The sequence below is a fragment of the Rhizobium sp. FY34 genome, assembly GCF_005222845.1.
Classification (GTDB): domain Bacteria; phylum Pseudomonadota; class Alphaproteobacteria; order Rhizobiales; family Rhizobiaceae; genus Neorhizobium.
Genome location: NZ_STFZ01000007.1, coordinates 1 through 230,686, shown reverse-complemented (window position 1 = coordinate 230,686; position 230,686 = coordinate 1). Strand labels below are relative to the sequence as shown.

The following is a 230,686-nucleotide window of genomic DNA, read 5'->3' as shown; positions in this document are numbered from 1 at the left end:
GACGCCACGGATATTGCCCACGGCCAGCGTCACATCGATGCCAGGCACATAGGTGCCGGGGCGCGCCAGAACACCAACGAGACCTTCGCGCGCATTTGGCGCGCCGCAGACGACCTGAACCGGCTTACCCTCACCAGTATCGACCATCAGCACCTTCAACCGGTCGGCGGACGGATGCTTTTCAGCAGACAGGACCTTGGCAATGACGAAGGGCCTATAGGCCGCCTTGTCATCGACATCCTCGACCTCAAGACCAATGGCCGTCAGGCGTTCGCAGATCTCGCCGAGGGTGGCGTCGGTATCCAGGTGATCCTTCAGCCAGGAGAGTGTGAATTTCATGTGTTCTATCCTCCTTGCCGGATTTACTGGCTCAACCCACCAAACAGCGTCGGCATGTCGAGCGGGCGGAAACCGTAATGGCTCATCCAGCGCACATCGGCGTTGAAGAAGTCGCGCAGGTCGGGCATGCCGTATTTCAGCATGGCAATGCGGTCGAGGCCCATGCCCCAGGCAAAGCCCTGATATTCATCCGGATCAAGCCCGCCGGCGCGCAGCACATTCGGGTGCACCATGCCGCAGCCGAGGATTTCCATCCAATCCGAGCCTTCGCCAAATTTGACGATCGGGCCGGACGAGCGGTCACACTGGATGTCCACCTCAAAGCTTGGCTCGGTAAACGGGAAGAAGGACGGGCGGAAACGCATGGTGACGCTATCGACCTCGAAGAAGCTCTTGCAGAACTCTTCCAGAACCCAGCGGATATTGCCGACATGGCTCTTCTTGTCGATGACAAGGCCTTCGACCTGGTGGAACATCGGCGAATGGGTGGCGTCACTGTCCTGGCGATAGGTCTTGCCGGGAATGACAATGCGGATCGGCGGCTTCTGGTTTTCCATGGTGCGCACCTGCACCGGAGACGTGTGCGTGCGCAGCACCTTGCGGTCACCGTTTTCATCCGGCGGGAAGAAGAAAGTGTCGTGCATCTCGCGGGCCGGATGGCCTTCCGGGAAATTCAGCGCCGTGAAATTGTAATAGTCGGTCTCGATATCCGGCCCTTCGGCGATCGAGAAACCCATATCGGCGAAAATGGCGGTGATCTCATCGACGATCTGGCTGATCGGGTGGATACGGCCACGCTCGGCCGGCGACGAGCGCACCGGCAGTGTCACATCCAGCGTCTCGGCGGCAAGCCGGGCGTTGATTGCCACATCGCGCAGCACGATCTTGCGGGCGGACAGCGCTTCCGTCACTTCGGTCTTCAGCGCATTGATCGCTGCACCCCGGCTCTGGCGCTCTTCCGGCGTCATGGCGCCCAGCGTCTTCAAAAGCTCGGAAACGGAGCCTTTCTTGCCAAGGGCTGCAAGGCGCACCGCCTCAATGGCGGGCTCATCGGCAGCCGATGCGATATCTGCCAGAAGCTGCGTCTTCAAACTGTCGAGATCGGACATTTTCCGTTTCCTGCCCTTTTTACCTCGCCGCCTTTCTGAAGACGGCCTCAGATCACATAGAAAAACCCGCGCCAGCCTGCCAGCGCGGGTTTCCCAATACCAGAATTCGTTTGGGAAGCGCTGGTTACTTGACCGCGCTTTCAAACTCGTTGGTGGTGCCGGCATCCTTGAGATAGACGAGAGCCTTCTTGGAGGCTTCGACCAGCGCGCCGAAAGCGGCCGGCTCATGGATTGCCATGTCAGACAGAACCTTGCGGTCCACTTCGATGCCAGCCTTGTTCAGGCCGTCGATGAAGCGGCCATAGGTCAGGCCGAATTCGCGGACAGCAGCATTGATACGCTGGATCCACAGAGCGCGGAAGTTGCGCTTCTTGACCTTGCGGTCGCGCGTTGCGAACTGGCGCGAACGATCCACAGCAGCCTTGGCGGCGCGGATGGTGTTCTTGCGGCGGCCGTAGAAGCCCTTGGCTGCCTTGAGGGTCTTGGTGTGCTTGGCGCGGGAAGTTACGCCACGTTTTACGCGTGCCATGTCATGATCTCCTTAACTGATCCAATAAGCGAAATGGTCTCAGAGACCGTTCGGCAGGTAGTTCTTGATGACCTTCTTGCCATCCGGTTCGGCCAGAACCATCGTGCCGCGAGCGTCACGAATGAACTTGTTGGACCGCTTGATCATGCCGTGGCGCTTGCCGGCGGCGGCAGCGACGACCTTGCCGGTGGCGGTGATCTTGAACCGCTTCTTGGCAGCCGATTTCGTCTTCATCTTGGGCATTTTGCTACTCCATATCTTGTATCGAAACCCGCTGACGAAAGGCGAGCTTCAAGCTATTCGAGAACGGCCACGGCATGCCCTGCCGGACCGTTCGGACGGGCGCTTATACCGACAGGCGGTCAAAAGCGCAATGGGGAAAAATCGAACAGCATCCGCGCCAGCAGCCGGAAGACTGCTGCGCCGGAAAAGCTGATATGCCGGCCTCAGCGAGGGGCCAGCACCATCATCATCTGGCGGCCTTCGAGCTTGGGCTCGGCTTCCACCTTGGCGATTGTTGCCGTGTCTTCCTTGACCTGCAAGAGAAGCTTAAGGCCCAGTTCCTGGTGCGCCATTTCTCGGCCGCGGAAACGCAGGGTCACGCGAACCTTGTCGCCATCTTCGAAGAAACGGTTGATCGCCTTCATCTTCACCTCATAGTCATGGGTATCGATGTTCGGACGCATCTTGATTTCTTTGATTTCGACGATCTTCTGCTTCTTGCGTGCTTCGGCCGCCTTCTTCTGGTTGGCGTATTTCAGCTTGCCCAGGTCGAGGATCTTGCAAACCGGCGGATCATTGTTGGGCGAGATCTCAACCAGGTCGAGACCTGCATCTTCCGCCATCTTGAGCGCCTGATCGGTCGGCACGGGGCCGAGGTTTTCGCCCTCTGCGTTGATCAGCTGAACGCGAGGGACGCGGATTTCCCGGTTGGAGCGCGGCCCGTCCTTGACTGGAGCGTCGGCTTTGAAAGGTCTGCGAATGGTCGTATTCTCCTCGAATGATTTCGGATCCCAGCGGCAATCACTGCGCTCGGCTAAATGTGCGGGCAATGTCGTCAACGCTGATGCGATGTCAATAGCATATTCGCGAAGAGAAATCACCTGCTGTCGGGATTTTGCGAATCTGTTTTATAGGGGGCGCAGTAAATACGGAGACAGGCCATGACGGATACCCCCCTTGACGGCATACCAAAGACAATCCTGGTCGGCGAGGCTGGCGATATCCGGGAGATCGCCGTACTCTATCAGGAAGCCCGTGAACTGGCGCGCGGCCCCATGCTGGTCTGGCTGGGCGGCTACCGGTCAGACATGACCGGCACCAAGGCGGCGGAACTGGCCAGACTTGCTGAAGAGCAAGGGCTTGCCTGCCTGCGTTTCGACTATTCCGGCCACGGCCAATCGGGCGGCGCCTTCCGGGATGGCACGATTTCACGCTGGCTCGCTGAAACGCTGGCGGTCATTGCCGCACATCCGACATCTGAGATCATTCTCGTCGGCTCATCCATGGGCGGCTGGATTGCCCTTCGTGCACTTGAGGAGCTGCGCAAGCAGGAACAAGCACCGAAGGTGCGCGGTCTCGTCCTCATTGCGCCCGCCCCCGATTTTACCAGCGACCTCATCGAGCCGGCCCTGAAGGATGAGGAAAAGCGCTCGCTGGAAGAGCGCGGCTATTTTGAGGAACCATCCGAATACAGTTCAGAGCCGAACATTTTCACCCGTGCCCTGATCGAGGACGGGCGGAAAAACCGCGTATTGCAGGGCATGATCGAAAGCGGCTGCCCGGTGCATATCCTGCAAGGCATGCGGGACGAAGATGTGCCCTATGCGCATGCCTTGAAGCTGATGGAGTTCCTGCCCGCCGATGATGTTGTGCTGACACTGATCCGCGACGGGGACCACCGCCTGTCGCGCCCGCAGGACATAGAGCGGATGCGTGCGGCCATACTTGCCCTGGCGTGCCCATGAGCCATGTCGCCCACTTTATAAGCCTAGACTAAAATGTCGCGATCTTAACCATAAATTGCGACAGATCCTGTTAATACTCTGTTCATAATTGACACCCCAACCCGGAGGCTCTTAACGTTTCGTTAGGATTTAAAGGGACGGGTCCATGATGAATGCCCACAAGATGCGGATGTTTGCCGCGATCCTCGCTCTGGCGATTGCGCCCGCCTCCGTGGCTATGCCCGCATCGCGGCCGTTTGCGCATATGGTGACGGGCAACATCACCTCGCAGCCCATCGGACATTATGAATTCTGCCAGACTCACAAGGATGAGTGCAGCATTCGCCTGCCCTCTTCCCTGCCCGCCAAGGTGACCGAATATGGCTGGGACATGATCCAGGAGATCAACACCGCCGTGAATGCGCGCTACGAAGCGCGCACCGACATGGAGATCTATGGTCGCGAAGAAGTCTGGGCCTATCCGACAACTGCCGGCGACTGCGAAGACTTTGTGCTTCAAAAGCGCAAGGAACTGGCAGAAAAGGGCTTTTCGGTGGCAGACCTGCTGATCACCGTGGTGCGCAAGCCGGACGGCGAAGGCCATGCGGTGCTGACGGTGCGCACATCGGAAGGCGATTTCATTCTCGATAACCTGACAGACGACGTGAAGCTCTGGACGGATACCAACTACACGTTCCTCAAGCGCCAGGCCTCGTTCAACACCGGCCGCTGGGTGACCATTGAAGATGGTCGTGACATTCTGGTGGGCGCGCTGCGCTGATACCAAGCGGCACAGTATGAAGGAAAGGGTCGGCTTGCCGGCCCTTTTTTTTGTGGCCGGCAGGGTGCCGGCTATCGTGTCGCATGCGCCCCCGGCCCTTCGCTTCAGGCTCGAGGAGCGTTCGTCGCTGCAATCGATTCACAGGATCGATTGCTTGGCCTGCGGCCAACCGCTCCTCACCCCTGCCCAATCAGAATGCCGGCCGCGAGAACAAGGGAGCCGCCGAAAACGACCTGGAAGACCGCACGCAGGAACGGCGTTTCCATATACCGGTTCTGGATGAAGGCGATGGCCCAGAGTTCGACGAAGACGACGATGGCGGCCACAATGGTGGCCGTCCAGAAATGCGGAATGAGATAGGGCAGTGCATGGCCCAATCCGCCAACCGTGGTCATAATGCCCGAGGCAAGGCCGCGTTTCAGCGGCGAACCGCGCCCGGACAGCTTTCCATCATCATGCGCGGCTTCCGTAAAGCCCATCGAGATACCGGCACCGACCGAGGCGGAAAGACCGATGAGGAAGGTGGACCAGGTATCGCCTGTGGCAAAGGCTGCCGCGAAAATCGGCGCAAGAGTGGAGACGGAACCATCCATAAGCCCGGCAAGACCCGGCTGCACATAAGTGAGCACGAACTGCCGATGGCGGCTCTGTTCCTCTTCCTGGCGCACATCCTCCGGCGCGTGCTTATTCCCCAGCATCTGGGCGATTTCGCCATGGCCCTGCTCGGCAAGCGCCAGATCGCCCAGCAATTGGCGCGTCGAGGCATCCGTCACATGCTTGATCGCCTCCGTATAGAAGCGGAAGGCCTGCGCCTCCATCAGCTCTGCCTGGGCGCGGATCGTATCGAGCGACAGATTGGTCATCAGCCAATCCGGCCGACGCTGGTAAAAGCCGCGCACATGTTCACGCCGGATGAGCGGTATATCCTCGCCGAAACGCTGGCGAAACTGGCTGATCAGCATATTGCGATGCGCCTGCTCCACCTCCGCCATATCGCGGAACACTTTGGCGCTGTCGGGTGCCGTGGGGGCAAGCGTTGCAGCATAGGACTGGTAGATCCGCGCATCCTCTTCCTCCGACGAGATGGCCAGAGCCAGAATTTCCGCTTCCGAGAGACTATCGAAGGCGCGACGGCCACTGCCGCGAAACAGGTTGATCATAATGGCAAACCTTTTTTAGAATTATTCTAAATCTAGTTCACCGATGAAAAACTTCAAGCGTTAAATCGCCCGCATTCCGATTATGTAAACAGCCCCTCAGAGACGAAAGGAACAGCGCCGGCAGGCGTGCAGATGCGCAATCTTTCGCCATTTCGGCTTGCAGGCACCGCAACAAAATGGTTTACGAGCGGCCAGCCTGGGCTTTTGCTCAGCATGACGTGAAAATCAAAGGCTTAAAGTTCATGAACCGCAGATCCTTCTTCCGCCAGGCCGGCGCCGCCGGTGTTGGCGCGGCGGCCGCGACCGCGCTTGCCGCCCCCGCCATTGCCCAGGAAAATCCCGAGATCACCTGGCGTCTGACGTCGTCTTTCCCCAAGAGCCTTGACGTTCTGTTCAACTCGGCGACGGAAATCGCCAAGAGCGTATCGGAAGCGACCGGCGGAAAATTCCAGATCCAGACCTTTGCCGCCGGCGAGATCGTTCCGCCGCTGCAAGCCGCTGACGCGGTTGCTGCCGGCACCGTCGAGATGGCGCATACCTGCTCCTATTATTATGTCGGCAAGGATCCGACCTTTGCGCTGGGCACAGCCATTCCCTTCGGCCTCAATGCACGGCTTGCCAATTCCTGGTTCTCGGTTGGCGGCGGCAACGAGCTACTCAACGAATTCCTCGCAGGCCACAATCTTTTCGCCCTGCCGGCCGGCAATACCGGTGCGCAGATGGGCGGCTGGTTCCGCAAGGAAATCAAGACCGTTGACGATCTGAAGGGCCTGAAGATGCGCATTGCCGGCCTTGCAGGCCAGGTAATGACCAAGGTGGGCGTGACGCCGCAGCAGATTGCCGGCGGCGATGTCTATGCTGCGCTGGAAAAGGGCACGATTGACGCAACCGAATTCGTCGGCCCCTATGACGATCACAAGCTGGGCTTCTACAAGGTCGCCAAGTATTACTACTATCCCGCATGGTGGGAAGGCGGCCCGACGGTTCACGCCTTCTTCAACCTGGAAAAGTTCAACGCCCTGCCGAAGGCCTATCAGCGCGTGCTGACGGACGCCTGCGCCCGCGTGAACGCGCTGATGCTGGAAAAGTATGACTCGCTGAACGCCAAGGCGCTGCGCCAGTTGGTGGCCGAAGGTGCTGTTCTGAAGCCCTTCAGCCAGGACATTATGGAAGCCTGCTACAAGGCGGCGAAGGAAACCTATGCGGAAATTTCTGCGGCCAACCCGGCCTTCAAGAAGATCTACGACAGCCAGCAGGCTTTCAAGAAGGATGGCTATCTGTGGCTGCAGATTGCAGACTACAGCTTCGACACCTTCATGATGATCCAGCAGCGCAACGGCAATCTGTGATCCGACACACTGCAGGGGCTGCATTCGTGCGGCCCCTCTTTGCATGAGGCTTCCGGGCCTCACGCGGCATTGCTGCCGGGCATGCCCGCGCAGAGCCTAGAGAGGCATTCTCAAGCGATGCGCTTGTAGAAAAAAGTCGTGTCGCAAAAACCACCCTGCGGCCAGAGCGCATAATCTGGAATGACACCAGCACGCTGCCAGCCCAGACGCGGATAGATGGCTTCCGCATCGCTGCCGGTTGCCGTATCGAGCACCAGGATGGTACGGCCGCGGCTTGCCGCCTCGTCTTCCACGGCCTGCATCAGCTTGCGTGACAGGCCAAGGCCACGGGCACTGCGATGCACCAGCAGTTTCATCAGATCGCCGCGATGCGGCTGGTTGGGCTTTTGCGCCAGCCCCACCTGCACGGTGCCGACGACCTTACCGTCACGCTGTGCAACGGCCAGGATGGTATGGCCACGTTTGACGCTTGCCAGCACGTCCTGCCAGTAACTGCGGGCATCTTCGGGTGCAAAGGGCAGCATGAAGCCGAGCGACGCGCCACCCTGGATGCAATCGGAGAGGACCTCGCAGAGATCCGGGATGAAGGGGCCCGCCTCTTCGGCAGTGATAATGCGGATATGTATCATAGAGCTTCTCTGTCAGCGGCCGCGGTCGAGCACGACCGCATATCTTGCGAGTTGATCGGAGGGGTTATGAAAGGAAAAGGCATCGCCTATATCCATGAACAGGCAATCGCCGGGATGCAGCCGATGCGTCACCTCCGGCAATTCCATGTCGAGCACACCCTCAAACAGCCAGATATGCTGCGTCATGGCGCGGCTTTCTTCGCGCGGCGGAAAGCTGACGCGGGCGCCGGGCGGAAATTCCACCTCGACGATATCCACCCGTGACGCCACGCCCGGCGGCGAGACGGAGCGGCGCAGATAGCCGCTCACTGGATCACGCCACAGGCGCTGCTGTGCATGGCGGATGAGCGGCGCACATGCCGGCTCGTCGGGGGCAAAAAAGGCCGAAAGCGAAAGCCCGAGTGCTTCGCAGAGACGCGCCAGGAGGGCGGCCGTCGGGCTCGCCTCCTCGCGCTCGATGCGCGAGATCATGGCCCGGCTGACGCCCGATGCAGCAGCCAGCCGGTCGAGCGTGAAAGACTGGCGGTTGCGCAGGATCTTGAGACGTTCCCCGACCTGAAGATCTGATGCTTGTTGTTCATTTTCCATGATAAGATCATGGAATTCTCTTATCATAGAGTCAAGTGGCTTTATCAGAGGAAGGCACATATCCGAAGCGACGGCGATGCGGCGGTTCCGCGATAGCGCAGGGACCTGTGCCCTTGCTAATCTAACAGTCGTGCTGCAGGGAGAAGATCTGCGGCGCCGGCTGCTTTTCGGAGTATCACCCCATGTCCACCCACCCGTCCGCCGGTGCCTCACCCCTGTCGATCGCCAGCATCGTCCTGTCGATGACGACTGCTTCGATCGGAAGCGGGCTGATGTTTGCCTATGCGCCTTTCATGCTGACACGCTCGGAGGCGGCAGGCTGGGCGCCGGGCGCCGCGGTGACCGCGGTTGCCTTCGGCGGCCTGATCGGCTGCGTGGTGTCTGGGCCGCTGATCCAACGGGTGGGGCATGCCCGACTGTTTGCCTGTTCCATGGCCATTGTCATTCTGGCCGCCGTCATCATTGCCGCAGATCTTCCGGCGATCTACTGGATCCTGGCGCGTGGCCTTTATGGCGCTGCGGCCAATTGCAATTTCATCATCGCCCAGAGCTGGCTGAACCATGCCGCCTCCAATGCCTGGCGCGGTCGGGCCATGTCCTTCTTCTATATGGCCTATGTGCTGGGGCTCGGCTGCGGTGCCTGGCTGTTCGGCCAGATCCCCACCAGCGGCAATCTCACTCCGCTTCTGACCGTTTTCTTCACGGCACTTGCCATTTTACCGATCGGCCTGACGCGCCTGCCCAATCCGCCGGCGCCGGCGCGTGTCAATGTCGATGTCGCCATGGCTTGGCGCATCTCACCGGTCGGGTTGATCGGCGTGCTGGCCTCCGGCGGGCTTTCCATGGTCGTGCAGGGTTTCGTGCCGATCTATGCAGCCGTCAACGCTGTGTCGCAGCGCGAGGTGGCGCTGTTGATGTTCGTCATGCAAACCGGTCTGCTCTTCGTGCAATATCCGCTCGGCATTCTATCCGATCGCATGGACCGCCGCCGGGTGCTGCTGATCACCTGCATCATCATTACCGGGGCTGCCACCGCCGCCCTGTTCACGTCTTTCTCGCAGATGATCGTGCTGATGTTGGTCTTCATGGTGTTTGCAGGCGCAGTGGAAACGATCTATTCGATTGCCAATGCCCATGCGAACGACCGGGCCGATCCCGGTGATTACGTGCCCTTGTCGAGCACGCTGCTGGTCGCCTGGTCTGCGGCAGCAACCGTGGTGCCGCTGGCCGTCACCGCGCTGACGCCGATCCTTGGGCAAAAGACCTTCATTGGCGCGGCCATGCTGGTGGCCATTCTTTACGCCGGTTTCGTCTTAAAACGACTTGCCCAGCGCGATCCGGTACCAAGCAAGGAGCGCGAGACTTTCGAACTGCGCAGCGCCCAATTGCCGAATGCCGCAACGCTGACAGACCCGCAGGCACTGGCACGCGACGGCGAGGCCACGCCCTAGGACCGACCAAAAGGCCATGGATCCAAGCCTTTGGCAGCAAGAAATCCGCCCAATGGCCCTTCCATCTCGCATTTACTTCAAATTTCCCGCTAGGCGATGAAACGCCTCGCTGCTATATGCGCGAGCCATGAGCACTGATCGTACGCCCCTGACCCATATCCGCAATTTCTCCATCGTCGCCCATATCGACCATGGAAAATCGACACTGGCAGACCGCCTGATCCAATCGACCGGCGGCCTTGCCGAACGCGATATGTCGGAGCAGGTCCTTGACTCGATGGATATCGAGCGGGAACGCGGCATCACCATCAAGGCCCAGACCGTGCGCCTGCATTATAAGGCAAACAACGGCGAGACCTATGTGCTGAACCTCATCGACACGCCCGGCCACGTGGACTTTGCCTATGAAGTCTCGCGCTCGCTGTCGGCCTGCGAAGGTTCGCTTCTGGTCGTGGATGCCTCACAAGGCGTGGAAGCCCAGACGCTTGCCAATGTCTATCAGGCCATCGACAACAATCACGAACTCGTCACGGTTCTGAACAAGGTCGATCTTCCGGCCGCAGAACCCGAGCGCATCAAGGAACAGATCGAGGAAGTGATCGGCATCGATGCTTCCGAAGCGGTGCTGATTTCGGCCAAAACCGGCCTTGGCATTCCAGACGTACTGGAAGCCATCGTGCACAAGCTGCCGGCACCGACGAGCGAAGCCGGCGAGAAGGGCCCGCTGAAGGCGCTGCTGGTCGATAGTTGGTACGACACCTATCTCGGCGTCATGGTTCTGGTGCGCGTGCTGGACGGCGTGCTGGCCAAGGGCCAGGTGATCCGCATGATGGGCACGGACGCGAAATACAATGTGGAACGCGTCGGCGTGCTCACACCGAAAATGCTGGCGGTGGATTCGCTTGGTCCCGGCGAGATCGGCTTCTTTACCGGCTCGATCAAGGAAGTGGCCGATACGCGTGTCGGCGACACCATTACCGAAGACAAGCGCCCGACCGCCAAGATGCTGCCGGGCTTCAAGCCGGCGCAGCCGGTGGTATTCTGCGGCCTCTTCCCTGTCGATGCGGCCGATTTCGAAGACCTGCGTTCGGCCATGGGCAAGCTACGCCTGAACGACGCCTCCTTCTCGTTTGAAATGGAAAGCTCGGCTGCACTCGGCTTCGGCTTCCGCTGCGGCTTCCTCGGGCTTCTGCATCTGGAAATCATCCAGGAGCGCCTGGAGCGCGAATTCGACCTCGACCTCATCGCAACGGCACCTTCCGTCGTTTACAAGCTGTTCATGACCGACGGCACCGAGCGCGAACTGCACAATCCGGCCGACATGCCGGATGTGGTGCGCATCTCGGAAATCCATGAGCCATGGATCAAGGCGACCATCCTGACGCCCGACGATTATCTCGGCGGGATTCTGAAACTGTGCCAGGACCGCCGCGGCATCCAGACCGAACTCACCTATGTCGGCAAGCGTGCCATGCTGACCTATCAGCTGCCGCTCAATGAAGTGGTCTTCGATTTCTACGACCGGCTGAAATCGATCTCCAAGGGCTATGCCTCCTTCGATTACCATCTCGATGCCTATCGCGAGGGCAATCTCGTCAAGATGTCGATCATGGTCAATGGCGAGCCCGTTGATGCGTTGTCCATGCTCGTTCACCGCTCGGCTGCCGAAAAGCGTGGCCGCGACATGTGCGAGAAGCTGAAAGACCTCATCCCGCGCCACATGTTCAAGATCCCGATCCAGGCTGCCATCGGCGGCAATGTGATCGCGCGCGAAACGATTTCGGCCATGCGCAAGGACGTAACCGCCAAGTGCTACGGCGGCGATGCCAGCCGCAAGCGCAAGCTTCTGGACAAGCAGAAGGCCGGCAAGAAGCGCATGCGCCAGTTCGGCAAGGTCGAAATTCCGCAGGAAGCGTTCATTGCGGCCTTGAAGATGAGCGACGAATAGGCTTCTCAAGCCGGACCATCTACCGCATAATCCGGCTTCTCACAGGGAGGCCGGATTTTTTCATGGCGCAGACGTCTCGCAAACAAAGCAGCATAGAAGTGGACGAGCGGCTGCTTTCGGAAGCCCGCGACCTGAAGCTCGACGTGTCGCAAGCCGCAACTGATGGCATTACGCGCGCCGTGAAAGCCGAAAAGGAACGGCTCTGGAAGATTGAAAACGCCGAGGCAATCCAGGCGGCGAATGACTATGTGGCGAAACACGGGCTGCCGCTCGCCAAATATCGGCTGTTCTAATGGCACGGTTCAAAGTCTATCGCATGGCTCAAAGTGAGGGCCTGGCCATAGACCTCCAGAGCACATTGTTTGATGGCCTTCAAACCCGCGTGATGGCGCCGCTGGTGCCGATCACGGACGTGGCCAAGCTCATACCTCGCCTCAACCCGCGCTTTGAGATCAATGACACCGTCTATGTGATGCTGACGGAGTTCATGGGCACTGTTCCTTCCGCGGAGATCGGCATGCTCGTGGCCGACCTTTCCGCGCGCGCAGACGATATCACCGCCGCAACGGATTTTCTGTTTCAGGGCTTTTGACGCGATGTGCCCCAGCAGAGCCCCGCAAGCATTCAGCCTGCGGAGTTGACGCTAACCAGCCCGGAGCTGCGTCGAGTTTGCAGCCTATCACGACAGGCCGACGCGCGCCGGAGCAACGGTTTTTCAAGTGCGGTCGTCTTCAGGCGGCAGGCACTGTCTGGTCATCCACATCCGCATCCGGCGCATTCTTCTTGATGGATTCGATGGCCTTCAAGGCCGAGGCCTTGGCCTTGTAGCCTTCCGACCCGAACATCTGCTCGCCATTGGAGGCCTTGAAACGAAAGCGAAATTCGCCGGCCTTGTCCTTGTAAACCTCAAATTTGTACATGACACCCTCTCCCATTTTTGATCGTTAATACAAGTTTACTTAAGGGGCAGCGGAGCAGCAAGAGGATTTTATTATATTCGAATAGTCCGCTTTCAGCCGGAATTTTGGCAGTCACGGGGCTCAAAGACCGGCGACGGCGCAGGTGACCGCGGCTATAGAGGATGACAGCCATAATGAACGAGAAGGAGCCGCGACATGACAGAGAAGGCACGCATCACCATTCACTACTGCACCCAGTGCAACTGGTTGCTGCGGTCTGCCTGGATGGCGCAGGAACTGCTGCAGACCTTTGGCGAGACGCTGGGCGAAGTGGCATTGCTGCCCGGCAGCGGCGGCATTTTTGAAATCCGGGTGAATGGCGAACTCATCTGGGAACGCGTGCGCGATGGCGGCTTTCCCGGACCCAAGGACCTGAAACAGCGCGTGCGCGACCTGACCGACCCGGAACGCGATCTCGGGCATCTGGACCGCACAAAAAATGCTGTAAAGCCGGAAGGCAGCGAAAGCCCGTAATTGCGGGGTTTCAATCCGGTATATCACGCAGTTGCAGCAAGAAATTTCGAGACTGACACAGAAAGTTCAAAAAGGTCGTTGACAGCCGAAGCAGGGACCAGTACATGGCTCCTCGTCGCCCAGATGGCGGAATTGGTAGACGCGCCAGCTTCAGGTGCTGGTACTCGAAAGGGTGTGGAGGTTCGAGTCCTCTTCTGGGCACCAAATTCCTTCTGGTCACGCTAGTGACTTGAAATGCCAAAACAAAAAAGCTCGGTTCGCCGGGCTTTTTTGTTGTCCAGTGCTTGGACACGGTAAGCCGATACGATCGGCTTCGTTAGAAGGTACTTACTCCCTTGGCAATTCGACGGGGTTGAGGCCCGGCACCCAGGGACGGTCCGGCATATTGCGCCCCGAATAGACAATGCCGTTCTTTTCGCAGCGATAGACCTGCACGGGGAAGTCTGGGAAGGCATCGCCACTGCGCCAGCGTCTGTATTGGGTTGCCGTCGTGCAATCGGCGCTCTCGGCATCCTTCTGCTTCACCCGCGCCGCTTCCGGCACCACGCCGGGCAGATCCTTGAAGGCCGGCGCCGGATTGCCCCAACTGGGTTGCCCTGCCCGCTCCTGCGCTACAGCCGGCACGGCGCAAGCAAGGCTAAGCACTGCGGTGATCATCAGTTTCATCTGGCGGCTCATGCGATCTTGCTCCTGCCGTTATGGATGGCCGGTTTGATGATCCATCATGTAGGCGTTCTCTTTGCCGCTTGCCATGCTGGCGCGAAACGATTGCGTGAACACGGCAGGGCTGTCTTTTCAGCCCGGCCGGCGAAAACCGGTCGGCTGCTGATAAAGCCAGCCGATGCGCGCAATGGCGGCATCGAGATTTTCGCGCGCCACGGTCATCGTATGGCCATTGGCATGCAACAGCGTCTCGCCGTCTTCCATGATGCCCACGTGACCCTTCCAGAAGACGAGATCGCCGCGCTGCAACTCAGCGCGGTCCACGGGTGTGCCGAAGCCCGCCTGCATATCGGAATCGCGCGGCGCCTTCACCCCGGCCATCATCATGGCCAGTTGCACAAGGCCGGAGCAATCAATGCCGAAGCCGGAGCGTCCACCCCAGAGATAGGGCGTGGCGAGAAATTCGGCGGCGATGGCAACATAGTCGACCGTCGGGCATTCGCCGATCGGCAGGCTGTGGCGGGCAATGATGGCCCCGCCGGTCGCCAGCAACAGATAGCGTGTACCGCGCGTTTCCGCTTCGCCCGTGACGGTGACGCGACTGCCCATGGACAGCGTCTGCAGCGGTACCTGGCGCAGTTCGGCTTGGGGATAGACGAAGGTGCGCGGCACCGTTATCCAATGGGTTGGCGGGGTCACCTCTGCGAGTTGGTCGTCTGGCAGATAACCGACATAGCCGTCTTCATCGGCCTGCACCCAGGCCCAGCCATCACGCCTGTCAAAGACACGCACGGGCTCTCCAAACAGAAGTTGCGTATCAATGCCACGGAGAAGGTCCGCTGCGGGCCGCAGGCCTGCCACCGGCGCCGAAACCATGGCAGGCTCACCTTCGGTGAAACGCTGCGCCTCCACGCGGCCCTGAAGCTTCGCATCGGCCAGATCGGCACGAAAGGCATGCAGGCGGCGATCGAGCGGCTGGGACATGGGGTAAACCTCCTCAGGCTGTGGTGCGGCGCGCCTCGGTACGGATGAGATCGCCCAGTTTATCGAGATAGAGCGCGCCAGCGACCGTGCGCTTGATGATGACGTTGCGCCGGTCGTCAGGATCACGGGCGCGATCCACCAATTGCAGCGTGCCCATCGTATCGAGCGCACGGGTTATGACCGGTTTCGTGACGCCCAGCGTGGCGGCAAGCCCTCGCACCGTGTGGGGTGGAGGCACCAGATAGATATGCAGCAGGATGGAGATCTGGCGCAGGCTCAGATCATGCGCATCCCGCCGAACCTGCTCCAGCGCAACCCGGTGCCAGAGGCCGAGCGCCTGTGTCGCGGTCAGTTCAGCGGGCATGACAACTCCAGACCATGATGCCTTTGCCACATATTCTTTCGAAACTAGTGGTTCGATTCCGACATTTGCATTCCTTAGCAGCACCCTCGTGAGCAAATGTCGCAATCATAAGAACCACTAGCAAGACCATGTTTCTAGTGGAATTTTCGAATTTGACATTTGATCGAAGAGCGTGCCGCAAACGGATATCAAATGTCAAATTCATTCCACTAGCGACTTCGCAAGAAGCTTCAGGCAAGCGAGCGGATATGCCGGTAGAGAGCACGAATGGCCTGCGCCTCACCGCCAATCGAAGCATGCGGCTTTTCACTAGGTGACCAGGCGTAGATATCGAAATGCACCCAGCTTGTGCTGGCAGAGACGAAGCGCTTGAGAAAGAGCGCTGCCGTGATGGCGCCAGCCATGCCGCCCGAAGGAGCGTTGGTGATGTCTGCGGCACGCGCGCGGATGTCCTTTTCATAGCCCTTGAAGAGCGGCAGGCGCCAGATCGGATCGTCTTCGGCAAGGCTTGCCTCGCCAAGGGCTGCGGCAAGTGCCTCGTCATCGGTGAAGAAGGGCGGTAGGTCTGGTCCGAGCGCCACGCGGGCAGCCCCGGTCAGGGTCGCCATGTCCACGATCAGATCGGGCTTTTCCTCGTCCGCATAGGCAAGCGCATCGGCAAGAACGAGACGGCCTTCAGCATCGGTATTGTCGATCTGCACGCTGATACCCTTGCGGCTGCGATAGATATCGCTCGGCCGGAAAGCATTGGCGGATATGGAATTTTCCACCGCCGGCACGAGAACGCGCAGCTCGATGTCGAGGCCCGCGTCCATGATCATCAGCGCCAGCGCCAATACATTCGCCGCACCGCCCATATCCTTCTTCATCAAAAGCATGGAGGCCGGCGGCTTGATGTCGAGGCCGCCGGTATCAAAGCAGACCCCCTTGCCCACCAGCGTCACGCGCTTTGCACCCTTGCGACCCCAGCGCATGTCCAGAAGGCGCGGCGCCTCAGCGCTTGCCCGTCCCACCGTATGGATCAACGGAAAATTCTGCTCCAGCAGCGCCTCGCCCAGGATCACGCTCACATCTGCGCTATAGTGCTGGCCAAGAGCGCGGAACACGCGCTCCAGCGCCTGCGGCCCCATGTCATTGGTCGGGGTGTTGACCAGATCGCGGGCCAGAAACACTGCCTGCAACTGCCGGTCCATCTCATCCGCATCCAGCCCCTCCGGCAGAGCAAGGAAGGCCTCGATCGGCTTTGGTGTCTTGTAGCTGTCGAAGCTGTAGCCACCCAGCCCAAAGCCAAGCGCCTGGCGCTCGGGCGAAAGCGTCGGACAATCCAGCCGCCATGTGCCTGCCGGCAGCGCGCGGGCGAGCTTGCCCGTGATGAAGGGCTGGTCGAGCGGATCGGAGCCAAGGCCAAAGAGAGCACCGCAGACCATTCCATCCGCTCCCGGCAAGAAAAGCAGGCTTCCGGCATCAGCCTTGAAGCCGGCAGACCGCGCCCAGGCACTAGCCTGCGCGGATGGGTGCCCCGCTTCCAGATCCGCCGGGGTCAACGCATGAACGGTCAGCGCCGGCGCTGAGGTGGGACGAAAAGGCGACGGTCTTTCGATGAACTGGTAGGGAGCCATGAGCTGCTTTCGAAACGAACTTAACGAACTGTTAGGGTTAACAGATTATTGCTTGACTACGGATAGCGCCAGCTCAAACGCCGCTTCGGCAGCGACAAGTCAGCGCATCGAGCCGAACCCCGCGAGTAGTGACGATGACCCGATCCAAAACCATATCCGCCAAGTACCGGCCATGGCAAATGGCGGTCTGTTGCGCTGCTCTTGCGCTGACGCTTGGCTCCTGCGCCACCCAGAAAAATGACAGGCTGACGACCGGTTCGGTTCCCAGCGTCAACCTTTCCAAGCCGATCGACAGCATGACCGCGCCAGAACTGGCGGTGGCCGAAAGAAGCATTGGCGCCGCTTATGATCGCAACCCCAAGGACCGCACGACCGGCCTGAACTATGCCAATATCCTGCGCATGAACGGTCGCAATACGCAGGCGCTTGCGGTGATGCAGCAGGTGGCCATCGCCAATCCATCCGACCGTGAAGTGCTGGCGGCCTATGGCAAGGCCCAGGCAGCTGCCGGGCAGCTGGAACAGGCACTGGTAACGATCGGTCGCGCCCAGACGCCAGACCGACCCGACTGGCGGCTCTATTCGGCAGAAGGTGCTGTTCTCGACCAGCTTGGCCGCTCGGATGAAGCACGCCGCAAATATCGCATAGCGCTGGATACCCAGCCCAACGAGCCGAGCGTGATGTCCAATCTCGGCATGTCCTATGTGCTGTCAGGCGATCTGCGCACGGCAGAAACCTATCTCAAATCCGCAGCTGCGCTGCCGACGGCAGACAGCCGGGTGCGCCAGAACCTGGCGCTCGTCGTTGGTCTGCAGGGCCGCTTTTCAGAAGCCGAGCAAATCGCCCGGCGGGAACTGTCGGAAACCCAGGCGGAAGCCAATGTGACCTATCTGCGCGGCATGCTGGCCCAGCAGAATTCCTGGGCAAAGCTTGCCGACAAGGACAAGGCCAAGCAGGCGCAGGCGACCAACTGACGTCCACGATATCCAAGCCGGCTTTCCAGACCTTCGGTCTTAGAGCTGCTTGACCATGAGTATCCATTCGCCCTCATCCGAACCGGGAAAGGGAAGGAAGGGACGCCTGGCCCATTCCGTGAAACCGCACTTTTGATAAAGCCGATAAGCCGGGTTATTGAAGCTTCCAACCATGAGGGTCAGGCGGTCTTTGCCGAATGATCTTGCGATCGTTTCGGCCTCCCATATCAGGCGTGCGCCCAAACCTTTGCCCTGGTACTCGGAATAAAGAGCCGCGGCCGAAATGTACCATGTTCCTGCGGCGATGTTCTTCAGTGCGTTCAAGGGTTTTACCACATCGGGTGTGCTTGATGCCGATACGGATGGTTCCGGAAGCACATATCCGTTTAGCGCACCGATGATATGTCCCTGATGTTCGGCAACACGCCAATTTCTAAAGTGCGTGAAATGGTCTTCAGCATTGCGGATCACGTTGCGTCCGACCTCGAACGCGGACTGCCCTGATGCCGCCATCTGTCCCCATAGAAACGAGGTCAGCCGGCGTGTCGCCATGTCGGCGAAAAGAACGAGATGGGCGCAATCGTCTTGCGTCGCGGTTCGAAAGGTTATGGGCGGGGAGGCAATGGGAGAAGACATCTTTTCACCGTGGCTCTGGAGGATTTCCGGCAAATTCGTTGCCTGTCACCCCCGTCTGATCAAGCGGGTTAACTGTCAGCACAATCAGAAACGATCCGCCACCTGAATGCCCGCCGGTCCCAGAATGACGGCAACCAGCACCGGCAGGAAGAACAGGATCATCGGCACGGTCAGCTTAGGTGGCAGAGCGGCGGCCTTCTTCTCCGCCTCGTTCATGCGTTCGTCACGACCTTCCTGAGCGAGCACCCGCAAGGCCTGGGCGACCGGCGTGCCGTAGCGTTCCGCCTGGATAAGCGCCGTGGTGACGGCTTTTACGATGTCAAGCTGCGTGCGTACTGCAAGATTGTCCAGCGCCACGCGGCGATCCGGCAGAAAGGAAAGTTCGGCCGTCGTCAGCACCATTTCCTCGGCCAGTTCCGGGGATTGCTGCGCCATTTCTTCCGCCACACGGCGCATCGCTGCTTCCAGCGATATACCGGATTCGACGCAAATCAGCATCAGGTCCAGCGCGTCCGGCCAGGCACGCTTGATGGAGTGCTGGCGCTTGCTGACCCGGTTGGAAATATAGATGTTCGGCGCATAAAAGCCGACATAGGCAAAGACGATGGTCACCAGCAACCGGATGGCGAAGGGCCGCTGCGCCATATTGCCCATGCCGAAAATCCAGATGGCAGCGGCCGTCAGGAACAGGAAGGGGAGAAGGAAACGGCAGACCAGGAAGATGTTGAGGGAATTTTGCGTGCGGTAGCCAGCCGCCTTCAGGCGATTGACCGTATTATCATCCACCAGCGCCTTGCGCAGGTTGAAGCGCTCAACGATCTGGCGCACTGGCTGGCTGCTCTGTGAACGCAGGGAGCCGCGGCTGGTCTCGGCACTCAGGCGAGCCCGTTCACGCGCGCGGATCTGCTCGCGCTCGGAGGAGACGGCGCGCATGCGCTTGTCGAGATCGCGCCCCTCAAACATCGGCAGGACGAGAGAATAGACGGTTGCGAACACCGCCACAGCCACAAGTATGGCCAGAAGCGTTGCCGGATTGGTCAGTGTGGCTGCGAGTTGTTCTGACATGGCCCGGCTTTCAGATGTCGAAGTTGATCATGTTGCGCATGACGAAAATGCCAATCGACATCCACACACCCGAAAACAACAGGATCAGGTGCCCGCGCGGATCGCTGAAGAGAACGGCAATATATTGGGGTGACGTCAGATAGACGAGCGTGGCGACGATGAACGGCAAGGCGCCGATGATGCAGGCGGATGCCTTGGCTTCCATGGACAGCGCTTGCACCTTGGCCTTCATCTTGCGCCGCTCGCGCAGCACCCTTGACAGATTGCCAAGCGCCTCGGACAGGTTGCCGCCCGCCTGGCTCTGCAGGGTGATGACGATGGAAAAGAAATTGACCTCGGGCAGTGGCATGGTCAACATCATGCGCGCACAGGCTTCCGGAATGCTGAGGCCCACCTGCTGCGATTCGACGACACGCCGAAATTCGCTTTTGACCGGCTCCTGCCCGTCGGTGGCAATCATCCGCATGGCATCGTTCAAGGGCAGACCGGAGCGAATGGAGCGCACCATGACGTCCAGCGCATTGGGCAGTTCTTCAAGAAACTTGTTCTGCCGGCGTTTGATGATGAAGCCGACAATGAATCGCGGGATGCCGACACCGGCGGCAAAGCCGATGCCGAGGACCGCAAGGATCGGCATGCCTCCCAGTAGCGCAAAGAACGCGACAAGCAGGCCAAACAGACCGCTATAGACATAGAAGCGACCAAGCGTGATCGGCAGGCCGGAGCGCGTCAGCTTGGCCTTGATGCTCTGATCACCGAATTTCTTATCCTTTTCCTGCTGCTTGCGTTCCAGATCCTTCAGCGAATCCTGCATGGACTTGCGGCGCTTGGACATTTCCTGCACGCGGTCGCGCGCGGCCTTTACCTTGACGCGGTCGGTTTCAGCCGTTCCCAGACGACTGACGCGGCTCGCCGTCTTCTTTTCCACCTCGATACGGGAATAGAGAAGACCATAGGCAAGTGCCGCCGCTGCGATGGCGACGAGGCCTGCAAGGGCCAGCACGGTCATATCCATTCCGAACATCCCTCAAAGGTCTTAATTGGTCTTGACTTCCATCTGGTCGAAAGCCGCCGAGAGGCGACGTTCCTCATTATAGTAGCGCGCCCGCTCCCAGAAATTCGGCTTGACGATGCCGGTCGAGACATGACGGCCGATCAGCCGGCCATTAGCATCCTCGCCTTCGATCTCGTAGCGCAGCAGATCCTGGGTGACGATGACATCGCCTTCCATGCCTACGACTTCTGAAATATGGGTGATGCGACGCGAACCATCGCGCAGGCGGGCCGCCTGGATGATGACATCGATCGAACCGGAAATGATTTCGCGCACCGTTCGGGCCGGCAGGCTGAAGCCACCCATGGCAATCATCGATTCCATACGGCTTAGGCATTCGCGCGGCGTATTGGCGTGGATCGTACCCATAGAGCCGTCATGGCCGGTGTTCATCGCCTGGAGCAGGTCGAAGACTTCCGGTCCGCGCACTTCGCCGACGATGATGCGTTCGGGGCGCATACGCAGGCAGTTCTTGACGAGATCGCGCATGGTGATCTCGCCCTCGCCCTCGATATTGGGCGGACGGGTTTCAAGCCGCACCACATGCGGCTGTTGCAGCTGAAGTTCGGCTGTATCTTCACAGGTGATGATACGCTCGTCGAGATCGATATAGCGTGTGAGGCAGTTGAGCAGTGTCGTCTTGCCCGAACCGGTACCGCCGGAAATGACGACATTGCAGCGCACCCGCCCGATGATCTGCAGGAGAACCGCGCCTTCCGGGCTGATGGCGCCAAACTTGACCAGCTGATCGAGCGTCAGCTTGTCCTTCTTGAATTTACGGATGGTCAGTGCCGGGCCATCAATGGCCAGCGGCGGCGCAATGACGTTGACGCGCGAGCCATCGGGAAGGCGTGCATCGCAGATCGGGCTCGATTCATCGACACGCCGGCCGACTTGGCTGACGATGCGCTGGCAGATGGAGAGAAGCTGGGAATTGTCGCGGAAGCGGATTTCCGATTCAATCGTCTTGCCGCCCACTTCGATAAACGTCTGGCCGGCACCATTGACCATGATATCGGCAATGTCATCGCGCGCCAACAGCGGTTCCAGCGGGCCATAGCCCAGAACGTCGTTGCAGATATCCTCGAGCAGTTCTTCCTGCTCGGCAATCGACATTGCAAAATTCTTGATGGTGATGATGTCGTTGACGATATCGCGGATTTCCTCGCGCGCGCTTTCGCCATCGAGCTTTGACAGCTGCGAAAGGTCGATCGTATCGATGAGCGCCGAAAACACCTGCGTCTTGGTATCGTAATAGCCTTCGGTGCGTGGCTGGCGCTTGCGGGCGGGCGCCGGCTGTGGCGCCAGCGGCGGCACTTGCACGGATTGGCGAAAGCCCGCCATATCGCTGGAAACGGCACCATCCTGCAGGATATCGGGGCCTGGACGCACGGGCGCGGCAACAGAAGCCGCCACAGGCGGCGGTGCAGGCGCAATGCCTGCCGGCTTTCCGAACCCTTCGTTTCCGCGTTTTCCAAACATCTGGCAATCCAGTTCTGACGAATAAAAGGCTTACTTACGTCCCAGCAGGGAAAGCATCTTGCCGAGCCCACCCTTTTTGTTCTTTTTGATGCTCGTGCGCCCGGTCAGGAGATGCGCAATCTGCGAGAAGGTTTCGGCCGTCGGGGATTTGGCATCCATTTCGCTGATCATCCGGCCGCTATTGGCCGCATTGCCAAACAATTGGCCATCAAAGGGGATGATCGCTATCGGCTCGATCTCCAGCGGCTCGATGAAATCGGCCGGCGTAATTTCCGGCCGCTTCGGCATACCGACCTGGTTCAGGATGAGATGAGGGGCGCGATCATTCGGCCGAAGCTTCTTCAAAGCATCGAGCATGTTCTTGGCATTGCGCAAATTGGCAAGGTCCGGCACGGCAGTGATGACCACCTCGTCCACCTCTGCCAAAACACTGCGCGTCCATTCCGACCAGGCATGCGGAACATCGAGAACAGCCATGGGCGCACTGCGCTGGAGAACATCGATGACCGGCTGGAAGGCGTTCCTGTCGAAATCATAGGCGCGATCGAGCAGCGAGGGTGCCGCCAGAAGCGAAAGATGCTCGGAGCATTTCGTCAACAAGCGATCGAGGAACACTTCGTCCAGCCGTTCTGGCGCATAGACGGCCTCGGCAATGCCCTGGGCTGGGTCCTGGTCGAAATCGATATTGGCTGTGCCATAGGCAAGGTCGAGATCGGCCAGAATGGTTTCCGTGCTGAACAGCGAGGAAATGCCGAAGGCACAGTTATGCGCAATCGTCGAGGACCCGACGCCGCCCTTGGCGCCGATGAAGGCAATCGAGCGACCCAGCGGTTCTGCCGAGGGATCAACAAAGATGGTCGCGATCGCCCCCAGAAGATCCGGCATTTTTACCGGGCCGACGAGATATTCCGAAATGCCGTTGCGGATCAGCTCACGGTAAAGCGTGATATCGTTGTGCTTGCCGATGAGGATGACGCGCGTCGAGGGATCGCAGACTTCCGCAAGCGGTGCCAGCTCTTGCAGCACGCGCCCCGGCTGGCTATCCGTCTCCAGAATAATCAGGTTCGGAGTCGATGTCGCAGCAAACATGTTGGCAGCAGCCGCAATGCCGCCACTTGTGACCCGCAGATTGACCTTGGCCATGCGCCGGTCCTGCCCCAGGCGCTCGATCACCCGGTGCATGACATCGCTTTCGCAAAAGGCATGCACGGAAATGCGCGGCAGCGGCCGCAGGGCATCCATATCGCCGGGCCGCGATGTTTCGGCAGCCTGGTCGCCATCGGCGCCGGGCGTCTTGATCTCATAATCGATCGCGTTCATCTTCGTCCCGTCCTCGCGCCTGGTTTAATTGGATGACGTGTCGCCGCCGGAGCGGTACAGGCCGATGACTGTCGAGCGCCGTGTGGCATCGATCGGTGTCTGGCCGCGCGGGCCGAGCAGATCGCCCGGATTGGCAACCTGAGCCGCGAGGTTGTTTTGCGAGGCACAGCCGAAATTGTACCAGTTGCGATTGGCGGATGTATTGTCCGACAGGTCTTCCGGCCACTCGCCGCAAGACGCGGTCACGGCTTTCGTTCCGATGAAGGAGAGGCGGATGGGGGCAGCATCGCCCGCAGCATCCGCTGCATAGCTCACCACCACCATCTGCTGTCCCTTGATCCCGGCTGACGCCAGGGTCTTGCGGATATCGCCGGAGAGCCTCGATGCCGCCGACGCATTCAGCGAACCCTGCGGCAGCTGAATCTGTATATAGCCGGACGAGGAAGAGGCGAAGTTCTGCGCAAAACCCTTGATCGTGTCGCGCATGCCGATCGGCAGCCGGCTATCGTTCGGGCTGACCGGAATATCGAGCGTGCTTTCGGCCTCGGCCAGCACGATCGGGTGGCGCTCTCGGTAGTCCATCGGGATGGAGCCGGTCTTCAGATCACCGGCGCAGGCGGACAGAAGTGCTGCGGAAAGCATCAGGAGGGCCGCACCATATGGTTTCGTGGTCATTCTCGTGTGCCTCTCACTTATAGATGAAGCCAACGGCGCCATGGTAGCTGCCGGCATTCGACTGCTCGGGGCGCCCATAGACCTTGTTGACTCGGTTGAGGAAATACATGGCGCCATCATTTTCCGGATTGAAATTGTCATCCGGCCGAGCGATCTGGTTGCGGGCGACGGGGCGCACGAGATAGGGCGTGGCGATGATCACCATTTCCGTTTCGTTGCGGACGAAATCCTTGCTGCGGAACAGCGTGCCGAAGACAGGCACCTTGGAAATGCCCGGTAGGCCGGACATGGCCTGGCGAACATTGTCCTGCACCAGACCGGCAATGACGATGGAACCGCCCGACGGCAGCTCGACCGTGGTGGAGGCCTCACGCTTGCGGATGGACAGATAGGTCGATCCGGGGACACTGGCCTGCGTACCGTTTCCGGTGACGGCGGAGCCCTCGTAAGTCGGTTCGGAAACGTTCGTCTCGATCTTCAGGCTGATGCGGCCGGCCGACAGGACGACAGGCCGGAAGTTGAGCTCGACGCCGTAATCGACCGTGTTGACGGTACGCGATACCGTCGTATCGCCCGTATCGGCGTCCCTGGATACTTCCTGTTGTCCGGCCAGACGATATTCACCGCCGACATAGAATTTTGCCTGCTCGCCGGAAATCGCGGTGAGGCTGGGCTCGGCCAGCGTGCGCATGACGCCGGCCTGTTCCATGGCATTGACATAGGATGCGATGCTGGTTGCACCGATCGTGCCCGCGACGCCGCCAAGGCCACCGACCGCAACGGCATTGCCAAGATTGGTGGGATTGGCAAAGGAAATGCCGCCGCTTGCATCACTGCCACTGGTCGAGATCGTGCCGTTGAAACCGAGCTGTTTCAGCACCTGGCGGCTGACTTCAGCCACGGTGACCTTCAGCGTCACCTGGTCTTCGCCTTCGATGGTCAACAGGTTGACGATCTGCGATTCCTGGCGGTCTTCGGCATAGATGGCGACGGCGCCATCGCCGCTGCTCTCGCTGGTCGCTGTCGTGTTGCGGGTCGTCGCCTCGCCCCCCTTCAGGAAGGCACGCGCCAAGCGTTCGGCCTGGGCTGCATCCTGCGGTGTGCGCACCGTGCCGGTCAGCACGATATTGTCGGAGATGATTTCGACCTTCACATCGGATTCCGGCAGGAAGCGGCGCAGGTTCTGCTGCAGGCCGGCAATGTCGCGCTCCACTTCCAGATCAAGGCTGACGATTTCCTCGCCGCCCGGCCCGAAGATGAAGATATTCGTCTGCCCGACGGACTTGCCGAAAAGGTAGATGCGGCGCGAAGTGCGGGTAATGGCATCGGCAATCGAGGGATCGGCCACGAGAATATCATGCGCATCTGCGGGAATATCGACGACGACAGCCTTGTTCAGCCCGAGCGGCAGGCGCTTTCGCACGCCACGGCCAGCTTCGGTGATGCGCACGACGCTTTGCTCGGCCGCCTGGGCTTGCCGCACTGACAGTTGGCCGGGTGCAAAAGCGGCCGGCAGGCCGGTGAAGGCGACGCAGAAGCACAGGCCCGCCATGGCAGAGGCACGAAATTTTGACTTCCAATGGTTCACGTGACCACTCCCGTTCATGCTCACTGCTGCTGCACCGGATTGGTGCTACCGCCATTCTTGACGATGGCGCCGGACTTGATGACCTGCACTTCCGCCTTGCCATCGCCGCCGGCAAGCAGGTAATCCGCCGCCTGCGTATCGGGCTCCTGCACATCAGCCACGGAGCGAAGTGCCAATGTCAGGCGGTCCGCCATCTGCTGGGCGACGACGATGACCTTTGCCTGTTCAGGCGTCAGTTCCAGCGTCGCGGTCGTGCCCACAACGGTCTTGCTGCCATCTTCCTTTTCCTGGATCTGCTGGTCGATCGCCAGAACCCGGATATTGTTGAGGACATTCTCGGTGAGGAACCGATCGCCATCGGAGCGCCGCACCATGATCACGTCGACGCGGTCGTTCGGCAGCACGAAACCGCCGGCTCCGGTGGCGACGGAGATTTCCGTGGCGACCGCCCGTTTGCCCGCCGGCAGGATGGAGGACATGATGCGATTGGAGGAATCGGCGACCTTTTCGGCGCGCACCGGCTCGCCGGCAAACATCGGCAAACGCACGACGGCGCCCTGCAATTCGGTCATCGCCTGCGGCCGGCTTGCCTCTGTGATAAAACCTTCCACGATGCCGCCTTCGGGCCACTCCATCCAGCGGATGGATTTGTCATTCAGCCGGGCACCGACAGGCAGGTTTTCCGCAGACACAAGCACATTGACCGTTGGCTCCTTGCGGATGACCTCGGTTGCCTGCTGCACGATGTTCTGGCCGCCCGTCATGCGCATGGCCAGCACACCGGCAAGACCGGCCGCGACGACAGCGACTGAAAGAATGATGATGCGGGCGGGTTTCATGGCCATTCCTTGCGGGAGTCCGAACTTTGATCGGAGAATGGCCTGCCAATGGTGTAATTATGGTTAATAAAGCGCTTCGCGAACTGGTTAATCCGCCAGTAACATCCGTTTGGAACCCATTAAAATGGATGGGCGAGAGCGATCAGCGCCTGGCTGATCGGCGTGCTCGAAAATGTCAGGAAACCGCCGGCAGCAATCGCGATGGCGTAAGGCACCTTCTTAGCGGTGACCAGTGAATGCGGCAGGGCAAGACCCATGGCCAGAACCATATCCGCCTTGGCACGGATGACAAGAACAAGCACGGTGACAAGGCCACCGGCAAAGGAAACGGTGACAAGGAAGGAGACGAGCGACGGATCGTAGCCGAACCAGACGGCAGAGGCTGTCAGCAGTTTTGCATCGCCACCGCCCATGACATTGGCGGCAAACAGGGCAAAACACACGCCGAAGACGGCAAGCGCCGCCAGAAACGAGAAACCGATCTGCGCCCAGCCAAAGCCGGCGAAAAGTGCTGCCGGCACAAAAAGCACAAGCAATGCCAACGAGATCCAGTTGGGGATCTTCATGGTGAAGAGATCGCTGACAGCCGCGATGGCCAAAGCGAGAGGCACGATCATCAGGCAAATGTTTGCGATCACAGTCGTTCCCCAAGGGCGAGCAAGGTATGGCTGGGATTTGACCCTTCAATGCATAAAGCCGCCATCAAGGCGGCTTCAGCATGAGGATCGAGGCCCAATCAGTACTTCGTCGAAGCAGTCGTCATCTTCGTGGAAACGTTGGTAAACGTCGTGCTCAGCGAGTTGCCAAGCGTCGTGGCGCCGGCGATCAGGGCAACCGAAATCAGGGCAGCGATCAGGCCGTATTCGATGGCCGTTGCACCCGATTCATCTTTCAGGAAACGTGCGAAAATCTTGGACATTGTACTCTCCTATTCCGGGGTTCTGTTCAGCACTGCCGACAACTGTTGTCCGCTGTTCGGTGAGGCCAAATTACGAACTGGCGATTTCCATCCGCTTAATAAAAAGGGTTAGGAATTTCCTAATTGAGCGTTACCGATTGCAAGGTAAACGAGCAGCGAACAAAATCGATCAAAATGAATCAATGCGCCACACTCAATAAGAACCCCCTGATAATGCCGTGGTTACAGGCGATTGCGTCAATCGACCGCGCATTGCAGACACCAAAACATGACAACCGGGACGAATCCAGCCTGTGCCAAAATGGAAAATCGGATGATTTCAGGACGTTAACCGCCCATTCACCATTCCGCTCCATGCTTGATTATAGAACACCTCTATCGAAGGCAGATCGAATATGCGCTGGAACGCCCTGGCCTTGCTGCTGGCCGCTGCGACGATGATCCTTGTCGGGGCCGTCGCTGACATCGCTTCCGCCGCCGCAGACGATAATGGCCTGCTGCGTGTCTACATGAACCAGGCACGCGTGCTGAGGCTTGATCGACCGGTGGCCAAGGTCATCATCGGCAATTCGAACGTCGCCGATGCAACGGTGGCCGATCCGAAGACGATCGTGCTGACCGGGCGCAGCTATGGCACGACGAACCTCGTTCTCCTTGATTCTGAAGGCAATGCCATTGCCGATGAGCGGATCCTGGTCTCCATTGACGAAGGAAACACGGTGCGCGTCTTTCGCCAGACGGAGCGCAGCGTCCTTTCCTGCACACCCAATTGCGAGCAGCATTCCAGTGGCGGCACCGGTGCGCCAGGCAAATAGCGCAGGCTTCGCTCTGTTCCACAGTGACGCAAAGTCTAGCAAGGCCGGAAACGAAATCTCAACACAATGGGCCTAGCGTCGCGGTCTTTACGGAGACTGAGCAAAGACGATGCGCGTGGATGATCCCCATCTCTCCCCCCAAGAGGCGCAGACAAGGCGGCGGGGTCCGTGGCGCAGGCTTTTGCGATCGCGCGATGGCGCAGCCGCCATCGAATTCGCCATTCTGGCCATTCCCTATTTCCTCATCATATTCGCAATCATCGAGACCTTCGTGGCCTATACGGCTGAACAGCTCGTCTCCAATGCGACGGACACGATCGCACGTCAGATGCGCACGGGGCAGATTACTGCCGGCATGAACCGTTCGACGGACAAGACGCGCACCCAGATGCGGGAAATTTTCTGCAAGGAAGTCTCGATCCTGATCAGTTGCACGCCGGAAGAGATTGCCACGCCCAACCTGCTTCTTCTCGACATTCGCAGCTTTGCGACTTTTGCCGACATACCGACGTCCATCCCACGCAAATCCGCTGGAGATTATGCGGATATCGATACGTCCGGCTTTGGATATTCGCCCGGCGGACCAACCTCGATCAACATGATACGTGCCTATTATCGCTGGCAGGTGATCACCGATCTCGTGCGCCCCTACATCACCAATATCCGCCCGACCGATGGTTCTCTTCCAAGCCACTTTCTGATCGTTGCGACATCTGCCTTCCAGAACGAGGATTACCCGTGATGGATGCGACGACAAAAGCGACCAAAGCCTTGACCGGCATCCTCATGCCGATCCGGCGCTTGCTGCGCGATCGCGCCGGCGTTGGCGGCGTGGAATTTGCCATTCTCGCGCCCATCCTCATCTCGCTCTACATTACCTGTTTCGAGCTGACGATCGGCTTCAGCGTTTCCAAGCGCGTAACAAAGGCGACGGCGACCATTGCTGACCTGATTACCCAGCAGAAGAGCGTCAACGAAACCTATCTCGGCACAATGGTGAATGTCTCAAACGCCATTTTCGTGCCCTATAACAGCTCGGCCGCCAAGCTGACGCTGAAGGTGACCGGCATTGTCATGGATGGCACAGGAGTGCCGAAGGTCGCCTGGTCCTGGGACCAGCTGAACGGCCGACCCTATGCGGTTGGCGCGACGGTGACCGGCGTGCCGAGCGACATGCAGGTGGCAAACTCCTTCCTCATTCGCGTCGAAATGTCCGTGCCGCATGAACTGCTGATGTTCCTGCCTGGCATCGTCTCTGCGGAAACCCGCTCCATCACCATCGCCCGTACCTATTTCTACCGTCAGCGCGTCGGGGATTCGATCGACTGCAGCAATTGTTGAGGCTTTGCCAAACGAAGACTGCAGCGTTATGAGACCTATTCCGCAACCGGCGGACAGTTTCTCTCAAGGCATGGTGATCAATGGCACGCGCCTTTCTTTTCGTTCTGGATTCCTTCGGCATTGGCGGTGCGCGCGATGCCAGCCGCTATGATGATCTAGGCGCAAACACGCTAGGCCACATCGCTGAGTTCTGTGCCGCAGGTGCGGCCGATCGCGAAGGCCTGCGACAGGGACCCTTGCGGCTGCCCAATATGGCCTCGCTTGGCCTTGTGCATGCGGCCAAGCTTGCCTGCGGCGATTTCCCGGCCGGAATGCCGGTGCCGGAGCGAATTTTTGGCCTGCATGGCGCAGCCGACGAGGTCTCACGCGGCAAGGATACGCCCTCTGGCCATTGGGAAATAGCCGGCACGCCGGTAACCTTCGACTGGGGTTATTTCGCCAGCGAAGGCGATGCCTTTGCGCCCGAACTGGTCGAGGCCATCTGTCGCGGAGCCGACCTGCCGGGCATTCTGGGCAATTGCCACGCATCCGGCACCGATATCATCGCAAGCCTTGGCGAGGAGCACATCCGAAGCGGCAAGCCGATCTGCTACACATCCACCGATTCCGTCTTCCAGATTGCCGCACACGAGACCCATTTCGGGCTGGAACGGCTGATCGCGCTCTGCCAGACCGTGCGCAGACTGGTCGATCCGCTGAATATCGGCCGCGTCATCGCAAGACCCTTCATCGGGGAAACGGCCGCCAGTTTCGAGCGCACCGGCAATCGCCGCGACTTTTCCGTGCTGCCGCCGCAGCCGACACTGCTCGACCGTCTGGTCGAGGCCGGCCGCACCGTGCATGCGGTGGGCAAGATCGGCGATATCTTTGCCCATCAGGGCATATCGCGGGTGATCAAAGCCAATGGCAACGAAGCCCTGATGAATGCCACGCTGACCACGATCGACGAGGCAGAAGAGGGCGATCTCGTCTTTACCAATTTCGTCGATTTCGACATGCTCTATGGCCACCGCCGCGACGTGCCCGGCTATGCGGCAGCACTCGAAGCCTTCGACAAGCGGCTGGGCGACGTGCATCGACGAATGAAGCCCGGCGACCTTCTGCTGCTGACCGCCGATCATGGCTGCGACCCGACCTGGCGCGGCACGGACCATACGCGCGAACGCGTTCCGATCCTTGCCTATGGTCCGGGCATTGCGGCGCGCACGATCGGGATGCGCGACAGCTTTGCCGATATCGGCGAGACGGTGGCGGCGCATCTGGGCATTTCCAGCGGCCCCTATGGACGGAGCTTCCTGTGACACATGATCTCCTCAAGGCAGAAATTCACTGCCATATCGAAGGTGCAGCGCCTCCTGCCCTCACCCTGAGACAGGCGCAGAAATATGGGGTGGACCCGACAAGCTTCATGCAGGGCGAAACCTATGCCTGGCGCGATTTTGCCGAATTCATTCAAGCCTATGACAAGGTCGCCTCGCTGTTTCGCACCGAGGAGGACTATGCCATCCTCACCGAAAGCTACCTTCTGGAGCTTGCCGCCATCAAAACGATCTATAGCGAGATCATCGTTTCGCCCGATCATGGCGATCGCATCGGCCTTGGTGCAGATGCCTATCTCGCCGGCATCACGGATGGCATTCATGCAGCGAGAGAAAAGACCGGCATCGAGGCCCGCATCATCGTGACCGGCGAGCGGCACTTCGGACCAGACCGGGTGATTGCCGCCGCGCACTATGCCGCGCGAAGCCACAATCCGCTGGTCACCGGTTTCAACATGGCCGGCGAAGAGCGTATGGGGCGCGTGGCCGATTATGCCCGCGCCTTCGATATTGCCCGAGATGCAGGCCTTGGCCTGACCATCCATGCCGGTGAAGTCTGCGGCGCCTTTTCCGTCACGGATGCGCTCGATCTGGTCAAACCCTCGCGCATCGGCCATGGCGTGCGCGCCATCGATGACCCTCCCCTCGTTCAACGGCTGGTGGAGGCAGGGGTGGTGCTGGAGGTCTGCCCCGGCTCGAATGTGGCACTCAATGTTGCCGCCAATTTTGAGAGCCACCCACTCAAGCCATTGATGCAGGCTGGCGTGCGCGTCTGCATCAACTCGGATGATCCGCCCTTCTTTGGCACCTCGCTTGCCCGTGAATATGAGCTGGCGAGCACCGTAATGGGCTTTTCCAAGCACCAGATCAACGCCATGACGCGGACGGCGCTGGAAGCGGCCTTTGTGGACGAGGAAACCCGCAGCCGGCTTCTGGCGCGCTTTGATCGGCATGCGGCTGGGGATGATGCGCTAAAGCTTGGCTGAGTGCTTGCGGGAAAGCCGATTTTCCGTGAAGAGATAGACAAAGGCACAGAAGAAGAGCGAAGGCAGGTTCTCATGGACGGCGTTACAGTCATCAATCATCCGCTGGTGCAGCACAAGCTCACCATCATGCGCCGCAAGGAGACCTCGACATCGAGCTTCCGCCGGCTGCTGCGCGAAATCTCGACGCTCCTCTGCTATGAGGTGACGCGCGATCTGGAATTGACGATGGAAACCATCGAGACGCCGCTCACCGAAATGCAGTCGCCGATTCTCGAAGGCAAGAAACTGGTCTTCGCCTCCATCCTGCGCGCCGGCAACGGACTGCTCGAAGGCATGCTCGAACTGGTGCCTGCCGCCCGCGTTGCCCATGTCGGCGTATATCGCGACCATGAAACGCTGCAGGCCGTCGAATATTACTTCAAGGCGCCGGATGCCTTGTCGGAACGTCTTGTCATCGTTGTCGATCCGATGCTGGCCACCGGCAATTCCTCGATTGCCGCGATTGAAAAGCTCAAGGAACGCGGCGCAAAGAACATCCGCTTCCTCTGCCTGCTGGCGGCCCCGGAAGGCATCAAGAACTTCCGCGAGGCGCATCCGGACGTGCCGATCTTCACCGCCTCCATCGACAGCCACCTGAACGAGAAGGGCTATATCATGCCCGGCCTCGGCGATGCCGGCGACCGCATGTACGGCACCAAGTAAGCTTCTCTTAACGCATCTGCCAGATATGCCCGCAACATCGGCTTGCGGGCATTTTTCGTTGAGGCCTGCGGTCTATGCTGCGAGCATTCCGCCGGAGCCTCGTCATCATGCTGCGCAATCTGATCGTCTTTGTCATGGCCGCCATGGCTGCCTCGCAGATCCCCTATCTGCTGGGGTTGACGGGCCTTTACCCGGCAGACAACACGCCAGACAGTATTGCCACGCTTGAAGCCCCCGCCTCCGAGACCAGTCCCTCGCCCGCATCGAGAAGTGGCACGGTGACGCTTGCCGCCGACGCCCGCGGCCATTTCATCACCACCATCCGGCTGAACGGCAAGCCGGTTGAAGGCATGATCGATACTGGCGCCACATCGATCGCCATCAATGAATCAACGGCGAGACGGCTGGGCTATTCGGCCAATAGTCTGAAATTCGAGCATAGCGTGAACACCGCCAATGGCGTTACCAAGGTGGCGCTGGTCATGCTGGACCGAGTCGAACTGAACGGCATCCGGGTGGACGATGTGCGCGCCGTGGTTGGTCGCGACGAGGCGCTGTCCGGCACGCTGATCGGCATGAGTTTCCTCAAGCGGCTTTCCTCCTTCCAGGTGAAGGATGGAACCCTGAAACTGGTGCAATAGCAAACCGGTCAGCTCAGCCGATCTTTTTGAGGATCAGCGCCCGCTCGGGCTGGGCCTTGTCGCCGACCTGGTAGAGCCTTGAAACACTGGCTGCGACATTGGCGGCTGTGCCCTGGTCTGGCGCATGCACGAAAGCGATCGGCTGGCCCTTTTCCACCTTCGTGCCGAGCGGCAATATCCGGTCGAAACCGACACGCGGATCGATCTCATCGGACGCCCGGCGGCGCCCGCCACCCAGTTCGACCACGGCCATGCCCAGCGCCCGCGTATCGCAGGCGACAAGATAGCCAGTCTCCAAAGCCGGAACCGGCGCGATGAACGGTGCGCGAAACAGATAATCATCCGGGCGGCTTGCAAAATCGGCAGGCCCGCCAAGGCCATGCACCATACGGGCAAAGACCTCGAGCGCCCGCCCGGACGTAAGCGCCGTACGGGCCTTTTCCAGCCCTTGCTCGACCGTATCCACCAACGATGATTGCAGCAGCATTTCAGCGGCAAAGGCGAGCGTCACGGTCTCGATGCGGGTACCGGCCTTCTTGCCTTTGAGAAACTCCAGGCAGTGAATGATTTCAAGCGCATTGCCGGCGGCATCCGCCAAGGGCTCGTTCATGTCCGTCAGCAGTGCTGAGGTCCTGACGCCGGCACCGTTTGCGACTTCCACCATGGAGAGGGCCAGCGCTTCGGCCTCCTCCAACGTTTCCATGAAGGCGCCATTGCCGAACTTCACGTCAAGCACCAGCGTCTGAAGGCCGGCGGCCAGTTTCTTCGACAGGATGGAGGCGGTAATCAGCGGCAGCGAATCGACGGTCGCCGTCACGTCGCGGATGGCATAGAGGCGCTTGTCGGCCGGTGCCACGTCACTTGTCGGCGCAATGATGGCACAGCCGGCCTGGCTGACCACCTTGCGGAACAGGTCTTCACGCGGCGCGACATCATAGCCCGGAATGGCAGCAAGCTTGTCGAGCGTGCCGCCGGTATGGCCAAGCCCGCGACCGGAAATCATCGGCACGGCGAGCCCGCAGGCGGCCACGATCGGCGCCAGCATCAGCGAGACATTATCCCCGACACCGCCGGTGGAATGCTTGTCGGCAATCGGCTTCGAGACGCCTTTCCAGGACAGGACATCGCCGCTGTCACGCATGGCGAGCGTCAGTGCTACGGTCTCGTCGCGCGTCATGCCGCGAAAGAAGGTCGCCATGGCAAAGGCGGCCACCTGGCCCTCCGAAATCTCGTTGGCGGTCATCGCACGGATGAAGGCGCTAATCTCGTCACGCGACAGTTCCTTGCCATCGCGCTTGCGACGGATGATCTCCTGCGGGATCATCGATCAGTATCCGCTGGACTTGGCGCTGGACGCACCGCCAGCTGCAACGCTGAGAATATCATCGAGCAGGCTGGAGGCGCCAAAGCGGAAGGTCGATGGCATCAGCCAATCGGGGCCCAGGATGGTTCCGGCCAGACGCAGGTAAAGATCGGCATCAGACACCGTCGAGATTCCGCCGGCCGGCTTGAACCCGACGTTCTTGCGGCTGTCGCGAATGGCCTGCAGCATGATATCCGCGGCTTCCAGCGTCGCATTGACCGCCACCTTGCCGGTGGAGGTCTTGATGAAATCGGCGCCGGCGGCAATGGCAAGCTCGGAGGCGCGGCGGATCTTGCCGCTATCCTTGATCTCGCCGGTTTCCAGGATCACCTTCAGGCAGGATTTCGGGCAGGCAGCGCGCACGGCCGCCACCATGTCGCTGACAGAGGCTTCATCGCCGGCCAGAAAGCCCTGATAGGGAATGACAAGGTCGATATCATCGGCACCATCGGCGACCGCTTTGTGCGTTTCGGCAACGACCTCTGCGACCGGCAAGTTGCCGGAGGGAAAGTTGACGACCGTTGCAATGCGCACGGCATGGCCTGCCCCAAGAATGGCGCGGGCCTGCGCTACGAAGCGCGGCCAGATGCAGATGGCGGCTGCGGTGCCAAAGGGCGTCTGCGCCCGCTTGCACAGGGTCTCGATGGCTGCGGCATCGCAATCGTCACGCAAATTGGTCAGGTCCAGCAGCGACAGCGCGAAGACGGCGATCTCGCGCGGGCTCAACAGTTCCATGGGGCTCTCTCCCGCATTCATCGGAATGACCATAATTATCCTTCAATCGATTAGAGGCAAGCCGCGACTGGCTGATGACAGGAGGCTGCGGGGCACAATGCCCTGCAGGCGGTCATCAGGGCAGCATATCCTGGCTGAACAGGTCTTTGAGAATGGTGGCCAGACGATAGCCACCCTTCGGCGCCATTTCCTTGGTTTCATCATGGCTCAGTTCGGCACCGGTCATGCCTGCGCCGAAATTGGTGATCACCGAACAGGCAGCAACCTTCAGGCCCATGTAACGCGCCAGGATGACTTCCGGCACCGTGGACATGCCGACGGCATCGGCGCCGAGCACGCGCGCCATGCGGATTTCCGCCGGCGTTTCAAAGCTTGGACCGGAAAACCACATATAGACGCCGGAATAAAGCGGCGTGGCCGTGCGGATCGCAGCATTGCGGATGGCGAGCGCCAGATCTGCATCATAGGCTGTCGTCATGCCGACAAAACGGCGATCGCCGCTTTCGCCGATCAGCGGGTTCATGCCGGAATAGTTGATGTGATCGGCAATCTGCATCACCGAACCGGGCGGCATATCCTCACGCAGCGAGCCTGCCGAATTGGTAAGGATCAGCGACTGCACGCCGATTCCCTGCAGCACTTCGATGGGAAAGCGCATGGCTGAGGCGTCGCCATGCTCATAGTAATGGGCGCGGCCAGACAGCATGATGACCGGCTGGCGACCAAGACGTCCGGCCACCAATTCGCCCACATGGCCGGTGACGCCGCTCACCGGAAAGCCCGGCAGGTCGCCATAGGAAATGCGGATCTTATCCTCGATCTCAGCCACGAGCGAGCCAAGGCCGGAGCCGAGAACAATGGCGTGGCGCGGCATCAGGCCGCCCAACCGATCCACCAGATGATCGATGACAGGCTTCATCCGAGAAGCTCGGTCTTGAACGAGAAGGGCAGAAGCTCGTCCATGGTCATCACCTTCTGCACGCCCTGGTCATCGCAGAGATAGATGCGGGTTTCTGGCCCGGCAAATTCGGCGATCTTCTGGCGGCAGCCGCCACAGGGCGGGCAAAGCGCCAGCTTTTCGGCAATTACCGCCATCTCGACGATCTTTTTAGCCCCGCCCATCACCATGGCGCCGATGGCCGTTGGTTCGGCGCACCAGCCCTGCGGAAAGGAAAGGTTCTCGATATTGGCGCCGAGATAGACCTTTCCGTCATCGGCGCGAATGGCAGCGCCGACCGGGAACTTGGAATAGGGCGCATAGGCGCGCGCCATCGCATCGCGTGCGGCTTCAAACAGTTCGTGCGACATGGTCGTCTCAACGCTCCTTGGTATAGGGCACGCCGCCGGCCTTGGGCGGATGGGCAATGCCGATGAAGCCTGCAAGCAGGATACAGGTCAGCACATAAGGCAGCGCCTGGAAGATTTGCACCGGAACTTCACCGATCCCCGGCACGGACTTGCCCTGCATGAAGTTTGCCATGGCATCGAGGAAGCCGAACAGCAGGCAGGCAAACATTACCGGCACCGGCTTCCACTTGGCAAAGATGAGGGCTGCAAGCGCAATATAGCCCTTGCCGGCCGACATATCCTTGATGAAGGCCGCCGACTGGGCAATCGCCAGATAGGCGCCGGCAAAACCACAGAGGAAACCAGCGACGATAACCGCACGGTAGCGCAGCCAGGTGACCGAGATGCCGGCGGTATCCACCGCACCCGGATTTTCGCCGACGGCGCGCAGGCGAAGGCCAAAACGCGTGCGAAACAGCACCCACCAGGAAATCGGCACGGCGGCAAAGGCAAGATAGGTGAGAATATTGTTGCCGGATATCACATTGGCATAGAGCGGGCCAAGGAAAGGCACCTCGCGCAAGGCATCGGCAAAGGGCAGCGTGATCGGCTGGAACCGGGCTTCGCCGGCAAGCTGCGGTGTGCGACCACCCTGGCTGAACCAGGCCTGGCCGAGCACCAGCGTGAGGCCGGCTGCGACGAAATTCAATGCGACGCCCGAGACGATCTGGTTGCCGCGATTGGTAATCGCCGCAAAACCGTGCACCAGCGAGAAAACGATGGAAATGGCGATGCCACCCAGAAGGCCAAGCCAGGGATTGCCGGTGAGATAGGCAACGCAGGCGGATGCGAAGGCAGCTGCCAGCATCTTGCCTTCCAGCCCGATGTCGAACACGCCGGCACGTTCGGAAAACAGGCCGGCAAGGGCTGTAAACAGCAGCGGGATCGATAGGCGAATGGTCGAGCCCAGAATGCTGACGAGAGTATCGAAGTAATCCATGTCTTCCTCCTCACGCCCGCTTCAAGCGCAGATACAGGTGAACAATGGCTGGCCGGAACATATATTCCAGCGCACCGGCAAACAGGATCACCAGACCCTGGATGACCACGATCATTTCACGGGTAATGTTGGGCATCTCGAAGGAGAGATCGGCGCCGCCCTGATAGAGGATGCCAAACAGCAGGGCTGCAATGACGATACCGACCGGATGGCTGCGGCCCATCAGCGATACGGCAATACCGACAAAGCCCGCACCGCCGACAAATTCCACCTGCAGGCGGGCGGACGACCCCATCACCGGGTTCAGCGCCATCATGCCGGCAAGGCCTCCGGAAATCAGCATGGCAATGATGACCGTGCGCGAATAGGGAATGCCGGCATAGACGGCGGCTGTCGGGCTGATGCCAAGCGTGCGCATTTCATAGCCAAGCTTGGTGCGCCAGATCAGCACCCAGACGAGGAAGGCCATCACGAGCGCGATCAGGAACGAGACATTGAAGGGTGCCGGCCCGAGCTTCAAACCGAACAGGGCCATCAGCCAATCCAGCTTCGGCAATTGGCCACCCTCCAGAAAGGTTCGCGTTTCCGGCGCCATATTGCCGGGCACGATCAGCACATTGACGAGCAGATAGACCATCAGCGCTGCGCCGATGAAGTTGAACATGATGGTGGTGATGACCACGTGGCTGCCACGGCTGGCCTGCAGCCAGGCCGGAATGAAGGCCCAGGCCGCGCCAAACAGGGCAGCACCGATAATGGCAAACGGCATGGTGACATACCATGGCACGTAATGATCAAGCGCCAGCGCCACCAACGCTGCCCCGAGACCGCCAAGATAGGCCTGGCCTTCCGCGCCGATATTGAAAAGGCCGGCATGAAAGGCGACGGCAACCGACAGACCGGTGAAGATGAAGCTCGTCGTATAAAACAGCGTGAAGCCGATCGCATCGCCACGACCAAGCGCGCCATCCACCAGAAGGCGCAGCGCCTCGAACGGGTTCTCGCCGATCGACCAGACGACAAGCCCGGAGATCAGGAAGGCCAGCGCTAGGTTCAAAAGCGGTATCAGCCCATAGGTGATCCAGTTGGGCAGGGGTACGGAAGCGGTACTCATGAATGTTTCGTCCTCATGCGGCGATGCCTGCCATCATCAGCCCCAGCGTCTGCTCGCCGGCATCGGCGGTCTTTTCGCCGACGACCTTGCCCGCAAACATCACGAGGATGCGGTCGGATAGGGAACGGATCTCGTCCAGCTCGACGGACACGAGCAGGATCGCCTTGCCGGCATCGCGCATTTCCACGATGCGGCGGTGAATGAATTCAATGGCCCCGATATCGACGCCGCGCGTCGGCTGGCCGATGATGAGCGCCTTGGGATCACGCTCGATCTCGCGGGCCACGACGATCTTCTGCTGGTTGCCACCGGAGAAATTCGCCGTCTTCAGCCTCGGGTTCGGCGGGCGGATATCGTATTTCTCGATCTTTTCGACGGCATCCGCCTGGATGGCCTTCAGATCGAGGAAAGGGCCTGTGCCATAGCGGGCATCGCGATGATAGCCGAGCACGGCATTCTCGTATTCCTCAAATTTGAGAACGAGGCCCATATGGTGGCGGTCTTCTGGGATATGGGCAAGGCCGAGCGCCCGCAACCGTGCTGGATCGGCACCGGCAATCGGTTGACCATCAAGCAGGATCTCGCCAGATACCGGCTTGCGGATGCCGGCAATGGCTTCCAGAAGCTCCGACTGACCGTTACCGGCCACGCCCGCAATGCCGACGATCTCGCCTTCGCGCACATCGAAGGAGACATTGTCGACCATGGTGACGCCACGGCTGTCCTTCACCGTCAGGTTCTTGACCGAAAGCAGCACCTTGCCGGGATTGGCCTCGCCCTTTTCAACCCGCAGCAGCACGCGGCGGCCAACCATCAATTCGGCCAGTTCCTCCACCGTGGTCTCTGCCGTCTTGCGGGTCGCGACCATTTCGCCGCGCCGCATGACCGAAACTTCATCGGTGATCGCCATGATTTCGCGCAGCTTGTGGGTAATCAGAATAACCGTCTTGCCCTGATCGCGCAGCACGCGCAGCACCTTGAACAGGTGATCAGCCTCCGCCGGGGTCAACACGCCGGTCGGCTCGTCGAGGATCAGGATATCGGCGCTGCGATAGAGCGCCTTGAGGATTTCCACCCGCTGCTGCTTGCCGACGGGCAGATCCTCGATCACGGCATCCGGATCGACATCCAGGCCGTAATCGGTCTCCAGTCGCTTAAGCTCCTTGCGGGCGCCAGTAACGCCCTTGGCGAGCAACTGCCCGCCTTCGGCGCCGAGCATGACGTTTTCCAGAACCGTAAAATTCTCGACCAGCATGAAATGCTGGTGCACCATGCCGATGCCGGCTGCAATCGCTGCCTGGCTGTCCTTGATGGTCAACGGCTTGCCATCGACACGGATCTCGCCGCGGTCCGCCTGGTAAAAACCGTAGATGATGGACATGAGCGTCGATTTTCCGGCACCGTTTTCACCGATAATGCCGTGGATCGTTCCCTTTTCCACCTTCAGATTGATATTCTTGTTGGCGTGTACGGCACCGAAACTCTTATCGATGCCCACCAGTTCGATCGCGGGATGCGGGCTCAAACGCCTTCACCTTTCCTTTTCCGGAAACCGGACATGGAAAGGGCGTAGGACGGATACCGCCATACGCCCTTCACAGGTTTCATTACATCGGGCAGGTCTTGTCCGACATGTAATCGTGAACCTTGACCGTGCCGGCAATGATGTCGGCTTTCGCCTTTTCGACGGCAGCCTTCATTTCAGGCGTGACGAGCTTGGCATTATTGTCGTCGAGAGCGTAACCGACGCCATCTTCGGCAACGCCATTGGCCTGGATACCGGCGGTGAACTTGCCAGCGGCCGCATCCTTATAGGCATTGTAGACGGCGAGATCGACGCGCTTGACCATGGAGGTCAGCACCGAACCCGGATGCAGGTAGTTCTGGTTGGAATCGACGCCAATCGACAGCTTCTTGTTGTCGGCTGCCGTCTGCAGCACGCCGAGACCGGTGGCACCGGCTGCCGCGTAGACGACATCCGCACCCTGGTCGATCTGGTTCTTGGTCAGTTCGCCACCGCGCACGGGATCGTTCCAGGCAGCGCCGGTCGTGCCGGTCATGTTCTGCAGAACTTCGATCTTGGCATTGGCAGCCTTGGCGCCCTGTGCGTAACCACAGGCGAACTTGCGGATCAACGGGATATCCATGCCGCCGATGAAGCCGACCTTGCCGGATTTCGACGCCATGGCAGCCATGACACCGACGAGGTAAGAGCCTTCCTGTTCCTTGTAGACGACCGAGCGGACGTTTGGCAGGTTCACGACGGAATCAACGATCACGAACTTAGTGTCGGGGAATTCCTTGGCAACCTTTTCCATGGCCGAAGTCCAGGCAAAGGACACAGCAACGACCGGGCTAAAGCCCTTGGAGGCGAAGTTGCGGATCGCCTGCTCGCCCTGCGTATCGCTGGTGGGCTCGAAATCGCGGAAATCGGTGCCGGTTTCCTTCTTGTACTGCTCGGCGCCCTTGGCGGCCGCTTCGTTGAAGGATTTGTCGAACTTGCCACCGGTGCCATAGACCAGCGCCGGCTTGATATCAGCAGCCAGCGCCGTGGTCGAAAGCGCCGCCATGGCAATGATAGTCAAAAGGGATTTCTTCATCGTGCAGCCCTGTTTTTTGCTTGTCATCGTGGGTCCCCCCGCACGCCCGTTGAAGGGCATGTCTGCGGTTGCCGGCCTTGTTTCATTATGCCTGGCTGGAGCTCATCCTTGCATGGCTGCAAAGGAAATTCACCAGAAATTTTTCATCTGGTCAAAAACGCAAAAACTGCCGAAAGCTTGAACAAAAAGAGCCGCAGACCTGATGAAATCCGCGGCTCCCTGCTCGCTCATGCAGCATTTTAGCCACTAATAGGGCAAGTGACGCCGGTACCACGCAGACCGCAATAGCCGCCCGGATTCTTGGCAAGATATTGCTGGTGGTAATCCTCGGCATAGAAAAACTCTGCAGCCGGCTCGATTTCCGTGGTGATCTGACCCTTGCGACCAGCCATCGCCAGCTCCTTCTGGAAGGTAGAGCGGGCGGATTTTGCCGCCTCCAACTGGTCCGGTGTGGTCGTGTAAATGGCAGACCGGTAAGTCGTGCCGATATCATTGCCCTGGCGCATGCCCTGGGTCGGATCATGCTCCTCGAAGAAGGTTTTCAGCAGCTGGCGATAGGTCACAACCGCCGGATCAAAGACCACTTTGACGATTTCCGCATGGCCGGTGAGGCCCGTCGTCGTCTCATGATAGGTGGGGTTCGGCGTCAATCCACCCTGATAGCCGACAGCTGTGACCCACACGCCGGGGATCTTCCAGAACAGGCGCTCGGCACCCCAGAAGCAGCCCATGCCCAGATAGGCGACATGCATATTGTCGGGATAAGGCCCTTTGAGCGGATTGCCGTTGACGTAATGATTGTGCGCAGTAGCCAGCGGATCGGAGCGGCCAGGCAGCGCCGCATCGGGCGTCGGCATCATCGTCTTCTTGTTGAACATATCGATCAGGAACATCATCGCCTCCTTGTTGCTCCGCCTTGCACCCATCGGCGGTCTAGGACCTCTCGACGAGCAGGCCATCCGGTCGCGGCCGCCGGTAGCCGACCATCCAGAACAGCAGGGACATCGCCGAAAGAACGGCAAATGCCGGCTGCGCAATGAGGATGGCGACGCCACTGCGCCAGGCCACGGGATGAATATAGTATTCAACCGAGGCTTTCACCAGTGCCAGCGTTTGCGGGCTGATGGCCTCCCAGTCGGCCTCGAAGCTGGTCAGGATCACGGATGAGGCAGACACGGACAGAATAGAATCAATAGCGGCTGCCGCGATGGCGGCCATCAGCGACAAGAGGCTCAGGAAGCGAAATAAACCGGCCATGCACGATCCTGAATAAGCGATCCGTCATGGACCGAGCGGCCGAAGCTAGCAGGTCTTTTGGGCTTGGCAATAAGCGAGTTTGAGGGGCCGGATCCACAGGCTTGAGGCAAGCTTTCGGGGACAGGTCATAAATCTTTCAGATTCCGGTTGCCTGCAGGAAAATCATCGGTATATATCCGCCCCGACCGCTGCTTCGCGTGAAACGCTTCGCAGACCTTGGCGACAAGGACAGGTGGCCGAGTGGTTTAAGGCGCACGCCTGGAACGCGTGTGTGCGTGAAAGCGTACCGTGGGTTCGAATCCCACCCTGTCCGCCATATTTCCATTTCCAATCATAGCCTATGATCAGGTGCCACATAGATAGAGCGCTGTGCGACCAGCCAGCAGCACAATGCCCAGCCGGCACCGGCGCACCAGCCACCCAGAACATCGGTCGGATAGTGGACGCCGAGATAAATGCGGCTCATGCCGACGATCAGGGTGAGAAACAGGGCCGCACCAATCATGAACAGGCGTGTGGCCCGCGTCGGCTGCGCGCGCGACAACAGCGCGCCTATCGTCAGATAGGTTACAGCCGACAGCATGGCATGCCCGCTGGGAAAGCTCAGATCCTGCACATCGACCAGATGCGGCACCACATCCGGCCTTGGCCGTGCGATAACGATCTTCAGCGCCGAACTGATGACCCAGCCACCCATCACAGAGATCAGCATAAAAATCGCAATCTTAATGCGCCGCGCCAGCGTGAGATAGAGCCCGGCAAGCAGGGTCATGATCGACAGCACCGTGACGCCGCCGAGCGCGGTGATGTCTTTTACAGCATGGCCGAGCCAGGCAGGCCCTATGGGCAGGGAGAGGTCACCCGGTTGGCGCAGCAGCAACAGCAGCGCCTCATCCAGCGCATGCGTATCGCCCTCCAGAACCTCTCCGGTCAGTTTCGCAAACAGAAACAGGCTACCGGCGAGCAAAGCAAAGATCAACAGCGTCGCAAGTTCCATCGAGACGACACGCTGCACCAGCCGCTGCGGCAATCTTTCATACGGCATGCCAACCTCTTTTACGCTGAAAGCCTCGAATGGGCCGGTTCATTCGCATCAGAACATAGGGCAAAGCGCCAAATGGCAAGCGAGTGAGAACGCTTCGGCTCCGGCACGTGCCGGAGCCGAAGCAATGCTCATGCGGTGGCGGATTTGGATTCGGCGGGAGTATCAGCCGGTCAGTTTCTGGGTGATCCATAGACCGCAGGCAGCGGCCGTGCCGGTGAGCACCGTTCCCCAGGCCATGTCCACCAGGCTCATGGTCAGCGGCCAGTTCTTCAGCGTGGCGAGATTGGTGATGTCATAGGTGCCATAGGCGATCAGCCCAAGGATGGCACCGGAGACAAAGGCCTGTACCCAGCTTCCGCCCGAAAGATTCGGATGAACGGCAAAATAGACGATGCCTGCAACATAGATGAGGTAAAAGGCACCGGCTGCAGCAAAATCCGGCCGGTCGCGCATCATCTCGCCCAGCTGGCTGCGATAGAATCCGGTCGCGACTTTGCCGAGCCAGACGAAATCGAGCGCGAAGAACACCACTGCCGTCGATAGGTAAGCCACCACATAGACAAACATCGGCATTCTCCTCGCAGCTTTATCAAGCCGTCAGATTTTCAGGATCGGCTGTATCATCCGCACAACCCAGCTGCTGAACTTCAGCGGCGCTTCGGTCACAGCCAGGCAGATGCAATCCTCGCCTTCGGTTGCCGTCGGCGTGTGCAGCAGGTTGCCATCGGCCTCTTCCAGGTCACCACGCTGAAACAGATCATCGCCATCGCGGAAGCTGCCCGACAGAACAAGCGTCAGTTCACGCCCCACATGCGTATGCTCCGGAACAGGCTTTCCAGCCGGGATCTTCAAAAGCCGCACCTGGGTTGCGGGATCGCCCGTATCGATGCGGATCTGGTAGGCACCACGCCCGAGAGCACGCCATTTTAACCCCGAAACATCGCTGCCCACATAGGACCGCAGCGGCTCGGGCAAGACGGCTGTTGCATCGGCAGATGGGCGAGAAACAGGCTTTTCCGCCACGCGGGCGGGCGCCGTTGCCACAGGCTCGCAGGCAATGCGTGCCTTCATCGCCTCCCAGTCATTGCTGGTTACCGGATGCTCGCCCACCACCTTGTCAAGCAATGCGCCGGCTGCCCCCTCCATGGCGTCGAGCGTGCGCCGACAGTTCGGGCAAAGGGCCAGATGGGTTGCGACAGCAAGGCTCCAGCCCTCGGACAGGTTGCCGGACGCATAATCGAGCAGCAATGCATCGCTAATGTGGTGATTGGTTTTCATCGCCGGCCCTCCAGCGTGGTCCGCAGTTTATCGAAAGCCAGACGTATTCGTGATTTCACGGTGCCGAGCGGTATACCCATGTCTTCGGCAATCGCCGAATGCGACGCTTCGTCGAAGAAGGCACGCTTCAAAACGTCCAACTGTTCGGGCGGCAGGGTCTCCATCGCCTTGCGCAACAGTTCTGCATCCTGGCGCCCCTCAAGCTCGACATCCGCCGGCGGTTCATTATCGCGCACGAAGGCGGGATCATTTTCGTCAAAGGCCGGGCGCCTGCGCCGGAATGCATCAATGCGCTGGTTGCGGGCAATGGTGAAGATCCAGGCCGATACATTGCCACGGCCAGGATCAAACTGCACCGCCTTGTTCCACACGGCTGTCATGGTTTCCTGCATCAGTTCTTCCGCAAGCTGCGTGTCTCTCGTCTTCATGGCCATGAAGGAGCGCACACGCGGCCCGTAATAGCGAAAGATCGCCTCGAAGGCATTCACATCGCGGTCCTGCCCGACAGCGGCCAGAAGGCGAGAAAGCTCGGCCTGCGCGATGTCCTGGTCTGTTGAAATTCTATCGGTGCGTTTCATTCTCTGGCCATGCTGAACGCGGGCGAGCAGGCTCACACCCACTTTCTCTTCTTTGTGGCACGTCCCTGCCATGATGGAAACAGCTAAGCTCATGTCGGCCTTTACGCCGCCCCCCCGAGGCCAGATCACTGCGAAAAAGAAAATTGCGGGAAATCCATTTGCGCGGCCGCCGCGTAAGCTTCAATCGATAGCAAACAACGGATATGCCCAATGGTTTCAAGCAATACGGACATTCGACGCATCGCAGTCATCGGCTCCGGGATCAGTGGCCTGTCTGCGGCATGGCTTTCCGCCAAGGCAAACCAGGTGGTGATCTACGAGGTTGCCGACCGCCTCGGCGGGCATTCCAATACGGCTACAGTATCCACCCCCGATGGCGATCTGGCCGTCGATACGGGCTTCATTGTCTTCAATGACAAGAACTATCCCAATCTCGTGGCGTTTTTCGATCATCTCGGCGTCGCGCACGAAGCCTCGGACATGTCGTTTGCCGCCTCCATCGATGATGGCGGCTTTGAATATTCCGGCACCGGCATCAAGGGCATTCTCGGCCAGCGCAGCAATGCCGCCCGCCCGCGCTTCTGGCGCATGCTGTCTGACGTGCTGCGCTTTTACCGCGAAGCGGAAGGTCTGATGAACCGGCGCGAGTTCGACGGCGTGACGCTTGGCGACTATCTCGACCGCGAGCGCTATTCGAAACCCTTCATCGACGATCATCTTCTTCCCATGGGGGCGGCGATCTGGTCGATGACGACGACCGACATGCGCGCCTATCCGCTGCATGCCTTCATCCGCTTTTTCGTACATCACGGGCTTATTCTTCTGTCGGGCCGTCCGCGCTGGCGTACGGTCACCGGCGGCAGCCGCCAATATGTGCAGCGCATTGCCGACGACTTTCCCGGCGAGATCCGGCTGAACTGCGGCGTTGCCACGATAGAACGGCTAGCCGACGGCAAGGTTCTGGTCACCGACAGGAAGGGCGGTACCGACCGCTTCGATGACGTGATCATCGCAACCCATGCCGATCAAGCGCTTGCCTTGCTGCTGGACGCGGATGCGCCAGAGCGCGAGATCCTTGGCGCCTTCCGCTATACCGACAATATTGCCGTGCTGCATTCGGACGAGCGCTTGATGCCCAAGCGCAAGGCCGTCTGGTCGAGCTGGAATTATATCGGCGGCAAGCGGGAAGACGACCAGACGCCACTTTGCGTCACCTATTGGATGAACCGTCTGCAGAACCTACCGGAACAGCATCCGCTCTTCGTGACGTTAAATGCCAGCCGCCCGATCCGTGACGACAAGGTGATTGGCACCTATCACTACACCCATCCGCTGTTTGATCTGTCCGCCATGAACGCGCAGCGGCAGATCTGGCAATTGCAGGGACGTCGCAACACCTGGTTCTGCGGCGCCCATTTCGGCAGTGGCTTCCATGAAGACGGGCTGCAGGCGGGTCTGGCCGTTGCAGAAGCGGCAACCGGGCTTCGCCGGCCCTGGCAGGTCGCAAACGAATCCGGCCGGATCGTTCTTCAGCCACTTCTGGAAGCGGCCGAATGAGTGCCGCATCCGGCATCTATTTCGGTACGGTGGTGCATTCCCGGCACCGGCCGAAGAAGCACAGCATGCGCTACCGCGTGTTTTCGCTGCTGCTGGATCTGGACGAACTTCCCTCGCTGGGTGCCGGCATGCGGCTGTTTGGCTATAATCGCACCAGCGTGTTCAGCTTCTTCGACAAGGATCACGGCCTGGGCGATAGCGGCGGCCTGCGCGCCTGGGCGGAAGCGCATCTGCGTGATGCCGGCATCGCACACCAGGACGTCCGCATCCGCGTGCTCTGCTACCCGCGGATATTCGGCTATGTCTTCAACCCGTTGACCGTCTATTTCTGCGAGGACCGCGAGGGAAACCTGCTGGCCTTGCTCTATGAGGTCTGCAATACTTTTCAGGAACGGCACACCTATATCATTCCCGCCCAGACGCTACAGGATGGCCGCGTGCGCCATTCCTGTTCCAAAGCCATGTATGTGTCACCCTTCGTGCCGATGGACTGCACCTATGATTTCGATATCACCCCGCCGGGCGAGCGGGTGAAGGTTGCCATCAACGAGCGTGACAGCGAAGGGGACCTTCTGTTTGCAAGCTTTGCAGGCAAAAAGTCACCGCTTTCAGACCGCATTCTGTTGCGCGCTCTGTTTACCTATCCGCTGATGACCATGAAGGTCATGGCGGGCATCCACTGGGAGGCGCTGCGCCTCTGGCTGAAGGGCGTGCCGCTTCATCGCCACCGCCCGGCTGCCAGCCGCGTGGCCAGTTCGGTGGAACATCCAGTCTTGAGTGGAGGACAAGAAACATGACTCATGCCGGACACGGAGATCCCCTCCTGGTGGCAGACCGCGCGCCGCTTTGGGAACGTATGCTGTGCCGAATGCTGGCACGCACCAGGCATGGCCGGCTGACCGTGGTTTTTCCCAGCGGGCGCGAGCATCATTTCGGCGAGGCCAGACCCGGCCCACTGGCCACCATTCGCTTCAACCGTTCGCGTGTGCTACGCCGCATCATGGCGGGTGGCGGCCTGGGCTTTGCCCGATCCTACATGGATGGCGACTGGTCGACACCCGATCTCGGCCAGGTTCTGGATCTGGCGCTGGCCAATGAAAAGGACTGGGCAAAGCTTGCAGCACCCACGGCCCTCATGGCGCGGCTGGCGCATCTGCGCCATCGCCTGCGCCGCAATTCCAAATCCGGCAGCCGCCGCAATATCGCCTTCCACTATGATCTCGGCAATGAATTCTACGGCAAGTGGCTCGACCGCTCGATGACCTATTCCTCGGCGATCTACACCCATCCGGATGCAAGCCTTGAAGAGGCGCAGCATGAAAAATATGGCCGTATCATTCGCGAGTTGAACATCGGGCCGGATGACCATGTGCTGGAAATCGGCTGCGGCTGGGGCGGCTTCATGGAACAGGCGATCCGTGAGACCGGCTGTCGCGTGACGGGCCTGACGCTTTCCAAGGAGCAGGCCGCCTTTTCCCGCCAGCGGCTGTCCGATGCCGGGATCGCCGGCCAGGCCGATATCCGCCTGCAGGACTACCGCGATTGCACGGGCCAGTTCACCAAGATCGTCTCTATCGAGATGTTCGAGGCCGTCGGCGAGGAGCATTGGCCGATCTATTTCGAGCAGGTGCGTGATCTGCTGGTGCCCGGCGGACAGGCGATGATCCAGGTCATCACCATCGACGAAAGCCGTTTCGAGCACTATCGCCGGCATGCGGATTTCATCCAGACCTATATCTTTCCGGGCGGCATGCTGCCGACGGTGGCAGGCTTTGGCGAGATTGCCGGCAGGGCACGGCTGAAGGTGACGGACTGCTTCCGCTTCGGCCTGGACTACGAGCGCACGCTGCTCGCCTGGGACAAGGCCTTTCGCGCGCTTTGGCCAAAGATTGCACCGCTCGGTTTCGACGAGCGCTTCTTTCGCACCTGGCACTACTACCTGCACTATTGCGCGGCCGGCTTCCGCAATGGCCGCATCGATGTCGCGCAGTTTCGTCTGGAAAATCCGGTGCGCTGAGAGGCGCTGCCGGTACTGGTATGGAAAAGGGGCTCGGCATGGCTGCCGGGCCTTTTTTTTCAGGAAAACCGCAGACCCGCCTACTGCGGCTTGCGCAGCATGCGGCGGGTAATGCGAAACAAGAGGCTCTTCGGCAGCGCTGCCAGAAACTTTATCCCGAGAGCCATTTTCCAGGGAAAGATGATTTCGTAGCGGCTGGTCTTCAGCCCGGAAACGATGGCATCTGCCGCCCCATCCGAGGAGACGAGGAAGGGCATCGGAAAGTCGTTCTTCTGGGTGAGCGGCGTATCGACAAAGCCCGGATTGATAATCCTGAGATTGACGCCCTCCCGCTTCAGTTCCGGATAGAGCGCCTGGCAGAGATTGTTGAGCGCCGCCTTGCTCGCCCCATAGAAACCGCCGCCCGGCAGGCCGACAAGGCCCGCAACCGATGCGATGACCGCAATCTCTCCATGTCTGCGCGCCACCATGTCGGGGATTACCGCTTCCAGCGTATGGCCGGTGCCGATGACGTTAAGATTGACGATCGCGGCCAGATCTCGGCTGTCGAAATGGCGCACGCTATCGCGCTTGTAGGTGCCGGCGGAAAAGATGGCGAGATCGATCGGACCATGTACCGCGCGGATCTCCTCAGCCGTCGCAAGCGCTGCCTCGCGATCAGTGATATCGAGGGGAAAGGAAAACACCCGGCCCGGATGGGCGGCGGCCAGTTCCTCCAGACCGTTGCCGCTGCGGGCGCTGACGGCCACGCGGTAACCCTCGCCAGCAAGACGCAGAGCAACGGCTCGGCCGATGCCGGAGCTTGCTCCGGTAATCCAGGCCAGCTTGCCGGACAGGGTGGGAGATGCGGTCGTTTCGCTCATGAAAGCCTCCATTTGCAATGGAATACGCAGTCCGGACGGTTTGGTTCTTTCCAGGCACTCCGGTGATCCGGCAGGCCATCTCCCATCGCGTGGCGACACATAGACATGGCCCGCTTCGGTTCTTGCGATCGTTCTGACGCAAGCGGCGCTTGCCGCACCGAAAACGGCATGCCAAAGGCATGGTGGACATGCGGATGAAACCGCAGGAGACCTGTTGTGAAGGACGAGACTGCCATGCCCCGGAAGATCATCATAGATACCGATCCCGGCCAGGACGATGCCCTGGCCATCCTGCTGGCGCTGGCAAGCCCGGAGCTTCAAGTGCTGGGCATTGTTGCAGCCGCCGGCAATGTGCCTCTGGCGCTGACAGGCAAGAACATCCGCAAAGTGTGCGAACTGGCCGGCCGCCCTGACATCAAGGTATTTGCCGGCTGCGAAGGACCGATGCAGGGCAGCCTGTTCACCGCCGAATATGTCCACGGCGCCTCCGGCATGGACGGGGCCGACCTGCCCGAGCCGACCATGCCGATCGAGACAAAGCACGGCGTCGATTTCATCATCGAGACGCTGATGCGCGAGGAGGCCGGAAGTGTCACCATCTGCACGCTTGGGCCAATGACCAATCTCGGCACGGCGCTGCAAAAGGCGCCGGAGATTGCTTCGCGCATCAGCCAGGTGGTGCTGATGGGCGGCGGGCTGTTTGAGGGCGGCAATGTCACGCCGGCTGCCGAATTCAACATCTTCGTCGATCCGATGGCCGCCGAAATCGTATTCGCCAGCGGCGCGCCCATCGTCATGATGCCGCTTGACGTGACGCATCAGGTTCTGACCACCAAGGCGCGTGTCGCCGCCATCAAGGCGCTTGCAACGCCGGTATCAGAGGCCGTTGTCGGCTGGCTGGAATTCTTCGAACGCTTCGACGAGGCGAAATACGGCACCGAAGGCGGACCGCTGCATGATCCGAACGTGATTGCCTACCTGATCAGGCCTGAGCTTTATTCCGGCAGGCTCTGCAATGTCGAGATCGAGACGCAGTCGGCGCTCACCAAGGGCATGACGGTTGCAGACTGGTGGGGCGTGACGGACCGGCAGAAGAACGCTACCTTCATGCGCGACGTGGATGCCGATGGCTTTTACGCGCTTTTGACCGAGAGACTGGCGCGACTGCAAGCCTGAAGTCCATGTAGGGCGCGGCGACCCAATGGCCGCCGCGCGCCTTGCTCTGTCAGAGGGTCTTCTTCAATGCCGCATAGGCAACCGCCATGCGGGCGGCGAGCGCGGCATTGTTCTTCACCAGCGCGATATTGGCTTTCAGGCTTTCGCCCTTGGACAATTCGTTGATGCGGGCAAGCAGGAAAGGCGTGAGTTCCTTGCGGCCGATGCCGCGCTCCTCTGCCTCGCGCACGGCGTCCGCAATCGTGCCATCGATAAACTCAGGCGTCAGCGCGAAGGCTTCCGGGATCGGATTGGCGATCAAAAGGCCGGTGCCGGTGCCAAGTCCGTGATGCAGGTGCATGGCCGACGCAATGTCTTCCGGCGTATCCAGCCGATGATCGGCCTTGTAGCCGCTATCGCGCGTGAAGAAAGCCGGAAAGGCATCCGTGCCATAGGCGATGACCGGCACGCGCTGGGTTTCCAGATATTCCAGGGTCTTTGCAATATCGAGGATGGATTTGACGCCGGCGCAGACGACAGCCGTCTTTGTGCGGCCAAGCTCGGTCAGATCGGCTGAGATATCGAAAGTCTGCTCGGCACCGCGATGCACGCCACCCACGCCGCCGGTGGCAAAGATGTCGATGCCGGCCAGTTCAGCCAGAAGCATGGTGGCAGACACGGTGGTGCCCGCCGAGGCCTTGCGCACCATGGCAACGGCAAGATCCCGCCCCGAGGCCTTCACCACACCCTTGGCCTGGGCAAGCGCCTCCAACTCGTCATGCTCGAGACCGGCGCGCAGCTCTCCGTCGATGACTGCGATGGTGGCTGGAACGGCACCGTTTTCACGCACAACGGCTTCCACGGCGAGCGCCGTTTCAAAATTTGCCGGAAAGGGCATGCCATGGGTGATGATGGTTGATTCCAGCGCCACGACAGGGCCGCCTCCGGCAAGCGCTTCGGCCACCTCGCGGCTGAGTTTCGGTTTCAGAAGGGTCATGGTCATTCCTTTCCACCGGTCAGCCGGTGCCTGTGCGCATCAAGAAAACGCTGTGAAAGTTCCGGGTGGACGCTGGCGGCACTTTCCGTCGTCAGCGCCCCGAGAAGCGCGCCGGTGCGGGCCGCCGCGTAAGTGTCCTGGCTTGCCATAAGCCCGTGCAGGGTGCCGGCAATCATGGCATCGCCAGCGCCCGTCATATCAAGAGGCCGGGCCTTAACCGCCGAAAACAGCTGGACACCGCCCATGCCAGCGACTGCCATGCCGCGAGCGCCCAGCGTCACCACGGCTTCGCGGGCGCCCTTCTGTTGCAGAAGCCGTGCTGCCACCTTGGCATCATCGAGGCTATCAGCGCCCTGCCGATCCAGCAGGGCATTGGCCTCGTCAAGGTTCATGAACAACAGGTCAATGCCCGACAGATCCTGTGGCAGGCGCATCACCTTGTGGGTGGACACGGCATCGACGGCAAGACGAAAGCGTGCGCTTCTGCGCCGGACCACGAGATGGCCAAGCGTTTCAGCCGGCAGATTGCAATCGGCAAACACAAGGCTCGCCGAGGCCAGATGCGACCAGACGCGATCAAGATGCGCCGGCTGAAACAGATCGAAAATGCCCATGTCGGCAAGGCCAATCACCAGATCACCGGCGGGATCGAGAATAGCGGCATATTCCGCCGTCGGGCGATCCGGGGTGACGATGACCTGGCTCACATCAATGCCGCACTCGCGCAAATGGGCAAGCAGCGCCGATCCGGTTTCATCCTTACCAAGAATGGAGATGAAGCTGGTAGGCGTGCCGAGCAGTGCAAGGTTTTCCGCAACATTGCGGGCTACGCCGCCGAAACTGCGCATGCCGTCAACGGGATTGGAGGTCTCCAGAACAATCGTGGTCTTTGCCCGATACTTCCGGTCAAAGACTGCGCCGCCAATGGCAACGGCCCTAGACGGTTCCGGCAGGACATAGCCTCGCCCCAGAATATAACCCTTCTGCACCAGCTGCGTCACATGGGCTGCCACCGTGGAACGGGCAAGCCCCAGCATGTCGGCAATCTCCTGCTGGCCGGCAAACGGGTTCTCCCGAATGATGGCCAGAACCGCCGCTTCCTGTTGTCCCAGATCGTCCATGCTCATCGCATATGCCCCTGCTGCCTGCAGAGGACATACAAACACATGTTTATTCTGTCAACCGTTGTTTACGGCGATGCAGGAGAGCCAGCCGGCTTAAACCAGGACAGCCTGCTCGACGCGGTCTTCCTGGCCGAAGAAACGCAGATAGCGCTGCACCTCATCCGGATCGCCGGTTGCCTTGCGCGGATTGTCCGATAGCTTGACGGCTTGGCGGCCATTGGCTTCGCTGACCTTGCAGACGATCGAGATGGGTTTCAGCCCATCCAGCTGGCTTGGCGCACATCCGGCAAAATCATTGGTGAGATTGGTGCCCCAGCCAAAGCCCATGCGCACCCGCCCTTCGAAATGGCGATAGGTATCGATGATGGCATCCACATCGAGGCCATCGGAAAAGATCAGCAGTTTCTGCCGGGGGTCGCGCCCCATCTTTTCCCACCAGTCGATGATCTTCTCGCCGCCTTCGATCGGCGGGGCGCTGTCGGGGCGAAAGCCGGTCCAGTCCGCCACCCATTCCGGCGCATCGCGCAGGAAAGACGTTGTGCCAAAGGCATCCGGCAACACGATCAACAGGTTGCCACCATAGAGCCGGTTCCAGTCCTTCAGAACCTTGTAGGGTGCAGCCTTCAGTTCCGCATCGCTATTGGCAAGCGCTGCCACGACCATGGGCAGTTCGTGGGCATTGGTGCCGACGGCTTCCAGATCGGAATCCATCGCCAGAAGCACATTGCTGGTGCCCGTAAAGGCCGGGCCGATGCCCTCCTTCAAGGCCTCGACGCACCAGCGCTGCCAGAGAAAACTGTGACGACGACGGGTGCCGAAATCCGAAATCCGAAGACCGGGAAGAGCGCGCAGCCGTTCCACCTTCTGCCACATCTTGGCCTTGGCGCGTGCATAGAGCACATCCAGCGTGAAAGGGCCAAGGCTGCGCATGGCCGAGCGCGACCGCAACTCGTTGATGATGGAGAGCGCCGGGATTTCCCAGAGCGTCGTATCCATCCAACGACCGTGGAAGGTCAGCTCATACTGGCCGTCCCGCTTGGAAAGCTCGTATTCCGGCAGGCGGTAGTTGGACAGCCAGGCGATGAATTCCGGCTCGAAGATCTGCGCCTTGCCGTAAAAACTGTTACCCGCAAGCCAGATCATTTCCTTCTTGGAGAGGCGAAGCGTGCGGGCATGATCCAGTTGCTCGCGCAGTTCCCGCTCGTCGATTTCCTCGGCGAGCCGCACGGATGTGGTGCGATTGATAAGCGAAAAGGTCACATCCGTGGTCGGATAGAGCTTCCAGATCATCTGCAGCATCAACAGCTTGTAGAAGTCCGTATCGATGAGGCTTCGAATGATCGGATCAAGCTTCCAAGTGTGATTGTAGACCCGCTTGGCGATATCAGTCTTGGTGGTCATGGCGGCCTCTGCCCAATGCTGCGCCTTGCGTGCAAGCGGACTGCATTGCTTCGACGGTGATAGGCATCCGGCGACACCTGATGGCTGGTTATCGAAAAAACCGGCGGCAAAGTCCAGAGACAGGACCATCAAATCGATTGATCCTGCCTCATTCCGGCGCAGGCCCGCCAGATCTGCTTAGCGCATGGACGAAGGCGCAGCGAATGCTTGCCATGGCTGACAGACGCGGACCATTTCAGACATGGCCGGTCTTCATCTTGGCCATCCTATCGGCCTAGTGGTTGATACCGCCTGCCTCCACGGCCTTCAAATTGAAGGCCGCCGCCATCAGGGCCTGGGTATAGGCATTCTTCGGCTCGCGGAAGATATCGGCCGACGGCCCCTCCTCCATCACCTTGCCGGCGCGCATGACGATAACGTGGTTGGCAAGCGCCTTGACCACTTTCAGGTCATGGCTGATGAACAGATAGGCGAGGTCGTGCTTTTTCTGCAGGTCGCGCAACAGATCGACCACCTGCGCCTGCACCGTCATATCGAGCGCGGAGGTCGGCTCGTCCAGCATCACGAAGCGGGGTTTCAAGACCATGGCCCGCGCAATGGCGACACGCTGGCGCTGACCGCCGGAAAATTCATGCGGATAGCGCCAGCGCGTGGCCGGATCGAGCCCCACTTCCTCAAGCGACCAGGCAACCTCGCGGTCACGCTCGGCCCCAGACAGCGAGGCTTGATGCACTTTCAAACCCTCGGCAATGATATCACCCACGGACATGCGCGGGCTGAGCGAGCCATAGGGGTCCTGGAACACCACTTGCAATTTGTCGCGCAGCGGGCGCATCTGCTTGAAATTATAGGCGCCGATATCGCTGCCGACAAAGCTGATCCGGCCTTGTGAGGAAATCAGCCGCGCCAGCGCCAGACCAAGCGTCGTCTTGCCGGACCCGGATTCGCCGACCACGCCCACCGTTTCACCGGCACGCAGCGTCACGTCTATGCCATCCACCGCCTTCACATGATCCACCACCCGGCGCAGGAAACCGGCCTTGATGGGAAACCATACCTTGATATTCTCACCCTGCATGACGACGGGGCGGGACGGATCGGCAAGCGGCGGTTCGCCGCGCGGTTCTGACGCCAGAAGATGGCGCGTATAGTCATGCTGCGGATGGGTGAAGACCTCCTCCACCGGGCCGCGCTCGACGATCTGGCCCTTCGTCATCACGCAGACCTTGTCGGCAAACCGCCGCACGATGCCAAGGTCATGGGTGATGAACAGGATGGACATGCCGTAATCCACCTGCAGCTTCTTCAGAAGCTCCAGGATCTGCGCCTGCACGGTGACATCGAGCGCCGTTGTCGGCTCATCGGCGATCAGCAGTTTCGGCCGGTTGGCAAGCGCCATGGCAATCATCACGCGCTGGCGCTGGCCGCCGGACAATTCATGCGGATAGGCCTTCAGACGTTTTTCCGGCTCGCGGATGCCCACCTGCAGCAAAAGCTCCAGCACACGTGTGCGGGCCGCAGCGCCCGTCACCACCTGATGCAGTTCAAGAATCTCCAACAGCTGCTGCTCGATCGTGTGCAGCGGGTTGAGAGAGGTCATCGGCTCCTGAAAGATCATGGTGATGTCGTTGCCGCGCACGCCGCGAAGCTCCGCCTCCGTCACGGTGAGGAGATCGCGACCGTCAAACAGCACTTCGCCGGAGGGATGGCTTGCCGAGGGATAGGGCAGAAGCTTCAGGATCGAATTGGCCGTGACCGACTTGCCGGAACCGCTTTCGCCGACCAGCGCCATGACCTCGCCCGGCGCGATATCGAAAGACACATGCTCCACGGCAAGCGTCTCCTGGCCGCCCTGGTGGAAGGCGACAGAGAGATCCCGGACGGAGAGAAGAGCTTCGGTCATGATGAAAGGCTTTCAAGAAGGGCGGTAAGGGATGTGTCGTCGGGGCGGATGATGGAGAGGGGTGCCATATCAACCGGACCAAGGAACGGATGGTCCAGCACAGGGACAGCCTGAAGCGCCAGGTCAAAGGTCATGAAAAGTGGACATTTGTGCACGATGGCGCAGGCCAGATGAATGGCATCTGGCAGCTTCACGCGGGATGCGCCAGCCCGCAGCAATGCTGCCAGATCAAGAACTCGATCATCAACTTCGCAGACGCAGAGCCAAGGGCTGGACATAGCCCAGGCCGAATAGAGGGACGCCATCACGCTGTCCTTCTCCCGCAGCGGCTTGACCATCAACTCCGCAAATGCAAGGCGGCTCGTCAAGAATACGGGAGCATCATCCGGCTTTTGAAGGGCGATCATCTGAAGCAATTGCCGTCCGATGAGACTGCCGGCTTCTCCGAGGCTGATCAGAACATTCGTGTTCAGATAGATCGGACCGGCGGGCCTCATTCCTTGTCCCATTCATCACGCAGCACACGAATGTCCGCCACCGCCTGTTCGGTGGAGATGGGAGTTCGATCCGCCTCACGCAAAAGCTGCATTTGCTGTGCCAACTCTTCGCTGGACATAGGCTTGCGGTCTTCCGGCTTAAGTGCCCAGTAGTTTTGCGCCCAGGTCTCCAGCTTTGCCTTGGCCACGAACGATGTCGCCTCCTCCACCTCCAGCACCACGCGCACGGTAGCGCCCGCCGCAAGACCCTCGCGCAGGTCTTCCGGCAGGTTTGCGACGGGGTAATGTTCACGCACGATCTTGTTCATGGCGTCCACCTTGCCGTTATACGCGTCCATGATGCCACAAATCGCCCCGGAAGACGATGCGGCGTCACCGATAGGTCTTGCGCGGGTCGAATGCATCGCGCACCGCCTCGCCGACGAAGATCAGCAAAGACAGCATCAGCGACATGGTGAAAAAGGCCGTGAGGCCCAGCCATGGCGCCTGAAGATTGTTCTTGCCCTGCGCGATCATTTCTCCCAGCGAGGGCGAGCCCGGGGGCATGCCGAAACCGAGGAAATCCAGCGAGGTGAGCGTCGCAATCGAGCCCGAGAGAATGAAGGGCAGGAAGGTCAGCGTTGCCACCATGGCATTCGGCAGGAGATGCCGAAACATGATCGTCCAGTCGCCGACACCGAGTGCTCGGGCGGCGCGCACATATTCGAAATTGCGGGCGCGCAGGAATTCGGCACGCACCACGCCGACAAAGCCCACCCACTGGAACAAAAGCATGATGCCGAGCAGCACGAAGAAGCCCGGTGGTAGGATGGCGGCGATGATCAGCAAGATGTAGAGCACCGGCATGGACGACCAGATCTCGATGAAGCGCTGCATCAGAAGATCCGTCCAGCCGCCGAAAAAGCCCTGGATGGCGCCGGCCGTCACGCCGATGAAGGCCGACAGTATGGTGAGCGCCAGGCCAAACAGCACGGAAATGCGAAAGCCATAGATCAACCGGGCCGTGACGTCGCGCGCCTGGTCGTCGGTGCCCAGCCAGTTGAGATTGCCCAGATTGCAGTTGGGATCTGCAGCCCCTTGCGGATAGCCGCTGCAGCGCTCGTCAGCGCCCATCAGCCAGAAGGGCGCCGTCGGAGCCGAATGGGGAATTTCCGAATTCACGGTCTGGTAGGAATAGCGGATCGGCGGCCAGATCATCCAGCCATTGGCGTTGATCTCGTCCTGGATGAAGGCCGAGCGATAATCGGTGGTGGCCAGAAAACCGCCGAATTTTTCTTCCGGATAGTTCACCGCCACCGGCACGAGGATCTCGCCCTTGTAGGAAACGAGGATCGGCCGGTCATTGGCGATCAGTTCTGCCGAAAGCGACAGGCCAAACAGCACGAGAAAGATCCAGAACGACCAGTAGCCGCGCCGGTTTGCCTTGAAATTCTGCCAGCGGCGCAGATTGGTGGGCGAGAGCCAGGGCTTGCGGGCAGGCGCCACCGGAACCGCTTCACGGGGCATGTTGGTTGCGGGAGCGCTCATCACACTTCCCTCTTTTCAAAATCGATACGCGGATCGATCCAGGTATAGATCAGGTCGGAAATCAGCCCGACGAACAGGCCAAGCAGCGAGAAGATATAGAGCGTGCCAAACACGATTGGATAATCGCGGTTGACGATGGCCAGATAACCAAGCCGCCCCAATCCATCCAGCGAGAAGATGTTCTCAATCAGCAGCGAGCCGGTGAAGAAAGCCGAGATGAAGGAGGCCGGGAAGCTTGCAATCACGATCAGCATGGCATTGCGGAACACATGTCCGTAGAGCACCCGCCGCTCGGGCAGTCCCTTGGCGCGCGCCGTCACCACATATTGCTTCTTGATCTCGTCGATGAAGGAATTCTTCGTCAGAAGCGTCGTGGTGGCGAAGGCCGACAGCGACAGCGCGATCAGTGGCAGCGTCAGATGCCAGAAGTAATCGACGATCTTCTGCCACCAGTTGAGTTCCGCCCAATTGTCCGAGACGAGGCCACGCAAAGGGAACCAGTCGAAGAACGAGCCTCCGGCAAACATCACGATCAAGAGGATGCCGAACAGGAAGCTCGGCACCGCATAGCCGACAATGATGATGCCCGAGGTCCACACATCAAAGGCCGAGCCATCCTTCACCGCCTTGCGGATGCCAAGCGGAATGGAGACGATATAGGATACGAGCAATATCCAGAGGCCGAGCGAGATGGAGACCGGCATTTTCTCAAGGATCAGATCGATCACCGAGGCATTGCGGAAAAAGCTCTCGCCGAAATCAAAGCGGATGTAATTCCACATCATGTCGAGGAAGCGGGTGAGCGGCGGCTTGTCGAAGCCGAACTGCTTTTCGAGCTTTGCAATCAGATCCGGATCAAGCCCCTGGGCACCGCGATAACGGCTGTCTTCGGCACTGCCCGCTTGGGTGAAATCCGAGCCGCCCGACAGACGATCGCCCGAATCAGTCCCCTGGATCTGAGCAATCACCTGTTCGACGGGACCACCCGGCGCAAACTGCACGACGAGGAAGGAAATGCCCATGATGCCGACCAGTGTCGGGATCATCAGAAGCAGGCGGCGCAGGATATAGGCGCCCATCAGGCTTTTCCGCCTTGGCGCGACAGGCGCCCGCTGGTCTTGATCAACATGGGAATGGTCATCGCTCCTGGCATGATCGGACGGGAATCACGTGGCAACTCTCATGGACCGGCGGACCGGCGAAACGCAAGGCGTTTGCGAAAGACCTCACTTGGCCCACCAGAGGTTGGGAAAGCCAATGCCGTATTCCGGCAGCGGATCGGGATGCGCAAGCTTTGCCCAATAGGCGATGCGGGTCTCGCCGGAATAGAACATCGGAATGACGAAGTGGTTGGCAAGCAGCACGCGATCGAGCGCATGCACCGCCGCCACCTGATCCTCCCGTGTCTGTGCCGAGATGATAAGGCGGATCAGTCCGTCCACCGCAGGATCGGCGATGCCGGCGAGATTTCGTGAGCCCGGCTGGTTGGCAGCGGCCGATCCCCAATAGACCAGCTGGTCGCTTCCGGGGTTCATCGTCTGCGCCCAGACGCCGAAGACAATGTCGAAATCGAAGCTGCGGACACGGTTCACATATTGCGAGGAATCCACGGTGCGGATGCTGGCATCGATGCCGATCTTCTTCAGGCTTGCCACGTAAGGCAGAACAGTCCTTTCCATCGAAGGGCTATTGAGGAGGATCTCGAAACTCATTGGCTGGCCGGTCTTGGCATTCACCATGCGGTTGCCCTTCAGCTCCCAGCCGGCCTCCTTCAAAAGCGCAATCGCCTTGCGCAGATTATCACGCACCTTTTGCGGGTCACCATTGACCGGATTGACATAGGGCTCGGTGAAAACGCGGGCCGGGATCTTATCCTTCAGCCCGTTCAAGATCTCCAGTTCACGACCCTCCGGCAGGCCCTTGGCGGCCAGATCCGTGCCCCAGAAAAAGCTGTCGACGCGGTTCAGTCCGCCAAAGGCGAGGTTCTTGTTCAGGTCCTCGAAATCATAGGCATAGTTTAGCGCCTCGCGAACGCGGGCATCCTTGAACGTGTCGCGGCGCAGGTTCGGCACATAGGCCTGCATGACGCCACGAGCGCGAAATTCGTTGCGCAAGGCTTCGCGCTTGACGCGACCGTCTTTGACCGCGTCAAAGTCGTATCGTGTCGCCCAGCGGCTGGCGCTGACTTCCTGGCGGTAGTCGACCTGGCCTGCCCGGAAGGCTTCAAGCTCCACGTCGTAGTCGGTGAAATAGGTATAGGAAATGACCTTGAAATTGTTCTGGCCGATATTGATCGGCAGGTCCTTGCCCCAATAATCGTCCCGCAACTCATAGCGAATGGTCGAGCCTGCCTGGAAGGCGCCGATCTTGTATGGGCCGGACCCCAAGGGGGGCTCAAGGCTGCCTTGAGAAATATCGCGGGCATTCCCTTGCGCATCCTTGCCCTCATACCAATGCTTGGGCAGGATCGGGAAGTCGCCGACAATTTTTGCCAGTTCCTTGTTGTTCTTCTCATCGAAGCGGAAGGTGACCTCACGCTCGCCAGTCTTTTCGGCGGCAACGACATGGCGATAGTAATTGGCAAGGGTGGTGCTGTTGGCCTTGGCGCTGTTGAAGCTGAACACCACGTCTTCCGGCACCACCGGCTGACCGTCCGCCCATTTGGCCTGCGTTCGAAGACGGAAAGTCACTGACGAGCGATCGTCCGGATAGGTCAGGGCTTCCGCAAGCAAGCCGTAGCTCACGCCAATCTCATCTTCCGAGGCAGAAAGTAGGGTGTCGTATAAGAGGCCCAGGCTGACTGCAGGATTGCCCTTGTCGACCAGCGGATTGAAATTGTCGTAGGTCCCATTGGCGGACATTCGCAGCTCGCCCTGCTTGGGTGCATCCGCATTGACATAGGGTAGCTGCTTGAAGTCCGCCGGCAGTTTCGGCGCCTCCAGCACCGAGATGGCATGGCGCCAGATCTGTTCCTGGGCCAGTACCGCCATGGGCTGCAGTGCCGCAAAGGCAGTTGCCAGCATGAGGAAACCGGTTCGCAGATGCGCCAATGGCATACAGTTTTTCCCTTGTTCTTTCGAGGTGATCGCAATGATAGGCAAAAACTGGCTAAAATACAGTGCGAAGCGCTCACAAGCTTTTTATCGGCAAGCCTTGCTCTTGCCCTGATCACGGCGCCACCGATTCAAAACCAGCGCAAATCAGTTTAGGGTGGGCGCAAATCAGCGGAAGCCAAGGCTCCGCCCGCTTGCAGGTAGTTAAGAGCCCATGCCGAATTTACCCCGATCGTCCCGTCCCTTTGCGTTAGGAACCCTTGTCCTTCTGGCCGGTCTTGCCCTGCCCGGCCTCTCTTTTGCCGACCAGCCGGCCAAGCAGGCTTTCGGCAGCGTCACACTGCCCACTGGCGGCGTGCCCCAGGTATTCGGATCCTATGCCAAGGGCTGCGTCTCCGGCGCCGTCGCACTGGCCGACGACGGACCGAACTGGCAGGCCATGCGCCTGTCACGCAACCGGCACTGGGGCATGCCGCAGACCGTGGCGCTCTTGGAGCGTCTTTCGCAGGATGCTGCACGCCTTGGCTGGGGACAGGGCATTCTGGTGGGAGACATGTCGCAGCCCCGCGGCGGGCCAATGCCATCCGGCCACGCCTCGCACCAGCTGGGCCTGGATGTCGACATCTGGTTCACGCCAATGCCGCAACGGCGCCTGACACCGGAGCAGCGCGAGACCCAACCCTTCACTTCCATGCTCGACAAGAGCAAGTTCCTGACCGTCGACAGCCGGAAGTTCACGCCAACGGCCGCGCAACTGGTGATGACGGCTGCCGCCTATCCGGATGTCGAGCGGATCTTCGTCAATCCCGCCATCAAGAAACGGCTCTGCGAAACCTGGACCGGCAATCGCGCATTGCTCGGAAAGGTGCGCCCGGCCTATGGACATGACGAGCATTTCCATATTCGCCTCGAATGCCCGCCCGGCATGGCAAGCTGCAAGGCGCAGGCGCCGGTGACGGCCGGCGATGGCTGTGACAAATCTCTAGCCTGGTGGTTCACGCCGGAACCCTGGGCCAAGCCTAAGCCTGCCGACCCAACGAAAAAGCCGCCACCGCCGCCGCGACCGATGATGGTATCGGACCTTCCGCCGGCCTGCGCTGCCGTGCTTGCGGCACCGGCCAATCGCTCGGTCTCGGCGGCCTACAAGGCCCCTGCCGCGCCCGCTGAAACCCTGGAAGACGCGCCGGGCACAGTACCGGATGATCTGTCGGACACTGCACCCATGCCGCGACCACGCCCTGCCAACTGAGGCCAAGACGCAACCGGCCTGCCTTGATATAAATCGTTTTAAAGCCTTTCCTTGCGCCTGTTGTTCGGTATAGAAAACCGAAGGTTAGAGGACATCCGAGGGACGGGGCCGTGTCGGACAAGCCATGCATTGCACTGATTGCGCATGATCAGAAGAAAACGGAAATGGCGGAATTCGCCAAGCTGCATGAAAAAGCGCTATCCGGTTTCCGGATCGTGGCAACCGGCACCACCGGCGGGCGCGTGCAGGAAGCCTGCCCCAGCCTCGATGTGACGCGGCTGAAAAGCGGGCCGCTTGGCGGCGACCAGCAGATCGGCGCATTGATTGCCACCGGCGAGGTGAAAATGTTGATTTTCTTCACAGATCCCCTGACACCCCTGCCGCATGACGTGGATGTGAAGGCGCTGACGCGACTGGCCACCGTTTACGACATTCCGATGGCGCTCAACCGCGCCACGGCCGAGAAGCTGATCGATTTCCAATAGACGTGAAGGACGGAGCCCTGGATGGCAAACGCGTTCGAGAGTGACAAGCCGGCCTTTCCGATCCTGATCGGCGATATTGGCGGCACCAATGCCCGCTTCTGGATCTTGAACGATTCCCATTCGGAGCCACAGCAATTCCCCAATATCCAGACGGCGGATTTTGCCAGTATCGATGCGGCAATCCAGTCGCAGGTCCTCGGCAAAACGTCGCAGCAGCCGCGTTCGGCCATTCTGGCTGTGGCCGGGCCAATCGAGGGCGATGACATTCCGCTGACCAATTGCGACTGGGTGGTGCGACCCAGGCAGCTGATTGCGGAACTGGGCTTCAGCGATGTGCTGGTGATCAATGATTTCGAGGCGCAGGCGCTGGCCGTTGCCTCGCTGCCGGCCGAATACAGAGATCCGATCGGCGAGGCGACACATGCCCCCATGGCGTCCCGCGTCGTGCTCGGGCCGGGCACCGGGCTTGGCGTTGCCGGGCTTTTGCATGCGCAGGATATGTGGTTTCCCGTGCCCGGCGAAGGCGGCCATGTCGATATCGGCCCGCGCAGCGCCCGCGATCTCCAGGTTTTCCCGCATATCGAACGCATCGAGGGCCGCGTGGCCGGCGAACAGATCCTTTGCGGACGGGGCATCGTCAATCTCTACCGCGCCATCTGCATGGCCGATGGCGTCGAGCCGGTCTATGCCAATCCGGCAGACATTACCGCACAGGGCCTTTCCGGTGCAAACCGCCAGGCTGGCGAAACACTCAGCCTGTTCGTCACCTATCTGGGACGTCTGGCAGGCGACATGGCGCTGATCATGATGGCCAAAGGCGGCGTCTATCTGGCCGGCGGCATTTCGCAGAAAATCGTACCGGCGCTGAAAAGGCCGGAATTCCGCGCTGCCTTCGAAGACAAGGCTCCGCACGCGGCCATGATGCGGCAGATACCCACCTTCATCGTTTCGCATCCGCAGGCAGCCCTGGCCGGCCTTGCCGCCTATGCAAGATCACCTGGCTATTTTGGCCTATCGACCGATGGCAGACGCTGGAGAACATGAGACTATGCGCCGCAAGGGCGTGCTTTCGAATCGTACCCGAATGCAACAGCCGTCGTTAATCTGTGCGGCGCGCTAGCAAAAGCTGCCATGACTGTTTAAGACCGCCACGCGCGGCACCATCGTCGCGATCTGATATGGGAACGTCTTGTTGAAAGCCGTCGAAACTGCCGATGAACGCAAGCGCCAGATTGATTCCGGCACCATTACAGGTGTTCTGAAGCGCATCATTGCGGAAAATGGCCGCGAGCACATGGCCGGCTATGCCTTTGCCATCCTCTGCCTTGTGGTTGTTGCCCTGTCCACGGCCTTTACCGCCTGGATCATGGAATCCGTGGTCAACGAGGCCTTTGCCAACAAGCGCGCCGATCTCGTTCTGTTGATCTGTACCGCCATTTTCACGGCCTTCGTGCTGCGCGGCCTGGCAACCTACGGCCAAGCGGTGACGCTGTCGAAGATCGGCAACAATATCGTCGCCGTCTACCAGCGCAGGCTGTTTACCCATCTGATGAAGCTTTCCGTCGGTTTCTACAGCGAATCCCGCTCGGCGCATCTGGCAGCCCAGATCAGCCAGAACGTCAACGGTATTCGCGACGTCTTGAACCTGACGGTGACCTCCACCGCCCGCGATTTCCTGACACTGATTGCCCTGATCGGCGTCATGATCAGCAAGGACCCGATCCTGTCGCTGATAGTATTTGCCGTGGCGCCGCCGCTGCTCTATGCCCTGCGCTACGTGTCCAAGCGCCTGCGCAGCGCCACGCGCGAATCCGTCGAGCTGAACAGCCATGTTCTCGGCGCCATGCAGGAAACCATCCAGGGCATTTCCATCGTCAAGGCGTTTACGATGGAGCAGGAGCTGAGCAACAAGGTCAACGGCATTATCGGCGCGGCCGAAAACCGGGCCAACCGCATCGCGCGGCTGACCGAGCGCACCTCGCCGCTGACAGAAACCTTTGCCGGTTTCTCGATTGCCAGCGTTCTGGGCTATGCCGCCTTCCGTTCCATCTATGATGGCGTGCCGCCGGGCGCCTTCTTTGCCTTCGTCGCCGCCTTGCTGATGGCCTATGATCCGGCCCGCCGCCTTGCCAAGCTGCAGGTTCAGTTGGAGCGCGCCGTCGTCAATGCCCGGATGATCTACCAGCTTCTGGATCTTCAGCCACAGCAGCGAGAAATCACCGATGCTAAGGATCTGGTGGTAACAGAGGCCAAGGTCGAGCTGAAGGGCGTTTCCTTTCAGTATGGCGATGGCCATCCGATCCTGTTGAATGTCGATATCGTCGCCGAAGGTGGCAAGACGACGGCGCTGGTCGGTCCTTCCGGTGCCGGAAAATCAACGATCATCTCGCTCATTCCACGCTTTTACGATCCAGTGGAAGGTACGATCCTGATCGACGGCCAGGATATCGCAACCGTCACCAAATCCTCCCTGCGCCAGCACCTCGCCTATGTGTCGCAGCAGCCCTACCTATTTGAAGGCACTATCCGCGACAACATCCGTTACGGGCGCCCACAAGCAAGCGATGCCGAGGTGGAAGAGGCCGCAAGGCTTGCCTATGCGCATGATTTCATCCTGGCCCAGCCGGCCGGTTACGACACACCCGTCGGCGAAAACGGCGTGACACTCTCCGGTGGCCAGCGCCAGCGCCTGTCGATTGCCCGCGCGCTGGTGCGCAACGCACCCATTCTGCTGCTCGACGAGGCGACATCGGCGCTGGACAACGAATCGGAAGCCGCCGTCCAGAAGGCTCTGGATACGGCCATGCACGGGCGCACCGTCGTCGTCGTTGCCCATCGTCTTTCCACCGTCGTCAAGGCTGACAAGATCGTCGTCATGGCGGAAGGCCGGGTGGTCGAGGAAGGCTCTCACGAGAACCTTGCGCGCCGCCCGGACGGGCTCTACGCTCGCCTCAACAATCTGCAGTCCCCTGTCTGATCCGACAGTCATACCAAATGGAGCCTGATCCCACATGAGCGAGCATGACATGAAGCTGGTGGTCGTGGGCGCTGCCGGACGTATGGGACAGACCATCATCCGGGTGATCCAGGATACGCCGGGCGTCAAACTTCATGCGGCAATCGAACGCGATGGCTCGCCCTTCATCGGCAAGGATGCTGGTGAACTTTCAGGCTCCGGCTTTATGGGCGTTCCCATTACATCCGATCCGCTGCAAGCCTTTCTGCATGCCGAAGGTGTCATAGATTTCACCTCGCCAGCCGGCAGTGTGGAATTTGCCGGGCTTGCCGCCCAGGCGCGCATCGTCCATGTGATCGGCACCACGGGTTGCTCGGAGGCGGATGAGGAAAAGTTCGCCGCCGCTGCCCGCCATGCGCGGATCGTCAAGTCGGGCAATATGAGCCTTGGCGTCAACCTTCTCGGCGTTCTGGTGGAGCAGGCAGCCAAGGCCCTGCCTTCCGCCCAATGGGATATCGAAATTCTGGAAATGCACCACAAGCACAAGGTGGATGCGCCTTCCGGCACGGCACTTCTGCTCGGGCAAGCGGCCGCCAAGGGCCGCAGCATCGACCTCAAGACCCAATCTGTGCGGGTGCGCGATGGCCATACCGGTGCGCGGCCTCAAGGCACGATCGGCTTTGCCACGCTGCGCGGCGGCTCGGTGATCGGCGAACATTCCGCCATATTTGCCGGTGAAGGTGAGCTGGTGACGCTATCGCATTCGGCGCTCGACCGGTCGATCTTTGCCCGTGGCGCGGTTGCTGCTGCCCTCTGGGCACGCATTGAAAAGCCCGGCTTCTATTCCATGCTCGATGTTCTCGGGCTTTCCCACTGACCGCATTCATTTCGGAGGAATTCATGAGCGGAACACTCGTCCTCGTTCGCCACGGGCAGAGCGACTGGAACCTGAAGAACCTGTTCACCGGCTGGAGAGACCCGGAACTGACCCCGCTTGGCGTGGAAGAAGCCACCGCCGGCGGCCAGGCTCTGGCCGACACCGGCATCAAGTTCGATATCGCCTTCACCTCGGTTCTGAAGCGCGCGCAGGATACCTGCAATATCGTTCTGGAAAAGGTGGGCCAGCCCGGCTTGGAAACCATTCGCGACCAGGCCCTCAACGAGCGTGATTACGGCGATCTGTCCGGTCTCAACAAGGATGACGCCCGCGTCAAATGGGGCGAAGAGCAGGTGCATATTTGGCGCCGTTCCTACGACATCCCGCCACCGGGCGGCGAAAGCCTGCGCGATACGGGCGCCCGCGTCTGGCCCTATTATCTCACCGAAATCCTGCCGCGCGTGTTGCGTGGCGAAACCGTTCTGGTGGCCGCGCACGGCAATTCGCTACGCTCGCTGGTCATGGTGCTGGACAAGCTGACAAAGGAGCAGATCCTTGGCGTCAATCTCGCGACCGGCGTACCGATGGTTTACAAGCTGAACGCGGATTCAACTGTCGCGTCCAAGGTGGTTCTCGGCGATATGTCAGGCGCGCACTGAGCACGCATCATTGATAGTTTGCGGGCGCTGCCGACCTTCGGTGGCGCCTTTTTACTGGGCGTACCAATAGGCCGTCAGAACGCCAGTTGCGGCAAAGACGGCGATGAAGCTCGATAAAATGAGGGTCGCATCCATGATCCTGTCTCCTGTTTGATCCTTCAATGCCTGGAGTGCCGATCTGGTTGCATGACGGACAAGCGGGCCCTGTGGCATGAACACGTTCCTGTCACAGGTTTGCGGTAGCGACGGCGCAATGATCCGTTACACTCACGCCAGCAACAAGTGATTCCCGCCCGTATGCGCTACGCTCTCTATTTCTCCCCGCCGCAGAACGATCCGCTGACGGTCGCCGCTTCGACCTGGCTCGGTCGCCATGCTTTTTCGGACAACACCCTGCCCTCCCCGGACATCGAAGGACTGACTGTCGAAGACTGGCGGGATCTAACGGCCGATCCCCGCCGCTACGGTTTTCATGCGACGCTGAAGGCACCCTTTGCGCTTGCCCCATCGCAATCGCCGGACATGCTGTTTGCAGCCTTTGACCGGTTCTGCGCGACAACGCCTGCGGCACGCATCGACAGCCTTGTTCTCTCGCAGCTTGGGCCGTTCTTCGCGCTCGTCCCCGGCGGGTCATCACAGGATGTCGATCAGCTCTGCGCCCGGATCGTCGAGACATTCGAACCGTTTCGTGCGCCGCTTTCTGCGGCCGATATTGCCCGCCGCAAACCCGAACGGATGACGCAGAACCAGCGCAGTCATCTGGAGCGCTGGGGCTATCCTTATGTGTTCGATGAATTTCGCTTTCATATGACGCTGACCGGCCCGGTTTCAGACGAACGACAGCCGCAGATGCGCTCCCTGCTGGAACAGCGCTTTGCCGCCTTTACAGGCCAGCCACTGGCCATTGCCCATCTGGCGCTGTTTGTCGAAACACAGGCCGGCGCACCCTTCACCATTCAACGGCACAGGGCGCTATGCAGCGCTGCCATCGAGGACGAGACCACCCCATGACCACGGAACATATCCTCACCAATGCCCGGATCGTGCTGGAAGACCGGATCATCAAAGGCTCCATACTGATCCGCGATGGACTGATTGCCGATATCAGCGAGGGCGTATCAAAGGCTGGAGAAGACCTGGAGGGCGATTTCCTGCTTCCGGGTCTGGTAGAACTGCACACGGATCACCTGGAGATCCATTGCTCGCCGCGGCCCGGTGTGCGCTGGGATGTGATGTCAGCCATTCAGGCGCATGATGCGCAGATCGCCACCTCCGGCATCACGACGGTCTTTGATTGTCTACGCTTGGGCTTCGATGAGGAAGGCGGCTTCGAAAGGGGCACCATGCACCACCTCGCCAGTGCCATAGAAACCGCCCAGAGAGAGGGCCGGCTGCGGGCCGAACATCTGATCCATTTGCGCTGCGAAGTGCCCTGCGCCGATGTGCTCGACCAGTTTTCCGATTTCGAGGGCGATGCCAATGTGCGCCTCGCCTCCTTGATGGATCACGCGCCGGGCCAACGGCAGTTCCAGAAACTGGAGCAATATATCTTCTTTTATAAGCGCAAGCGCGGCCTGAGCGACGCGGCCTTCGATGCCTTTGTCAAGCGACGGATGGAGGCCTCGGCCAGCTATTCGGCCCGCAACCGCGATGCGCTCGCCGCGCGATGCGCAGCCCTTGGCATTACTGTTGCAAGCCATGACGACGCAACGCTTGCGCATGTGGAAGAGGCGCGTGGCCACGGCGTGCGGCTTGCCGAATTCCCGACCAGTATCGAGGCTGCACAGGCATCGCATGCATCGGGTATGAGTGTGCTGATGGGCGCCCCGAATGTGGTGCGCGGCGGCTCGCATTCCGGCAATATCGCTGCGCGTGATCTGGCGGAACAGGGCGTGCTAGACGTGCTGTCGTCCGATTACGTGCCGCTCAGCCTGCTGCACGCGCCTTTCGTGCTCAGCGATTCCATCGATAGCCTGAGCCTTCCACAGGCGGTCGCGATGGTCAGTGCCACACCGGCCCGCACCGTTGGCCTTGACGATCGCGGCCGCATTGCGCCGGGTCTTCGGGCCGATCTGGTCCGCGTCAAGCGCGCTGAGGGCGTGCCGGTCAGCCGTGCCGTGTGGCGCCAGGGCAAGCGGGTTGCCTGATGCTTGACGAGGCAGCGTCATCCAGACCGGCAGGCCGCATGATCGTGGTGGTTGGACCGAGTGGTGTCGGCAAGGATACGCTCATCCAGTGCGCCGCCGAGCACTTCAAGGACCATGACGGCCTGCGCTTCGTTCGCCGCGCCATTACCCGCTCGGCATCGGCCGGTGGCGAGGATCATGAAAGCCTGAGCGAAGCCGAGTTCGAGGCCCGTGAGCGAGACGGCGGCTTTGCCGTTTCCTGGGCAGCACACGGCCTGCGATACGGCATTCCCCGCCACACGCTCGATCAGCTGCGTGCCGGCCTTTGCCTTGTAGCCAACGGCTCGCGCTCGGCGCTCCCCTTGTTCAGGCAGGCCTATGCCGATCTTCTTGTGGTGAATGTCACGGCGCGGCCGGAGATCCTGGCCGAACGGCTCGTTGCACGGGGACGCGAAAGCCGAGAGGATATCATGGCACGACTCCAACGCGGTTCCCTCACCGTGCGTGGCGACTACCATGTGGAAACCATCGACAATAGCGGCGCGGTGAAATTGGCTGCAGATCGTCTAATTTTACTATTAAAAGATGCATTGACCCCCTCAATTTCCGAGTAGAATGGGTCTCTTTACAGCCCTACAATGAAAATAGGCACACTGCGTGAGTTTGCGTTGAAGTGGAGGGTAGCAGAATGCCAGAAACACTGAACAATAATGCTGTCTATCCTGATGCCTTGAGAGACCTTGAATCGCGCATGGTGGCGTTGGAAATCATCTCGATGTCAGCTCTGGCACTCGCCATGGACACATCCGAGAATGCGGATGTCGATCAGGCAGAGGGCATCGCCAATCTCATCCTGGAAACCGTGGGGCGGCGCTGCGACGAATTGCATCTGTCGGCGGCAAGCCGCCGCTCGGCAACCTGTTATGCAGAACGCCTGCTGGGAACGGCGCTCCAATCGCTCTACACAAGAACGCAGTAACCTGCTCCAATGCGACCAGCACTTCGCATGCACCCCAGAGGGCCTCAGTGGGCCTCGTCCCAGTTCAGGGCGGCGCGGGCATCCACTTTCAGCGGTACCCGCATGGAAAGCGCCGGCAGAGCCGCCTGTTCCATGGTGTGGACAATGACCGGCAATGCCGCATCGATTGCCTCATCTTCCACCTCGAAGATGAGTTCGTCATGCACCTGCAACAGCATGCGCACCTTTTCGCCAAGCCCTGCCTGCGCCAGCGCCGGCTCGATCTGGATCATCGCACGGCGAATGACATCGGCCGCCGAACCCTGGATCGGCGCATTGATCGCGGCCCGTTCATTGAACGCGCGGACAGAAGGATTGGATGACTTGATCTCCGGATAATGCGCACGACGGCCGAAAATGGTTTCCACATAGCCATGCTCGCGCACGAAGGTCTTCGTCGCCTCCATGTAATCCTTGATGCCGGGGAAGCGCTCGAAATATTTCTTGATATATTCGCCGGCTTCAGAGCGCTCGATGGACAGCTGGTTGGCAAGGCCGAAGGCCGAAATGCCGTAAATAATTCCGAAATTGATGGCTTTTGCCCGGCGGCGCACATCAGCCGGCATGCCATCCACCGGCACGCCGAACATTTCCGATGCCGTCATTGCATGGATATCGACGCCATCAGCAAAGGCCTGGCGCAGCTGCGGGATATCCGCCACATGCGCCAGCACGCGCAGTTCGATCTGGCTGTAATCGGCAGAAAGCAGTTTATGGCCGGGGGTGGAGATGAAGGCCGTGCGGATCTTGCGGCCTTCGGCATTGCGCACCGGAATGTTCTGCAGGTTCGGCTCCGACGAGGAGAGCCGCCCCGTGGAAGTAGCGGCCATGGAATAGCCGGTATGGATACGCCTGGTCTGCGGATGCACATAGGATGGCAGCGCATCCGTATAGGTGCTCTTCAGCTTGGTCAGCTGGCGCCAGTCGACGATCTTGCGTGGCAGTTCCAAGCCCTGGGCTGCCAGATCCTCCAGCACCTGCGCGGAAGTGGACCATTGCCCGGTCTTCGTCTTGGACCCGCCGGGCAGGCTCATCTTGCCAAACAGGATATCGCCGAGCTGCTTGGGCGAGCCGACATTGAAACGCTCGCCGGCAAGCTCGTAGATCTCGTCTTCGAAGCTTGCTGCCTTCTGCGCCAGCTCGCCGGAGAGCCGCGACAGGATCTGCCGGTCAATGGTGATGCCGCGCTCTTCCATATGCGCCAGAACCGGCACCAGCGGCCGCTCCAGCCGCTCATAGACGCGCGTGAGGCCTTCTGCAGCAAGACGCGGCTTCAGCACCAGCCAGAGCCTCAGCGTCACATCCGCATCCTCTGCGGCATAGGTGGTTGCCTTGTCGATATCGACACGATCGAAGGTGACTGCCGATTTGCCCGAACCCGCCACATCCTTGTAGGGGATCGGCGTGTGTCCAAGCCAGCGCTCCGACAGCGAGTCCATGCCATGCGTGCCCTGGCCGGCTTCCAGCACATAGGAAATCAGCATGGTATCGTCAAAACCGGCCATGATGATGCCGTGTCGCTTCATCACGAGGTAATCATATTTGAGGTTCTGCGCCACCTTGAGCACAGAGACATCCTCCAGCAGATCCTTGAGCAGCGCCAGGGCCTCTCCCATCGGCACCTGACCATCGACAAGCTTGATCCCGTCACCGAAAAGATCGTCGGCCCCGCTCTTGTGGGCAAGCGGCAGATAGGCGGCGCGAATGCCGGTCGAGGCGGGTGTGGGGGCATTGTCCTGGATAGCCAGCGACACGCCGACCAGTTCCGCCTGCATGGGATCAAGCGAAGTGGTTTCCGTGTCAAACGCCACAAGACCTGTCTCGCGGGCAGCGGCAATCCAGCTTTTCAACGTTTCGACATCGCGAATGGTCACATAGGACGCGTGGTCGATCTTGGCGGTCGCAAACGCCTCGTGACGGGCAGCGGCAATTTCTACAGCCTTGGCGCCCTCGCCTGCCGGCTTCGTCGGAGCAGCGCCTGCTGAAGAGGGCGTGCCCTCGCTCTCCTGCGCTTGCGATGGTTCATTGACCGGATCGAGATCCGGGCCACGGGCCAAAGCCCCCCATTCCACCTGGATGTCGCAGGGTTCGATCACGCTCGCATCGCAATCACAGGCGTCTGCAACGCGGCGCGTCAGCGTACCGAACTCCATCGCCTTGAGGAAGGCGACGAGCTTTGGTCCATCCTGCGGTTCCAGGACGAGCGCATCGAGCGGCATGTCGAGCGGCACGTCGGTGCGCAGCTCCACGAGCTGTCGCGAAAGACGGGCAAGCTCGGCATTGGCGATGATGCTTTCGCGGCGCTTCACCTGCTTGATCTCGGAGGCGCGCGTCAGCAGCGTTTCCAGGTCCCCGAATTCCTCCAGCAGCTGGGCTGCAGTCTTTGGGCCGATGCCGGGAATGCCGGGCACATTATCGACCGAATCGCCAACCAGCGCCTGCAGATCGATCATCTTGTCGGGGCCGACACCCCATTTCTCGATGACATCGAGAATGCCGATCTGCTTGTCCTTCATGCTGTCGTACATATGGACAGTCGCGGTGACCAGTTGCATCAAGTCTTTGTCGGAAGAGATGATGGTGACATCGGCACCGATCGCTTCGGCCGCCCTTGCATAGGTGGCGATGATATCATCGGCCTCGAAACCATCAGTCTCGATGCAGGGAAGGTTGAAGGCGCGGGTTGCCTGGCGGATCAGGCCGAATTGCGGCACCAGTTCTTCCGGTGGCGCCGAACGGTTGGCCTTGTAATCTGCGTAGAGTTCCTTGCGAAAAGTCTTGGACGAATAGTCGAAGATCACCGCAAAATGCGTCGGCGTCACGCCCACACTGGTGTCGCGCGCATTGGTCAGCAGCTTCCACAGCATGTTGCAGAAACCGGAGACTGCGCCCACCGGCAGACCATCGGTCTTGCGCGTCAGCGGAGGAAGAGCGTGGAAGGCCCGGAAGATGAAGCCGGAACCATCGACGAGGAAGAGGTGATCGCCTTTTTTCATCGGCGATGGATAGCGCGACGGGGCGCAAAGGTCCATCGCGGGGCGCCGGATGGCAGGAGAAAAATCCGCGGCCGCGCCGCATTGTGACCCAAGAGTTCACGGCTACCCGTCATCACCGCAATGTGACACATTCGTCATCGGCGCTTCTCTTGAAACCGCCATTTTCGAACGCCATTTCCAGATCACCGGCGACTGATCACGCCGCAGCCTGACAGCTGGCAGACCCCCGCCACGTCAGGCCGGACAAAGGCCTTCCCCCCTCTCCGGGCCTTTGTCTTCCCTTCCCGCCACGGCCGTTCCCCTCCCCGGCCGTGGCGGTTCCTGCCCTCACCGCATTTTCTTTTCGAAAGACACGCTCTTACCGATGGTCTTGGCGAAGGATACGATGCTATCCATTTCCAGCTGCTCTGCGAATCACCCTCAATCGGGATTGGCTGGCGGCTTGGGCGGGAGACCATCCTTGCCGAGACATTGTTTATTGCGTGCTTCAGTTTCGTTTTGTCGGCAACGGGCAGAGGATTATCGCCTGCCATGGGCTTTGAACGCTCCGATTCAGCACTCTATCTTACCAGCCAGCTGGCCAAGGGCCTGTCGCGGGCGCTCCAGAGGCGTGCCGCAGCGCTCGGCTTCTCGCCCGGCCAGTTTCCGGTTCTTCTCGCACTCTGGCATGAGGACGGCCTCACCCAGCGCCAATTGCTGGACCGCATGGAGGTGGAGCAGGCAACCCTTGCCAACACGCTGGCGCGCATGGAACGCGACGGGCTGATCCTGCGCCGGCCGCACCCCAGCGATCGACGCGCCCAGATTATCTCGCTGAGCGACCGGGGACGCGAGCTGGAACAGATGGCAACAGAGGCCGCCGCCCAGGCTGATGACGAGATCTTTGCAGGCTTTCGTCGCTTCGAGCGCGAATTGCTGCTGGAATATATGCGTATGGCGATCACCAATGCGCGCAACACCGAGCGAGCCTGAGCGCCGGGCAGAATTTCGCCCCTTAATGGTTTTCTCGGTGCCCGGAAGGGTCTAACGTCCTGCGCGTCGAACCATTTTTCGCAAGGCAGATTCCCGCATGACCGATTTATCCCCCGTTCTCGACCAGGCCGACCGCAATCTGCAATCGAGCCTCGACCGGCTGTTCGAGCTTGTCCGCATTCCCTCCATCTCCACCGACCCGGCCTATAAGGCTGCATGCCGCACGGCGGCCGACTGGCTGGTGACGGTGCTGAGCGAGCTGGGCTTCAGCGCCTCGGTGCGCGATACGCCCGGCCATCCGATGGTGGTTGCCCATCATGAGGCAGCAAAACCCGATGCACCGCATGTGCTGTTTTACGGCCATTACGACGTCCAGCCGGTCGATCCGCTGGAGCTTTGGGAAAACGATCCCTTCGATCCGCAGGTGAAGGATATCGGCAATGGCCGCAAGGTGCTGACGGGCCGCGGTACATCCGACGACAAGGGGCAGTTGCTGACCTTCCTCGAGGCCTGCCGCGCCTACAAGGAGATCAAGGGTTCGCTGCCGGTCAAGATCACCATCCTGTTCGAGGGCGAGGAGGAATCCGGTTCGCCATCGCTGAAGCCATTCCTCGAAGCCAATGCGGCGGAACTGAAGGCCGAATATGCGCTGGTCTGCGATACCAGCATGTGGGACCCGGAAACGCCTGCAATTGCCGCCACGCTGCGTGGCCTGGTTGGCGAGGAAATCACCGTGACGGCTGCCGATCGCGACCTGCATTCGGGTCTTTTCGGCGGCGCGGCGGCCAACCCCATCCATATTCTCACCGAAATCCTCGCCGGCCTGCGCGACGAGACCGGCCGCGTGACGCTCGACGGCTTCTATGATGGCGTGGAGGAGACACCGACCAATATCAAGGCGAGTTGGGAAACGCTTGGCCGCACGGCAGAGTCTTTCCTCGGCGAAGTAGGCCTGTCGCAACCATCCGGTGAACAGGGCCGCTCCGTTCTCGAACTGACCTGGGCGCGGCCCACCTGCGAGGTGAACGGCATCTGGGGTGGCTATACGGGTGAAGGCTTCAAGACGGTGATCGCCGCCAAGGCATCCGCAAAGATTTCATTCCGACTGGTTGGCAGCCAGGACCCCGCAAAGATCCGCGACAGCTTCCGCGCCTATGTGACCTCGAAGATCCCGAGCGATTGCAGCGTGGCGTTTCAGGAGCACGGTGGCTCGCCGGCCATCCAGCTTGCCTATGATTCGCCGGTGCTGACCAAGGCAAAGGCTGCCCTGTCGGATGAATGGCCAAACCCTGCCGTTGTCGTGGGCATGGGTGGCTCGATCCCGATCGTCGGTGATTTCCAGACCTATCTCGGCATGGATTCGCTGCTGGTCGGTTATGGCCTGATCGATGACCGCATCCATTCGCCGAATGAAAAATACGACCTGAATTCCTTCCACAAGGGCATCCGGTCGTGGATCCGCATTCTGGCGGCGCTCTGAGCAGCAATCGCGCTGAAGAAAGGCGCTTTTTGCTCAATGCAGAAAGCGCCTGAAAAGCAAAAAGGCCGGGACAAGCCCGACCTTTCATTCCCGCCTCAATCTCTGCCAGTACATCCGTGGTCAAACACGAAACGGGTTTGGCATTTCGACGGCGCCGGTTCATCACCACCGCCTGTACCTTCATCGTCTCCCAGCAAGGTTAATATCCGGTAAAGATATTCGCACCTCCTGATGAACGGCGCGATCTGGTGTGATCGCCGGCACAGCATCGTCCTGCCGCTTAATCCTTAAATGGAAATGGCGCCCTGCGATTGCAAGGGCGCCATTTCGATTTTGGCTTTCCGACGATCCTTGAAAGGATCAGGCGGCGCGCAGGTTGTCTGCGGACATACGGCCCGAACGCTTGTCGGACACCAGTTCGTAGGAGATCTTCTGACCGTCGTTCAGGCTGCCCATGCCGGCGCGCTCAACAGCAGAAATGTGGACGAATACGTCCTGTGCGCCGTCGTCCGGCTGGATGAAGCCGAAGCCCTTGGTGGCGTTGAACCATTTTACAGTACCAGTAGCCATTACGATTCCTTTCTCTCGCAACGTTCAAAACTGTTGCGCACCTGACGGGCGCAACGCGGATTTCGTATTTGAAGAAAGGTCGTCATAAAGCGCATTCAGCGCTGCAGTGCCGCTTGTCAAACAAATATCGATGCGCTGAAGTAGCGTTTGCCGCCTGCGAATGTCAAGGTCGCACAAGGCCTTGCGCCTGCGGCACGCTCGCACTTCAAGAGGCTGAAGCGCCTATTTACACGAATCATCCAACCCGGAAAACGAAAGAAGCCCGGCGCGGGAGGAGGTGCGCCGGGCTTCTTGAAACTGACCAGCAACCGGGAGGAGGAGGTGTTGCTAGTCCCGTCGCCATTCGCTGGGAGGAGGAGTGCGTCTGGCGATGATTGAAATATACAGGGGATGCGCCCAAAAAACAGACGGTTTTTTGCACCGCAGCATTGCATTTTACGCATAGCTCTGTTCGCGTCTTGCCGAGGCGCCTGTGCAGGGCTAGGCTTTCACAATGAGCCTGCAAACCGTCAAAGATTTCTTCGCCGCCAAGGCCCCGGATATTCACGTCATAGAGACGGAGCAAAGCTCCGCGACCGTGCCGCTTGCAGCCCTGGCGCATGGTGTAGATCCGGATCAGATCGCCAAATCCATATGCGTGCGCGCCGGTGATGACGTGGTGCTGATTGTCGCCTCAGGCAATAGCCGCCTTGACAATCGCAAGTTCCGCGATCGCTTCGGGGCAAAGCCGCGCATGCTGGGTGCCGAGGATGTGGTCATTCAGACAGGCCATCCCGTTGGCGGCGTGTGCCCTTTCGGGCTTGCCCATCCACTGCCGGTCTACTGCGACCAGTCGCTACGGAAATTTGATCTGGTAGTGCCGGCCGCCGGCGCTATCAATGCCGCTGTGCGCATTGCGCCCGAAAGGATGGCGGAACTGACCTCCGCCATCTGGGTCGACGTGTGCCAGGAGAAACAGGCTGACCCTGATCAACAATAGCGGCTGTACCAGGCCTGCTTCTGTTCCATCGATGTCGATGCAACCAGATAGCCGATGGCAAAGCCGATGCCGCCGATCAGCGCCATCAGCGTCGTGGTGGTGGCGGGATGCCCGCGGATGACGCCAGCAACGGTGGTCGCCTCATCCTGCACGTAGTCTGCGGCCTGATTTGCACTGCGCGCAACATTTTCATAGGCATGCATGCCAAAATCCGACAACGTGGAGCGGATGCTGGCAATTTCGGCGCGCAATGCGGAAATCTCGGCCGTTACAGCGTCGTTGGCCTCGCTGACGGCACGGTCTATGCGGTTATGGGCCAAGCCCATGCCTGCGGAATCTACCATTCAAGGTCTCCTCGTCTGTCGATGAAATGTCTGGCGCTGCATGTCAGCACTGACGACCATCAACTGGCGAAGAGAAATTAGGTTCCATGCCGCACGTAACCCATCCGGCAGAAGATCCCGCCTGATGGTGAGACTGTTTCATGCTGCGCCGTGGGACTATCGACTTTGGGCCAGCGTTTCAGCCAGCGAAGCCAGCGCTTCCTTCTCGTTCATCCCCTTCTGCAGGGAATTGACGAGAATAAGCGCAAGCGCTTCGCCATCGGCGCTCGATTTACTGATCTGATGCTGGGCGCAGGCTGCATCGAAGACCTGCTGCAATAAAGAGAGCTGATCCGGGTTGACGGGGCGTCTCACAGTCTGTGTGCGCACGATAACCTCCAACTTCGGCAGCTTCCCCCCTGCCGGTTAATGCTACAGCCCCCTGCTATTGACCACCGGAAACGCAAGCTGACTTCTGTCATGCGTGCGGTACGTTCCTCAACCACGAGAACGAACGCGTGTTTCCAGCCGAACTATTTGTATTGGACGGCCATCACATGGCAACTGCAATTAATCATAGATGATTTAGCACATACTTAAGCTAGCAATACGCAAAGCCATCCTGGCGCGATTTTATCCAGAACGGCAATGCATGAAAGTATTCATCTCATCCCTATCCATCACCTACGGCGCTGGCCTGTCGCGCGGGCCGCGAGATCGGACCCAGTATTCCGCCTGCCTTAACGCCCCCTTAAATCGCCGCATTTAACCTGCATCCGGCATTCAACGGACGGTTAAGCTTTTGCGTTCCCACGCAGATTGCTGAAATATCCGCGGATCGGCCAGAAACGCCCGAAAGCCATATGGCAGGCCGGGCGCTTATTGCAGGCAATTGGGGAGCATAACCACAGTCCATGGCATCGGGAAACAGACCGCGCCAACGCGTTGAGCCTTCATTTGGCAACGAAAAAGCCTCAGACGATCTGCGTCTGGAGGCAGGCGAACGCATTGTCGGCCACGGATCGGGAAAGGAAGCGGCCAAGGCATCCGGGCGCAAGCGCGACGACATGCCAAAGCCTGCCCGCACTGCCACGTCACGGCGCAAGCGCCAATCCAGCGGCGGCTTCTTCGGCGCCATTCGCTCGCTCGTTTATTGGTGCATCGTACTGGGCATCTGGGCCGGCATCGGCGGGGGCGGGCTTGTACTCTATTACGGCGCGCAGATGCCAAGCGCCAGCACCTGGACCATTCCCGGCCGTCCGCCCAACGTCAAGATTACCGCACTGGACGGAACGCTGATTGCCAATCGTGGCGCAACCGGCGGCGAAGCGCTGGCGCTGGAGGAAATGTCGCCCTTCATTCCGCAGGCGGTGATGGCCATCGAGGATCGGCGCTTCTACGCGCATTTCGGTATTGACCCGCTGGGTCTGGCCCGCGCGCTCGTCAACAATCTGACCGGACGCAGCATCCAGGGCGGCTCGACACTGACCCAGCAGCTCGCCAAGAACCTGTTTTTGTCGCCGGAACGTACATTCGAGCGCAAGATCCAGGAAGTGCTTCTCTCCATCTGGCTGGAGCGGAAGTTTACCAAGGATCAGATCCTTGCCATGTATTTAAACCGCATGTTCTTCGGCTCGAACGCCTATGGCGTCGAGGCGGCCTCGCGGCGCTATTTCAACAAATCGGCGCGTGAGGTGAACCTCGGCGAGGCCGCATTGCTGGCGGGCCTATTGAAGGCGCCGACTCGGCTTTCCCCCGCACGCGATCCGGCCGCCGCCGAAGCCCGCGCGCAGGTCGTTCTCGGGACCATGCTCGAGGAAGGCTATATTACCGAGGATGAGGTGAAGACCGCCATGTCGCAGCCGCCGACCAAGGCGCGCAGCTACTGGTCGGGCGCCGAGCATTATGCCGCCGACGCGGTGATGGATGAGGTGAAGTCTCTGCTCGGCGAGGTCAAGAGCGATATCTCTGTGCAGACGACCCTTGACCTGCGGCTGGAGAAAAGCGCCGAAAAGACCCTGACGGAAATATTGAAAAGCGAAGGCGGCAAGCTGAACGCATCACAGGCCGCACTCGTCTCGATCGATGCAACCGGCGCAGTGCGCGCCGTCGTTGGTGGTCGCGACTATGCGCAGAGCCAGTTCAACCGCGCCTTCAAGGCCAAGCGTCAGCCGGGCTCGGCCTTCAAGCCCTTCGTCTATGCGGCAGCGCTGGAAGCCGGTTATCGGCCTGACACGAGAATGATGGACGGTCCGGTGAAAATCGGCAACTGGACGCCGGAAAACTATGACCAGAAGTTTCGCGGCGAGGTGACACTGTCTACCGCACTGGCCCATTCGCTCAACACGGTGGCCGCACAACTGGTCATGCAGGTGGGACCAAAGCCCGTCATCAGCATGGCGCATCGCCTGGGCATCGAATCGGAGTTGCAGTCGAATGCCTCGATCGCGCTCGGCACATCGGAGGTTTCGCTGGTCGAGCTTACGGCGGCCTACGCCCCCTTCATGAATGGCGGGTTGAAGGCCACCCCGCATCTGGTGACGCGCATTACCGATGCGAGCGGCAAGGTTCTTTACGATGCCGATTATTCCAACCCGCCGCGCGTGCTTTCCGAACCGCTGGTGGCCAGCATGAACGGCATGCTGAACCGGGTGATGACGGAGGGCACGGGCCGGGCAGCCCAGCTTGCCCACTGGCAGGCCGCCGGCAAGAGCGGCACCACGCAATCCTTTCGCGATGCAGTGTTCGTCGGCTATACCAGCACGCTGACCACCGGCATTTGGTTCGGCAATGATGACGGTACCTCGATGAAGAAGGTAACTGGCGGCGGCCTGCCCGCGAAGGCCTGGAAGACCTATATGACGGCAGCGCTCGATGGTTATCGGCCAACGCCGCTGTTTGGTGTCGGCATCCAGCCGGCGGCACCGCAGCAACCTTCCTCCATGTCGATCGGCGATCTCATATCCGGCGTATTGCCCGGCCCCTCGGTGGACCACTATCCACCGGCACCGGATGCACCGGCCGATGATGAAGCTGCCGTTCCGGCAGGTGCCGCACCGGGCGAATTACCGGTGCGCGACTACCGCGAATATCGCGGCCCCACCGACAATCCGGTGCCGCCGGGCGACATTGGATCAGGCCCCGTGCCGCCCGCCGACATTGGTGGGGCACCCGCACATGCCGCTCCGCGCCGCACAACGCTTTACGACATCATCATGGGCCAGTAGTCCGCGAGCACCCGGAACCTTCCAAACGCTTATTTTTGCTGGTCTGCAGGCCGTTTCTCGCCTTGCAGTCGGAAAAACCGGTCCTTATATACCCCGCATGACGCCAGCAGATGCTGCGGCAAATTCCCAGTTGAGGAACTGTCAGCGGAATGCCTTTCAGGGGGTTCCGACGGTTCGCTTTAAGGAGAGAGAAGAAAATGGCAAAAGTAATTGGTATCGACCTTGGCACCACCAATTCCTGCGTCGCCGTAATGGACGGCAAGGACGCGAAGGTCATCGAAAACGCTGAAGGCGCACGCACGACGCCGTCTATGGTGGCATTCTCGGACGATGGCGAGCGCCTCGTCGGTCAGCCGGCCAAGCGCCAGGCAGTCACCAACCCCACCAATACGCTCTTTGCAGTGAAGCGCCTCATAGGCCGCCGCTACGAAGACCCGACCGTCGAGAAGGACAAGGGCCTCGTTCCCTTCGAAATTTCGCGCGGCGACAATGGCGATGCCTGGGTCAAGGCAAACGGCAAGGGCTATTCGCCTTCGCAGATCTCGGCCATGATCCTTCAGAAGATGAAGGAAACGGCAGAAGCCTATCTCGGCGAAAAGGTCGAAAAGGCCGTCATCACCGTTCCGGCCTACTTCAACGACGCCCAGCGCCAGGCCACCAAGGATGCCGGCCGCATTGCAGGCCTTGAAGTTCTGCGCATCATCAACGAGCCGACTGCGGCAGCTCTCGCCTATGGTCTCGACAAGAAGGACGGCAAGACAATCGCCGTTTACGACTTGGGCGGCGGAACTTTCGATATCTCGGTTCTCGAAATCGGCGATGGTGTCTTCGAAGTAAAGTCGACCAATGGCGACACATTCCTCGGCGGCGAAGATTTCGACATGCGCCTCGTCGAGTATCTTGCAGGCGAATTCAAGAAGGATCAGGGCATCGACCTGAAGGGCGACAAGCTGGCTCTGCAGCGTCTGAAGGAAGCTGCTGAAAAGGCAAAGATCGAGCTGTCTTCGTCGCAGCAAACGGAAATCAACCTGCCCTTCATCACGGCAGATGCTTCCGGCCCGAAACATCTGACGATGAAGCTGACGCGCGCCAAGTTCGAAAGCCTGGTCGATGATCTCGTCCAGCGCACCATCGCACCGTGCAAGGCAGCCCTGAAGGATGCCGGCGTGACACCTGCTGAAATCGACGAAGTGGTTCTGGTGGGCGGCATGAGCCGCATGCCGAAGGTCCAGGAAGTCGTCAAGCAGCTGTTCGGCAAGGAGCCGCACAAGGGCGTCAACCCGGATGAAGTGGTCGCACTCGGCGCCGCCATCCAGGCCGGCGTTCTGCAGGGCGATGTCAAGGACGTTCTGCTCCTCGACGTGACCCCGCTGTCGCTCGGCATCGAAACGCTCGGCGGCGTCTTCACGCGCCTCATCGATCGCAACACGACGATCCCGACGAAGAAGAGCCAGACCTTCTCGACTGCTGACGACAACCAGCAGGCCGTGACGATCCGCGTATCGCAGGGCGAGCGCGAAATGGCGGCTGACAACAAGCTGCTCGGCCAGTTCGACCTCGTTGGCCTTCCGCCAGCACCGCGCGGCATGCCGCAGATCGAAGTCACCTTCGACATCGACGCCAATGGCATCGTGCAGGTATCGGCCAAGGACAAGGGCACCGGCAAGGAACAGCAGATCCGCATCCAGGCCTCCGGTGGTCTGTCTGACGCCGACATTGAAAAGATGGTGAAGGACGCCGAAGCCAATGCCGAAGCCGACAAGAAGCGTCGTGCGGTGGTGGAAGCCAAGAACCAGGCCGAAAGCCTTGTGCATTCGACGGAAAAGTCGCTGAAGGAATATGGTGACAAGGTTTCCGAAACCGACCGCAAGGCCATTGAGGATGCAATTGCCGGCCTGAAGGCCTCGATCGAAGCCTCCGAGCCGGATGCCGATGACATCCAGGCCAAGACCCAGACGCTGATGGAAGCATCCATGAAGCTTGGCCAGGCCATCTATGAGGCCCAGCAGGCGGAAGGCGGCTCCGAAGGCGGCAAGGCCGACGACGGTGTGGTCGATGCCGACTATGAGGAAATCAAGGACGACAAGAAGTCGGCCTGATGGTCGTCGAAATGGTGTTCATCTGATCGCGTAGACATCCGGCTGCCCCTGTGCAGCCGGAACCCTTTCGGGAGCCGTTACCTCTATGGCCAAAGCAGACTTTTACGAAACGCTGGGCGTCGCCAAAACGGCTGACGAAAAGGAGCTGAAGAGCGCCTTTCGCAAGCTGGCGATGAAGTATCACCCGGACAAGAATCCCGGCGATGCGGAATCTGAGAAGAAATTCAAGGAACTCAACGAAGCCTATGAGACCCTGAAGGATCCGCAGAAGCGGGCAGCCTATGACCGGTTCGGCCATGCGGCCTTCGAACAGGGTGGCATGGGCGGTGGTGGCGGCGGCTTTGGCGGCGGTGCCGGTGCCGGCGGTTTCTCGGATATATTCGAGGATATTTTCGGCGAGATGATGGGCGGTGGGCGTGCGCGCCGGTCGTCCGGCGGTCGCGAACGCGGCGCCGATCTGCGCTACAATATGGAAATTTCGCTGGAAGAGGCCTATGCCGGCAAGACGGCGCAGATCCGCGTGCCGACGGCTGTGACCTGCGATGTCTGCACGGGTTCCGGTGCCAAGCCCGGCACGCAGCCAAAAACCTGCGGCACCTGCCAGGGCACTGGTCGCGTGCGCGCAAGCCAGGGTTTTTTCTCCGTGGAGCGGACCTGTCCGACCTGCCATGGCCGCGGCCAGATCATTCCCGATCCCTGCACAAAGTGCAACGGCCAGGGCCGTGTCACGGAAGAACGGTCGCTGTCGGTCAATATTCCGTCTGGCATCGAGGATGGCACACGCATTCGCCTTCAAGGCGAGGGTGAAGCCGGCGCACGCGGCGGTCCGGCCGGCGATCTCTACATTTTCCTGTCGGTCAAGCCACATGAATTCTTCCAGCGCGACGGGGCCGATCTCTATTGTGCCGTGCCGATTTCCATGACGACGGCAGCGCTTGGCGGCACGTTCGACGTGGCGACGCTCGATGGCACCAAATCGCGCGTCTCGGTGCCGGAGGGCACGCAGCCGGGCAAGCAGTTCCGTCTGAAGGGCAAGGGCATGCCGGTTCTCCGCTCCTCGCAGACGGGTGATCTCTATATCCAGATCCAGATAGAAACCCCGCAGAAGCTGACCAAGCGCCAGCGCGAGCTGCTGCAGGAATTCGAGGAGATCTCTTCCAAGGAGAACAACCCGGAATCGACCGGCTTTTTTGCCCGCATGAAGGAATTCTTCGAGGGGTGAGTTGCGACCGGGCGCAAAGCGCACGCTCTAAACCTAAAGCGAGGGGCCGGGAGAGGCATAGGCTTCCCCGGCTTTTTTGTGTTTTGCCAGGTTGGCGAACAGTCACGCCATGGCGCTGAGGCTTGTGCCTGTCAGAATCACAGCGAAGATCAGAAGCCCGGCGGCAGCAGCCCGCCGGATGACCAGAGGCCGTGCATAGCCGCTGCCGGAGCGCGCAATCAGGCTGCCGAGGCAGATCCAGACACTGGCACCCATCAGCACAAGGCCTGCAAACAGTGCCAGCCAGGGCATAAGCGACACCATACCCTCATGCGGCATCAGCACCAGCGCAATGATCAGAGCCTTCGGATTGAGGCAGGTGGTCAGGAAAACGGCACGCGCATCCACGTCCCGCGTGTCCTGCGCGTCCGGAACGATCCGCCACAGGCGGATAGCCAGATAAAGCACCCATATGCCGGCCACGAGCTTTGTCCAGTCGCGGAGCAGCGGCCACTCATCAAACAGCGGAGCTGCAAGACATGCGACCGGGACGATGACGAGCAGGTAACCGAGGATTTCAGCAGGAATAAGCGACATTGCGGAAAAAAAGCCGCGACGATAGCCGGCAAGCGCCATCAGCGTATTGGTCGGCCCTGGCGTTGCCAGAAGCAGAAGCACGGAAAGAGTAAAAGTCGCAATCGTCATGGAATGTCGCCAGCCTGTCTTGCATGACCGGCAGGACTATCAGGTTTTCGATGACGCCGCTTGACGAGGATCAAACGGCGTCGGCCTGTCAGTAATGCGGCGGCCGCGTAATGGCCGGCGCGTCGAGTGAGCTTTCCTCCAGTGACAGGAAGCGCTCGGTCAGCCGGTCGAGCTTGGCGCGCGCCTGTTCCACCACCCGCCATTGCTCGGCGATCTGCTCTGACAGTTCGTCAATGGTCTTGGCCTGATGGGCGACGATTTCCTCAAGCTTGAGAATACGGTCACTGTCGGTTGGGATGGTATCGGACATGAAGCCACCTCTACTGCAGAGACGCGCTTCTCTCAACTCTGTTTCTTGCGCTTATAGGGCATCAGCATGATGGCAGACGCCATGACGGCACCGCTGAAGGTGAACGCCAGTGGCACCGCCAGCATGAAGACCACCAGAAAGGGCGTTTGCGAACGCGCTATGCGGCTGCCAAGCCCGCCCAGATCGAACCATATGGCGCTGCCGGCAATCGTCAGGCCAAGGAGAAATCCAAAAATGGCATTGATGGCCAGAAACCTTAGCATCTGCCAATGATCGGCGCGTGCTTCTTCTGGCGTCATGTCGTCGTGATTGCTCATGGCCCGGCTCCCGGCGGACTGGTGAACTTCAGGCGATACTAACATGATTTCACAGCCACAGCGCCATAAATTTGTACGGGCGCTTTGCCAGGGGACCCGAAGCGATTGACAACACCGCAAAACCGGAGCCTGCGACATCCCATTCCTGTCGCATCGCTTGCCATAGGCCTGCCAAACCATTAGCTGCTAGGCGCAATCAAATCGAAGCGCCATGGTTCAGAAAACCTCTCTCAACCGCCTGAAGCTCACCGACTTCCGCAATTATGCGCAAGCGACCCTGTCGCTCGACACCCGCCATGTGGTGCTGACCGGCGACAATGGATCGGGCAAGACCAATCTTCTGGAAGCCGTATCGTTTCTGTCGCCGGGCCGGGGCCTGCGCCGGGCGGTACTGGCCGATGTGACACGGGTGGGCGCAATCGGCGGGTTTTCGGTGTTTGCCGATATCGATGGTCGCGAAGGCGAGGTCTCCATCGGCACCGGCATTGATGGCGGCGAAGAGGGCGTCAGCCGGCGCCTTCGCCTGAACGGCACGCCGGCAAAGTCCGTCGAGGAACTGACCGATCATCTGAACGTCCTGTGGCTGACGCCCGCCATGGACGGGCTGTTTACCGGGGGCGCATCCGACAGGCGGCGGTTTCTCGACCGTCTGGTGCTGTCGCTCGATCCGGCGCACGGACGCCGCGCCGCCGATTATGAGCGCGCCATGCGCAGCCGCAATAAGCTATTGTCGGAAGGCCGCTTCGATCCAACCTGGTTATCGGGCATCGAAGTGCAGATGGCCGAGCTTGGCATTGCCATGGCAGCAGCGCGCACCGAAATGCTGGGGCTTTTGACGGCGCTGATTGCCCGCAGCGCAGAAACACCCTTCCCCTCACCGGACCTGGCGCTGTCCGGCTTCCTGGACGAGCGCGCCGGCCGGCCCTTTGCCGAGCTGGAAGAGGAGTTTCTGGCCACTCTGCGGGACAGTCGCCACCGTGACGCTGCGGCTGGGCGCACGCTGACCGGCCCGCATCGGGTGGATCTTCTGGTGCGGCACCGCGAGAAGGACATGGATGCCGAGCGCTGCTCGACCGGCGAGCAGAAAGCGCTGTTGGTCGGTCTGGTGCTTGCCCATGCGCGATTGACCGCCGATATGACCGGCCACGCGCCCGTGATGCTGCTGGATGAGATTGCAGCACATCTGGACGAGGGACGGCGGGCGGCGCTGTTTACTTTGGTGGACGGTCTCGGCGGCCAGGCTTTCATGACAGGCACCGATCGCGCTATGTTTTCCGCCCTGGGCAACCGGGCGCAGTTTTTCACCATCAGCCAGGGCAAGATCCTGATCTGACCTTCACCACCACAGACTGGAATGGCCTTATGGACCCATTGAGCCCGGACGAGATCGAACGCTACAAACGCCATATCCTGCTGCCGGAAGTGGGCGGCGAGGGCCAACAGAGGCTGAAGGCGGCCAAAGTGCTGGTGATCGGCGCTGGCGGGCTCGGCGCACCGGTCCTTCTCTATCTTGCTGCCGCCGGTATCGGCACCATCGGCATCATCGACGATGACCGGGTGTCGCTCTCCAACCTGCAAAGGCAGGTGATCCATGATTCCGGCACCCTGAACGAATTGAAAACGCAAAGCGCTGCGGATGCGATCGCGGCACTCAATCCGCATGTACGGGTGATCCGCTTCGAGGAAAGATTTGACGAAGCCTTCGCGGCAAGCCATCTCGGCCGGTTCGACCTGCTGATCGATGGTTCCGACAATTTCGATACGCGTTATGCCTCGGCCGACGCAGCAGAAGCGGCGCAAATTCCGCTCGTCACGGGCGCTGTCGGGCGTTTTGACGGCACCGTCACGGTGCTCAAACCCTTCGAGACGGATGCGGAAGGTCAGCAGAGCCCCACCTATCGCGATCTTTTCCCGATCAAGCCACCGGCGGGCCTGCTGCCGGTCTGCGCGGAAACCGGCGTCATCGGTGCACTGACCGGCGTCATCGGCACGCTGATGGTCATGGAGGCGATCAAGCTTGTGACCGGTATAGGCGAGCCATTGGTCGGACGGCTGCTCAGCTATGATTCGCTGAATGCCAGCTTCAACACGATCCGCTATCGCCGCCGCCAGAAGGTGTAATCCTCATGATTTCGATCCAGCCTTTGCCCGCTGATTTTGACGATTGGGAAACGCTTCTTTCCCTGATCCTCACTGCCTTCGCCTATATGGATGGCGTCATTGATCCGCCCTCCTCTGCGCATCACCTGACACCACAATCCTTGCAGCAGAAGGCAAGCGATGAGGTCTGCTATCTGGCGCAAGATGGGCACGAGATTGTCGGATGCATTTTCATGCGACCGGAGCCAGCGGGCTATCTCTACATCGGAAAGCTTGCGGTTTCGCCTGGCGCGCAAGGCCGCGGCATCGGGCGAAAATTGCTGTTAGCCGCCGAACATCAAGCCCGTCAACGCGGCTTGCCGGCCCTTCGACTGGAGACCAGAATCGAATTGACCGCCAACCACGCAACGTTCATGGCCTGGGGTTTTGCCAAGACGGCTGAAAAATCCCATACAGGCTATTCCCGCACGACATTCATCGAAATGCGCAAGATTCTCGAATGAGGCCCCGTTTCATAAATCGGCACCGGGTGAATGTCATCACCGGCTGAAAACCACCCTGGTTTTGGCGACCGGCAGCAGATACTTGGTGACGAGCGCCGTATTGACGAGCTTGCCGCCGGGTTCCAGCACCATTTTGTCAAAGAAGCGCACCTTATTGGGCTTGGCTTCGGTGCCGAGATTGACGAGATAGTTGAAGCGCGCCACCTTGCCCTCGATGACGACATCGGTGGTGCCGATCAGATCTTCGCGTGTGCCGGTATAGCGCCCTTCACCGGTCTTGGTGAAGCGCCAGGTCTTAGTATTCTTCTGGCCGTCGGAAAACACGAAATCTTCGCGCAGCACCAGCGTCTTGCCATCCCAGCGCCCGGTGAGATCAACGGTGAACTCTCGTTTCAGGCCATTGATGGCGCTGAAGGCGCCCGTCGCCGTTGTTTTCCCGGCAAAATACCGTTCAAGGGCCAGATCCGCTGCCTCGGCAGTCTGCGTCATCGTCACCATCGATAGCCCCATCATCAGCGAGACTAGACCCTTTTTCATGGGCGGCCTCCTTTCTTTTCTGATGGGCTCTACGCGCTATGTCCGAAACTGGATTGACGACCACTGCAGATCTACCGGTCAAGCCGGCGTGATCATTCAATATGCCGGCAGGAGAAGCGGGTCAGAGGCGTCCGGGCAGCACGCGGTTCGGCGGGCGGTGCCCGTCGAAGAAGGTGCGGATATTGATGATGACCTTGTCGCCCATGTCGATCCGGCCCTCAATGGTGGCCGAGCCCATATGCGGCAAAAGCACGGCCTTGCCCTCATGCGCCAGTTTCAGCAGCTTCGGATTGACCAGCGGTTCATTGGTAAACACGTCGAGACCGGCGCCGGCTATTTTGCCATCGCGCAGAAGCTGGATGAGGGCGGCCTCATCAATAATATCGCCGCGCGCCGTATTGACGATGATGCTGGAGGGCTGCATCAGCGCCAACCGGCGGGCTGATAGAAGATGGAAGGTGGCAGGTGTAGACGGGCAGTTGACCGAGACGATATCGACGCGCGCCAGCATCTGGTCCAGGCTGTCCCAATAGGTTGCCTCCAGCTCCTCTTCCGTTGCCGGGCTTACACGCTTGCGGTTGTGATAATGGATGGACAGGCCGAAAGCCTTGGCGCGGCGGGCAACGGCCGTGCCGATACGCCCCATGCCGACAATGCCGATACGCTTGCCACCAATACGTCGGCCAAGCATCCAGGTGGGCGACCAGCCGGCCCAGCCGGCCGGATTTTCAGTCAGCACCCGCGAGCCCTCGATCAGGCGGCGCAGCACGGCAAAGATCAGCACCATGGTCATGTCGGCGGTGTCTTCAGTCAGCACATTCGGCGTATTGGTGACGGTGATGCCTTTTTTCGCCGCCGCCTCGACATCGATATGATCGACACCATTGGAAAAGCTGGCAATCAGCTTCAACTGCGGGCCTGCCGCCTCGATCAGGTCCGCATCGATGCGATCCGTGACGGTCGGCACCAACACATCGGCGGTCTTTACGGCCTCGACCAGCTCTGCCTGCGAACGCGGACTGTCATCGATGTTCAGCGCGGCCTCGAAAAGCTCGCGCATGCGCGTCTCGACCGCATCCGGCAGCTTGCGGGTAATGTAGACCTTGGGCTTTTTCCTGGCGGTCATGGGCGTCCCTAAAGGCTCGTTCAGAGGTCGTTAACCAAGATCGGCGACATTCGGCGGATCAGGCGCTTTCTACCAGACCCACCGGCGAAGACAAACAAAACCTCATGCAAGGCGAACCCGTCCCACCGCGGCGGATCGAGTTTGAAGCGTTTGAAGCCCATCGAGAGAAGAACAATGCCGCGCACCATTCGCACATCCAGCCTCACCACCCTCGTCGTCCTGGCCATGTTGGGAATTTTCGGCGCGCCGGTTTCCGCCGATGCACAAGGAGCGGGCAAGGGTGCAAGCGGGTTGCCCCTGCCGCGATTCGTCAGCCTGAAATCCAAGCGTGTCAATATTCGCGTTGGACCGAGCACCGATTACGCAGTCTCCTGGATGTATCTCAAGGAGGGGCTGCCGATGGAAATCATCCAGGAATACGAAAACTGGCGCCGCGTGCGCGATGCCGATGGCACCGAAGGCTGGGTCAACCAAGCCCTTCTGTCCGGCGAGCGCACAGCCATTGCAGCACCCTGGATGCGCAGCAAGGGAAGCGATGTCTTCGTCAATCTGCGCCGCGACCCGCAGGGCTCGGCACAAACCATCGCCAGGCTCGAGCCAGGCGTCATCATCCGCATCAGGGAATGCAATGGTAACTGGTGCCGAGCGGAAGCCGGCACCGTAGAGGGCTGGGTCAACCAGGGCGAGATCTGGGGCGCCTATCCGGGCGAGGCCTTCAAATAAGGCCTGCTTCCCGGCCCGCTTCTTCGAGAGAGACCATCGGCCGCGGGCCGAAATGCTGGATGACAATGCCGGCTGCCAGGCAGCCAAGCTTGCCGCAATCCTCAAGCGACTTGCCGGCCGTGTAGCCGACGAGGAAACCGGAGGCGAAGAGATCGCCGGCACCGGTGGTGTCGAGCACCCGGTCAACGGCAATCGCCTCGATCTTAATACGCTCATCGCCCTTGACGATGACAGCCCCTTCTTCACTCAGCGTCACGGCTGCCAGCTTGCAATCGGCAGAAAGCGATGCGAGCGCCAGATCGAAATCCTCGGTCTCGTAGAGCGACAGAGCCTCATCACGATTGGCAAACACGATATCCACCGTGCCCGAGCGCATCAGATCGAGGAATTCATCCCGATAACGGCCAACGCAGAAGGAATCCGACAGCGTCATGGAAACTTCGCGGCCATTCTCATGGGCAATGCGAGCGCATTCGCGAATGGCTTCCTTGGCGCGCGGCGGATCCCACAGATAACCCTCGAAATAGGTGACCTTGGACTGGGCCACGACTTCGGGCTCCACATGCTCTGGCCCCAGATCGACGCAGGCACCAAGAAACGTGTTCATCGAACGCTCGCCATCCGGCGTGACGAAGATCATCGAGCGGGCGGTCGGCGGGAATTTGCCGTCCGGCGCCGTCTGGTAATGAACGCCCTGGGCGCGGATGTCGTGGGAAAAGATCTTGCCAAGCTCGTCTTCAGCCACTTTGCCGAAATAGGCAGCTTTGGCGCCGAAACTTGCAACGCCTGCGGCCGTATTACCGGCGCTGCCGCCAGAGGCTTCGTGGGCGGGCCCCATCAGCGCATAGAGCTTTTCTGCCCGTTCCGCATCGATCAGGTTCATGGCGCCCTTGATGATGCCGTTTTCCTCGAGAAACCGGTCATCGCAACGAGACAGGATATCCACGATCGCATTGCCGATGGTCAGAACGTCGAACTTGCTCATAAGGCCCCTTAATCTCCGAGAATTGGCGACAACCTTCCTCTTATAACGTTCCGCCTTTAAGAAAAGCAAAAAAGCTGCCGAGACGTCTAAGCGGGTTTCGTCATCCGGGCGTCATCATAAGGCGCTAGAACGGCTTCATCGAACTGTTGCTGGACCACGGATGAACTGGCAGGCCACGGTTTCGATGCTCCCCGGTTAACGGGGCTAAAGCGGGCTTTGCCCGCTTTCGTTTTTTCAGCATCTGCGCAAGGATCGGTTTGTCCCGCTGCGATGAATGGGTTAGACCCATAGGCCTCATTCCGTGAAAGCCTCGCAGTGTCGTCAGTCTTCGTCAATGTCGCCCCGGTCTTCCTGCTGATCCTGATCGGCTGGGTTTTGGCCCGCACCGGCATATTGCGCGAGCAGACCGGCGATGCGCTGGCCGAATTCGTCTTCAAGATTGCCCTTCCCACTTTGATTTTCCGCACACTGGCCGAAGCGCATTTCGAGGGCGCGTCGCCCTTCCGGCTCTGGATCGCCTATTTCGGCGGCGTGGCCATCACCTGGACGGTCGGCACGCTGATTTCCGCCTATGTTTTCCGGCGTGATACCAAGATAGGCGTGATTGCCGGCATGTCTTCGGCCTTTGCCAACAATGTCTTTATCGGCCTGCCGCTCGTCGGGCGTTCCGTCGGCGATGACGGTATCGTGGCGATCTCCATCCTGCTCGCCATCCATCTGCCGCTGATGATGATTGCCGGAACCATCCTGATGGAGCATGCGACGGCCAAGGTGGATGGTGGCGGGCGCCACAGCCTGATGGCCGTCTTCCGGCAGGTCGGCGCCAACCTCATCCGCAATCCGCTGGTGATCGCGCTCTGCCTTGGCATTTCCTACAATCTGTCGGGGCTCGGTGCGCTTCCCGTCGTCGTCAAAAGCGTTGTCGATCAGATCGCCAGCGTCACGGCAGCAGCAGCGCTCATCTCGCTCGGCATGACGCTGCGCAAATATCCGGTGCGGGGAAACCTGTCTCTCGCTAGCGCCATGGCCGTTCTAAAGCTTGCTCTTTTGCCGGCCTGCGTGTTTGCACTGGCGCATGTGCTGGGCCTGTCGACAGCCTGGACGGCGGCCATGGTGCTGACCTCCTCGGTGCCGACCGGTATCAATGCCTGGATCATCGCGACACGCTTCCAGTCCGGCCAGAGCCTTGCGGCCTCGGTCATCAGCATCACCACCATTTTCGGCGTGATCTCGGTCAGCTTCTGGGCCTGGCTGCTCAGCTGACGCGCAGGCAAGGGGCCTCCAGACAGCAAAAGGCCCGGACGAACCGGGCCTTTGAACGTAATGGGGTGATCAGTTGGTCGCCGGCGGCGCTGCCGGGTCCGGCAGAGGCTTCGGGCTGTCGGCCAGCGAACGAAGATAGGCAATCACGTTTGCCCGCTCGTCGTCCTTCTTCAGGCCGGCAAAGCCCATGGCCGTTCCGTTGATGTAGGCCTTGGGGGCTGCCAGGAAGTGGTTGAGATGCTCGTAATCCCACTTCTCCGCACCACCTTTGGCAAAATCCTTCATGGCAGCCGAGTAGCTGAAGCCCTCATGTGCCGCGATAGGCCGATCAAGAATATCCCAAAGGCCGGGACCGACCTTGTTCGGGCTGCTCTTGTCGGCCGAATGACAGCTGGCACATTTCTTGAAGGAATTTGCACCGGCAGCCACATCAGCCTTTGCCAATAGTTGCGCAATCGGCACAGCCGCTGCGGTCGGAGCGTCTGCTCCGCCGGCACTTGGCGCCTCTTCGGCAACGATCGTAAAGCCCGGCTTCTCCGGCACTTCCGAATGGAACAGCCCTTCTGAGGCGATCGATACGGACATCATGACAAAGACAGTGCTGAGCAAGGCCCCCACAGCCATGTTCGTATAGGCATTCATCCGCGAAAAGCTCCTTCCCGCCTGCCGGCCCACCCGCCGGAATCACAGGCGTCCCACCTTGAAATTCATCGAAAGCTATGTCTTTTGCAGGTCCGGTGCAACCTGAATCGCCAGACTGCCCCTGAGACCATTTGCCATCCTTGGGCCGCTCGAGAAGAAAAAAACATGCGCAATCCGGCTTTTGACAAGACCCTGGTGCTTATTCCCGCGCGCATGGCCTCCACAAGACTGCCCAACAAACCGCTTGCCGATATCTGCGGAGCACCGATGATCGTGCAGGTCGCGCGTCGTGCGCAAGAGGCCAAGGCAGGCCGCGTGATCGTGGCCGTCGACGACCAGCGTGTGTTTGACGTTGTGCGGGATGCAGGCTTCGAGGTGGTGATGACGCGTGCCGACCACCAGTCCGGCTCGGATCGCATCTATGAGGCCGTGCAGGCCGCCGATCCCGATGGCCGGATGGAGTATATCGTCAATGTGCAGGGCGACCTGCCGACGATCGAGGCCGAGGCAGTGCGCGCGTCGCTGCGGCCGCTCGACAATCCGCAGGTGGATATTGCCACGCTGACGGTGGAAATCGACATGGACGAAGACAAGGTGAACCCCAATATCGTCAAGATCGTCGGCTCACCGCTGTCCGATACCCGCCTGCGGGCGCTGTATTTTACCCGCGCCACCGCGCCCTATGGCGAGGGGCCGCTCTACCATCATATCGGCCTCTATACCTATCGCCGCGCAGCACTTCAGCGCTTCGTCTCGCTTGGCCCTTCCGTGCTGGAGCAGCGCGAAAAGCTGGAACAGTTGCGTGCGCTGGAGGCCGGCATGCGCATTGACGTTGAGATCGTTGACTCCGTGCCGCTCGGTGTCGATACTCAGGCCGACCTCGACAAGGCTCGTGCGATCCTCGCCAGCCGCTCTCTCTGACGGACATCCCCATGGTTTCGACGACCAATCGCATCGCCTTCCAGGGCGATTTCGGCGCTAACTCCGATATGGCCTGCCGGGACATGTTCCCGACCATGGAGCCTTTGCCCTGCTCGACCTTCGAGGATGCCTTTACCGCGCTGGAAAGCGGCGAGGCGGATCTGGCGATGATCCCGATCGAAAACACGCTGGCCGGGCGCGTCGCCGATATTCACCATCTGCTGCCGGAATCGCGCCTGCATATCATCGGTGAATATTTCATGCCGATCCGCTTCCAGCTGATGGTTCTGCCGGGCGTTGCACGCGAGGAAATCCGCACCGTGCACAGCCATATCCATGCGCTCGGCCAATGCCGCAAGATCATCCGCTCCAACGGCTGGAAGGCTGTTGTGGCCGGCGATACGGCAGGCGCCGCCAAGCTGGTGGCCGAGCGCGGCGACCGCTCGATGGCAGCGCTTGCGCCACGGCTTGCCGCCGGTCTCTATGGCCTGGAGATCAGGCAGGAAAATGTCGAGGATTCCGAAAGCAACGTGACCCGCTTCGTCGTTCTGTCGCGCGACGAAAACTGGACAAAACGAACAGACGACAAGGACCTGATCGTCACCACCTTCGTCTTCAACGTGCGCAATATTCCGGCAGCGCTTTACAAGGCGCTTGGCGGCTTCGCCACCAATGGCATCAACATGACGAAGCTCGAAAGCTACCAGATCGGCGGCACCTTCACGGCAACCCAGTTCTATGCCGATATCGAAGGCCATCCCGACGATGCACCGGTGCGCCGGGCGCTGGAAGAACTGGCGTTCTTTTCTGAAAAAGTGCGCATTCTGGGCAGTTACCTCGGTCACCCGATGCGCCGGGCGCTGAACGGCGGCTGACAAGCCGGCCCTGCCTCAACCAGGTCCATTCGGCCCTATTTTATCTTCTCTCGGTTCAGCCCTTGGGCGCCGGCGCTTTGTCTGCGCGGCGCACTCGGCAAAGGAGATCCCATGCTGCTTGGTATTCTTGCCGGCCTCTTGACGGGCGCGCTCTGGGGCCTCACCTTCGTGGCGGCTCGGCTGGTGCATCCGTTTTCGGTCATCGACATCACCATTGGCCGCTATGCCATTTTCGGCCTGACCTGCCTTGTCACCATGCTGCATCCGCGGTTTCGCCTGCGCGGCTTCGGCATCAAGCGGGCGCTGATCGGCATGGCTCTCGGCATTATCGGCTATGTCGGCTATTTCGTGCTGACATCGCAGGCGGTGCTTCTGGCAGGGCCGGTGGTTCCGCCGCTCATCATCGGCGTGACGCCGGTGGTGCTGCCAGCCATTGCCAATCTCATCGACAAGACGATTGCCTGGCGCAGGCTTGCCCTGCCGCTCCTGATGATCGGTGCCGGCATTACCGTCGTCAATCTGGAACTGGTGGCCAAGCTCGATGTGGACGGACAAAGGATGATGCTGGCTGGGGCCGGCTGCGCGATCGCTGCCCTTCTGGTCTGGGTGGTCTATGGCATCATCAACGCCCATATGATGCGTGGCGACAATCCGCCCAGTGCCACCGACTGGACGAACCTGCATGGTCTGGGCGCACTGGGCGGCGCCATTCTTCTCCTGCCTTTGGCCTCGGACACCTATGCCACGGCATCGTCCGATCAACTGATGCATTTCCTCGGCTGGGCGCTGGTGCTTGGCATGGCCGCCTCATGGCTTGCCACCTGGTGCTGGAGCATTGCATCGCACCGTCTGCCGCTGACACTGACGGCGCAGTTGATCGTCGCGGAAACCGTGTTCGGCCTGATTTTCGGCCTATCGATGGACCTGCGCTGGCCAACACCGTCGGAAGGCTTCGGCTGCCTGTTGCAGATCCTCGGCGTGTCGCTGGCCGTGCGCGAGTTCACCCGCCGCAAAGCCGCCTGATCAGCGGCTCCAGTCCAGCCAGTCGCGCGTCAACCGGTTGGCGATGGCGCCGCGCGGCGGGGCAAAGGGTCCGGCGCCGGCCGGATCGGCATCCAGCATGGTCGAAACCTCGGCCCGCGTGAACCAGCGGCAATCCTGAAGCTCCTGCTCGTCACGGCTGATCTCGCTCGACAGCGCTTCGGCAAAACAGCCGATCATCAGCGAATGCGGCATGGGCCAGGGCTGTGAGGCATGGTAGCGCACGCGCCCGATGCGGATGCCGGATTCCTCGAATGTCTCGCGGCGCACCGCATCCTCGATCGTCTCGCCGGGTTCGACAAAGCCGGCCAGCGTCGAATACATGCCCGGCGCAAAATGATGCCCTCGCCCCAGAAGCACCAGATCGCTCGCCACATCGACGGTGAGCATGATCACCACCGGATCGGTGCGCGGAAACATCATGTGGTTGCAGGCGGGGCATTGGCGCTTGTAACCGCCAAGCTTGCTCTCGCTTCTCGTTCCGCATTTGCCGCAAAACAGATGGGCATCATTCCAGTGGATAAGGCTGAGGCCCTGCGCCACCTCGCCCAGCGTTTCCTCGTCCGCCAGCCCGTCGCGAAAGGCCGAGCGAGCATCGGTGAGGCGAAAATGCAAAGCAAGCTGTTCGGGATCGGTCAGAACCGGCATGGCGATGCGCGGTGAACCATCCTGGCGAAACCCAAGCAGCACAGCCTTGGCGGGATCAGGTTCCAGCACCGGCAGTTCGTGGCGGGCAAACAGGGGATCAAGCCCCGCCTCACGCTGTTTCAGCACCAGCCTGTTGCCGGCGAAGGCGAGGATATGCGCACCGTCCCTATTCATCGCGTCTTCAAGGCTTTGATCGGTGCGGTGTTCCGCATCGCGGTCAAGGCGATTGCCGGAAAAGGCGGTGAGGCGGCTTGCCTCGCCATGCGGAGCATCGGTGTCGAAAAGGGAAAGCGTCATGGGCAAGGCTTTGCAAGGTTCAGAGGGCTTGGGTTTCAGAGGGCTTGGATAATGGCCGAGAGAAAGGTTTTTCGCGCCGCCTCGTCATAGGTGACGGCGGAACCGAAGCCCCAGATCGGCCCCGGCCAGTTGGGATCGCCTTCGCTGCGCGCCACCACATGCACATGCAGTTGCGACACGACATTGCCGAGCGCGCCTATATTGATCTTGCCAGCCCCCGTGACGCGTTTCAGCGCTTCGGCAACCCTGCTGACTTCCTCAGCCAGGACCGCCTGATCCTGCGGCTCCAGCTCAAAAATCTCGGTTTTATCCGGTCGCTGCGGCACCAGCATCAGCCAGGGCCAGCGGCTGTCGTTGAGAATGCGCAACTGGCAAAGCTCAAACACCAGAACCAGGTCGGAATCGCGCGCCAGCCGGGCATCGAGATGAAATTCGCTCAAGATTTTCTCCTGCATTTTGAAACTTGCTAGCAGTTTTTTGGCGGCTTGGCTTGCATTTGGTGTTCGAAACGACGATATGTCGCCTCGGGAGGTTGGTGGTGGACGAGCCACTCGCCAACCGGGTCAGGTCCGGAAGGAAGCAGCCCTAACGAGCCAGGCACGGGTCGCCGTGCCAGCCTCCCACCTCATTCTTCTTTGGCCAGCGTCCGGTCGGTCCGCAATCCGGCACAGGCCGGGGCGGCCTTGTCAAAGGCTGGCGGAACTTCATGAGCGACATAGAGCCGCCGGAACACGGGCCGACAGTTTCGGGTAACGCGGCAAGCGCCGGCGCAGGCTACCGGGTTCTCGCGCGCAAATATCGTCCCAAGGATTTTTCCGATCTGATGGTCGGCCAGGAGCCGATGGTTCGCACGCTGACCAATGCGTTCGAGACCGGCCGCATTGCGCAGGCCTATATGCTGACTGGCGTTCGCGGCGTGGGCAAGACGACCACGGCCCGCATTCTCGCCCGTGCCTTGAACTACAAGACAGCCGAGATCGACAAGCCAACCATTGACCTTCGTATCCCCGGCGAGCATTGCCAGGCGATCATGGAAGGCCGGCATGTCGATGTGATCGAGATGGACGCCGCCTCGCATACCGGCATCGACGATATCCGCGAGATCATCGAGCAGGTGCGCTATCGCCCGGTTTCGGCCCGTTACAAGGTCTATATCATCGACGAAGTGCATATGCTCTCGACGCAGGCCTTCAACGGGCTGTTGAAGACGCTCGAAGAGCCGCCCGAGCATGTGAAGTTCATCTTCGCCACCACCGAAATCCGCAAGGTTCCAATCACCGTTCTGTCGCGCTGCCAGCGTTTCGATCTGCGCCGCATCAGTGCGGCCGATCTTGTCGGGCTGTTTTCGACGATCCTGGGCAAGGAAGGCATTCCCTGCGAACAGGAAGCACTGTCAATGATTGCGCGCGCGGCGGAAGGCTCTGCCCGCGACGGCCTGTCGCTGCTCGATCAGGCGATTGCCCATGGCGGCGGCAGCGTGCAGGTGGAGACCGTGCGCGGCATGCTGGGTCTTGCCGACCGGGCGCGCATCGTCGATCTCTTTGCGCATGTGGTGAATGGCGATGTCACTGCTGCGCTCTCCGAATTTACCGCCCAGTATGAGGCCGGCGCCAATCCGGTCGTGGTGCTGACGGATCTGGCTGATTTCACCCATCTGGTGACACGCTTCAAATATATTCCGGACGCAGCCGAAGACCCATCACTGTCGGAAGTCGAGCGCCTGCGCGGTGCCGAATTTGCCGGCACGGTCGCCGTTACCACGCTGTCTCGCCTGTGGCAGATGCTGCTGAAGGGCATTCCGGAAGCGGAAAACTCCTCGCGGCCTGCCGGTGCAACAGAAATGGTGCTGATCCGGCTGACGCATGCCGCGCATCTGCCGTCACCGGAAGATGCCGCACGCCGTGTGGCCGAGCTTCTGAACGGCGGCGGCGATGCTGCATCACCGGCGCCACCGTCCGACAATGGCAATGGCGGCGCGCGCGCAAGCCTTGCACCGCAGGCCAATGTGATGGCGCGCGGCCTGGACCAGCCGCCCGGTGCCCGCATGACATCCGGGGGCCCAAGTGCGATGCTGGCTGCCGTTCCGTCTTCGGCACTGTCACCGGCACAGGCCCAGCCGATGGCCATGGGCCGCACGGAAGAGCGCCCGGCAAGCCGAGAGGCTACAGCCCTTCAGCCCAAGGTTCCGATTACTTCGCTCTCCGATATTGCCGAGCTTTGCACCAAGCACCGCGACCCCAAGCTGAAGGCGCTGCTGCGCGGCTTCGTACGGCTGGTCAAGGTGGATCCGGGCCGGCTGGAGATCAACCTTCCCGCCGATGCGCCGAAAAGCATCGTCAGCGATCTTCAGCGCCGGCTGGAGGAATGGACGGACATCCGCTGGATGGTCATCCTTAGCCGCGAGGCCGGATCGCAGACGCTTGCGGAGGTGGAAAGCCATGCCCGCGAGGCAAGACTGACCGATGCGCGGGCCGATCCGGACGTGGCAGCCATCCTGTCGCAGTTTCCCGGCGCCCGCATCACCGATGTGCGCATTCGCGTGACCGAAGAGGCGGGCGATCTGGACGAAGCACCGGCGCCGGCCGCCGTGGAAACCGCAGAGGGCGACATTCTGCCCGGCGACGATATCGAATTTTGACAACAGCAAAGGAGTGACCAAATGCGCGACATCATGGGCATGATGGGCAAGGTCAAGGAAATGCAGGCCAAGATGGAATCGGTGCAGGCAGAAATTGCCGCGCTCGACATCGAGGGCAAGTCCGGCGGCGGATTGGTTGTCGTGCGCCTCAATGGCAAGGGCGAGATGCTGGGCCTCAAGGTCGATCCGTCGCTTTTCAAGGAAGACGAGGTCGAGATCCTCGAAGATCTGATCATTGCCGCCCACAAGGATGCCAAGGAAAAGGGCGAGGCCATCGCTCAGGAAAAGATGGCGGGCCTGACGGCTGGAATTCCCCTGCCGCCCGGCATGAAGCTGCCGTTCTGATCTGGCCTTGGCTAGACTAAATGTTCGCCTGGAGTTCGGCGCGTAGCTTCGTGTGGATCGGCGCTGCTAGATAACGCTTCCGGTCTTGCGGCGCAAGCTGTTTGCCGAACAGGCGCATCATCTCAGGGACAGGGACTTTTTCTCCCGCAAAGGGCGTGAAGACCACGTCTTCGCCGGCACTCATGGCGCCGCAGACGAGAACCCGGCAGTAAATGCCGGGTCTGGCTGCCGCGGTATAGCGCTTGGCAAATTTCGCGTCACCCATGCGGGCTGAAAATGTATTGCAGGGAATGCGCGCCGATGTGGCTTCCAGCAGCACGCCTCCGGATAGCTGAAACTGGTCTCCGGCGCCAACATTGCGGTTGTCCAGCCCGTCGATCACCAGGTTTTCGCCAAACAGGCCAGGCGCCAAAACCTGTCCAAGCTCGCTAGCCCACCAGTCGAGTGTAAGGCCGCCCTCCACATAGACCGCCTGATCCGGCCCGCCGTGATATTTGCGATTGCAGATCGAATCACCCACCAGCCCGTTTTCATCGACCAGCACGGCACCACTCACCGGCACCTTGTTGATGCCGGTCTTATAGCTCTTGCCCGACAGTTTCTCGGGCAATCCCAGGCATATGGCGCTGACTTTCACGAGAGAAGCCTCACTGTGCGATTCCGTTTGCCACTCTTATCGTCTAAAAGCGGCGCATGGCAAAACGCGTTACCGGTCCCGAAATCGAAAAACTCATCCAGCTTCTGGCCAAGGTGCCGGGGCTTGGCCCCCGCTCCGCGCGGCGGGCAGCGCTGCATCTGATTAAAAAGCGCGAACAGTTGATGGGGCCGCTCGCAACAGCCATCGGCGAAGCCTATGACAAGGTGAAGGTCTGCTCACGCTGCGGCAATGTCGATACGGTCGATCCCTGCACGGTGTGCACCGACGATCGGCGCGACCATACGGTCATCATCGTGGTGGAGGATGTCTCGGATCTCTGGGCGCTGGAACGGGCAAGCGCCATGAACGCCGCCTATCACGTGCTGGGCGGCACGCTCTCCCCGCTCGATGGCGTGGGTCCGGATGATCTGAACATCAAGGGCCTGATCGACCGGGTGAGCGAAGGCGGGGTGCGCGAGATCATCATTGCCGTGAATGCCACTGTCGAGGGCCAGGCGACCGCACATTACATCACCGACCGGCTTTCGGAACTGCCGGTGAAGATTACCCGCCTGGCGCATGGCGTGCCGGTGGGCGGCGAACTCGATTATCTCGATGAAGGCACGCTGACGGCAGCGCTTCGCGCCCGAACGGCGATATGAGGACGATTGAGCCAATGCTGAGCCGGTTCGGAATCACCCCCCTCTGGCCTGCCGGCCATCTCCCCCTCACGGGGGGAGATCAGGGATGCAAGCGCTCCAACCCCACTCACCGCAGACCGAAGCAGGATGCTCATTGCGCTTCTACTTCGTTTTTCATGGAAGCGAGCGGTCGGCTCCAGCCAATCTCCCTCCTTGAGGGGGAGATGCCCGGCAGGGCAGAGGGGGGTATTCGCGCAAGACTTGCCACCTGCTGTTTGATTCTCTCCCTTCTGATTCCCCTCCCGGCGCTTGCCGCCCCCTCCAAATCCGAGGTGGAAGCACAGTTCCGCAGCTGGATCGCCAAGGATGTGACGCAAGAAGCAAGGCAGGCCGGTGTCTCGGCACCCACCATCGAAAACGCTTTCTCCGGCGTGAAGCTATACTGGGATCTGCCGGATCTGGTACCGCCCGGCACCACGCCCCCCAAGGAGCGCGACCAGAGCCAGGCGGAATTTGCCTCGCCCGGCGCCTATTTTTCCGAGCAGCGGCTGCAGGGGCTGGCCGCAACAGGCCGGTCGCTTTACGCCACCCATGCCGCAACCTTGCGCAAGGTGGAACAGACCTATGGCGTTCCGGGTGCGATCGTTGTCGCGATCTGGGGGCGCGAATCAGGCTATGGCCGCGCAAAGCTCCCCTATCCGGCGATCGGCGTGCTGGCCACCAAGGCCTTCATGTCCACCCGCAAGGAGATGTTCCGCACCGAACTGATCGACGCCCTGCGCATTCTCGAGCATGGCGATGTCACGGCTGAGAACATGATGGGCTCCTGGGCCGGCGCGCTTGGCCAGCCACAGTTCATGCCCTCGAGCTATGCCCGCTACGCCGTGGATTTCGATGGCGACGGGCGCGCCGACATCTGGAATTCAGTGCCGGACACACTCGCCTCCATTGCCCATTACCTGGCGCTGAAGGGCTGGCAACGCGGCCGCGACTGGGGTTTCGAGGTCAATATTCCGGCCAAAATCTCCTGCGCGCAGGAAGGGCCGGATCTTGCCAAGCCGATCTCCGCCTGGGCTGCCATGGGCATCACCCGCGTTGCCGCCAAGCCGTTTCCGTCGGGCGAGGCAAAGCTTGATGGCATGATGCTGGTGCCCGCCGGCCGGCACGGACCGGAATTCCTCGTCACGCCAAATTTCTACGTGCTGAAGGAATACAATAATTCCGACCTCTATGCGCTGTTCATCGGCAATCTGGCCGATCGCATCTCGCATAATGGTGGTGCGTTCGAAGCGCCATGGGGCGCTGTCGGCAAGATGCTGCGTTCCGACGTGCTTTCCATGCAGCAAAGCCTGCAGGCCAAGGGCTATGATGTGGGCAGAGCCGATGGGCTTGCCGGCTTCAAGACGCGCCGTTCGCTCGGCGACTGGCAGGCCAAGGCGGGGCTTTCACCCACCTGCTTCCCGGATGAGAGCCTGAAGGCAAAGCTGCGCTGAGTGTTCTTCGGCTATGCAGATCCTCCCTCAGTGGTGCAGGTCTAGCCGTGTCTTGTGGAAGATATCGTCTTCCGTGTCGAGCGGCGGAATGGCCTGGCGCTCGATCATGCGGTGCACGCGCGGCCCATCCGGCCCGGCATGCAGTTCGCGAATGCGCGTCCACACTTCCGAATCGGTCTGGGTACGGCGCTGATTGTGGCGCACATAATCGGCCCAGGTGGCGGTGTGATAGGTTTCCGTCCAGATATCCGGGTTTTCCAGATCGCGCATGAGCGCCCATTGCCGCGCACCATCGCGGATGCGGATGCGCCGCCGTTCCGACATCAGCGTCAGGAACTCGGTGACGTTTTCCTCCCGGATCGTGTAGTCGATCAGAAGCACGATCGGGCCGCTGCGCGGCTGCAGGTCAAGCCGCAGCGACGGTTCGCGAAACGTGTTCACGGGATCGAGGTTCAGGGTTTCGAGCGAGGGAAGCCCAAGCTTCCAGCCAATCAGCGCCCCAAACACCATGGCAAGACTTGCCAGCATAAGCGCGGTGGAGACGCCATAGGTTTCTGCAAGCGAACCCCAGAGCCAGCCGCCGACGGCGATGCCGCCAAAGGCCGCCGTCTGGTAGAAGGACAGCGCTCGGCCAACCACCCAGCGCGGGGTAGACAGTTGCACCGTCGTGTTGAACAGCGACAGTGACAGCACCCAGCAGGCGCCGGGCACCAGAAGCACGAGACAGGTGACGATGGTCGAATGGGAGAGTGCGGCCACGACAGTGCTCAGCGCAAAGCCGGTAAAGGACAGGCGCACGATCATTTCACTGGAGAACATTTCGCGCAGGCGTGCATTCAGCATGGCACCGCCGACGGCGCCAACACCGAAGGCGCCGAGCATGAAGCCATAGGTGAGCGGCCCACCGGCCACCAGATCCCGCGCCACAAGTGGCAAAAGTGCCAGGATGGCGCTGGCTGCAAGGCCAAACAGTGCCGACCGGAACAGAACATTGATGAGCTTGGGCGACATCGCCACATAGCCAAAACCGGCAGACAGAGCGCGCCCCAGTGTTTCGCGCGGCAATTTGCTGGCCCGTTCCTCCTGTTTCCAGCGCAGAAGCGCAAAGATAAGCGCGAAATAGCTGAGCGCATTGGCGGCAAAGGCGGCTGCTGCACCGAAGGCAGCAACGATGGCGCCGCCGATTGCCGGGCCGACACTGCGGGTGATGTTGAAGCCGACACTGTTCAGGGTCACGGCGGCCGGCAGCACCTCGCGCGGCACAAGATCGCCCACAGAGGCCTGCCAAGAGGGATTGTTGAGCGCCGTTCCGCAGCCGATCAGAAAGGTGAAGGAGAGCAGCAGCCAGGGTGTCAACAGACCGAGAAAGGCAAAGGCGGTGAGCAGTATCGACATTGCCAGCATGAAGGCTTGCGCCGTCAGCATGATGCTGCGGCGATTGTAATTATCCGCCAGTGCGCCCGCCACCAGCGAAAACAGCATGATGGGCAGCGCGGTGGACGATTGCACCAGCGCCACCATGTTTTCGGAAGAAGAAATCGCCGTCATCATCCAGGCAGCGCCCACGGCCTGGATCAGGCCACCGAAATTGGACGCGATACTGGCAATCCAGATGGTGCGGAATGTCTGGTGACCGAAAGGCGCCAGGGGGGAGACCCGCTCGGGCACGGTAAACCTCATGCGTAAGATACTATCGTCTGATGTCATCAAATTAGACGCCACATCACCGGCGGCAAGCGGAAAAGATGCCGCTTTGCAGGAAAGCGCGCTGCCCTTGCATTCTGGGCACCGACGGCGTATAGCACTTTTAAATTCTTGATCGTCAGATGAAGGGTGGGGCCTGACAAGGACCCGCTCTTTTTTGTTAGGCGGTCGGATCTGCAGCATCATCGCCGGGACGGCGACAGCGCCGAAAGACCAAATGCAGGATAGCCAAAAGGAACCGCGTCTCGTTGTCGAGACAGGCCTCGACCTTAGGGTCGCCGAAATCATCGAGCCGACGCTCGATGCCATGGATTTCCGTCTCGTGCGGGTCCGCCTCTTGAACCAGAATGGTTTGACGCTGCAGATCATGTGCGAGCGCAATGACGGCACAATGACCGTCCAGGATTGCGAAGCCGTGTCCACGGCCGTGTCACCGGTTCTTGATGTGGATGATCCGATCGACAAGGCGTATCATCTGGAAGTGTCTTCGCCCGGTATCGACCGGCCCATGGTTCGCAAGTCGGATTTTGTCCGCTGGAGCGGCCATCTGGTGAAATGCGAGACCTCCGTGCTTCTCGACGGACGCAAGCGTTTCCGCGGCAAGATCGTCGAGACGGACGAAAACGGCTTTACGCTGGAGCGGGATCAACCTGCCTATGGCGAAGAAGCGCGTGTGACCATTCCCTATTCGGCGCTGGCCGAGGGCAAGCTGATTTTGACGGATGATCTGATCCGCGATGCACTGAGAGCCGACAAGCTGGCCAAGGCGCAAGCCGCGAACCAGAACGGCGAAGACGACGAGTAAACATTTCAGCCCCTCCACCGGAGGGCTGCACAATTCGATCTACGGAGACCGACGACAATGGCAGTGAGTGCGAACCGGCTAGAACTTCTGCAGATTGCAGATGCAGTTGCGCGCGAAAAGGTCATCGACCGCGAGATCGTGCTGGCCGCCATGGCTGACGCGATCCAGAAGGCGGCCCGCTCGCGTTACGGCACCGAAAGCAATATCCGCGCCGACATCAACTCGAAGACCGGCGAAATCCGCCTGCAGCGTCTTCTGGAAGTCGTCGATCACGCGGAAGACTATACGACGCAGATCCCGCTGGCTCTGGCCCGTGACCGCAATGTCGATGCCAAGATCGGCGACTTCATTGCCGATCCGCTGCCGCCGATGGATTTCGGCCGTATCGCGGCACAGTCGGCCAAGCAGGTCATCGTGCAAAAGGTGCGCGAAGCCGAGCGTGACCGTCAGTTCGACGAGTTCAAGGATCGCGTCGGCGAAATCATCAACGGCACGGTCAAGCGCGTCGAATATGGCAATGTGATCGTCGATCTGGGCCGTGGCGAAGGCATCATCCGTCGTGACGAGATGATCCCGCGTGAAAACATGCGCTATGGCGACCGCGTGCGCGCCTATGTCTACGATGTGCGCCGCGAACAGCGTGGTCCGCAAATTTTCCTGTCGCGTACCCATCCGCAGTTCATGGTCAAGCTCTTCACCATGGAAGTGCCGGAAATCTACGACGGCATCATCCAGATCAAGTCGGTGGCCCGTGATCCGGGTTCGCGCGCCAAGATCGCCGTGATTTCCAATGACAGCTCGATCGATCCGGTCGGCGCCTGCGTCGGTATGCGCGGCTCGCGCGTTCAGGCCGTTGTCGGCGAATTGCAGGGCGAGAAGATCGACATCATTCCGTGGAGCCAGGATCCGGCCTCATTCATCGTCAACGCATTGCAGCCGGCGGAAGTCGCCAAGGTCGTGCTTGACGAAGATGCAGAGCGCATCGAAGTCGTGGTGCCGGATGAGCAGCTGTCGCTGGCCATCGGCCGTCGCGGTCAGAACGTGCGTCTGGCCTCGCAGCTGACCGGCTGGGATATCGACATCATGACGGAAGCCGAGGAATCGGAACGCCGCCAGAAGGAATTCAACGAACGCACCAACCTGTTCATGAATTCGCTCGATGTCGACGAAATGGTCGGACAGGTTCTGGCCTCCGAAGGCTTCGCGCAGGTCGAAGAACTGGCCTATGTGGATCTCGACGAAATCGCCTCGATCGATGGCTTTGACGAAGATACCGCCAGCGAAATCCAGATGCGTGCCCGCGATTATCTGGATCGCATTGAGGCGGAAATGGATGCCAAGCGCGTTGCACTTGGCGTTCAGGATGAATTGCGCCAGATCGAGGGCCTGACGGCCAAGATGCTGGTGGCCCTGGGTGAAGACGGCATCAAGTCGGTGGAAGATTTCGCCGGCTGCGCCGCCGACGACCTGATCGGCTGGTCCGAGCGCAAGGATGGCGAGACGAAGAAATTCGAAGGTCTGTTCTCGAAGTTCGACGTGTCGCGCGTTGAGGCAGAAAACATGATCGTGCAGGCCCGTCTTCTGGCAGGCTGGATCACCCAGGAAGATCTCGACAAGCAGATGGCCGAGGCTGAAACCGCCGAAGCTGACGAGGAGGCGGACGCCGCAGTTCAGGAATGATTGCGGCCGAGACTGCCGGTGAAACGGACGCTGACGATGGGGAGCTGGTCGTGAATGATCGCACCTGCATTGTCACGCGCGAGGCAACATCGCCGGACATGCTCATCCGTTTCGTGGCATCGCCGGATGGCGGTGTCGTTCCGGATCTGAAGCGGCAACTGCCGGGTCGTGGCTGCTGGATCAAGGCAGACCGCAGCCTGGTGGAGCGGGCCATGCAGCGCAAGCTGTTTGCCCGCGCGCTGAAGACGGATGTGAAGCCGTCGCCGGATCTCGGCGACCTGGTGGACCGGCTTTTGTCAGCCGATCTTGCCGGCATGATGAACATGGCGCGCAAGGCCGGCCAGTTCGTCACTGGCGCGACGAAAGTGGATGCGGCCATCCGCTCCGGCCAGGCCGCAGGCGTGTTTCACGCCGTGGATGCCGCAGCAGACGGCGTGAGAAAGATTGACCAGGCCCGCAAGGCCTGGCGGCTTGGAACGGATGCTGAAATGGAGATCGCCTCCTTCCGGCTCTTTACCTCGGCCGAAATGGACGAACTGATGGGTCAGAATGCTTTTATCCATGCTGCGGCGCTTGCCGGACAGGCGGGTGAAGGTGTAGTGAAACGCGCAACCATGCTCGATACGTACCGCAATGGCGGTCAATCCGGAGCAAATGGCGGCGCTGGCCGGTCAGAGACATGACGTGGTCACCGGCATTCGCCGGCAGCCGCATTGGACAGTTGTATTGAACGACAGGATTTGATGGTTTCCATCTCTGTTCCTGTCGGAAGGAACAGGAACGGATGACCGATAGTAAAGACGACAACACACTCAGCGTTACGGGCAAGAAGACCCTCACCCTGAAGCCTTCGGGGACGAGCCAGGGTACCGTGCGCCAGGACATGGGTCGCGGTCGCACCAAGGCGGTCGTGGTGGAGACGCGCAAGCGCCGCCCGCTGCGCCCGGAAGACGAAAAGCCGATCACGCCGGTTGTTGCAGCACCCGCGCCGCGTCCGATCGAACCGGCTCCGGCGCCGCAGCGCCCTGTGCAGGAGGCTCGTCCCCAGGCACCGCGTCCGCACCAGCCGAACCAGAACAATAACCGCTCGCAGCAGAATGCGCCGCAGCGCCCGCAGTCCACGCCGCAACGCCAGCCCGACCGGCCACGTGGTGCGGTTCTTCACGATCTGTCGGCCAGCGAAATGGACGCCCGTCGCCGTGCGCTCGCAGAAGCCCAGGCCCGTGATATCATCGAAGCCAAGCAGCGCGCCGAAGATGAAGCCCGCCGCAAGATCGAGGAAGCGCAGCGCGCCATCGAGCAGAAGGCCGAGGACGAGCGTCTGGCCGCTGAAGCCAAGCTTCGGGCCGCAGAAGCGCCCGTTGCGGCACCGGCGCCCGTCGAAGTGCCGGCTGCCCCGGCACCGGCACCAGTCGTTGCCCGCACAAATGATGGCCGTCCGCAGGCACCGCGCACGGTGACCCCGGCTGCTGCCCCTGCACAGCCCGGCGTCGTGCGTGGCCGCAAGAGCGGCGAAGAGGACGATGATCGCGGTCCCGCCCGTGGCGCGCCGAACCGTGGCAAGGTCACGGCACCGGTGCCAGCAAAGGTGCCTGCCCGCCCGAAGGTCGAGGAAGACCGACGCCGCGGCAAGCTGACGGTGACCACGGTCAGCACGGATGACGATGGCAATGCCCGTGGCCGCTCCATGGCCGCGACCCGTCGCCGCCAGGAAAAGTTCCGTCGCAGCCAGATGCAGGAAACCCGCGAAAAGGTTATGCGCGAGGTCATCCTGCCGGAAACGATCACCATTCAGGAACTGTCGCAGCGCATGTCCGAGCGCGCCGTTGACGTGATCAAGTACCTGATGAAGGAAGGCCAGATGATGAAGCCGGGCGACGTCATCGACGCCGATCTGGCTGAAATCATCGCCACCGAATTCGGCCACACGGTCAAGCGCGTGTCGGAATCAGACGTTGAAGAAGGCATTTTCAACGTCCAGGACGACGAAGGCGAACTGGTCTCGCGTCCCCCGGTCGTCACGATCATGGGTCACGTCGACCACGGCAAGACCTCGCTGCTCGACGCCATCCGCAAGACCTCGGTCGTATCGGGCGAAGCCGGTGGCATCACCCAGCATATCGGCGCCTATCAGGTCGAGCAGAACGGCCAGAAGATCACCTTCATCGACACCCCCGGCCACGCCGCCTTCACGGCCATGCGTGCCCGTGGTGCGCAGGCCACCGATATCGCCGTTCTGGTGGTTGCCGCCGATGACAGCGTGATGCCGCAGACGATCGAATCCATCAACCATGCCAAGGCTGCCGGCGTGCCGATCATCGTGGCGATCAACAAGATCGACAAGCACGAAGCCAAGCCGGAGAAGGTGCGCCAGCAGCTTCTGCAGCACGAAGTCTTCGTGGAATCGCTCGGCGGTGAAGTGCTCGACGTGGAAGTTTCGGCCAAGAACCGTCTCAACCTCGACAAGCTGCTCGAAGCCATCCTGCTGCAGGCCGAAATCCTCGACCTGAAGGCAGATCCGAGCCGCACGGCCGAAGGCACCGTCATCGAAGCCCAACTCGATCGTGGTCGCGGCTCCGTGGCCACGGTCCTGATCCAGAAGGGCACGCTGCGCCCCGGCCAGATCATCGTTGCCGGCGATCAGTGGGGCCGCGTTCGCGCCCTCGTCAACGACAAGGGTGTACACGTCAAGGAAGCGGGCCCTGCCATGCCGGTCGAAGTTCTCGGCCTGTCTGGTACGCCGGCTGCCGGTGACCGTTTTGCCGTCGTCGAGAACGAAGCCCGCGCCCGCGAGATCTCCGAGTATCGTCAGCGTCTGGCCCGCGACAAGGCCGCAGCCCGTCAGTCTGGCCAGCGTGGTTCGCTGGAGCAGATGATGAGCCAGCTCCAGAACACCGGCTTCAAGGAATTCCCGCTGGTCATCAAGGGCGACGTCCAGGGCTCGATCGAAGCCATTATCGGCGCACTCGACAAGCTGGGAACCGACGAAGTGCGTGCACGCATCGTGCATTCGGGTGCCGGTGGTATCACCGAGTCGGATATCGCGCTTGCGGAAGCTTCGAACGCCGCCATCATCGGCTTCAACGTTCGTGCAAATCCGCAGGCCCGCACACTGTCCGAGCGCGAAGGCATCGAGATCCGCTACTACAATATCATCTACGACCTGGTGGATGACGTGAAGGCAGCGATGTCGGGCCTTCTGTCACCGGAGCGTCGCGAAACCTTCCTCGGCAATGCCGAGATCCTCGAAGTGTTCAACATCACCAAGACCGGCAAGGTCGCGGGTTGCCGTGTCATCGAGGGCAAGGTCGAACGTGGGGCTGGCGTGCGCCTGGTGCGCGACAACGTCGTCATCCACGAAGGCAAGCTCAAGACGCTCAAGCGCTTCAAGGACGAAGTCACCGACGTGCCGATGGGACAGGAATGCGGCATGGCCTTCGAGAACTACGAAGACATCCGCGCCGGCGACACGATCGAGTGCTTCCGCGTGGAGCACATCACCCGCACGCTCTGATCGCGCGCAGGTTTTACCATCAAACGCCGGGCCCTTGGGTCCGGCGTTTTTCGCTACTGGCGCGGTATCTGCACGGCATTGCGTGCGATTCTCTTTGTGTCACGCGCACATTATAGTTGCCAAAAGAACTCAAGTTTATTATCGGGTAGACAAGACAGAGTGAGCGGAAGCTAGAGGTGACAACCCTGGGCTTTCGTATCCTGCGCTTGCCGGAGAAGGGCCTTTGCGGCGTAGCGCCTTCCAAATCATGCACATCCGGAGTTTGCCCATGTCGATCCTTCGCCCAGCCGCCGTGACTGCCGGATACCGGCTGAAGGGCAAACCGCGAGCCGCACGCGCCAACCTGCTGGTAGCGATCCTTGCCGGCGCCGTGATGGCCGCTCCCCTCGCCTTTGCCCAGACCGCACCCGAATTGGCCAGTCCGGCCGCAACCTCTGCGCCGATACAACCCGCCAGCGAAACGCCGCCTGTCCCTGCGATAACGGCAGCGCCCTTGGCTGAGGAGCAGGCAACAGAGTCCGAGGGACTTCTGACACAATTGCTGCAGCCACCCGGCCGCAGCGATATTCCCCATGACCTGTCACCCGTTGGCATGTTCATGGCCGCCGACTGGGTGGTCAAAAGCGTGATGATCGGCCTAGCGCTGGCCTCGCTGATGACATGGACAGTGTGGCTGGCCAAATCGCTGGAATTGGCAGGCGCAAGGCGCCGTGCACATGCGGTCATCAAGGCCATCAGTGGTTCGAGAACGCTGTCGGAAGCGCTCGCGGCCACCGAGCGCCGCAACGGCCCTGCCGCCCAGATGCTGCGCCAGGCAGCCCTTGAACTGCAGTTGTCCGAAGGTGCGCTGGATTATGCTGAAAACAGCGGCGTGAAAGAGCGCGTCTCCTCGACACTTGGCCGGATCGAGGCCTTTGCCGGGCGCCGTATGATGCGCGGCACAGGAGCACTGGCCACGATCGGTTCGGTCGGTCCCTTCGTCGGTTTGTTCGGCACCGTTTGGGGCATCATGAACTCGTTTATCGGCATTTCCGAATCGCAGACCACCAATCTGGCAGTCGTTGCCCCCGGCATTGCCGAGGCGCTCCTGGCAACCGCCATCGGCCTCGTCGCCGCCATCCCGGCTGTCGTGATCTACAATATCTTTGCTCGCTCCATCACCGGCTATCGCCAGCTTCTGGCCGATGCCGCAGCCGGTGTGGAGCGTCTGGTCAGCCGCGATCTCGATTTCCGCAAGGTTCCCCCTGGTATGAAGGCGAAATCCACGGTCTCGCTTGTCGCAGGAGAGTGAGCAATGGCCGGTGGCATCCGCGAGAACCACGGCGACGACCTGCCGGAAAACCATGAAATCAACGTCACGCCCTTCATCGACGTGATGCTGGTTCTCCTGATCATCTTCATGGTGGCAGCACCGCTTGCCACCGTCGATGTCAATGTGGACCTGCCTGCATCAACGGCCACGCCGGCGCAGAGGCCGCCGGAGCCGCTCTATCTGACGGTGAAGGAGGATCTTTCGCTCAGTATCGGCAATGATGTGGTGCAACGCGACCAGTTGGCCTCAGCGCTGGAACGGACAACCGGCGGCAACAAGGACACGCGGGTCTTTCTGCGGGCCGACAAGTCCGTCGATTACGGCCAGTTCATGGAAGTAATGAACCTTTTGCGCGATGCCGGCTATCTGAAGATCGCGTTGGTCGGACTTGAAACCCTTCCGGCACCGGCAGCCCCTGCAGTGGGCGCGCCGGCTGGAACTGCTCCATGAGCACATTCACGATGCATAGCAGTGCCTCCAGGGCGGGCGAAGCCGCTCTTTGGACAGCGGCTGCGATAATTGTGCTTGCCGCGCATCTGGCCGCAGCCGGCATCCTGATGCAGGAACGTCACGCCGATGATGCAATGGCAGGAGAGCCTCCTGCCATCATGCTGGAACTTGCGCTCGCACCGGAGGCCCAAGCGACGGAAGAGACGATTGCGGCCAGTGATATGGTAGACGCGCAAGAGGTCAAGACCGAACAACTGGAACCTGTGCAGGAACCGCAAGACCCGCCGGATACTCCACCGCTTCCCGAACTGCCACCACCAGAGGAGATGGCGGAGATAAAGCCCGAGCCAGTACCGCCTGAGCCGGTGATCGAGCAGCAGGAGCCAATGGAAGAGCCCGAGCCTGTTGCCGAGATGACCCAGACGATTCCCGAGCCCGTGCCGGAGCCGACACCCGAGCCTGTCGAGAAGGAGTTGCCAGTTCTCGACACTGTCGAAGTCCCACTTCCAGTATTTCGCCCGCCTTCCCCCGTCATCGAGAAGGCCGAAATACAGGAAATCAAGAAGAAGCCGGTTGCGCAGCGGCCAAAGCCCCAGCCGCAAAGGTCGGCTTCTGTAGCCAAGACGCAGGCTATGGCCGAAACGCAGGTATCGGACAGGACGGCAGCAACACGAACCTCCAGCGAGCCAGCGGGTTCGGTAGCCGATATCAAGAACTGGGATCGCAAGATCCGCTCGCTGATTGCACGTCGCGCCCGTTCCATTCGCTTCACCTGCCCTGCAAATTTCCAGGGTCGGCTCGTCACGTCTTCGATCACCTTCAATGTGCTGCGGTCCGGGGAATTCACTGGCGTATCGCTGTCGCGGAGTTCGGGCGTTCCGGATTTCGATTTGCGGGCACTTGAAATCGTCAAAGGCGTCGGACGCGGACCGGCACCGGTCGAAAACATGGTACGCACGATTCCCATCGAGATGCCGGGTTGTTAAAAGGCCTGGTTTGATAGCGGCTGCAGAAGTTGCGCCGTCGACAGAAGGGTTTCGCGATGCATTTCCTGCCTGATGACCTTGTGGATCTGGTCTGCGCCGTATTTGAAGCCAATGGCGTCTCCCCTCCATCGGCACTTTCGGTTGCCCGCGCCTTGGTGGCCGCCGAAGCTGCCGGTCAGTCCGGCCACGGCCTGCGCCGCGTGCCGGCTTATGTGAAACAGGTGCGCAGCGGCAAGGTGGATGGCAAGGCTGTGGCCATTTCCACGCGGGCACGTCCCGGCCTTCTCTCCATCGATGCGCAGTTCGGCTTTGCCTATCCGGCGCTCGATCTTGCCGTTGAAGAGCTTGCGCCACTGGCGCGCCAGCAGGGAATTGTAGGCGCTGCGATCCATCGCTCGCACCATGCAGGCGTCATGGCGCTGACGGTGGAGCGTTTTGCCGACCAGGGCCTGGTGGCCATGATGTTTGCCAATGCGCCCGCCGCGATGGCGCCCTGGGGTGGCAAGAAGCCACTGTTTGGCACCAACCCGATTGCCTTTGCCGTGCCGGTCGCTGGCGCAGAACCGATCATCATCGATCTGGCGCTGTCCAAAGTGGCGCGCGGCAAGGTGATGGAAGCCCAGCAGAAGCGCGTGGCCATTCCCGATGATTGGGCATTCGACGCCGAAGGCCATCCGACGACCGACCCGGATGAGGCAATGAAGGGCACAATGGCGCCAGCCGGGGGTGCCAAGGGGGCAGCGCTTGCCTTCATGGTGGAAGTGCTGTCGGCAGCACTCACCGGCGCGCATTTTTCACATGAGGCAAGCTCACTGTTTGACGACAAGGGGCCGCCGCCGGCGCTCGGCCAGTTCATCATCGCCATCGATCCGGATGCCGCGGCAGGCGGCAATTCTGCGGCCCGGATGGCACTGCTGGCGCAGGAAATGGCGCGCGAGGAAACAGTTCGGCTTCCCGGCCGTCGCGGACGCTCTCTTCGCCAAACCGCCCTGGAACAGGGTATCGAGATCGAAGACAGCGTGATGGACGCGATCGCCGCTCTTTAGAAGACAGATGCGAGATAAACGGAGAGCCTAAACGGAAAAAGCCTGCCGCGGGAGGAGGTGCGGCAGGCTTTTAAACTTGATCGGCAATTGGGAGGAGGAGGAGGAGGTTGCCGATCCCATCTGGCGACGCTGGGAGGAGGAGTGCGTCGCTTCGATGATTAATGTATAGCGACACATACGATTTGGAACAAGCGCGCTGCTGCATTGCAGCAATGCGCTGAGCGCAAGGCTTCGACTGTCTGAGCCCGGCAGTCTCTCAAAGAAAGAGCATATTCATCGCCTGTCGCTTCCGCTATAGCCATCAAGGAACGACGAGAGGGCCGAGATGAGCACAATCCGCACGCATGAGGGCGACATTTCCACGGCAGACGCCGCCCGCTATACCGGTGCCATTGCCATTGATACCGAGACATTGGGCCTGGTGCCGCGCCGTGACCGGCTCTGCGTCGTGCAGCTCTCCCCCGGTGATGGGTCGGCGGATGTCATCCGCATTGCCGCTGGCCAGCGCCAGGCGCCCAATCTGGTGGCACTGCTTTGCGATGCCAGCCGCGAAAAGATCTTCCACTATGGTCGCTTCGATATCGCCGTGCTTTATCACACCTTCGGCGTGCTGACGCAGAGCGTGTTCTGCACGAAGATCGCCTCCCGCCTCACCCGCACCTATACGGATCGCCATGGCCTGAAGGATAACCTGAAGGAAATGCTGGACGTGGATGTTTCGAAGGCGCAGCAGCAGACCGATTGGGCCGCCGACATTCTCTCGCCCGCGCAGCTTGACTATGCGGCATCTGACGTTCTTCATCTGCATGCCCTGCGCGACAAGCTGAACCAGCGGCTGATCCGCGACGAGCGGCTGGAGCTTGCCAAGGCCTGCTTCGACTTTCTGCCGACTCGCTCAAGGCTCGACCTTCTGGGCTGGGAAGAAACCGATATTTTCGCCCATAGCTGAAAACGCCCCTTGCCGTTAAATCCGGATTAACTGCCTCCTTCTATGGTCCGCCCTGGCGATGAGGAGATCGTCCGGCCCTGGGAGGCTCAAATGTACCGCGTTGCCGACCTTGTCCTGAAACTGGACGAGCGGGACTATCACGCGCGCCATTGCCTATACTTTTAGTAAATCTTTAAGATTTCCCGTATATATTGATTATATACACGGCACTCAGAACGCCATGAGGCGTTGCGGCTGCGATCCTTCGAACGATCGCCCATTTCTCTTTCGCCGAGCCGGTCTGTCCCTTCAACCGACACAGCGTGGAGCATAGCATGTTGCCCCCTGTAGCCGCATTGTCAGACGCGTTCCTCGGCAGTTTCAGCCAGTCACATCACACGTCGACGGACGCCCGCGTGCAGATTGGCGCGAGCGTGAAAGAGGCCGTTGCCCCGGCTCGCACCCTTCCCGTGCAGCTTTCCGGCGAAAGATCCTCTCTTCTTTCCCTGTCGGGCCAGTTGCAGCTGTCGCAGGGGCTTTCGGTGGTCGCGGAAACGCTGGGTGCCATTCTGAAGGTCGAGCGCCACAAAGGTGAAGCATTGACCGACTATGCCCAGCGCCTGGGAGAGGTGATTGCCGCCTTGTCGCCCTCGGAGCGCGTTGCGCTGCAAAAGGCGCTCAATCAGATGATGAAGGGCACGACCCTGCGTCTGTTGACCGATATCCTCAAGAACCCCGTCGGACCGGAAGCCACGCGGCTTGCCCTGCAGCTGGAAACGGAAGCCTATCTGGTGCGCGAACCGCTGACCAAGCAGGTCGTCACCTCCTATCGCCAGAATGGCGGCCATGACCTGCCCCCGGCAGTTCCGGCGAAACCAACCATCCTGCTGGAACTTGCCAAGAGCCTTTCCACGCAGACGGGCCGTGTCGCGCTCCAGACAAGCACTGCCGCCAATTCCAGCCTTGCACCAACACAGCCAGGCCTTGACGGGACGATGTCCAAGGTCAATGGCGAGACATTGTCTGCCTTTGTCGAAACGGCGCGCCTGGCTCAGGCAATCAAGGCCGCGCTGAAACTGACCGGCGAGACATCGTCATGGCCCACATCGCCCGGCCAGCCAAAGACGCTGGACGCGCCTCTCACACAGGCTTCAGCACGGACGCAAGCCGCAAGCGGCAGCGAGCGACCAGCATTCGATACGAGGCCTGCAGCGCAGAGAGAGAGCTTGCCGCACGACGCAACCTCCGCAGCCGGCGGAAAGTCTGCCGCACGCCTGCCTGCCAGCGCCACGGCATCACTTTTGCGCAGCGCGCCACAGGACAGGGCGCCGGACGATGTGACCTATGACGGGCCGGCACTTGCCCGCATGGGATCGCGCATCGACACCGCGACCCTCACGCACAAAACCCCCGACGGAACGCCCGCCACCGCCAAAGCCGAAGCGGCAATGGCTGCCCGCCTGGCCGAGGCGCAGCTGATCGGGGTTACGGTCGAAGAGATAGGGTCTGCCGATAGCTGGCTTGCCGATATCTATGCGCTGGAAGGCCAGGATACCGCGCTTGTCGCCGAAGCAGCACTGATCGCCGGTGGTGACATCCCGGAACAGGCAGTCTCGTCTGAACCGCCGGGTGCGCGTCTTGCCGGCGCCCTCAGCGAGCAACAGGAGAGGGACGTTCTTTCAGCCAATCAAAGCCCTGCAGACGCAATGCAGGACGATCAGCCTGGTTTGACGACCGGCAGCACCCCTCTTGAGGCAGAGGAGGCCGCACATTTACAATCAGTCACTGGCCGCGCCACAGAATCGCCAGCTGCGCTTCTTGCCAGTGCTGCTCAGGCCGGCCTGACGGCGCGTTCCATGGCTCGCGATCCCATTGGCCCGATCTTTGTGCCCTACCCGCCGCAAGGCGGTTACGAGGAGGACGAGAAGGATCTCATCGAAGCGGTCGAGGCAAGCGACGAGGACGGAGCGCGCAACCGCAATGGCGGACGTCGCCAAGGGGGCGGTGACACCGGCCAGGATGATGAGGATGGTGCTGACGAGGGCGATATGTTCGCGCCGGCCAATGCTGGAGGCATGACGGAACAGGCCTCGGATAGTCTGGAAACGAAGGCTTCACGGCTTGCCGCCGGCAGCAATGACGCCGAGGCCTATTACCAGCGCATGGCCGGCTGGTAGCCGCCCGCCACCTGCCAGATACGGACGATCAAAACCCAATGTACGGGCATGAAAAAACCCGCCGGAGATGATCCGGCGGGTTTCTGATTTTTGAGGTGAACCTCAACGATCAATCGTTGGTGCGGTTCTTCAGGGCTGCGCCCAGGATGTCGCCGAGCGAAGCGCCCGAGTCAGACGAACCGAACTGAGCCACGGCTTCCTTCTCTTCTGCGATCTCGAGAGCCTTGATCGACAGCATGACCTTGCGGTCCTTCTTGGAGAAGTTGACGACGCGGGCGTCGAACACCTGGCCAACCGAGAAGCGCTCAGGACGCTGATCGTCACGATCGCGTGCGAGGTCGCCACGGCGGATGAAGGAGGTGATGTCGTCATGGGCGACGAGCTTCACTTCAACACCACCGTCGTTGACGGCGATGACTTCGCACGAAACGACAGCGTTCTTGCGCAGTTCGCCGGAAGCGGCAGCTTCGCCAACCGCATCGCGGCCGAGCTGCTTGATGCCGAGCGAGATACGCTCCTTCTCGACGTCCACATCCAGAACGACAGCCTTGACGACGTCGCCCTTGTTGAACTCTTCGATGACCTGTTCGCCCGGACGGTTCCAGTCGAGATCCGACAGGTGAACCATGCCGTCGACATCGCCGTCGAGACCGATGAAGAGACCGAATTCGGTCTTGTTCTTCACTTCGCCTTCAACTTCAGTGCCGGCCGGATGGCTGAAGGCAAATGCCTGCCACGGGTTTTCCAGCGTCTGCTTCAGGCCAAGCGAGATACGGCGCTTGGACGGATCGACTTCGAGAACGACAACGTCGACATCCTGCGTGGTGGAGAGGATCTTGCCGGGATGAACGTTCTTCTTCGTCCAGGACATTTCGGAGATGTGGATCAGGCCTTCGATGCCCGGCTCCAGTTCGACGAATGCACCGTAATCGGTGATGTTCGTGACTGTACCGGAGATCTTCTTGCCGACCGGGTACTTGGCCGAGATGCCATCCCACGGATCCGACTCGAGCTGCTTCATGCCGAGCGAGATGCGGTGGGTTTCCTGGTTGATGCGGATGATCTGAACCTTGACCGACTGGCCGATGTTCAGGATTTCCGACGGATGGTTCACACGGCGCCATGCCATGTCGGTGACGTGCAGCAGGCCGTCAATGCCGCCGAGGTCAACGAACGCACCGTAATCGGTGATGTTCTTGACGACGCCGTCAACAACCTGGCCTTCTTCGAGGTTCTGAACGATTTCCGAACGCTGTTCCGCACGCGATTCTTCAAGAACGGTACGACGCGATACAACGATGTTGCCGCGACGCTTGTCCATCTTGAGGATTTCGAAGGGCTGCGGGTTGTGCATCAGCGGGGTCACGTCGCGGATCGGACGGATGTCCACCTGGCTACGCGGAAGGAAGGCCACGGCGCCGTCGAGGTCAACCGTGAAGCCGCCCTTGACCTGGTTGAAGATCACGCCTTCAACGCGTTCGCCAGCTTCGAACTTGGCTTCGAGCTTGATCCAGCTTTCTTCGCGGCGAGCCTTTTCGCGCGACAGAACAGCTTCGCCGAGAGCATTTTCGATGCGCTCGACATAGACTTCGACTTCGTCGCCAACCTTCAGCGAGCCGTCCTTGCCCTTTGCACCGAATTCCTTCAGCGCAATGCGGCCTTCGACCTTGAGGCCGACGTCAACGACGGCCATGTCTTTTTCGATCGCGGTGACGATACCCTTGGCTACATAGCCTTCGGCAAGGTCATTGGTTGCGAAAGATTCTTCGAGGAGGGCTGCGAAATCCTCCCGCGTGGGGTTTGCTAATGCCATGAAATCTCCTGGTCGTGTCCCTGTTCGGACACGGATGGCGCCGGTGGGTTTGAGTTAATCGTTCCCAAAGATCAAGTCCGCCCTCCCAGCAGAGAGAGCAATCCGGCGCGGGGACCTGGAACTTCGGGGTCTTCGTCATGCGCGGCTGACCGGAAAACCGGCAGGCCGTCAATTTTTCTTCAGCGCGGCATCGATGATCGATTTCGCAGCCTGAAACGCGGCCTCTATACTCATTTCCGAGGTATCAAGCAAGTGCGCATCGGCGGCCGGTTTCAAAGGGCTGTCAGCGCGTCCCATGTCACGTTCGTCGCGCTTCTTCACATCCTCGAAAATCGCCTCGAAATCCGCCTCTGCCCCCTGGCCAAGGATTTCCTCATACCGGCGTTTCGCCCGCACCTGCGCCGAGGCCGTGACATAGAGCTTCACCGGCGCATGCGGGCACACGACCGTGCCAATATCGCGCCCGTCGAGCACCGTTCCCGGCTCACGACCGGCAAAGGCCTGCTGCGCCTCGACCAGCGCGCGACGGACAGCGGGCATGACCGCAATCTTCGAGGCCGCTTCGCCAATATGATGGCGCGCCAGAACCGAACGGTCGAGCCCGGCAAGATCGACGTCCCGCGCCATTTTTTCGGCTACCGCCTCATCATCCAGCGGCAGACCGGCATCCAGAAGCGCTTTGGCCGTGGCGCGGTAGGTGAGGCCCGTGTCGAGATGCTGAAAACCATAGGCTTCAGCAATCTGGCGCGACAGCGTTCCCTTGCCGGCGGCGGCCGGTCCGTCGATGGCAATGGTGAATGTCATGGCTCATGTCTCCTCGTCAGGCAGCAATGATGGCCCGCCTCTAGCGGAAAATTGAGAGGCTGACCACAGAACGCCGGACAGTTCCGCCCGCAGATCCATGTCAACGGCCTGCAGCCGGCTCTGGCCGGAAAGCCGGAGCGCCCGCCATGAGGGCTCCGCCGGCGCCTGTGAAACCGGGGCGCCAAAGGCTGCAAACATGGCATCCAGTCGATCTGAGACTGCGGTCCGATCTGCCGTAGACTCCAGGAGCACCGTGCTGCCCGGCGTATTGAGACCGGCCAGCAGAAGGGCTGCCTTCAGGACAAAGGGCGAAAGATCAGAAACATCCGAATGATCCAGCCGCCAGTGGAGCGGGCTTGCCGCCTCGGGCCCCTGCAGGGTGACGTGATCCCCATGCGCCGACGATATCTGCACGCCCATGTGGCGCAGAGGCGGGATCAACACATCCGGCAAGACCGGCGCGGCAAATTCCACGTCCATAGGATAGGGAGCGACAAGCCCGGCGATCAGCGCGAGCGCAACCGGGGCATCCAACACATCAAGCGGCGCTTGCGGCGAAAGAAGCGCACCATTGCCGACACCCCGCACGGTGAGAGCATCTGCGTTTTCGCCAATGACGGCCCCCATCTGCGCCAGCGCCCGGCAGGCGGCATCAAGATCCGGCCCGCGGCAAAGACCGCGCAGATGGCTCTCGCCATTGGCCAGGCAAGCCAGCAGCAGGGCTGCAAGCGACAGCACGAGATGCCCGGCATCGCCTGGACCTTCGCCTGTCTCGACAGATGGCGCGCGCCCTTTGGCCAGACTGGTCTTCACTTTCGGCATCGAATAGCTTTCGCTGCGGCACAACCCTTTGGCCGCCGGGGCATCCTGCCCCTGCTGGCCGTGGCGCCTCCTAGCACAAACGGGTTTGCCGGTCATGGGCCGCTTGGGGCGCCAAGGCTGGAAATCCAGCAGTTTTGCCGGTAAAGTTTGCCTTTGACATGCTCTGGGACAAGCATTAAGGGGACCGGCTAGCATTTTAGCGCCGCCTTCGCGGCAACGCCGAATTGATCGGCCATTCTCACGAGGCTTCGACAGTGGCAAAAGCGGAACTTGGTACCAAGCGCACAGACCCGGATACGGGCAAAAAATTCTACGACCTCAACCGCGACCCGGTTGTTTCTCCCTATTCCGGCAAATCCTGGCCGCTCTCCTTCTTTGAAGAGAACACGGCCCAGATGAAGATGGAACAGGCCGAAGAAGAAGAAGTCGCCGAAGTCGATACGGACAATCCGGACGTCGAACTCGTCTCGCTCGAAGAGGGCGATGATGCGGCCGGCGGCGATGACATTCCCGATATCGGCGACGACGACGTTGAAATCGACGGCGACGACGACGACACCTTCCTGGAAGCCGATGAAGATGACGATGACGATGATGTCACCGGCATCATCGGCGTCGGCGGTGACGAAGACGAGGTCTAAGACCTTGAATTTATAGCCCGGACGAAAAAATCGTCCGGGCTTTTCATTTTTAGGCTTGCACTCTGAAACGACCGGACGTAATAAGCCGCCACCCCGACGGAAGCAGTGCTTCAACGGGGTTCCCGGAGCCGGAACTTACCGGCACCCTGATGGGGCTATAGCTCAGCTGGGAGAGCGCTTGCATGGCATGCAAGAGGTCAGCGGTTCGATCCCGCTTAGCTCCACCAAATTCTCCCCAACCTATTGAGATTTTCAGATAGCCTGGCTTTCAAGGTTTCTCGTTAACTCGTTTGTTACAAATCGCCCTACAAACCATGGATCATGGACGAGATGGCAAAACTTGATGGCAGCTCGTGTAAAAAACAATAAGGCCGGGCACGCTCGCTTGTCATGTTGATTTTTTTAACCTACAAGTAGGTTAGAAAAATCAACATGACAGGATTCGGCATGATTGTTGAGACGCAGGTTTTTCGAGATGAAGCTGACATTGATACTCGCCTTGATGAACTTGGCTTAGATCGCCAGCTCCTCCTGGAAGTCAGAGATGTTGCAAGGGGCGCGGCGTCAAATGCCACGCCGTTCCACCCTGCCAATGCGGCTGGGACTTTTTCCTATCAGGAAGGCTCCTGGGCCTTGCGGGACAGGTTTGTGGGCGACGAATGGGAAGTCGACCGTACTGAAGGCGTGGAAGCGATCAAAAATGAAAGTCGCGGTCTCCGTGTAGTGTTTTCGAACGTCGACATAGCGGCTCACGATGAGAAAAAGCCGAAGCCTCGTTCGCCCAAGGGTGCTGGCGCGGAACGTGCTTGTATGGGTAATCTTTTTGGCGCCGACCTCCCCGAATATGCTCGCGCGGACAGCGAAAGCACTGCCACGTATTTCATGATGGTCGACGAGCGTGGAGCAGCGGAACTCACACGACCTGTGGTCGAGGGCAAAACGTTCAGCGCCTATATCGAGCGCATCTATCTCTCAGACGGATCGGACATTGAACTTGACAAACTCCTCCTGGACGATGGAGACCGCGCGGATGATTTCGATCCAATGGTGGTCGCTCGCAAATAGCCGGAACTGCAATGTTCAACAGTAAACGGCTTGTCTTGGCTCGGACACGTCGGCGCCTTACCGCGAAAGGTCTAGCGGACCTAACTGATCTATCAGCTATGACGATCACTCGCCTGGAGAGAGGGGACAATAAGCCCGACCCTTCTACAGTCGAAAGGATTGCCAAGGCAGTCGGCTATCCAGCCGACTTTTTCTATGCCGATGATCCTGAAGACCTGAACATAGAGGCGGTCAGCTTTCGAAGCCTCACGAAGATGAGCGCCAAGGAGAGGGATGCAGCACTGTCGGCGGGCGCCTTAGGTCTTCAGTTGAGCGATTGGGTCGAGAGGCGTTTTTCACTGCCCGCTCCAAATTTGATCGACCTCAGCTACGAGACGGACGTCGAAGCGGCGGCCAGGTCACTACGTCAACATTGGGGTCTTGGTGAAAAGCCTGTCGGCAATGTTTTGGGTCTCCTAGAGACACAAGGGGTGCGGGTTTTCTCGTTGTCGGAGAATACCAAGACCGTGGATGCATTTTCGTTCTGGCGGGACGAGAAACCCTATGTGTTTTTGAATAACTTCAAGACGGCAGAACATAGCCTCTTTGACTCCATTCATGAACTTGGACACTTGGTCCTGCATCAGCATGCGGGACCCCAGGAGCAGTCGCGAGCAGCCGAACGAGAGGCAAATGCGTTCGCGTCGGCGTTCCTAATGCCAGCTAACGATGTGAAAGCTCGTGCGCCTCGTTTCATCGACACAAACGTGGTCATCAAGATGAAAAGCAGATGGCGGGTTTCCGCCATGGCAATGGCCTATCGTCTGCATGCGCTAGGGCGTCTGACAGAGTGGCAGTATAAGTCGATATGTATTGAGCTTGGAAAGCGTGGTTATAGAACGGGCGAGCCGAATGGCATCGAGCGCGAGACATCAATCGTCTGGAGGAAGGTCCTGGCTCAACTCTGGCAGGATCGCACGACCAAAAATGACGTTGCAGCCGAGCTAAAGATTCCACTGGATGAACTGGAAGGTTTGATCTGGGGGGTAGCGAGCACTGCCGTTTCCCCTCCGGGCAAGCGCTCGATTTCTCTAATTTAGCCTTCCCGGATTACTCGCCTTCAAGTAGTCGTCGGATTATCTCCGCACGCCGCCGCCATGTTCGAATGTTCGTCGGGGTGGCCTCGTACTCTACCGCTTCCGCGAGCCGTTCGGCATGGATCACCAAGCGGGCATGCGTATCGATGGAAAGGGCTTGTTGCATGGCGTCACTCCGTTTGCTGGAACGGGTTGACGATATGCGCGCAAAGTCACTATCCACCAGGATATTATTCCTTACATTTCAATGCCTTGATGTCGGATTTTCTGCCCTTCAAACCAATGAGTTTCAGAACTTCTGACTTCGGCGTTAACGGTGAAAGCAGCAGCACTTTGGGCCAGGGTGTTTTCGGGGTTGCCAACGGAAACCGGGCAATACAGAGTGATAAAGATTTGTAACAACGGTTGGCGGATCGATCCCGAAAACCTTTATTTTTCAATATTTAAGAGACTTCTTGGGGGAGCCCGCATAGCTCCACCAAAAATTTTTCCATACAAAATCGGTACAGATGAAGTTTTAGCTCTTAGCTTTTTGAAGCCTGGAACGGTTGAACACTGCCTGCTTCGATAGATCACCCAATCCCTTGGCGATGTTGCTACAGCCGGATTGAAGCGTAGCTTACACCTTGGGATGAGCCTTCTTCTAAATTGCAAAGATCAGGTGTACAAAAGGTGCGCTCGGGAGCCTGACATCTATGGCGTCGAGACTACGGTCTCGCCCGGCGTCTACTGCCTTTCGAAACTTCCCATCCACCGCCCCGCCTACCTCCGCGGCTCCCCGCCCGGCGCATAGACGCTTTTGCTCTCGAAGCGGAACTTGTGGCCGCATTGGCAGCGCAGCATGAATTTCTTCGGATCGCGGGACGAAAATTCCGTGGCAAATCCCTTAGGCATCTCGTCTATGGCAAAGTCCGGATCCTTGCGGCGCGGGTCATCATCCTCGGAAACCTCGGCAAAGCCTGAGTGTCCGCATTGGGGGCATTCGAGTTTTCGGGAATATCGGTCGCGTGCTGCCATGCCGCTGAATTAGAGGCTTCCAGCGGCACTGGCAAGATCGCAAACCCGTATTGGCGGGGAGGCTTGCGGCGCAAACACGAACAGACGAGATTGACGGCATGCCGAACCTGCCACTTCCGCCGCCTCTCCTTGCCTTTTTTGATCGCAGCGCCGTGGATGTGGCGCGTGACCTCATCGGCTCAACGCTTATGGTCCATGGCGTCGGCGGCATCATCGTGGAGACCGAGGCCTATATGCCGGATGATCCGGCATCCCATAGCTTCCGCGGCGCCACACCGCGCAACCGCACCATGTTCGGGCCGCCAGCCCATGCCTATGTCTACCGGTCCTATGGCATTCACTGGTGCCTGAACTTCGTCTGCCAGCCGGGCAGTGCGGTGCTGATCCGGGCACTTGAGCCCTTGGAGGGGCTCGATAGCATGGTGGCGCGGCGCGGCAGAAGCGTACTGCGCGAACTCTGCGCCGGTCCGGGCCGGCTTGCCCAGGCGCTGGGCATAGACCTCACGCTGGATGGCGCCTCATTGCTGATGCCACCCTTTGAGCTGGAGCTTTCGCCAAGCGGTGCGGATGTGGCCTCTGGCCCGCGCATCGGCATTAGCAAGGCCGTGGATCTGCCTTGGCGTTTCGGCCTCAAGGGCTCCGCCTATCTCAGCCGCAAAATGAGGCATGACTGACGAAGAGGCATTTTTTTGAGAAGACATGCCGAAAGCTAGTTTAAACTTCAAGCAATACGCGTATGATCCGGCATTCAAGGGCATTGCGCAGCCTGATCGGGCTGCTATGCATCGGCTTTTAAACTCTGCCTTCAGAGGGCTTTTGAGAATGACGGATTTCGAAACGACGCGCGCTCTGTTCCACATGCCGGACGGCGTGATCTATCTCGACGGCAATTCGCTGGGGCCATTGCCTGTGGCCGCCAAGGATCGCGTATCGGCCATGATGACCGACCAATGGGGCGCAATGCTGATCCGCGGCTGGAACGAGGCACGCTGGATGGAGATGCCACGCCGCATCGGTGATCGGGTGGGCCGGCTGATCGGCGCGCTGCAGGGCTCGGTGGTGATGGGCGACACGCTGTCGATCAAGGTCTATCAGGCGCTGGCATCGGCTATCGACCTTGCCGCAGAGCAGGACCCGAAGCGCCGGGTGATCCTGTCCGACAGCGGCAATTTTCCCTCCGATCTCTACATGGCGGAAGGCCTGATCAAGTCTCTCGATCGCGGCTACCAGTTGAAGGTGGTGGAGCCGGAGGCTGTGGAGGCTGCAATCAACGAGACGGTGGCCGTCACCATGCTCACCGAAGTGGACTACCGCACCGGGCGCCTGCATGACATGAGGGCGCTGACGGAAAAGGCGCATGCGGCAGGCGCACTGACCGTCTGGGACCTTGCCCATTCCGCCGGCGCCATTCCCGTGGACCTTGCAGGCGCCGATGCCGATTTTGCCGTCGGCTGCACCTATAAATATCTGAATGGCGGCCCTGGTGCGCCGGCCTTCATCTATGTCGCTCCGCGCTTTGCCGACAAAGCCCGCCCGGCTCTGTCCGGCTGGCTTGGCCATGAAAAGCCGTTCGCCTTTGATCTGAACTATCGTCCGGGCGATGGCATTGACCGCATGCGTGTCGGTACGCCGCCCATATTGGCGCTCAGCGCCCTTGATGTGGCGCTCGATGCCTGGGACGGCGTGGAGATGGCCGATGTGCGGGTGAAATCCATCGCACTTTGCGATCTCTTCATTCGCGAGGTGGAGGCCCGCTGCCCGATGCTGGTGCTCGGTTCGCCACGCGAGGGGCTGAAGCGTGGCAGCCAGGTCTCGTTTCTGCATGAGGAAGGCTATGCCATCATGCAGGCGCTGATTTCGCGCGGCGTGATCGGCGATTTCCGTGCGCCCAATGCCATCCGCTTCGGCTTCACGCCGCTTTATATCGCCGAGCGAGACGTGCATGCCGCCGTCGATATTCTTGCAGACATCATGACCAACCAGCTGTGGGATGCACCGCAGTTCAAGCAGAAGGCCCTCGTGACGTGAGCGCAAAGACCTATGACCCCGCCGAGGACGGCGCGCAAATGTCCTTCCGCGAGAAGATGTCCTATACGGATTATCTGCAACTCGATCCCATCTTGTCGGCGCAGAAGCCGCTGTCCTCCGCCCATGACGAATTGCTGTTCATCATCCAGCACCAGACATCGGAACTCTGGATGAAGCTTGCCATCCACGAGATCCGTTCCGCGATCGGCGCCATCCGCCAGGACATGCCGCAGCCAGCCTTCAAGATGCTGTCGCGCGTGGCACGCATTTTCGAACAGCTGAACAATGCCTGGGACGTGCTGCGCACGATGACGCCCAGCGAATATACCGATTTCCGCGATGCGCTGGGCCAATCCTCCGGCTTCCAGTCTTATCAGTATCGGGCGATCGAATTTCTGGCCGGCAATCGCAACCTTGCAATGCTGGGACCGCATAGCCACCGTCCGGACCTGATTGCCCATCTGGAGGCCATTCTCGCCATGCCGAGCCTCTATGACGAGGCAATCCTGCTTCTCGGTCGCAAGGGCTTTGATATCGGTGCAGACGGCGAGCGTACGGATTTCCGCGACAAGCGCGTTGAGAACGAAAACGTGCTGGAGGCCTGGCGGCAGGTCTATGCCGCACCATCGCAATACTGGGACCTCTATGAACTGGCGGAAAAGCTGGTGGATTTCGAGGATTATTTCCGCCGCTGGCGCTTCAACCATGTCACCACTGTCGAGCGCGTCATCGGCTTCAAGCGCGGAACGGGCGGCACGTCCGGCACGCATTATTTGAAGAAGATGCTGGAAGTGGAGCTGTTTCCCGAGCTTTGGCGGGTCCGCACCGTTCTGTAAGCGACCGCAATCAAGAACACGAGGCAGAGCGCATGCTTTTTCATCGCATCACCGATTGGGACGACGCCTATACCAATGGCGCCAATATTCCGCGCGGCGAGACCTGGCCTGCCGTCTGGGTGGAGCCGGCCAAGGCCTATCGCGATCGCCTCCTGGCCGAGGGTCGCGCCCGGCTGGATTTTGCCTATGGCGAGGGTGAGCGCCATCGCTTCGATCTCTTCCTGCCGGAAGGCACGCCGAAGGGTCTCGTGGTCTTCGTACATGGCGGTTACTGGCAGGCACTCGACAAGAGCTACTGGTCGCATCTGGCAGCCGGCAGCGTTGAAAGCGGCTATGCCGTTGCCATGCCAAGCTACACGCTCTGCCCTGAAGCGCGCATCGGTGACATCGTCCGGGAAATTGCCGCCGCGATTGCCGATGCCGCTGGCGATATCGATGGACCGATCCATCTGACCGGGCATTCCGCCGGTGGCCATCTGGTCACCCGCATGGTGGCGGAGAACTCTCCCCTGCCTGCGCAGATCAGGGCGCGGGTGAAAACGGTGGTCTCGATTTCCGGCGTGCACGATCTGCGGCCGCTTGTTGCAACAGGTCTCAATACCAAGCTCAGGCTTTCGGCAGAGGAAGCCGCTGCCGAAAGCCCGGTCCTGATGCGGCCCGGCGAAGACACAAGGCTGTTCTGCTGGGTGGGCGGCAATGAGCGGGCAGAATTCATCCGCCAGAATGCACTGATGGCCAGCATGTGGCTGGGGCTCGGGGCTGAAACCGGCGCCTATGTTGAACCGGATCGCCACCATTTCAACGTCATTGATGGACTGGCCGATCCTCGCCATCCGCTGACGCTGACACTGTTATCCTGAGCCCTGCCGCACTTTTATGATGGGTGATCTCTGCCTGCATTTCGCTTGAGACCTCAGACCGGCTAGGCTGCCTGAAAGCAGACGATTCGGGGTAGGTCCGGCGCCGCCAGGCCAGGGGTTTAAACCATGACACGCGACAGACGACGCAGGATGATTCGCATCCAGCGCACCGGCACCGGCATTGCGCTGGTGTCGTCCATTTCCTTTATCGCCGGCATGACCGATGCCATCGGCCTTCGACTGTCCGGTGATTTCGTCTCCTTCATGACCGGCAATACCACGCGGGCCGCCATCGCCCTGTCGGATGGCGATGTTCATCATGGTCTGGTGCTGCTGGCGGCCATCCTGGTATTCGTCATTGGCAATACGCTGGGTATTCTCCTTGCCCATGTGGTGGCACGGCGCATTTTTGGCGTGCTGGCCGGGGTTTCGCTTCTGCTGGCAACCGCCTCCATGCTGCAGGATCCGGCCCTGCATCTCATCCGTTTCTACATGGTGGTGCTGGCCATGGGCATGGTGAATGCCACCGTCGAGCATATCGAAGGCCTGCCGATCGGCCTCACCTATGTGACGGGTGCCCTGTCGCGGCTCGGTCGCGGCATCGGCCGCTATCTGCTTGGCGAGCGGCGTTTCGACTGGAGCATCCAGCTGGTGCCCTGGCTCGGCATGATCAGCGGTGCGATATCCGGCGCCCTTCTGGGGATTGCCCTGCCCAAGGACGCGCTGTTCGTTGCTGCCTTTCTGACGATGACCGTCGCATTATCGACGCTCTTCCTGCGCAGAACGCTGCACAAGCGCTTCAACCAGCGCCCCACGCCCTCTCCTACCCGCAAGTGAGCCGATGTTTTACCTTTCCAAGATCTTCTGGCTGCTGGTCCAGCCACTTTCGCTTGCCTTCTTCTTCGCCCTTGTCGGCAGTCTGCTTGCTTTTGCCGGCTATCGCCGCCTGAGCGGGTTGTCCGGGGCGCTTGGCGCCCTGCTGCTGTTTGTCACCCTCTACACCACGACCGGCAATGTGCTACTTCAGGCGCTGGAAGAGCGGGTGCCACGGCCGGCGCAGGAGCCGCAGTCAGTCTCCTGCATGGTCGTTCTGGGCGGGGCGGTGGAAAACGACGTGATGAGCACACGCGGCGGCATAGAACTCAATGCAGCAGCCGACCGCTATACCGAGACCTTGCGTCTGGCGCTTGCCCATCCACAGGCAAAGATCCTGATTTCCGGCGGCGACGGCTCCTTCAGCGGCCGCTATGAGGGAGAAGCCGGTGCATCGGATCGATTCTTTTCGGTGCTGGGCGTCTCGTCCGACAGGCTGATCAAGGAAAACACCTCTCGCAACACGTTCGAGAATACGCTGAACACGCGCGAACTTCTCGCGCAGCAGGGGCTCAGCGACTGCCTGCTGATTACGTCCGCCTTCCACATGCCGCGCTCGCTGGCGCTGTTTAACAAGGCCGGACTTTCGGTCACGCCCTGGCCAGTGGACTACCGGACGCAAGGCAATGTGACGCTCGGCCTCGACCTCACCCAGCCGTCGCTCAATGCGCAGAACATGTCCACGGCCGTGCGAGAATGGCTGGGTCTCCTGGGCTATTACGCCGCCGGGCGCATCGACTGGCCGTTTTGAAGCGCGACGCCGTTCTGATCTATTTTTTCGAGACCGTTACCATGCGCGCACCGCGCACCCGCACCGTCATCTCGCAAAGGCGGTCATCGGTGCGCTCGCAGTATTTCGGCGCCATCTTGAACACGAAGACCATATTGCCGAAGCGCTTGATGAAATCGTACCCGTGGATCTGGGCTGTGGCGATCATGAAATAGCCACCCTCCTTCACCTGCAGATAGAAGTTATAGGGGCAACCTTCATCGGTGCAGCCGACACCCTTCTTGGTGCCGCAGGTGATCTCGCCATGATTGGCAATGGCATCGATAATGCCATCATTGTTGATGTCCATCCGGGTGATGAAGCCCTCGCCGAAGGACGCATTCTGGCATTCCTTGCGGAAATGATCCTTTTCGTAGATCTCCGGGTCGCTCAGCAATTCCTGCTGCGCCAAAGCCATGACCGGGAAAAGCATGATCGCAATGACCTGCGCGATCGTGATGAAAATCTTTCGCACGATGTTTTCCTATCTATTCGCCTGTAGACACCAATCGCCTGTAGACAAAAGGCAGCGCCAATGGCCGCCAGCAAATTCCTTGGCTATGCTCTAGGATAGAGCACTTGCGCGACGCTGGTGCCGTGAGGGATGCACATGTCTTTGCTGACAATGCTGGATTATGCGGGCGTGGCACTGTTTGCCGCAACCGGAGCCCTGGCCGCATCGCGCAAACAGCTCGATCTTATTGGTTTTTTGTTCTTTGCTGCCGCAACCGGCGTGGGCGGCGGCACGCTGCGGGATCTCACTCTCGGTCAGGTACCGGTCTTCTGGGTCAAGGATCCGACCTATCTCATCATCTGCGCAGCCGTTGGCATTGCCGTATTCCTGACGGCGCATCGGATCGAGTGGCGCTATCACCTGCTCGTCTGGCTCGATGCGGTGGGTCTTTCGGCCTATAGCGTGATGGGAGCCGCCAAGGGTCTGGCGATCACCGGCTCGCCGACAATTGCCATCGTGACCGGCACCATGACGGCAACATTTGGCGGCATTTTGCGCGACCTGATTGCCAATGAGCCTTCGATATTGTTGCGCCCGGAAATCTATGTCACGGCGGCGCTGGCCGGAGCGAGCGCCTATACGGCGGCGCAACTCCTGGGTCTGCCGCCGGCTGCAAGCTCCGCTGCCGGCATTTTCATCGCCTTTGCCCTGCGCGGTGGCGCACTGCGCTACGACTGGACACTGCCACGCTATCGTGCGCGGCCAGGACGGCCAGCGGACGAAGCATTGCGCAAGCGTAGGAGCAAAAAGCGCTGAGTTTCAGGATTTCTTTTCGCGCAGGCGAATGATCACATCGACATGGGCGATTTCCATGCCTTCCGGCGGCTCCGGAAGATTCTCGATCTGCAGATTGCTGACCGGAATATCGAGAACCTCGTTACGGCCCTCGACAAAGAAGTGATGATGGTCCGACACATTCGTGTCGAAATAGGTCTTTGCGCTCTCGACAGCGAGAACGCGAATCATGCCGGCTTCGGTGAACTGATGGAGCGTGTTGTAGACGGTTGCCAAAGACACCGGGACGCCGGCGGTCGTCGCCTCTTCATGCAGTTCCTCGACCGTCAGATGCCGATCTCCCTTGGCAAACAGCAGGTCGGCCAAGGCCACACGCTGACGTGTCGGGCGAAGCCCGCAGCAGCGAAGTCTGGTTTCCACATCCGTAACGGCTTCAACCATTGTTGAGGCGAGCTCCTGCCAAGCCAGTATTGTCGAGTTTTCGATATAACTTTTGCGGGGCCAGCTTTCAATAGGTTGCAGCCCACCTGTGCGCCGCCACGGATGGAAATCGGAAAAATTGAACCGCAAGCCTCTGGTTTGACCGGCCAGCTTCCTATATGCCGACCTAACTTAACTCGGAACCGGCGCGCCGTCATCACAGGAAGCCGTTTCCGCGCGCTTCAATTTCAGGCGGTCTTGCTTTACATAGCGCAGGAACCGATGACGAGGGGGAACGGACAGGCCTCATGGACAGCAGACAATCCAGTTTCAGCTACGACGAAATACTTACCTGCGCGCACGGCAAGATGTTCGGGCCGGGCAATGCGCAGCTGCCTCTGCCGCCCATGCTGATGTTCCATCGCATCACGGAGATTTCCGAAACCGGCGGCCCGAACGACAAGGGCTTCATCCGGGCGGAATTCGACATCACGCCGGACCTCTGGTTCTTCCCATGCCATTTCGAGGGCGATCCGGTCATGCCGGGCTGCCTCGGCCTGGATGCGATGTGGCAGCTGACCGGCTTTTATCTCGGCTGGCTGGGTGAACCCGGCAAGGGCCGCGCCATTTCCACGGGTGAAGTCAAGTTCACCGGCATGGTGACGCCGAAGACAAAGCTCGTCGAATACGGCATCGATTTCAAGCGCGTCATGCGCGGTCGCCTTGTGCTGGGCATTGCCGATGGCTGGATGAAGGCCGATGGCGAAGTCATTTACCGCGCCAGCGATCTGCGCGTCGGTCTGTTTCAGGAAAAGGCCGCCTGACGGCCGGCGGCCGGGCCTGTAAGGGTCCGGCCCCTACCTCCCCACGATTTGAAAAGGTCCATCCAATGCGACGGGTAGTTGTCTCAGGCCTTGGTGTCGTTTCTTCCATCGGCAATGATGCCGCAGAAGTCACCGCCTCTTTGCGGGATGCCAAGTCCGGCATCTCCTTCTCCAGCGATTTTGCCGAGCATGGCTTCAAGTGCCAGGTCTGGGGCAAGCCCAATCTCGATCCGACAGATCTCGTCGATCGCCGCGCCATGCGCTTCCTCAGCCAGGGCGGCGCGTGGAACCATGTGGCGATGAAGCAGGCGATTGCCGATGCGGGCCTTGAGGAAAGCGATTATGCGCAAAACGAGCGCGTTGGCATCATCATGGGTTCGGGCGGCCCCTCCACCCGCACATTGATTGAAGCAGCCGAGATCACCATCAAGAACAACAGCCCGAAGCGAATCGGCCCGTTTGCCGTGCCGAAGGCCATGTCATCCACGGCATCCGCCACGCTTGCCACCTGGTTCAAGATCCACGGCGTCAACTATTCCATCTCTTCGGCCTGCTCGACCTCTGCCCATTGCATCGGCAATGCGGTGGAGATGATCCAGTGGGGCAAGCAGGACATGATGTTTGCCGGCGGCCACGAAGACCTCGACTGGACCATGTCGAACCTGTTCGACGCCATGGGTGCCATGTCTTCCAAGTATAACGAGACCCCGGCTTCGGCCTCGCGCGCTTACGATGTGAGCCGTGACGGCTTCGTGATTGCCGGGGGTGCCGGCGTTCTGGTTCTGGAAGAACTGGAACATGCTAAGGCTCGCGGCGCAAAGATCTATGCGGAAGTGGTTGGCTACGGCGCCACCTCGGATGGCTATGACATGGTGGCACCCTCTGGCGAAGGCGCCGTGCGCTGCATGCGCCAGGCGCTGGCAACGGTCGATGGCTCTGTCGATTACATCAACACACATGGCACCTCGACACCGGTTGGCGATTCCAAGGAAATCGGCGCCATCCGCGAAGTCTTCGGCGACAGGATCCCGCATGTCCAGTCGACCAAGTCGCTGACCGGCCATTCGCTGGGGGCGGCTGGCGTACAGGAATCGATCTATTCGATCCTGATGATGCAGGCCGGCTTTATCGGCGAAAGCGCGCATATTCAGGAACTTGATCCGGAATTTGATGGCGTGCCGATCGTTCGTGCCCGCATCGACAATGCCAAGATCGATATTGCCCTTTCCAATTCCTTTGGGTTCGGCGGCACTAACGCCACGCTCGTATTCCAGCGCTATAACGGATAAGCCCATGAGCGGACTAATGCAGGGTAAACGCGGACTCATCATGGGCGTCGCGAACAATCACTCGATTGCCTGGGGCATTTCTCAGGCGCTGGCAGCGCAGGGTGCGGAACTTGCCTTCACCTATCAGGGCGAAGCGCTGGGCCGACGGGTCAAGCCCCTGGCTGCCGAAGTCGGCTCCGATTTCGTCCTGGCCTGCGATGTCGAGGATCTCGCCTCCGTGGATGCGACCTTTGCGGCGATCAAGGAGCGTTGGGGCCGGCTTGATTTCGTTGTGCATGCGATTGGCTTTTCGGACAAGAACGAACTGAAGGGCCTCTACGCCGATACCAGCCGCGACAACTTCAGCCGCACCATGGTGATTTCCTGCTTCTCGTTTACCGAGATCGCCAAGCGCGCCGCCGAACTGATGGGTGACGATGGTGCCATGCTGACACTCACCTATGGCGGCTCCATGCGGGTGATCCCGAATTACAATGTGATGGGCGTCGCCAAGGCGGCTCTGGAATCCTCCGTGCGCTACCTGGCGGCCGATTATGGTCCCAAGGGCATTCGCGTCAACGCAATCTCCGCCGGCCCGGTGCGCACGCTTGCGGGGGCCGGAATTTCGGATGCACGCGCCATCTATTCCTGGAACCAGCAGAATGCGCCGCTGCGCCGCACGGCAACCATCGAGGATATCGGTGGCTCGGCGCTTTACCTTCTGTCGGACCTGTCGCGTGGCGTGACCGGTGAAATCCACTATGTGGATGCCGGTTACAATATCACCTCGCTGCCGGCTCTCGACCGGCTGCGCAACGCCGACACGGAATAGGCGCCTTCAAACTGCATACACAAAAGAGCCCCGGATCGATGATCCGGGGCTCTTTTCGTTGGTTCTCACTCGGGATGGGGAGAGCCTCTATTTCTTCGCCTGCAGCACCTTGAAGCGGGCATTGCGGCACACTTCGCCGCTTTCCTTGAATTCGGCGGCCAGAACCGGCTCATAAGGAAGGCCGCGATTGGCCACCATCAGCAGGCGTCCGCCGATTCTGAGCGCGCCTGATGCTGCCTTGATGAAGGCCTGGCCAATGCCCGGATCTGCCGCATGTCCCTCGTGGAAGGGCGGGTTCATGACGACGAGGTCGTATTTTTCCTTGACCGGCTCACCCGTCAGGTCCTGCCAGAAGAAGCGTGTGGGAAGCTCCGGGCAGTTGAGTGCCAGGTTCTTCTTGGCATAGTCCAGCGCCCGGTAATCGGCCTCGAAAAGGTCGATGCGGTTCACACGCGGCGAGGCTTCTGCCAGCATGACCGATAGATAGCCCCAACCGGCACCGAGATCGGCGGCATTGCCGTCGAAATCCTTCGGCAGACGGCTGGCGAGCAGTTCCGAACCCGGATCGACATGGTCATGCGAGAAGGTGCCGGGCACGGTCTGGAAGCGTGCGTCGATGATCTGCGCCGGGCGAGTTAGCTTGGCGATGGCCGCTGCGGCATCGGTCGGGCGGGTGAACCAGAGGACGACGCCATGGTATTTCGGCAGATGCTCGACGGCAAAGCCCAGGTGGAGCAATTGCTTGCGCAGCGGCTGGATGCCGTCTTCCTTGGAGCCGGCAATGACGATCAGGCCGCCTTGGCGCACACGCGCCAGCGCCTCTGCCGTATTCTGCTCGTTTTCCCCCCTGTGCTTGCCGCACAGGATCAGCGCGCTGTCATAGTCTTCGCCTTCCGGTTCCGGCACAACATGGGCACCAGCACCCGAGAGCGGGCGAAACAGGCCGCGCTGCGGCTGCACATTGGTAATGTCAGCGGCAAAGCCCTCCGGCAGGCGCGGACCGCTTTCAGCCGACAGGAAAAGAGTGCGGGTGCCTTCGCCCGGTAGCGGCAGTGTGCCCGTGGCAAAAGGGTGGAACAGCGTCTTGATGGCGTCGCGGATCATGGAGAATTCCGATCTCGAATAGGAAAAGGGCGCGGAAAATTCCCGCGCCCCAAGGATGCTAGAAAAGAAGCAGAGGCTTACTCGGCGGCTTCGCCGCCTTCGACCTTCTTGACTTCCTGGCCGGTCGCCTGATCGACGACCTTCATGGACAGGCGAACCTTGCCACGCTCATCAAAGCCCATCAGCTTGACCCAGACCTTGTCGCCTTCCTTGACGACATCGGTCGTCTTGGCAACGCGGTCGGACGCCAGCTGCGAGATATGCACGAGACCATCGCGAGCGCCGAAGAAGTTGACGAAAGCGCCGAAATCGGCGGTCTTCACAACGGTGCCTTCGTAGATGGCGCCGATTTCCGGCTCAGCCACGATCGAGTGGATCCACTTACGGGCCGCTTCGATTTCCTTGCCCGAAGCAGAGGCGATCTTCACGGTGCCATCGTCTTCGATATTGATCTTGGCGCCGGTCTTTTCAACGATTTCGCGGATGACCTTGCCGCCCGAACCGATGACTTCACGGATCTTGTCGACCGGGATGTTCATCACTTCGATGCGCGGTGCAAATTCGCCAAGCTGGCCACGGCTCTCGGAGAGAGCATTGCCCATTTCGCCGAGAATGTGCTTACGGCCGCCCTGAGCCTGGGCAAGCGCGACCTTCATGATCTCTTCGGTGATACCGGCGATCTTGATGTCCATCTGCAGCGAGGTGATGCCGTCAGCCGTGCCGGCAACCTTGAAGTCCATGTCGCCGAGGTGATCTTCGTCGCCGAGGATGTCGGAGAGAACCGCAAAGCGCTCGCCTTCGAGGATGAGGCCCATGGCGATACCAGCCACAGGCTTTGCCAGCGGAACGCCGGCATCCATCAGGGCAAGCGAGGTGCCGCAAACGGTTGCCATCGAGGAAGAGCCGTTCGACTCGGTGATCTCGGAGACGACGCGCAGCGTGTAGGGGAACTGCTCAGGCGACGGCAGCATCGGGCGGATGGCGCGCCAGGCAAGCTTGCCATGGCCGATTTCGCGGCGGCCTGGGGAGCCCATGCGGCCCGTTTCACCGACCGAGTAGGGCGGGAAGTTGTAATGCAGCAGGAAGCGTTCCTTGTACATGCCCGTCAGGCTGTCCACGTACTGCTCGTCTTCGCCGGTGCCGAGCGTGGCGACAACGATCGCCTGCGTTTCGCCGCGGGTGAAGAGGGCCGAACCATGGGTGCGCGGCAGGATGCCGACTTCCGATACGATGGCGCGAACCGTTTCGAGATCACGACCGTCGATGCGGCTCTTGGTGTCGAGAATGTTCCAGCGAACGATCTTGGCCTGCAGGTGCTTGAAGACGGCGCCGATCACTTCAGCGGTGTACTTCGGCTCTGCACCTTCCGGGAAGAAATGCGCCTTGACCTTGGCCTTGACGGCGTCAACGGCTGCGTAGCGTTCCGCCTTCTGCGTGTTCTTGTAGGCAGTGCGCAGTTCGGCTTCGAAATGCGAGAGCATTTCGGCTTCGAGAGCGGAATGATCTTCCGGCTCAAATTCGCGCGGTTCCTTGGCAGCCACTTCCGCAAGCTTGATGATCGCGTCGATGACCGGCTGGAAACCACGGTGGCCGAACATGACGGCGCCGAGCATGACGTCTTCGTTCAGTTCCTTGGCTTCCGATTCCACCATCAGGACGGCGTCCTGCGTGCCGGCAACCACGAGGTCGAGAACCGATTCGTCCATCTCGTCGAGATGCGGGTTCAGAACGTATTCGCCGTTGATGTAACCAACGCGCGCACCACCGACCGGGCCCATGAAGGGAACGCCCGACAGCGTCAGCGCTGCGGAAGCGGCAACCATCGACAGGACGTCCGGATCATTTTCCAGGTCGTGCTGGATGACTGTGACGACAACCTGCGTGTCGTTCTTGTAGCCTTCCGGGAAGAGCGGGCGGATCGGACGGTCGATCAGGCGGGAAACCAGTGTTTCCTTTTCCGAAGGACGGCCTTCGCGCTTGAAATAGCCACCCGGAATCTTGCCGGCGGCATAGGTCTTTTCCTGGTAGTTTACGGTCAATGGGAAGAAGTCCTGGCCCGGCTTCGGCGACTTGGCCGAAACGACGGTGGCGAGCACGACGGTTTCGCCATAGGTGGCAAGAACGGCGCCATCCGCCTGGCGGGCAATCTTGCCGGTTTCCAGCTTCAGCGGGCGGCCTGCCCACTCGATTTCGACGGTATGTGTATTGAACATGCTGTGTCCTTCGTAGCGCGGCAACGCGGCATCGACTTCCTCCTCGGAAGCCGGAAATGGCGGCGGCCTGCGCAATGTGACAAGATCACGGGCAAGACAACGGGAGGCTTTCGGCAGCAAAAGCGGTCACCCGCTTTCTATCCTCAAGGTGACCCGCACAGGCGGTGTCTCTTGAAACCTGCGTGCCGGCCAATCACGGTCGGCGAAAGCATCCGGCAATCCTGCCCCATGACAGGTCATCGGTTTCATTCGGCAGGTCCGGCCCATCCGGCCCGCCATCATCAGCGCCACCCTTTGCGGCGGCAGGTGCCGGGCAACAAAGGCCCGGAACGACAACCGGCGAACGATCACAACGACCGTCCGCCGGAATGTTTTAGCGGCGTACGCCCAGGCTCGTGATGAGCTTGGTGTAACGGGCTTCGTCCTTCTTCTTCAGGTAATCGAGAAGCGAACGGCGGCTCGAAACCATCTTGAGGAGACCACGACGCGAGTGGTTGTCCTTCTTGTGGCCCTTGAAGTGATCGGTGAGGTTGTTGATTCGCTCGGTCAGGACAGCAACCTGGACTTCCGGAGAACCGGTATCGCCTTCGCTGGTTGCATATTCCTTAATGAGGGCAGCCTTACGCTCTGCAGTGATCGACATCGGACAATCCTTTCGATGTGAGGATGAATAGGTCGCCAAAAGGCCGGGATGTCGTCCAGCCTTGGCCATGAAAGCGAGAGCGCGACAAAGCGCATCTCCAGCTGGCGGTGCCTATAAACTATTCGGGCCGCCTTGGGAAGAGGCACGTTCACCTGGTGCGTCCGGCCTGATAGGAACAATCCTCAGTTGTAGCAACGCGCGCGCTATCGGAAAGGTACAAGCCATGGCCAGATCTCTGCGAAACATGATTGCCCTGTCACTCTGCTGTTTGTTGCAAGCAGCCTTTCCCCTGACGCAGGCCGAGGCGAGCGAGAGCGAAATTGCGCAACTCGAGCTCCTCTTCGCCCAACCCGACAATCCGGAGGAACTGTTTGCGGATGAATTTCTCTCGGTTATACCCGAGGTCCTGGCAGACTTTCAGCATGATTTCGGTTCCGTCGAGGAAATCAATGAGAAAGTGGGCCACTACGTTATAGACACGAAGACGCATCAGATCCCGGTCACGATCAAGCTGGACAGACACGGGCGTATCGAAGGCCTTCTACTTCTCCAGGCGCAGCGGCGCACGAAATCGATGGCAGAGACCCTGGCCGCGCTGACACAGCAAAATGGCGATGTTTCCTATATTGTGCTGATTGGCACAGATACGGCATTTGCAAGGGCTGCAGACAAACCTCTCGCAGTCGCATCGAGCTTCAAGCTTGGCATATTGAAAGTTCTCAGCGACGATATCCAGGCAGGCATACGACGCTGGGACGACGTAGCATTGCTGACTGAAGCAAATCGGTCGCTACCTTCGGGTCGCCTGCAACTTTACCCGGCAGAGTCACCCTTCACTCTGCACAGTCTTTCCGCCGCCATGATCTCGGAAAGTGACAACACGGCAACCGACATTCTGATCCGGGTACTGGGCCGGCAGAGGATCGCCGCGTCCCTTTCGCTCACAGACCTCCTGACGACACGAGAATTCTTTCAATTGAAGGCCGATCCGATGCTGGCTGCGCAATACTCATCGGGCTCCGAAGAGGCCTATCAGGCTGTGCGGCAGATACTGGGCAGGCGTGATATTCCACCGATTGAAGCCGCATCCGGCCGCCACCTGGAAGGCGTTGAATGGTATGTTTCCGCGGAGCGTCTTTGCGCACTCGCGCAGGAGACTTCAACCGCGGATATTTTCGTCATCAATGCCGGCCCAGTTGCAGCAGATGGATGGGAACGGGTCGCATACAAAGGCGGCAACGAGCATGGTATCCTCAACCTGACAGCAGCGCTCGTGCACAAGAGCGGACGAAAGGCTTGCGTCAGCGTGACGATTAACCACGCCGAGCTGATCAACGAAACAGAGGTGGTTGCGCTGTTTGCCCGCCTAACTGAGCAGATGTCTAAGTTGCCCTGAAGCAGGGCCCGGCGGATGCAAGACATCCATCGGGTTTCATCTTAGCCGAACACGCGCTTGGGCCGGAACTCGCCTTCACCGATTTCACCAATGGCAATCAGCTTGCCATTGGCGAGTGCCACGGCTTCCGGTTCCGCCACCGGCGCATCGCGACCGCGCAGGATGATCGGATTGCCCATGCGCAGACGGTGCGCCTGATCATCCGTGATGCGGATCTGCGGCAGGGCAGAGAGCGCCTCACCGGTATCAACAAGGAAGGCATCGAGTGCGGCAAGCCGCTCGTCGCGGTCCTCGATCTGTTCGAGCGCAATCAGCTCGGCCAGCGGCACCATCATGTCTTCGCCGAAGGGCGCGACATAGGAACGACGCAGGCCCGAGATGTGGGCGTAGCAGCCGAGATCCCGACCGAAATCGCGCGCCAGCGAACGCACATAGGTGCCTTTGCCGCATTCGACTTCGAAGAAAGCGCGGTCCGTCTCGACCTTCAGCAAGGTCAGGCGGAAAATCTCCACTTCGCGGGCCGGGATATCCACCACCTCGCCATCGCGGGCCAGATCATAGGCCCGCTCGCCGGCGATCTTGATGGCGGAAAACTGCGGCGGGATCTGGCTGATGCGGCCGGTATAGGCCGGCAGGATGGCACGGATCTCTTCTTCGTTTGGACGATTGTCCGAGGCGTTCGTGACCTCGCCTTCAAGATCGTCGGTGGTGCGTTCCTCGCCCCAGCTGACGGTGAATTCGTAGATCTTGCGACCGTCCATGACGTAAGGCACAGTCTTGGTCGCATCACCGAGCGCAATCGGCAGCATGCCGGAGGCCAGCGGATCGAGCGTGCCTGCATGGCCGGCCTTCTGCGCATTGAACAGCCATTTGATCTTGCCAACGGCTTCGGTCGAACCGAAATCCACCGGCTTGTCGAGAATCAGCCAGCCGGAAATCGGCCGACCCTTGGGTTTGCGGGGTTTGGACATATTGCTCTATTCTTGTTCGTCGTCGCCGGCATCGGTGGAAAGGTCTCGAGCGACCTCGGGCGAGCGCAGCAGCGCATCGATCTTCTTGTAATTGTCGAAGCTCGTATCATCGCGGAAGCGCACTTCCGGCATGTATTTCATCTGGCGAAGCTGGCCGCCAATACGCCCGCGGATGAACTTGGCGTGGCGGTTGAGCGCCTCGATGACCTTTTCATGATCGGAAACACCCAGCGGCGTCACATAGGCCGTGGCCAGCTTCAGATCGGTCGACATGCGCACTTCGGAGACGGAAATCACCGTCTTTTCAATCAGATCGTCGCGCACTTCACCGCGCTGGAGGACCTGGGTAATGGCTGCGCGGACCTGTTCGCCAACACGCAGCATCCGCTGCGACGGGGCGGAAGTCGTAGGTTTGCTCATTTTTGTTTTTCTTTCCTTCGGGCCTTTTCATGGCGCGCATCATAGCAGAAACGCGTTGAAATGGCGCGGGCAGGCGCGTTCCATGCCTTGCCATGCAAAAAAGGTCAAGGCGAAGGCGCAATGCCTGCATCACGCAGTTAACGCTGGCGGGCGACCCCAAAGCCCCACAACTTCCCATTTCATCCCTTGACGTTTGAGAAGAATTGATCACTTTTAAGCCATCTCCTCGAGCAAGACACGCTCCTCGAGGACGGAACTATGGTGCCGGGCCCCTCTGGCGAGAGTTTTACGGCGCTCTCGCGATGTCGGTACCGCCTGCAAGCAAGCCGGCGGATTGAAAAACCATGAAATCTGTCAACATCCGAATTCCGGATGCCGCTTACCGCGTGCATCCTTTTACCGCTTCTCCGCAGTCTGCACTGGCCGGTGAGGTGCGCGCATGAGCGAGCCCTCTTCGCAAAGTTCAACGCTCGGCTATTTCCGCTGGGCCTTCATCGTCACCGTGGTCGGTCTCATCCTGGGCGGCATCCTGGGCTGGCAATCGACGGGAACGATTGGCGGCATGCTGACGATCTTCTTTATCTGCGCAGTCCTGGCAGTGCTGGAAATCTCGCTGTCCTTCGACAATGCCATCGTCAATGCCAACAAGCTGAAGGACATGACACCTGTCTGGCAGCAGCGCTTCCTCACCTGGGGCATACTGATTGCCGTCTTCGGCATGCGTATCGTCTTCCCGCTGCTGATCGTCGTGATTGCCGCCGGCATCGGCCCGATCGATGCCATCATCCTGGCTGCCTCGCAGCCGGAAGAATATGCCCGCATCATGAACGACGCCCATCTGCCGATCGCAGCATTTGGCGGCACGTTCCTGATGATGGTCGGCCTCACCTTCTTCTTCAACCATGAAAAGGACGTACACTGGATCGCAGTGCTGGAAAGCCGCATTGCGCGCTTTTCTTCGATCAAGGGCATAGAGATCGCCTTTGTTCTCCTGCTGATCATGTTGTTTTCGCAGCTTTTGCCGGAAGCGGAAGCCTCGGTCTTTGTGCATTCGGCGGTCTATGGTCTGTTGACCTTCCTGCTCGTCGAAGTTCTGGGCGGCGTTCTGGATGCCTCGCAGCGCACCATGAGCGAAGCAGCCAAGGGCGGCCTCGGCGCCTTCATCTATCTCGAAGTGCTGGATGCCAGTTTCTCCTTCGACGGCGTGATCGGGGCTTTTGCCCTGACGCAGAACCTCTTCATCATCGCCATCGGCCTTGGCATCGGCGCCATGTATGTGCGCTCTATGACCATCATGCTGGTGGAAAAGGGCACGCTTGCCGAATATCGCTACCTGGAACACGGCGCTTTCTATGCCATCCTGGTTCTGTCGATCATCATGTATGTGCAGACGCTCTACCACATTCCGGAAGTGATCACGGGTCTCGGCGGCGCCGGTCTCATCGGTCTGTCGCTCTGGTCTTCCATCCGTCACAACCGGAAGGAACGCGCAGAGGAAGAGCATGGCGTGCTGAACAGCAGCCAGGTTTGAAACAGACTTCAATACGACAATGGCAGGCCCTTCGGGGCCTGTTCTTTGAGCGGTAGGCTGCGAATACAAAGCCGACATGGCACGCGGCCTAACCTTGCGTACCACAAAACATGACTTTTCAAAGAAGGAATAAAGCGCTATTGGCATGAAAAGCCAAGGGCCCTGCTTAGCCCGTTTTGCCGCATCGGCTCTCGTTGAAAGGAAATTTTGCCATGGATCTTCCAACTTCGCCTGCCGAAGCACCCCGCCAGCGCCCTCAATTGCCGTCCTGGACACTCAGCGTCGTTGACGCCTTCGATGTGACGCCCACCATGCGCCGTGTGCTGCTGACCACGGATCATATCGCGGACTTCAGCTACAAGCCCGGTCAGGACATCGTCTTCCTGCTACCCCTTGAAACCGGCGAACTGGGCCGTCGCCACTACACGATCCGCCATCTCGATCGCGCAACCGGCACCATTGCCGTCGATTTCGTCATGCATGGCGATACGCTCGGCCCGCGCTTTGCCCGCAATGCAAAGCCCGGCGATACGGTCGAGGTCAGGGGCCCGCGCGGTCGCGTGCTCTTCCAGCCAGAGGCCGACTGGCACCTTTTGACCGGTGACGAGACCTGCATTCCAGCAATCCTGCACATTGTTGAAACCATGCCGGCGCAGGCGCGTGCCTTTGTCTTCATCGAGGTTCAGGACGAAAGCTGGCAGCAGCCCTTTGAGACCTCGGCACAGGCCACTGTCGAGTGGATCCATCGCGGCGCGATTCCGGCCGGCCCGAGCAGCGTGATGCTTGACCGCCTGTCGGCCTTTGCCCTGCCGGACGGACGCGGCCAGGCGCTGATCATCGGAGAGACGAGCAATGTGCGTGCCCAGCGTCACCACCTGATCACGCGCGGATTTGGTCGCGACCAGATCGCGTCCGAAGGCTACTGGCGCCCCGGCCGCGATGGCGGGCACGACCACGTGGACGACTGAAAAAAGACGTCTCTTGCCGGTCAGAACAGGGCGGCATCCAGATCATCATCGGATAGAACCGTGGTCAGCGGCGCTTCTTCCGGTGCTGGCGTTCCGAGCAACTGGGCATGCACTTCGCGCTCGGACGCCATCGTATAGGTACGGTTGATGCGCGGGCCAATAATGGCGATGGCATTTTCCAGCCCGTCGAGATCCAAGCTTTCAGACGGATCAAGCGCGATATCCTCGGCGCAACGACGCAGAACATCACCCAGATCGGCCTGGAAATCGAGCTTTGCAAGCGCGGCGTTCATCTGCTCGATGCCCTTCTTGCCCTCGCCGGCCATGCGCTCCAGATCCGTTTCCATTGCCTCGCCGACGGCATGAATCCGCTCCAGTGCCCGCGCCAGGCGTTCGTCGAGGCAGTCGTCCTCGTCGATCTCGCCCGATTGCTCCAGCAACTGCTGCGCGGCACCTTCGAGAACGCGCAGTTCCACGAGAATCTTTTCGGCGGCATCATCAAGATGTCCGGCAAAGATGCGCAATTCGGCGGTCACGACATTGATCGCCTTACCCTCCTCGCCGATCTTGCCACAGCGCAGGTTGGTATTGAGTGCCATGTAATGAATGTCGCCGCGCACGATCTGCACAAGCCCGATGCCATCGAGAAGAGCCTTAACGGTGGCGAGCGTGCGCTCGGTCATGTCGCTCGATGCCTTGGCGACGGCCTCGATCTCATGCACGGCAGCGCGAGCGTCGGAGACGCCCTTCTCCAGACCGCCAAGCGCCATGGCCGATTGCTCGTCCTCCTCACCGGCCATAGCGCGCTGGATCTGGGCGATCTGCAGGAGTTCGGACCGAAAACTGGCGATCGTATCGACAATCTTTGCGGTATCACGGTCGAAATCCTGGCGTGACTGGGCAAGCTGGGCCGAAACGAGGTAGCGTATAATGGCGGACAGGCGCTGGCGCTGGTCAGCCGACAGGTCCCGCGCCTCATCGCTCTCCAGATAATCCGAGAGAATTGCAAAGCTCGACTGGCAATGCTCGACCCGCTGACGGGTGATATCGCCGATCTGCATGGCAGACAGGGTAGAGGCGAGCTTGGTCTGGATACCACGGGCAATCGCCTTGACCTGATCGGCCCGGTCGGACAGCAGTTCGTGCTGCTTGCAGATCTGTTCGACGCCACCATTCAGGCTGGAGACGAGCGCCGGGACGGTCTGGCTGTAGCGCGCCAGAATGGCATCGCCCTTGGACAGAACAGGGCCGAGACCGCCACCAAGCTCGGCAAGCTTGTCGGAGAAGCTGTTGACCTGCTGGCTTCCTTCATGAATGCGCTGCAGGATTTCCTCGGCAAATCCGGCGAAATCGGCAATGCCCGCACCGGTGATCTTGGCCGTGACCGCAAAGGTGCGCAGGTAGCGCAACGTTTCCTGCATGCTGGCGACGTGCGGACGCAGCAGACGCTGCGAATCGGCAATCTCACGGAAGCGTTCCTGGCGCACGGCTTCGTTGGCGGTCAGGCTGGACAGGGTGGACACCGTGGTCGATAGCTCACCCATCGTCGCCTTGGCGGTTTCCTCGTCCAGCGAGCCCGTCAGAGCATCGATCGAGCCGATCATCTTGTTGAGAATATCAAGGATGGACAAAAGCACACCGCCGCCATCCAGAAAACGCTGCTCGATACGCGAACGCGCCTCTTCGAGACGCTCGGCATAGGCGTGGCGCTGACCAGGAAAGGCTTCATCCTGGGCGGTCTTTGCGATCAAAGCCACGAATCGTCCTCCAATTTCCAAATCTCCCACCGATCAGGGAAAAGCGCACCAAAATGAGACACGAAAGGTTTTTCCGAAGGTAACCTTCAGATGGCAGGCTGTAATCAGTCTGTTGTGAACCATCGACCTTAATGAGTGGCAAATAAAACAGTTCAATCATGGTCTGTGGTTAATTATTATTCAACCGAACCTAGAACAATCCGACACCATTCCTTCCAAGCGAGAAATAGTTACCCAGTTTTAGCGAGTTGTTAAACATGCGCCTTCACATTCGTCGAGCAATCCACACCCGGCGGATCCAGAGGAATGTCCATGGCTTTTGTTGATCCAGACTCACTTTCAGTAAAGTTCGATGGTCATTTGACCCTGCGGACCGTCAGTGCCAACCACGCAACACTGTTGCAGGCCCTGTCGAAGAACAAGTCCGTATCCGTAGACTTTGATGACGATGTCCAGATCGACCTCAGCTTCCTGCAACTGATGGAATCCGCCCGTATCTACGCCAACACGGCCGGCCGCACCATTTCTATAGCCAAGCCTGCCTCGGGCCAGCTCCACGATCTTCTCGATCGCAGCGGCTTCCTGCAGACGATGTCACCGAAAGATGCACGGTTTTGGCTGCACAAAGGAGACAACCAATGACCGCCAGCATCCTGACCGTTGATGATTCCGCCAGTATTCGCCTGACGACCCGCGTGGCCTTGTCCAATGCCGGCTACACCATCACCGAGGCTGTTGATGGCCTGGATGGTATCGCCAAGCTGAAGGCAGGCCAGTTCGACCTGATCGTCACCGATCTCAACATGCCCCGGATGGACGGTCTGACGATGATCCGCGAGCTGCGGAAAATGCCTGCGCATATGGGCGTTCCGGTCATCTTCCTCACCACCGAATCAGACAACGAACTGAAGAGCCAAGCCAAGGCGGCGGGAGCCACGGGCTGGCTGACGAAACCGTTTGATCCCGAAAGCCTCGTGAAGATCGCAAAGAAGGTGCTTGGCAGATGAGCTTTCCGGACCCCATCACCGTCTTTAGGACGGAGGCTGCGGAACTCCTCGAGCAGGTGGAGTCCGGCCTGCTCGATCTCAACGTCAACCTTGGTGACAAGGAACAGGTTGACGCCGTTTTTCGCGGACTGCACACATTGAAGGGCTCCGGAGCCATGTTTGGCTTCGAAGCCCTTGCTGCATTTACGCACCATTGCGAAACCGCCTTCGATCAGGTGCGCAAGGGCATTGTGCCAGCAACCCATGATCTGGTCACTGCCGTTCTGGGTGCGACCGATCACATGCGGGCACTGATCGAGGTTCCGGGCGGCGATCATGATGCGGTGAGCGAAATGCTGCTGGCACGGCTGAGAACCGCCGTGGCCGCAGCCGGCGACCCCGCTGCACAGGTTGCAAGCCAGGCACCAGCCAAGCCGCAAGGCACGACTTACCGGCTGACCTTCAGCCTGCCGATGAATGCAATGGCCAACGGCAACAATCCGCTCGGCCTCATCGATGAGTTGCGCGATCTTGGCGAATGCACCGTCAGCGCCGACCGATCCACCATTCCGGCACTGGACGATCTCAACCCGACGGACCTCTATCTCTCCTGGACCGTGGATCTGACCACCGACAAGGGACGCTCGGCTATCGACGACGTTTTCATCTTCGTCATGGACGAGATGCAGCTGACAGTGGAGGTAATGGGCGAGACGCCGGCGTCGGCACAGCCAGTCCATGTTGCATCCGCGGTCCCTGCCCCGCCAGCCGTCCCGTCCAGTCCTGCGCCAGCGCCCGAGGCCACAGCTGTCGCCCGTGCCGCTCCCCCGGCTGCCGATCCCAAGCAGGCAAAATCGAGCGAGAACGTGCGCGTTCCTGCCGAGCGCCTGGACGAGTTGATGGATCGCGTCGGCGAGCTTGTCATTGCGCAGTCGCGTCTCAGCCAGCTGGCCGGCGTCAGCGGCGACCTGATGCTGCGCGCCGTCTCGGAAGACGTGGAACGCCTGTCCGGCGAGCTGCGCGATACGATGATGGTTCTGCGCATGGTGCCGGTGGCCCAGCTTTTTGGCCGTTTCCGCCGTCTCGTGCATGACCTGGCCATTGAAACAGGCAAGACGATCGAACTGGTGACGGAAGGCGAGAGCACCGAAGTCGATAAGAGCGTCATCGAACGACTTGCAGATCCGCTGGTGCATCTGGTGCGCAATTCCTGCGACCATGGCCTGGAAACCGGCGAAGAACGCCGCGCTGCCGGCAAGCCGGCCGCCGGCAAGATCCTTCTTTCCGCCCGCCAGCAGGCCGGCGAAGTGATCATTACCATCAAGGACGACGGACGCGGCATCAACCGCGACCGGGTTCGCGCCAAGGCGGAAGCTTCCGGCCTCATCGCGCCCAATGCCGTGCTGAGCGAGCAGGAACTGCTGCAACTGATCTTTCAACCGGGCTTTTCCACGGCCCAGCAGGTCACAAACTTGTCCGGCCGAGGCGTCGGCATGGATGTGGTCAAGCGCACCATCGATGCGCTGCGCGGCACGATCAATGTTGTGTCCAAAACCGGCGAAGGCTCGGAAATCTCGCTCGCCATTCCGCTGACGCTTGCCATCATCGATGGTCTGCTGGTGCGCATCGGCAGCGGGCGCTACGTCATCCCGCTCTCGGCCGTCGAGGAATGCCTTGAGCTTTCCATCGATGACGACATGCGCTCGCGCGGCCGCAGCTTCATCTCACTGCGCGACAGCCTCGTGCCCTTCATCCGCCTGCGCGAGCTGTTCCGCACGGGCACCACGCCGGATCCGTTCCAGAAGGTCGTCGTCATCTCGACCGGCGCAGAGCGGGTCGGCCTGGTCGTCGATCAGATCATTGGTGACCATCAGACGGTCATCAAGGGCATGTCGAAATTGCATCACGACGTGGCGACCTTCTCGGGCGCCACCATTCTGGGCGACGGCGGTGTCGCGCTCATTCTCGACGTCGCGCATCTGGTCGCGGCAGGTCAGCAACAGGAGGCGCAGTTGCGCGCGGCAGGATGAGCGAAGCGGTCCGCAAGATACCCAATCAATTGTGGGAGGGACGCGAGGAACTTGAGGTTCTGACCTTCGACATCGCCGGCGAAATGTTCGCGCTGGAGGCGGTGAAGGTTCAGGAAATCCTCGACCTCCTGCCCGAAACGCCGGTGCCGGGCGCCAAGCCCTTCGTTGGCAGCGTCATCAATTTTCGCGGCAAGGTCATTCCGCTGGCAGACATTCGCCTGGCCTTTGGCATGGAAGCGACCACGACGACAATCGACAGCCGCATCATCGTGATCGAACTCGACGTCGAAGGCGAACGGACACTGACCGGCCTTCGCACCGACAAGGTAAACGAGGTGACCACACTTCTGAGAATCGCCAGCGAACCGCCGCCCAGCGTCGGCATGCGCTGGAGACCGGACTTCATCGAGTGCCTCGTTCGGCGGGACGGGGAATTCATCATCATACCGAATCTACAAGCGATTTTCTCGGCACAGAATGAGCGGACTCCCGCTCATCCGTTGCAGTCTTAAAGGCAACATGAGGGGGTAAACCATGCGTGCTACGATCAAACTGAAACTATCCGCAGCCTTTGGCTTCGTTATTGTCATGCTTGTGGCGGTCGCAACGCTCGGCATCATGAGCCTTGGCGACCTCAATTCAACACTGGAAAATGTGGTGGAAGGACCTGCGGCCCGCCTCAAGCTGGCCCAGGACATGAGCGGCGCGCAGTTGCAGCAGCTTCGCTACCAGAAGAACATGCTGCTGACCGATAACCAGGCCGAGATCCAGTCCTATGCAGCCCGGATCGACAGCTATCGCGGGGAATTCGACAGGGCATTTGATGCCGTCCTGTTGAAGGCAACGGAACAGGGCAAGGTCATATGGAACAAGCTGCATGAGCTGGAGATTGTTTATCGCAAGCAGGATGATCAGATCCGCGCCTTGATGGTGGCCGGTAATCAGCCCGCCGCCTACCAGATTTCAATCACGGAAAACCGTGCGACGGTGACCGAGATCGACAAACTGCTGGATGATATTGTTGCACTGGAAACCACGCGCCTTGCTGAAGCAAAGACAACCGCTGGCGCCGACTACCTGCAGACCCGCACGATCATGCTGTCGGTTGCAGCCGTGGCAATCGTGATTGCCTTGATTGCAGCTCTCTGGATCGCCCTGTCCATTAACCGGGGATTGCGCAATGCCGTTACGGCTGTGCAGAGCGTTGCCGATGGCGACCTCAGCTCGCTTGCAACGATCAACACCCGCGACGAGATCGGCGACCTTCTGGGCTTTGTGAACACCATGATCGAGCGCCTGCGCGGTGTCGTCGGCGATGCGCTGTCTGCCTCCGACAACGTGTCCACCGGAAGCCAGGAACTGTCGTCGAGTTCGGAACAGCTCTCCCAGGGCGCAACCGAACAGGCATCGGCTGCCGAAGAGGCATCGGCCTCGATGGAACAGATGGCCGCCAATATCAAACAGAATGCCGACAACGCTGCCCAGACCGAAAAGATCGCCCGCCAGTCCTCGCGCGATGCGGAGACATCCGGCCAGGCGGTGAACCGCGCTGTCGGCGCCATGCGCACGATTGCCGAAAAGATCTCCATCGTCCAGGAAATCGCCCGCCAGACCGATCTTCTCGCCCTCAATGCCGCGGTGGAAGCCGCGCGTGCCGGGGAACATGGCAAGGGCTTTGCTGTAGTTGCTTCGGAAGTGCGCAAGCTTGCCGAACGCAGTCAGGCGGCAGCGGCCGAAATCTCAGCTCTGTCGAGCGATACCGTGCAGGTGGCGACGGATGCCGGCGACATGCTGAGCCGTCTGGTGCCGGATATCCAGAAGACCGCCGAGCTGATCTCGGAAATCTCGGCGGCCTGCCGCGAGCAGGATGTCGGCGCTTCCCAGATCAACGAAGCAATCCAGCAGCTTGACCGCGTTACGCAGCAGAATGCCAGCGCATCGGAACAGATGTCGGCGACATCCGAAGAACTGGCAGCCCAGGCTGAAGAACTTCAGGCCTCCATCTCCTTCTTCCGGATCGAGAATGGCAACCGCCATCGTCCCGCGCCGGTGAAGTCCACACCGCCGGTTTCGAAACAGAATCCACCGGCAAAGCAGAACCGCGCTCCGTCTCGCCAGGCAGACCATTCTGTCAGCGGCCAGCAGGCACGCGCCAAGGGTTTCGCCCTCAATCTGTCCATGGGCGGACCGGATGACGATGATTCAGCATTTAGACAGAGCGCGTAAGCGCTCTGTCCACCATATTCACGCAAATTCCGTTCTGGGGGGATCGGATCAACTAGAACCGCTCACTCACGGGGATGAAATGTGATGCGACTTACAATTAAAACGAAGCTGAGCGCGACGTTCGGCCTGCTTCTGACATTGATGCTGGTTATGGGGGGATACAGCCTGTATGCCCTCAGCGATTCCGGCAAAACCCTCCACGATGTAATTGACGGTCCTGTTGCCCGCCAAGCCAATGCGCTTGGCATGGCAAACTTGCAGATGAAGATTGCCAGGGCTCAGCTGAGCCTGATCGAGGCGGAAACGCCCGAAGAAGTCATTCGACTGACCGCGGCAAACGATGCAAGCCGCAAGGCGCTGATCGAAAGTGCAGAATGGGCCGCGCAGAGGGCTGAAACCGATGCCGGCAAGAAAGCCTATGCAGACATCGTCAAGATGGTCGGTGACATTGCCCGCGTTGATGACCAGGTGCGCGTGCTGGTGAAGGCCGGCGACCGCCATGCGGCAATGGTGCTGGCACGGACACAGAGCGCGCCGCTGATACAGCAGATCGAGACTTTGCTGGAGGGACGGCTGGCCACCAACCGCAACCAGATGCAGCTGGCAGAAGACCATGCGGCCGCCAACCAGGCGATGACGGTTGTCGTCGTGGCGACAGGGCTTACCATTGCGCTGCTCGTCGGCAGCCTGACCGCCTTCTTCATCCTGCGGGGTATCCGGAACGGCCTGAACCTCATCCAGTCTGCCACAAGTGCCGTGGCGATCGGCGACCTGAACCTCAAACTTGAGGTCAAGACCAATGACGAGATCAAGGACGTCATCGATTCCGTCAACCAGATGACGGCAAACCTGCGCCAGACATCTGCGATTGCCGACCGGATTGCCGAAGGCGATATCAGCGTTGCCGTCAAGCCGCTGTCAGACAAGGATACGCTCGGCATTTCGATGCTGAACATGAGCCGTTACCTGACGACCACAGCAGAACTTGCCAAGGCCATCGCCGCCGGCGACCTGACCGTCGATGCGCGCCGTCAGAGCCAGGCCGATGCGCTGGGCATGGCGCTGGAATCCATGATGGAGCGCCTGCGTGGCGTCGTCGGCGACGCGCTGGCGGCTTCCGACAATGTCTCGTCGGGTAGCCAGGAGCTATCGTCGAGCTCGGAAATGCTCTCCCAGGGGGCGACCGAACAGGCATCGGCCGCCGAACAGGCATCCGCTTCGATGGAGCAGATGGCCGCCAATATCAAGCAGAACGCGGAGAACGCCTCGCAGACCGAAAAGATCGCCCGCCAGTCCTCGCGTGACGCCGAATCCTCGGGCAAGGCCGTGTCGCGTGCTGTCGGCGCCATGCGCACGATTGCCGAGAAGATCTCCATCGTCCAGGAAATCGCCCGCCAGACAGACCTTCTCGCCTTGAACGCCGCGGTGGAAGCCGCGCGTGCCGGCGAGCATGGCAAGGGCTTTGCCGTTGTGGCGTCCGAAGTGCGCAAGCTCGCCGAGCGCAGCCAGGCGGCAGCCGCCGAAATTTCGGCCCTGTCGGGTGAAACCGTGCAGATGGCGACGGATGCCGGCGACATGCTGAACCGTCTGGTGCCGGATATCCAGAAGACTGCCGAACTGGTGTCGGAAATCTCGGCGGCCTGCCGCGAGCAGGATATCGGCGCTTCGCAGATCAACGAAGCGATCCAGCAGCTCGATAAGGTGATCCAGCAGAATGCGGGTGCCTCAGAAGAAATGTCGGCGACATCCGAAGAGCTGGCGGCGCAGGCCGAAGAGCTGCAGGCGTCGATCTCCTTCTTCCGCGTCGAGCGGGCCACTGCCCACAACCGGCAGCAGATGCGCGCGACAGAGCGTCCGCTGACGGCACAGCGGCCTGCCTCTCGGGCTCAGTCCTCGCAGAACGTTGCCGGCCAGCAAGCGCGCGTCAAGGGTTTTGCCCTCGACATGTCGATGGGTGGACCGGACGCCGATGATGTGCATTTTCGGCAAACAGCATGAGTGAAAGCCCCGGCGCCTCGGCGCCGGCGCTTGTAGCGCAGTCCCATGATGAAGACTGCGCGCCGCCTATATCGTTAGCCAGAGGGTGAATGTCATCGGCCTTCGACTAAAAACATACTCAATTCGGATGGGGACTAACGATGCGCTTTACAATCAAACTCAAGCTGGCTTTCGCATTCGGGCTGATGACAGTCCTCATAATCGGCATGGCGCTGTACAGCACGTTCAGCCTGTCGACATTGAATCAATCTGCCAGCAACATGATCGATGGGCCTGTCAAGCGGCTTGACTATGCCCTGACCATTTCCGGCAAGATGTCGGAGGCCATTCGTGCCCAGAAGAATGCGCTTCTGGAGCAGGATGCAGCCGAGGCAGGCGAATACTATCGCGCCTCGGATCTCCTGATGGTCGAACTTCTCGATCTCGCAAAGTCGGGTCTTGCCATTGCCAGCGTCGAAGGCAAACCCTATTGGGAAACCCTGATCGTTTCCGCCAACAGCTTCAAGACCAGATCCGAGGAGCTTCCGAAGCTTCAGATGGCGGGCCAGCTCCCGGCCGCCATTGCTCTCTCCAATGGCGAGATTCGTCAGATTGCCGCAAAATCTTCTGAAGCGATCACGGCGCTTCTCGGCGTGCAGAAGCGCGGCCTTGAAAGGGCCGATGCTGCCAATGAGGAATTGTATGCGAACACACGACTGACCATGACGCTGGTGGCCGCAGGTGCAAGCATCTTGGCCATTCTGGCCGGCACCTGGATCGCGCTTGGCATCAACTCCGGCTTGCGCAAGGTCATGGCGGTTGCAGATGCCGTATCGATCGGGGACCTGAACCAGAACGTCGAAATCCGCACCAATGACGAAATCAAGGACCTGGTCGAGAAGATCAACCTGATGACCGCCAATCTGCGCAATACCGCAGAGATTGCCGACCAGATTGCCAATGGCAACCTCACGGTCGCGCCGAAGCCACTTTCGGACAAGGATACGCTGGGCAAATCGCTGGAAAGCATGGTGGCGCGCCTGCGCGGCGTGGTGGGTGATGCGCTGGCCGCCGGTGACAACGTGTCTTCCGGCAGCCAGGAGCTTTCATCGAGCTCCGAAATGCTCTCCCAGGGCGCGACCGAACAGGCATCGGCTGCCGAAGAAGCCTCGGCCGCCATGGAGCAGATGGCCGCCAATATCAAACAGAATGCCGACAACGCGGCCCAGACCGAAAAGATCGCCCGCCAGTCCTCGCGCGATGCGGAAGCCTCCGGCCAGGCGGTGAACCGCGCTGTCGGTGCCATGCGCACGATTGCTCAGAAGATTTCGATCGTCCAGGAAATCGCCCGCCAGACCGATCTTCTCGCCCTCAATGCCGCGGTGGAGGCCGCGCGTGCCGGGGAACATGGCAAGGGCTTTGCTGTGGTTGCTTCGGAAGTGCGCAAGCTTGCCGAACGCAGTCAGGCGGCAGCGGCCGAAATCTCAGCTCTGTCGGGTGACACCGTGCAGGTAGCGACGGATGCCGGCGACATGCTGAGCCGTCTGGTGCCGGATATCCAGAAGACCGCCGAACTGATCTCGGAAATCTCGGCAGCCTGCCGCGAGCAGGATGTCGGCGCTTCCCAGATCAACGAAGCAATCCAGCAGTTGGACAAGGTCACCCAGCAGAATGCCGGCGCATCGGAGCAGATGTCGGCGACATCGGAAGAACTGGCGGCCCAGGCTGAAGAACTTCAGGCCTCCATCTCCTTCTTCCGTGTAGACCATGACAACAGCGCCCGTCGCGCCGCAAGTCGCGCACCGGCAAAGCCGAGTGCGAGCCCGGCGCACAAGTCCAAACCAGTGCAACGCCCGTCCAGCGCCCAGTCTGTTGCAGCCCAGCAGGCGCGCGCCAAGGGGTTTGCCCTCGACATGTCGATGGGTGGGCCGGACGCCGATGATGCCGATTTCAGGGAAAGCGCGTAAGACCATGGCAACCTCGTCAGAAGCACAGTTCGTCACCTTCAGTCTCGGCGAGGAAATCTTCGCCGTACCGGTGGAAGTGGTCCGGGAAATCCTCGACCACGAAGAGCCTTTCAAGATACCGCATGGCCCGGACTACCTTTTGGGCCTTCGCGATGTGCGCGGTCAGGGCGTTCCGGTCATAGACCTGCGCCTGCGGCTGGGCATGGCGCGCACGGAAAAGACCCCGCATACCCGCATTCTGGTGCTGGATGTGCCGGTCGATGACCGCGTGCTGGCCTTGGGCCTTGTGGCGGATCGCGTCTTTGAAGTGGTGCCGTTCCAGAGCCATCAGATCGAGACGGCGCCGGATATCGGCATTCGCTGGCGCTCGGACTATATTGCCGGCGTCGTGCGGCGCAATGGCGGTTTTGTCGTGATCATCGATCTGGCCCGCCTGTTCTCCGATTCCGGCAACGCCCTGTCGGGCGTCACCCGCACCCAACAAGTTGCATGACGAGGATCGGCGTGGCAGCAGCATCAAAAGCCGTCCGTCAGTCTCTCGACGACAGTCTGAGCAAGCGCAACTTCGAGCGCATGGCGAAGTATATTTATGACTATAGTGGCATCAAGATGCCCGTGACCAAGGTGACCATGCTGGAGGGACGCCTGCGCCGCCGGCTGCGCTCGACGGGCATCGATACCTTCGATGACTATTGCGATTACCTGTTCGATGGCGGCGGCATGGAGACGGAGGCCGTCTACCTGATCGATGCCGTGACCACCAACAAGACCGACTTCTTCCGCGAACCGAAGCATTTCGAATACCTAGCCCAGACGGCTCTGCCCGAATTGCTGGAATTGGGCGATCCCTGCATTCGGGTTTGGAGTTCCGCCTGCTCGACGGGAGCAGAACCCTATACGCTGGCCATGGTTCTGGCCGAATGTCTCTCGCCGCGCAACGGCACCGGTTTCAAGGTGATCGCCACCGATCTTTCCACCGAAGTGCTTCAGACGGCACGGCGGGCAATCTACACTCAGGACATGATGATCCCGGTGCCTGCGGCATTTCGACGAAAATACGTGATGGAGAGCCGGGACCCGACGCGTGACGAGGTGCGCATCACGCCCTATCTGCGCCAGCATGTCGGTTTCGGGCGCATGAACCTCATGGACGAGACCTATTCCGTGCGCGAGCCCCAGCATGTCATCTTCTGCCGCAACGTGCTGATCTATTTCGACAAGCCGACGCAACAGCACGTGCTGTCGCGCCTCTGCGACTGCCTGGTGCCCGGCGGCTATCTGTTCATCGGCCATTCGGAAACGGCAACCGGCCTCAACCTGCCGATCAAGCAGGTGGCCAATACCGTGTTCAAGCGGATCTGATCATATCGACCCCGCCTTATGGCGGGTTCGGTTCGTCGAACGAATGGGAGGTCGTTCGGCCGAAAGGGTATCTGGTAGGCTCTTTCGTTGAATATCCTCACTGATACATGGCAGATCTTGCGCCAATGCCACCTTTCAGGAGGTTTTGGGACAATGATTGGAGGCCTGTGGTCAATCCTCTTCCCCTACAAAGGGATGCAGAGGCGGCGGCAGGCACCACCAGCGGATGGGAAGCGGAAAACAGACAATGCCCGGAAAAACTCGTGTTCTTATCGTCGACGATTCGGCCAGCATCCGTCAGACGCTGACCATGCTTTTGTCCGAGGATCCAGAGATAGAGGTGATCGGTACCGCCGCAGATCCGTTCCAGGCAGCACGCCGGATCAGCGAAGAGGTGCCGGATGTCATCACGCTGGATGTCGAGATGCCACATATGGATGGCATCACCTTTCTGCGCAAGCTGATGTCACAGCATCCCATACCCGTCGTGATGTGCTCGTCGCTGACCGAATCCGGCTCCGAAACGCTGATGCAGGCGCTGGAAGCCGGCGCAATAGACGTGATCCTGAAGCCGAAGATCGGTGCAGCCGATCATCTGGCCGAGAGTGCCGAACGGGTCCGGGCCGTGGTCAAGGCCGCCGCGAAGGCAAGGCTTGGCAAGTTGCGCCGCTTCAGACCGGCGGAGGCACCGCAGGCCAAGCTGACGGCGGATGCCGTTCTGCCGCCGCCGAAGATTGGCGCCATGGCGAAAACCACGGAAATGGTCGCCTGCATCGGCGCCTCCACGGGCGGCACCGAGGCCCTGCGCGAATTGCTGGAAGCCCTGCCGGCCAATGCACCGGGTATGCTGATCGTGCAGCACATGCCGGAAAAGTTTACCGCCGCCTTTGCCAAGCGCCTCAACGGCCTTTGCGAAGTGGAAGTCAAGGAAGCCGAGGATGGCGACCCCGTTCTGCGCGGCCATGTGCTGATTGCGCCCGGCGACAAGCACATGCTGCTGGAACGGCGCGGCGCCCGCTACCATGTCTCCATCCGCAGCGGCCCGCTGGTGTCGCGCCATCGCCCCTCAGTGGATGTTCTCTTCCGCTCGGCCGCCCGCGCCGCCGGCTCCAATGCCATGGGTGTGATCATGACCGGAATGGGTGATGATGGCGCGCGCGGCATGGAGGAAATGCACCAGGCCGGCGCCTTCACGGTGGCGCAGGACGAGGCGACCTCGGTCGTGTTCGGCATGCCGAAGGAAGCCATTGCCCGTGGCGGCGTGGACCGAATTGTGCCTCTGGAGCAGATCGCCCGCGAGATCCTGGCCGCGGATAAGCGACATTGACAACCGGGTGCCCATGAAGCCGACGTCGGGCAGATCCCGCAGTCTTATATTCGCCATTTATTAACCATGCTTCGCCAGAATGGGATCTGCACGATGACAGTGCTTCCCACGAGCGATGTCCGGCTCACGAACCTTCTTTCAAGGATCGACGATGCCCGTTATTACCTTCGCCAATACCAAGGGCGGCGCCGGCAAGACCACGGCTGTTTTGCTGCTGGCCACCGAGCTTGCCCGCCTTGGCCACCGCGTCACCGTTCTTGACGCCGATCCGCAGTACTGGGTCTCCCGCTGGTATGATGCATCCCAGCCGATCAGCCGGTTGACGGTGGTGCCCTATGTCACCCAGGCCTCGATCGACCGGCACCTGGAGGACCTGCGCGACAAGACCGATTATTTCCTCATCGATCTTCCCGGCGCGCGCAGCCCGCTTCTGGCCAAGGCGATCGGCCTGTCCGACCATGTGATGATCCCGATCCAGGGCTGCGCCATGGATGCACAAGGGGGCGCACATGTGCTGGAACTGCTGCAATATCTCGACGCTAAACTCGGTCTCAAAGTGCCGCACTCGGTGGTGCTGACCCGTGTCAACTCCATGGTAACGACGCGTGCGCTTCTGGCCGTGAAGGGCCTGCTGGCACAGCGCAATGTCGATGTCCTCAACACGCCGATCATCGAGCGTTCGGCCTTCCGCGACATCTTCGATTGCGGTGGCACGCTCTACACGATGAGCGAGGACCGGGTGAGCAATCTCGACCGGGCGCGGGAAAATGCCAGGCTTTATGCGGAAGAAATCCTGCGCCGCGTGCCGATGACCGTTGCAAGACCACAGATGGCGCAGAGCGCCGCCTGAACCGGCAAGATAGACCTCAAACGAAAGCGGTGGCCATAGGAGCACGGTCGCCGCTTTTTGTCGTCATTGCTTTGGATGATCCTCATCGTTCAGAACGCGCCAGGCGGCACCATCGAGATCTTCATACTGGCCGTTGCGCAGCGACCAGAGGAAGGCACCAAGCCCCAGACCACCCAGCAGCAGCGCCACCGGAATGAGATAGATCAGCATGTTCATGCCAGACGCACCTTTCCCGACAGCGCGCCCTCTTTGGGGCGGGCAGGGCTTCCTCCGCCGACATGTGAGCGCGCCAACCGGTTGAGCCGCAGCGCATTGGCAACGACGATCAGCGAGGACGTGGACATGGCAACCGAGGCGATGAGAGGCGTTGCATAGCCGGCAATGGCGATCGGAACCGCAATGACATTGTAACCGATGGCCAATGCGAAATTCTCGCGGATCAGGCGCCCGGCACGCCGCGACACCTCGATGGCCAGCGGAACCGCATCAAGATTATCATGCGTGAAGACGAAATCGGCAGCTTGGCGCCCAATATCGGCTGCGGTTGCCGGCGCAATAGACACATGTGCGGCGCTCAGAGCCGGCGCATCATTGATACCATCGCCAACCATCAGGGTGACCCGCCCGGCCTGTTTCAAAACCGCCAGCGCCTCCGCCTTGCCCTTCGGCGTCAGCTCCGCATACCAGTCGGCAATGCCAAGCCGGCTTGCCATGGCCGCCACCACAGGAGTGCGGTCACCCGACAGAAGCGCCAGCTGAAATCCCTTCTTCCGCAGCGTTTCAACAGCCATCCAGGCACCCGGACGGATCTCGTCTTCAAAGAGGAAGCAGGCCTCTTCCTGACCGTTGACAGACAGGACCACTTCGGAGCCACCGGATGCCGTTGCCTTGCTGCCGGGGCAGGCAAAGGCACGGCTGCCCAGCCGCGCTTCACCCTCGGCAAGAACGGCTATGATGCCTTCACCGGCCAATTCGCGGACGCTCGCAATGAACGGCATCGGGCCGCTATGGTTTGCCGAAAGAGCCTGGGACAGGGGATGGCGCGAATGGGCGGCAAGCGCTGCTGCAAGCGCCAGGGAATGAGGCTTTCCCTCGATGGCCGTCAGTTTTGGCCGGCCAAGCGTCAGCGTTCCGGTCTTGTCGAAGACGACCGTATCGATTTCCGCCAGCCGTTCCATGGCCGAACCATCCTTGACCATGACGCCGTTCTGGAAGAGGCGACCGGCCGCCACGACCTGCACCACGGGAACGGCCAGCCCCAGCGCGCAGGGGCAGGTGATGATGAGGACGGCAATGGCGATCAGCATGGCCTGCTTCCAGTCGCCGCCGAAAATGCCCCAGCCAAAAAAGGTGAGAAGCGCCAGAAGATGCACGGCCGGCGAATAGAGGCGTGCGGCGCGATCGGCAATCCTGCGATACTGCGCCCGCCCGCCTTCAGCCGCTTCCATGAGCGCAATGACTTCCGCAAGGAATGAATTGGCGGCAGTCGCCGTTGCCCGCACCACCAGCGAGCCAGTAAGGCTGACGGTTCCAGCGCGTACGGCATCACCTGGATAGACGGCAAGCGGCACGCTTTCGCCATTGACGATCGACATATCAAGATCGCTTTCACCTTCCACCACCACGCCATCCAGCGGCAGACGGTCGCCGGCGGCAATGGCGATCAGGTCGCCGGGAGAGACTTCCTCCACCGGCCGGTAGTCGCGGCTACCATCCGTCTGCACCACCATCGCGCCTCTGGGCGACAGACGGGCAAGCCCGGTAATGGCCGAACGCGCCCGGTCACGCATGATATGGTCAAGCGTGCGGCCAATCAGCAGGAAGAACAGCAGCGAGACGGTCGCATCGAACCAGGCATGATGGCCGTGGTGAATGGTCTCCCAGAGCGACACGGCATAGGAGAGCGTGATGGCAAGCGCGATCGGCACATCCATATTGGTGCGCCCCTGCTTCAGCGCCGCAAAGGCTGACTGGTAGAAAAACCGGCCGCCATACACCAGCGCCGGGGCAGCGATCATGGCGGAGATCCAATGGAACAGATCACGCGTGGAAGCCTCGGCGCCCGACCAGACGGAGACCGACAGAAGCATGATGTTGGCGGCGGCAAAACCGGTGACGGCGACGCCGCGAATAAGCTGCGACTTGAGGCGATCGCTGGCTTCCGCCTCGCTGGAAAACAGATGGGCATCATAGCCCGTTGCCCGCTTGATGGTGCGGGCAAGCTCGACCGGGTCTGTAGCGCCCGCTGGGCCCTCAGCGCGCCAGACGATAGAGACGCGTCGTGTGGACAGGTTGACGCGGGCCTTCTGGACTTCCGGCATGGAAGAAAGAGCCGTCTCGATGGCGGTGATGCAGGTTCCGCAATGGACGGCCGGGACGCTCAGATCCGTCTGGCGCAGCCCCTCCCCCAGATCCAGGCTTGCCAGCAGCAGCTCCTCGGAGGAGGGCAAGGCCGCCGAACGAGCCATATCGAGCGCGCCTTCGGTGCCAGGTGCGCAGCAGCTCATTGCGCCTCTCCCATCACAGCGATCCGCTGCGAATGATGGTGAATGCGCGCACCATCCTTCAGGGCTGTTACCTCGATGATCCAATGACCGGGCAGGACGGCCTGCTCTGCAAAATACTGACCCTGTCCCGCATCCTTCAAGGTCACGGTAAAATCCTGCCGATCGCCGACCGGGCGCCGAAAGCTGGCAGTCACCGTATCCGCCAGCACCGGCTGCTGCTTCGCGTCGAGGATCCGGTAGTCGACCCGCCCGTTGCCGATGGTGATGGCGCCGGACACTCCGCTGGCACTCAGTCGCTTGGCCTCGGCCACCTTGCCGTTGAACTGCTGGCTGGCGACATAGGTGTTCGGCACCACAAGACCGCTCCATGAATGCACAGCCTGATAGGCCATGTAGGCATTGACGGAGATGATGGTGCCGAAGAACAGGCATATGACGCCGAACATATGCCAGCCGGTGAAAACAAAAGCCTTTGGCGCACGCGTGATCATGTCAGTTGGCTCCCGGTGAATTGAAACTGGCTTTGTAGATGTCGCGTTCGTGGCTGGCGGGGTCCTCCGCGATGAAGCGCAGGCCGTCCCGCGCATCACTGAGCGCCGCCTTTGGCAGGGTGACGAAAACCTTGATGGTCGTCGCCTTGTCGGGCTCCACCGGAATGGCAAAGACGCGGTCGGAGTAATCAGCGGAGATGGAGGGGATCTTCATCTCGGCCTTTGTCAGCCCCTGCAGAGACAGAAGAATGGTGCGCCGCTCCGGGATCATGTTGAGGAGACGAATGGTATAGCCGTTGCGGATCGAACCGTCCGATTCCAGCACATATTGCGGATTGCGATCGTGCAGAACATTGAGCTCCAGCCGGTCGCGGCTGAGCAGTGCAACAAGGAGGCCAAGGCCGACGGCGCTCCAGACGCCGACATAGACCAGCGTGCGCGGCCGAAGGATGATCCGCCAGTTGAAATGGCGCACCTTGTCGCTGAAGGCACCTTCGGGCGTGCGCACACGCGAGGGATCGACGCTGGTGCGGCCATTGTCCGTGGCCAGCGCCATGTTCGATTCGTATTCGTTGAGCGTGGCATAGGCGATCAGCCCCCGTTCATGGCCGATCTTGTCCATCACGCTGTCGCAGGCATCGATGCAAAGGGCGCAGGTGATGCATTCCAGCTGCTGGCCGTCACGAATGTCGATGCCCATGGGACAGACTGCGACGCAGGCATTGCAATCGACACAGTCTCCAACCGGGACACTGGCGGCGGCCGTCTTCTTGACGTGCTTGCCGCGCGGTTCACCGCGCCAGTCGTTATAGGTGACCACCAGCGAACTATCGTCCAGCATGGCACCCTGAATGCGCGGCCAGGGACACATGTAGATACAGACCTGCTCGCGCATCAGCCCGCCCAGGACATAGGTCGTGGCGGTGAGGATGGCGACGGTGGAATAGGCAATGAAGGCTGCCTGACCGGTGATGAAGTCGAAGGCAAGCGTCGGCGCATCAGCAAAGTAAAAGATCCATGCGCCGCCGGTCGCCACGGCAATGACAAGCCAGATCGCATGCTTGACGAGACGCTTGCCGATCTTGTCCAAGGTCCACGGTCCGGCATCGAGCTTCATACGGGCATTGCGATCACCCTCCACGAAACGTTCGATGACGAGGAAGAGATCGACCCAAACCGTCTGGGGACAGGTATAGCCGCACCAGGCCCGGCCAACGGCAGAGGTGACGAGAAACAGCCCAAAGCCTGCCATGACGAGAAGCCCGGCGACAAAGAAGAATTCCTGCGGCCAGATTTCGATGAAGAAAACGTAGAAACGCCGATTGGCGAGATCCAGCAGCACGGCCTGGTCCGGCGCATAGGGGCCGCGATCCCAACGGATCCAGGGCGTCAGGTAATAAATGCCGAGCGTAATGGCCATGACAAGCCATTTGAACTGCCGAAAGCGGCCTTCGGCCCGCTTTGGAAAGATCTTCTTGCGCGACGCATAGAGCGGCTGCGCCGGTTGACCCGAGCCAGTTTCGTGGTTTTCCGGCTTGGATTGATCTGACGGATCTGGGCGTGCGGTCTCGATCGGCATGGGCTTCCATCCTTTGTTGCCCATCCTTGCCTTCAATGACCGGTCCATTCCTTGACCGAAATCAATTGAGGCTTGCGACCTTTGCGCTCATTCTGGAAAAGAGCCGGACTATGGGGTAGGATGAAGCGCAAAGTGGAGAGACCCATGGGCCTGCACAAACTGGAAATCGAAGTGACGGACGAGCTTCTGTCGCGCATCGACAGCGTGTCGACACGCACGAGCAATTCACGCGCAGACGTCATTCTGGACGCGCTCAAGGCGCATCTTCCGGATGAGGCGACGGACGGTATGGAAGAGGATCCCCGGCCGGCCAAGGTGCGCTTGCTCGACCAGCTCTTCGATGAGGCGTCCCGCCGCAACATATGCAGGTCGGATGACAGCATCCTCGAAGACATCCGTATCTTTCGCGGCGACGCATGATCAATGACTGACAGAATATACGTTGACGCGAATATTTTGATCTATTTCAACGAGGGTGACCCGGCGCGAAAGGCACAGGTCCGCCAGCTGCTGTCTGACTGTGTGGGCCGCCGCGATAGTTTGCATTCCAGTGAGCTGGTGCTGGGAGCAGTGCCTTCGCGGCGCCTGGCGCTACGGTGAAGATCTCGTTTCAGCCTATAGAATGCTGCTTCAGAACCCGGATTTCATGTCACTTGCACCAGTCACCTTGGCCATCATCGAGCGCGCCGCGCAACTGGGTGCTGAGATGAATATGAGGCTGATCGATGCCTTGCATATGGCGACCGCCGAAGCGCTTGCCTGCACCGTCTTCATGACGAACGACCGGGGCATTCGCGCCCCGGCCGGAATAAGCTTGCAGCATCTTGGCGAAATGGATTACTCGCCGCCGCCCAGCGCGTGAATGTAGACGGCCAGCTGCTTGACGGTCGTATCGCCCAGACGCACCTGCCAGCCCGGCATCATGCCATGCTTTGGCTGGCGGACCTGCTGGGCAATCCCCGCCTCCCCTTGCGCCTTCAGCCAGATGGCATCGGCCAGGTTCGGTGCACCGAATTCCCGGTTACCCTTGGCATTTTCACCATGGCAGGCGGCGCAATTGTCGGCAAACAACTGCTTGCCGGGCTCGATCATCGCTGCATCGCGCGGCTTGCCGGTCAGGCTGACCACATAGGCGGCAACCTGACGAATTTCCTGGGGCTGCAGGATCTCGCCATAGGCCGGCATTTCCGATGCACGCGTATCCGGGTCATCGACTGAGCGTATGCCATGGGCAATCGTCTGGTGGATCTGATCGATGTCACCGCCCCAGAGCCAGTCATCATCATTGAGGTTCGGATAACCGGCGCCACCTGCGGCACCGGACCCATGGCACTGCACGCAGTTGACCTTGAAGGCAGCGGCACCGGCAGCCGTGGCAAATTGCGTCATCTGCGGATCGGCAAGGATTTCCTGCAGCGACGACGTGGAGATCTTTTCCAGCATGCTGCCTTGAGCGGCCTTTGCGCCGACCATCTCGCTTGCCAGTTCGGCGCGGCTTGAATAGCCGAGCACACCCTTGGTCGCATCGGTGACCAGCGGAATGGCCGGATAGACCACCATATAGCCGATCGCCCAGACAATCGTGGCGTAGAAGGTCCAGAGCCACCAGCGCGGCAGCGGGTTGTTCAACTCGCGAATTCCGTCCCATTCATGGCCGGTGGTTTCGACGCCGCTGACATCATCAATATGTTTGTCGGCCATGATCAATCCTCCTTCAGAGGGATTTTTGCGGCCTCGTTTGCCGAGGTCTTCGCGCCGGGAAGAATGGTGGAGACCACCACGCCGATGAAGAAGATGGTCATTGCCAGGAGACCCCAGCTATCGGCGAAGTGACGCATTGCCGTGTAGACTTCCATGATCCAATCCTCCTCAACGATAACCGGTGGCATCGTCATAGGTCGAGAAGTCGACCAGCGTGCCGAGCATCTGCAAATAGGCAATCAACGCATCCATCTCGGTGAGCTTTGCCGGATCGCCATCGAAATCGCCGACCTTGGCTTTCGGGTAGCGCGCCAGAAGGCCGGTGGTATCGGCATTCGGATTGGCCTGCGCGGCAAGGTCTGCCTTGGCATTGGCCATCATCTCTTCGCTATAGGGCACGCCGACCAGGCTGTTAGCCTTCAGCTCCATGGTGACATCCGTCACCTTGAGCGGCGTTTCCTTGAGGAAGGCATAGGATGGCATGATCGATTCCGGCACGACGTCGCGCGGACGTACCAGATGTTGCACATGCCATTCGTTGGAATAGCGATCCCCGACACGGGCAAGATCAGGCCCGGTGCGCTTGGACCCCCACTGGAACGGGTGATCATACATGGATTCAGCCGCCAGCGAGTAGTGACCATAGCGTTCCACTTCATCGCGGAACGGGCGGATCATCTGGCTGTGACAGACATAACATCCTTCACGGATGTAGATATTGCGCCCGGCCAGCTCCAGCGGCGCATAAGGCCGCATGCCCTCCACCTTTTCGATGGTGTTTTCCAGGTAGAAAAGCGGCGCGATTTCCACGATGCCGCCAATGGAAACGACCAGAAGCGAACCGACCAGGAGCAGTGTTGCATTGCGCTCAACGAAATGATGCTTGTCCAGAAGAGACATGAAAGCAGCTCCTTATTCAGCCGGCTGGAGGCTTGCGGGCACAGTGCCCGGAAGCGTTTCCTGCCGCTCGTAACCGAGGATGGTCATGGTGATGTTGAAGGCCATGATCAGCGAACCGGCGAGATACATGATGCCGCCGACGGCACGCAGCACGTAATAGGGGAACATGGCGGCAACAGCTTCGGCAAAAGAGTAGACTAGGAAACCCTGATCGTCATACTCGCGCCACATCAGGCCCTGCTGCACACCGGCGACCCACATGACGGCGGCGTAGACAACGATGCCGAGCGTGGCGAGCCAGAAGTGCCAGTTGACCATGGCCATGCTGTAGAGCCGGTTGCGGTGCCACAGCTTGGGAACCAGGAAATAGATCGCTCCGAAGGAAATCATGCCGACCCAGCCGAGTGCGCCCGAATGCACGTGGCCGATTGTCCACTCCGTATAGTGGCTGAGCGAGTTGACAGCCTTAACCGACATCATCGGGCCTTCGAAGGTGGACATACCGTAGAAGGCGATGGCAATCACCATCATACGGATGATCGGATCGGTGCGGATCTTGTCCCAGGCACCAGACAGCGTCATCAGGCCGTTGATCATGCCACCCCAGGAGGGCATCCAGAGCATGATGGAAAAGACCATGCCCAGCGTCTGCGCCCAATCCGGCAGAGCCGTATAGTGCAGGTGGTGAGGGCCGGCCCAGATATACATGAAGATCAGCGCCCAGAAGTGGATGATCGACAGGCGATAGGAATAGACCGGGCGCCCGGCCTGCTTGGGCACGAAATAATACATCATGCCCAGGAAGCCGGCCGTTAGGAAGAAGCCGACGGCGTTGTGGCCGTACCACCACTGCGTCAGCGCATCCTGAACACCGGCAAAGGCCGAATAGCTCTTGACGCCAAGGAAGGAGACAGGGATTGCCAGATTGTTGACGACATGCAGCATGGCAATCGTCACGATGAAGGCGAGATAGAACCAGTTGGCCACATAGATATGCGGCTCCTTACGCTTCAGGATCGTGCCGAGGAAGACAACGAGATAGGCGACCCAGACCACAGTCAGCCAGATATCCACGTACCATTCCGGTTCTGCATATTCCTTGCCTTGTGTAATGCCGAGCAGGTAACCGGTCGCCGCCATGACGATGAACAGCTGATAGCCCCAGAAGACGAACCAGCCGAGACCTTCGCCGCCGAACAGCCGCGCGCGCGAGGTGCGCTGCACGACATAGAGCGACGTACAGATTAGGGCATTGCCGCCGAAGGCGAAAATCACCGCAGACGTGTGCAGCGGACGCATGCGCCCGAAATTGAACCAGGGACCGAAGTTAAGGTCCGGAAAAGCCAGCTGGAGAGCCACGACAACACCGACCAGAAAGCCCACCACGCCCCAAAACACGGTGGCAATCGTGCCGTATTTGATCACTTCATCGAAATAGGCGTCAGGATCGGACGGGCGCACGGATCTGGCGGCCGGCGCGAACTGAACGCGACGCAGCAGGACGATCGTGCTGGCAAGCAAAGTAAAGAATAGAACCCACATATGGGCTGAGAAGAGATCGTCGTGGGCAAAACCTGCACCAAGAAGCGCCAGGAACGCCCCTATGGTGAGTGCCACGATCGGTACGGTATTGTTCATCGGAACATCCCCCAAGGCGAACAGTCACGGGGTCAGGATCGACATGGCCGACAAACCCCTCCGTTCGTAGCCATCCCACGGCCCGGCAAGGCGAGCCTTGATCTGAATCAATGGGAAGCGCGAGGGGTGCCCCGACAAAAAACACGTTAAAGTTGATTTAGCAACTCTTTAAGATGTTCGCTCCATCCTCCAGCCTTGACGGGCATGCCGGCCCCGCACCTTGCCATGACGGCAGCCAGAACGGCGATTATCATGCGACTGTCTGCAAGCAAGGCAACTTGGCAGGGCTTAGGCCTTGCACTGATCGGTATCCTCTTCTTCGCCTTCGCGCAGAAGTATGATGCGTTTGAGGCGGTCATCCGGTTTGCGGATACGCACGAGGCCTACGAGTTGGACGAGATCCTGCTTGCCATTGTCATCATCGGCATCCTCAGCATCGTCTATGGCATATTGCGGATCTGGGATCTGAGAACCGAGCGCCGCCACCGCCAGATGGCCGAAAGGCAGGTGGACTGGATGGCCCTGCACGATCAGCTGACCGGCTTGAAGAACCGACACAGCCTGGACAGGACACTTGCAGCCTATGACCGCAAGGCAAGCGCCAAGCGCAGTTTCTCGCTGCTGGTCATAGACCTCGACGGCTTCAAGCGCATCAACGACCTGAATGGCCATCATGCCGGCGATCTGGTGCTCCAGGTGGTGGCCGAACGGCTGCGCGAGCAGGTTCCCGATACCAACATCTTTCGCCTCGGCGGCGATGAATTCCTGGTCATCGTCGATACGCCATCAATGGCAGCACCGGTTGCGCGGGCGCTCCTGCAATCGCTGAATCAGCCAGTCCCCTATCAGGGTGTCTCACTCGATATCGGTGCCAGCATCGGCCTTGCCACATGGCCGGATAATGGCGGCAAGGCTGTCGATTGTCTTCGCGATGCGGATGCGGCCATGTATGCGGCAAAGGCTGCGGGACGCGGCGTGCTGCGCGCTTTCGACAAGGAGATGGCGGAACGGCTGCGGGCGCGGGGCCTCGCCGAACGCAACCTGCGCCACGCAATCGCCTATGACGGTATCAAGCCATTTTACCAGCCGATCATCGACCTTCACAGCGGCAAGGTCTGCGGCTTCGAGGCGCTGGCGCGCTGGTACCTGGAAGACGGCACGGCAATCCTGCCCTTGGAATTCATTCCGCTGGCCGAAGAAAGTGGCCTGATCATGGAGCTTACCGACCGCCTGCTGCGACAGGCCTGCGAGGAGGCTGGACACTGGCCGAAGGATATTACGCTATCCTTCAACATCTCGCCGGTGCAGTTGCAGGACAAGCTTCTGGGCCTGCGCATCCTGCGCATTCTCATGGAGACCGGATTTGATCCGCGTCGCTTGGAAATCGAGATCACTGAAACGGCACTGATCAACGACATCCAGACAGCAGCCACCATTTTGAGCGAGTTGCGTACGGCCGGTATCTCCGTGGCACTGGACGATTTCGGCACCGGCTATTCGAGCCTTGCCCAGCTCTCCAATTTCAGCTTCGACAAGATCAAGATCGACCGCAGCTTCGTCGCCTCTTTCAAGGACCAGGAAAGACAGGAAAAGATCGTCAAGGCCATAGTCGGCCTCGGGATAGGCCTCGATGTCCCGACGACCGCCGAAGGCATCGAGACAAGTGACCAACTGGCGTCGCTGGCCGGAATGGGCTGCACCTATGGCCAGGGCTATCTGTTTGGCCGTGCCTTGCCGGCTGACGAAGTCAGGCGCCTGCTGGAACAAGAGAGCGAGACTTCACTGAGGAATACTATTGCCGTCTCGGCACAGGCCTAGCTGTTTTCGGCGTTCAAGAAAAATTCGGGAGTTTTAAACTGGTCGGAGTGGAGTGATTCGAACACTCGACCCCCACGTCCCGAACGTGGTGCGCTACCAGACTGCGCTACACTCCGTGACCAGTGGCGCCGATATAGACGACCACTTTTGTTTTCACAAGCATTATTTGACATTTTTTTGATGCGGCATGTCCGCACCCAGCACGTCTCTCGCCAAGGAATGCGGGACCATCGCTGGCCTGTGCATCTATCCGATCGCCAGCACAGGACGGGAAGGCAAGCCCTGTGCGCAAAGGCAAAGGGCTTGCAGAGACGGTTTATCGCCCGACGCTGTAATACTGGAAGCCGTAACGGGTGACTTCTTCGGCCGGATAGACATTGCGCAGATCGACAATGGCCGATTGCGCCATCAGCAACTTCAGGCGACGGAAATCCAGCGCCCGGAATTCGTCCCATTCGGTCACCAGCACCAGGGCATCGGCGCCTTCGGCAATAGCGTAAGGGTTGGCGCCGAATTCCACACCCGGCAGCATACCGCGTGCGGTTTCCATGCCTTCGGGATCGTAGGCGTGAACGATGGCGCCATTGTCCTGCAATGCCTGGATGATGGAGAGCGACGGTGCATCGCGCATATCATCGGTGTTCGGCTTGAAGGTGAGGCCGAGAACGGCGATTTTCTTGTCGCGTACCGAACCGCCGCAGGCCGCCACGACCTTGCGGGCCATGGCGCGCTTGCGGGTATCATTGACCGCCACCGTCGCCTCGATCAGGCGAACCGGGCTGTCATGGTCCTGGGCGGTCTTGACCAGAGCCATCGTATCCTTCGGGAAGCACGACCCGCCATAGCCTGGGCCTGCATGCAGGAACTTGTCGCCGATGCGCTTGTCCAGCCCAATGCCCTTGGCGACCTTCTGCACGTCGGCGCCGACTTTTTCGCACAGATCTGCCATTTCGTTGATGAAGGTGATCTTCATCGCGAGGAAGGCGTTGCCGGCATATTTGATCAGTTCCGACGTTCGGCGATCGCAGAAGAACAGTGGCGCGGAATTAAGGTAGAGCGGCCGGTAAACCTCGCGCATAACCTCGCTGGCGCGCTCATCTTCAGAGCCGATGACAATTCGGTCGGGTCGCTTGAAATCCGAGATCGCCGCACCTTCGCGCAGGAATTCCGGATTGGAGACGACGGCGAAATCCGCATCCGGACGCTCACTGCGAATGATCCGCTCCACCTCGTCACCGGTGCCGACAGGCACGGTGGATTTCGTCACCACCACTGTGAAACCTGTCATGGCATGGGCGATCTCACGGGCTGCGGCATACACATAGGAGAGGTCCGCATGGCCGTCGCCACGACGCGAGGGTGTGCCGACCGCGATAAACACGACGTCGGTATCTGCGACTGCGCTCTTGAGGTCCGTGGTGAAAGTCAGGCGACCGCCCTTGACATTCGACTTCACCAACTCGTCGAGGCCTGGCTCATAGATCGGGATCACCCCGGAGCGTAGCGCCTCCACCTTTTCCTCGACATTATCAACGCAGGTGACGTGATGGCCGAAATCGGCAAAACACACACCCGACACCAGACCCACATAGCCGGCACCGATCATCGTGATACGCATTTATCTCTCTCGCTGAACCCCCGGCAGACAGTATATCCGGGCTAAAGATTGGCTAGAAATGTAGGCTTATACGGCAGCGCACAAATATTCAAATATGATCTGCACTTCAGCCACCCCAGCGATGCGAATGTTGCTGACATTTTGGCCCTGACTGCTGGTCGCAACAGCGCTGACGCAAAAGACGACAATTGCGCCCGAAACAACCTGCCAATCTCAACCTCTGCAACCCTGTCACTTGCTCAGGCAGGGCTTCATAGAAAGCAAATTGAGGGACATAGCGCTCGCTCCGGGAAAATACCGAGGACCTGTCGTTTCTTGATCTACGTCAAGGTTGATCGGGTATCGGCGGCTAGGGTCTGGCCATCGACCACGGAACATGCCGCGGCCGGCCATGCCCCGAGGGGCTCGTAACATGGAGGCTCCGATGAGCAAGCCGATCACTCCAATTCTGGTCATTGCCTGCCTGGTTGCGGCGGCAGGTTATGGCGGCTGGAGCTACTGGAAAGCGCAACAAAACCTGATGCCGCCCGAACTCTATGGCGGCAATGGCCGGGTGGAATCGGATCAGGTGGATATTGCCACCAAAAGTGCCGGCCGGCTGGTGAATGTCACCGTGCGCGAGGGTGACAAGGTCGAGCCCGGCCAGGTTCTGGCGCAGATCGATACGGCAGAACTGCAGGCCCAGCGCGCCAAATATGCCGCCGATGTCGCCTATGCGGAAGCCTCCAAGATCGAGGCGGGTGCAACGGTTGACCAGAGAGCAGCCGAACTGCGGTTTCGCGAGGACGACGTGGCACGCAAGACAAAACTTGCCGCGACAGGGGCGGTGACGCAGGAAGCCTTGAACGAAAGCCTGTCCAACCGCGACGCCTCGAAAGCCGTTCTGGCGGCCGCCCGCCAGCATGTGGCCGCCGCAGAGCGTTCGGTCGAGGCGGCACAGGCCCTTGTGGCGCTCGCCGATACACAGATTGCCGACAATACGCTGTCGTCTCCCGTGCGTGGCCGCGTGCTTTACCGGCTTGCCAATCCGGGCGAAGTAGTTGCCAGCGGCGGCAAGGTTCTGACCATCGTGGATCTGGAGCAGGTTTATTTCGAAATGTTCGTACCGTCCGAGCAGGCGATCCGGCTGGCGGTCGGCTCTCCGGCCCGTATTGCACCGGACGGCACGGATATAGCGGTGCCGGCGCGCGTCAGCTTCGTCTCGCCGGATGCGCAGTTTACCCCGAAACAGGTGGAAACCCGCAGCGAGCGTGACAAGTTGATGTTCCGCGTCAGGCTTCGTACATCACAGAGCCTCATCGAGCGACATATCGATATCGTCAAGACGGGCGCGCGCGGCGTCGGCTATGTGTGGATCGGCTCCGAAAAGCCCACCTGGCCGGAATTTCTGCAAAAGCGCATTGCGGGCGATCCGCTCGATGTGGAGGAATGAGCATGGCGGCCGAACCTGAGACGGTCGTCCGCCTTTCGGCCGTCACCCACCGCTATGGTGATGTCGACGCGATCTCCAAGATCGACCTGAATGTACCGTCCGGCCGGATGGTCAGTTTCATCGGGCCGGACGGCGCGGGCAAATCGACGCTTCTCGGTCTGATCTCCGGGGTTCGCAAGGCACAGGTGGGAGAGATCGAGGTACTGGGCGGCGACATGCGCAGCAGCCGGCACCGCAACCGTGTGTGCCGCCGCATTGCCTATATGCCGCAGGGTCTCGGCAAGAACCTGTACCAGGAAATCAGTGTTCGCGACAACCTGCATTTCTTCGGCAAGCTGTTCGGCCAGGATTATCGCGAGCGGGACGCCCGTATCACGCGGCTTGCCGGTGCCACCGGCCTTTCGCCGTTCCTCGATCGACCGGCCGGAAAACTGTCCGGCGGCATGAAGCAGAAGCTCGGCCTTTGCTGCGCGCTCATCCATGATCCCGACCTGCTGATCCTCGATGAGCCCACCACCGGCGTCGATCCTCTGTCACGGCGCCAGTTCTGGACGCTGATTGAGGAGTTGCGCGGGGAACGTCCCGAAATGAGCGTGATTTTCTCGACCGCCTACATGGACGAGGCGGAGCAATGCGACTGGATTGCCGCCGTCGATGACGGACGCATCCTCGCCTCTGGCACGCTTGGCGAATTGCGGGCTAAGACCGGCAGAACCGACCTCGAAGAGGTGTTTGTCGCACTGCAGGCCGGTGACGGAGCGCCGAGCGCCGAAAAGCTCGTGATCCCCGCCTTCAAGGACGAGCTTGGTGAGCCGATCATCCGCGCTCGCAACCTTACCTGCCGCTTTGGTGATTTCACCGCCGTCAGCGATGTCAGCTTCGACATTGCCAAAGGCGAGATCTTCGGCTTCCTTGGCTCGAACGGATGCGGCAAGACAACCACCATGCGCATGCTGACCGGCCTTCTGGCCCCAAGCGACGGCGTGGCGGAGATCTACGGCCATCCGGTGGATGCCAATGATCTCTCGACGCGGCGGCGGGTAGGCTTCATGTCGCAGGCCTTTTCGCTCTACAGCGAACTGACGGTGCGCCAGAACCTTGTGCTTCACGCGCGCCTTTACCATCTGCCGACGCCCGACGAGCGTGCGCAAGCGCTGATAGCCCAGTTCGATCTTGCAGACCATGCCGACCAAGAGGCGGGAGACCTGCCGCTTGGACTGCGCCAACGTCTCTCGCTAGCGGTCGCCGTGGTGCACGATCCACAATTGCTGATCCTCGACGAGCCGACCTCCGGTGTCGATCCGCAGGCACGCGACGCCTTCTGGCGGATCCTCGCGGACCTGTCGCGCCAACAGAAGGTGACGATTTTCGTATCCACCCATTTCATGAACGAGGCAATGCGCTGCGACCGCATTTCGTTGATGCATGCCGGCCATGTGCTGATCTGCGATACGCCGCAGAACGTGTTGGCAGCAAGCGGCGAAGAGGAATTGGAAAAGGCCTTCGTTTCTTTCATCGAAAAGGCGACAGGAACAAAAACCGAGCCTGAAGCGCAAACGGCGCCGGAGATTTTGAGCACAAAGCCACCCGGCCGCAATCCGGTGCGTGACAGCTGGCGGCGCATTCTTGCCTGGAGCAATTGCGAGACCCTGGCGCTGGCACGTGATCCGGTGCGGGTTGCCTTTGCCTTTTTCGGATCGCTGATCCTGCTTCTGATCTTCAGCTACGGCACATCAAGCGACGTGACCGATCTTTCCTTTGCCGTCTATGACCGGGACCAGACCGCCGACAGCCGGGATTATCTCAGCAACTTCCAGGGATCGCGCTACTTCATCGAGAAGTCACCGATCCACTCAGCGCAGGAGATGGATGCGCGCCTCAAAGCCGCCGATATCACGCTTGCGCTGGAAATTCCGGAAGGCTTCGGGCGTGACGTGAAGACGAACGGCTCCTGGCAGGTCTCGGCCTGGATCGACGGTGCCAATACGCTGCGTTCGGCAACGATCGAAAGCTATGTCGAACAGGCGCACAGCACCTGGGCAAGCGGTCTTTCATCGGCAGATGCGCTGGGTAACTTCTCCATGTTGAATCGGCATCGCTACAATCCGACCAGCGAAAGCATCTATGCGATGGGACCCTCCGTTCCGGCCATCTTGCTGATGCTGTTTCTCGCCATCCTGATGGCGGTCAGCGTCACGCGCGAAAAGGAAATCGGCACGATCACAAATTTCTACGTGACGCCAACGCGCCGGCTGGAATTCCTGGTGGGCAAGCAATTGCCGTATATCGCGATCGGACTGATTAATTTCGCGGTCATGACGGCAACGGTGATCTTCGTCTTTGACGTGCCCTTGAAAGGAAGCGGGCTTGCGCTGACCATCGGCGCACTCCTCTACAGCATCGCCGCACTGGGCTTTGGCCTCCTGGTCTCCACCTTCACCACGAACCAGGTCTCGGCCGTGTTCGTGGCTGCCGTCCTTGCACTTTTGCCCACCATCCAGTTCTCCGGCATGTTGCAACCGGTCTCCACGCTGGAAGGCAGTGCCCGGCTGATGGGCTCGATCTGGCCGACCACTTACTACATGCAGATGAGCGTCGGCGCATTCACCAAGGGATTGAGTTTGTCCAGTATGGTGCCGCAACTGCTGGTGATGGCAATCTTTGGGCCCGTTTTCCTTTTCACGACGGCGCTTTTTCTCAAGAAGCAGGAAGCCTGAAGCGATGGAGAAATTGTACAACATCCTGTGGCTGGGCCTGAAAGAGCTTCAGTCCCTGATGAAAGACACTGTCATGGTGATCTTCATCATCTTCTCCTTCGGCTTCAGCATCTATTCCCAGGCCACCGGCACCGGGGAAACCATCCATAACGCAGCCATCGCCATCGTCGATGAGGACCAATCGTCACTGTCGCGCGGCATTACCGCCCTCTTTTACCCACCATACTTTAAATCGGCAGAGGCAATCGATGCAGATGCCATCGATTCAGCGATGGACCAGGGCCATTATACCTTCATCCTCGTCATTCCCCCGGATTTCGAGCGCGATATCCGCTCTGGACGCGACGCGTCCGTGCAGTTGAATATCGATGCGACCGCCGTCCAGCAGGCATCCATCGGGGCGGCCTATATTCAGAACATGGTGCAGACGGAGGTTCAACGCTATGCGGGCGGCATACCAGCCAACCGCAGCCTGGAACAGGGCCTGGTCCTGCGCCGTGCCTTCAACCCCAATGGTACGCAGGCCTGGTTCCGCTCCGTCGTCGCACTGGGTGACCAGCTCTCGCTCCTGACCATCGTGCTGACAGGCGCCGCGCTTTTGCGCGAACGCGAGCATGGCACGCTGGAGCATCTGATGGTGATGCCGCTGACCGCTTTCGAGATCGCGGTTGCCAAGGTCTGGGCCAATGGACTGGTGATCTTTGTGTCCTTCACGCTCTCCATGCTAATCGTCGTCGAGGGGATACTGGACGTGCCGATTGCAGGCTCGCGCCTGCTGCTCTTGTGCGGCACCGCCATCTATCTGTTTGCCGCCGCCGCCATCGGCATCTTTCTCGGCACGGTTGCCCGGACCATGGCACAGTTTGCGCTACTGATGCTGTTGACGGTCATGCCGATGATGATCCTGTCCGGCGGCATGACGCCGGTGGAGAGCCAGCCGGACTGGCTGCAATATGTCACCTGGTTCCTACCGTCGCGCCACTATATCAGCTTCATGCAGGCGATCGTCTATCGGGGTGCCGGACTTTCCGTCATCTGGAATGAACTCCTCGTCATGATCGTAATGGGCCTCGTCTTTCTCGGGGCGAGCATTCGGCTGTTTCGAAAATCAGTGCTTGTACTGAAATAGGTGGCGCTCACCCCGTCAGTCACGCCCGGAAAACTCACCGCGCACGATGCCGTGCCGCTGCAGCTTGTCGTAGAAGGTCTTGCGGGGAATGCCGAGCGCCTCGATCGTGCGGCGCACGTCTCCCTCATGGGCCTGCAGGGTCTGGCGGATGATATCAGCCTCCACCCGCGCCATGCGTTCCGGCAGCGCATCACCAATGGTGTGCGATAGGTCGGTCGCGACCAAAGGCAGCTTATCATTATCCGGCTCAAGACCCAGCACGAAGCGTTCGGCATAGTGGGTCAGCTCCCGCACATTGCCAGGCCATTCATGCTTGAGGAGATAGCTGGATACAGAGGCGGTCAAATCCGGCACGTCGCGGCGGAAGCGCTCGGCGGCCCGCTGGGCGAAATGCCGGAACAGCAGCGGCACGTCATCACGACGTTCGCGCAGCGGCGGGATGGAGAGCGTCACCACGTTCAAGCGATAATAAAGGTCCTCGCGAAAATCGCGCCGCTGCGCCGGATCGCCGAGATCCAGCTTGGCGGCGGCCACAACGCGCAGATCGACGGGGCGCACCTCGTTGGTGCCAAGCGGCGTCACTTCCCGCATTTCCAGCACGCGCAGCATATGCACCTGTGTTGCCTGCGCCATGCTTTCGATCTCATCGAGAAACAGCGTCCCGCCGCTGGAATGCTCGATGCGTCCAACACGGCGCTTCTGTGCGCCGGTGAAGGCCCCGGGCTCGTGGCCGAACAGCTCGCTTTCCATGATCTGTTCGGGTAGCGCGCCACAATTCAAGGCGACGAAATTGCCGCGCGAACGCCGGCTCCAGCGATGCAGCAGGCTCGCCACCACTTCCTTGCCGGTGCCCGTCTCGCCGGTCAGCAGGACATCGACATCCGTATCAGCGATCTGTTTCAGCGTCCGGCGCAGCCGCTCCATCACCAGTGTCTGGCCAATCAGCGAGAGGTCATCCTCTTCCCCTTCCACGCTTTGGCGCAATTGGCGATTTTCCAGAACGAGACCACGCTTTTCACCCGCGCGGCGCACGCATTGTACCAGCCGGTCGGCAGCAAAGGGCTTTGCGATAAAGTCATAGGCGCCGTCACGGATGGCTTTGACTGCCATCGGAATATCGCCGTGCCCGGTCACTAGGATAACCGGTATATCCGCATCAATCGACTTCACCCGCTCAAAGAGTTCCAGCCCATCGATGCCCGGCATGCGGATATCCGAGACGATCACCCCGAAAAACATCGGATGGAGAAGCGGCAGGGCCTCCCGCGCCGAGCCGCAGGCGGTGACGGAAAAGCCAGCCAGATCCAGTGTCTGGGCCGTGGCGCGCAACAGGTCACGGTCGTCGTCGATCAGGATGACAGGGCATGACTGGTTCATGGAGAAGCCTTTGTGAGTACGACGCCAAAACGGGTGCCGGACATGCTGCTTTCGACGGTAATGCGCCCGCCATAATCGCTGACGATATCCTTGGCGATCACCAGGCCGAGGCCGAGACCCGCTTCCTTGGAACTGTTGAACGGGGTAAACAACTGGTCGAGCACGGTCGCCGGAATGCCCGGGCCATTGTCCTCGATCACCAGTGTCACATTACCCGCATCGGCAATGGCAAAGGCATGCACACGGCCTTGCGGTTGCGGCTCGATGGCTTCCAGCGCATTCTGCAACAGGTTGATCACCACCTGTTCCAGCCGCAGCCGATTGCCCAGTACCAAGAGCTGACGATCCGGCAGGTCAAGCGTCAGCAGGTCGAGGCGTCCGGCAAACCGGCTTTTCAGCAGCAGGACCGCACCGCTCATCACATCGGCAAGACACACCGGCTCCGGCGCCGAGCGCCCCTTGCGCGACAGCGCCTTCAGATCCTCGGTAATGGTGCCGATCCGGTCGGTGAGCCTTGCGATTTCCTGCAAATTTTCTCCGGCTGGGCCCGACTGGGCGCGCTCCAGAAAGATCCGGGCATTGTCGGCATAGGCACGGATGGTTGCCACGGGCTGATTGATCTCATGCGCGACGCCGGCGGCCACCTGCCCCAGAATGGCCAGGCGATTGGCCTGCACAAGCTCTTGCTGCACGCCTTGCAGCCGTTCCTCGGTCACGCGATGATCGGTGATTTCCGCCTGCAACCGGTCGCGCGCCTGCGTCAGCGCCTGGGTGCGCTCGACCACCCGGCGTTCCAGTTCCTGACGTGCCGCCTGCTCGGTCGCAATCTTCGCCAGTATTGTCTGGCGACGGCGGATCAGAAATGCGCCGAACGCCAGAAGTGGTGCGAGCACCAGCAGCATCGACAGTTGCGCCTGGCGAATGCTTGACGCCAGCGCCGGCTCCACCGGCAGCAGATAGTTCAGTGTCCAAGGGGTGGAGGGGACAGGCACGGCAACGGCGACATAGCGCGCCAGACTTTTGCCCGGCAGCACGGTCTCGATCAACTGGCCGCCCTCGGCGAAGGTTTGTATCTGCCGGATGGGCAGGGCCGCAAGGGCGGCATGTCCGAACTGCAGGCTGGCACGCACCGCTTGCAAGACGTCAGAAGAGGCGATGCCGAGGCTCATGAACCGCCAGGAGGCAATGCTGGTCACCAGAACCAGGCCATTCTCATCCGTGACGAATGTGGGGCGAAGCGCATCGCGCCAATCGGATTCCAGCTGATCGAACTCCGCCTTCACGACCACGACGCCGATCGGCTTTCCAGCGCTTTCAACGCGATGGGAAATGTAGAGGCCAGGCCGACCGCTGACGCTACCCAGCGCGAAATGCTCGGCCCTTCCATCCCGCATGGCCTGCGAGAAATACTCGCGGAACGCATAGTCGCTGCCGACAAAACTCGATGGCTCGCGCCAATTGCTGGAGGCAATCGTAATGCCGCGCGTGTCAATCACATAGAGCACGGCGGCATTGGTGCCGAGGACCAGATCTTCAAGCTTGCGGTTCAGATCCTCGATGCGGCCCGCCACCGGCACCTGTAACGCGTCCTCCACATCGCGATCGCGCGACAGAAGAAGCGGCAGGGAGCGCGGCCGCTCCAGCACGGCCCGCAACAGCGCCACTTTCAGCCCCGCATCGACGCGCCCCTGCCGCTCGAGACCGGCCAGAGCCGTTACCGTGGCAAAATGGCGTGTCGCCAGAAGCGCGGTCGCCAGCAGAAGACAGGCCGACAGGCCGAATACCAGCCAGACACGACCCTGCACGCCGAAACGACGCCAGAACAACAAAGGGGACGGGACTATTGCGTCAGACATTTGCCATTTTGTGCATTAATCCGCCAAAAATACAAGCTCGTCCGTGCGGAATATCACACAAACGACAGCAGGCCTTTTGAGGGTCGATAAAATATTACTTTTGAATCAGATGCTTGCCGGAGCCCCTCGATCTGGCACGCCGCTTGCTGATCGTCTTGTCATTATCAAAAGACCGCCCCGGGAGAGCCGCTTCGGTTGGGGCGCGATGGAGGATCTATCGCATGGATTTGCATCTCGATGCCGCGGCGCCGCGCGGCAAAATTCCGCTCTATCGGCAGCTTTACGTTCAGGTTCTGGTGGCGATCGTCGCCGGCATCCTGCTCGGCCATTTCAATCCGGATCTCGGCGCCGCGCTGAAGCCGCTGGGCGACGCCTTCATTCGTCTGGTGAAGATGATCATCGCACCGGTGATCTTCCTGACCGTGGCCACCGGCATTGCCGGCATGTCGGACCTCAAGAAGGTTGGCCGTGTCGCGGGCAAGGCCATGCTCTATTTCCTGGTCTTCTCGACGCTGGCACTGGCCATAGGAATGATCGTTGCCAATGTCGTGCAGCCGGGTGCCGGCATGCACATCGATCCGGCCACGCTCGATGCCAAGGCGGTATCGACCTATGCCAGCAAGGCGCATGAATCGACCATTACCGGTTTCCTGATGAACATCATCCCGACGACCATTGTCGGCGCCTTTGCCGATGGTGACATTCTTCAGGTTCTATTCTTCTCGGTCCTGTTCGGTATTTCGCTTGCCATGGTTGGCGAACGCGGCAAGCCGGTCACGGACTTCCTGCATGCGGTAATGGCGCCGATCTTCAAGCTCGTCGCCATTCTGATGAAAGCCGCTCCCATTGGTGCATTCGGCGCCATGGCCTTTACCATCGGCAAATACGGCATCGGCTCGGTGGCGAACCTCGCCTTCCTGATCGGCACCTTCTACTTCACATCGCTGGTCTTCGTCTTCGTCGTGCTGGGCGCGGTTGCCCGCTATAACGGTTTCTCGATCGTGGCGCTGCTGCGCTACATCAAGGAAGAATTGCTGCTGGTTCTGGGCACGTCGTCTTCGGAAGCGGCCCTTCCCGGCCTGATGCAGAAGATGGAGCGGGCCGGCTGCAAGCGCTCGGTTGTCGGTCTCGTCATCCCGACGGGTTATTCCTTCAACCTGGATGGCACCAATATCTACATGACGCTGGCAGCGCTGTTCATCGCCCAGGCAACCGATATTCATCTGTCCTTTGCCGACCAGATCCTGCTCCTGCTGGTGGCTATGCTGAGCTCCAAAGGTGCCGCCGGCATCACCGGCGCCGGCTTCATCACGCTGGCAGCCACGCTCTCGGTCGTTCCGGCCGTTCCCGTGGCCGGCATGGCGCTGATCCTCGGCATCGACCGTTTCATGTCGGAATGCCGGGCGCTCACCAACTTCGTCGGCAATGCGGTGGCAACCATTGTTGTCGCGCGCTGGGAAAACGAGTTGGACGAGGCACAGCTTGCGGAAGCACTTTCCGGCCGCCTGCCGGCAGAGCCTGCCATGCAAGCTTCGCTGCAACCGGCAGAATAGTTTCCTCCCAAGGGAAAGGGGCCGCATTGCCGGTCTCAACAGAAGGCTCGCCGGCACCCCTCGGCGGGCCTTCTCTTTATCTGGATGTCAGGGACCGTTGACGAGCGCCAGGATCAACTGGTGCACATTGCCGCCGGGGCTAAGCTCCACCCGATCAAACTCGACATTTCTGGCCCGTTCCGCTTTGGACAGCTCGCCCAGCCGCGCCGTCAGCACCTGGCGGATCTTCTGGCAGGCGGGATCATTCTCCACACGAAGGCCAAGGCTGACATCCTGGATCTGCTGCACCAGTTCCTTGATGAAATCTCCGTGCACGCGTTCATGCTTTTCCACCCCGGCAATGAAGCGCGACCAGCTGGCCGCGACATCGGGCGATAGCCTGGCCGAGGGTTTTGGCAGCGTATAGGTGATGATGACCTTGGGTCTCGCCATCGTGATGGCGCAGGCAGCCCCCTGCGGCGTATAGGTCCGCGTCCAGGTCAGCTTGAAACTGGTATGGGCAATGGCGAGCCCGCCACGGGCCTCCGGTGCACGTGCGCCAATCGCCTCGTAAAGATCAGCACCGCTTGTGCCGGCAATGGCATAGGTCTTGACCTGCTCGACCGCCTTCCAATCGACGGCGAAGGCACTTTGCGAGGGCAAGAGCCATACCGCGAAAAGACCGGCCGCCACGGTGAGAAATCGTCTATCCGTCAAGCAAACACCCTTTCATGTCCGCCGGCTTGCCGCCGGCGGCGCATCATAGAGCCTGTCCGGATGACGGCAAGGGGATCAGCCGATGGCCATCAGGCTGGCATTGCCGCCGGCCGCTGCCGTATTGATCGAGGTCGAGACCTCTTCCAGCAGCCAATGCAGGCAATAGGCATCCGGTTTTGCCATATCCTCAACCCGCGCAGACTGCGCAAGCACCAGCGGTCCGGGCAGATCGGCAATCCGTGTCTGGGCAAGACGCACTACATCCGCATCGCCTTCGATCACGGCACCGGCGATAAATCCATCGGCTGCCCAGTCATGGGTAAAGCGCAGGCGGGCCGTAACGCTTGCTGGCAGGCCGGCCACTGCGGCCTGAAGAGCGGCAGGTGCATCCACCACGGCATTATTGCCGGTTGCCAGCACGCAGGCCAGCTGCGTGATCAAGCCATCCTCCGTCTGCGGCAAGAGAAGAATGCGGCCACGGGCATGCAGGGCATAGATATTCCTTTCGCCGACAGGGCCGGCCAAGTCGAGCTCCACGCCCAGCGCTGAATGGCTGCCGATGGCGCGGGCGAGGTTTGCCTGTGCAGTCTTCTGGCGCTCCTCCAGGAAGCGGGCGAAATCGGTCAGCGCCGGATCGAGATGCACCGAGCTCAGCTGCGGCGGTTCCGGCGCCATTTCGACCAGACGACCAAGATAAAGCGGGCCACCGGCCTTGGGACCCGTTCCGGAAAGTCCACGACCGCCGAAAGGCTGCACACCGACGACAGCACCGATAACATTGCGGTTCACATAAAGATTGCCGGCCTTTACCCGGCTCAATACATGGGCAATCGTTTCGTCCAGCCGGGTATGAAGGCCGAAGGTCAGGCCATAGCCCGTCTCGTTGATCTGGTCCATCAACCGATCCAGATCATTACGCCGATAGCGGATGACATGCAGAACCGGGCCAAACACCTCCCTTTGAAGATCCTTTAAGGAGGCAAGCTCGATAATGGTGGGCGCAACAAAGGTTCCGCGCTCCGCTTCAGGGGGCAGAGACGCCTGATGGATCCGCCGGCCAAGCCCGCGCATGCGCTGGATATGCGCGTCGAGGCCGCGCTTGGCCTCGTCGCTAATGACCGGACCGATATCGGTGGAAAGCTGATCCGTGTTTCCGATGGACAGTTCGGCAAGCGCGCCTTTCAGCATGGTGAGCACACGCTCTGCCACGTCTTCCTGCAGGCACAGCACACGCAGGGCCGAGCAGCGCTGGCCGGCGCTGTCGAAAGCCGAGGCAATCACATCGCCGACCACCTGTTCGGCAAGTGCCGAGGAATCAACGATCATGGCGTTCTGCCCGCCGGTTTCGGCAATCAGCGGCAGGGGTTTGCCGGAAAGCGAGGTGCGCCCGGCAAGCTGCGCCTGGATCAGGCGGGCAACCTCGGTGGAACCGGTGAACATGACGGCTGCCGTCTGGGGGGCGGCAACGAGCGCTGCACCGATGCGGCCATCGCCGGGCAGGAATTGCAACACATCGCGTGGCACGCCGGCCGCATGCAGGATGCGCACGGCTTCAGCGGCAATCAGCGGCGTTTCTTCCGCAGGCTTGGCAAGCACCGGATTGCCGGCCACCAGCGCGGCCGCCACCTGGCCGGTAAAGATGGCCAGCGGAAAATTCCACGGGCTAATGCAGACGACGGGCCCGAGCGGACGGTGGGACACCCCGAGCGTGCGCCGGGCCTGTTCGGCATAGTAACGCAGGAAATCGACGGCCTCGCGCACTTCGGCAATCGCATTGGGTGCAGACTTGCCGGCCTCGCGCATGATGAGGCCGAGAAGTTCAGCCATACGCTCTTCCAGGGCGTCGGCCGCCCGCTCCAGGCAGCTTGCCCGCTCAGCAGGCGGAACCTTACCCCAGGCAAGACCGGCCAGAGCCGCCATCTCGACAGCCTGTACAGCCGCTTTTTCGGTGGCCGCAACGACCACACCCACCGCATCCCTATGGTCAGCGGGGTTCAGCACAGCCTCAGGCGCTTCCAAAGATGCGGCAAAAGCCAGCAGCGGTTCGGCCTTCCATTCAACCGCGACACTGGAAACAAGCGCCTGCGACAGCGAGGCAAGTCCGGCTTCGTTGGAGAGATCGAGACCCGATGAATTGCGCCGGCTCTTGCCGAACAGGTTTGGCGGCAGGGCGATCTTCTCATGCGGCGAGCCCGGCTGGGCCATGGCCTCGACAACATCGACCGGATCAGCAATCAGCTCGTCTACCGCAATGCTCGCATCACCTATGCGATTGACGAAGGACGAGTTGGCGCCATTTTCCAATAGCCGGCGAACGAGATAGGCCAGCAGCGTTTCATGCGTGCCGACCGGCGCATAGATGCGGCAGGGGCGCGCAAGTCTGTCTGCCGCCACGACTTCCTCATAAAGCGGCTCGCCCATGCCATGCAGGCACTGGAACTCGTAAGAGCCGACGGTGAAATCCGGCCCGGCCATATGATAGATCGTGGCCAGTGTCTGGGCATTGTGCGTGGCAAATTGCGGGAAGATGACATCGCGCGCTTGGAGCAGCTTGCGGGCACAGGCGATATAGGAAACGTCCGTATGCACCTTGCGCGTATAGACGGGGAAATCGGCAAGCCCATCCAGTTGCGCCCGCTTGATTTCCGCATCCCAATAGGCGCCCTTGACCAGACGCAGCATGATGCGGTGCCCGGAGCGCCGTGCAAGATCGATGATATGATCGAGCACGAAAGGGCAGCGCTTGCCATAGGCCTGTACGACAAAGCCGATACCATCCCAGCCGGTGAGCGCCTCGTCAAAGCAAAGCTCCTCCAGCAGGTCCAGCGACAGTTCCAGCCGGTCTGCCTCTTCCGCATCGATATTGAGGCCGATATCATAGCTTTTGGCCAGCGCCGCCAGCGCCTTTACCCGTGGCAGAAGTTCCGCCATCACACGCTGCGCCTGAGCGCGCACATAGCGTGGATGCAGCGCCGACAGCTTGATGGAAATGCCCGGACCTTCATAGACACCGCGACCGGCGGCTGCCCGACCAATGGCATGGATGGCATTTTCATAGTCACGATAGTAGCGTTCGGCATCAGACATGGTGGTCGCCGCCTCGCCCAGCATATCGTAGGAATAGCGAAAGCCCTGATCTTCCATGCGGCGGGCGCGGTGCAGCGCTTCCTCAATGGTCTCGCCGGTCACAAACTGTTCGCCCATCATACGCATGGCCATATCGACCCCACGGCGCACCACCGGCTCGCCACAGCGGGCAATCAGCCGGGTCAGCGCGGTTGCAAGGCTGCGGTCATTGACGGTGGACGTGAGTTTCCCCGTGACGACCAGGCCCCAGGTCGCGGCATTGACGAACAGAGAACGCCCGCCACCCAGATGCGATTTCCAGTCACCGGCCGAGATCTTGTCACGGATCAGCGCATCGCGGGTGGCCGTATCGGGAATGCGCAGCAGCGCTTCGGCAAGGCACATCAGCGCCACACCTTCCTGGCTCGACAGGGAATACTCATGCACCAGGCCTTCGACACCGCTGCCGCGATTCTTGCCGCGAAGGGCTGTAACCAGTGTACGGCCCGTTTCGCGAATGGTCGTCTTTTCCGCCGGCGAAAGCCTTGCCGCCTGCAGAAGCGGCAAAAGCGCCTGGTGCTCCGGCAGCCGGTAGGCGGCGGTGATGGCCTGCCTCAGTTCCGACTGAGGCCGGATGGCAGGAGCGAAGTCCGCAAAGGGCGCAGGCGACGGGGATTGCGAAATCTGGGAGCCTTGAAGGGTCATCGGTACAATCTCGATCACGGAGGGGCTGAATGCACGGATGGTAACGCAGGATGCAATTTCACGCAGACTTTAATGGAGCTCATTTTCAGGCTATAGTACCAAATATGGCGAAGTAGACGGAGATAATTCCTATGGATGCGCCAAAACCAGTCGATCTGGATGGTTTCGACCTGAAGATCCTCGATGCGGTGGCCGACAATGGCCGCATCTCAGTGACCGAGCTTGCCGCCCGCATCGGTTTGTCGAAGACGCCCTGCAATGCAAGGCTGAAACGCCTGGTGGACGAGGGCTATATCCAGGGCTTCCGCGCCGTAATCGATCCGCAGAAACTGGGCCTCGATCATGTCGCTTTTGCGGAAGTAAAGCTCTCCGATACGCGGGAAAAGGCCTTAAGCGAGTTCAATCAAGCGGTGCGGCGCATCAAGGAAGTGGAGGAGTGCCACATGATTGCTGGCCGCTTCGACTATCTGCTCAAGGTGAGAACGCAAAACATCCGCCGCTACCGCGAGGTTCTGGGCGACAAAATCTCAAGCCTGCCGCATGTGGCCAGCACGTCCACATCGGTTGCCATGCAGTCCGTCAAGGAGCGCTAGGGCCGATCAGTTCATATACCGGTCACCAATGTCGTTTTCACTTAAGATCGTACCGTTTTCAGGCAAATCGACCTCGCCGGTTGTCGGGAATTCTGGCTCTATAGACATGCCCGAGCCGCAAGGCTTTGGGTTTTTCCCCCAGATTGCCCTGCCGTTCGGCGGGGCTTTTTTGCCTTCAGGGCTTTCTGCCAGAACAGGCAACGGAAGCAGGCGCCCTTGAGGGTGGCAGCCGGGTGGCCGAACAGTTCAGCCCGTGCTAACGCTCCAGCGCTCCAACGCATCAGAATCTCGAGGAAATCCATGAGCGTCCAGCCCACAGCCCGCGCCGCAAAAACCGGTTTGCTCGCGGCCGGCCCCAGCATCATGCTGCTCGGCATGCTGATGTTTGCGATGAATGATGCGATCGGCAAATGGCTGGTGGCCAATTATGGCCTTGGCCAGGTGATTCTGATCCGCAGCTTGGCTGCACTTGTCATTCTTGCGCCCTTTCTCTGGAGAAGCGGGCTGAAGCCGATCCTCAGCGTCGAGCGACCCGGCCTGCAGGCGGCCCGCGTGGCTTTCTCGACGCTCGAAATCTTCTGCTTCTACTATGCCGTCATCTATATGCCGCTTGCCGACGTGATGACCTATTGGCTGGCAGCCCCCATTTATGTGGCCGCCGCCTCGCCGCTGCTGCTGGGGGAAAAGGTCGGCTGGCGCCGCTGGAGTGCCATTGCCATCGGCTTTGTCGGCGTCATCATCACGCTCGAGCCATCCACCGCAATGTTCACACTTCCGGCGGTCATTTCGATCATCGGCACAGGCGCCTTTGCCTTCATGATGCTGTCTGGCCGAAGCCTGCGCCAGACGCCGGACAAGACGCTGGTTTTCTTCCAGCTTTCTGGATCGGCACTGGCCGGGCTTTTCATTGCGCCCTTTGATTGGGCACCGCTGACCTCAGTGACGGAAGGCCTGCTGCTCTGCCTGCTTGGCATCGTCGCCATGGGCGCGCATATGCTGGTCAACCGCGCCCTGAAGATATCCGATGCGGCAACCGTGGCACCGCTTCAATATACGCTGCTGCTCTGGGCCGTTCTGTTCGGCTGGATCTTCTTTGGCGAAGTGCCGCGCACGCCCATGGTAATCGGCGCGACCCTGATTGTCGGCTCCGGCCTCTTCATCTTCTTCCGCGAACGGCAGCTAAAGAAGCACGAGACGGTTCTGCCCGCCATACCGGAATAAAGCTAGCCGGCAAACGACGTAACCTCAGTCCTTTAGCAGGCCCCGGCGCGCCAGATTGGCCATCAGGGCACCGGTACCAAAACGCCATTCCGGGCAGGCATCGCTGCGGTTGACAAAGTTGACCAACCGCCCAAGCTCGGGCGCCGAGATCTCCACCCGGTCCCCCACTTCATGGGTAAAGCCCTGACCCGCGCCGCGCCTGTCCTTGACCGGGGCAAACATGGTGCCGAGAAACAGCACCGCACCGTCCGGATACTGGTGATTGCGGTTGAGAAGCTGGGCTGCCAGATTGGCCGGGCTGCGGCTGATGGCGCTCATGGCACTTTCACCGGTCATGGTGAAGCCATCTTCGCCCTCGACCAGCAGTGAGACTCGAACCCTATCCAAGGCCTGCAGCGTGAAATCGCCGTGGAACAGGCGGATGAAGGGGCCGATGGCGCAGGAGGCATTATTATCCTTGGCCTTGCCGAGAAGCAAAGCCGAACGCCCTTCCACATCGCGCAGATTGACATCATTGCCAAGAGTTGCGCCGACAACCTCGCCGTCGGAACGAATGGCCAGCACGACTTCCGGTTCCGGATTGTTCCATTGCGATATCGGATGGATACCCACCTCTGCCCCGCATCCGACAGAAGACATCGGTTGCGCCTTGGTAAAAATCTCGGCATCCGGGCCGATGCCAACCTCCAGATATTGCGACCAGAGGTTCAGGCCCTGCAAGAGCGCCTTCACCTTGGCGGCCTGTTCGGAACCGGCGGCAATACCGCGCAGATTATCGCCGATCACCGGCGCGAGTTGCGCCCGGATGGCCTGTGCACGCGAGGCATCACCGCGCGCCTGCTCCTCGATCACCCGTTCCAGCATGCTGTCTGCGAAGGTAACGCCGGCGGCCTTCACCGCCTGAAGGTCGATGGGCGCGAGGATCTCCCCCTCGCTTCCATCAAGAAAGGCCTCGAGCGGACCCAGATCGGGAAACGAACCAGTAACGAGAGTGGACACCAGATCCGGCCGCTCCAGCGCCATGGAAACCGTGGGGCCAAGCTCGGTCACGTCATGAACCTGCCGATCGCGCACCAACACGACGCAGGGCCCGCCCTGCGCCTTCGACCAGACGCGCCCGATCAGGATCGCACCGTCATCCCTTGGCAAAATATCGGCTGCTTGGAGTTTTTTTGGAATGCTCACAGGATCCTCCCGGTCCATCAGCGCAGATACGGCTTGCGCCATCACATCCTCCTCAAGATGCCTGCCCTATGCTCCGAGCGTTCTAGCGACCGGGCCTGCAGTTGTCCATCAGAACGGCTCTACGCTGAGCAGGACGCGCTTTGGAAGAGTGCAGAGGTTTTCTTGATCTGTCAGGAATCCGGCATGCGAAATCCAAGGAGTTTTACCAGGCAGTTCGAGACCGAAGTGGTACGCAAGTGGTTTGATTCCGACATTTTCATCCCAGCACACTCGCGAGCAAATGTCGGAATCAAGAGAACCACTATCAAGACTATGATTCCAGTGGAATTTTCGAATTTGACATTTGATCAGGGAGTGTTCCGCAAGCGGGTATCAGATGTCAAATTCAATCCACTAGACTGATCGATGCCGGCGAGTGGCTAAGGATTTGCAGAAATCAATTGTTTCCGCGCAACCCGGAATGCGCACCGCCCATATCCCAATTCTCACCCGAAGTCTTGCAAGGTCGAATGTCTATGAGCTCGTTTGCGCCAATCTCTGAGGTCGCCGCCATACCAAGGCGGATAGTCTCACCGCAGAACACGGCAGCGACCTCATCGACTGGATTTTATTTCGATGAATTGGACCTGATCAGACGATCTCGATTTCGGGGAATGGAAAGATGAATTTCCCCCCCTTAGCAAGATACTCTTTCTCACGCTGCAATATGCCTTCCTTGAAATGCCACGGAAGCACGAGGAAGTAGTCCGGTTGCATCGCTCTTGCCTCAGCTTCCGAAATAATCGGGATTCGAGTGCCCGGAGTGACCTTGCCAAATTTTTCGGTGTTCACTTCCGCAATGGCCGGAAGCTCCTTTTCCGTAATGCCGCAGAATTGCAAGGTGACATTGCCCTTCGTGGATGCGCCATAGCCGATCACCGTCTTGCCATCGGCGGCCAAGGCCTTCAGCAATCGGGTAAGGTCTGCCCTGTGGCGATAAACGCGATCCTCGAATTCACGGAAGGGGCGCACGGTGTTCAGTCCCATGCGATCTTCCTGCTCCAGAAGCCAGTTGATCACTGCGCTATTGGCCTTGTGCGTCGACCCCTTATGGGCGGCCGTCACGGCAAAGCTTCCGCCATTGATGCCGTTCATCTGTACATCGACCACGCGCATGTCGGCCGCGGCCAGAATAAGGTTTACGACACCGAGGCTGTAATATTCCAGATGCTCATGGCAAATGGTGTCATAAGATGTGGTCCGCAGCATCGAAGGCATATAGCTCTGTTCGAAATGCCATAGGCCATCGGCTGCAAGCACCGAGGCAATATCGCGTGCAAATGCAATCGGATCATCCAGATCATAGAACATGGCGATCGATGTTACGATCTTGGCTGACTTCTGGCTAACCTTGCGGAAATTGTCGGCCGTGAAGAAGTCCGGGACCAGTTTTACATCGTCCGGATAGTATTCGCGAAACTTCGCTCCGGTGGGATCGATCCCAATGCGCTCGATGCCGGGCACGGTGTAGGCCTTGAGCGAGGTGCAGTCATTAGAACCAATGTCAAGAACGACATCTGTCGGGGCCAGGGCTGCGAATTTCTCAAGAAAACCGATCTTGTTCGTGAGATGTCGAACCATTGAGGCGTTGAGGCCTGAACGATAGCCGTAGTTGTCGCCGTACATTTCCGACGAATTGTAAGTATGGGCGAGCTGAAGCAGGCCGCTATCCTGACACCAGACCAGATCCAGGGGGCCTGATGTTACAGACTGCCCTGGAGACGGAAACACACCGGTCAATTCTTGATGACCAAGCTGCAACACGCTGACCAAATTCTTGGAACCACTAATGCGGCACCCGGAAATTTGCTTATAAGGTTCGTCCATTGTTCATTGCTCTCCGGGATCTTACAAACTTTGCGGGAAGTTTTAACGGTTCGCGACCAACCGTCAACCGTATCTTGAGTGGTTATTCCATATGAAATTTCGGGAATTGAGTACGTCAGGACGAAAGCTTCGGGAGAAGCACGTAAAAGGCCTGATTCTGCATCCTATCCAGGCCAGAGCGGCGAGGCAAAATTGACCGCGGTCGTCACCTGGCACCGCTCCATTGATGCATGGTGAGGTAAGCGAGGAACGTTGATCATAACTGAGACTTGCTTCCTCGATTCGGTCGCAGAATACTGGCGTGACGTCTTTGGTGTGGTATTGGTTGATCGGCAGTCGAGGGCGAGTTGACGTGATTTTAAAATGGGCTATGCGCAAAGTCTTCCGGGAGGCTGATCGCTATCGCGATCAGAAGCGTTGGAGCGAAGCCGCGCAAGTCTATCGAAGCGGCCTCGATCGGTTTCCCTCGGCCTGCGGTCTCTGGGTGCAATACGGGCATATGCTCAAGGAGCTGGGCCAACAGACCGAAGCGGAAGAAGCCTATCTCAAGGCCCTCTCCCTAAAACCTGATGATGCCGACATCCATCTTCAGATAGGGCACCTTTATGTATTGATGAAGAACCCGCAGAAGGCCGAGGCCTGCTACCGCCGCGCGGCACATCTGGGATCCAGGGATCCTCATGTCAAACGTTTTGTGCAGTTGTCGCTCGAGGATGGGTCTGATGCACTACACTCCGCCGAAGATTTCTTCTTTCAGGGGGACCGCCATCGCGACAAGGGGCTATGGCGCGAGGCGGCGCAGTTCTATGAGAAGGGATTGGTAAGGTCTTCGCGTCCATTCCCCTATCTCGTCCAACTCGGCAACGTTCTCAAGGAAGCCGGCGATCTCGACGCTGCGCGCCAGGCGTATGAGCGCGCACTGGCAATCGACAGGCTGGATGCCGATCTGCATCTCCAGATCGGTCACCTTGGACAAAGGGCCGGCAAACGTCAGCAAGCGATGGAGAGCTATGAGCGAGCTGTCGCCCTGGGATGCCGTGATCGATTCGTATTGGACACACTTTCCCGTAATGGCAGGGCGCACATGGTGACACGGCACGCTCTCGCAGGCTTCCTTCCAGACCACCGCCGCGAGGAATTTCTGAAAGGAGATCCGGCGATAAGTTTTGCCGGAATGGTGTTGGAGGCATCGTCCCGCCGCGAGGACCGCCTTGGCCAGGGCAAGCGTGAACAATGACCCCTAAACGTATTTTCTGGTTGGGCGCCGATAATGTCCTCAATGGCATTGAAGTTTGCCAGTTGCGCGAGATGGGATTTGAGGTTTTCAACCCAGCCCGTGCAACATTGATTAATAACGTCTCAGCTGGCCTGATGATCGACGGCAAGCTGCAGACGACCCTGGCGCGGGACATACTTGCCAAGCTCATGGCGACGGATTTTTTTGGCAGACGGCTGACGCCAGAGATTGCGGACCTCGTCGAGAGTCATTTTGATGCGGTCGTCATTGCGGGTAATCCCGCATGGTTGCGGGGTTTCGTCGAGTCTTTCCGCAGACCAATCATATTCCGGACCTATGGTATCGCGCAAAACCTGTCCGAATATCTGATCAACGCCGGCCTTTGGGAAAGGCTTGTGGGCCGGGATAATTTTACCGTCATTCCTTTTTGCCCCGAATCCATCGAAGAGGAAAGCCGGTGGTTTCACGACCTGTGCCAGGACTATGTGCCCTACAGGCTCGCTGATGATGTGTATTCCCATTCCGGCTTGTGGAGCCGCGTAAAAAAACACGATCCGGTCATTGCCACGTCCATACCGGATCTGGAGGATCCTCTTCATCGGACAGCCTATGAAACCTTCAACATGGAATATCCGCACAAAGTCTTCAGGATCTACGGCTCCCAGCAACGCCATCATCCGGATGCACGGGTCTTGGGAAACATCGAGCGGCAGACTTTCCTGCGAAGTCTCGCGCAGTCGTCTGGCTTTTTCCACCCACACCGCGAGTGGGCTGGCGATCTTTCCCCCATCGAAATGATGGAACTTGGCGGACCCGTGCTCTATGCGCCAGGCTCGTTGCTGGCGCGCCTCTTGCCCAGGAACACACCCGGCCTGATAGACAACAGGGTCAGTAGCGAACGCAAACTACGCTATCTGCTTAACGACGATGCGCATTTCATATCCGATGTGATAAGCTGTCAGGAAGCCGTACGGCAACGTTTTGAGCGCATTCGCGTCCGACCCGTCTTCGAAGAGGTCTTTTCTAGACTTCTTGGCAACATGCCCCAGAGGACGATGCTCGCTGAAACGGAAAAGAGCGATTCCCCCAGCCACTTGTCCGCCCCGATTGACATTGGCGGGCATCGCAAGCCTGCGAGTACACGAACAATCGCGCTATTCATGCATGCTGATGGACTGAATTCGTTCTTCGGCGGTGGCTGCCACCTCCTTGAAGGAGTGCGACCGATGGTGGATGCAGTGTTGCGAACAACCAACCGCACGACGGACTTTCACCTCCTGGTAAGCTGCCTGTCTTCACAGAAAAGCGACGTCTACGATCGATTCGCAGCAGAGATCCACAGCGGACGCATGGAGCTTCACGTTATCGAAGCCGAAGATGGAATCGGTAGTGAGTTCATTGAAGAACTGGCACGGCTGAGTTTCATCGAACGGCTGAACAGCCGTGAGGACGTTTGTCTGGCCATCATTCCTCACCCCACACTCTTTCCAGAAAGCCTGCTTCTGGAGCACCCTGTTTCGCTCTATTTACCAGACTATCTTCCTCTCCTGCTTGCAAATGTCACGTCAGGTCGTAGCGATGGCCAAGAGGCTGAGACTGCAAATGTCGCGAGAGCTCTGATCGGCAGGGCATCGACTATCTTTACGGCTCGGGAGGCGGGAGCCGGTCCACTGGTCGCCGCCGGAGTGATCGAAGCAGCTGCCGTGGACAGATTCATCGCTCTCCCGCTTCGACCTGTTTCCTGTGAACAAGCGGCCTTGCGTGATTCGAACCGGGAAAACCGGATGGAAGATCGCATCGCAGGGCGCCGCTTTCTCTTTTACCCCGCAGCCAACCGACCGGGCGGGAACATCGCGTTCTTCCTCAAATCATTCGCCTCGCTGCGACAGATGCATCCTGACCTTCTGGCCGTGCTGACCGAACCGCTGGCTGCCAATTCGCCGGCAAGAGCGATCGCCGATACCTTCAGTCTTCATCCGCATCTGGAAATCGTGCATCAAGCGAGTGACGCCGATATCGCTTGGCTCAACCGAAACGCGGCCGTTGTCTGCATGACATCCACCCGTGAGAACGGGTTTCCCGCGCCGCTGCGCGATGCGCTCACCTATGGTGCTCCGGCGATCGTGATGCGATTGCCGGAAATTACCGAGATTTTGGGAGATGAAGGGGAGCATCTTCTCCTGTGCGCACCTCTCGACATGGCGGATTTCAGCGAAAAGGTCGAATTCGCCCTTGAGCAGCGTGATCGCGTATTGCAGGGACAGTCGAGGGTTCTGGCTCTTCTCAACGAGAGGGGGGCAACTGACATTTTTGCCCAGAGGCTGAATCAGATGCTGGGTATCGCGTTGGGGAACGCGGTGGATAGGGACAAGGCATGCGTATAGGGATCATGGTACCTGGGCTGTTGCCCCATGACGCAGTGGGCAACGATGCCTTGGGCATGTACAATGCGCTCATACGCCGCGGCTTCGAATGCCATATTTTCACAGCGAATGGTGAAACGCGACATCCAGTCCCAGTCTACGGCTATGATGATCTCCCCCTGCTGCTCGGACGCAAGGATGATCTTGTTATCTATCACTACTGCATTGCCGATCCACGCGGACTTCAGGTGTTACGGCGGGCTCAGGTCAATGTCGTAGTCAGATATCACAATGTCACGCCCGCATCCTTCATGATGAAGTATGATCCGGATTTTGCCAGGTGGTGTCGCCAGGGCCGGGAGCTTCTGGCGGATTTCAGCCAGTTGCCGCTGATTGGAATTCTCAGTGACTCCGACTACAATGGCGCCGAAGCCGCGCGCCTGTGCCCGCCGGAAATTGCGGCGGCGACCTTGCCGCCGTTTCACAGGATCGAAGAACTCTTCAGCTTTGCGGACGATCGTGCCATTCAGGCGAAACTGTCCGAAAACTGGTTCAATATCCTGACTGTCGGTCGGATCGTGCCCAACAAGGCGCTTGATATCATGCTTGAGGCGTTTGCAAGGGCGCTGAAGGACGATATTTCCGGTGTTGCCTTACACATTGTCGGCCAACGCGATCCCCGGTTATCCGGCTATTGGCAAATGCTTGACGAACTGATCGAGCAACAGGAGATAGCCGCATCGGTCGTTTGGCATGAGGGAGCCTCTGCAACGCGACTTGCGACACTTTACCGAAATTGCGATCTCTTCTGGACAACCAGCCAACACGAAGGCTTCTGTGTTCCCGTCGTTGAAGCCATGGCATTCGGCCTTCCTGTGCTGAGTTCCAGCCAGGCCGCCTTGCCAGAGACCTGCGGCAGCGCAGCTATTCTGGCCGATGGGGTTGAGGAAACGGCGAGTGAACTCGCCCGTCTTGTCACGGATGACCTTTTGCGCATGGAACTGGCTGAAAACGGCCGCTTGCGCTATCGCAATGTTTTCCGACTGGGTGATCTGGAGCGCCAGTTTGTTTCAATCATTGAACGCTTTTCCGATCTTTCGCAGCATGTCGGCGATGACGCCTCCGCGCCGCTCGCCGGCGACTGGTTCGGCATACCGGACGCTGAAATTCTGGCTCGAAAAGCCCTTGAATGCACTCCCCAAACTTCCGCCTACCAGTTTTCAGGCTCTGAGCGGAGAAGGAACTTCATCGATTGGACGATCCGCCAGGGTCGCCTGCTCTCCGCAGATGTGCGGGAATGCCTGCGGTCGGAGGCGTTTCGCCACTTCGCCGAGGAACTTCATGTACCGGAAACGGCACTACACCTGAAGCCTCAGATGCGTCTGGCATGGCATTTCGATGCTGAGGCGAGAACTGGCTTTACCCTGGATTCCGCGCAGGACGTGGCCGCATTTCTCAGGTGGTACCGGGAAAATGCAGCGACCTCCTATGAGCCCTGCTTTTCGTAAAGGGCAGTTATACCAAGTGTCGATCGGTGGTTCGGAAGCTCGCTGTCGAGACCATGCCTTGGAGCCAGATGCGAGGGAATGACGGGCTCGGCCACCAATTTCCACATTTGTAGGGCTTACAACAGGCAGACACTGCCGGTGAAGGAAATACGTCCAATTCGCCGCCTTTTCCGATTCTGGTATATTTAGGCTCTTCGCTCCAGTGTTGCTGGCAGCCCGTCCTGCGGACGTAGTGTCAGACGCGCGCCGGGGATAGCGACATGACCGTCGGGAACCACGACTCGAAAATTCCTAGCAAGGATGGCAAGGCACAGAACGGCTTCGGTCAAACCGAAATGCAGGCCGGGGCACACCCGTGGACCACTGGCAAAAGGAATGTAGCTATAGGGGATGGGCTTTCGCCCGTTCATGAACCTTTCGGGCTTGAACAGGTGAGGATCTTCAAAAAGCTCTGGCGTACGATGCAGGAGCCACGGCACCATCAGGATGAGCGATTGCGCCGGTATGTCAATGTCTCCGAGGCGATCCGCTTTCATGTTCTGACGCGCGAGAATGGGGACCGGAGGGTAGAGGCGCAGGGTTTCCTCGATCACCGCCTTGCACAGTTCCAGTCTGGGAACATCATCCATGGTTGGCACCCGATCACCGCAAACGCGGTCTATCTCCTGATGCAGCGCCTTTTCAACCCAGTGCGCGCGCGACAGCAGGTACCATGCCCATGTCAGGGTCGCCGCCGTGGTTTCATGCCCTGCCATGAAAATCGTGGCGGCTTCGTTGCGCAGGGCGATGACATCGAGCTTCAATTCGGGATTGCGCTGTCGCCGGCGAATCAGAAGGTCCACCATGGAGTGGTGATCACCGCGCCCAGCAAGGTGATCTTCCACCACCTTATCGACAATGCCGTGAATTTTCCTGACAGAAGAACGCAAGGACGGCGTTTTCATCACGGGCAATCCATTATCAAAACCGATGAAGTAGGCCAGATTGATACTATCGATCAGCGATTGGTATTTGGTAAAGCTGTCGGTGACGGCATCTGCCCTGTCCTTGCCAAGGTCGTTGCCGAAAACGCTGCGGGCAATGATTTCTGCGGTCAGTCCGGCCATTTCGTGCAGCACGTTGATTGTCCTGCCCGCAGGCAGGGTTTCCCAGCGCTGCACCAGTTCCTGAGCCGTGGTCTGCATGATGGGACCGAAACTGGGCACACGGTTCATGTGAACAATGTCGGAAACCAGCGCTCTGCGGTTCTTCCAGGTCTCTCCGTCGGAGATAAACAGCCCGTCTCCAAGCAGAACTTCCAGTGCCCTGCGCATCTGCGGGCTCTTGCGCTGATAGTTCTCGTGCCGCTTCACCACGACTTCCCGGATGAATTCCGGGGAATTCACCAGCACGATCTTCCGGCCAAGCAACTGGATCGAGTCGATCTTGGACCGGAAGTCATCCTCCCGCCATATGGACAGAAAATCCTTGCGAGCATGCAGCAGGAGTTGCAGTTTTGTCCCGCGCGTCGCGTCAAATGGGGCCGCATGTGCCGGTTCAAAACTGTTAGAGGTCAGTCGATCAATGTATCTGATGGGCGCACTTCGCCAACCGAACATGGCATTCCCCTGCTGCTACGATGAAAATGCCAAAGACCCGAATCCCAGAAGATCGGCAGGTGTCAGCGATGGTGACGTCTAAACTGTTCTAGAATATCTGCGAGCGTCTGTTCGAGCGGAATTTGTGGTTGCCACCCTGTTGCCAGTTGAAGTGCGGAACAATCCCCTTCTGCTGAGGGAATATCGGAAGGTCGCGACCGCTCCGGATCCTGTTCCACATTGATCGGCGTTCGGGCAAGAGAAAGCAGCGCCCCCAATATATTGCGAACAGGCACGCTTTGCCCGGAACAGATGTTGAATACACTCCGCATGGGAAGGTCTTGTGATTGTTGCAAGAGAGAAACATATGCACGAACCACATCGCGAACGTCCAGAAAGTCGCGCAAGCTTTCAAGATTTCCAACGAGCATGGAAGAGGCTTCACGACTGCTTTCTATCCGTGCGATTTGTGCGGCAAAACTCGGCACCACGAAGCGTTCATCCTGTCCGGGTCCAGTGTGATTGAAGGGACGCACGTTAATGAGCCGGTTTGTTGAAGACAGAATGTCCGCAAAAATTGCTTCCGCCGCAATCTTGGTTCGCCCATACACGTTCAATGGCTTGATCGGTGCACCTTCGTTGACGCGTCCACTCAGGAAACTGCTCCCATAGACTTCCGAACTGCTGACGTTGAGTACAGTAGCCTTCGGCGCATGTTCAGCAATCGCTTCGGCCAGGGCGATCGCCGAGCCAACATTAACCCTCCAAGTGCTGCCTGGCTTCGCAGTCACGGTTGACCGGGCTGCCAGATGCATAACACAATCAGGTTGAACTTCGCCGATGATCTTTTGCATGGCCGCAACGTCAGTCACATCACCCCGAATGCAGCCTGGTCGGTTTCCACGTGTCAGCAATGACAGTGTGGCCTTCGGATATGCCAGCTTCAGTGCGGTCACCAGGTGCGAACCGACGAAGCCGCTTGCGCCCGTAATCAAGATCTTTCCGAAAGTCTCCAAAGCGACGCCCCCGAACTGCTATGGTTTTTGCAACTATGATAACCCGTTGAAGGGTGATGTTGTTATCCACATCTTCCATCCGTCACCAGCGGGAATAGCGGTGAATTCAGTCAAGGGAGATGAGGTTCGAGACGATATAGCCGCATCCGCACCGACCACGCATCTGACACTTTCGCCAAGACCAAGCGCATCGTCTTGAAGCGGATCGGCATCGCAACCGGAAACTATGGCTCCGCCTCAGGCGACAGAGAATAGCTGGGGATGACGACTATCCTGCATAGCCTCATCCCAGCTTGGAACGTGTTTTCCCTGGCCTCAGTCTCAAGGCTGCGAATGCTTGGCCAGCTGGCTCGTCATTTATGGCTCTTCTCTTCAAAGATCTTTGAACCGAACAGCATGTTTATTTCGCGCTTGAACGCCGCGCGGCGATCGTTGTTTCGATAGGTTGCTCGGGCTGTAGAGATGAAAGTTTCGTCTGCAACGCTATCGGCCGCATACTGACGCACGACGTTTTCCGCGTCCCATATCGCTTCATTCACAGCTTTCAGCTGTGCGTAGAGTTCTAGAAGCCGCGCATCGCCATGTTGCGGCAGATCTTGCGCGAGTTCCGACAACTTTCCGAGCTCGAACGTCACATTGGCCAATTTGCCGGCGTCCTCAATGCGCTCTCTCTTGATCTCGAGGATCGAGATCTTGTCATAGAGTTCTCCGATGGAAACCGGAACAAGGATGAATTCGCTCATGGAACCTTTCCGCCGAAACTTCCCAGGATTCAGGAAGAATTATTCGACTATCTTGCGTGCCTTGCTGATTAATTCGAAAATAAAAAGGGCAATTAAGCCCAAAAATATCACGAGGAGAAGTACATCGCACCACGTGAATGACAGACCGGCAGCGACGAAGGTGGGAGCGCCGATTGTCATGATCGCGAGATTGAGGACGACAATGCCGATGCGCATCTCCGTGGGGCCGAAGCCTGCGACATCGATTTTAAACTCTCCCTGAACAAGGCTGTAAACCAGGACGTAAACCGCCAGCATGTGATACGCGGTCAGCATGAGCAGCGCCACATCGAGACGCACCCAGGGCGACAATCCGATGCCTATGGCGATCAGGAGATTTCCGATCAGATCGACTGTCTGATCCAGAAAAAATCCGAACTTTGGACGCTCTACACCCCGTACGCGGGCGACCGTTCCATCGAGGGAATCGCCAAGCCAATGAATGACGATGCCAAGGTTGGCGAGCCACAGATACCAAATCTCGATATTGCCAAGACTGTAACCGGTGAGAACAACCAGCGCACCAAAAACCCCGAAGCCCGTCAGCAAGTCCGGCGTGACAAAGCCGGGAAGCCTCTTCGCGATAGCAATCAGCACACGCCTTTCTGCCGCCGCGATGAAACTGCCGTTGTGACGTTGAACTGAAAAATTCGATGGCATGGCGCGACTTATTCGAGAACTGGTGTGTAGTTGCAATTATCGGCCTTGCCGGAATCGGCAAGAAATTCATCGGATGTCTGATATCTGGCGGACCGCATAGCGGCGCACTGGTCCAGAAACCCGGCGACAATCGTGCTGTATTGCCGCGGGCTGATGAATTCATCAGAACCATTGGCAGCGACAGGCGGACTCCCGTTCTCCACCCAGTTCACAATCGTCTCTGCCCATCCCGTCACATCGTCGGTCGGCAGGAAGCAGGCGTCTGCCCCGGCGACTTCGCGATGTGCAGGTATGTCGGACACGATTACCGGAACACCCAGTTTTCTTGCCTCGACTACAGGTAGGCCGAAACCTTCGTTGAGAGAAGGCATGAGCAAGGCGACTGCGCCTTGTAAAAGATTGGTCAGAGCGGGGCTGGAAAGCCCCGAAATCGGATGTATGTGTCCGCGGGTCGCATCGCATTTCTCAAAGCGATCGAGGATATCGGCCCCGTTCCAGCCGATGGAACCGACGATGACGAGATGCGGCGCGGACGATCCGGCCGCGGCCACGAGCTTTCGCCAAACGTCCAGAAGAAGCAGGTGATTCTTGCGCGGTTCTATACTGCCGCACACGACAAAATAGCGCGACGTTGAAAGTTCCGATGCAACCGATGATGTCGAGCTGAAAACATCGGCAACCGGCAGGGCCTGCGCAAGCGTGGGTAGCGCAGACTCACGATGTCGCGCAATTGCACTGCTAACCGTTTGCCGGACATGCTCGGTCGTCACGATGAGCGCCTGCGCGTAGTCCGCCGTTGTCTTGATCATCCTTGCATGATGTCGGACAGATGAGGGCGCCACATGATCCGGCATGTCCAGCGGGATCACGTCATGCAGCATGAACACGGGAGTAATGTCAGGCCTCTTCTTCAGCCAGCGCATCAGGATCGGGATCGCCAGCATGATCTGGCCAATATTCAGGTAAACAGTGCCTTGGGGGAGGCATTTCTTTGCGGAACGGCCGAAGGAAAATCCGGTGGCACCGATCAGGCGCAACATACGCCGCAACCGCGTGAAAAACGACATCGGCTTTCTATTTTGCTGCGATACACCCGGATTTTCATGATGTCCATTGAGGCGCTCCACAAGCGCAGCAAGGCGCAGATCATGCTCATGAGACTGATTTTCAGCCCACATCGCCTCAAGCTCACGAAGGCCGCGACGGACGCGCTCCGCTTCGTATATCCGAATGCCCCAAGCCGTCGGAAGAACACCAACCACCAACCTGTCAGGCGCCGAGAACAGTTCGTTTGCCAGGACAAGCTCCACCCGATCTATGCCACGCGGAGTCCGACTGAGCGGCCCGAGGAACAATCTGGTCACATCATATGCAAGAGGGGCTCGCAATGGCGTGGCTCCGATCACTGGTATTTGCCGCAGTCTTGACACTATGGTGCCACTTTGGCAAGCCGAGCATGATCGCTACGGCGTGCATAACGCATCGTCTGAAAGAATATCCGATGAAGAAATCACCTGTGGCGCCCACGGTCATGATTGACGGCTTCAATCTTGGCCTGTCTCGAGGGACGGGAGTTGCAACCTATGCCCGCAATCTCAGCTACGAGTGTCATAATATCGGCCTGAAAACCGATATCCTCTATGGATTGCCCTGGGTAGAGCACAACCATTCAAAGCTTGCTACGGAGATATCCTTCTTCGATTCGGAGATGTCTCCATCACCTTTTGCAATGGCATTCAGAACAGCTAGACGCTTCATGCCCAGGCCTGGTGGCTATCGGCCCGTGGAGATCCCGATTTCGGGCGAAGTCATAACGCGCCCGCTGGCGTCACGCCTTCCCTACTTCGACAAAATCAGGAACGTTTCCGACCTCTACAGCGCAGCGGAGTACCAGTATGCCATGACCGGCCGCTTTCAGAGGGTCCGGAATGTCGGCGGGGCGCAGGTGATGCACTGGACATACCCCCTACCACTTCGGCTTTCAGGGGCGCGCAATATTTACACACTGCACGACCTTGTACCGCTGCGACTGCCCTATGCTACCTTGGATAGAAAATCCGCTTATCTTAAGCTTGTCCGCCAATGCGTGCGCGAGGGCGACCGTATCGCAACGGTATCGGAAGCATCCCGCGCAGACATCATCCGCATGCTGGATTGCCCGCCCGAGAATGTGGTGAACACCTATCAGTCTGTGGATTTTCCAGATCATCTTCTCAACATGTCGGAGGATGAAATCCGGGCCAAGGTCGAGGGAATTTTCGGACTAAACTACAAGAAATACTTCATGTTTTTCGGCGCCATAGAACCCAAGAAAAATGTCGGTCGGATCATCGAATCATTCTTGAGTTCCGGGATTGATGCGCAGCTTGCACTCGTTGGACCAACAGGCTGGCAGTCTGAGCAGGAAATGCGCTTCTTCAATTCCGTGTCCCAACAAGCCGCCAGACTTGGGGTTGGCGGATCATCTCAAGGGCAGAAGTTGTTCCGCTTTGAGTTCGTTCCTCTTCCACTGCTCGTCGCCCTCATCAAGGGAGCTCGGGCAACGGTTTTTCCGTCTCTCAGCGAAGGCTTTGGCTTGCCCGTGCTTGAAAGCATGATTCTGGGGACACCCGTGATTACCTCACAGATAGGAGCCACGGCGGAAGTGGCAGCAGACGCGGCGCTACTTGTCGATCCATACGACACACGGGATATTGCGGAAGCCATGCGAGCGCTTAACGGTGATGACGAGTTGCGAGACAAACTCAGCAAATTGGGGAAGGAGCGCGCGCAGTGGTTTGCGCCAAGCCGCTATCGTGAGAGACTTAGAGTTCTCTACGACGGATTGATTTCATGCCCATAAAGACGAATGAACCTCTCATCGACAGCAAAGGGAAGAGCACTCCACAGGCGGCCAACCCTATTTCTTGGCAAGAGGCAATGGTTTCAGGGCATTCTCGCGCCGACTTGAAGGGGCAGCGTGCAGCGGTATTTTGGTTGACTGGCTATTCGGGGTCAGGAAAATCAACGATAGCAAATCACGTGGAGCTTCAACTCCATGCAGCAGGGCGACACACCATGCTCCTCGACGGTGACAACATCCGACATGGACTTTGTCGCGACCTTGGGTTTAGCTATGAGGATCGAGTAGAAAACATTCGTCGCGTGGCCGAAGTCGCCAAGTTGATGACAGAAGCCGGTCTGATTGTCATCAGTTCGCTCATCTCACCCTTTCGCGCGGAGCGTCAAGCTGTGCGCGACCTGTTCCAAGAGGGTGAATTCATTGAAGTCTTTGTTGATACGCCGCTTGAAGAATGCATCAGACGCGATCCGAAGGGCCTGTATAAACGTGCTATGAGGGGCGAAATTCGCGACTTTACGGGAATAGACTCGGCCTATGAGGCTCCGGTGCAACCTGAAATTCATCTCCAGACACTGCAATACGGCCCAGAGGCACTGGCAGCAAGCATGATCGCATTTCTTGAAAGTCGTGATGTATGCTGATACGAGCAGACTTGATTTTAATGTATGCCAAGGCGCGTGGCTCAGGTAGGTTATCTCCAAGAGAGGCCAAGGCCTTTGTTTGTGGTTGGTTTGAAGTGAGGTAGGTTTTGTTTGTTGCTCCAGGGCAGGTCGAAATTGCGATCGTTGGAGCGGGATGCCGACTTCCAGGCGCAAAGAATCGAATTGAATTCAATAATTTGATCTCCTCTGGAGTTTCTGCGGTCGCAAGCGGGCCGCAGGGACGCTGGAATGTCGACAAGTTTTTGCATCCCAACCCCTCGATGCCGGGGTTTTCCTACACATTCGCTGGCGGTTATCTCGAAGACATCTTTGATTTCGACCCTGTTGTATTCGGCATGTCACCGCGCGAGGCCATGGAAGCCGATCCGCAACAACGGCTTCTGCTTGAAACGGTCTATGAGGCGCTTGAGGATGCTTGGATGCCTCGTAGCAGCCTGCGTGGCAAGGATGTCGGCGTCTATGTCGGCGCTTCGAGCCTAGATCATGGCAGTATCATGGCGGCAGATCCGGCAGCCATCGATCGCTACTTCATGACCGGCAATACGCTCTCGGTGATCTCCAACCGCCTGTCGCACAATTACGACTGGCGCGGGCCGAGTTTCACCGTCGATACGGCCTGTTCCTCATCGATGGTGGCCTTCGTTCAGGCAATATCGGACCTGGCTGCCGGTCGGGTGGAGACGGCTATCGTTGCCGGCGTGAATTTGCTCTTGAATCCAATGTCCTTTGTCGGATTTTCGCGTGCATCGATGCTATCGCCGACCGGTCTGTGCCGACCTTTTTCAAAGGGGGCGGACGGGTATGTTCGTGGCGAAGGCGCCGTCGCGTTTGTCCTAAGGCGCGCAGACGCAGTCGTGCCGGGTTCAGCCAGGGCCTGGGTCCTGGCAGGAGGCATGAACAATGACGGCCGGACGTCAGGCATCGCACTGCCAAGTGCAGAAGGACAGGCCAGACTTCTCGACGAAATCTACGGCGGCGCCGACATTTCACCGGACAAACTTGCATTCGTTGAGGCGCACGGCACGGGAACGCAGGTGGGTGATGCCGTCGAAGCGAGCGCACTTGGTGCGGCGCTGGGCAGGAAGCGTTCTTCACCGCTGCCCGTCGGATCCGTAAAGTCGAACCTGGGCCATCTCGAACCAGCATCGGGTGTGGTCGGCATTCTGAAAGCCATCCACGCGCTGGAGACTCGACGCCTGCCAAGGTCGCTGCATCTCGACGAACTGAACCCCTATATCGATTTCAACGATATCGGAATTACTCCCGCCGTGCAGGCCATCGATCTTGCGCGCGAAGGACAAGTGTTCTGCGGGGTATCCTCGTTCGGTTTTGGCGGAACAAATGCGCATATCGTATTGCGTTCGGCCGAAACTGTAGCAAAGCCCGTGGCTGGCATTCACGAACAATCGCCCTATCTGGTACTGTCGGCGGCGACACGTGAAGCGCTCCTTGAGAACGCCGCCCTGCATGCCGATGTTGTTGCCAAAACGGGCGCACCCGATACCGTCGCTCTTGCCCTAAACAGCGCGCGCGATCGCCTGCCCCATCGCCTCGTTGTTCCCTCAGGGGATGCACATGGCGTTGCAGAAGCGCTACGTGCCTTTGCCGAAGGCCGGAAAGAAGCTCGCGTCATCGAAGGCACGGCGCTTCCTGCCCCGAAGATCTGCTTTGCAGTTTCCGGCAATGGCACACTGACTGTCGATCTCACGCGGGCAGCGTTCACTCACAATGAGACCTTCCGCGCCAAGTTCCTTGAGGTTGCGGAGATATTCCGCGCGCAAACCGGCGACAATCTCGAACATGATCTTTTTGCAGAGGATTACGAAGAGCGGAAGTCCTCGGCCTCCTTCCTGCAACCATTGATGTTCGCGTTTCACTACGCGATAGCTGGAACCTACATCGCAATGGGCGTCCGACCGGATCTGATACTCGGACACAGTTTCGGGGAGATTTCGGCGGCCTGCATCGCGGGCGCGATCACACTCGAAGATGCGGCGACAATAATAGCGGTCAGGGCGGCCTGCCAGGAGCGCATGCGTGGCCTTGGAGGCATGGCGGTCTTTTCCGCAGGGGTCGATGAAGTTGCCGCCCTGATCGAAACCGTCGATACCGCTTCACTGGAGATTGCCGCCGAGAACGGACCGTCTTCCACCACTGTGACCGGCACGTTTGCAGATGTCAAAACGATGATTGCGGCTGGGCGCCGCAAACGAATCGCAGGGCGGATGCTGGACCTGCAGTATCCCTTCCACTCGAAACTTCTGGATGAGCTGGAGCCGGAGCTTCTGAAAGGCCTGTCCTCCATCCAACCCCGCCAGCCGCACACTCCCTTTATCTCAACTGTTGCGGGAGAGGCCGTCGGAGACCGTCTTCTCGATGCCGGGTACTGGTGGGAGAACTTTCGACGTCCCGTTGCCTTCCGGCAAGCCGTGGAAACCGCCCATTCCCTTGGCGCCAATCTCTTCATCGAGATTTCGCAGCGCCCCATTCTCGTAACAGCAATCGGCCAGACCCTGTCTGCGCTCGGCTCGGACGCGCGCGTGATCACCAGTCTTCAGGCCGAGAGCGGTGAGGAACTGCATGATCCCATGGCGGGCGGCATTGCCCGCGCCGTCGCCAACGGCGCAGCCACAAGCGGAGATGCCGCACGACTTGCATTTGTTGATCGCTCGATTGCCCTGCCGCACTATCCTTGGCAGAAGCGCACTTTCCACTTTGAAGAGACTCCTCAACATCTCGATATTTTCGGCTCCGGCCGCAGCCATCCGCTCATAGGCGAGCGTCTCTTCAAGGGTTCGCAGGAATGGCGCGTTTCGCTGGACAGTACACTCGTCCCCTACCTCGCCGATCATGTCGTGGATGGGGAAGTTGTCGTTCCCGGATCGGCGATCGCCGAGATGATGCTGGCGGTTGGACGCGTCATCAACGAAGCCACACCGCTTTCCGTTGAAGATCTCGATATTCTCCAGGCGATGACACTGCCTTCGGACAATCTTCGCGAGGTCTGCATACGGCACATGCCCGCAACAGGTGTTGTTGAGGTGCTCAGCAGGCTTCAACGCAATTCCGGCGATTGGACACTCAATGCACGTGGCCGGCTCACTCCGGCCTCGGACATCCTGCCCTGGTCTTTACCTGCCGCCGAACATTTCAGCCCTGTGGATGTGGACGGGGTTTATCGCAAGGCCACGGAAGTGGGCATGTATTATGGTCCGGCATTCCGCCGGCTCAAGAGTATTCTGCGCCACCACTGGACGATCCGCCTTGAACTGGAGCCGGTAGCAGTCGATGCGGCCTCTACGAGACCGGCCCATGTTCTGCATCCAGCGAGTATGGATGCGTGTTTCCATGCACTTTTCCATGAACTGGAAAACGACAACACGACGGGGCGCAGAAGCTATCTGCCCATCAGGTTCGGCAAAATCACGGTTTTGCAGGCCCACGCCGGCATTGCTTCCGCCATTTTGAAGATCGACACCAAGACGGACCAGTGGCTTTCGGTATCGGCAACCCTTTTCGATTGCGAAGGCAATACCGTTGCACGGCTCGAAAAGGTTCTCCTTCGCTCGGTGGTTTTGTCCCAGGGCGATGAGCCAGCGCATCTTCTGGGTACCGAACTCTGGCGAGACGAGGATGTTGAGGTTGAGCCGGAGTGGCTGACTTCCCATATGAGGGCCTCGCAGGTCACCAGTTGCGAAGATGCGCTTGCCCTTCTCAACGCGCACATGTGTTCAGTTGCCTATGACGCTCTGCGCCCGCTCTGCGACACGAAACGCCGTGTGGACTTGCGCGAAGCAGTTGCCCGTTCCGCCCTTGCTCCGGAAGCAGTGACCTATGCTGAAACCCTGCTGACGAACCTAACGGGTGCAGGCATCGCCGAATGTCGCGACGATGGCTCATGGATCTTGCCAGCCCGTAGCGGATTGCCGGAAGCGGAGCGAATTCTCGCGACATTCATCGCTGACTATCCTTCCGCCGCATCCGAAATCATGCTGGCTGCCGGCACGATGGGCGGGACCAGTGAGTATCTGGCAACGGGTAAGCCACTCGTGCATCGCGAGGCGGTGGTCAAGCGATTTGCAAGCGACACGCTTCTTCTGAAACCGGCAACCGATGCCCTCAATGCACTTCTCAACGCACTGATCGACAGGGCAGATCCTGTCAGGCCGCGCGTCGTCATTTCAGCCTCTCACGCCGAGGGACTTCTCTCCGCACTCGTGCCGCTGGCGACGAGCCACAGAATACGGCTCGCCATTGCAGGCAGGAATCACGCTGAGGCCCGACATCTGGCGATACAATTGCCGGAAAACTGCCCGGTTCAACTTGTCGATCTGTCGGATGGCCTATCCCTGCCGCGCGCGGGCAGTTTCGACCTTGTCCTTTCCTCGTTGTCTGTGCGACAGACGAATATTGATGAAGTCGCCGAGAAACTCGGCGGTATGTTGACGGCAAAGGGTGTCTTTCTGGTCGTGGGGATACAGCCGTCATCTTTGCTCGACTTCTATTTCGGTGCGCAGCCTCACTGGTTCACGAGCAAGCAAGGCAGTCATGCTTCGGTCGAAAGACCGCCTTCTGCCGAAGAGGTGATCAACGGGATGGCTCGGTCTGGCATTCACCACATCGAGAAACTGACAACCGACATCTCCAAATGCTTCATCATTGGTGGCAGGCGTGGAAAGGGCGACGCAAAAGCTGTGCCCGCAGTGAAGTTGCTGCATCGCGAAAATTGCCGCGTCGCCCCACTTCTGCGTGATGGTCTTGCGATATCCGCCGGCGTGCCGGAACAAGATCAGCGCGATACGGTTTGTCTGCTCGTTCCTGGCCAAGCAAATGAGCAAGGTGAACTGCCGCTGTTGATCGAATTGGCGATGGACGCAGCCAGCCAGGGAGATGGCAGGCTGTGGTTCGTGACATCTGCGGCATTCGGCGAGGATGTGCGCCCGGCAAGCGAAGCAATCTGGTCTTTTTGTCGTGTGCTGACAAACGAGTATCCACAGCGAGATATCCGTTTGCTGGACTATAGCCCGACAATCGAAGCAGCCGAGATTTCCGCTCGAATCGGCGCCGTTCTGGCAGATCATCGCAATGAGAGAGAAGTGCATCTTGATGCCAAAGACCGCTTCGCAGTCAGGATCGTTCCCTTGCAGCAGCAATCTGCCGGCACGCCGCAGGCGCTGACCCTGACGCTGCCGCCTGGTCGAGGCATCGCCGATCTATCATGGCGCCCTTCCAATCGGAGAGAGCCGGATCAAGGCCAGATCGAGGTCGAGGTCGAGGCAACGGGACTGAACTTCCGCGATGTCATGCTTGCCATGGGACTTCTTTACGACGACGTTCTGGATGGTGGAGTAGCAGGCGCGGTTCTCGGATTCGAATGTGCAGGCCGCGTGACCTCTGTCGGCAAAGGTGTCACAGGCCTTTCCATCGGCGATCATGTATGCGGGGTCGCCAGCGAGGCGTTTTCCACACATGTGACAGCGCCCGGTTCGAACTTCATCAAGATCCCGGAAGGCCTGGATCCGCAAAAAGCGGCAACCATTCCCGTTGCGTTTCTGACCGCCTGGTATGGGTTGGTGGAGATGGCACGGCTGAAGGCGGGCGAGACCGTCCTAATCCACGGCGCAGCCGGAGGGGTTGGGCTGGCGGCGCTGCAGATCGCCAAGGCCCGCGGCGCAAAGGTCGTAGCGACTGTCTCGACCCCGGACAAGCGGGCGCTTGTGCAGCTTCTTGGTGCCGATGCCGTTTACGATTCCCGCACGACCGATTTCCAGGAATATGTGAACAACCGCCATGGCGGTGTCGATGTGGTACTGAACAGTCTCGCAGGCGATGCCATGCGTGCCAGCTTGAAGTGCTTGAAACCTTTCGGCCGCTTCGTGGAACTCGGCAAACGCGATTATATCGGCAACACGGAAATCGCGCTTCGCCCCTTCAGGCGAAACCTCTCCTATTTTGGCGTAGATGTAGACCAGCTTTTCTCCGATCACCCAAAGGTTGCCGCGCGTGGCCTTTCTTACATCCTGAAAGGTTTTCAATCCGGCAGGTTTATTCCTATACCCCATACTGTTTTCCGGGGAGAATTCGCAGCGGAAGCCATGCGGCTGATGCAGGGTGCCGGGCATATCGGCAAGATCGTCATATGTCCGCCGCGAATCGAGGCTCCCGGAGATGATCGAACCGCAATACCAGGACCGTTTAAACCGGAGGAAGGCACGCAGCTTATCGTCGGTGGCACCGGTGGGTTCGGTTTCGCCACCGCTCTCTGGCTGGCGGACAGGGGAGCCAAACATATCGTTCTGGCATCCCGAAGCGGTCGGCTGGGCGAGGAGGAAGCCGCGCAGCTTGGGCAATTTACTGCTTGCGGAACAACTCTGACGGTCCTGCCGCTGGATGTGTCCAATGCCGTTGACGTGGAAGCGCTTGTGCTGCGTGTGTCGCAGACCATCGGGCCGATCAGCGGCGTCTATCACGCCGCAGCGGTGCTCCATGACGCCCTTGCCGCAAATCTCCTGCCGGAACAGATCTCATCCGTGCTCTTGCCGAAAGTTGAGGGAACGTTCAATCTCGATCGCGCAACCCGTTCGCAGCCAGTCAGAGATTTCGTGGTTTTTTCCTCCGAGGCCTCGCTCGTGGGCAATCCGGGACAATCCGCCTACGCCGCCGCCAATGCCTTCATGCACGGGGTCGTTAGGCAGAGACGAAAGGCAGGACTACCCGGCTTGGCCGTGGGATGGGGTGCCATTTCGGATGTCGGCATCCTGGCACGCGATGCAAGCGTTGCTCGCAAGCTGGAGCGGGCGACAGGCGCGCAAGGGCTGAGGGCTACAGAGGCTCACGCCATGCTTGGGGACCTCTTGGCGCGACAATCGACACTCACGGATCCCGTAGTCTATTTCGGCAGAATGCGTTTTGAAAGCGTCGCACGGGATCTGCCTGTGGTGCAATCACCAACGTTCGGCCTCTTGTTCCGGTCGGACGGTGAGATGGAAGCCGGCATTGAAAGCGATCTGCTTGCACTTCTGGCAACGAAGCCACAGGATGAGGCGATGTCGATCCTGACGGGCGTCATTACCGCGGAAGTGGCGGAGATTCTTCGCGTTTCCCCAGGTGATATCGACATTCACCAGCCTCTCGGCTCACTGGGACTGGATTCTCTCATGGCCCTAGAGCTACGCATGAGTCTTGAGAGCAAGTTTGGATTGGAACTGCCGCTGATGGCAATTACATCTGTGCAAAACCTTAAGGATCTTGCCTCGCGCGTTCTGGAAATCCTGCATGCATCCGTCACAAATGTTGATACGGAGAGTGACGGGCTGCAAGATGCCCTTTATCATATGCATGTCGGCTCCAGGGACGACACATCCGAGGTAGTTGAGACCATCTACTAGTGGATTGAATTTGAAATCTGTTACCCGCTTGCGGAGTGCTCTTCGAGCCCATTTCAAATTCGAAAATTCCATTAGAAACATCGTTATGCGAGTTGTTCTCATGATTACGACATTTGCTCGTGAGGATAGTGTTCAGGGATGCAAATGTCGGAATCGAACCACTAGGGCTTGGCACCGGTTTCGGCCTGGTGCTGTTATCTAACTTGTTCTGGGGGGCATCTGCCGTAATGGCCAAGGCAAAGAATACAGGCCGGCTTTCTGCTGCCGAGCGCGCATCGCTGTTGCAAACATCAAGAATCACCGCGCCTGTGACGGTTCAAGTCCGTCCGTCCCAGGTGGTCGTGGAACGAGATGTGTCGTTCGAGACACTGCCGGGTTACAAGACGATTCAGATCCAGAAGCAGGCCGCCGACATACTCGGCCTTAGCAATCCTTTCTACCGTAAGCATCAGGCGCGTGCGGGAGCGCGGTCGGTGGTGGACGGCAGGGGCATTCTCAATTTTGCATCCTACGACTATCTGGGCCTGAACGGGCATCCACGCATAACCGAAGCTGTCTGTGCCGCGGCCCGTGAATGGGGAACGAGCGTCTCGGCCAGCCGGCTGACAGCCGGTGAGCGGGATTGCCACCGACAGTTCGAGGCTCGGCTGGCTGAAATCTATGGAATGCAGGATTGCCTCGTTCATGTCAGCGGGCACGCCACCAATGTTTCGACAATTGGAAGCCTGATGGGTCCGAAGGATCTGATCGTCCATGATTCGCTTGCCCACAACAGCATCGTTGTAGGCGCTCATCAGTCTGGAGCACATCGGATCGTTTTTGCCCACAACGACATCGAATCCCTTGCCGAAATCCTCAATCAACATCGCGATCGCTATGAACGGTGCCTTATCGTCACCGAGGGACTTTTTTCGATGGACGGTGACGGACCGGACCTCGCAGGGCTTATCGAACTGAAAACGCGCTTCGGAGCGTGGCTTATGATCGATGAAGCGCATTCGCTTGGGGTTCTCGGCGCAACGGGACGAGGATTGGCGGAACGCCAGGGAATAGATCCCGCGCAGGTGGACATATGGATGGGCACGCTCTCCAAAACGCTTGTCAGTTGCGGCGGGTACATTGCAGGGCCGGCGGCGTTGATCGAATACTTGCGGTTCAATTCACCGGGCATGGTCTATTCTGTCGGCTTACCCGTGCCCGCGACCGTGGCCGCCATGACGGCGCTTGAGATCATGTTCGATGAACCCGATCGGATCCGCAGGCTTCAGGCAAATGGGAAACGTTTCCTTGATGGCGCCAAGGCCAGGGGACTGGATACGGGAACGAGTTGGGGACTGGCGATAACGCCCCTTATCCTGGGTGACAGCCTGCGGGCAGTGATGCTGGCCGACCGCCTTTTCCGGCGGGGTATCAATGCTTTCCCGATCATTCCGCCAGGTGTTCCCGAGAAATCCGCGCGCCTTCGGTTTTTCATATCGGCCTCCCACGAACCATCGGATATCGACGCCGCCGTCGATGCCGTTGCGGAAGAATTCGAGACGCTTTCTGCAGAAGGAATATCCGTCGAGACAGTCGCGCGGCAGATGCGCTGAGCGCGGCCTGGGGAGCATCCGACACGATGAGGTCGATTATCATATCGGGCGCTTCCAGCGGCATCGGGGCCGCGCTGGCAAGACAACTGGCTGGACCGGATGTCCGGCTTGGCCTTCTCGGGCGCAATGCTGAGCGTCTTCACGCCGTCGCGACAGACACTGAAAGGCGCGGCGCGATCTGCCGGGTCGGTTGTTTCGATCTCACGGACAGGGCTGGTCTTGCCGCCTATTGCGCTTCATTCGAAGCGGAAGGTCCGATCGATGTCGTCATCGGCAACGCAGGAATTTTGGCGGGGCGCAACGGAGATAGTGGGATCGAGGATGCAGATACCGCAATCAGAGTGGTTTCGACCAACCTTTGCTCCGCGATCGATCTTGCCGCCCTCTGCGCGCCCGGAATGCGTGGCAGGGGTTGCGGCAAGATCGTGCTGGTCAGTTCGCTGGCGGCATTCTCGCCGCTTGCGGATGCGCCGGCCTATTCGGCAGCGAAGGCCGGATTGGTGGCATACGGTCTAGCCCTGCGACAGGCCCTTGCTCCTGATGGAATCAATGTGGTCGTTTCCTGTCCCGGTTACGTAGAGACCCCCATGGGCGCTATCCACATGGGGTCTCGTCCGATGGAAGTTTCAGCACAGGATGCCGCCCGCCGTATCATCGATGCAATGGAGCGAAACAAGGCTGTTTCCGGCTTTCCATTCCCGCTTTACTGGTCCGCCCGATTGTCCCAACTGGCACCCGAGTGGATCCGTCGCATTGCGACCGGCGGGCTCAGATTTCACGTCCGACGGCATGATTGAAACGACCTGCACAGAAAGTAGCAGACCTCCAATTCACTGAACTTGCCTGGATCTCAATTATTTCTTCGTATTTTAAAGAATATAAGGCATCAGAAAACTTGAAGAAAATGGCGCGTGTCATTGTTTTTATATCACATTCTGCGGCTGAATTCCGCGAGTTGGCGCGCGTTCGCCCTTGTTGATTGACGAAACAGCCAACGGTCGCTACTTCTCAAATGAAGGTACCTCTTTGCGAGCATTCATGAATATCCGCTTCACGTCTGATGTATCGTTGAACTTTGGCAAGTTGCGATGCTCCGTTGTCATTGCGTGCCTTGTTCCGGCTCTGGTCGGGGCGGGATGCACAGCTTTGCCATCCCAAGGGCCGTCTTCTGCCAAGATCATTGACGATTCGTCGGATAGCAAAGCCAAGAGCGGCGCTCCCGTCATCCCGGCGGGGTATGCGGTGGTCGATATCGACCGGCATGTCACCGATGTCATTGCGCGCCAGCCATCCGAATCACTTCATGGCCGCTTCGGCGAACGCCGCCCAGCGCCTGCGCAAGCGATTGGAGTGGGCGATACGGTGCAGGTGGCGATATGGGAAGCCTCCAGCGGCGGCCTGTTCTCCAGCGCAGCGCTTGATGGCGGTTCAACCGGGCAGCATTCCGCAGTTATTCCGCCCCAATTGGTCGGGAACGATGGCTCGATTTCGGTGCCATTTGCGGGGCGTATACGTGTAGTCGGCCTAACCCCTGCTGACGTCGAGCAGAGGATCGTTCGAGAGTTATTGAGCAAAGCGATCGATCCCCAAGTCATCGTGACGATCCGTGACAATATGTCGAGCAGAGTAACCGTTCTCGGCGATGTGACGACCGGTGCTCAGGTTCCGCTTTCTCCAAAGGGAGAAAAGGTGCTGGACGTGATTGCAGCCGCAGGGGGAGTGCGCACGGCCCCGTATGAAACTTTCGTGACACTGATACGCGGTGACAAGACCGCGACGATGGCGCTGCAACAGATTGTCAGCAATCCGCGTGAGAACGTCTATGTCATGCCAGGAGATACGCTCAGTCTCCAGAAAATGGCCCGCAGCTTCACGGTATTCGGCGCCGCTGGTAGCAACAATCTGATCAATTTTGATGCTCAGGGGATTACACTTCAGGAAGCCTTGGCGAAAGCTGGCGGCCTGCGTGACAGTCAGGCGGATCCGTCAGGTGTCTTCCTGATGCGACGGGAGCCTGTCGAACTGGCGCGGACGCTCGATCCCTCTATTCCGATCACTGGGAACGGCTATGTCAATGTGATTTACAGGCTGAATCTGCGTAACACGGGCTCCTATTTCCTAGCGCAGCAATTCCCGGTTAAAGACAAGGATATTCTCTATGTCGCCTCTGCACCATTGAATGACCTGCAGAAGTTCCTAACGCTGGTGCAAACGGTTACCGTTCCCGCTTATCAGGTGAGGGATCTCGCCAACTGAACAACGCTGAAAGCAGGCTATCTCGCATGAGAGCGCGGCACGGGTTGAACACTGCAGTTGCAGGTTTTCCAATTCTGTTGATATCGGGTGACTTTTGCTCGTTTCTCTCCAGTCTATGCGTTGAAGCAATGAGAAGATCCGTTACGCGATCGATAGTGACAATGGCGGGTGGCGCAAACCTTTAGATGGCAACACTCGTAGCGACCTTCGGACCACCTGGGGCATTTGTGCATTGGTCCCTGTATGCGCTCAATACCATGACCGGCATCCTGCTGGGCAACTACGACTATGTGAGTGTTGCGACCGTTCAGGACTTCCGAACCGCGCTGGCTTCGCGCCAAAGCAACAATGTCCACCTCTATACGGATGCTCCTGAACGGGGGCTATCTTCGGCGTTTATTCAAGGGCGGATGCCCTTTCTGGCACTGAACGAGGATCCGGCTGACATCATCGGTTTCATGCTCCGAACATATGACATGGACTGGAAGCAGGCAGTCCGACAGACAAACCTCTCATTTGCAGCAACGTCTGAACTCTTCGTATCACCAATGGCACTGCGCATATCGCGCAGCAATGGTCTGACTATCGGCCATTTTATCCGGCAAGTGCTGCAGCACCTGGGCTTGGAAGCCAGCGACGAGCAATTCGACCACATTGTTCAGCGACTTCTTCCCGATGGTACCCCTGCATCGAAAGTGGAGGAGGCCATCCTCTCACAGATAGCCAATTCCGCCCCAATCGGTACAGGCCTTGACCTATCAGGCCCGGAGTTGCGGATTGTCGAGGCGCTCCATGTCTCGATGCGCCGTGGAGAAAACGGTGAGGGGCCTGGGGAGTTTCGATGGCCAGCCGAGCTTCTTCTTGGCAAGGGCGGCATGGATGAACTGTTGGACCAACCGATCGAAATGGTGGGACCGGCCCGGTGCCTTGTCTATGGTCCCTACCTCTACCTGCCCATCGGGGTTTGGGAACTTACTCTTGCTCTCGAAGTCGATGAGAATGGCTCAGGAAACTCAATTGATGTCGATGTTTTCCACGGTGTTGTCTTGCATATGGAAACCTTCAAGTTGCCGGCAAAGGGCAGGATGGCCTTGATCATCAAGTTTTCAGTGACAGAAGGCCGGGAACCTGTGCAAATTCGCGTCATTCAGAGAGAAGGCGCGATCGAAGGAAAGCTGCATATAGGCGATATACAGATACGTCGGATAGCAGAGACAATGTGACATGCCAGACTATTTTCACGCGCTCCAATGATACGGCATTCTTCTCTCCCGGCGGCACTCTGCCCTCGTCAGTCTCCTCTGAAGGGTTCGTCAATGAGGATAGGGTACCGGGGGGCAGGGATAGACTTGCATGCCGACAGACACACGCATAACGTTAGCCGCAGGAAAATATCGGCCAAAATCTACATCTCTTTTTTATGACTGATACAACAAATGACCGATTCTGAACGCAGGACATTCGCAGATCTCTCGCCTAGAGTTCAACCAAGCGGGAGACCTCTGCCGCCTATGAACTCCTATTCTCAGAATTTTGAGGACGTCCTGCTTAGAAGAGCGTTGCAGGATATAGAAAGGGGATTTTACGTAGACGTTGGAGCATTCGATCCAGACAATCATTCCGTCACGAAGTATTTTTATGATCAAGGATGGAGTGGCATCAATCTGGAACCTCATCCCGTGTTCTACAAAAGGCTTTGCGAGAGCCGGGACAGAGATATAAACCTGAACATTGCTGTATCCGACTTCAATGGTACAGGTCAATTTCAGTTGGTTGAGCATACGGGAATGTCATCGCTCAATGATGATTTCTCGGATTTCGTGAGGTCGAATTGGGAAGTCATCCCAACGGTGACACCCGTCTCAACGCTCGATGTCCTTATCCGTGAATATGCGCCTGACAAAACCATCGATTTCTTGAAGATTGACGTGGAAGGTCATGAGACGGCAGTCTTACTTGGCGCAAATCTGAGGATTCATCGGCCCAGAATCATCGTTGTGGAGGCAGTACGTCCGTTTTTGCAGGAACCAACCTGGCTCGATTGGGAACCAGAAATTCTGGCGGCCGGTTATCATTTTGCATGGTTCGACGGTTTGAACCGATTTTATGTTCGTGAAGAAGACAGCGAGCGTCTTGCCTATTTTCGCGTGCCCCCTTGCTGCTTTGACAGTTTCTCCATCATCGAACATCAATGGGGTCACTTGGAAACGGCCAAGCCTTCCCAGCCAGCACAGGAAGCTACGCCTTCACCGAGCGGTGATGCCCCTTCGCAGCAAGGCAGTGGCACACTTTTCTCAATACAGCACGATGCCCGAGCCGTCTTCCGATATCTTATCGGTCGCTGGCCGTCGGAAGATGAGGTTTTGCAATTGGTCGGTAGCGATCCGACCACCGCTCCAAGTGTCGAACGGGTGTTACAACAGATAATTTCGACGAGAGAATACGAAGTTCATAACGCAACTTCTCTTTCCAATCGTAAACTGTTCTTCTTTCAACTACCCAATTCTGGCGGAACATCGATAGCAAATGCCATAAGATCTGCATCAAATCACCTGCTCATAGCTCCCTATTTCGGCAGAAATACAGATCAATATAAATTGATAAAAGAAAATTTATCAGAATTCAAAGGATACAATATATACTTTGGACATATTTCACGAGATATCTTCAATGCCGTTGAAACAGGACATGAATATCTGATTAATTTCAGGCATCCTGTCGCTCGCGCTTTTTCCCTCTACAACTTCTTTCGTAACGATGAAAGATTGGCGGCAAGGGACGACCCAATGTCACAGATGAACATGTTCTGTGCAGAAGCGGCACGTTCTCTTAGCTTTGCTGATTTCGTTGCATCGGAGCATCCGAATATCCGGACATGGATATCCGATTTTCAGTTCAAGCAGCTGACGTCCAATCCATGGTCTCCAGATCAGCCGTCAGGACATCTGGATGACGTGTTCGGTTTTGTGAAAAAGGCACTCGGCCTTTTTGTCTGCGAGTTCAGCGAGATTTCATCGCGGCGTCTGTGCAGCACGTTAAATCTGCCCGCAATTCCCTTTGACAATACGTCCTATGACAAACCAAACAGCGTGTCCGAAAGCGAAATTCGCGACGAGACGATCGATCTGATCCTCTCCCTCAACCAGCGTGATCTCAAAATATACCAGTTTGCTGTTGACCAAGTGCTGTCCTGATAATGGCATGTTTGCCCAGATGAGACCTTTTGCCCATGTCAAATGAACCTCGCCCGCTGCCGTTCTCTCCCGAGGAACTGACGCGCATCCTCTACACGCACTTTCTCGGTCGTGCACCGGAAGCCGACGCAATGCGCAGTTGGCCGAAACTCATCCGCGAAAATGGCGATGCGAGCTTCGCGATAAAGATGCTCATGAACAGTGAGGAGTTCATGTTGCGGCACCCGCGGGAGGCGCTGGCAATGCGGGCACATGACATTTTGCAACGCAAGCCGCGGATCGTGGATGTCGGCGCGCAGACACTGGGCCCTGGCAGTCATGTCTATGATGCGCTGCTTCAGTTTTGCCCGACCGAGATCACCGGCTTCGATCCGCTACAGGAGCGGCTCCGGGAGCGTGAAGCGACAGAAAGCGGCCATCAGATGACGCTTCACGGCTTTGCGCTGGGCGACGGGAATACCCACACTTTATATGTCAACAATATGGATGCCACATCGTCGCTCTACCCGTTGAACGACGAGGGGAACCGGTTTTTTCCCCTCTTGGCCGATCTACAAACAGTGCGAACGGAGACCGTGGAGACAAAGCGCCTTGATGACGCCATTCCCCATGAGCAAATTGACCTTCTGAAACTCGATGTTCAAGGCGGGGAATTGCTTGTGCTCGAGAATGCCTCTGCGGTTCTGGCCAGAACCGCGGTCATCCATTGCGAGGTGGAATTTTCTCCGATCTACAAGGGACAGCCGCTCTTTGCAGATATAACCGCATGTCTGGCCAGGCACGGCTTTTATCTTCTCGATTTCTCTACGCTTGGCCGCTACTCGCATGCCAATCGCAGCGGGCTGGAGAGTCAAGACCGTCTGATGTGGGCCGATGCCGTGTTTATATGCGACAGTGAAGATCCCCAAATAAGGGCTGCTCAGGCTCTTTGCGCTGCTATCATTTACAACAAGCTGGCGCTTGCTGCCCATTTGCTGGGGTACTAGTCCGATGCATGTAGAGAAGCTGTTCTTTTTTCACAATCCCAAAGCGGCAGGTAGCTCTCTCATCAAAGCGCTCGAAACGAGACTGACTGAAGCCCGGCGGTCTCCGCACATCGCACACACGATCCGTGAACATGCGAGATTGCAAGGAGACTACACACCATTCGCTGGTTACGACGTTTACATTGGCCACTATTCAAGAGAGGCCTTTAACGCTGTCAGAGACGGGCATCACTATATAACGAATTTCAGGCATCCATTCACGAGGATTGTATCACTCTACAATTATTTTAGACTTGCAATACCTCCTGCACGACGAGATTCAAGCGATGCTGAAATCGATTTCTACGCAGTCGATCTTGCCAAACATGTGAGCTTTCGTGAGTTCGCCAGAGATCGCCATCCCCATATCCTGACATACATCAGCGACGCACATTTCCGGCAACTCACGGCCTCGCAATGGGTATTCGAGGAGGGCTCTCATAGTATCGACGAGGCATGCGACTTCATCGATCATGCACTTTGCTACTATGTATGCGAATATCCAGAGCTCTCGCTGCGCTGGCTTCGGCAGAAGATGGGTATCGAATTTGTGCCGAGGATCAATTTGAACCATGCCAAGGCCGGATATGTGCAGCCCTCGGATGTTGATCAGACGACCTTCGACATTGTTATGGAGATGAATCAGCGGGATATGGCCATCTACCGGCATGCGGTGAAGCGCTTGCTGGAACGAGAAGGAACGTAACCACTGTTCCTCTCCCACATTACTGGCTGCCGTCTAGTGTGTCCTAACGACGACGCCATCGTAAGGCTCGTCGGCGGACTGCTGTTCGAACAAAACGATGAATGGACGGTCCAGCGCTTACGCTACATGACACTTGAGACAATCGCCACGATGGGCGATGATCCCCTCATCAGCCTGCCAGCCGCAAGCTGACCCATTCCCGGTTTTGTCCGGAGGGCGCGGCGATTGCCGAAGCTATACCACTCCCAGGGACACGATCGGCATTGGCATCACACCCGTTCAGAAACTGAAAATGGCCGCGTGAATTCTATCGATGAACCCCGTTAATACGGGGAGGATTACCGGAAGGATCGTTCCCAGATTCTTTGTCGTTAAAAGCCGACGAAGAAAGCGCCTGTAGTGCCCCACATGGTGAGCAGTTAAACTTCGCCTCGGGCGGTGCGACATATCCGGTATCTGCCTCGCATAGACGTCGCCGAGGTCCATTTCATCGTAGAAATTAGCATAACGAGACAAGAATACCTGCTGCAACTGCTCGCTCATCCCCCAATAGCGCAAAGGCTTCGCAAGATTGATTTGCCCTATAAGCTCTTGCCCCCTGAATGCGCTCAATACCAGGCTGGGATCCACTCCGATGCCAATCTGCTTGCATAGTCGGTCGATCGTCGTCTCGGTAGAAAAGCAGACTTCGTTGTAGGAAAATCTCTCAACTTCTGAGACCTCGATCCAGTCCTTCAGATAACTCAGTTGTAGATCGATTGAAGGTATAGCGTCGTCGATTGTTACGATTTCTGAGAAGGGCAGTTCGCCGAGTTTTCTGGCGCGCGCGCCGTTGTCCACCATCGAGAGCGCCATTTCCCTTGGATCACGGTAGGATGCATTCGCAAGAACTCTTCCTTGCCTGATCCATTGCGCGACACCTGGATCCAATCTGCCATGCGTCTTCAGGACGACGGCTCGCCCTGCTGCCTTTCTCTCAATGCGCTCCAGAAACGGGACTGTTATCGTGTCGTAGTAATTTTCGACTTTGAAACGGCCAGGCTGACGAATTCGGCAAATACATTGCCCCCCCGTCAGAAATATTTCTTCGGTGATCTGATATAGAAATGTACTCGCTGACTTCGTAATGCCGTAGCAGATATAGATCATTTGGAATGACCTTCGCCGGATCTTTTCCTTGAGCCCATTTGATGCAGTTTCATATTTGCTGAGCTAGCGGTTCGATTCCCACATGTGTATCCCTTGGCAGCGCCCTGGCGAGCAAATGGCGGACTGAAGAAAAGCACTCGTAAGACTATGATTCTAGTGGAAAATTTGGATTTTACACGCGCTCTAGTCACGGGTCGCAACGGGGTATCAAATGTCAAATTCATTCCACTAGTGACATCAAACTGTCTCACGACATTTGGGTTAGAGCGTGGCATAAATACTCAGAGCAAGTTCGACATCATCAAATACGCGACCGCGACCTGCTTTCAGCACCAGCGCTCGATTACAATATTGTTTGATCGTGTAGGCGTCATGGCTGACGAGAATCATCGCGCAATGTTTACGTTTGACGAAAAGTTCTTCATGGCATTTGCGCTGGAATCGTTGATCCCCAACGGCGATCACCTCGTCGATGAGAAAGCAGTCGAAATCCACGGCAAGCGTCAGGCCGAATGCCAGTCGCGTTCTCATACCCGACGAGTAGGTCGCCATAGGCATGTGCAGAAGCCGCCCCAGTTCGGCGAATTCGTCAACGATCGCCACCGCCTTTTCGACGGGAACGCCATATACGCGCGCGATGAACCTGATATTGTCATGACCAGTCATTGCGTTTTCAAAGCCACCGCTGAAACCGACCGGCCAGGACATGCTCATGCCACGATGTATTATGCCCTCGGTCGGTGGCTCCACACCGGCGATCAGTTTCACAAGCGTTGATTTGCCGGCGCCGTTCTGTCCAAGCACCGCTATCTTCTCACCGGGACCGATCGAGAAGTTGATCCTGTCCAGGACGGTCCGCTCGCCCAGTGGCGTCTGATAGCGCTTGACGAGATTTTTGATTGATATGATCCCATCCGCGGGACGTCGCTGTTGGGTGGACGATAGGGCACTGCCAGGCGCCAAAGGTTGAAGCCCGAACTCGCTGCCGACTGTCGGGGAAACCGCTTCTGCTGTCACGCCCGATGCTCCATGGTTGCGCTGATCAGACCTTTGGCGATGCGGTATATTGCAAATGCCAAAGCGGCGATGCCAAGCGTCATCAGGAAGCGATAGGGCAATTGCGGTAGATCGGGCACGTTCGGCTCGACCACTTGCTGGAGATAAATCCGCCGGTTCTGGGCTTCCTGTCGTGCTTTTTCGAACTGGGCTGCTGCAAATGCCATCTTCTTGACTGCGATGTCCCGTTGTAATGTGAGGATTTCATAGTCTTGGATTTTCGAAACGACGGATTTCGGATCTCCCACGATCGTCTTGCGCAAGGTGTCAACCTGATCGCGATACGCCCGAATCTGTTCGACAAGCGGCTTCAGTGATGGCGAATTGGGTGCGAGTGCCCGCTGCTGACCCAGAGCGGCCTCCATCCGCGTGATTTCCGTCACCATCCGGTTCAACTGGTTCAGGGAAGCCTCGGATTCCTTACCAGGATCGAGGATCATATTCGTATTTCGGTAGGCTGAAAGCTTCGCTTCCACACTGGCAAGCTCAAGCTGTGACTGGTCCAGAAGGTCCTTTGCGAAAGCCTGCGCATCCAGATTGGCTCTGGAGTTGAGTCCGTTGACGAACTCTTCGGAAATGCTCAACAGCGCATTCGCCATCCTGTTTGCATCGTCCGGCCGGAATGCCCGCGCCACAAGCGTGACAATGCCTGTAACACTGTCCAGCTTGACATCGACGTGCCGCCTATAGGCACGATAGAAGCGCTCCTGGTTGTCCTTGCTGAACATTGAGGGATAACGGTTGAATACGTCGGCTTCTGGACGGGACATGATGTCCCTCACTCCATGATCCTGTTCCATCACACGAGCGGCATCGCGGGAGCCGATATATTCAATCAACGCATAGGAATCGTCGTCCGAACGCGCACTGACCTGTCCCTGGCCAAGAGAAGACAGCGACCCGGTGTCCATATTTCCCGGCGAGCGCAAGATAAATTTCGTTTCGGAGACATAGATATCGGATGCGATAAACGCGAAATAGATGATGGCGATGAAAACGGGGAGCAGGAAGACGCATCCAAACAGGCCATAACGGCGCCACGCAGAAGGTGCAGGCTTAAGCCCGAAGGTTGTTTCAACGACGCCAATATCCGCTTCCGCATCACTTGTGAGTGGAACAAGTTCGATCTGCGGCGCGATTGCCGGTGCGATTCTTGCTTCTTCTCCCTGAACTCTGATTTTCATCTGTGGTTGCATCGGGTCCCTAGTGAAGCTTCACGTGTTTTTGAGCCTTCTCGACCAAGGGCAAGCCCACGCTCGTCAGGAGAAGACCCCAGATAACAAGATATGGTACGCTCCATTCCGTAGGAACGTGTGAACCAAACATGCCAGCACGAAACATTTCGAAGAATTGCACCAGGGGCGACCACCACAGCAGATCCTGAACTGATTCCGGCAACCAATTTACCATGTAGAATGCGCCGGTAATCGGCAATGTCAGATACAGCAAGGGCGGGACAAAATGCCCCAGGGGCTCAACGATCTCGGTTATACCTGCAATGATGAGGGAAAAGCCGAATGAAAACCAGGTGAGCAGCAGCCATGCGCTGATCACCAGTAAGGGATCCTCCAGCGTGTCGATGTACCCCAGCAGGTTGAACACAACGTAGGTGATAAAAAATGCCGTCAATCCGCCGATCGATTCCAACGCAGCACGAGCAATAAGGACATCCAGAAGACGGATATTGCGATGGAAAAGCAAAGCAGCGCCATGACGCAACGCGTGAACGGATTTGCCGCTGATGTGACGCCAGAGCGTCAGCAAGGAATATCCGGACAAGGCAAAGGGAATGAGGCCAATGCCCTCATGTCCCTTTTCGATGCCGGTCAAAGACCACATCAGCATGACACCGGAGGTCATCAGCATGGGCTCACCGACAATCCAGAAAAAGCCGAGATTTTCGTGGCCGAAGCGTCCGAGTGCCTCGCGGATCATCAATGCGCCGATAACACGGCGCTGGATGGCCAGGGCGCCGAAATAACTCTGTTGCGCGCCTGTATTCTGGTGTGAGTTGGTCTTGGGATAGCCTGTCAATGCAGATGCTCCCCCGCGCCAACCATCAGAACCCAGCCGATGGAGAATGCTGCAAGGCCCATCACGAAGAATGTGATGACCGCTTTGAACCGCTTCGGCTCTGATGGATAATCCGGTAGGTTGGGCCTGACAACCTGCTCGACATAGATGTGTTGCCGCCGTGCTTCCTTCATTGCGTCATCAAGCGATTGCAGCGCATTGGTCAGGAGTTTGTCCGCCAATTCGCGCTTGAGCACGAATTGTTCGTATTCTTCAAGTTTTCCCGCCAGAGCATCGTCATTGCCGGCCAGTTCCCTCTGTTGCGCGACGATCCGTTCGTCAAGCGCGGCGATTCGCGCCTTTAAGGATTGTATCGACGGGTTGCGGGGGGCGGTGGTGGTCAGTTGCTGCAACTGAGCCATCGCGTTAACCTTGTCGGCCGTCAGTTTGCCGATTGTTTCGAGGGTTCCAGCTGCCGACATCGAGGGATCCACGATAAGCTGGCTGTTACGGTATTCAGTCAGTTGCGACTGCGCATCCACAACATTGGCTTCGGCGCGGTTGACCTCCTTGCGTGCCGTTTCAATCGTGTCAGTCTGCGCCCTAACATTGATTCGGTTCACCATTTTCTCGGCGAGAACCAACAATGCCTGTGCCATCTGGTGCGCATCTTCTGGACGCGAAGCGGTCACCTTCAACTGGACAATACCCTTAACGGCATCCTCGGTAACCGTCACATGATCAGTAAAGAAGTCATACAATGCTTCCTGGGTGTCCGCGCGCCAGAAATAAGGATATCGCGTTATGATATCGGCTTCGGGCCGACTGAAAATTGCCCTGACGTCAACCGCCTCGGCGCTGAGTTCAGCGAGTGCATCGCGTGACGAGAGATATTTCTCGATTATATAGGCATCATCCGCAGTCTTGGCGATGCCGATGGTGCGAAACAGAACATCTAGTCCGGTAATCTGCGGTGATGAGACGCTGCGAACGATGAAGCGAGCTTCCGATGTGAAGCGGGGTGACGCAACAAAGGAATAGTATATAGCGGCGAGGCACGTTGGGATAACAACTGCTATCCAGAACAGTATTTTCGTCAGCCGACTGCGCCTGCGCTCCAATCGGGCATAAGCGTCAGCGGGACTGGTCGTTTCGCCGGTCATTGGCGCCAAAGCACGATGGCTGTCGCCATCGATGCGCTCCAAAGGCCTTTTGAATGCGAAGTTCACGCGCGCTTCCCATTCCCTGTTTGATCGAGCCGTCCTGTCACGACAGCAATGTGATCGCGTTGCGTCTTTTGATGATGATTGCGAAACACCGGGTTCGCAATCGAATATCCGCTATAGCTTAAACCACGTCAATGCGCGCATTCGCAAGCAGGGCCCGTAACACGGACCAACTGCCCCGAACAGGGCAGCCTTGCCAGGCTTCAAGCTTTAAAGCGGTGAGCAGATATGTTTCGCCTAGAAGATTTCCATCTGTCAGATATCAGCCGCCCTTGCGTATGAGGAGACCAAAGCACGTGCTCGCAAATCCGTCGATACTCAACTTCAGGTGTACGGCGTTCGGTGCCCAGTCGGCAGCCATATCCGGCGTCATATCATGTGTCCACGGCGGAATGTCGATGAATTTGTCCAGTGGCTTGCTGCCGACGGAAAAGTCCAGTTCGGCGACATAGTGTCCGGCTGCTCTCAGCCGATCGGCAATCTCGCGGAAATGCCGACGCTGGAAAAGCACCGTTGGCCAATTGTCGATCGTTTCGGCGTCATTCATGAAATTGAATTCGGTGGTGTGAACGGCGACGCCGCCAAGCCGAACAGTTTTCAGAGAATTCTCGATGAAATTCAATCCCTGCCCGATCGAGCCAAGATGTTCGAGCGAACAAATCGACCAACAGAAGTCATAGCCCTGCAGGTCATCCGGAATGGCATTCATATCGACATAGCGCAGGCTGGCATTCTGTTCGAACACACTCCGTTCGACGAGATTTTCGTGGAATGCCGCTTCAAGCGTTTCGGTGTGTTGCCGCGTGTCTGTCCATCCGAGGCCGGATGAGTGCTCCGGCGCAAGGTCCGTGACCGTTACCTTGATGCCTAGATTGGCGAAGTAACTCGCCAGGGGTTCCCGACCGCATCCGAAGCCGAGGCCCAGCGCCCCTTCCTTGAGAAGATCATTTTCGTAAAGGGCCTGCAGAACGAATGCATATTCCCATAGCTTTCGATGGAAGACGACAGGTACTTTCAACTGGCTGCACCAGTATGAAACCCAAGGGCTTTCCATGTCGGCCTGTGTCGAGGGCTTTGACTTCAAACCGATATGGGCGGCCTCGACATTATCGGCCGGCGGCAGGGCCTTTGCCAGGGCGGCAGCCAGTTCATACCCGAAATACTTCAGGTTAAGGGCCATAGCATCCAGGTTTTTCAACTTCATTGCAATGGGCGAGAGATTTGGATGCAACTGGTCGTTTGTCAGCACCGTTGCCAGATGGTTCACATCGATCGCGCATTGTTTGAGTGCTGCGCTATAAACATTATCTTCAGTCATTCGGAATCCTTGGGGTGCGAATGAAGGTGCAAGTGTATCACGAATAGATATCCGGCTGGGTCATGCCCGTTCACGCTGCGATGCGACGAAGCGACAGAAATCCTCCAGAACGGGATAGTCATCTGCGACAGAAGGATAAAGTTCTAAATTGAGTTCATCCTCAACGGAAATGATGAAATGAACCAGCATCGCTGAATCGAGCCCGATACCCAAAAATGTGTCGGAAGGTGAAATCGTGTCCGCGTCGACTTCCAGCATCGTGGAGAGTTGATTGACGCAGAAGTCAAGAATTGCGGCTTGGTCTGGCATGGCTTGGCTTTGCTCCAGTCAGGCGGGCATGGCAGACATCGCCGCCGCGATGTCGAACGAATTTGGTGCATTCAATAATTCCAGCTGATTCTCAAGCCACAATTGTCTTGTCTTGTATCTCTGGATCTTACCGCTGGTGGTCTTGGGAATGGTTCCCGGACGGATGAAGACAATACGGGAAAGGGCAATATCATGGCTTTCGCTGACAGCCTTGCGGATCGCGGCAATGACCTCACGTTGATCCAGATCATGGCGTCTCGTGCGCTCCACCTCCTGGACCAGAATGACCTGTTCGCTGCCATGTGCGTCGGGAACTGTAAAGACGGCACAATGATCCCGGCGTAGCGCCGCGTGGGATGCCGCCGCCGTAGCCTCAATGTCTTGCGGGTAGTAGTTCACGCCGCGGACTATGATGAGGTCCTTGATCCTTCCGGCGATATAGAGTTCACCGTTGTCATCGACAAAACCCAGGTCCCCTGTCCGGAGCCAGCCGAAGCCCTGGCCCGTTTCATCGGTGATGCTTGCCTGGAATGTTTCGTGACTTTCTTCCGGGCGATTCCAATATCCCTTTGCCACGCTTGCTCCGCGCAGCCAGATTTCACCTAGGAGACCGCGCTCTTGGCGAGAGCCGGAGGTTTCATCGACGATTGCGATTTCGAGGCCGTCCACAGCCGTGCCGCATCCGGCTATGTGCCAAGCGTCGTCCTGCGAAAGCGGATGGGCTATCTTGCGATCGCGCAGGTTTTCTGCACTGACCTCGCGAATTTTGGGCCCATGCCCCCGCGGCGCGGCACTTGCCACAAGTGTTGCTTCCGCCAACCCATAGGTAGGGTGCATGGCCGATGCGTGGAAGCCGTAGGGTTCGAAACAGGCGGCGAACCGGGAAAGGGTTACAGGACGCACCGGCTCCGCACCATTGATCGCCAGTTTCCAGCCGCTGAGATCGACACCCTCCATCTGCTCAGGCCGAAAGCGATCGACACAAAGATCATAGGCAAAATTCGGCGCTGCCGCCACTTCCGCCTGGAACCGGTGGATTGCCCTTAGCCAGTTCAGGGGGCGGTGCATGAAGGCCGACGGAGTCATCAGAATGCTAGTTGCGCCCACGCTAAGCGGTTGCAAGAGGTTCATGATCAACCCAAGGTCATGGTAAAGCGGGATCCAACTGACGTGATTTGAGCTGCCGCTATTGCCAAGCCGCCGGCGCATCATGTCAAGATTGGCCAGCAGGTTTCCATGGCCCACCATCACGCCCTTCGGGACCGAGGTAGAGCCGGACGTATACTGCAGAAAAGCAAGGCTATCGAGCGACAGAGGCTGAGCGGTGTAGGGTTGATGGGTCTGGGTCAATTCTACCGTGATGTGGACCAGATCGGTCTCATCGATGTATTGACGCAACGGCGCATTTAATGTCTCCCCGCCTGCCTGCGTCAGTATAAGCCGGGGGGTGCAGTCGGCAATGACTGCTGCGCTGGAATCTCGCCCTGCGGTCTTGCGCGGAGGCATAAGTGGCACTGCAACCAGCCCTGCCATCAAACAGGCAAAGTATGAGACGACGAATTCCACACCCGTTGGAAACAAAAGCAGTGCACGATCGCCCGGCTTGGCCTCGGTAGACAATCTGCAGGCCAAGGTACTGGCTTGCTCATGAAGCTCCCGAAAAGTAAGGGTCTTTTCTTCACGCTGAGCGTCGGGGATAAATACCACCGCTTTATGGTCCGGTTGCGTCTGCGCCCTGTTGACGATCATATCCACAAGGGACGAGTAGCATTTCATTTGCAGCACCGGTTGCGTTACCAATACCATTACTATTAGTCAGAAAATCGACCATTCTCAACCCGGTATGATCGGTAGCATAACTGGATGATAGGAACCGATTGCGTCGGTTCGATTTCGTTCACAGGCCACGTCGCAATCCTCCACCGAGGCGGTCAGCATCGTATTCCAGTATTGTCCAGTATGATCTTGGTCGGATGACCGTCTCGGGTTGCACACGACCCGTGTCTTGTCATCACGACTTGGTATAACTATCCATATTGTGATTTATGATGCGTGCTCCCGTTGAGTTCTTGGTACGTTTCTGGTGAGTTCCGCTGAGGTGAAACGAGCAATCCGTGGACGCAGAGATATATGGCCGATGAGTTTGGCGGTATCGCATTGTCGATAGATGAGGCCGGACGTGATGTCCTTCCGAGCATGGAGGTGCAGATTCCCGGCCGCCGCAACGCGGATGGGACTGTGTCATGCCTGCATTTACCTCCTTTTCGCAGTATGATGTTTGGCCCGTTTCTCCGCCTGAAAGCGGGGCGATACTATCTCGAGATTGAAGCCGTCCCCGGAACTCCTTTGCAGCGTGGCCAGCCGATCTTCGGCGTTGAGGTCATCGCCCAGAACCGAATTCTGAGGGGGTGGAGAGATTTTACCCCAGCAGAATTGACGGAACGTCCACAACGCATCTATTTCGATGTTCCGTTCCATCTGGGCATCGAAGGTGGTGCGGACGTGCCATTCGAGTTCCGCTTCACGTCATTCGGAACCAGCGCGTTCAAGGTCGTGAGGCTGGTTCTTGTGCATACCCCTGGTGCGCCGGTGCCAGAAGTGCCCGCTATGCAGTGGCGTCTGCTCGGCAGGTTGCGCCTGTTCCCGCTATCTGGCGGGGTGGTGATTTCGCCATTGTCCGTTGGCTTTCTCAAATTCGGGCGCCCCTGGGCCTCTCTCTATCTTCCTGCTGGCCTCTGCAAGGTGGAGCTCGGGTTGACCCTCCTGAAGCTCAAGGATCCGGTTCGGGAAACACTCGAGATCAGGGTTGTCACGCAGGAGGGCATGTCGGTCTGCTCGGAAGTCTTCAATGGCAAGGATTTACTCGGCGGAAACGCCTCGTTGCTCTTCGAAATGCCAGCAGACATAAGCTACGATGCCGGGTCGCCGCACCGGCTTCATGTCGAAGTTCGACAATTCGGCAATGCCACGCTGCGCATTGAGAAACTGAATATACATCGTGTCGATGCCTTGGCGACCGAGCCTACAAGACCAATATCACGGCCGTCCCTGAAAATTGCCGGCAACAAGAAAAGAATCATTATTTTCGGCAATTGTCAGGGCGGTATACTTGCCAATGTCCTGCGTCACCATAGCGCTTTCTCGGGGCAATTTTTGGTCAAGCATCACAGCATGGAGTTGCCGGCCAACTTGCATGAGCAGGGCAAACGCGATCTCGAGCAATGCGATATCCTTTTGGTGCAGGATATTCGCGAGTGGGAGCAATATCCGCTTCGCGACTATGTGCCCGAGACCGTGAAGCAGCTTCGTTACCCCTGCGTCCGCTTTGCCTCGCCATGGCCGTTCGACGCCTTTAACGGACCCGATGACAGATTTGCGAGAAATAAGGACTATCCCAACTTTGAGTTTACATATTTCGATGGCCTGCTGGGGCGACTTCGCAATGAAATACCCGACCAAGAAATGCGTTTCGAGGCCTATCGCAGTCTGTCTTTGAAAGGGTCAATCGATCCCAAACGTCTTCACGTCTTTGAGGAGAAGAGATTGCAGGCGATGGACGAGAAGTTCGATATCGGTATCGGGGCCTTTATTCTCGACAATTTTCGCAAGCATCCGGTTTTCTATACCACAGCCCATCCGAATGGCCCCATCTTGCGAATGCTGTTGAAATACATCGCGCGTGAACTGGGAGTTCAACGGTTTATCTGGCCAACCCGACGTCTTGATGCCCTGCGCAACCTCCAGATTCCTGTACATCCGCTTGTGGCCCACAAGCTGGAACTCAAATGGGCGAATGAAACCACCCTCTATCGTCTGCAGGGGAAGAAAGTCACCTGGGAGGATTACGTGCGCAAATACATCTCGTATTATGGATAGGTTCCACCGTCGAGATTTGGTATCAAACGGTCGACACGCCATCAGGGTAATCCTCCCCGCGAATAACGGGCTTCAAAAGTAGAATTTTCTCGGCAAGATGCTTGGCTGTCAATCGGCGCGGAAAGTTGACCCCATATCGGCGTCCAATGTTGCCCCCCATGTTGACGATCAGCACCTGGATCGCCCGGCGCTG

210 protein-coding genes, 4 tRNA genes, 1 other RNA gene and 2 pseudogenes (1 of these 217 cut by a window edge) are annotated in these 230,686 nt (G+C 59.3%); 113 read left to right on the top strand and 104 right to left on the bottom strand.

Annotated features, from left to right (window positions below):
• The 5 genes from pheT to infC all read right to left on the bottom strand — a co-directional run.
• Positions 1–339: the start of a phenylalanine--tRNA ligase subunit beta gene (gene pheT, locus E8M77_RS05930; protein ID WP_137129691.1), read on the bottom strand. 2,088 nt of this gene lie to the left of the window's left edge; only the first 339 of its 2,427 coding nucleotides appear in the window; it begins with the start codon at positions 337–339; the stop codon falls past the left edge of the window.
• A gap of 23 nt (positions 340–362) precedes the next feature.
• A complete protein-coding gene (gene pheS / locus E8M77_RS05925; RefSeq protein WP_137129690.1) occupies positions 363–1,448 on the bottom strand; it encodes a phenylalanine--tRNA ligase subunit alpha in 1,086 nt (361 codons plus the stop codon).
• 124 nt (positions 1,449–1,572) lie between these two features.
• Entirely contained in the window at positions 1,573–1,977 is a 405-nt protein-coding gene (rplT, locus tag E8M77_RS05920) for a 50S ribosomal protein L20 (RefSeq protein WP_137129689.1), read from the bottom strand.
• Between the two features lie 39 nt (positions 1,978–2,016).
• Complete coding sequence (gene rpmI, locus E8M77_RS05915) at positions 2,017–2,220, bottom strand: 50S ribosomal protein L35 (protein WP_037079683.1); 204 nt, start codon at positions 2,218–2,220, stop codon at positions 2,017–2,019.
• A 203-nt stretch (positions 2,221–2,423) separates the two neighbouring features.
• Entirely contained in the window at positions 2,424–2,960 is a 537-nt protein-coding gene (gene infC, locus E8M77_RS05910) for a translation initiation factor IF-3 (protein ID WP_137129760.1), read from the bottom strand.
• A 180-nt stretch (positions 2,961–3,140) separates the two neighbouring features.
• Between infC and E8M77_RS05905 the strand changes: the two genes are divergently transcribed.
• Both E8M77_RS05905 and E8M77_RS05900 read left to right on the top strand, forming a co-directional pair.
• Positions 3,141–3,944 (top strand): alpha/beta hydrolase, encoded by an 804-nt coding sequence (locus E8M77_RS05905; RefSeq protein WP_137129688.1) that lies wholly within the window; start codon positions 3,141–3,143, stop codon positions 3,942–3,944.
• A 217-nt stretch (positions 3,945–4,161) separates the two neighbouring features.
• Positions 4,162–4,704: a transglutaminase-like cysteine peptidase gene (locus tag E8M77_RS05900; protein ID WP_246659150.1), complete on the top strand. Its 543-nt coding sequence runs from the start codon at positions 4,162–4,164 to the stop codon at positions 4,702–4,704.
• A gap of 176 nt (positions 4,705–4,880) precedes the next feature.
• Here E8M77_RS05900 and mbfA read toward each other — a convergent pair whose 3' ends face one another.
• The gene (mbfA, locus tag E8M77_RS05895) at positions 4,881–5,864 is read right to left on the bottom strand and encodes an iron exporter MbfA (RefSeq protein ID WP_137129687.1); all 984 of its coding nucleotides are present in this window, start codon (positions 5,862–5,864) and stop codon (positions 4,881–4,883) included.
• Between the two features lie 242 nt (positions 5,865–6,106).
• Between mbfA and E8M77_RS05890 the strand changes: the two genes are divergently transcribed.
• Complete coding sequence (locus E8M77_RS05890) at positions 6,107–7,213, top strand: TRAP transporter substrate-binding protein (protein WP_137129686.1); 1,107 nt, start codon at positions 6,107–6,109, stop codon at positions 7,211–7,213.
• Positions 7,214–7,323: 110 nt separating this feature from the next.
• On the opposite strand, the gene E8M77_RS05885 is transcribed toward E8M77_RS05890, so the two are convergent.
• Positions 7,324–7,842, bottom strand: a complete 519-nt coding sequence (locus tag E8M77_RS05885; protein WP_137129685.1) for a GNAT family N-acetyltransferase — start codon at positions 7,840–7,842, stop codon at positions 7,324–7,326.
• 12 nt (positions 7,843–7,854) lie between these two features.
• A complete protein-coding gene (locus E8M77_RS05880; RefSeq protein WP_137129684.1) occupies positions 7,855–8,430 on the bottom strand; it encodes a helix-turn-helix transcriptional regulator in 576 nt (191 codons plus the stop codon).
• Between the two features lie 182 nt (positions 8,431–8,612).
• Here E8M77_RS05880 and E8M77_RS05875 point away from each other — a divergent pair, with 182 nt between their 5' ends.
• The 4 genes from E8M77_RS05875 (at position 8,613) to E8M77_RS05860 (ending at position 12,421) form a co-directional block, all read left to right on the top strand.
• Positions 8,613–9,881, top strand: a complete 1,269-nt coding sequence (locus tag E8M77_RS05875; protein WP_137129683.1) for an MFS transporter — start codon at positions 8,613–8,615, stop codon at positions 9,879–9,881.
• 127 nt (positions 9,882–10,008) lie between these two features.
• Entirely contained in the window at positions 10,009–11,829 is a 1,821-nt protein-coding gene (gene lepA, locus E8M77_RS05870) for a translation elongation factor 4 (protein ID WP_137129682.1), read from the top strand.
• A 62-nt stretch (positions 11,830–11,891) separates the two neighbouring features.
• Entirely contained in the window at positions 11,892–12,122 is a 231-nt protein-coding gene (locus E8M77_RS05865) for a type II toxin-antitoxin system CcdA family antitoxin (RefSeq protein WP_137129681.1), read from the top strand.
• Complete coding sequence (locus E8M77_RS05860; RefSeq protein WP_137129680.1) at positions 12,122–12,421, top strand: CcdB family protein; 300 nt, start codon at positions 12,122–12,124, stop codon at positions 12,419–12,421. Before E8M77_RS05865 ends, E8M77_RS05860 begins: the two co-directional genes overlap by 1 nt.
• Positions 12,422–12,560: 139 nt before the next feature.
• Here E8M77_RS05860 and E8M77_RS05855 read toward each other — a convergent pair whose 3' ends face one another.
• On the bottom strand, positions 12,561–12,749 hold the full coding sequence (locus E8M77_RS05855; RefSeq protein WP_137129679.1) for a YegP family protein: 189 nt from the start codon (positions 12,747–12,749) through the stop codon (positions 12,561–12,563).
• Between the two features lie 195 nt (positions 12,750–12,944).
• Here E8M77_RS05855 and E8M77_RS05850 point away from each other — a divergent pair, with 195 nt between their 5' ends.
• Both E8M77_RS05850 and E8M77_RS05845 read left to right on the top strand, forming a co-directional pair.
• Positions 12,945–13,262, top strand: a complete 318-nt coding sequence (locus tag E8M77_RS05850; protein WP_137129678.1) for a SelT/SelW/SelH family protein — start codon at positions 12,945–12,947, stop codon at positions 13,260–13,262.
• 117 nt (positions 13,263–13,379) lie between these two features.
• A tRNA-Leu gene (locus E8M77_RS05845) sits at positions 13,380–13,466 on the top strand.
• Positions 13,467–13,589: 123 nt separating this feature from the next.
• Here the strand turns inward: E8M77_RS05845 and E8M77_RS05840 are convergent.
• From E8M77_RS05840 to E8M77_RS05825, 4 genes are all read right to left on the bottom strand, one after another.
• On the bottom strand, positions 13,590–13,940 hold the full coding sequence (locus tag E8M77_RS05840) for a hypothetical protein (RefSeq protein ID WP_137129677.1): 351 nt from the start codon (positions 13,938–13,940) through the stop codon (positions 13,590–13,592).
• A gap of 117 nt (positions 13,941–14,057) precedes the next feature.
• Positions 14,058–14,909, bottom strand: a complete 852-nt coding sequence (locus E8M77_RS05835) for an NlpC/P60 family protein (RefSeq protein WP_137129676.1) — start codon at positions 14,907–14,909, stop codon at positions 14,058–14,060.
• A gap of 13 nt (positions 14,910–14,922) precedes the next feature.
• A complete protein-coding gene (locus E8M77_RS05830) occupies positions 14,923–15,273 on the bottom strand; it encodes a MarR family winged helix-turn-helix transcriptional regulator (RefSeq protein WP_137129675.1) in 351 nt (116 codons plus the stop codon).
• 230 nt (positions 15,274–15,503) lie between these two features.
• Positions 15,504–16,892, bottom strand: a complete 1,389-nt coding sequence (locus E8M77_RS05825) for a leucyl aminopeptidase family protein (RefSeq protein ID WP_137129674.1) — start codon at positions 16,890–16,892, stop codon at positions 15,504–15,506.
• A 179-nt stretch (positions 16,893–17,071) separates the two neighbouring features.
• Between E8M77_RS05825 and E8M77_RS05820 the strand changes: the two genes are divergently transcribed.
• Positions 17,072–17,866: a tetratricopeptide repeat protein gene (locus E8M77_RS05820; RefSeq protein WP_137129758.1), complete on the top strand. Its 795-nt coding sequence runs from the start codon at positions 17,072–17,074 to the stop codon at positions 17,864–17,866.
• Between the two features lie 39 nt (positions 17,867–17,905).
• Here the strand turns inward: E8M77_RS05820 and E8M77_RS05815 are convergent, their stop codons facing one another.
• The 10 genes from E8M77_RS05815 to E8M77_RS05770 all read right to left on the bottom strand — a co-directional run bounded on the left by E8M77_RS05815 (position 17,906) and on the right by E8M77_RS05770 (position 27,444).
• On the bottom strand, positions 17,906–18,535 hold the full coding sequence (locus tag E8M77_RS05815) for a GNAT family N-acetyltransferase (RefSeq protein WP_246659140.1): 630 nt from the start codon (positions 18,533–18,535) through the stop codon (positions 17,906–17,908).
• Between the two features lie 51 nt (positions 18,536–18,586).
• Positions 18,587–19,567 carry a type II secretion system F family protein gene (locus tag E8M77_RS05810; protein ID WP_137129673.1) on the bottom strand — a complete coding sequence of 327 codons (981 nt, stop codon included), beginning with the start codon at positions 19,565–19,567 and terminating at the stop codon, positions 18,587–18,589.
• Between the two features lie 10 nt (positions 19,568–19,577).
• On the bottom strand, positions 19,578–20,591 hold the full coding sequence (locus E8M77_RS05805) for a type II secretion system F family protein (protein ID WP_137129672.1): 1,014 nt from the start codon (positions 20,589–20,591) through the stop codon (positions 19,578–19,580).
• Positions 20,592–20,603: 12 nt separating this feature from the next.
• Positions 20,604–22,103 (bottom strand): CpaF family protein, encoded by a 1,500-nt coding sequence (locus E8M77_RS05800; RefSeq protein ID WP_137129671.1) that lies wholly within the window; start codon positions 22,101–22,103, stop codon positions 20,604–20,606.
• Positions 22,104–22,133: 30 nt separating this feature from the next.
• Positions 22,134–23,423 (bottom strand): CpaE family protein, encoded by a 1,290-nt coding sequence (locus E8M77_RS05795; protein WP_137129670.1) that lies wholly within the window; start codon positions 23,421–23,423, stop codon positions 22,134–22,136.
• 24 nt (positions 23,424–23,447) lie between these two features.
• On the bottom strand, positions 23,448–24,098 hold the full coding sequence (locus E8M77_RS05790; protein ID WP_137129669.1) for a CpaD family pilus assembly lipoprotein: 651 nt from the start codon (positions 24,096–24,098) through the stop codon (positions 23,448–23,450).
• 13 nt (positions 24,099–24,111) lie between these two features.
• Entirely contained in the window at positions 24,112–25,650 is a 1,539-nt protein-coding gene (locus E8M77_RS05785; RefSeq protein WP_246659149.1) for a type II and III secretion system protein family protein, read from the bottom strand.
• A gap of 56 nt (positions 25,651–25,706) precedes the next feature.
• Positions 25,707–26,525 carry a Flp pilus assembly protein CpaB gene (gene cpaB, locus E8M77_RS05780; protein WP_137129667.1) on the bottom strand — a complete coding sequence of 273 codons (819 nt, stop codon included), beginning with the start codon at positions 26,523–26,525 and terminating at the stop codon, positions 25,707–25,709.
• 119 nt (positions 26,526–26,644) lie between these two features.
• Positions 26,645–27,142 (bottom strand): prepilin peptidase, encoded by a 498-nt coding sequence (locus tag E8M77_RS05775; RefSeq protein WP_137129756.1) that lies wholly within the window; start codon positions 27,140–27,142, stop codon positions 26,645–26,647.
• A 119-nt stretch (positions 27,143–27,261) separates the two neighbouring features.
• Positions 27,262–27,444: a Flp family type IVb pilin gene (locus E8M77_RS05770; protein WP_137129666.1), complete on the bottom strand. Its 183-nt coding sequence runs from the start codon at positions 27,442–27,444 to the stop codon at positions 27,262–27,264.
• A 437-nt stretch (positions 27,445–27,881) separates the two neighbouring features.
• On the opposite strand from E8M77_RS05770, the gene E8M77_RS05765 reads away from it, so the two are divergent.
• The 7 genes from E8M77_RS05765 to E8M77_RS05735 all read left to right on the top strand — a co-directional run bounded on the left by E8M77_RS05765 (position 27,882) and on the right by E8M77_RS05735 (position 33,248).
• On the top strand, positions 27,882–28,259 hold the full coding sequence (locus E8M77_RS05765; protein WP_246659148.1) for a pilus assembly protein N-terminal domain-containing protein: 378 nt from the start codon (positions 27,882–27,884) through the stop codon (positions 28,257–28,259).
• 115 nt (positions 28,260–28,374) lie between these two features.
• Positions 28,375–29,001 carry a TadE/TadG family type IV pilus assembly protein gene (locus E8M77_RS05760; RefSeq protein ID WP_246659139.1) on the top strand — a complete coding sequence of 209 codons (627 nt, stop codon included), beginning with the start codon at positions 28,375–28,377 and terminating at the stop codon, positions 28,999–29,001.
• Positions 29,001–29,600, top strand: coding sequence for a TadE/TadG family type IV pilus assembly protein (locus tag E8M77_RS05755; protein ID WP_137129663.1), 600 nt, complete (start codon positions 29,001–29,003; stop codon positions 29,598–29,600). Before E8M77_RS05760 ends, E8M77_RS05755 begins: the two co-directional genes overlap by 1 nt.
• Before the next feature lie 80 nt (positions 29,601–29,680).
• Complete coding sequence (locus E8M77_RS05750; RefSeq protein ID WP_137129662.1) at positions 29,681–30,901, top strand: phosphopentomutase; 1,221 nt, start codon at positions 29,681–29,683, stop codon at positions 30,899–30,901.
• Complete coding sequence (locus tag E8M77_RS05745; protein ID WP_137129661.1) at positions 30,898–31,905, top strand: adenosine deaminase; 1,008 nt, start codon at positions 30,898–30,900, stop codon at positions 31,903–31,905. Before E8M77_RS05750 ends, E8M77_RS05745 begins: the two co-directional genes overlap by 4 nt.
• 72 nt (positions 31,906–31,977) lie before the next feature.
• A complete protein-coding gene (gene upp, locus E8M77_RS05740) occupies positions 31,978–32,607 on the top strand; it encodes a uracil phosphoribosyltransferase (RefSeq protein ID WP_137129660.1) in 630 nt (209 codons plus the stop codon).
• A gap of 107 nt (positions 32,608–32,714) precedes the next feature.
• A complete protein-coding gene (locus E8M77_RS05735; protein ID WP_348639896.1) occupies positions 32,715–33,248 on the top strand; it encodes a TIGR02281 family clan AA aspartic protease in 534 nt (177 codons plus the stop codon).
• Between the two features lie 13 nt (positions 33,249–33,261).
• Here the strand turns inward: E8M77_RS05735 and deoA are convergent, their stop codons facing one another.
• From deoA to E8M77_RS05685, 10 genes are all read right to left on the bottom strand, one after another.
• Positions 33,262–34,572, bottom strand: a complete 1,311-nt coding sequence (deoA, locus tag E8M77_RS05730; protein ID WP_137129659.1) for a thymidine phosphorylase — start codon at positions 34,570–34,572, stop codon at positions 33,262–33,264.
• A gap of 3 nt (positions 34,573–34,575) precedes the next feature.
• Positions 34,576–35,346: a deoxyribose-phosphate aldolase gene (deoC, locus tag E8M77_RS05725; RefSeq protein WP_137129658.1), complete on the bottom strand. Its 771-nt coding sequence runs from the start codon at positions 35,344–35,346 to the stop codon at positions 34,576–34,578.
• Between the two features lie 115 nt (positions 35,347–35,461).
• Entirely contained in the window at positions 35,462–36,265 is an 804-nt protein-coding gene (locus E8M77_RS05720; protein ID WP_137129657.1) for a purine-nucleoside phosphorylase, read from the bottom strand.
• On the bottom strand, positions 36,262–36,654 hold the full coding sequence (locus E8M77_RS05715; RefSeq protein WP_137129656.1) for a cytidine deaminase: 393 nt from the start codon (positions 36,652–36,654) through the stop codon (positions 36,262–36,264). The genes E8M77_RS05720 and E8M77_RS05715 overlap by 4 nt, the downstream gene beginning before the upstream one ends.
• 7 nt (positions 36,655–36,661) lie before the next feature.
• Complete coding sequence (locus tag E8M77_RS05710) at positions 36,662–37,633, bottom strand: ABC transporter permease (protein WP_137129655.1); 972 nt, start codon at positions 37,631–37,633, stop codon at positions 36,662–36,664.
• A gap of 10 nt (positions 37,634–37,643) precedes the next feature.
• Positions 37,644–38,747 carry an ABC transporter permease gene (locus E8M77_RS05705; RefSeq protein ID WP_137129654.1) on the bottom strand — a complete coding sequence of 368 codons (1,104 nt, stop codon included), beginning with the start codon at positions 38,745–38,747 and terminating at the stop codon, positions 37,644–37,646.
• Between the two features lie 13 nt (positions 38,748–38,760).
• Positions 38,761–40,272, bottom strand: a complete 1,512-nt coding sequence (locus tag E8M77_RS05700; RefSeq protein ID WP_137129653.1) for an ABC transporter ATP-binding protein — start codon at positions 40,270–40,272, stop codon at positions 38,761–38,763.
• Between the two features lie 82 nt (positions 40,273–40,354).
• Complete coding sequence (locus E8M77_RS05695; protein ID WP_137129754.1) at positions 40,355–41,347, bottom strand: BMP family ABC transporter substrate-binding protein; 993 nt, start codon at positions 41,345–41,347, stop codon at positions 40,355–40,357.
• Between the two features lie 239 nt (positions 41,348–41,586).
• Positions 41,587–42,240 (bottom strand): peptide-methionine (S)-S-oxide reductase MsrA, encoded by a 654-nt coding sequence (msrA, locus tag E8M77_RS05690; RefSeq protein ID WP_137129652.1) that lies wholly within the window; start codon positions 42,238–42,240, stop codon positions 41,587–41,589.
• Between the two features lie 40 nt (positions 42,241–42,280).
• Entirely contained in the window at positions 42,281–42,604 is a 324-nt protein-coding gene (locus E8M77_RS05685; protein ID WP_137129651.1) for a hypothetical protein, read from the bottom strand.
• A 226-nt stretch (positions 42,605–42,830) separates the two neighbouring features.
• Here E8M77_RS05685 and E8M77_RS05680 point away from each other — a divergent pair.
• Positions 42,831–42,920 (top strand) — tRNA-Ser (locus tag E8M77_RS05680).
• 15 nt (positions 42,921–42,935) lie between these two features.
• On the opposite strand, the gene E8M77_RS05675 is transcribed toward E8M77_RS05680, so the two are convergent.
• The 4 genes from E8M77_RS05675 to E8M77_RS05660 form a co-directional block, all read right to left on the bottom strand.
• Positions 42,936–43,649, bottom strand: coding sequence for a phosphatase PAP2 family protein (locus tag E8M77_RS05675; protein ID WP_137129650.1), 714 nt, complete (start codon positions 43,647–43,649; stop codon positions 42,936–42,938).
• Between the two features lie 162 nt (positions 43,650–43,811).
• Positions 43,812–44,216, bottom strand: coding sequence for a DUF2177 family protein (locus E8M77_RS05670; protein WP_137129649.1), 405 nt, complete (start codon positions 44,214–44,216; stop codon positions 43,812–43,814).
• Positions 44,217–44,246: 30 nt separating this feature from the next.
• The gene (locus E8M77_RS05665; protein WP_137129648.1) at positions 44,247–44,927 is read right to left on the bottom strand and encodes a ChrR family anti-sigma-E factor; all 681 of its coding nucleotides are present in this window, start codon (positions 44,925–44,927) and stop codon (positions 44,247–44,249) included.
• On the bottom strand, positions 44,924–45,505 hold the full coding sequence (locus tag E8M77_RS05660) for a sigma-70 family RNA polymerase sigma factor (protein ID WP_137129647.1): 582 nt from the start codon (positions 45,503–45,505) through the stop codon (positions 44,924–44,926). Before E8M77_RS05660 ends, E8M77_RS05665 begins: the two co-directional genes overlap by 4 nt.
• A gap of 210 nt (positions 45,506–45,715) precedes the next feature.
• Between E8M77_RS05660 and E8M77_RS05655 the strand changes: the two genes are divergently transcribed.
• The 3 genes from E8M77_RS05655 to E8M77_RS05645 are packed head-to-tail and all read left to right on the top strand — an operon-like array spanning position 45,716 to position 49,079.
• Positions 45,716–47,062, top strand: a complete 1,347-nt coding sequence (locus tag E8M77_RS05655) for an FAD-dependent oxidoreductase (protein ID WP_137129646.1) — start codon at positions 45,716–45,718, stop codon at positions 47,060–47,062.
• On the top strand, positions 47,059–47,859 hold the full coding sequence (locus E8M77_RS05650) for a DUF1365 domain-containing protein (RefSeq protein ID WP_137129645.1): 801 nt from the start codon (positions 47,059–47,061) through the stop codon (positions 47,857–47,859). Before E8M77_RS05655 ends, E8M77_RS05650 begins: the two co-directional genes overlap by 4 nt.
• Complete coding sequence (locus tag E8M77_RS05645; RefSeq protein ID WP_137129644.1) at positions 47,856–49,079, top strand: cyclopropane-fatty-acyl-phospholipid synthase family protein; 1,224 nt, start codon at positions 47,856–47,858, stop codon at positions 49,077–49,079. Before E8M77_RS05650 ends, E8M77_RS05645 begins: the two co-directional genes overlap by 4 nt.
• Positions 49,080–49,159: 80 nt before the next feature.
• On the opposite strand, the gene E8M77_RS05640 is transcribed toward E8M77_RS05645, so the two are convergent.
• On the bottom strand, positions 49,160–49,942 hold the full coding sequence (locus E8M77_RS05640; RefSeq protein WP_137129643.1) for an SDR family NAD(P)-dependent oxidoreductase: 783 nt from the start codon (positions 49,940–49,942) through the stop codon (positions 49,160–49,162).
• A gap of 234 nt (positions 49,943–50,176) precedes the next feature.
• On the opposite strand from E8M77_RS05640, the gene E8M77_RS05635 reads away from it, so the two are divergent.
• Complete coding sequence (locus tag E8M77_RS05635) at positions 50,177–51,118, top strand: nucleoside hydrolase (RefSeq protein WP_137129642.1); 942 nt, start codon at positions 50,177–50,179, stop codon at positions 51,116–51,118.
• Positions 51,119–51,167: 49 nt separating this feature from the next.
• Here the strand turns inward: E8M77_RS05635 and E8M77_RS05630 are convergent, their stop codons facing one another.
• From E8M77_RS05630 to E8M77_RS05590, 9 genes are all read right to left on the bottom strand, one after another.
• A complete protein-coding gene (locus E8M77_RS05630; RefSeq protein WP_137129641.1) occupies positions 51,168–52,094 on the bottom strand; it encodes a pseudouridine-5'-phosphate glycosidase in 927 nt (308 codons plus the stop codon).
• 2 nt (positions 52,095–52,096) lie between these two features.
• The gene (locus E8M77_RS05625) at positions 52,097–53,221 is read right to left on the bottom strand and encodes a carbohydrate kinase (RefSeq protein ID WP_246659138.1); all 1,125 of its coding nucleotides are present in this window, start codon (positions 53,219–53,221) and stop codon (positions 52,097–52,099) included.
• Positions 53,222–53,311: 90 nt separating this feature from the next.
• Entirely contained in the window at positions 53,312–54,619 is a 1,308-nt protein-coding gene (pncB, locus tag E8M77_RS05620) for a nicotinate phosphoribosyltransferase (protein WP_137129640.1), read from the bottom strand.
• Between the two features lie 274 nt (positions 54,620–54,893).
• Positions 54,894–56,522: an ABC transporter ATP-binding protein gene (locus E8M77_RS05615; RefSeq protein ID WP_137129639.1), complete on the bottom strand. Its 1,629-nt coding sequence runs from the start codon at positions 56,520–56,522 to the stop codon at positions 54,894–54,896.
• Positions 56,519–57,019: a PIN domain-containing protein gene (locus E8M77_RS05610; RefSeq protein WP_170975760.1), complete on the bottom strand. Its 501-nt coding sequence runs from the start codon at positions 57,017–57,019 to the stop codon at positions 56,519–56,521. Before E8M77_RS05610 ends, E8M77_RS05615 begins: the two co-directional genes overlap by 4 nt.
• The gene (locus E8M77_RS05605; protein ID WP_137129637.1) at positions 57,016–57,327 is read right to left on the bottom strand and encodes a hypothetical protein; all 312 of its coding nucleotides are present in this window, start codon (positions 57,325–57,327) and stop codon (positions 57,016–57,018) included. The genes E8M77_RS05610 and E8M77_RS05605 overlap by 4 nt, the downstream gene beginning before the upstream one ends.
• A 64-nt stretch (positions 57,328–57,391) precedes the next feature.
• A complete protein-coding gene (locus E8M77_RS05600) occupies positions 57,392–58,546 on the bottom strand; it encodes an ABC transporter permease (RefSeq protein ID WP_170975759.1) in 1,155 nt (384 codons plus the stop codon).
• The gene (locus E8M77_RS05595) at positions 58,546–59,625 is read right to left on the bottom strand and encodes a microcin C ABC transporter permease YejB (RefSeq protein WP_137129636.1); all 1,080 of its coding nucleotides are present in this window, start codon (positions 59,623–59,625) and stop codon (positions 58,546–58,548) included. Before E8M77_RS05595 ends, E8M77_RS05600 begins: the two co-directional genes overlap by 1 nt.
• A gap of 147 nt (positions 59,626–59,772) precedes the next feature.
• A complete protein-coding gene (locus E8M77_RS05590; RefSeq protein WP_246659147.1) occupies positions 59,773–61,569 on the bottom strand; it encodes an extracellular solute-binding protein in 1,797 nt (598 codons plus the stop codon).
• Between the two features lie 244 nt (positions 61,570–61,813).
• On the opposite strand from E8M77_RS05590, the gene mepA reads away from it, so the two are divergent.
• The 10 genes from mepA to E8M77_RS05540 all read left to right on the top strand — a co-directional run bounded on the left by mepA (position 61,814) and on the right by E8M77_RS05540 (position 70,930).
• Positions 61,814–62,848: a penicillin-insensitive murein endopeptidase gene (gene mepA, locus E8M77_RS05585; RefSeq protein WP_137129634.1), complete on the top strand. Its 1,035-nt coding sequence runs from the start codon at positions 61,814–61,816 to the stop codon at positions 62,846–62,848.
• A gap of 110 nt (positions 62,849–62,958) precedes the next feature.
• Positions 62,959–63,333 carry a methylglyoxal synthase gene (locus E8M77_RS05580; protein ID WP_137129633.1) on the top strand — a complete coding sequence of 125 codons (375 nt, stop codon included), beginning with the start codon at positions 62,959–62,961 and terminating at the stop codon, positions 63,331–63,333.
• Between the two features lie 21 nt (positions 63,334–63,354).
• A complete protein-coding gene (locus E8M77_RS05575) occupies positions 63,355–64,377 on the top strand; it encodes a glucokinase (protein ID WP_137129632.1) in 1,023 nt (340 codons plus the stop codon).
• A 148-nt stretch (positions 64,378–64,525) separates the two neighbouring features.
• Positions 64,526–66,310, top strand: coding sequence for an ABC transporter ATP-binding protein (locus E8M77_RS05570; protein WP_137129631.1), 1,785 nt, complete (start codon positions 64,526–64,528; stop codon positions 66,308–66,310).
• Between the two features lie 34 nt (positions 66,311–66,344).
• Positions 66,345–67,166, top strand: a complete 822-nt coding sequence (gene dapB, locus E8M77_RS05565; protein ID WP_137129630.1) for a 4-hydroxy-tetrahydrodipicolinate reductase — start codon at positions 66,345–66,347, stop codon at positions 67,164–67,166.
• Between the two features lie 23 nt (positions 67,167–67,189).
• Complete coding sequence (locus E8M77_RS05560) at positions 67,190–67,825, top strand: 2,3-bisphosphoglycerate-dependent phosphoglycerate mutase (RefSeq protein WP_137129629.1); 636 nt, start codon at positions 67,190–67,192, stop codon at positions 67,823–67,825.
• Between the two features lie 297 nt (positions 67,826–68,122).
• Positions 68,123–68,836 carry a DUF1045 domain-containing protein gene (locus E8M77_RS05555; RefSeq protein WP_137129628.1) on the top strand — a complete coding sequence of 238 codons (714 nt, stop codon included), beginning with the start codon at positions 68,123–68,125 and terminating at the stop codon, positions 68,834–68,836.
• On the top strand, positions 68,833–69,972 hold the full coding sequence (locus tag E8M77_RS05550; protein WP_137129627.1) for an alpha-D-ribose 1-methylphosphonate 5-triphosphate diphosphatase: 1,140 nt from the start codon (positions 68,833–68,835) through the stop codon (positions 69,970–69,972). Before E8M77_RS05555 ends, E8M77_RS05550 begins: the two co-directional genes overlap by 4 nt.
• Entirely contained in the window at positions 69,972–70,565 is a 594-nt protein-coding gene (gene phnN / locus E8M77_RS05545; RefSeq protein ID WP_246659137.1) for a phosphonate metabolism protein/1,5-bisphosphokinase (PRPP-forming) PhnN, read from the top strand. The genes E8M77_RS05550 and phnN overlap by 1 nt, the downstream gene beginning before the upstream one ends.
• A 74-nt stretch (positions 70,566–70,639) precedes the next feature.
• Entirely contained in the window at positions 70,640–70,930 is a 291-nt protein-coding gene (locus E8M77_RS05540) for a hypothetical protein (protein ID WP_137129626.1), read from the top strand.
• A gap of 44 nt (positions 70,931–70,974) precedes the next feature.
• On the opposite strand, the gene polA is transcribed toward E8M77_RS05540, so the two are convergent.
• Positions 70,975–73,965 (bottom strand): DNA polymerase I, encoded by a 2,991-nt coding sequence (gene polA / locus E8M77_RS05535; RefSeq protein ID WP_137129750.1) that lies wholly within the window; start codon positions 73,963–73,965, stop codon positions 70,975–70,977.
• A 531-nt stretch (positions 73,966–74,496) separates the two neighbouring features.
• On the opposite strand from polA, the gene E8M77_RS05530 reads away from it, so the two are divergent.
• A complete protein-coding gene (locus E8M77_RS05530) occupies positions 74,497–74,937 on the top strand; it encodes a MarR family transcriptional regulator (protein WP_137129625.1) in 441 nt (146 codons plus the stop codon).
• Positions 74,938–75,034: 97 nt separating this feature from the next.
• Positions 75,035–76,417: a dipeptidase gene (locus E8M77_RS05525; protein ID WP_137129624.1), complete on the top strand. Its 1,383-nt coding sequence runs from the start codon at positions 75,035–75,037 to the stop codon at positions 76,415–76,417.
• A gap of 360 nt (positions 76,418–76,777) precedes the next feature.
• Here the strand turns inward: E8M77_RS05525 and E8M77_RS05520 are convergent, their stop codons facing one another.
• On the bottom strand, positions 76,778–76,987 hold the full coding sequence (locus E8M77_RS05520; protein WP_137129623.1) for a cold-shock protein: 210 nt from the start codon (positions 76,985–76,987) through the stop codon (positions 76,778–76,780).
• Between the two features lie 493 nt (positions 76,988–77,480).
• Between E8M77_RS05520 and E8M77_RS05515 the strand changes: the two genes are divergently transcribed.
• Entirely contained in the window at positions 77,481–77,966 is a 486-nt protein-coding gene (locus E8M77_RS05515) for a YbaK/EbsC family protein (protein ID WP_137129622.1), read from the top strand.
• On the opposite strand, the gene E8M77_RS05510 is transcribed toward E8M77_RS05515, so the two are convergent.
• On the bottom strand, positions 77,957–78,310 hold the full coding sequence (locus tag E8M77_RS05510) for a hypothetical protein (RefSeq protein WP_137129621.1): 354 nt from the start codon (positions 78,308–78,310) through the stop codon (positions 77,957–77,959). The genes E8M77_RS05515 and E8M77_RS05510 overlap by 10 nt on opposite strands.
• A gap of 156 nt (positions 78,311–78,466) precedes the next feature.
• Entirely contained in the window at positions 78,467–78,679 is a 213-nt protein-coding gene (locus E8M77_RS05505; RefSeq protein ID WP_137129620.1) for a hypothetical protein, read from the bottom strand.
• 524 nt (positions 78,680–79,203) lie between these two features.
• On the opposite strand from E8M77_RS05505, the gene E8M77_RS05500 reads away from it, so the two are divergent.
• The 3 genes from E8M77_RS05500 (at position 79,204) to dnaJ (ending at position 84,837) form a co-directional block, all read left to right on the top strand.
• On the top strand, positions 79,204–81,516 hold the full coding sequence (locus E8M77_RS05500) for a transglycosylase domain-containing protein (RefSeq protein ID WP_137129619.1): 2,313 nt from the start codon (positions 79,204–79,206) through the stop codon (positions 81,514–81,516).
• Between the two features lie 197 nt (positions 81,517–81,713).
• Complete coding sequence (dnaK, locus tag E8M77_RS05495) at positions 81,714–83,615, top strand: molecular chaperone DnaK (protein WP_137129618.1); 1,902 nt, start codon at positions 81,714–81,716, stop codon at positions 83,613–83,615.
• 85 nt (positions 83,616–83,700) lie between these two features.
• Positions 83,701–84,837: a molecular chaperone DnaJ gene (gene dnaJ, locus E8M77_RS05490; RefSeq protein ID WP_137129617.1), complete on the top strand. Its 1,137-nt coding sequence runs from the start codon at positions 83,701–83,703 to the stop codon at positions 84,835–84,837.
• Positions 84,838–84,939: 102 nt separating this feature from the next.
• Here dnaJ and E8M77_RS05485 read toward each other — a convergent pair whose 3' ends face one another.
• The 3 genes from E8M77_RS05485 to E8M77_RS05475 form a co-directional block, all read right to left on the bottom strand.
• Complete coding sequence (locus E8M77_RS05485) at positions 84,940–85,521, bottom strand: threonine transporter RhtB (RefSeq protein WP_137129616.1); 582 nt, start codon at positions 85,519–85,521, stop codon at positions 84,940–84,942.
• Between the two features lie 88 nt (positions 85,522–85,609).
• Entirely contained in the window at positions 85,610–85,831 is a 222-nt protein-coding gene (locus E8M77_RS05480; protein WP_137129615.1) for a SlyX family protein, read from the bottom strand.
• A 32-nt stretch (positions 85,832–85,863) separates the two neighbouring features.
• On the bottom strand, positions 85,864–86,148 hold the full coding sequence (locus E8M77_RS05475; RefSeq protein ID WP_170975758.1) for a hypothetical protein: 285 nt from the start codon (positions 86,146–86,148) through the stop codon (positions 85,864–85,866).
• Positions 86,149–86,359: 211 nt separating this feature from the next.
• Between E8M77_RS05475 and recF the strand changes: the two genes are divergently transcribed.
• Genes recF through E8M77_RS05460 form a run of 3 tightly spaced genes read left to right on the top strand, consistent with a single transcriptional unit; the run spans position 86,360 to position 88,751 of the window.
• Entirely contained in the window at positions 86,360–87,481 is a 1,122-nt protein-coding gene (gene recF / locus E8M77_RS05470; protein WP_137129614.1) for a DNA replication/repair protein RecF, read from the top strand.
• A 29-nt stretch (positions 87,482–87,510) separates the two neighbouring features.
• Positions 87,511–88,269 (top strand): molybdopterin-synthase adenylyltransferase MoeB, encoded by a 759-nt coding sequence (locus tag E8M77_RS05465; protein ID WP_137129613.1) that lies wholly within the window; start codon positions 87,511–87,513, stop codon positions 88,267–88,269.
• A gap of 5 nt (positions 88,270–88,274) precedes the next feature.
• Positions 88,275–88,751, top strand: coding sequence for a GNAT family N-acetyltransferase (locus E8M77_RS05460; protein ID WP_137129612.1), 477 nt, complete (start codon positions 88,275–88,277; stop codon positions 88,749–88,751).
• 36 nt (positions 88,752–88,787) lie between these two features.
• Here the strand turns inward: E8M77_RS05460 and E8M77_RS05455 are convergent, their stop codons facing one another.
• From E8M77_RS05455 to E8M77_RS23830, 3 genes are all read right to left on the bottom strand, one after another.
• Positions 88,788–89,288, bottom strand: coding sequence for a DUF3833 family protein (locus E8M77_RS05455; RefSeq protein WP_137129611.1), 501 nt, complete (start codon positions 89,286–89,288; stop codon positions 88,788–88,790).
• A gap of 121 nt (positions 89,289–89,409) precedes the next feature.
• Positions 89,410–90,414, bottom strand: a complete 1,005-nt coding sequence (locus E8M77_RS05450; protein ID WP_137129610.1) for a D-glycerate dehydrogenase — start codon at positions 90,412–90,414, stop codon at positions 89,410–89,412.
• Positions 90,415–90,434: 20 nt separating this feature from the next.
• On the bottom strand, positions 90,435–90,602 hold the full coding sequence (locus E8M77_RS23830; RefSeq protein WP_170975757.1) for a hypothetical protein: 168 nt from the start codon (positions 90,600–90,602) through the stop codon (positions 90,435–90,437).
• Positions 90,603–90,639: 37 nt separating this feature from the next.
• On the opposite strand from E8M77_RS23830, the gene E8M77_RS05445 reads away from it, so the two are divergent.
• On the top strand, positions 90,640–91,137 hold the full coding sequence (locus tag E8M77_RS05445) for an SH3 domain-containing protein (RefSeq protein ID WP_246659146.1): 498 nt from the start codon (positions 90,640–90,642) through the stop codon (positions 91,135–91,137).
• On the opposite strand, the gene E8M77_RS05440 is transcribed toward E8M77_RS05445, so the two are convergent.
• A complete protein-coding gene (locus E8M77_RS05440) occupies positions 91,130–92,122 on the bottom strand; it encodes an adenosine kinase (protein WP_137129609.1) in 993 nt (330 codons plus the stop codon). The two genes, E8M77_RS05445 and E8M77_RS05440, sit on opposite strands and share 8 nt — an antisense overlap.
• Positions 92,123–92,437: 315 nt before the next feature.
• Here E8M77_RS05440 and E8M77_RS05435 point away from each other — a divergent pair, with 315 nt between their 5' ends.
• Complete coding sequence (locus E8M77_RS05435) at positions 92,438–93,385, top strand: AEC family transporter (RefSeq protein ID WP_137129608.1); 948 nt, start codon at positions 92,438–92,440, stop codon at positions 93,383–93,385.
• A gap of 69 nt (positions 93,386–93,454) precedes the next feature.
• Here the strand turns inward: E8M77_RS05435 and E8M77_RS05430 are convergent, their stop codons facing one another.
• Positions 93,455–94,027, bottom strand: a complete 573-nt coding sequence (locus E8M77_RS05430; RefSeq protein WP_137129607.1) for a cytochrome c family protein — start codon at positions 94,025–94,027, stop codon at positions 93,455–93,457.
• Between the two features lie 165 nt (positions 94,028–94,192).
• On the opposite strand from E8M77_RS05430, the gene E8M77_RS05425 reads away from it, so the two are divergent.
• The 3 genes from E8M77_RS05425 to E8M77_RS05415 all read left to right on the top strand — a co-directional run bounded on the left by E8M77_RS05425 (position 94,193) and on the right by E8M77_RS05415 (position 96,846).
• Positions 94,193–94,948, top strand: a complete 756-nt coding sequence (locus tag E8M77_RS05425) for a 3-deoxy-manno-octulosonate cytidylyltransferase (protein WP_137129606.1) — start codon at positions 94,193–94,195, stop codon at positions 94,946–94,948.
• 11 nt (positions 94,949–94,959) lie between these two features.
• Complete coding sequence (locus tag E8M77_RS05420) at positions 94,960–95,823, top strand: prephenate dehydratase (RefSeq protein WP_137129605.1); 864 nt, start codon at positions 94,960–94,962, stop codon at positions 95,821–95,823.
• Between the two features lie 111 nt (positions 95,824–95,934).
• Entirely contained in the window at positions 95,935–96,846 is a 912-nt protein-coding gene (locus tag E8M77_RS05415; RefSeq protein WP_137129604.1) for a DMT family transporter, read from the top strand.
• Here E8M77_RS05415 and nudC read toward each other — a convergent pair whose 3' ends face one another.
• A complete protein-coding gene (gene nudC, locus E8M77_RS05410) occupies positions 96,847–97,809 on the bottom strand; it encodes an NAD(+) diphosphatase (protein WP_137129603.1) in 963 nt (320 codons plus the stop codon).
• A gap of 35 nt (positions 97,810–97,844) precedes the next feature.
• Positions 97,845–98,249 (bottom strand): HIT family protein, encoded by a 405-nt coding sequence (locus E8M77_RS05405; protein WP_170975755.1) that lies wholly within the window; start codon positions 98,247–98,249, stop codon positions 97,845–97,847.
• Between the two features lie 87 nt (positions 98,250–98,336).
• On the opposite strand from E8M77_RS05405, the gene ffs reads away from it, so the two are divergent.
• The 3 genes from ffs to E8M77_RS05390 all read left to right on the top strand — a co-directional run bounded on the left by ffs (position 98,337) and on the right by E8M77_RS05390 (position 100,792).
• Positions 98,337–98,433, top strand: an RNA gene (gene ffs / locus E8M77_RS05400) — signal recognition particle sRNA small type.
• Positions 98,434–98,515: 82 nt separating this feature from the next.
• A complete protein-coding gene (locus E8M77_RS05395) occupies positions 98,516–100,447 on the top strand; it encodes a DNA polymerase III subunit gamma/tau (RefSeq protein ID WP_137129601.1) in 1,932 nt (643 codons plus the stop codon).
• A 21-nt stretch (positions 100,448–100,468) separates the two neighbouring features.
• The gene (locus E8M77_RS05390; protein ID WP_137129600.1) at positions 100,469–100,792 is read left to right on the top strand and encodes a YbaB/EbfC family nucleoid-associated protein; all 324 of its coding nucleotides are present in this window, start codon (positions 100,469–100,471) and stop codon (positions 100,790–100,792) included.
• Positions 100,793–100,808: 16 nt separating this feature from the next.
• On the opposite strand, the gene E8M77_RS05385 is transcribed toward E8M77_RS05390, so the two are convergent.
• On the bottom strand, positions 100,809–101,429 hold the full coding sequence (locus E8M77_RS05385; protein WP_137129599.1) for an MOSC domain-containing protein: 621 nt from the start codon (positions 101,427–101,429) through the stop codon (positions 100,809–100,811).
• A 56-nt stretch (positions 101,430–101,485) separates the two neighbouring features.
• On the opposite strand from E8M77_RS05385, the gene recR reads away from it, so the two are divergent.
• Positions 101,486–102,091, top strand: a complete 606-nt coding sequence (gene recR, locus E8M77_RS05380) for a recombination mediator RecR (RefSeq protein WP_137129598.1) — start codon at positions 101,486–101,488, stop codon at positions 102,089–102,091.
• 203 nt (positions 102,092–102,294) lie between these two features.
• Complete coding sequence (locus tag E8M77_RS05375) at positions 102,295–103,563, top strand: lytic murein transglycosylase (RefSeq protein WP_246659136.1); 1,269 nt, start codon at positions 102,295–102,297, stop codon at positions 103,561–103,563.
• Positions 103,564–103,590: 27 nt separating this feature from the next.
• Here the strand turns inward: E8M77_RS05375 and E8M77_RS05370 are convergent, their stop codons facing one another.
• Complete coding sequence (locus E8M77_RS05370; RefSeq protein WP_246659135.1) at positions 103,591–105,243, bottom strand: MFS transporter; 1,653 nt, start codon at positions 105,241–105,243, stop codon at positions 103,591–103,593.
• Between the two features lie 241 nt (positions 105,244–105,484).
• On the opposite strand from E8M77_RS05370, the gene rimP reads away from it, so the two are divergent.
• From rimP to E8M77_RS05320, 10 genes are all read left to right on the top strand, one after another.
• Positions 105,485–106,072 carry a ribosome maturation factor RimP gene (rimP, locus tag E8M77_RS05365; RefSeq protein WP_137129595.1) on the top strand — a complete coding sequence of 196 codons (588 nt, stop codon included), beginning with the start codon at positions 105,485–105,487 and terminating at the stop codon, positions 106,070–106,072.
• Between the two features lie 57 nt (positions 106,073–106,129).
• Entirely contained in the window at positions 106,130–107,752 is a 1,623-nt protein-coding gene (nusA, locus tag E8M77_RS05360; RefSeq protein WP_137129594.1) for a transcription termination factor NusA, read from the top strand.
• Complete coding sequence (locus E8M77_RS05355; RefSeq protein WP_137129593.1) at positions 107,749–108,435, top strand: RNA-binding protein; 687 nt, start codon at positions 107,749–107,751, stop codon at positions 108,433–108,435. The genes nusA and E8M77_RS05355 overlap by 4 nt, the downstream gene beginning before the upstream one ends.
• Before the next feature lie 101 nt (positions 108,436–108,536).
• The gene (gene infB / locus E8M77_RS05350; RefSeq protein ID WP_137129592.1) at positions 108,537–111,266 is read left to right on the top strand and encodes a translation initiation factor IF-2; all 2,730 of its coding nucleotides are present in this window, start codon (positions 108,537–108,539) and stop codon (positions 111,264–111,266) included.
• A 373-nt stretch (positions 111,267–111,639) separates the two neighbouring features.
• A complete protein-coding gene (exbB, locus tag E8M77_RS05345) occupies positions 111,640–112,557 on the top strand; it encodes a tonB-system energizer ExbB (RefSeq protein ID WP_246659145.1) in 918 nt (305 codons plus the stop codon).
• A gap of 3 nt (positions 112,558–112,560) precedes the next feature.
• Positions 112,561–113,028, top strand: a complete 468-nt coding sequence (gene exbD, locus E8M77_RS05340; RefSeq protein WP_137129590.1) for a TonB system transport protein ExbD — start codon at positions 112,561–112,563, stop codon at positions 113,026–113,028.
• A complete protein-coding gene (locus tag E8M77_RS05335) occupies positions 113,025–114,014 on the top strand; it encodes an energy transducer TonB (protein ID WP_137129589.1) in 990 nt (329 codons plus the stop codon). Before exbD ends, E8M77_RS05335 begins: the two co-directional genes overlap by 4 nt.
• 56 nt (positions 114,015–114,070) lie before the next feature.
• The gene (locus tag E8M77_RS05330) at positions 114,071–115,060 is read left to right on the top strand and encodes an Ldh family oxidoreductase (RefSeq protein WP_137129588.1); all 990 of its coding nucleotides are present in this window, start codon (positions 114,071–114,073) and stop codon (positions 115,058–115,060) included.
• 325 nt (positions 115,061–115,385) lie between these two features.
• Positions 115,386–116,009: a ribonuclease D gene (locus tag E8M77_RS05325; RefSeq protein WP_137129587.1), complete on the top strand. Its 624-nt coding sequence runs from the start codon at positions 115,386–115,388 to the stop codon at positions 116,007–116,009.
• A gap of 314 nt (positions 116,010–116,323) precedes the next feature.
• A complete protein-coding gene (locus tag E8M77_RS05320; protein ID WP_137129586.1) occupies positions 116,324–118,165 on the top strand; it encodes a hypothetical protein in 1,842 nt (613 codons plus the stop codon).
• 109 nt (positions 118,166–118,274) lie between these two features.
• Here the strand turns inward: E8M77_RS05320 and rpsA are convergent, their stop codons facing one another.
• The 3 genes from rpsA to E8M77_RS05305 form a co-directional block, all read right to left on the bottom strand.
• Positions 118,275–119,978 carry a 30S ribosomal protein S1 gene (rpsA, locus tag E8M77_RS05315; RefSeq protein WP_137129585.1) on the bottom strand — a complete coding sequence of 568 codons (1,704 nt, stop codon included), beginning with the start codon at positions 119,976–119,978 and terminating at the stop codon, positions 118,275–118,277.
• Between the two features lie 168 nt (positions 119,979–120,146).
• Positions 120,147–120,782, bottom strand: a complete 636-nt coding sequence (cmk, locus tag E8M77_RS05310) for a (d)CMP kinase (protein WP_137129584.1) — start codon at positions 120,780–120,782, stop codon at positions 120,147–120,149.
• Between the two features lie 3 nt (positions 120,783–120,785).
• A complete protein-coding gene (locus E8M77_RS05305) occupies positions 120,786–121,604 on the bottom strand; it encodes a hypothetical protein (protein ID WP_170975754.1) in 819 nt (272 codons plus the stop codon).
• Positions 121,605–121,858: 254 nt separating this feature from the next.
• Here E8M77_RS05305 and E8M77_RS05300 point away from each other — a divergent pair, with 254 nt between their 5' ends.
• The 4 genes from E8M77_RS05300 (at position 121,859) to E8M77_RS05285 (ending at position 124,389) form a co-directional block, all read left to right on the top strand.
• Positions 121,859–122,245, top strand: coding sequence for a TIGR02300 family protein (locus tag E8M77_RS05300; RefSeq protein ID WP_137129582.1), 387 nt, complete (start codon positions 121,859–121,861; stop codon positions 122,243–122,245).
• Positions 122,246–122,396: 151 nt separating this feature from the next.
• A tRNA-Ala gene (locus tag E8M77_RS05295) sits at positions 122,397–122,472 on the top strand.
• Between the two features lie 205 nt (positions 122,473–122,677).
• Positions 122,678–123,310, top strand: a complete 633-nt coding sequence (locus E8M77_RS05290) for a hypothetical protein (RefSeq protein ID WP_246659134.1) — start codon at positions 122,678–122,680, stop codon at positions 123,308–123,310.
• 11 nt (positions 123,311–123,321) lie between these two features.
• Complete coding sequence (locus tag E8M77_RS05285) at positions 123,322–124,389, top strand: XRE family transcriptional regulator (protein WP_137129581.1); 1,068 nt, start codon at positions 123,322–123,324, stop codon at positions 124,387–124,389.
• Between the two features lie 759 nt (positions 124,390–125,148).
• Here E8M77_RS05285 and E8M77_RS24150 read toward each other — a convergent pair.
• Positions 125,149–125,403 carry a hypothetical protein gene (locus E8M77_RS24150; RefSeq protein WP_137129580.1) on the bottom strand — a complete coding sequence of 85 codons (255 nt, stop codon included), beginning with the start codon at positions 125,401–125,403 and terminating at the stop codon, positions 125,149–125,151.
• A 98-nt stretch (positions 125,404–125,501) separates the two neighbouring features.
• On the opposite strand from E8M77_RS24150, the gene E8M77_RS05275 reads away from it, so the two are divergent.
• From E8M77_RS05275 to E8M77_RS05250, 6 genes are all read left to right on the top strand, one after another.
• Entirely contained in the window at positions 125,502–126,077 is a 576-nt protein-coding gene (locus E8M77_RS05275; RefSeq protein ID WP_137129579.1) for a DNA-3-methyladenine glycosylase, read from the top strand.
• Between the two features lie 148 nt (positions 126,078–126,225).
• Positions 126,226–127,431, top strand: coding sequence for a kynureninase (kynU, locus tag E8M77_RS05270; protein WP_137129578.1), 1,206 nt, complete (start codon positions 126,226–126,228; stop codon positions 127,429–127,431).
• Positions 127,428–128,267, top strand: a complete 840-nt coding sequence (kynA, locus tag E8M77_RS05265) for a tryptophan 2,3-dioxygenase (RefSeq protein WP_246659133.1) — start codon at positions 127,428–127,430, stop codon at positions 128,265–128,267. Before kynU ends, kynA begins: the two co-directional genes overlap by 4 nt.
• A 32-nt stretch (positions 128,268–128,299) precedes the next feature.
• Entirely contained in the window at positions 128,300–129,127 is an 828-nt protein-coding gene (locus E8M77_RS05260; RefSeq protein ID WP_137129577.1) for an alpha/beta hydrolase, read from the top strand.
• 126 nt (positions 129,128–129,253) lie between these two features.
• On the top strand, positions 129,254–129,964 hold the full coding sequence (locus tag E8M77_RS05255; RefSeq protein ID WP_137129576.1) for a YoaK family protein: 711 nt from the start codon (positions 129,254–129,256) through the stop codon (positions 129,962–129,964).
• Positions 129,965–129,968: 4 nt separating this feature from the next.
• Positions 129,969–130,751, top strand: a complete 783-nt coding sequence (locus E8M77_RS05250; protein WP_137129575.1) for a YdcF family protein — start codon at positions 129,969–129,971, stop codon at positions 130,749–130,751.
• Positions 130,752–130,770: 19 nt separating this feature from the next.
• Here the strand turns inward: E8M77_RS05250 and E8M77_RS05245 are convergent, their stop codons facing one another.
• Positions 130,771–131,244 carry a hypothetical protein gene (locus tag E8M77_RS05245; protein ID WP_170975753.1) on the bottom strand — a complete coding sequence of 158 codons (474 nt, stop codon included), beginning with the start codon at positions 131,242–131,244 and terminating at the stop codon, positions 130,771–130,773.
• 135 nt (positions 131,245–131,379) lie between these two features.
• On the opposite strand from E8M77_RS05245, the gene E8M77_RS05240 reads away from it, so the two are divergent.
• Entirely contained in the window at positions 131,380–132,039 is a 660-nt protein-coding gene (locus E8M77_RS05240; RefSeq protein ID WP_137129574.1) for a trimeric intracellular cation channel family protein, read from the top strand.
• 3 nt (positions 132,040–132,042) lie between these two features.
• Here E8M77_RS05240 and irrA read toward each other — a convergent pair whose 3' ends face one another.
• Complete coding sequence (gene irrA, locus E8M77_RS05235; RefSeq protein ID WP_137129573.1) at positions 132,043–132,459, bottom strand: iron response transcriptional regulator IrrA; 417 nt, start codon at positions 132,457–132,459, stop codon at positions 132,043–132,045.
• Between the two features lie 287 nt (positions 132,460–132,746).
• Between irrA and fabA the strand changes: the two genes are divergently transcribed.
• From fabA to fabI, 3 genes are all read left to right on the top strand, one after another.
• A complete protein-coding gene (gene fabA, locus E8M77_RS05230) occupies positions 132,747–133,262 on the top strand; it encodes a 3-hydroxyacyl-[acyl-carrier-protein] dehydratase FabA (RefSeq protein ID WP_137129572.1) in 516 nt (171 codons plus the stop codon).
• Positions 133,263–133,327: 65 nt separating this feature from the next.
• The gene (gene fabB / locus E8M77_RS05225) at positions 133,328–134,551 is read left to right on the top strand and encodes a beta-ketoacyl-ACP synthase I (protein WP_137129571.1); all 1,224 of its coding nucleotides are present in this window, start codon (positions 133,328–133,330) and stop codon (positions 134,549–134,551) included.
• 4 nt (positions 134,552–134,555) lie between these two features.
• Entirely contained in the window at positions 134,556–135,362 is an 807-nt protein-coding gene (fabI, locus tag E8M77_RS05220; protein ID WP_137129570.1) for an enoyl-ACP reductase FabI, read from the top strand.
• Between the two features lie 87 nt (positions 135,363–135,449).
• On the opposite strand, the gene E8M77_RS05215 is transcribed toward fabI, so the two are convergent.
• From E8M77_RS05215 to rpsO, 3 genes are all read right to left on the bottom strand, one after another.
• A complete protein-coding gene (locus tag E8M77_RS05215) occupies positions 135,450–136,466 on the bottom strand; it encodes a class I SAM-dependent methyltransferase (protein ID WP_137129569.1) in 1,017 nt (338 codons plus the stop codon).
• A 77-nt stretch (positions 136,467–136,543) separates the two neighbouring features.
• Positions 136,544–138,679: a polyribonucleotide nucleotidyltransferase gene (gene pnp, locus E8M77_RS05210; RefSeq protein WP_137129568.1), complete on the bottom strand. Its 2,136-nt coding sequence runs from the start codon at positions 138,677–138,679 to the stop codon at positions 136,544–136,546.
• A gap of 373 nt (positions 138,680–139,052) precedes the next feature.
• Complete coding sequence (rpsO, locus tag E8M77_RS05205; protein WP_137129567.1) at positions 139,053–139,322, bottom strand: 30S ribosomal protein S15; 270 nt, start codon at positions 139,320–139,322, stop codon at positions 139,053–139,055.
• A 223-nt stretch (positions 139,323–139,545) separates the two neighbouring features.
• On the opposite strand from rpsO, the gene E8M77_RS05200 reads away from it, so the two are divergent.
• Positions 139,546–140,718, top strand: coding sequence for a serine hydrolase (locus E8M77_RS05200; protein ID WP_170975752.1), 1,173 nt, complete (start codon positions 139,546–139,548; stop codon positions 140,716–140,718).
• Positions 140,719–140,759: 41 nt separating this feature from the next.
• On the opposite strand, the gene truB is transcribed toward E8M77_RS05200, so the two are convergent.
• Positions 140,760–141,689 carry a tRNA pseudouridine(55) synthase TruB gene (gene truB / locus E8M77_RS05195; RefSeq protein ID WP_137129565.1) on the bottom strand — a complete coding sequence of 310 codons (930 nt, stop codon included), beginning with the start codon at positions 141,687–141,689 and terminating at the stop codon, positions 140,760–140,762.
• Positions 141,690–141,695: 6 nt separating this feature from the next.
• Positions 141,696–142,109, bottom strand: a complete 414-nt coding sequence (gene rbfA / locus E8M77_RS05190) for a 30S ribosome-binding factor RbfA (protein WP_137129564.1) — start codon at positions 142,107–142,109, stop codon at positions 141,696–141,698.
• 439 nt (positions 142,110–142,548) lie between these two features.
• Between rbfA and E8M77_RS05185 the strand changes: the two genes are divergently transcribed.
• Complete coding sequence (locus tag E8M77_RS05185; RefSeq protein WP_137129563.1) at positions 142,549–143,640, top strand: DUF475 domain-containing protein; 1,092 nt, start codon at positions 142,549–142,551, stop codon at positions 143,638–143,640.
• Between the two features lie 212 nt (positions 143,641–143,852).
• Positions 143,853–144,608 (top strand): siderophore-interacting protein, encoded by a 756-nt coding sequence (locus E8M77_RS05180; protein ID WP_137129562.1) that lies wholly within the window; start codon positions 143,853–143,855, stop codon positions 144,606–144,608.
• A 20-nt stretch (positions 144,609–144,628) separates the two neighbouring features.
• On the opposite strand, the gene E8M77_RS05175 is transcribed toward E8M77_RS05180, so the two are convergent.
• Positions 144,629–146,365, bottom strand: a complete 1,737-nt coding sequence (locus E8M77_RS05175) for a hypothetical protein (RefSeq protein WP_137129561.1) — start codon at positions 146,363–146,365, stop codon at positions 144,629–144,631.
• Positions 146,366–146,677: 312 nt separating this feature from the next.
• Between E8M77_RS05175 and E8M77_RS05170 the strand changes: the two genes are divergently transcribed.
• From E8M77_RS05170 to E8M77_RS05120, 11 genes are all read left to right on the top strand, one after another.
• Positions 146,678–147,007, top strand: coding sequence for an STAS domain-containing protein (locus E8M77_RS05170; protein ID WP_170975751.1), 330 nt, complete (start codon positions 146,678–146,680; stop codon positions 147,005–147,007).
• The gene (locus E8M77_RS05165; protein WP_137129559.1) at positions 147,004–147,372 is read left to right on the top strand and encodes a response regulator; all 369 of its coding nucleotides are present in this window, start codon (positions 147,004–147,006) and stop codon (positions 147,370–147,372) included. Before E8M77_RS05170 ends, E8M77_RS05165 begins: the two co-directional genes overlap by 4 nt.
• A complete protein-coding gene (locus tag E8M77_RS05160; protein WP_137129558.1) occupies positions 147,369–149,381 on the top strand; it encodes a chemotaxis protein CheA in 2,013 nt (670 codons plus the stop codon). The genes E8M77_RS05165 and E8M77_RS05160 overlap by 4 nt, the downstream gene beginning before the upstream one ends.
• Positions 149,378–149,893, top strand: a complete 516-nt coding sequence (locus tag E8M77_RS05155) for a chemotaxis protein CheW (protein WP_137129557.1) — start codon at positions 149,378–149,380, stop codon at positions 149,891–149,893. The genes E8M77_RS05160 and E8M77_RS05155 overlap by 4 nt, the downstream gene beginning before the upstream one ends.
• A gap of 22 nt (positions 149,894–149,915) precedes the next feature.
• A complete protein-coding gene (locus tag E8M77_RS05150; RefSeq protein ID WP_137129556.1) occupies positions 149,916–151,607 on the top strand; it encodes a methyl-accepting chemotaxis protein in 1,692 nt (563 codons plus the stop codon).
• 84 nt (positions 151,608–151,691) lie between these two features.
• The gene (locus E8M77_RS05145; protein WP_137129555.1) at positions 151,692–153,605 is read left to right on the top strand and encodes a HAMP domain-containing methyl-accepting chemotaxis protein; all 1,914 of its coding nucleotides are present in this window, start codon (positions 151,692–151,694) and stop codon (positions 153,603–153,605) included.
• A gap of 140 nt (positions 153,606–153,745) precedes the next feature.
• Positions 153,746–155,551, top strand: a complete 1,806-nt coding sequence (locus tag E8M77_RS05140) for a methyl-accepting chemotaxis protein (protein ID WP_137129554.1) — start codon at positions 153,746–153,748, stop codon at positions 155,549–155,551.
• A 4-nt stretch (positions 155,552–155,555) separates the two neighbouring features.
• Complete coding sequence (locus tag E8M77_RS05135) at positions 155,556–156,044, top strand: chemotaxis protein CheW (protein WP_137129553.1); 489 nt, start codon at positions 155,556–155,558, stop codon at positions 156,042–156,044.
• Positions 156,045–156,124: 80 nt separating this feature from the next.
• The gene (locus tag E8M77_RS05130) at positions 156,125–156,913 is read left to right on the top strand and encodes a CheR family methyltransferase (RefSeq protein WP_246659144.1); all 789 of its coding nucleotides are present in this window, start codon (positions 156,125–156,127) and stop codon (positions 156,911–156,913) included.
• A gap of 247 nt (positions 156,914–157,160) precedes the next feature.
• Positions 157,161–158,240 (top strand): chemotaxis response regulator protein-glutamate methylesterase, encoded by a 1,080-nt coding sequence (locus tag E8M77_RS05125; RefSeq protein WP_137129551.1) that lies wholly within the window; start codon positions 157,161–157,163, stop codon positions 158,238–158,240.
• A 151-nt stretch (positions 158,241–158,391) separates the two neighbouring features.
• Positions 158,392–159,090: a ParA family protein gene (locus tag E8M77_RS05120; RefSeq protein ID WP_137129550.1), complete on the top strand. Its 699-nt coding sequence runs from the start codon at positions 158,392–158,394 to the stop codon at positions 159,088–159,090.
• 63 nt (positions 159,091–159,153) lie between these two features.
• Here E8M77_RS05120 and ccoS read toward each other — a convergent pair whose 3' ends face one another.
• The 4 genes from ccoS to ccoG are packed head-to-tail and all read right to left on the bottom strand — an operon-like array spanning position 159,154 to position 163,667.
• A complete protein-coding gene (gene ccoS / locus E8M77_RS05115) occupies positions 159,154–159,306 on the bottom strand; it encodes a cbb3-type cytochrome oxidase assembly protein CcoS (RefSeq protein WP_137129549.1) in 153 nt (50 codons plus the stop codon).
• On the bottom strand, positions 159,303–161,597 hold the full coding sequence (locus E8M77_RS05110) for a heavy metal translocating P-type ATPase (protein WP_137129548.1): 2,295 nt from the start codon (positions 161,595–161,597) through the stop codon (positions 159,303–159,305). Before E8M77_RS05110 ends, ccoS begins: the two co-directional genes overlap by 4 nt.
• On the bottom strand, positions 161,594–162,088 hold the full coding sequence (locus tag E8M77_RS05105; RefSeq protein ID WP_137129547.1) for a FixH family protein: 495 nt from the start codon (positions 162,086–162,088) through the stop codon (positions 161,594–161,596). Before E8M77_RS05105 ends, E8M77_RS05110 begins: the two co-directional genes overlap by 4 nt.
• Before the next feature lies 1 nt (position 162,089).
• The gene (gene ccoG, locus E8M77_RS05100) at positions 162,090–163,667 is read right to left on the bottom strand and encodes a cytochrome c oxidase accessory protein CcoG (RefSeq protein WP_137129546.1); all 1,578 of its coding nucleotides are present in this window, start codon (positions 163,665–163,667) and stop codon (positions 162,090–162,092) included.
• Between the two features lie 144 nt (positions 163,668–163,811).
• Between ccoG and E8M77_RS05095 the strand changes: the two genes are divergently transcribed.
• On the top strand, positions 163,812–164,087 hold the full coding sequence (locus E8M77_RS05095; protein WP_137129545.1) for a hypothetical protein: 276 nt from the start codon (positions 163,812–163,814) through the stop codon (positions 164,085–164,087).
• A gap of 130 nt (positions 164,088–164,217) precedes the next feature.
• Positions 164,218–164,529, top strand: coding sequence for a PIN domain-containing protein (locus tag E8M77_RS05090; RefSeq protein ID WP_137129544.1), 312 nt, complete (start codon positions 164,218–164,220; stop codon positions 164,527–164,529).
• On the opposite strand, the gene ccoP is transcribed toward E8M77_RS05090, so the two are convergent.
• The 4 genes from ccoP to ccoN are packed head-to-tail and all read right to left on the bottom strand — an operon-like array spanning position 164,505 to position 167,906.
• Positions 164,505–165,368 carry a cytochrome-c oxidase, cbb3-type subunit III gene (ccoP, locus tag E8M77_RS05085; protein WP_137129543.1) on the bottom strand — a complete coding sequence of 288 codons (864 nt, stop codon included), beginning with the start codon at positions 165,366–165,368 and terminating at the stop codon, positions 164,505–164,507. The genes E8M77_RS05090 and ccoP overlap by 25 nt on opposite strands.
• Positions 165,369–165,370: 2 nt before the next feature.
• Positions 165,371–165,523 (bottom strand): cbb3-type cytochrome c oxidase subunit 3, encoded by a 153-nt coding sequence (locus tag E8M77_RS05080; RefSeq protein WP_137129542.1) that lies wholly within the window; start codon positions 165,521–165,523, stop codon positions 165,371–165,373.
• 13 nt (positions 165,524–165,536) lie between these two features.
• Entirely contained in the window at positions 165,537–166,268 is a 732-nt protein-coding gene (gene ccoO / locus E8M77_RS05075) for a cytochrome-c oxidase, cbb3-type subunit II (RefSeq protein ID WP_137129541.1), read from the bottom strand.
• A 12-nt stretch (positions 166,269–166,280) separates the two neighbouring features.
• Positions 166,281–167,906 carry a cytochrome-c oxidase, cbb3-type subunit I gene (ccoN, locus tag E8M77_RS05070; protein WP_137129540.1) on the bottom strand — a complete coding sequence of 542 codons (1,626 nt, stop codon included), beginning with the start codon at positions 167,904–167,906 and terminating at the stop codon, positions 166,281–166,283.
• A gap of 252 nt (positions 167,907–168,158) precedes the next feature.
• Here ccoN and E8M77_RS05065 point away from each other — a divergent pair, with 252 nt between their 5' ends.
• Positions 168,159–169,724 (top strand): EAL domain-containing protein, encoded by a 1,566-nt coding sequence (locus tag E8M77_RS05065; RefSeq protein WP_205910463.1) that lies wholly within the window; start codon positions 168,159–168,161, stop codon positions 169,722–169,724.
• Positions 169,725–169,763: 39 nt separating this feature from the next.
• Here the strand turns inward: E8M77_RS05065 and E8M77_RS05060 are convergent.
• Together E8M77_RS05060 and E8M77_RS05055 are read right to left on the bottom strand one after the other, a co-directional pair.
• Positions 169,764–169,840: transfer RNA gene (locus E8M77_RS05060), tRNA-Pro, on the bottom strand.
• A gap of 200 nt (positions 169,841–170,040) precedes the next feature.
• Positions 170,041–171,342: a UDP-glucose/GDP-mannose dehydrogenase family protein gene (locus E8M77_RS05055; RefSeq protein WP_137129538.1), complete on the bottom strand. Its 1,302-nt coding sequence runs from the start codon at positions 171,340–171,342 to the stop codon at positions 170,041–170,043.
• A gap of 424 nt (positions 171,343–171,766) precedes the next feature.
• Here E8M77_RS05055 and E8M77_RS05050 point away from each other — a divergent pair, with 424 nt between their 5' ends.
• From E8M77_RS05050 to E8M77_RS05040, 3 genes are read left to right on the top strand one after another with little or no spacing between them, the layout of a single operon-like run.
• Entirely contained in the window at positions 171,767–172,774 is a 1,008-nt protein-coding gene (locus E8M77_RS05050; RefSeq protein ID WP_246659132.1) for an HlyD family efflux transporter periplasmic adaptor subunit, read from the top strand.
• A 2-nt stretch (positions 172,775–172,776) separates the two neighbouring features.
• Positions 172,777–175,491 carry a ribosome-associated ATPase/putative transporter RbbA gene (gene rbbA / locus E8M77_RS05045; protein WP_137129536.1) on the top strand — a complete coding sequence of 905 codons (2,715 nt, stop codon included), beginning with the start codon at positions 172,777–172,779 and terminating at the stop codon, positions 175,489–175,491.
• A 4-nt stretch (positions 175,492–175,495) separates the two neighbouring features.
• Positions 175,496–176,620, top strand: a complete 1,125-nt coding sequence (locus tag E8M77_RS05040) for an ABC transporter permease (protein ID WP_137129535.1) — start codon at positions 175,496–175,498, stop codon at positions 176,618–176,620.
• Positions 176,621–176,635: 15 nt separating this feature from the next.
• Here the strand turns inward: E8M77_RS05040 and E8M77_RS05035 are convergent, their stop codons facing one another.
• Both E8M77_RS05035 and E8M77_RS05030 read right to left on the bottom strand, forming a co-directional pair.
• Positions 176,636–177,997 (bottom strand): sigma-54 dependent transcriptional regulator, encoded by a 1,362-nt coding sequence (locus E8M77_RS05035; protein WP_137129534.1) that lies wholly within the window; start codon positions 177,995–177,997, stop codon positions 176,636–176,638.
• Entirely contained in the window at positions 177,994–179,853 is a 1,860-nt protein-coding gene (locus E8M77_RS05030) for an ATP-binding protein (protein ID WP_137129533.1), read from the bottom strand. The genes E8M77_RS05035 and E8M77_RS05030 overlap by 4 nt, the downstream gene beginning before the upstream one ends.
• 221 nt (positions 179,854–180,074) lie before the next feature.
• Between E8M77_RS05030 and E8M77_RS05025 the strand changes: the two genes are divergently transcribed.
• Complete coding sequence (locus E8M77_RS05025) at positions 180,075–181,406, top strand: dicarboxylate/amino acid:cation symporter (RefSeq protein ID WP_137129532.1); 1,332 nt, start codon at positions 180,075–180,077, stop codon at positions 181,404–181,406.
• Between the two features lie 87 nt (positions 181,407–181,493).
• Here the strand turns inward: E8M77_RS05025 and E8M77_RS05020 are convergent, their stop codons facing one another.
• Together E8M77_RS05020 and putA are read right to left on the bottom strand one after the other, a co-directional pair.
• Complete coding sequence (locus E8M77_RS05020; protein WP_246659143.1) at positions 181,494–182,078, bottom strand: DUF922 domain-containing protein; 585 nt, start codon at positions 182,076–182,078, stop codon at positions 181,494–181,496.
• Positions 182,079–182,177: 99 nt separating this feature from the next.
• The gene (putA, locus tag E8M77_RS05015) at positions 182,178–185,873 is read right to left on the bottom strand and encodes a trifunctional transcriptional regulator/proline dehydrogenase/L-glutamate gamma-semialdehyde dehydrogenase (protein WP_137129530.1); all 3,696 of its coding nucleotides are present in this window, start codon (positions 185,871–185,873) and stop codon (positions 182,178–182,180) included.
• Positions 185,874–186,004: 131 nt separating this feature from the next.
• On the opposite strand from putA, the gene E8M77_RS05010 reads away from it, so the two are divergent.
• On the top strand, positions 186,005–186,466 hold the full coding sequence (locus E8M77_RS05010) for an Lrp/AsnC family transcriptional regulator (RefSeq protein WP_137129529.1): 462 nt from the start codon (positions 186,005–186,007) through the stop codon (positions 186,464–186,466).
• Between the two features lie 300 nt (positions 186,467–186,766).
• Positions 186,767–187,687 (top strand): DMT family transporter, encoded by a 921-nt coding sequence (locus tag E8M77_RS05005; protein WP_205910461.1) that lies wholly within the window; start codon positions 186,767–186,769, stop codon positions 187,685–187,687.
• Between the two features lie 24 nt (positions 187,688–187,711).
• On the opposite strand, the gene E8M77_RS05000 is transcribed toward E8M77_RS05005, so the two are convergent.
• Together E8M77_RS05000 and E8M77_RS04995 are read right to left on the bottom strand one after the other, a co-directional pair.
• Positions 187,712–188,890 carry a fumarylacetoacetate hydrolase family protein gene (locus E8M77_RS05000; protein ID WP_137129743.1) on the bottom strand — a complete coding sequence of 393 codons (1,179 nt, stop codon included), beginning with the start codon at positions 188,888–188,890 and terminating at the stop codon, positions 187,712–187,714.
• A gap of 612 nt (positions 188,891–189,502) precedes the next feature.
• Positions 189,503–190,738, bottom strand: coding sequence for a class I SAM-dependent methyltransferase (locus tag E8M77_RS04995; RefSeq protein WP_137129528.1), 1,236 nt, complete (start codon positions 190,736–190,738; stop codon positions 189,503–189,505).
• A 301-nt stretch (positions 190,739–191,039) separates the two neighbouring features.
• On the opposite strand from E8M77_RS04995, the gene E8M77_RS04990 reads away from it, so the two are divergent.
• From E8M77_RS04990 to E8M77_RS04980, 3 genes are read left to right on the top strand one after another with little or no spacing between them, the layout of a single operon-like run.
• On the top strand, positions 191,040–191,975 hold the full coding sequence (locus tag E8M77_RS04990) for a tetratricopeptide repeat protein (RefSeq protein WP_137129527.1): 936 nt from the start codon (positions 191,040–191,042) through the stop codon (positions 191,973–191,975).
• Positions 191,972–194,359, top strand: coding sequence for a glycosyltransferase (locus E8M77_RS04985; protein WP_137129526.1), 2,388 nt, complete (start codon positions 191,972–191,974; stop codon positions 194,357–194,359). Before E8M77_RS04990 ends, E8M77_RS04985 begins: the two co-directional genes overlap by 4 nt.
• Positions 194,360–194,415: 56 nt before the next feature.
• Entirely contained in the window at positions 194,416–195,846 is a 1,431-nt protein-coding gene (locus tag E8M77_RS04980; protein WP_170975749.1) for a glycosyltransferase family 4 protein, read from the top strand.
• A gap of 185 nt (positions 195,847–196,031) precedes the next feature.
• Here E8M77_RS04980 and E8M77_RS04975 read toward each other — a convergent pair whose 3' ends face one another.
• The 5 genes from E8M77_RS04975 to E8M77_RS04955 form a co-directional block, all read right to left on the bottom strand.
• Positions 196,032–197,444 (bottom strand): cytochrome P450, encoded by a 1,413-nt coding sequence (locus E8M77_RS04975; protein ID WP_137129524.1) that lies wholly within the window; start codon positions 197,442–197,444, stop codon positions 196,032–196,034.
• A gap of 62 nt (positions 197,445–197,506) precedes the next feature.
• Positions 197,507–198,418: a GDP-mannose 4,6-dehydratase gene (locus tag E8M77_RS04970; RefSeq protein ID WP_170975748.1), complete on the bottom strand. Its 912-nt coding sequence runs from the start codon at positions 198,416–198,418 to the stop codon at positions 197,507–197,509.
• 374 nt (positions 198,419–198,792) lie between these two features.
• On the bottom strand, positions 198,793–199,182 hold the full coding sequence (locus tag E8M77_RS04965) for a DUF6165 family protein (RefSeq protein WP_137129522.1): 390 nt from the start codon (positions 199,180–199,182) through the stop codon (positions 198,793–198,795).
• A gap of 39 nt (positions 199,183–199,221) precedes the next feature.
• Positions 199,222–199,881, bottom strand: coding sequence for a CDP-alcohol phosphatidyltransferase family protein (locus E8M77_RS04960; RefSeq protein WP_137129521.1), 660 nt, complete (start codon positions 199,879–199,881; stop codon positions 199,222–199,224).
• An 8-nt stretch (positions 199,882–199,889) separates the two neighbouring features.
• Positions 199,890–201,191, bottom strand: coding sequence for a glycosyltransferase family 1 protein (locus tag E8M77_RS04955; protein ID WP_137129520.1), 1,302 nt, complete (start codon positions 201,189–201,191; stop codon positions 199,890–199,892).
• Positions 201,192–201,382: 191 nt separating this feature from the next.
• On the opposite strand from E8M77_RS04955, the gene E8M77_RS04950 reads away from it, so the two are divergent.
• The 11 genes and pseudogenes from E8M77_RS04950 to E8M77_RS24145 form a co-directional block, all read left to right on the top strand.
• Positions 201,383–202,723, top strand: coding sequence for a glycosyltransferase family 1 protein (locus E8M77_RS04950; protein ID WP_246659131.1), 1,341 nt, complete (start codon positions 201,383–201,385; stop codon positions 202,721–202,723).
• A 44-nt stretch (positions 202,724–202,767) separates the two neighbouring features.
• Positions 202,768–203,364, top strand: a pseudogene (gene cysC, locus E8M77_RS04945) (adenylyl-sulfate kinase); the annotation flags it as partial.
• A 107-nt stretch (positions 203,365–203,471) separates the two neighbouring features.
• Positions 203,472–210,773, top strand: a complete 7,302-nt coding sequence (locus tag E8M77_RS04940; RefSeq protein ID WP_137129518.1) for a type I polyketide synthase — start codon at positions 203,472–203,474, stop codon at positions 210,771–210,773.
• A gap of 227 nt (positions 210,774–211,000) precedes the next feature.
• Positions 211,001–212,365: an aminotransferase class I/II-fold pyridoxal phosphate-dependent enzyme gene (locus E8M77_RS04935; protein ID WP_137129517.1), complete on the top strand. Its 1,365-nt coding sequence runs from the start codon at positions 211,001–211,003 to the stop codon at positions 212,363–212,365.
• A gap of 26 nt (positions 212,366–212,391) precedes the next feature.
• Positions 212,392–213,162: an SDR family NAD(P)-dependent oxidoreductase gene (locus tag E8M77_RS04930; RefSeq protein ID WP_137129516.1), complete on the top strand. Its 771-nt coding sequence runs from the start codon at positions 212,392–212,394 to the stop codon at positions 213,160–213,162.
• Positions 213,163–213,337: 175 nt separating this feature from the next.
• Positions 213,338–214,621: a polysaccharide biosynthesis/export family protein gene (locus tag E8M77_RS04925; protein ID WP_205910460.1), complete on the top strand. Its 1,284-nt coding sequence runs from the start codon at positions 213,338–213,340 to the stop codon at positions 214,619–214,621.
• A gap of 185 nt (positions 214,622–214,806) precedes the next feature.
• The gene (locus tag E8M77_RS04920) at positions 214,807–215,844 is read left to right on the top strand and encodes a hypothetical protein (RefSeq protein WP_137129515.1); all 1,038 of its coding nucleotides are present in this window, start codon (positions 214,807–214,809) and stop codon (positions 215,842–215,844) included.
• A 288-nt stretch (positions 215,845–216,132) separates the two neighbouring features.
• On the top strand, positions 216,133–217,815 hold the full coding sequence (locus E8M77_RS04915) for an FkbM family methyltransferase (protein WP_170975747.1): 1,683 nt from the start codon (positions 216,133–216,135) through the stop codon (positions 217,813–217,815).
• A gap of 35 nt (positions 217,816–217,850) precedes the next feature.
• Positions 217,851–218,801, top strand: coding sequence for an FkbM family methyltransferase (locus E8M77_RS04910; RefSeq protein ID WP_137129513.1), 951 nt, complete (start codon positions 217,851–217,853; stop codon positions 218,799–218,801).
• Positions 218,802–218,805: 4 nt separating this feature from the next.
• Positions 218,806–219,546, top strand: a complete 741-nt coding sequence (locus E8M77_RS04905; protein WP_137129512.1) for a sulfotransferase family 2 domain-containing protein — start codon at positions 218,806–218,808, stop codon at positions 219,544–219,546.
• A gap of 36 nt (positions 219,547–219,582) precedes the next feature.
• Positions 219,583–219,738: pseudogene (locus E8M77_RS24145) on the top strand (IS256 family transposase); the annotation flags it as partial.
• Positions 219,739–219,825: 87 nt separating this feature from the next.
• Here the strand turns inward: E8M77_RS24145 and E8M77_RS04895 are convergent.
• From E8M77_RS04895 to E8M77_RS04860, 8 genes are all read right to left on the bottom strand, one after another.
• Positions 219,826–220,695: a hypothetical protein gene (locus E8M77_RS04895; RefSeq protein ID WP_137129511.1), complete on the bottom strand. Its 870-nt coding sequence runs from the start codon at positions 220,693–220,695 to the stop codon at positions 219,826–219,828.
• A gap of 261 nt (positions 220,696–220,956) precedes the next feature.
• A complete protein-coding gene (locus E8M77_RS04890; protein WP_246659130.1) occupies positions 220,957–221,712 on the bottom strand; it encodes an ABC transporter ATP-binding protein in 756 nt (251 codons plus the stop codon).
• Positions 221,709–222,935 (bottom strand): hypothetical protein, encoded by a 1,227-nt coding sequence (locus E8M77_RS04885; RefSeq protein WP_137129510.1) that lies wholly within the window; start codon positions 222,933–222,935, stop codon positions 221,709–221,711. Before E8M77_RS04885 ends, E8M77_RS04890 begins: the two co-directional genes overlap by 4 nt.
• A gap of 19 nt (positions 222,936–222,954) precedes the next feature.
• A complete protein-coding gene (locus E8M77_RS04880) occupies positions 222,955–223,785 on the bottom strand; it encodes an ABC transporter permease (RefSeq protein WP_137129509.1) in 831 nt (276 codons plus the stop codon).
• Positions 223,782–224,993, bottom strand: coding sequence for a hypothetical protein (locus E8M77_RS04875; RefSeq protein ID WP_137129508.1), 1,212 nt, complete (start codon positions 224,991–224,993; stop codon positions 223,782–223,784). Before E8M77_RS04875 ends, E8M77_RS04880 begins: the two co-directional genes overlap by 4 nt.
• Positions 224,994–225,252: 259 nt before the next feature.
• Positions 225,253–226,308 carry a methyltransferase type 11 gene (locus E8M77_RS04870; RefSeq protein WP_205910459.1) on the bottom strand — a complete coding sequence of 352 codons (1,056 nt, stop codon included), beginning with the start codon at positions 226,306–226,308 and terminating at the stop codon, positions 225,253–225,255.
• 60 nt (positions 226,309–226,368) lie between these two features.
• Positions 226,369–226,617: an acyl carrier protein gene (locus tag E8M77_RS04865; protein ID WP_137129507.1), complete on the bottom strand. Its 249-nt coding sequence runs from the start codon at positions 226,615–226,617 to the stop codon at positions 226,369–226,371.
• 18 nt (positions 226,618–226,635) lie between these two features.
• Positions 226,636–228,423 (bottom strand): fatty acyl-AMP ligase, encoded by a 1,788-nt coding sequence (locus tag E8M77_RS04860; RefSeq protein ID WP_246659129.1) that lies wholly within the window; start codon positions 228,421–228,423, stop codon positions 226,636–226,638.
• Positions 228,424–228,747: 324 nt separating this feature from the next.
• Here E8M77_RS04860 and E8M77_RS04855 point away from each other — a divergent pair, with 324 nt between their 5' ends.
• Positions 228,748–230,493: a WcbI family polysaccharide biosynthesis putative acetyltransferase gene (locus E8M77_RS04855; RefSeq protein WP_137129506.1), complete on the top strand. Its 1,746-nt coding sequence runs from the start codon at positions 228,748–228,750 to the stop codon at positions 230,491–230,493.
• Positions 230,494–230,686: the final 193 nt, after the last annotated feature.

Coding starts and splice junctions, on each gene's coding strand:
- pheS (WP_137129690.1), bottom strand. CDS start 1,448: ATGTCCGATCTCGACAGTTTGAAGACGCAGCTTCTGGCAGATATCGCA.
- rplT (WP_137129689.1), bottom strand. CDS start 1,977: ATGGCACGCGTAAAACGTGGCGTAACTTCCCGCGCCAAGCACACCAAG.
- rpmI (WP_037079683.1), bottom strand. CDS start 2,220: ATGCCCAAGATGAAGACGAAATCGGCTGCCAAGAAGCGGTTCAAGATC.
- E8M77_RS05905 (WP_137129688.1), top strand. CDS start 3,141: ATGACGGATACCCCCCTTGACGGCATACCAAAGACAATCCTGGTCGGC.
- E8M77_RS05900 (WP_246659150.1), top strand. CDS start 4,162: ATGCCCGCATCGCGGCCGTTTGCGCATATGGTGACGGGCAACATCACC.
- mbfA (WP_137129687.1), bottom strand. CDS start 5,864: ATGATCAACCTGTTTCGCGGCAGTGGCCGTCGCGCCTTCGATAGTCTC.
- E8M77_RS05890 (WP_137129686.1), top strand. CDS start 6,107: ATGAACCGCAGATCCTTCTTCCGCCAGGCCGGCGCCGCCGGTGTTGGC.
- E8M77_RS05885 (WP_137129685.1), bottom strand. CDS start 7,842: ATGATACATATCCGCATTATCACTGCCGAAGAGGCGGGCCCCTTCATC.
- E8M77_RS05880 (WP_137129684.1), bottom strand. CDS start 8,430: ATGGAAAATGAACAACAAGCATCAGATCTTCAGGTCGGGGAACGTCTC.
- E8M77_RS05875 (WP_137129683.1), top strand. CDS start 8,613: ATGTCCACCCACCCGTCCGCCGGTGCCTCACCCCTGTCGATCGCCAGC.
- lepA (WP_137129682.1), top strand. CDS start 10,009: ATGAGCACTGATCGTACGCCCCTGACCCATATCCGCAATTTCTCCATC.
- E8M77_RS05865 (WP_137129681.1), top strand. CDS start 11,892: ATGGCGCAGACGTCTCGCAAACAAAGCAGCATAGAAGTGGACGAGCGG.
- E8M77_RS05860 (WP_137129680.1), top strand. CDS start 12,122: ATGGCACGGTTCAAAGTCTATCGCATGGCTCAAAGTGAGGGCCTGGCC.
- E8M77_RS05855 (WP_137129679.1), bottom strand. CDS start 12,749: ATGTACAAATTTGAGGTTTACAAGGACAAGGCCGGCGAATTTCGCTTT.
- E8M77_RS05850 (WP_137129678.1), top strand. CDS start 12,945: ATGACAGAGAAGGCACGCATCACCATTCACTACTGCACCCAGTGCAAC.
- E8M77_RS05840 (WP_137129677.1), bottom strand. CDS start 13,940: ATGAGCCGCCAGATGAAACTGATGATCACCGCAGTGCTTAGCCTTGCT.
- E8M77_RS05835 (WP_137129676.1), bottom strand. CDS start 14,909: ATGTCCCAGCCGCTCGATCGCCGCCTGCATGCCTTTCGTGCCGATCTG.
- E8M77_RS05830 (WP_137129675.1), bottom strand. CDS start 15,273: ATGCCCGCTGAACTGACCGCGACACAGGCGCTCGGCCTCTGGCACCGG.
- E8M77_RS05825 (WP_137129674.1), bottom strand. CDS start 16,892: ATGGCTCCCTACCAGTTCATCGAAAGACCGTCGCCTTTTCGTCCCACC.
- E8M77_RS05820 (WP_137129758.1), top strand. CDS start 17,072: ATGGCGGTCTGTTGCGCTGCTCTTGCGCTGACGCTTGGCTCCTGCGCC.
- E8M77_RS05810 (WP_137129673.1), bottom strand. CDS start 19,567: ATGTCAGAACAACTCGCAGCCACACTGACCAATCCGGCAACGCTTCTG.
- E8M77_RS05805 (WP_137129672.1), bottom strand. CDS start 20,591: ATGTTCGGAATGGATATGACCGTGCTGGCCCTTGCAGGCCTCGTCGCC.
- E8M77_RS05800 (WP_137129671.1), bottom strand. CDS start 22,103: ATGTTTGGAAAACGCGGAAACGAAGGGTTCGGAAAGCCGGCAGGCATT.
- E8M77_RS05795 (WP_137129670.1), bottom strand. CDS start 23,423: ATGAACGCGATCGATTATGAGATCAAGACGCCCGGCGCCGATGGCGAC.
- E8M77_RS05790 (WP_137129669.1), bottom strand. CDS start 24,098: ATGACCACGAAACCATATGGTGCGGCCCTCCTGATGCTTTCCGCAGCA.
- E8M77_RS05785 (WP_246659149.1), bottom strand. CDS start 25,650: ATGGCGGGCCTGTGCTTCTGCGTCGCCTTCACCGGCCTGCCGGCCGCT.
- cpaB (WP_137129667.1), bottom strand. CDS start 26,525: ATGAAACCCGCCCGCATCATCATTCTTTCAGTCGCTGTCGTCGCGGCC.
- E8M77_RS05775 (WP_137129756.1), bottom strand. CDS start 27,142: ATGATCGTGCCTCTCGCTTTGGCCATCGCGGCTGTCAGCGATCTCTTC.
- E8M77_RS05770 (WP_137129666.1), bottom strand. CDS start 27,444: ATGTCCAAGATTTTCGCACGTTTCCTGAAAGATGAATCGGGTGCAACG.
- E8M77_RS05765 (WP_246659148.1), top strand. CDS start 27,882: ATGATCCTTGTCGGGGCCGTCGCTGACATCGCTTCCGCCGCCGCAGAC.
- E8M77_RS05755 (WP_137129663.1), top strand. CDS start 29,001: ATGGATGCGACGACAAAAGCGACCAAAGCCTTGACCGGCATCCTCATG.
- E8M77_RS05750 (WP_137129662.1), top strand. CDS start 29,681: ATGGCACGCGCCTTTCTTTTCGTTCTGGATTCCTTCGGCATTGGCGGT.
- upp (WP_137129660.1), top strand. CDS start 31,978: ATGGACGGCGTTACAGTCATCAATCATCCGCTGGTGCAGCACAAGCTC.
- E8M77_RS05735 (WP_348639896.1), top strand. CDS start 32,715: ATGCTGCGCAATCTGATCGTCTTTGTCATGGCCGCCATGGCTGCCTCG.
- deoA (WP_137129659.1), bottom strand. CDS start 34,572: ATGATCCCGCAGGAGATCATCCGTCGCAAGCGCGATGGCAAGGAACTG.
- deoC (WP_137129658.1), bottom strand. CDS start 35,346: ATGGAACTGTTGAGCCCGCGCGAGATCGCCGTCTTCGCGCTGTCGCTG.
- E8M77_RS05720 (WP_137129657.1), bottom strand. CDS start 36,265: ATGAAGCCTGTCATCGATCATCTGGTGGATCGGTTGGGCGGCCTGATG.
- E8M77_RS05715 (WP_137129656.1), bottom strand. CDS start 36,654: ATGTCGCACGAACTGTTTGAAGCCGCACGCGATGCGATGGCGCGCGCC.
- E8M77_RS05710 (WP_137129655.1), bottom strand. CDS start 37,633: ATGGATTACTTCGATACTCTCGTCAGCATTCTGGGCTCGACCATTCGC.
- E8M77_RS05705 (WP_137129654.1), bottom strand. CDS start 38,747: ATGAGTACCGCTTCCGTACCCCTGCCCAACTGGATCACCTATGGGCTG.
- E8M77_RS05695 (WP_137129754.1), bottom strand. CDS start 41,347: ATGAAGAAATCCCTTTTGACTATCATTGCCATGGCGGCGCTTTCGACC.
- msrA (WP_137129652.1), bottom strand. CDS start 42,240: ATGTTCCTGATCGATATGTTCAACAAGAAGACGATGATGCCGACGCCC.
- E8M77_RS05685 (WP_137129651.1), bottom strand. CDS start 42,604: ATGGCCGGTTTATTTCGCTTCCTGAGCCTCTTGTCGCTGATGGCCGCC.
- E8M77_RS05675 (WP_137129650.1), bottom strand. CDS start 43,649: ATGCCGTATGAAAGATTGCCGCAGCGGCTGGTGCAGCGTGTCGTCTCG.
- E8M77_RS05670 (WP_137129649.1), bottom strand. CDS start 44,216: ATGTTTGTCTATGTGGTGGCTTACCTATCGACGGCAGTGGTGTTCTTC.
- E8M77_RS05665 (WP_137129648.1), bottom strand. CDS start 44,927: ATGAAAACCAATCACCACATTAGCGATGCATTGCTGCTCGATTATGCG.
- E8M77_RS05660 (WP_137129647.1), bottom strand. CDS start 45,505: ATGAAACGCACCGATAGAATTTCAACAGACCAGGACATCGCGCAGGCC.
- E8M77_RS05655 (WP_137129646.1), top strand. CDS start 45,716: ATGGTTTCAAGCAATACGGACATTCGACGCATCGCAGTCATCGGCTCC.
- E8M77_RS05650 (WP_137129645.1), top strand. CDS start 47,059: ATGAGTGCCGCATCCGGCATCTATTTCGGTACGGTGGTGCATTCCCGG.
- E8M77_RS05645 (WP_137129644.1), top strand. CDS start 47,856: ATGACTCATGCCGGACACGGAGATCCCCTCCTGGTGGCAGACCGCGCG.
- E8M77_RS05640 (WP_137129643.1), bottom strand. CDS start 49,942: ATGAGCGAAACGACCGCATCTCCCACCCTGTCCGGCAAGCTGGCCTGG.
- E8M77_RS05635 (WP_137129642.1), top strand. CDS start 50,177: ATGCCCCGGAAGATCATCATAGATACCGATCCCGGCCAGGACGATGCC.
- E8M77_RS05630 (WP_137129641.1), bottom strand. CDS start 52,094: ATGACCCTTCTGAAACCGAAACTCAGCCGCGAGGTGGCCGAAGCGCTT.
- E8M77_RS05625 (WP_246659138.1), bottom strand. CDS start 53,221: ATGAGCATGGACGATCTGGGACAACAGGAAGCGGCGGTTCTGGCCATC.
- pncB (WP_137129640.1), bottom strand. CDS start 54,619: ATGACCACCAAGACTGATATCGCCAAGCGGGTCTACAATCACACTTGG.
- E8M77_RS05615 (WP_137129639.1), bottom strand. CDS start 56,522: ATGACCGAAGCTCTTCTCTCCGTCCGGGATCTCTCTGTCGCCTTCCAC.
- E8M77_RS05610 (WP_170975760.1), bottom strand. CDS start 57,019: ATGAGGCCCGCCGGTCCGATCTATCTGAACACGAATGTTCTGATCAGC.
- E8M77_RS05605 (WP_137129637.1), bottom strand. CDS start 57,327: ATGAACAAGATCGTGCGTGAACATTACCCCGTCGCAAACCTGCCGGAA.
- E8M77_RS05600 (WP_170975759.1), bottom strand. CDS start 58,546: ATGAGCGCTCCCGCAACCAACATGCCCCGTGAAGCGGTTCCGGTGGCG.
- E8M77_RS05595 (WP_137129636.1), bottom strand. CDS start 59,625: ATGGGCGCCTATATCCTGCGCCGCCTGCTTCTGATGATCCCGACACTG.
- E8M77_RS05590 (WP_246659147.1), bottom strand. CDS start 61,569: ATGCTGGCAACTGCCTTTGCGGCACTGCAGCCCATGGCGGTACTGGCC.
- mepA (WP_137129634.1), top strand. CDS start 61,814: ATGCCGAATTTACCCCGATCGTCCCGTCCCTTTGCGTTAGGAACCCTT.
- E8M77_RS05575 (WP_137129632.1), top strand. CDS start 63,355: ATGGCAAACGCGTTCGAGAGTGACAAGCCGGCCTTTCCGATCCTGATC.
- dapB (WP_137129630.1), top strand. CDS start 66,345: ATGAGCGAGCATGACATGAAGCTGGTGGTCGTGGGCGCTGCCGGACGT.
- E8M77_RS05560 (WP_137129629.1), top strand. CDS start 67,190: ATGAGCGGAACACTCGTCCTCGTTCGCCACGGGCAGAGCGACTGGAAC.
- E8M77_RS05555 (WP_137129628.1), top strand. CDS start 68,123: ATGCGCTACGCTCTCTATTTCTCCCCGCCGCAGAACGATCCGCTGACG.
- E8M77_RS05550 (WP_137129627.1), top strand. CDS start 68,833: ATGACCACGGAACATATCCTCACCAATGCCCGGATCGTGCTGGAAGAC.
- phnN (WP_246659137.1), top strand. CDS start 69,972: ATGCTTGACGAGGCAGCGTCATCCAGACCGGCAGGCCGCATGATCGTG.
- E8M77_RS05540 (WP_137129626.1), top strand. CDS start 70,640: ATGCCAGAAACACTGAACAATAATGCTGTCTATCCTGATGCCTTGAGA.
- polA (WP_137129750.1), bottom strand. CDS start 73,965: ATGAAAAAAGGCGATCACCTCTTCCTCGTCGATGGTTCCGGCTTCATC.
- E8M77_RS05530 (WP_137129625.1), top strand. CDS start 74,497: ATGGGCTTTGAACGCTCCGATTCAGCACTCTATCTTACCAGCCAGCTG.
- E8M77_RS05525 (WP_137129624.1), top strand. CDS start 75,035: ATGACCGATTTATCCCCCGTTCTCGACCAGGCCGACCGCAATCTGCAA.
- E8M77_RS05520 (WP_137129623.1), bottom strand. CDS start 76,987: ATGGCTACTGGTACTGTAAAATGGTTCAACGCCACCAAGGGCTTCGGC.
- E8M77_RS05515 (WP_137129622.1), top strand. CDS start 77,481: ATGAGCCTGCAAACCGTCAAAGATTTCTTCGCCGCCAAGGCCCCGGAT.
- E8M77_RS05510 (WP_137129621.1), bottom strand. CDS start 78,310: ATGGTAGATTCCGCAGGCATGGGCTTGGCCCATAACCGCATAGACCGT.
- E8M77_RS05500 (WP_137129619.1), top strand. CDS start 79,204: ATGGCATCGGGAAACAGACCGCGCCAACGCGTTGAGCCTTCATTTGGC.
- dnaK (WP_137129618.1), top strand. CDS start 81,714: ATGGCAAAAGTAATTGGTATCGACCTTGGCACCACCAATTCCTGCGTC.
- dnaJ (WP_137129617.1), top strand. CDS start 83,701: ATGGCCAAAGCAGACTTTTACGAAACGCTGGGCGTCGCCAAAACGGCT.
- E8M77_RS05485 (WP_137129616.1), bottom strand. CDS start 85,521: ATGACGATTGCGACTTTTACTCTTTCCGTGCTTCTGCTTCTGGCAACG.
- E8M77_RS05480 (WP_137129615.1), bottom strand. CDS start 85,831: ATGTCCGATACCATCCCAACCGACAGTGACCGTATTCTCAAGCTTGAG.
- E8M77_RS05475 (WP_170975758.1), bottom strand. CDS start 86,148: ATGAGCAATCACGACGACATGACGCCAGAAGAAGCACGCGCCGATCAT.
- recF (WP_137129614.1), top strand. CDS start 86,360: ATGGTTCAGAAAACCTCTCTCAACCGCCTGAAGCTCACCGACTTCCGC.
- E8M77_RS05465 (WP_137129613.1), top strand. CDS start 87,511: ATGGACCCATTGAGCCCGGACGAGATCGAACGCTACAAACGCCATATC.
- E8M77_RS05460 (WP_137129612.1), top strand. CDS start 88,275: ATGATTTCGATCCAGCCTTTGCCCGCTGATTTTGACGATTGGGAAACG.
- E8M77_RS05455 (WP_137129611.1), bottom strand. CDS start 89,288: ATGAAAAAGGGTCTAGTCTCGCTGATGATGGGGCTATCGATGGTGACG.
- E8M77_RS05450 (WP_137129610.1), bottom strand. CDS start 90,414: ATGACCGCCAGGAAAAAGCCCAAGGTCTACATTACCCGCAAGCTGCCG.
- E8M77_RS23830 (WP_170975757.1), bottom strand. CDS start 90,602: ATGGTGCGCGGCATTGTTCTTCTCTCGATGGGCTTCAAACGCTTCAAA.
- E8M77_RS05445 (WP_246659146.1), top strand. CDS start 90,640: ATGTTGGGAATTTTCGGCGCGCCGGTTTCCGCCGATGCACAAGGAGCG.
- E8M77_RS05440 (WP_137129609.1), bottom strand. CDS start 92,122: ATGAGCAAGTTCGACGTTCTGACCATCGGCAATGCGATCGTGGATATC.
- E8M77_RS05430 (WP_137129607.1), bottom strand. CDS start 94,027: ATGAATGCCTATACGAACATGGCTGTGGGGGCCTTGCTCAGCACTGTC.
- E8M77_RS05425 (WP_137129606.1), top strand. CDS start 94,193: ATGCGCAATCCGGCTTTTGACAAGACCCTGGTGCTTATTCCCGCGCGC.
- E8M77_RS05420 (WP_137129605.1), top strand. CDS start 94,960: ATGGTTTCGACGACCAATCGCATCGCCTTCCAGGGCGATTTCGGCGCT.
- E8M77_RS05415 (WP_137129604.1), top strand. CDS start 95,935: ATGCTGCTTGGTATTCTTGCCGGCCTCTTGACGGGCGCGCTCTGGGGC.
- nudC (WP_137129603.1), bottom strand. CDS start 97,809: ATGACGCTTTCCCTTTTCGACACCGATGCTCCGCATGGCGAGGCAAGC.
- E8M77_RS05395 (WP_137129601.1), top strand. CDS start 98,516: ATGAGCGACATAGAGCCGCCGGAACACGGGCCGACAGTTTCGGGTAAC.
- E8M77_RS05390 (WP_137129600.1), top strand. CDS start 100,469: ATGCGCGACATCATGGGCATGATGGGCAAGGTCAAGGAAATGCAGGCC.
- recR (WP_137129598.1), top strand. CDS start 101,486: ATGGCAAAACGCGTTACCGGTCCCGAAATCGAAAAACTCATCCAGCTT.
- E8M77_RS05375 (WP_246659136.1), top strand. CDS start 102,295: ATGCCCGGCAGGGCAGAGGGGGGTATTCGCGCAAGACTTGCCACCTGC.
- E8M77_RS05370 (WP_246659135.1), bottom strand. CDS start 105,243: ATGAGGTTTACCGTGCCCGAGCGGGTCTCCCCCCTGGCGCCTTTCGGT.
- rimP (WP_137129595.1), top strand. CDS start 105,485: ATGCAGGATAGCCAAAAGGAACCGCGTCTCGTTGTCGAGACAGGCCTC.
- nusA (WP_137129594.1), top strand. CDS start 106,130: ATGGCAGTGAGTGCGAACCGGCTAGAACTTCTGCAGATTGCAGATGCA.
- E8M77_RS05355 (WP_137129593.1), top strand. CDS start 107,749: ATGATTGCGGCCGAGACTGCCGGTGAAACGGACGCTGACGATGGGGAG.
- infB (WP_137129592.1), top strand. CDS start 108,537: ATGACCGATAGTAAAGACGACAACACACTCAGCGTTACGGGCAAGAAG.
- exbB (WP_246659145.1), top strand. CDS start 111,640: ATGGCCGCTCCCCTCGCCTTTGCCCAGACCGCACCCGAATTGGCCAGT.
- exbD (WP_137129590.1), top strand. CDS start 112,561: ATGGCCGGTGGCATCCGCGAGAACCACGGCGACGACCTGCCGGAAAAC.
- E8M77_RS05335 (WP_137129589.1), top strand. CDS start 113,025: ATGAGCACATTCACGATGCATAGCAGTGCCTCCAGGGCGGGCGAAGCC.
- E8M77_RS05330 (WP_137129588.1), top strand. CDS start 114,071: ATGCATTTCCTGCCTGATGACCTTGTGGATCTGGTCTGCGCCGTATTT.
- E8M77_RS05325 (WP_137129587.1), top strand. CDS start 115,386: ATGAGCACAATCCGCACGCATGAGGGCGACATTTCCACGGCAGACGCC.
- E8M77_RS05320 (WP_137129586.1), top strand. CDS start 116,324: ATGTTGCCCCCTGTAGCCGCATTGTCAGACGCGTTCCTCGGCAGTTTC.
- rpsA (WP_137129585.1), bottom strand. CDS start 119,978: ATGGCATTAGCAAACCCCACGCGGGAGGATTTCGCAGCCCTCCTCGAA.
- cmk (WP_137129584.1), bottom strand. CDS start 120,782: ATGACATTCACCATTGCCATCGACGGACCGGCCGCCGCCGGCAAGGGA.
- E8M77_RS05305 (WP_170975754.1), bottom strand. CDS start 121,604: ATGCCGAAAGTGAAGACCAGTCTGGCCAAAGGGCGCGCGCCATCTGTC.
- E8M77_RS05290 (WP_246659134.1), top strand. CDS start 122,678: ATGACAGGATTCGGCATGATTGTTGAGACGCAGGTTTTTCGAGATGAA.
- E8M77_RS05285 (WP_137129581.1), top strand. CDS start 123,322: ATGTTCAACAGTAAACGGCTTGTCTTGGCTCGGACACGTCGGCGCCTT.
- E8M77_RS24150 (WP_137129580.1), bottom strand. CDS start 125,403: ATGGCAGCACGCGACCGATATTCCCGAAAACTCGAATGCCCCCAATGC.
- E8M77_RS05275 (WP_137129579.1), top strand. CDS start 125,502: ATGCCGAACCTGCCACTTCCGCCGCCTCTCCTTGCCTTTTTTGATCGC.
- kynU (WP_137129578.1), top strand. CDS start 126,226: ATGACGGATTTCGAAACGACGCGCGCTCTGTTCCACATGCCGGACGGC.
- E8M77_RS05260 (WP_137129577.1), top strand. CDS start 128,300: ATGCTTTTTCATCGCATCACCGATTGGGACGACGCCTATACCAATGGC.
- E8M77_RS05255 (WP_137129576.1), top strand. CDS start 129,254: ATGACACGCGACAGACGACGCAGGATGATTCGCATCCAGCGCACCGGC.
- E8M77_RS05250 (WP_137129575.1), top strand. CDS start 129,969: ATGTTTTACCTTTCCAAGATCTTCTGGCTGCTGGTCCAGCCACTTTCG.
- E8M77_RS05240 (WP_137129574.1), top strand. CDS start 131,380: ATGTCTTTGCTGACAATGCTGGATTATGCGGGCGTGGCACTGTTTGCC.
- irrA (WP_137129573.1), bottom strand. CDS start 132,459: ATGGTTGAAGCCGTTACGGATGTGGAAACCAGACTTCGCTGCTGCGGG.
- fabA (WP_137129572.1), top strand. CDS start 132,747: ATGGACAGCAGACAATCCAGTTTCAGCTACGACGAAATACTTACCTGC.
- fabB (WP_137129571.1), top strand. CDS start 133,328: ATGCGACGGGTAGTTGTCTCAGGCCTTGGTGTCGTTTCTTCCATCGGC.
- fabI (WP_137129570.1), top strand. CDS start 134,556: ATGAGCGGACTAATGCAGGGTAAACGCGGACTCATCATGGGCGTCGCG.
- E8M77_RS05215 (WP_137129569.1), bottom strand. CDS start 136,466: ATGATCCGCGACGCCATCAAGACGCTGTTCCACCCTTTTGCCACGGGC.
- pnp (WP_137129568.1), bottom strand. CDS start 138,679: ATGTTCAATACACATACCGTCGAAATCGAGTGGGCAGGCCGCCCGCTG.
- rpsO (WP_137129567.1), bottom strand. CDS start 139,322: ATGTCGATCACTGCAGAGCGTAAGGCTGCCCTCATTAAGGAATATGCA.
- E8M77_RS05200 (WP_170975752.1), top strand. CDS start 139,546: ATGGCCAGATCTCTGCGAAACATGATTGCCCTGTCACTCTGCTGTTTG.
- truB (WP_137129565.1), bottom strand. CDS start 141,689: ATGTCCAAACCCCGCAAACCCAAGGGTCGGCCGATTTCCGGCTGGCTG.
- rbfA (WP_137129564.1), bottom strand. CDS start 142,109: ATGAGCAAACCTACGACTTCCGCCCCGTCGCAGCGGATGCTGCGTGTT.
- E8M77_RS05185 (WP_137129563.1), top strand. CDS start 142,549: ATGAGCGAGCCCTCTTCGCAAAGTTCAACGCTCGGCTATTTCCGCTGG.
- E8M77_RS05180 (WP_137129562.1), top strand. CDS start 143,853: ATGGATCTTCCAACTTCGCCTGCCGAAGCACCCCGCCAGCGCCCTCAA.
- E8M77_RS05170 (WP_170975751.1), top strand. CDS start 146,678: ATGGCTTTTGTTGATCCAGACTCACTTTCAGTAAAGTTCGATGGTCAT.
- E8M77_RS05165 (WP_137129559.1), top strand. CDS start 147,004: ATGACCGCCAGCATCCTGACCGTTGATGATTCCGCCAGTATTCGCCTG.
- E8M77_RS05160 (WP_137129558.1), top strand. CDS start 147,369: ATGAGCTTTCCGGACCCCATCACCGTCTTTAGGACGGAGGCTGCGGAA.
- E8M77_RS05155 (WP_137129557.1), top strand. CDS start 149,378: ATGAGCGAAGCGGTCCGCAAGATACCCAATCAATTGTGGGAGGGACGC.
- E8M77_RS05150 (WP_137129556.1), top strand. CDS start 149,916: ATGCGTGCTACGATCAAACTGAAACTATCCGCAGCCTTTGGCTTCGTT.
- E8M77_RS05145 (WP_137129555.1), top strand. CDS start 151,692: ATGCGACTTACAATTAAAACGAAGCTGAGCGCGACGTTCGGCCTGCTT.
- E8M77_RS05140 (WP_137129554.1), top strand. CDS start 153,746: ATGCGCTTTACAATCAAACTCAAGCTGGCTTTCGCATTCGGGCTGATG.
- E8M77_RS05135 (WP_137129553.1), top strand. CDS start 155,556: ATGGCAACCTCGTCAGAAGCACAGTTCGTCACCTTCAGTCTCGGCGAG.
- E8M77_RS05130 (WP_246659144.1), top strand. CDS start 156,125: ATGGCGAAGTATATTTATGACTATAGTGGCATCAAGATGCCCGTGACC.
- E8M77_RS05125 (WP_137129551.1), top strand. CDS start 157,161: ATGCCCGGAAAAACTCGTGTTCTTATCGTCGACGATTCGGCCAGCATC.
- E8M77_RS05120 (WP_137129550.1), top strand. CDS start 158,392: ATGCCCGTTATTACCTTCGCCAATACCAAGGGCGGCGCCGGCAAGACC.
- ccoS (WP_137129549.1), bottom strand. CDS start 159,306: ATGAACATGCTGATCTATCTCATTCCGGTGGCGCTGCTGCTGGGTGGT.
- E8M77_RS05110 (WP_137129548.1), bottom strand. CDS start 161,597: ATGAGCTGCTGCGCACCTGGCACCGAAGGCGCGCTCGATATGGCTCGT.
- E8M77_RS05105 (WP_137129547.1), bottom strand. CDS start 162,088: ATGATCACGCGTGCGCCAAAGGCTTTTGTTTTCACCGGCTGGCATATG.
- ccoG (WP_137129546.1), bottom strand. CDS start 163,667: ATGCCGATCGAGACCGCACGCCCAGATCCGTCAGATCAATCCAAGCCG.
- E8M77_RS05095 (WP_137129545.1), top strand. CDS start 163,812: ATGGGCCTGCACAAACTGGAAATCGAAGTGACGGACGAGCTTCTGTCG.
- ccoP (WP_137129543.1), bottom strand. CDS start 165,368: ATGGCCGACAAACATATTGATGATGTCAGCGGCGTCGAAACCACCGGC.
- E8M77_RS05080 (WP_137129542.1), bottom strand. CDS start 165,523: ATGGAAGTCTACACGGCAATGCGTCACTTCGCCGATAGCTGGGGTCTC.
- ccoO (WP_137129541.1), bottom strand. CDS start 166,268: ATGTCTCTTCTGGACAAGCATCATTTCGTTGAGCGCAATGCAACACTG.
- ccoN (WP_137129540.1), bottom strand. CDS start 167,906: ATGAACAATACCGTACCGATCGTGGCACTCACCATAGGGGCGTTCCTG.
- E8M77_RS05065 (WP_205910463.1), top strand. CDS start 168,159: ATGCGACTGTCTGCAAGCAAGGCAACTTGGCAGGGCTTAGGCCTTGCA.
- E8M77_RS05055 (WP_137129538.1), bottom strand. CDS start 171,342: ATGCGTATCACGATGATCGGTGCCGGCTATGTGGGTCTGGTGTCGGGT.
- E8M77_RS05050 (WP_246659132.1), top strand. CDS start 171,767: ATGAGCAAGCCGATCACTCCAATTCTGGTCATTGCCTGCCTGGTTGCG.
- rbbA (WP_137129536.1), top strand. CDS start 172,777: ATGGCGGCCGAACCTGAGACGGTCGTCCGCCTTTCGGCCGTCACCCAC.
- E8M77_RS05040 (WP_137129535.1), top strand. CDS start 175,496: ATGGAGAAATTGTACAACATCCTGTGGCTGGGCCTGAAAGAGCTTCAG.
- E8M77_RS05035 (WP_137129534.1), bottom strand. CDS start 177,997: ATGAACCAGTCATGCCCTGTCATCCTGATCGACGACGACCGTGACCTG.
- E8M77_RS05030 (WP_137129533.1), bottom strand. CDS start 179,853: ATGTCTGACGCAATAGTCCCGTCCCCTTTGTTGTTCTGGCGTCGTTTC.
- E8M77_RS05025 (WP_137129532.1), top strand. CDS start 180,075: ATGGATTTGCATCTCGATGCCGCGGCGCCGCGCGGCAAAATTCCGCTC.
- putA (WP_137129530.1), bottom strand. CDS start 185,873: ATGACCCTTCAAGGCTCCCAGATTTCGCAATCCCCGTCGCCTGCGCCC.
- E8M77_RS05010 (WP_137129529.1), top strand. CDS start 186,005: ATGGATGCGCCAAAACCAGTCGATCTGGATGGTTTCGACCTGAAGATC.
- E8M77_RS05005 (WP_205910461.1), top strand. CDS start 186,767: ATGAGCGTCCAGCCCACAGCCCGCGCCGCAAAAACCGGTTTGCTCGCG.
- E8M77_RS05000 (WP_137129743.1), bottom strand. CDS start 188,890: ATGGACCGGGAGGATCCTGTGAGCATTCCAAAAAAACTCCAAGCAGCC.
- E8M77_RS04995 (WP_137129528.1), bottom strand. CDS start 190,738: ATGGACGAACCTTATAAGCAAATTTCCGGGTGCCGCATTAGTGGTTCC.
- E8M77_RS04985 (WP_137129526.1), top strand. CDS start 191,972: ATGACCCCTAAACGTATTTTCTGGTTGGGCGCCGATAATGTCCTCAAT.
- E8M77_RS04980 (WP_170975749.1), top strand. CDS start 194,416: ATGTACAATGCGCTCATACGCCGCGGCTTCGAATGCCATATTTTCACA.
- E8M77_RS04975 (WP_137129524.1), bottom strand. CDS start 197,444: ATGTTCGGTTGGCGAAGTGCGCCCATCAGATACATTGATCGACTGACC.
- E8M77_RS04965 (WP_137129522.1), bottom strand. CDS start 199,182: ATGAGCGAATTCATCCTTGTTCCGGTTTCCATCGGAGAACTCTATGAC.
- E8M77_RS04960 (WP_137129521.1), bottom strand. CDS start 199,881: ATGCCATCGAATTTTTCAGTTCAACGTCACAACGGCAGTTTCATCGCG.
- E8M77_RS04950 (WP_246659131.1), top strand. CDS start 201,383: ATGAAGAAATCACCTGTGGCGCCCACGGTCATGATTGACGGCTTCAAT.
- E8M77_RS04935 (WP_137129517.1), top strand. CDS start 211,001: ATGGCCAAGGCAAAGAATACAGGCCGGCTTTCTGCTGCCGAGCGCGCA.
- E8M77_RS04930 (WP_137129516.1), top strand. CDS start 212,392: ATGAGGTCGATTATCATATCGGGCGCTTCCAGCGGCATCGGGGCCGCG.
- E8M77_RS04920 (WP_137129515.1), top strand. CDS start 214,807: ATGGCAACACTCGTAGCGACCTTCGGACCACCTGGGGCATTTGTGCAT.
- E8M77_RS04915 (WP_170975747.1), top strand. CDS start 216,133: ATGAACTCCTATTCTCAGAATTTTGAGGACGTCCTGCTTAGAAGAGCG.
- E8M77_RS04910 (WP_137129513.1), top strand. CDS start 217,851: ATGTCAAATGAACCTCGCCCGCTGCCGTTCTCTCCCGAGGAACTGACG.
- E8M77_RS04905 (WP_137129512.1), top strand. CDS start 218,806: ATGCATGTAGAGAAGCTGTTCTTTTTTCACAATCCCAAAGCGGCAGGT.
- E8M77_RS04895 (WP_137129511.1), bottom strand. CDS start 220,695: ATGATCTATATCTGCTACGGCATTACGAAGTCAGCGAGTACATTTCTA.
- E8M77_RS04885 (WP_137129510.1), bottom strand. CDS start 222,935: ATGAAAATCAGAGTTCAGGGAGAAGAAGCAAGAATCGCACCGGCAATC.
- E8M77_RS04870 (WP_205910459.1), bottom strand. CDS start 226,308: ATGACTGAAGATAATGTTTATAGCGCAGCACTCAAACAATGCGCGATC.
- E8M77_RS04865 (WP_137129507.1), bottom strand. CDS start 226,617: ATGCCAGACCAAGCCGCAATTCTTGACTTCTGCGTCAATCAACTCTCC.
- E8M77_RS04860 (WP_246659129.1), bottom strand. CDS start 228,423: ATGGTATTGGTAACGCAACCGGTGCTGCAAATGAAATGCTACTCGTCC.
- E8M77_RS04855 (WP_137129506.1), top strand. CDS start 228,748: ATGGCCGATGAGTTTGGCGGTATCGCATTGTCGATAGATGAGGCCGGA.